Origin of the sequence: Streptomyces sp. SCSIO ZS0520 (assembly GCF_025643355.1) — a bacterium.
GTDB classification, from domain to species: Bacteria; Actinomycetota; Actinomycetes; order Streptomycetales; family Streptomycetaceae; genus Streptomyces; species Streptomyces physcomitrii.
This window is the reverse complement of the sequence record NZ_CP092644.1, coordinates 4013410-4240962: the sequence shown is the minus strand read 5'-3', so window position 1 is coordinate 4240962 and position 227553 is coordinate 4013410. Positions and strand designations below refer to the sequence as shown.

The 227553-nt window shown below is 71.7% G+C and carries 198 protein-coding genes, 6 tRNA genes, 4 pseudogenes, 2 CRISPR repeat arrays and 1 riboswitch (1 of these 211 only partly in view); of the genes and pseudogenes, 117 read left to right on the top strand and 91 right to left on the bottom strand.

Annotated features, from left to right (window positions below; genetic code table 11):
- Positions 1–73, bottom strand: a tRNA-Arg gene (locus tag MID12_RS16555).
- A gap of 453 nt (positions 74–526) precedes the next feature.
- Positions 527–617 (bottom strand) — tRNA-Ser (locus MID12_RS16550).
- Positions 618–1200: 583 nt separating this feature from the next.
- On the opposite strand from MID12_RS16550, the gene MID12_RS16545 reads away from it, so the two are divergent.
- The 3 genes from MID12_RS16545 (at position 1201) to MID12_RS16535 (ending at position 6484) form a co-directional block, all read left to right on the top strand.
- Positions 1201–1674 (top strand): subtilase-type protease inhibitor, encoded by a 474-nt coding sequence (locus MID12_RS16545; protein WP_263168180.1) that lies wholly within the window; start codon positions 1201–1203, stop codon positions 1672–1674.
- Positions 1675–1905: 231 nt separating this feature from the next.
- Positions 1906–5571 (top strand): PAS domain-containing protein, encoded by a 3666-nt coding sequence (locus MID12_RS16540; protein ID WP_263168178.1) that lies wholly within the window; start codon positions 1906–1908, stop codon positions 5569–5571.
- A gap of 97 nt (positions 5572–5668) precedes the next feature.
- Positions 5669–6484, top strand: coding sequence for a response regulator (locus tag MID12_RS16535; RefSeq protein WP_263168176.1), 816 nt, complete (start codon positions 5669–5671; stop codon positions 6482–6484).
- Between the two features lie 96 nt (positions 6485–6580).
- Here MID12_RS16535 and MID12_RS16530 read toward each other — a convergent pair whose 3' ends face one another.
- Positions 6581–6706 carry a hypothetical protein gene (locus MID12_RS16530; RefSeq protein ID WP_411577068.1) on the bottom strand — a complete coding sequence of 42 codons (126 nt, stop codon included), beginning with the start codon at positions 6704–6706 and terminating at the stop codon, positions 6581–6583.
- A 153-nt stretch (positions 6707–6859) separates the two neighbouring features.
- Here MID12_RS16530 and MID12_RS16525 point away from each other — a divergent pair, with 153 nt between their 5' ends.
- On the top strand, positions 6860–7027 hold the full coding sequence (locus tag MID12_RS16525) for a hypothetical protein (RefSeq protein WP_263168174.1): 168 nt from the start codon (positions 6860–6862) through the stop codon (positions 7025–7027).
- Positions 7028–7467: 440 nt separating this feature from the next.
- Here MID12_RS16525 and MID12_RS16520 read toward each other — a convergent pair whose 3' ends face one another.
- Positions 7468–9117 carry a long-chain fatty acid--CoA ligase gene (locus tag MID12_RS16520; RefSeq protein WP_263168172.1) on the bottom strand — a complete coding sequence of 550 codons (1650 nt, stop codon included), beginning with the start codon at positions 9115–9117 and terminating at the stop codon, positions 7468–7470.
- A gap of 165 nt (positions 9118–9282) precedes the next feature.
- On the bottom strand, positions 9283–9615 hold the full coding sequence (locus MID12_RS16515; RefSeq protein WP_263168170.1) for a hypothetical protein: 333 nt from the start codon (positions 9613–9615) through the stop codon (positions 9283–9285).
- 77 nt (positions 9616–9692) lie between these two features.
- On the opposite strand from MID12_RS16515, the gene MID12_RS16510 reads away from it, so the two are divergent.
- A complete protein-coding gene (locus tag MID12_RS16510) occupies positions 9693–9935 on the top strand; it encodes an alpha/beta fold hydrolase (RefSeq protein WP_263168168.1) in 243 nt (80 codons plus the stop codon).
- Between the two features lie 154 nt (positions 9936–10089).
- On the opposite strand, the gene MID12_RS16505 is transcribed toward MID12_RS16510, so the two are convergent.
- Positions 10090–10626 (bottom strand): SigE family RNA polymerase sigma factor, encoded by a 537-nt coding sequence (locus tag MID12_RS16505; protein ID WP_040257421.1) that lies wholly within the window; start codon positions 10624–10626, stop codon positions 10090–10092.
- A 776-nt stretch (positions 10627–11402) separates the two neighbouring features.
- A complete protein-coding gene (locus MID12_RS16500) occupies positions 11403–11705 on the bottom strand; it encodes a hypothetical protein (RefSeq protein ID WP_040251517.1) in 303 nt (100 codons plus the stop codon).
- Positions 11706–12087: 382 nt separating this feature from the next.
- Here MID12_RS16500 and MID12_RS16495 point away from each other — a divergent pair, with 382 nt between their 5' ends.
- A complete protein-coding gene (locus MID12_RS16495; RefSeq protein ID WP_263168166.1) occupies positions 12088–13011 on the top strand; it encodes a bifunctional DNA primase/polymerase in 924 nt (307 codons plus the stop codon).
- 22 nt (positions 13012–13033) lie between these two features.
- Here the strand turns inward: MID12_RS16495 and MID12_RS16490 are convergent, their stop codons facing one another.
- The 3 genes from MID12_RS16490 to MID12_RS16480 all read right to left on the bottom strand — a co-directional run bounded on the left by MID12_RS16490 (position 13034) and on the right by MID12_RS16480 (position 16176).
- Positions 13034–14149 carry an FUSC family protein gene (locus MID12_RS16490; RefSeq protein ID WP_263168164.1) on the bottom strand — a complete coding sequence of 372 codons (1116 nt, stop codon included), beginning with the start codon at positions 14147–14149 and terminating at the stop codon, positions 13034–13036.
- Between the two features lie 391 nt (positions 14150–14540).
- Positions 14541–14906, bottom strand: coding sequence for a hypothetical protein (locus MID12_RS16485; RefSeq protein WP_040251512.1), 366 nt, complete (start codon positions 14904–14906; stop codon positions 14541–14543).
- 13 nt (positions 14907–14919) lie between these two features.
- The gene (locus tag MID12_RS16480; protein ID WP_263168161.1) at positions 14920–16176 is read right to left on the bottom strand and encodes a helix-turn-helix transcriptional regulator; all 1257 of its coding nucleotides are present in this window, start codon (positions 16174–16176) and stop codon (positions 14920–14922) included.
- Positions 16177–16489: 313 nt separating this feature from the next.
- On the opposite strand from MID12_RS16480, the gene MID12_RS16475 reads away from it, so the two are divergent.
- A complete protein-coding gene (locus MID12_RS16475; protein WP_263168159.1) occupies positions 16490–16930 on the top strand; it encodes an ATP-binding protein in 441 nt (146 codons plus the stop codon).
- A gap of 704 nt (positions 16931–17634) precedes the next feature.
- On the opposite strand, the gene MID12_RS16470 is transcribed toward MID12_RS16475, so the two are convergent.
- The 3 genes from MID12_RS16470 to MID12_RS16460 form a co-directional block, all read right to left on the bottom strand.
- Entirely contained in the window at positions 17635–18042 is a 408-nt protein-coding gene (locus MID12_RS16470) for an SLC19 family protein (RefSeq protein WP_263168157.1), read from the bottom strand.
- A gap of 442 nt (positions 18043–18484) precedes the next feature.
- Positions 18485–19054, bottom strand: coding sequence for a GNAT family N-acetyltransferase (locus tag MID12_RS16465; RefSeq protein WP_263168155.1), 570 nt, complete (start codon positions 19052–19054; stop codon positions 18485–18487).
- Entirely contained in the window at positions 19051–19824 is a 774-nt protein-coding gene (locus MID12_RS16460; protein ID WP_263168153.1) for a GntR family transcriptional regulator, read from the bottom strand. The genes MID12_RS16465 and MID12_RS16460 overlap by 4 nt, the downstream gene beginning before the upstream one ends.
- A 536-nt stretch (positions 19825–20360) precedes the next feature.
- On the opposite strand from MID12_RS16460, the gene MID12_RS16455 reads away from it, so the two are divergent.
- The 17 genes from MID12_RS16455 (at position 20361) to MID12_RS16375 (ending at position 32955) form a co-directional block, all read left to right on the top strand.
- Complete coding sequence (locus MID12_RS16455) at positions 20361–20750, top strand: RNase adapter RapZ (protein ID WP_263168151.1); 390 nt, start codon at positions 20361–20363, stop codon at positions 20748–20750.
- 93 nt (positions 20751–20843) lie between these two features.
- Positions 20844–21173 (top strand): hypothetical protein, encoded by a 330-nt coding sequence (locus MID12_RS16450; protein WP_263168149.1) that lies wholly within the window; start codon positions 20844–20846, stop codon positions 21171–21173.
- Entirely contained in the window at positions 21170–21496 is a 327-nt protein-coding gene (locus MID12_RS16445; RefSeq protein ID WP_263168147.1) for a hypothetical protein, read from the top strand. Before MID12_RS16450 ends, MID12_RS16445 begins: the two co-directional genes overlap by 4 nt.
- Positions 21489–21701, top strand: coding sequence for a hypothetical protein (locus tag MID12_RS16440; RefSeq protein ID WP_263168145.1), 213 nt, complete (start codon positions 21489–21491; stop codon positions 21699–21701). The genes MID12_RS16445 and MID12_RS16440 overlap by 8 nt, the downstream gene beginning before the upstream one ends.
- A complete protein-coding gene (locus MID12_RS16435; protein ID WP_263168144.1) occupies positions 21698–22114 on the top strand; it encodes a hypothetical protein in 417 nt (138 codons plus the stop codon). Before MID12_RS16440 ends, MID12_RS16435 begins: the two co-directional genes overlap by 4 nt.
- Positions 22111–23112 (top strand): DUF2637 domain-containing protein, encoded by a 1002-nt coding sequence (locus MID12_RS16430; RefSeq protein ID WP_263168143.1) that lies wholly within the window; start codon positions 22111–22113, stop codon positions 23110–23112. The genes MID12_RS16435 and MID12_RS16430 overlap by 4 nt, the downstream gene beginning before the upstream one ends.
- Positions 23109–23447 (top strand): RRQRL motif-containing zinc-binding protein, encoded by a 339-nt coding sequence (locus MID12_RS16425; protein ID WP_263168141.1) that lies wholly within the window; start codon positions 23109–23111, stop codon positions 23445–23447. The genes MID12_RS16430 and MID12_RS16425 overlap by 4 nt, the downstream gene beginning before the upstream one ends.
- Before the next feature lie 28 nt (positions 23448–23475).
- Positions 23476–23715 (top strand): hypothetical protein, encoded by a 240-nt coding sequence (locus MID12_RS16420; RefSeq protein ID WP_263168139.1) that lies wholly within the window; start codon positions 23476–23478, stop codon positions 23713–23715.
- Between the two features lie 801 nt (positions 23716–24516).
- Positions 24517–25431 (top strand): hypothetical protein, encoded by a 915-nt coding sequence (locus MID12_RS16415; RefSeq protein WP_263168137.1) that lies wholly within the window; start codon positions 24517–24519, stop codon positions 25429–25431.
- 22 nt (positions 25432–25453) lie between these two features.
- Complete coding sequence (locus MID12_RS16410; protein WP_263168134.1) at positions 25454–27535, top strand: hypothetical protein; 2082 nt, start codon at positions 25454–25456, stop codon at positions 27533–27535.
- 260 nt (positions 27536–27795) lie between these two features.
- The gene (locus MID12_RS16405) at positions 27796–27987 is read left to right on the top strand and encodes a hypothetical protein (protein WP_263168132.1); all 192 of its coding nucleotides are present in this window, start codon (positions 27796–27798) and stop codon (positions 27985–27987) included.
- Positions 27988–28004: 17 nt separating this feature from the next.
- Positions 28005–28490 (top strand): hypothetical protein, encoded by a 486-nt coding sequence (locus MID12_RS16400; protein ID WP_411576963.1) that lies wholly within the window; start codon positions 28005–28007, stop codon positions 28488–28490.
- 86 nt (positions 28491–28576) lie between these two features.
- On the top strand, positions 28577–29479 hold the full coding sequence (locus tag MID12_RS16395; RefSeq protein ID WP_263168130.1) for a bifunctional DNA primase/polymerase: 903 nt from the start codon (positions 28577–28579) through the stop codon (positions 29477–29479).
- Entirely contained in the window at positions 29476–29826 is a 351-nt protein-coding gene (locus MID12_RS16390; RefSeq protein ID WP_263168128.1) for a hypothetical protein, read from the top strand. The genes MID12_RS16395 and MID12_RS16390 overlap by 4 nt, the downstream gene beginning before the upstream one ends.
- Complete coding sequence (locus MID12_RS16385) at positions 29823–31082, top strand: DUF3631 domain-containing protein (protein WP_263168126.1); 1260 nt, start codon at positions 29823–29825, stop codon at positions 31080–31082. Before MID12_RS16390 ends, MID12_RS16385 begins: the two co-directional genes overlap by 4 nt.
- Positions 31083–31256: 174 nt before the next feature.
- A complete protein-coding gene (locus tag MID12_RS16380) occupies positions 31257–31445 on the top strand; it encodes a helix-turn-helix transcriptional regulator (protein WP_263168124.1) in 189 nt (62 codons plus the stop codon).
- 58 nt (positions 31446–31503) lie between these two features.
- Positions 31504–32955 carry a tyrosine-type recombinase/integrase gene (locus tag MID12_RS16375; RefSeq protein WP_263168123.1) on the top strand — a complete coding sequence of 484 codons (1452 nt, stop codon included), beginning with the start codon at positions 31504–31506 and terminating at the stop codon, positions 32953–32955.
- A 71-nt stretch (positions 32956–33026) separates the two neighbouring features.
- Here MID12_RS16375 and MID12_RS16370 read toward each other — a convergent pair.
- Together MID12_RS16370 and MID12_RS16365 are read right to left on the bottom strand one after the other, a co-directional pair.
- A tRNA-Ser gene (locus tag MID12_RS16370) sits at positions 33027–33114 on the bottom strand.
- Between the two features lie 42 nt (positions 33115–33156).
- Complete coding sequence (locus tag MID12_RS16365; protein WP_263168121.1) at positions 33157–34659, bottom strand: S1C family serine protease; 1503 nt, start codon at positions 34657–34659, stop codon at positions 33157–33159.
- Positions 34660–35020: 361 nt separating this feature from the next.
- Here MID12_RS16365 and MID12_RS16360 point away from each other — a divergent pair, with 361 nt between their 5' ends.
- From MID12_RS16360 to MID12_RS16350, 3 genes are all read left to right on the top strand, one after another.
- Positions 35021–35821, top strand: coding sequence for a glycerophosphodiester phosphodiesterase (locus MID12_RS16360; RefSeq protein WP_040251503.1), 801 nt, complete (start codon positions 35021–35023; stop codon positions 35819–35821).
- Positions 35822–35910: 89 nt separating this feature from the next.
- Entirely contained in the window at positions 35911–36552 is a 642-nt protein-coding gene (locus MID12_RS16355; RefSeq protein WP_263168117.1) for an ATP-binding protein, read from the top strand.
- Positions 36553–36747: 195 nt separating this feature from the next.
- Complete coding sequence (locus MID12_RS16350; protein WP_263168115.1) at positions 36748–37716, top strand: SEC-C domain-containing protein; 969 nt, start codon at positions 36748–36750, stop codon at positions 37714–37716.
- Between the two features lie 727 nt (positions 37717–38443).
- Here MID12_RS16350 and MID12_RS16345 read toward each other — a convergent pair.
- A complete protein-coding gene (locus tag MID12_RS16345; protein WP_263173196.1) occupies positions 38444–39109 on the bottom strand; it encodes a bifunctional DNA primase/polymerase in 666 nt (221 codons plus the stop codon).
- Positions 39110–39751: 642 nt separating this feature from the next.
- Here MID12_RS16345 and MID12_RS16340 point away from each other — a divergent pair.
- Together MID12_RS16340 and MID12_RS16335 are read left to right on the top strand one after the other, a co-directional pair.
- Entirely contained in the window at positions 39752–41146 is a 1395-nt protein-coding gene (locus MID12_RS16340) for a PP2C family protein-serine/threonine phosphatase (protein WP_263168113.1), read from the top strand.
- 133 nt (positions 41147–41279) lie between these two features.
- Complete coding sequence (locus MID12_RS16335; RefSeq protein WP_040251490.1) at positions 41280–42734, top strand: aminopeptidase P family protein; 1455 nt, start codon at positions 41280–41282, stop codon at positions 42732–42734.
- Between the two features lie 167 nt (positions 42735–42901).
- On the opposite strand, the gene MID12_RS16330 is transcribed toward MID12_RS16335, so the two are convergent.
- From MID12_RS16330 to MID12_RS16305, 6 genes are read right to left on the bottom strand one after another with little or no spacing between them, the layout of a single operon-like run.
- Positions 42902–44308 carry an ROK family transcriptional regulator gene (locus MID12_RS16330; RefSeq protein ID WP_263168111.1) on the bottom strand — a complete coding sequence of 469 codons (1407 nt, stop codon included), beginning with the start codon at positions 44306–44308 and terminating at the stop codon, positions 42902–42904.
- A gap of 53 nt (positions 44309–44361) precedes the next feature.
- A complete protein-coding gene (locus tag MID12_RS16325) occupies positions 44362–45702 on the bottom strand; it encodes a sulfatase (RefSeq protein ID WP_263168109.1) in 1341 nt (446 codons plus the stop codon).
- Positions 45699–47612 (bottom strand): ABC transporter ATP-binding protein, encoded by a 1914-nt coding sequence (locus MID12_RS16320; protein WP_263168106.1) that lies wholly within the window; start codon positions 47610–47612, stop codon positions 45699–45701. The genes MID12_RS16325 and MID12_RS16320 overlap by 4 nt, the downstream gene beginning before the upstream one ends.
- Positions 47609–48460 (bottom strand): ABC transporter permease, encoded by an 852-nt coding sequence (locus MID12_RS16315; RefSeq protein WP_263168104.1) that lies wholly within the window; start codon positions 48458–48460, stop codon positions 47609–47611. The genes MID12_RS16320 and MID12_RS16315 overlap by 4 nt, the downstream gene beginning before the upstream one ends.
- Entirely contained in the window at positions 48457–49413 is a 957-nt protein-coding gene (locus tag MID12_RS16310) for an ABC transporter permease (RefSeq protein WP_263168102.1), read from the bottom strand. Before MID12_RS16310 ends, MID12_RS16315 begins: the two co-directional genes overlap by 4 nt.
- Complete coding sequence (locus tag MID12_RS16305; RefSeq protein ID WP_263168100.1) at positions 49410–50960, bottom strand: ABC transporter substrate-binding protein; 1551 nt, start codon at positions 50958–50960, stop codon at positions 49410–49412. The genes MID12_RS16310 and MID12_RS16305 overlap by 4 nt, the downstream gene beginning before the upstream one ends.
- 541 nt (positions 50961–51501) lie before the next feature.
- Between MID12_RS16305 and MID12_RS16300 the strand changes: the two genes are divergently transcribed.
- Positions 51502–52041 carry a polyketide cyclase gene (locus tag MID12_RS16300; RefSeq protein WP_263168097.1) on the top strand — a complete coding sequence of 180 codons (540 nt, stop codon included), beginning with the start codon at positions 51502–51504 and terminating at the stop codon, positions 52039–52041.
- Positions 52042–52068: 27 nt separating this feature from the next.
- Here the strand turns inward: MID12_RS16300 and MID12_RS16295 are convergent, their stop codons facing one another.
- On the bottom strand, positions 52069–52512 hold the full coding sequence (locus MID12_RS16295) for an ATP-binding protein (protein WP_263168095.1): 444 nt from the start codon (positions 52510–52512) through the stop codon (positions 52069–52071).
- Between the two features lie 347 nt (positions 52513–52859).
- On the opposite strand from MID12_RS16295, the gene MID12_RS16290 reads away from it, so the two are divergent.
- The 9 genes from MID12_RS16290 to MID12_RS16250 all read left to right on the top strand — a co-directional run bounded on the left by MID12_RS16290 (position 52860) and on the right by MID12_RS16250 (position 63336).
- Entirely contained in the window at positions 52860–53723 is an 864-nt protein-coding gene (locus MID12_RS16290; protein ID WP_263168094.1) for a hypothetical protein, read from the top strand.
- A gap of 290 nt (positions 53724–54013) precedes the next feature.
- The gene (locus tag MID12_RS16285) at positions 54014–54751 is read left to right on the top strand and encodes a YcnI family protein (protein WP_040257405.1); all 738 of its coding nucleotides are present in this window, start codon (positions 54014–54016) and stop codon (positions 54749–54751) included.
- A 60-nt stretch (positions 54752–54811) separates the two neighbouring features.
- Positions 54812–55477, top strand: a complete 666-nt coding sequence (locus MID12_RS16280) for an SCO family protein (protein WP_040251456.1) — start codon at positions 54812–54814, stop codon at positions 55475–55477.
- Positions 55474–55968, top strand: a complete 495-nt coding sequence (locus MID12_RS16275; protein ID WP_263168090.1) for a copper chaperone PCu(A)C — start codon at positions 55474–55476, stop codon at positions 55966–55968. Before MID12_RS16280 ends, MID12_RS16275 begins: the two co-directional genes overlap by 4 nt.
- A gap of 4 nt (positions 55969–55972) precedes the next feature.
- Positions 55973–58039 (top strand): copper resistance CopC/CopD family protein, encoded by a 2067-nt coding sequence (locus MID12_RS16270; protein ID WP_263168070.1) that lies wholly within the window; start codon positions 55973–55975, stop codon positions 58037–58039.
- A gap of 3 nt (positions 58040–58042) precedes the next feature.
- The gene (gene efeB, locus MID12_RS16265; protein ID WP_263168069.1) at positions 58043–59518 is read left to right on the top strand and encodes an iron uptake transporter deferrochelatase/peroxidase subunit; all 1476 of its coding nucleotides are present in this window, start codon (positions 58043–58045) and stop codon (positions 59516–59518) included.
- A gap of 67 nt (positions 59519–59585) precedes the next feature.
- On the top strand, positions 59586–60521 hold the full coding sequence (gene pheA, locus MID12_RS16260) for a prephenate dehydratase (RefSeq protein WP_168539350.1): 936 nt from the start codon (positions 59586–59588) through the stop codon (positions 60519–60521).
- 693 nt (positions 60522–61214) lie between these two features.
- Complete coding sequence (gene serS / locus MID12_RS16255) at positions 61215–62486, top strand: serine--tRNA ligase (protein ID WP_078845017.1); 1272 nt, start codon at positions 61215–61217, stop codon at positions 62484–62486.
- Positions 62487–62493: 7 nt separating this feature from the next.
- Positions 62494–63336, top strand: a complete 843-nt coding sequence (locus tag MID12_RS16250; RefSeq protein ID WP_040251444.1) for an HAD family hydrolase — start codon at positions 62494–62496, stop codon at positions 63334–63336.
- 565 nt (positions 63337–63901) lie between these two features.
- Here the strand turns inward: MID12_RS16250 and MID12_RS16245 are convergent.
- The 4 genes from MID12_RS16245 to MID12_RS16230 all read right to left on the bottom strand — a co-directional run bounded on the left by MID12_RS16245 (position 63902) and on the right by MID12_RS16230 (position 67716).
- Positions 63902–64621: an ABC transporter permease gene (locus MID12_RS16245; RefSeq protein ID WP_040251440.1), complete on the bottom strand. Its 720-nt coding sequence runs from the start codon at positions 64619–64621 to the stop codon at positions 63902–63904.
- Positions 64622–64630: 9 nt separating this feature from the next.
- The gene (locus MID12_RS16240; protein WP_263168065.1) at positions 64631–65542 is read right to left on the bottom strand and encodes an ABC transporter ATP-binding protein; all 912 of its coding nucleotides are present in this window, start codon (positions 65540–65542) and stop codon (positions 64631–64633) included.
- A 211-nt stretch (positions 65543–65753) separates the two neighbouring features.
- The gene (locus MID12_RS16235) at positions 65754–66710 is read right to left on the bottom strand and encodes an ABC transporter permease (protein ID WP_237282774.1); all 957 of its coding nucleotides are present in this window, start codon (positions 66708–66710) and stop codon (positions 65754–65756) included.
- Positions 66700–67716, bottom strand: coding sequence for an ABC transporter ATP-binding protein (locus MID12_RS16230; RefSeq protein WP_263173194.1), 1017 nt, complete (start codon positions 67714–67716; stop codon positions 66700–66702). Before MID12_RS16230 ends, MID12_RS16235 begins: the two co-directional genes overlap by 11 nt.
- 525 nt (positions 67717–68241) lie before the next feature.
- Between MID12_RS16230 and MID12_RS16225 the strand changes: the two genes are divergently transcribed.
- Positions 68242–68790, top strand: coding sequence for an RNA 2'-phosphotransferase (locus MID12_RS16225; RefSeq protein WP_263168062.1), 549 nt, complete (start codon positions 68242–68244; stop codon positions 68788–68790).
- Between the two features lie 268 nt (positions 68791–69058).
- Here MID12_RS16225 and MID12_RS16220 read toward each other — a convergent pair whose 3' ends face one another.
- On the bottom strand, positions 69059–69955 hold the full coding sequence (locus MID12_RS16220) for an LLM class flavin-dependent oxidoreductase (protein WP_040251432.1): 897 nt from the start codon (positions 69953–69955) through the stop codon (positions 69059–69061).
- Positions 69956–70304: 349 nt separating this feature from the next.
- Here MID12_RS16220 and MID12_RS16215 point away from each other — a divergent pair, with 349 nt between their 5' ends.
- The 6 genes from MID12_RS16215 to MID12_RS16190 all read left to right on the top strand — a co-directional run bounded on the left by MID12_RS16215 (position 70305) and on the right by MID12_RS16190 (position 74902).
- Entirely contained in the window at positions 70305–70451 is a 147-nt protein-coding gene (locus MID12_RS16215; protein ID WP_159393008.1) for a hypothetical protein, read from the top strand.
- 116 nt (positions 70452–70567) lie between these two features.
- Complete coding sequence (locus tag MID12_RS16210; RefSeq protein WP_263168059.1) at positions 70568–71173, top strand: restriction endonuclease subunit S; 606 nt, start codon at positions 70568–70570, stop codon at positions 71171–71173.
- Positions 71170–73173: a type I restriction-modification system subunit M gene (locus MID12_RS16205; RefSeq protein ID WP_263168058.1), complete on the top strand. Its 2004-nt coding sequence runs from the start codon at positions 71170–71172 to the stop codon at positions 73171–73173. Before MID12_RS16210 ends, MID12_RS16205 begins: the two co-directional genes overlap by 4 nt.
- 45 nt (positions 73174–73218) lie before the next feature.
- Entirely contained in the window at positions 73219–73464 is a 246-nt protein-coding gene (locus tag MID12_RS16200; RefSeq protein ID WP_040251425.1) for a hypothetical protein, read from the top strand.
- The gene (locus MID12_RS16195) at positions 73461–73862 is read left to right on the top strand and encodes a hypothetical protein (protein WP_040251423.1); all 402 of its coding nucleotides are present in this window, start codon (positions 73461–73463) and stop codon (positions 73860–73862) included. Before MID12_RS16200 ends, MID12_RS16195 begins: the two co-directional genes overlap by 4 nt.
- Before the next feature lie 170 nt (positions 73863–74032).
- Positions 74033–74902, top strand: coding sequence for an HAD family hydrolase (locus MID12_RS16190; RefSeq protein WP_263168053.1), 870 nt, complete (start codon positions 74033–74035; stop codon positions 74900–74902).
- Between the two features lie 233 nt (positions 74903–75135).
- On the opposite strand, the gene MID12_RS16185 is transcribed toward MID12_RS16190, so the two are convergent.
- From MID12_RS16185 to MID12_RS16165, 5 genes and pseudogenes are all read right to left on the bottom strand, one after another.
- Positions 75136–76269, bottom strand: a complete 1134-nt coding sequence (locus MID12_RS16185) for a M23 family metallopeptidase (RefSeq protein ID WP_263168051.1) — start codon at positions 76267–76269, stop codon at positions 75136–75138.
- Positions 76270–76589: 320 nt separating this feature from the next.
- Positions 76590–78158: a GAF domain-containing sensor histidine kinase gene (locus MID12_RS16180; protein ID WP_040257392.1), complete on the bottom strand. Its 1569-nt coding sequence runs from the start codon at positions 78156–78158 to the stop codon at positions 76590–76592.
- A gap of 191 nt (positions 78159–78349) precedes the next feature.
- Positions 78350–82506 (bottom strand): annotated as a pseudogene (gene cydC, locus MID12_RS16175) (thiol reductant ABC exporter subunit CydC).
- 37 nt (positions 82507–82543) lie between these two features.
- The gene (gene cydB, locus MID12_RS16170; protein WP_040251415.1) at positions 82544–83548 is read right to left on the bottom strand and encodes a cytochrome d ubiquinol oxidase subunit II; all 1005 of its coding nucleotides are present in this window, start codon (positions 83546–83548) and stop codon (positions 82544–82546) included.
- Between the two features lie 49 nt (positions 83549–83597).
- Entirely contained in the window at positions 83598–85118 is a 1521-nt protein-coding gene (locus tag MID12_RS16165; protein WP_263168049.1) for a cytochrome ubiquinol oxidase subunit I, read from the bottom strand.
- Positions 85119–85422: 304 nt separating this feature from the next.
- On the opposite strand from MID12_RS16165, the gene MID12_RS16160 reads away from it, so the two are divergent.
- Positions 85423–87216, top strand: a complete 1794-nt coding sequence (locus tag MID12_RS16160) for an acyl-CoA dehydrogenase (RefSeq protein ID WP_263168048.1) — start codon at positions 85423–85425, stop codon at positions 87214–87216.
- A 130-nt stretch (positions 87217–87346) separates the two neighbouring features.
- Here the strand turns inward: MID12_RS16160 and hisC are convergent, their stop codons facing one another.
- Complete coding sequence (gene hisC / locus MID12_RS16155; RefSeq protein WP_263168047.1) at positions 87347–88426, bottom strand: histidinol-phosphate transaminase; 1080 nt, start codon at positions 88424–88426, stop codon at positions 87347–87349.
- A gap of 463 nt (positions 88427–88889) precedes the next feature.
- On the opposite strand from hisC, the gene MID12_RS16150 reads away from it, so the two are divergent.
- The 5 genes from MID12_RS16150 (at position 88890) to MID12_RS16125 (ending at position 94761) form a co-directional block, all read left to right on the top strand.
- Positions 88890–90002 carry a LacI family DNA-binding transcriptional regulator gene (locus MID12_RS16150; protein ID WP_078845016.1) on the top strand — a complete coding sequence of 371 codons (1113 nt, stop codon included), beginning with the start codon at positions 88890–88892 and terminating at the stop codon, positions 90000–90002.
- 664 nt (positions 90003–90666) lie between these two features.
- The gene (locus tag MID12_RS16140; protein ID WP_263173190.1) at positions 90667–91734 is read left to right on the top strand and encodes a metallophosphoesterase; all 1068 of its coding nucleotides are present in this window, start codon (positions 90667–90669) and stop codon (positions 91732–91734) included.
- Positions 91735–91965: 231 nt separating this feature from the next.
- Complete coding sequence (locus MID12_RS16135) at positions 91966–92856, top strand: hypothetical protein (protein WP_040251398.1); 891 nt, start codon at positions 91966–91968, stop codon at positions 92854–92856.
- 163 nt (positions 92857–93019) lie between these two features.
- On the top strand, positions 93020–93784 hold the full coding sequence (locus MID12_RS16130; RefSeq protein ID WP_263168044.1) for a hypothetical protein: 765 nt from the start codon (positions 93020–93022) through the stop codon (positions 93782–93784).
- A 5-nt stretch (positions 93785–93789) separates the two neighbouring features.
- The gene (locus tag MID12_RS16125; protein WP_263168042.1) at positions 93790–94761 is read left to right on the top strand and encodes an SRPBCC family protein; all 972 of its coding nucleotides are present in this window, start codon (positions 93790–93792) and stop codon (positions 94759–94761) included.
- Positions 94762–94800: 39 nt separating this feature from the next.
- Here MID12_RS16125 and MID12_RS16120 read toward each other — a convergent pair whose 3' ends face one another.
- From MID12_RS16120 to thiC, 10 genes are all read right to left on the bottom strand, one after another.
- The gene (locus MID12_RS16120) at positions 94801–95043 is read right to left on the bottom strand and encodes a gas vesicle protein K (RefSeq protein ID WP_411577067.1); all 243 of its coding nucleotides are present in this window, start codon (positions 95041–95043) and stop codon (positions 94801–94803) included.
- A gap of 32 nt (positions 95044–95075) precedes the next feature.
- Entirely contained in the window at positions 95076–95306 is a 231-nt protein-coding gene (locus MID12_RS16115) for a gas vesicle protein (protein ID WP_040251390.1), read from the bottom strand.
- A 6-nt stretch (positions 95307–95312) separates the two neighbouring features.
- Positions 95313–96392, bottom strand: coding sequence for a GvpL/GvpF family gas vesicle protein (locus MID12_RS16110; RefSeq protein ID WP_263168038.1), 1080 nt, complete (start codon positions 96390–96392; stop codon positions 95313–95315).
- Positions 96389–96763: a gas vesicle protein gene (locus tag MID12_RS16105; RefSeq protein ID WP_411576962.1), complete on the bottom strand. Its 375-nt coding sequence runs from the start codon at positions 96761–96763 to the stop codon at positions 96389–96391. The genes MID12_RS16110 and MID12_RS16105 overlap by 4 nt, the downstream gene beginning before the upstream one ends.
- 85 nt (positions 96764–96848) lie before the next feature.
- The gene (locus MID12_RS16100; RefSeq protein WP_040251383.1) at positions 96849–97073 is read right to left on the bottom strand and encodes a gas vesicle protein GvpG; all 225 of its coding nucleotides are present in this window, start codon (positions 97071–97073) and stop codon (positions 96849–96851) included.
- Complete coding sequence (locus MID12_RS16095; protein WP_263168035.1) at positions 97064–97828, bottom strand: GvpL/GvpF family gas vesicle protein; 765 nt, start codon at positions 97826–97828, stop codon at positions 97064–97066. Before MID12_RS16095 ends, MID12_RS16100 begins: the two co-directional genes overlap by 10 nt.
- 3 nt (positions 97829–97831) lie before the next feature.
- Positions 97832–98341 (bottom strand): gas vesicle protein GvpJ, encoded by a 510-nt coding sequence (gene gvpJ, locus MID12_RS16090; RefSeq protein ID WP_263168032.1) that lies wholly within the window; start codon positions 98339–98341, stop codon positions 97832–97834.
- Positions 98342–98431: 90 nt separating this feature from the next.
- Positions 98432–98755 (bottom strand): gas vesicle protein GvpO, encoded by a 324-nt coding sequence (gene gvpO, locus MID12_RS16085; protein ID WP_040251375.1) that lies wholly within the window; start codon positions 98753–98755, stop codon positions 98432–98434.
- A gap of 281 nt (positions 98756–99036) precedes the next feature.
- Positions 99037–99462, bottom strand: coding sequence for an Asp23/Gls24 family envelope stress response protein (locus tag MID12_RS16080; RefSeq protein WP_078845014.1), 426 nt, complete (start codon positions 99460–99462; stop codon positions 99037–99039).
- 123 nt (positions 99463–99585) lie between these two features.
- Positions 99586–101349: a phosphomethylpyrimidine synthase ThiC gene (gene thiC, locus MID12_RS16075; protein WP_263168030.1), complete on the bottom strand. Its 1764-nt coding sequence runs from the start codon at positions 101347–101349 to the stop codon at positions 99586–99588.
- A riboswitch (TPP riboswitch) is annotated at positions 101342–101505 on the bottom strand. Its footprint overlaps the gene before it by 8 nt.
- 70 nt (positions 101506–101575) lie before the next feature.
- Here thiC and MID12_RS16070 point away from each other — a divergent pair.
- The gene (locus MID12_RS16070; protein WP_040251371.1) at positions 101576–103024 is read left to right on the top strand and encodes a YibE/F family protein; all 1449 of its coding nucleotides are present in this window, start codon (positions 101576–101578) and stop codon (positions 103022–103024) included.
- Positions 103025–103099: 75 nt separating this feature from the next.
- Here the strand turns inward: MID12_RS16070 and MID12_RS16065 are convergent, their stop codons facing one another.
- The 4 genes from MID12_RS16065 to MID12_RS16050 all read right to left on the bottom strand — a co-directional run bounded on the left by MID12_RS16065 (position 103100) and on the right by MID12_RS16050 (position 105581).
- Positions 103100–103537 carry an SsgA family sporulation/cell division regulator gene (locus tag MID12_RS16065; RefSeq protein WP_040251369.1) on the bottom strand — a complete coding sequence of 146 codons (438 nt, stop codon included), beginning with the start codon at positions 103535–103537 and terminating at the stop codon, positions 103100–103102.
- A gap of 137 nt (positions 103538–103674) precedes the next feature.
- Positions 103675–104388, bottom strand: coding sequence for an IclR family transcriptional regulator C-terminal domain-containing protein (locus MID12_RS16060; RefSeq protein ID WP_040257383.1), 714 nt, complete (start codon positions 104386–104388; stop codon positions 103675–103677).
- Between the two features lie 421 nt (positions 104389–104809).
- Positions 104810–105028 carry a DUF5326 family protein gene (locus MID12_RS16055; RefSeq protein WP_040251365.1) on the bottom strand — a complete coding sequence of 73 codons (219 nt, stop codon included), beginning with the start codon at positions 105026–105028 and terminating at the stop codon, positions 104810–104812.
- 235 nt (positions 105029–105263) lie between these two features.
- Positions 105264–105581, bottom strand: coding sequence for a cupin domain-containing protein (locus MID12_RS16050; RefSeq protein WP_040251363.1), 318 nt, complete (start codon positions 105579–105581; stop codon positions 105264–105266).
- Between the two features lie 127 nt (positions 105582–105708).
- Here MID12_RS16050 and MID12_RS16045 point away from each other — a divergent pair, with 127 nt between their 5' ends.
- The 6 genes from MID12_RS16045 (at position 105709) to MID12_RS16020 (ending at position 109901) form a co-directional block, all read left to right on the top strand.
- The gene (locus MID12_RS16045; protein WP_040251360.1) at positions 105709–106086 is read left to right on the top strand and encodes a phage holin family protein; all 378 of its coding nucleotides are present in this window, start codon (positions 105709–105711) and stop codon (positions 106084–106086) included.
- A gap of 6 nt (positions 106087–106092) precedes the next feature.
- Positions 106093–106581 carry a low molecular weight protein-tyrosine-phosphatase gene (locus tag MID12_RS16040; RefSeq protein WP_263168027.1) on the top strand — a complete coding sequence of 163 codons (489 nt, stop codon included), beginning with the start codon at positions 106093–106095 and terminating at the stop codon, positions 106579–106581.
- Between the two features lie 29 nt (positions 106582–106610).
- Positions 106611–107795 carry a cystathionine gamma-lyase gene (locus MID12_RS16035; RefSeq protein WP_263173182.1) on the top strand — a complete coding sequence of 395 codons (1185 nt, stop codon included), beginning with the start codon at positions 106611–106613 and terminating at the stop codon, positions 107793–107795.
- Between the two features lie 85 nt (positions 107796–107880).
- Positions 107881–108363 carry an NUDIX domain-containing protein gene (locus tag MID12_RS16030; RefSeq protein WP_263168025.1) on the top strand — a complete coding sequence of 161 codons (483 nt, stop codon included), beginning with the start codon at positions 107881–107883 and terminating at the stop codon, positions 108361–108363.
- Between the two features lie 132 nt (positions 108364–108495).
- A complete protein-coding gene (locus MID12_RS16025) occupies positions 108496–109026 on the top strand; it encodes a hypothetical protein (protein ID WP_040251350.1) in 531 nt (176 codons plus the stop codon).
- Positions 109027–109031: 5 nt separating this feature from the next.
- Positions 109032–109901, top strand: coding sequence for a GNAT family N-acetyltransferase (locus MID12_RS16020; protein WP_040251347.1), 870 nt, complete (start codon positions 109032–109034; stop codon positions 109899–109901).
- A 34-nt stretch (positions 109902–109935) separates the two neighbouring features.
- Here MID12_RS16020 and MID12_RS16015 read toward each other — a convergent pair whose 3' ends face one another.
- Positions 109936–111144 carry an MFS transporter gene (locus tag MID12_RS16015; protein WP_263168022.1) on the bottom strand — a complete coding sequence of 403 codons (1209 nt, stop codon included), beginning with the start codon at positions 111142–111144 and terminating at the stop codon, positions 109936–109938.
- A gap of 186 nt (positions 111145–111330) precedes the next feature.
- Between MID12_RS16015 and MID12_RS16010 the strand changes: the two genes are divergently transcribed.
- Positions 111331–111825 (top strand): MarR family winged helix-turn-helix transcriptional regulator, encoded by a 495-nt coding sequence (locus tag MID12_RS16010; RefSeq protein WP_263168020.1) that lies wholly within the window; start codon positions 111331–111333, stop codon positions 111823–111825.
- Positions 111826–111835: 10 nt separating this feature from the next.
- Positions 111836–112285, top strand: a complete 450-nt coding sequence (locus MID12_RS16005; protein WP_040251338.1) for a GNAT family N-acetyltransferase — start codon at positions 111836–111838, stop codon at positions 112283–112285.
- A gap of 197 nt (positions 112286–112482) precedes the next feature.
- Here the strand turns inward: MID12_RS16005 and MID12_RS16000 are convergent, their stop codons facing one another.
- The gene (locus MID12_RS16000; RefSeq protein WP_263168017.1) at positions 112483–113928 is read right to left on the bottom strand and encodes a serine hydrolase domain-containing protein; all 1446 of its coding nucleotides are present in this window, start codon (positions 113926–113928) and stop codon (positions 112483–112485) included.
- 437 nt (positions 113929–114365) lie between these two features.
- Here MID12_RS16000 and MID12_RS15995 point away from each other — a divergent pair, with 437 nt between their 5' ends.
- The 3 genes from MID12_RS15995 to MID12_RS15985 all read left to right on the top strand — a co-directional run bounded on the left by MID12_RS15995 (position 114366) and on the right by MID12_RS15985 (position 116905).
- Positions 114366–114872 (top strand): DinB family protein, encoded by a 507-nt coding sequence (locus MID12_RS15995; protein ID WP_263168016.1) that lies wholly within the window; start codon positions 114366–114368, stop codon positions 114870–114872.
- A 348-nt stretch (positions 114873–115220) separates the two neighbouring features.
- A complete protein-coding gene (locus MID12_RS15990) occupies positions 115221–116366 on the top strand; it encodes an abortive phage infection protein (protein WP_263168014.1) in 1146 nt (381 codons plus the stop codon).
- A 206-nt stretch (positions 116367–116572) separates the two neighbouring features.
- Positions 116573–116905 carry a YbjQ family protein gene (locus MID12_RS15985; RefSeq protein WP_263168012.1) on the top strand — a complete coding sequence of 111 codons (333 nt, stop codon included), beginning with the start codon at positions 116573–116575 and terminating at the stop codon, positions 116903–116905.
- Between the two features lie 134 nt (positions 116906–117039).
- Here MID12_RS15985 and MID12_RS15980 read toward each other — a convergent pair whose 3' ends face one another.
- A complete protein-coding gene (locus MID12_RS15980) occupies positions 117040–117681 on the bottom strand; it encodes a cysteine hydrolase family protein (protein WP_263168010.1) in 642 nt (213 codons plus the stop codon).
- 628 nt (positions 117682–118309) lie between these two features.
- On the opposite strand from MID12_RS15980, the gene MID12_RS15975 reads away from it, so the two are divergent.
- On the top strand, positions 118310–119680 hold the full coding sequence (locus tag MID12_RS15975) for a phosphatase PAP2 family protein (protein WP_263173180.1): 1371 nt from the start codon (positions 118310–118312) through the stop codon (positions 119678–119680).
- 583 nt (positions 119681–120263) lie between these two features.
- On the opposite strand, the gene MID12_RS15965 is transcribed toward MID12_RS15975, so the two are convergent.
- Both MID12_RS15965 and dnaB read right to left on the bottom strand, forming a co-directional pair.
- Complete coding sequence (locus MID12_RS15965) at positions 120264–120989, bottom strand: nucleotidyltransferase domain-containing protein (protein ID WP_263168008.1); 726 nt, start codon at positions 120987–120989, stop codon at positions 120264–120266.
- 106 nt (positions 120990–121095) lie between these two features.
- The gene (dnaB, locus tag MID12_RS15960) at positions 121096–123477 is read right to left on the bottom strand and encodes a replicative DNA helicase (protein ID WP_317633390.1); all 2382 of its coding nucleotides are present in this window, start codon (positions 123475–123477) and stop codon (positions 121096–121098) included.
- Positions 123478–123936: 459 nt separating this feature from the next.
- On the opposite strand from dnaB, the gene MID12_RS15955 reads away from it, so the two are divergent.
- A complete protein-coding gene (locus tag MID12_RS15955) occupies positions 123937–125274 on the top strand; it encodes an MATE family efflux transporter (protein WP_263168005.1) in 1338 nt (445 codons plus the stop codon).
- A 206-nt stretch (positions 125275–125480) separates the two neighbouring features.
- Here MID12_RS15955 and rplI read toward each other — a convergent pair whose 3' ends face one another.
- From rplI to rpsF, 4 genes are all read right to left on the bottom strand, one after another.
- Positions 125481–125927 (bottom strand): 50S ribosomal protein L9, encoded by a 447-nt coding sequence (gene rplI, locus MID12_RS15950; protein WP_040251309.1) that lies wholly within the window; start codon positions 125925–125927, stop codon positions 125481–125483.
- A gap of 18 nt (positions 125928–125945) precedes the next feature.
- A complete protein-coding gene (gene rpsR, locus MID12_RS15945; RefSeq protein ID WP_003949403.1) occupies positions 125946–126182 on the bottom strand; it encodes a 30S ribosomal protein S18 in 237 nt (78 codons plus the stop codon).
- Between the two features lie 44 nt (positions 126183–126226).
- A complete protein-coding gene (locus MID12_RS15940; RefSeq protein ID WP_263167980.1) occupies positions 126227–126829 on the bottom strand; it encodes a single-stranded DNA-binding protein in 603 nt (200 codons plus the stop codon).
- Positions 126830–126906: 77 nt separating this feature from the next.
- Positions 126907–127197, bottom strand: coding sequence for a 30S ribosomal protein S6 (rpsF, locus tag MID12_RS15935; protein ID WP_040251303.1), 291 nt, complete (start codon positions 127195–127197; stop codon positions 126907–126909).
- 294 nt (positions 127198–127491) lie between these two features.
- Here rpsF and MID12_RS15930 point away from each other — a divergent pair, with 294 nt between their 5' ends.
- From MID12_RS15930 to MID12_RS15920, 3 genes are all read left to right on the top strand, one after another.
- A complete protein-coding gene (locus MID12_RS15930; RefSeq protein ID WP_040251301.1) occupies positions 127492–127824 on the top strand; it encodes a hypothetical protein in 333 nt (110 codons plus the stop codon).
- 165 nt (positions 127825–127989) lie between these two features.
- The gene (locus tag MID12_RS15925) at positions 127990–129111 is read left to right on the top strand and encodes a lipid II:glycine glycyltransferase FemX (protein WP_040251298.1); all 1122 of its coding nucleotides are present in this window, start codon (positions 127990–127992) and stop codon (positions 129109–129111) included.
- A gap of 110 nt (positions 129112–129221) precedes the next feature.
- Positions 129222–130253 (top strand): alanine racemase, encoded by a 1032-nt coding sequence (locus tag MID12_RS15920; protein ID WP_040251294.1) that lies wholly within the window; start codon positions 129222–129224, stop codon positions 130251–130253.
- 151 nt (positions 130254–130404) lie between these two features.
- Here MID12_RS15920 and MID12_RS15915 read toward each other — a convergent pair whose 3' ends face one another.
- A complete protein-coding gene (locus MID12_RS15915) occupies positions 130405–131991 on the bottom strand; it encodes a glycosyltransferase family 87 protein (protein WP_263167976.1) in 1587 nt (528 codons plus the stop codon).
- A 108-nt stretch (positions 131992–132099) separates the two neighbouring features.
- Positions 132100–134733 carry a transglycosylase domain-containing protein gene (locus tag MID12_RS15910; RefSeq protein WP_263167975.1) on the bottom strand — a complete coding sequence of 878 codons (2634 nt, stop codon included), beginning with the start codon at positions 134731–134733 and terminating at the stop codon, positions 132100–132102.
- Positions 134734–135141: 408 nt separating this feature from the next.
- Here MID12_RS15910 and MID12_RS15905 point away from each other — a divergent pair, with 408 nt between their 5' ends.
- The 4 genes from MID12_RS15905 (at position 135142) to MID12_RS15890 (ending at position 139034) form a co-directional block, all read left to right on the top strand.
- Positions 135142–135825, top strand: a complete 684-nt coding sequence (locus MID12_RS15905; protein ID WP_040251287.1) for a PadR family transcriptional regulator — start codon at positions 135142–135144, stop codon at positions 135823–135825.
- 57 nt (positions 135826–135882) lie between these two features.
- Positions 135883–136965 carry an inositol-3-phosphate synthase gene (locus MID12_RS15900; RefSeq protein WP_040251284.1) on the top strand — a complete coding sequence of 361 codons (1083 nt, stop codon included), beginning with the start codon at positions 135883–135885 and terminating at the stop codon, positions 136963–136965.
- 126 nt (positions 136966–137091) lie between these two features.
- The gene (locus MID12_RS15895; protein WP_263167973.1) at positions 137092–138381 is read left to right on the top strand and encodes an MFS transporter; all 1290 of its coding nucleotides are present in this window, start codon (positions 137092–137094) and stop codon (positions 138379–138381) included.
- A gap of 113 nt (positions 138382–138494) precedes the next feature.
- Entirely contained in the window at positions 138495–139034 is a 540-nt protein-coding gene (locus MID12_RS15890) for a hypothetical protein (protein ID WP_263167972.1), read from the top strand.
- Between the two features lie 118 nt (positions 139035–139152).
- Here the strand turns inward: MID12_RS15890 and MID12_RS15885 are convergent, their stop codons facing one another.
- Positions 139153–140628, bottom strand: a complete 1476-nt coding sequence (locus tag MID12_RS15885; RefSeq protein WP_263167971.1) for a CCA tRNA nucleotidyltransferase — start codon at positions 140626–140628, stop codon at positions 139153–139155.
- A gap of 405 nt (positions 140629–141033) precedes the next feature.
- Between MID12_RS15885 and MID12_RS15880 the strand changes: the two genes are divergently transcribed.
- The 7 genes from MID12_RS15880 to trxA all read left to right on the top strand — a co-directional run bounded on the left by MID12_RS15880 (position 141034) and on the right by trxA (position 151052).
- Positions 141034–143409, top strand: a complete 2376-nt coding sequence (locus MID12_RS15880) for a DUF6049 family protein (RefSeq protein ID WP_040251276.1) — start codon at positions 141034–141036, stop codon at positions 143407–143409.
- A 45-nt stretch (positions 143410–143454) separates the two neighbouring features.
- On the top strand, positions 143455–145929 hold the full coding sequence (murJ, locus tag MID12_RS15875; protein WP_263167970.1) for a murein biosynthesis integral membrane protein MurJ: 2475 nt from the start codon (positions 143455–143457) through the stop codon (positions 145927–145929).
- Positions 145930–146048: 119 nt separating this feature from the next.
- Complete coding sequence (locus MID12_RS15870) at positions 146049–147758, top strand: protein kinase family protein (protein WP_040251272.1); 1710 nt, start codon at positions 146049–146051, stop codon at positions 147756–147758.
- A 28-nt stretch (positions 147759–147786) separates the two neighbouring features.
- A complete protein-coding gene (sigM, locus tag MID12_RS15865; protein WP_040251270.1) occupies positions 147787–148500 on the top strand; it encodes an RNA polymerase sigma factor SigM in 714 nt (237 codons plus the stop codon).
- Positions 148497–149522, top strand: a complete 1026-nt coding sequence (locus tag MID12_RS15860; protein WP_263167969.1) for an anti-sigma factor family protein — start codon at positions 148497–148499, stop codon at positions 149520–149522. Before sigM ends, MID12_RS15860 begins: the two co-directional genes overlap by 4 nt.
- Before the next feature lie 187 nt (positions 149523–149709).
- A complete protein-coding gene (gene trxB, locus MID12_RS15855; RefSeq protein ID WP_040251265.1) occupies positions 149710–150675 on the top strand; it encodes a thioredoxin-disulfide reductase in 966 nt (321 codons plus the stop codon).
- Between the two features lie 44 nt (positions 150676–150719).
- Positions 150720–151052, top strand: coding sequence for a thioredoxin (trxA, locus tag MID12_RS15850; RefSeq protein WP_040251263.1), 333 nt, complete (start codon positions 150720–150722; stop codon positions 151050–151052).
- Between the two features lie 113 nt (positions 151053–151165).
- Here the strand turns inward: trxA and MID12_RS15845 are convergent, their stop codons facing one another.
- From MID12_RS15845 to rpmH, 9 genes are all read right to left on the bottom strand, one after another.
- Positions 151166–151783, bottom strand: a complete 618-nt coding sequence (locus MID12_RS15845) for a GNAT family N-acetyltransferase (RefSeq protein ID WP_040251261.1) — start codon at positions 151781–151783, stop codon at positions 151166–151168.
- Between the two features lie 323 nt (positions 151784–152106).
- Positions 152107–153237, bottom strand: a complete 1131-nt coding sequence (locus tag MID12_RS15840) for a ParB/RepB/Spo0J family partition protein (RefSeq protein ID WP_263167968.1) — start codon at positions 153235–153237, stop codon at positions 152107–152109.
- Positions 153234–154310, bottom strand: coding sequence for a ParA family protein (locus MID12_RS15835; RefSeq protein WP_078845005.1), 1077 nt, complete (start codon positions 154308–154310; stop codon positions 153234–153236). The genes MID12_RS15840 and MID12_RS15835 overlap by 4 nt, the downstream gene beginning before the upstream one ends.
- A 379-nt stretch (positions 154311–154689) precedes the next feature.
- Positions 154690–155406, bottom strand: coding sequence for a 16S rRNA (guanine(527)-N(7))-methyltransferase RsmG (gene rsmG, locus MID12_RS15830; protein WP_040251257.1), 717 nt, complete (start codon positions 155404–155406; stop codon positions 154690–154692).
- 112 nt (positions 155407–155518) lie between these two features.
- A complete protein-coding gene (locus MID12_RS15825; RefSeq protein WP_040251254.1) occupies positions 155519–156028 on the bottom strand; it encodes a protein jag in 510 nt (169 codons plus the stop codon).
- A gap of 14 nt (positions 156029–156042) precedes the next feature.
- A complete protein-coding gene (gene yidC, locus MID12_RS15820; protein WP_040251251.1) occupies positions 156043–157332 on the bottom strand; it encodes a membrane protein insertase YidC in 1290 nt (429 codons plus the stop codon).
- 3 nt (positions 157333–157335) lie between these two features.
- Positions 157336–157692 carry a membrane protein insertion efficiency factor YidD gene (gene yidD, locus MID12_RS15815; RefSeq protein ID WP_040251248.1) on the bottom strand — a complete coding sequence of 119 codons (357 nt, stop codon included), beginning with the start codon at positions 157690–157692 and terminating at the stop codon, positions 157336–157338.
- Positions 157689–158069 (bottom strand): ribonuclease P protein component, encoded by a 381-nt coding sequence (gene rnpA / locus MID12_RS15810; protein ID WP_263167967.1) that lies wholly within the window; start codon positions 158067–158069, stop codon positions 157689–157691. Before rnpA ends, yidD begins: the two co-directional genes overlap by 4 nt.
- 21 nt (positions 158070–158090) lie before the next feature.
- A complete protein-coding gene (gene rpmH / locus MID12_RS15805) occupies positions 158091–158228 on the bottom strand; it encodes a 50S ribosomal protein L34 (protein ID WP_003956500.1) in 138 nt (45 codons plus the stop codon).
- 1183 nt (positions 158229–159411) lie between these two features.
- Here rpmH and dnaA point away from each other — a divergent pair.
- The 9 genes and pseudogenes from dnaA to MID12_RS15760 all read left to right on the top strand — a co-directional run.
- Positions 159412–161016 (top strand): annotated as a pseudogene (gene dnaA, locus MID12_RS15800) (chromosomal replication initiator protein DnaA); the annotation flags it as partial.
- A gap of 1064 nt (positions 161017–162080) precedes the next feature.
- Positions 162081–163211, top strand: a complete 1131-nt coding sequence (dnaN, locus tag MID12_RS15795) for a DNA polymerase III subunit beta (RefSeq protein ID WP_040251221.1) — start codon at positions 162081–162083, stop codon at positions 163209–163211.
- A 131-nt stretch (positions 163212–163342) separates the two neighbouring features.
- Complete coding sequence (gnd, locus tag MID12_RS15790; RefSeq protein WP_040251218.1) at positions 163343–164224, top strand: phosphogluconate dehydrogenase (NAD(+)-dependent, decarboxylating); 882 nt, start codon at positions 163343–163345, stop codon at positions 164222–164224.
- Positions 164225–164255: 31 nt separating this feature from the next.
- Complete coding sequence (recF, locus tag MID12_RS15785) at positions 164256–165419, top strand: DNA replication/repair protein RecF (protein WP_263167953.1); 1164 nt, start codon at positions 164256–164258, stop codon at positions 165417–165419.
- Complete coding sequence (locus MID12_RS15780; protein ID WP_263167951.1) at positions 165416–166159, top strand: DUF721 domain-containing protein; 744 nt, start codon at positions 165416–165418, stop codon at positions 166157–166159. Before recF ends, MID12_RS15780 begins: the two co-directional genes overlap by 4 nt.
- Positions 166160–166663: 504 nt before the next feature.
- A complete protein-coding gene (gyrB, locus tag MID12_RS15775; protein ID WP_040251212.1) occupies positions 166664–168781 on the top strand; it encodes a DNA topoisomerase (ATP-hydrolyzing) subunit B in 2118 nt (705 codons plus the stop codon).
- 86 nt (positions 168782–168867) lie between these two features.
- Positions 168868–171468: a DNA gyrase subunit A gene (gene gyrA / locus MID12_RS15770; RefSeq protein WP_040251209.1), complete on the top strand. Its 2601-nt coding sequence runs from the start codon at positions 168868–168870 to the stop codon at positions 171466–171468.
- A 193-nt stretch (positions 171469–171661) separates the two neighbouring features.
- Complete coding sequence (locus MID12_RS15765) at positions 171662–172204, top strand: DUF3566 domain-containing protein (protein WP_040251206.1); 543 nt, start codon at positions 171662–171664, stop codon at positions 172202–172204.
- Positions 172205–172319: 115 nt separating this feature from the next.
- A tRNA-Ile gene (locus MID12_RS15760) sits at positions 172320–172393 on the top strand.
- A gap of 474 nt (positions 172394–172867) precedes the next feature.
- On the opposite strand, the gene MID12_RS15755 is transcribed toward MID12_RS15760, so the two are convergent.
- A complete protein-coding gene (locus tag MID12_RS15755) occupies positions 172868–173515 on the bottom strand; it encodes a hemerythrin domain-containing protein (RefSeq protein ID WP_263167946.1) in 648 nt (215 codons plus the stop codon).
- A gap of 485 nt (positions 173516–174000) precedes the next feature.
- On the opposite strand from MID12_RS15755, the pseudogene MID12_RS15750 reads away from it, so the two are divergent.
- From MID12_RS15750 to MID12_RS15705, 10 genes and pseudogenes are all read left to right on the top strand, one after another.
- A pseudogene (locus MID12_RS15750) lies at positions 174001–174275 on the top strand (DUF1330 domain-containing protein).
- A gap of 404 nt (positions 174276–174679) precedes the next feature.
- Positions 174680–175136: direct repeats of the CRISPR family, unit length 30 nt; unit sequence CGGCTCACCTCCGCTCGCGCGGAGAGGACG.
- Positions 175137–175305: 169 nt separating this feature from the next.
- Positions 175306–178155: a CRISPR-associated endonuclease Cas3'' gene (locus MID12_RS15745; protein WP_263167944.1), complete on the top strand. Its 2850-nt coding sequence runs from the start codon at positions 175306–175308 to the stop codon at positions 178153–178155.
- A 190-nt stretch (positions 178156–178345) separates the two neighbouring features.
- A complete protein-coding gene (gene casA / locus MID12_RS15740; protein ID WP_263167942.1) occupies positions 178346–179950 on the top strand; it encodes a type I-E CRISPR-associated protein Cse1/CasA in 1605 nt (534 codons plus the stop codon).
- A complete protein-coding gene (gene casB / locus MID12_RS15735) occupies positions 179947–180783 on the top strand; it encodes a type I-E CRISPR-associated protein Cse2/CasB (RefSeq protein WP_263167941.1) in 837 nt (278 codons plus the stop codon). The genes casA and casB overlap by 4 nt, the downstream gene beginning before the upstream one ends.
- Positions 180784–180897: 114 nt before the next feature.
- The gene (cas7e, locus tag MID12_RS15730) at positions 180898–182082 is read left to right on the top strand and encodes a type I-E CRISPR-associated protein Cas7/Cse4/CasC (protein WP_263167939.1); all 1185 of its coding nucleotides are present in this window, start codon (positions 180898–180900) and stop codon (positions 182080–182082) included.
- On the top strand, positions 182079–182948 hold the full coding sequence (cas5e, locus tag MID12_RS15725) for a type I-E CRISPR-associated protein Cas5/CasD (RefSeq protein WP_263167937.1): 870 nt from the start codon (positions 182079–182081) through the stop codon (positions 182946–182948). The genes cas7e and cas5e overlap by 4 nt, the downstream gene beginning before the upstream one ends.
- Complete coding sequence (gene cas6e / locus MID12_RS15720) at positions 182945–183613, top strand: type I-E CRISPR-associated protein Cas6/Cse3/CasE (protein WP_263167935.1); 669 nt, start codon at positions 182945–182947, stop codon at positions 183611–183613. Before cas5e ends, cas6e begins: the two co-directional genes overlap by 4 nt.
- Positions 183610–184578 carry a type I-E CRISPR-associated endonuclease Cas1e gene (gene cas1e / locus MID12_RS15715; RefSeq protein WP_263167933.1) on the top strand — a complete coding sequence of 323 codons (969 nt, stop codon included), beginning with the start codon at positions 183610–183612 and terminating at the stop codon, positions 184576–184578. Before cas6e ends, cas1e begins: the two co-directional genes overlap by 4 nt.
- Positions 184579–184599: 21 nt before the next feature.
- Positions 184600–184911 carry a type I-E CRISPR-associated endoribonuclease Cas2e gene (cas2e, locus tag MID12_RS15710; protein ID WP_263167931.1) on the top strand — a complete coding sequence of 104 codons (312 nt, stop codon included), beginning with the start codon at positions 184600–184602 and terminating at the stop codon, positions 184909–184911.
- A 31-nt stretch (positions 184912–184942) separates the two neighbouring features.
- Positions 184943–185581: a CRISPR direct-repeat array (repeat unit 29 nt; unit sequence GTGCGCTCCGCGCGAGCGGAGGTGAGCCG).
- Between the two features lie 519 nt (positions 185582–186100).
- On the top strand, positions 186101–187267 hold the full coding sequence (locus MID12_RS15705; RefSeq protein ID WP_263167929.1) for an aminoglycoside phosphotransferase family protein: 1167 nt from the start codon (positions 186101–186103) through the stop codon (positions 187265–187267).
- Positions 187268–187461: 194 nt separating this feature from the next.
- Here the strand turns inward: MID12_RS15705 and MID12_RS15700 are convergent, their stop codons facing one another.
- The 4 genes and pseudogenes from MID12_RS15700 to MID12_RS15685 form a co-directional block, all read right to left on the bottom strand.
- Positions 187462–187890 carry an ATP-binding protein gene (locus MID12_RS15700; protein WP_263173174.1) on the bottom strand — a complete coding sequence of 143 codons (429 nt, stop codon included), beginning with the start codon at positions 187888–187890 and terminating at the stop codon, positions 187462–187464.
- Positions 187885–188238, bottom strand: a pseudogene (locus MID12_RS15695) (PP2C family protein-serine/threonine phosphatase); the annotation flags it as partial. The gene MID12_RS15700 and the pseudogene MID12_RS15695, both read right to left, overlap by 6 nt.
- A 33-nt stretch (positions 188239–188271) precedes the next feature.
- Positions 188272–189825 carry a hypothetical protein gene (locus tag MID12_RS15690; RefSeq protein WP_263167926.1) on the bottom strand — a complete coding sequence of 518 codons (1554 nt, stop codon included), beginning with the start codon at positions 189823–189825 and terminating at the stop codon, positions 188272–188274.
- 225 nt (positions 189826–190050) lie between these two features.
- Positions 190051–190179, bottom strand: coding sequence for a DLW-39 family protein (locus MID12_RS15685; RefSeq protein ID WP_003999697.1), 129 nt, complete (start codon positions 190177–190179; stop codon positions 190051–190053).
- A gap of 336 nt (positions 190180–190515) precedes the next feature.
- Here MID12_RS15685 and MID12_RS15680 point away from each other — a divergent pair, with 336 nt between their 5' ends.
- Positions 190516–191478: a DUF6344 domain-containing protein gene (locus tag MID12_RS15680; RefSeq protein WP_263167917.1), complete on the top strand. Its 963-nt coding sequence runs from the start codon at positions 190516–190518 to the stop codon at positions 191476–191478.
- 963 nt (positions 191479–192441) lie between these two features.
- Here the strand turns inward: MID12_RS15680 and MID12_RS15675 are convergent.
- Both MID12_RS15675 and MID12_RS15670 read right to left on the bottom strand, forming a co-directional pair.
- Positions 192442–193998, bottom strand: a complete 1557-nt coding sequence (locus tag MID12_RS15675) for a serine/threonine-protein kinase (RefSeq protein WP_263167916.1) — start codon at positions 193996–193998, stop codon at positions 192442–192444.
- Positions 193999–194047: 49 nt separating this feature from the next.
- Positions 194048–194596, bottom strand: a complete 549-nt coding sequence (locus MID12_RS15670; RefSeq protein WP_040251140.1) for a helix-turn-helix domain-containing protein — start codon at positions 194594–194596, stop codon at positions 194048–194050.
- Positions 194597–194776: 180 nt separating this feature from the next.
- Here MID12_RS15670 and MID12_RS15665 point away from each other — a divergent pair.
- Positions 194777–194849 (top strand) — tRNA-Ala (locus MID12_RS15665).
- 309 nt (positions 194850–195158) lie between these two features.
- On the opposite strand, the gene MID12_RS15660 is transcribed toward MID12_RS15665, so the two are convergent.
- Positions 195159–195878: a DUF5324 family protein gene (locus MID12_RS15660; protein ID WP_040251137.1), complete on the bottom strand. Its 720-nt coding sequence runs from the start codon at positions 195876–195878 to the stop codon at positions 195159–195161.
- 329 nt (positions 195879–196207) lie between these two features.
- Here MID12_RS15660 and MID12_RS15655 point away from each other — a divergent pair, with 329 nt between their 5' ends.
- Positions 196208–196735, top strand: a complete 528-nt coding sequence (locus tag MID12_RS15655; RefSeq protein ID WP_263167911.1) for a peptidylprolyl isomerase — start codon at positions 196208–196210, stop codon at positions 196733–196735.
- A gap of 243 nt (positions 196736–196978) precedes the next feature.
- Positions 196979–197878: a rhomboid family intramembrane serine protease gene (locus MID12_RS15650; protein WP_040251130.1), complete on the top strand. Its 900-nt coding sequence runs from the start codon at positions 196979–196981 to the stop codon at positions 197876–197878.
- A gap of 470 nt (positions 197879–198348) precedes the next feature.
- On the opposite strand, the gene crgA is transcribed toward MID12_RS15650, so the two are convergent.
- On the bottom strand, positions 198349–198603 hold the full coding sequence (crgA, locus tag MID12_RS15645; RefSeq protein ID WP_040251128.1) for a cell division protein CrgA: 255 nt from the start codon (positions 198601–198603) through the stop codon (positions 198349–198351).
- Between the two features lie 156 nt (positions 198604–198759).
- Between crgA and MID12_RS15640 the strand changes: the two genes are divergently transcribed.
- From MID12_RS15640 to MID12_RS15620, 5 genes are all read left to right on the top strand, one after another.
- Entirely contained in the window at positions 198760–199599 is an 840-nt protein-coding gene (locus tag MID12_RS15640) for a DUF881 domain-containing protein (protein ID WP_040251125.1), read from the top strand.
- A gap of 135 nt (positions 199600–199734) precedes the next feature.
- Positions 199735–200013 carry a hypothetical protein gene (locus MID12_RS15635; RefSeq protein ID WP_162487280.1) on the top strand — a complete coding sequence of 93 codons (279 nt, stop codon included), beginning with the start codon at positions 199735–199737 and terminating at the stop codon, positions 200011–200013.
- Positions 200014–200066: 53 nt separating this feature from the next.
- Positions 200067–200732, top strand: a complete 666-nt coding sequence (locus MID12_RS15630; RefSeq protein ID WP_040257349.1) for an aminodeoxychorismate/anthranilate synthase component II — start codon at positions 200067–200069, stop codon at positions 200730–200732.
- The gene (locus tag MID12_RS15625) at positions 200729–202261 is read left to right on the top strand and encodes a class E sortase (protein WP_411576961.1); all 1533 of its coding nucleotides are present in this window, start codon (positions 200729–200731) and stop codon (positions 202259–202261) included. The genes MID12_RS15630 and MID12_RS15625 overlap by 4 nt, the downstream gene beginning before the upstream one ends.
- Before the next feature lie 223 nt (positions 202262–202484).
- Positions 202485–203240 carry a class E sortase gene (locus MID12_RS15620; RefSeq protein WP_411577066.1) on the top strand — a complete coding sequence of 252 codons (756 nt, stop codon included), beginning with the start codon at positions 202485–202487 and terminating at the stop codon, positions 203238–203240.
- 221 nt (positions 203241–203461) lie between these two features.
- Here the strand turns inward: MID12_RS15620 and pknB are convergent, their stop codons facing one another.
- From pknB to MID12_RS15590, 6 genes are all read right to left on the bottom strand, one after another.
- The gene (pknB, locus tag MID12_RS15615) at positions 203462–205474 is read right to left on the bottom strand and encodes a Stk1 family PASTA domain-containing Ser/Thr kinase (protein ID WP_040251120.1); all 2013 of its coding nucleotides are present in this window, start codon (positions 205472–205474) and stop codon (positions 203462–203464) included.
- Positions 205475–205645: 171 nt separating this feature from the next.
- On the bottom strand, positions 205646–207115 hold the full coding sequence (locus tag MID12_RS15610) for a peptidoglycan D,D-transpeptidase FtsI family protein (RefSeq protein ID WP_263167904.1): 1470 nt from the start codon (positions 207113–207115) through the stop codon (positions 205646–205648).
- Positions 207112–208542, bottom strand: coding sequence for an FtsW/RodA/SpoVE family cell cycle protein (locus MID12_RS15605; RefSeq protein WP_040251114.1), 1431 nt, complete (start codon positions 208540–208542; stop codon positions 207112–207114). Before MID12_RS15605 ends, MID12_RS15610 begins: the two co-directional genes overlap by 4 nt.
- A 24-nt stretch (positions 208543–208566) precedes the next feature.
- Complete coding sequence (locus tag MID12_RS15600; RefSeq protein ID WP_040257343.1) at positions 208567–210066, bottom strand: Stp1/IreP family PP2C-type Ser/Thr phosphatase; 1500 nt, start codon at positions 210064–210066, stop codon at positions 208567–208569.
- A gap of 141 nt (positions 210067–210207) precedes the next feature.
- On the bottom strand, positions 210208–210723 hold the full coding sequence (locus MID12_RS15595) for an FHA domain-containing protein (RefSeq protein WP_040251112.1): 516 nt from the start codon (positions 210721–210723) through the stop codon (positions 210208–210210).
- Between the two features lie 10 nt (positions 210724–210733).
- Positions 210734–211588, bottom strand: coding sequence for an FhaA domain-containing protein (locus MID12_RS15590; protein ID WP_040251109.1), 855 nt, complete (start codon positions 211586–211588; stop codon positions 210734–210736).
- An 822-nt stretch (positions 211589–212410) separates the two neighbouring features.
- Between MID12_RS15590 and MID12_RS15585 the strand changes: the two genes are divergently transcribed.
- A tRNA-Leu gene (locus MID12_RS15585) sits at positions 212411–212494 on the top strand.
- A 305-nt stretch (positions 212495–212799) separates the two neighbouring features.
- Here the strand turns inward: MID12_RS15585 and MID12_RS15580 are convergent.
- Complete coding sequence (locus tag MID12_RS15580) at positions 212800–213447, bottom strand: FMN-dependent NADH-azoreductase (protein ID WP_040251106.1); 648 nt, start codon at positions 213445–213447, stop codon at positions 212800–212802.
- A 153-nt stretch (positions 213448–213600) separates the two neighbouring features.
- On the opposite strand from MID12_RS15580, the gene MID12_RS15575 reads away from it, so the two are divergent.
- The 4 genes from MID12_RS15575 to MID12_RS15560 all read left to right on the top strand — a co-directional run bounded on the left by MID12_RS15575 (position 213601) and on the right by MID12_RS15560 (position 217355).
- Positions 213601–213984, top strand: coding sequence for a winged helix-turn-helix transcriptional regulator (locus MID12_RS15575; protein WP_040251103.1), 384 nt, complete (start codon positions 213601–213603; stop codon positions 213982–213984).
- A gap of 197 nt (positions 213985–214181) precedes the next feature.
- A complete protein-coding gene (locus tag MID12_RS15570) occupies positions 214182–215735 on the top strand; it encodes a DUF2252 domain-containing protein (protein WP_263167895.1) in 1554 nt (517 codons plus the stop codon).
- Between the two features lie 72 nt (positions 215736–215807).
- On the top strand, positions 215808–216677 hold the full coding sequence (locus tag MID12_RS15565; protein ID WP_263167894.1) for a hypothetical protein: 870 nt from the start codon (positions 215808–215810) through the stop codon (positions 216675–216677).
- Between the two features lie 348 nt (positions 216678–217025).
- On the top strand, positions 217026–217355 hold the full coding sequence (locus tag MID12_RS15560; RefSeq protein WP_263173168.1) for a rhodanese-like domain-containing protein: 330 nt from the start codon (positions 217026–217028) through the stop codon (positions 217353–217355).
- A gap of 122 nt (positions 217356–217477) precedes the next feature.
- Here the strand turns inward: MID12_RS15560 and paaE are convergent, their stop codons facing one another.
- The 5 genes from paaE to paaA are packed head-to-tail and all read right to left on the bottom strand — an operon-like array spanning position 217478 to position 221250.
- Complete coding sequence (gene paaE, locus MID12_RS15555; RefSeq protein ID WP_263167892.1) at positions 217478–218536, bottom strand: 1,2-phenylacetyl-CoA epoxidase subunit PaaE; 1059 nt, start codon at positions 218534–218536, stop codon at positions 217478–217480.
- Positions 218536–219192 (bottom strand): 1,2-phenylacetyl-CoA epoxidase subunit PaaD, encoded by a 657-nt coding sequence (gene paaD, locus MID12_RS15550; protein ID WP_263167890.1) that lies wholly within the window; start codon positions 219190–219192, stop codon positions 218536–218538. The genes paaE and paaD overlap by 1 nt, the downstream gene beginning before the upstream one ends.
- Positions 219186–219902 (bottom strand): 1,2-phenylacetyl-CoA epoxidase subunit PaaC, encoded by a 717-nt coding sequence (gene paaC, locus MID12_RS15545; protein ID WP_263167888.1) that lies wholly within the window; start codon positions 219900–219902, stop codon positions 219186–219188. Before paaC ends, paaD begins: the two co-directional genes overlap by 7 nt.
- Positions 219899–220189 carry a 1,2-phenylacetyl-CoA epoxidase subunit PaaB gene (gene paaB, locus MID12_RS15540; protein WP_040251082.1) on the bottom strand — a complete coding sequence of 97 codons (291 nt, stop codon included), beginning with the start codon at positions 220187–220189 and terminating at the stop codon, positions 219899–219901. The genes paaC and paaB overlap by 4 nt, the downstream gene beginning before the upstream one ends.
- Positions 220186–221250 (bottom strand): 1,2-phenylacetyl-CoA epoxidase subunit PaaA, encoded by a 1065-nt coding sequence (paaA, locus tag MID12_RS15535; RefSeq protein ID WP_263167887.1) that lies wholly within the window; start codon positions 221248–221250, stop codon positions 220186–220188. Before paaA ends, paaB begins: the two co-directional genes overlap by 4 nt.
- Before the next feature lie 225 nt (positions 221251–221475).
- Between paaA and MID12_RS15530 the strand changes: the two genes are divergently transcribed.
- The 4 genes from MID12_RS15530 (at position 221476) to MID12_RS15515 (ending at position 226329) form a co-directional block, all read left to right on the top strand.
- A complete protein-coding gene (locus MID12_RS15530) occupies positions 221476–222450 on the top strand; it encodes a DUF5819 family protein (RefSeq protein WP_263167885.1) in 975 nt (324 codons plus the stop codon).
- A complete protein-coding gene (locus MID12_RS15525) occupies positions 222447–223820 on the top strand; it encodes an HTTM domain-containing protein (protein WP_263167884.1) in 1374 nt (457 codons plus the stop codon). Before MID12_RS15530 ends, MID12_RS15525 begins: the two co-directional genes overlap by 4 nt.
- Positions 223817–224656, top strand: a complete 840-nt coding sequence (locus MID12_RS15520; RefSeq protein ID WP_078844996.1) for a TrmH family RNA methyltransferase — start codon at positions 223817–223819, stop codon at positions 224654–224656. The genes MID12_RS15525 and MID12_RS15520 overlap by 4 nt, the downstream gene beginning before the upstream one ends.
- 275 nt (positions 224657–224931) lie before the next feature.
- Positions 224932–226329 carry a Bro-N domain-containing protein gene (locus MID12_RS15515; RefSeq protein WP_263167882.1) on the top strand — a complete coding sequence of 466 codons (1398 nt, stop codon included), beginning with the start codon at positions 224932–224934 and terminating at the stop codon, positions 226327–226329.
- 277 nt (positions 226330–226606) lie between these two features.
- Here MID12_RS15515 and paaN read toward each other — a convergent pair whose 3' ends face one another.
- Positions 226607–227553, bottom strand: the 3' portion of a protein-coding gene (gene paaN / locus MID12_RS15510; RefSeq protein ID WP_263167880.1) for a phenylacetic acid degradation protein PaaN. Its footprint extends 745 nt past the window's final position; the window shows 947 of its 1692 coding nt (coding positions 746–1692); the start codon falls outside the window, past its right edge; the stop codon is at positions 226607–226609.

Here is a 227553-nt window from a genome sequence, read left to right as displayed (position 1 = left end):
TGCACTCGGCAGGATTCGAACCTGCAACCTTCTGATCCGTAGTCAGATGCTCTATCCGTTAAGCTACGAGTGCTTGTTCTGTTGTGCTTCGCTTGCTCTTCCGGTGGGCTTTTCGGCCCGGTCGGCGTTGCGGGAACAACATTACATGACCTGGGCCGTCAGGCGAAATCCGTTTCCCGCACCCCTGCTGAGCTGGGCGAACGCCCTTCCGAGCGCTACTTCACCCCACCTCGCCGAGGGCCCCCCGGCAACCCTCCCCGGGGCGGCACCCGGAGGAGCAGCGGGAGCAGCGGGAGCAGCGGGAGCAGCGGGAGCAGCGGGAGCAGCGGGAGCAGCGGGAGCAGCGGGAGCAGCGGGAGCAGCGGGAGCAGCGGGAGCAGCGGGAGCAGCGGGAGCAGCGGGAGCAGCGGGAGCAGCGGGAGCAGCGGGAGCAGCGGGAGCAGCGGGAGCAGCGGGAGCAGCGGGAGCAGCGGGAGGAAACGATCGAAGCCCCGGTCGGAGATGACCAGGGCTTCGGATCTTGCGGCGGAGGCGGAGGGATTTGAACCCTCGATGGGGTTTAAGCCCCAAACCGCATTAGCAGTGCGGCGCCATAGACCGGACTAGGCGACGCCTCCAGCACACCCGCGTGAAGCGGGTGCGTGCAGATGATGACACAGCACCCGGTGCTGCCACCAATCGCATCCCACGGTACTGGATCACCGGGGGCGCAGTCCCCCGTTTATCCGACCGTGACCGCCCTCGTGACCGCCACCACGACCGCGACCGCCACCCCGGCGCCCGCCGCCCGGCCACCCCGCCCGCCGCGCCCGCCGCAGCCACCGCCCACCACCGCCATGCCCGACCACCACCGCCATGCCCACCCCCCTTCCGTACCCGAACCCGAACCCGAACCCGTACCCGAGCCCCGACCCGTGCCCGAGCCCGTGCCCCACCCACCCCCACCCCGCAACCCGGAAGCGCCGATCAGGGCAAAGCGGGCGGGCGGGCGCAACGTCCGGGGCGCCGGGGCGTTAGACGCGGCAGGGAAGCGTGCGGCGGTGCGCCTCCGGTGTCCCGTGGGACGCGCCTCCCGAGCGGCCTGTGCCGTGCCCGGCGGTGTCCCGTGACCGCGCCGCGGGGTCCGGCAGGCCGCGTACCCGTACGTACCGCACCGGTACGTACCTGCACCCGTACGTCCCTCGCACCCGTGGAGCCGTCATGCTGCGCCGTCTCGCCCTCTCCGCCTCCGTCTCGCTGCTCGCCCTGGCCGCCGCGCCCGCGGCCACCGCGCAGGCCGATCCGCTGCTTCCGCTGCCGCGGCTGATCGCCGCCCCGGACCGCCTGCACGTCACCGTCACGGGGGCGGACGGCGAACTCGACGGCGACTACACGCTGCACTGCAATCCGGCGGGCGGTACGCATCCCAACGCCGAGGGGGCCTGCGACAAGCTGGCGTCGATGGAGCTGGAGCGCGGGGTGAGCCCCTTCGAGGACACCCGCAAGGAGAGGGCGCAGCAGCGGGCCGGGAAGGCGCCGATGTGCACGATGCAGTACGGCGGTCCGGCGAAGGCGCACATCAAGGGGGTCTGGCACAGCAAGCGGGTGGACGTCACCTACGACCGCGGCAACGGCTGCTCCATCTCCCGGTGGAACGAGATGGTGCCGGTGATTCCGGCCATCGGACGGAGCTGACCCGGCCGGCCCGGACGGCGGTGTGCGGGGGCGCACCGCCGTCACAGGGGCTCCGCCTGAGGTCACAGCTTCTCCGTGCCTTCTGCAAGTCTTCTGCATGCGACCTGCCTCTCACCCCCGTCGCGAGCGCAACGCATGCCCGTAGACTCCCTCCCGTGACACGCGAGGGGTCTGCGGGCAAGATGGCCCCTGCGGGTCGGCAAGGTGCGGTAACAGGGAGGAAGCTTCGTCGTGAGCAGCAGGCCATCCCGAGGCGCTGCTCGCCTCGCTGCGATACTTGACGCGCTGCCGGACGCGCTGGTGCTGGTGAACGCCAACGGCACCGTCGTCAACGCCAACAGCGTCGCCCTGGAGACCTTCGAGACCCCCGGCACCGCCCTCGTCGGCCGCGGACTGCTCGATCTGCTGCCCTCCTTCGACTCCCGGCTGATCCCCGGTTCCATGCGCAGGCCGGACAGCGTGGACCCCGCGGGGCGCACCAAGCCGAACCGGATGACCGCGCGCAGGACCGACGGCAGCGAGTTCCCGGTCGAGGTCACGAGCGCGAATCTGGAGAACGGCCAGCAGGCCTACGACGGTTACGCCTACTCCGGCGACGAACTGCTGATGGTCGTGGTGCGCGACCTCACCGGCACCGTGGACACCGAGGCCGAACTGGCGCGTTCGCAACGGCAGACGGAGATGATCCTGCGGGCCGCCGCCGAGGGCGTGGTCGGCACCGACACCGACGGCCGGGTGGTCCTGGTCAACCCGGCCGTGGCGCAGATCCTCGGCTACCGGGCCAGCGACCTCGGCGGCCAGTTGCTGCATCCGCTGGTGCTGCACTCCCGGCCCGAGGGCGAGCCCTTCCCGTACGAGGAGTCCCCGCTCGCGGACACGCTTCGCTCGGGGCGCAAGCACCGGGTGCGCGGGCAGGTGATGTGGTCCAAGAGCGGCGAGCGGGTGCCGGTCGACCTGACCACCGCGCCGGTGCGCGACGGGGACCAACTGGTCGGCGCGGTCCTGACGTTCACCGACCGGCGGCCCTACGACAAGCTGGCCGCGAGCCGGGCCGCCGAGTCCGCGGAGCACGAGGCCGCCGTGGCGGCGCTGCGCGAGGAGCACGCGGCGGAGCTCGCCGCGCTGCGCGAGGAGCAGACCGCGGAGCTGGCCCGCCTGACCGAGCTGCACGGCGAGGAGCTGGCCGGGGAGAAGGACCGGTACGCGGCGCTCGCCGAGCGCGAACAGGACCGCTACGAGGCGCTCGACGGGCGGCACGAGCAGCTGCTGTCGATGCTCGGCGGCTCGCTGCGCGGCCCGCTGGACGAGCTGCGCCGGGAGCTGTCGACGCTCGCCGCCGACGACGCGGGGCAGTTGTGGCCCGAGGCCAACCAGGTGCTGCACCACCTGGCCGCCGGTTACGCCCGGATCACCACCCTGGTCGACAACGTCCTCGGCTACCAGCGCCTGGAGACCGGCGAGGACACCCTCGACCGGCGGCACGTGATGCTGGACGCCGTGGTGAGCGCCGGGGTCGAGGGCGCCGTCGAGCTGATCGGTCCCGGCCGGGCGCAGTTCGCGGTGCACGCGCCCCCGATCGAGGCGGAGGTGGACCCGGAGCGGCTCGCCACCGCCCTCGCCCACCTGGTCGCCAATGTCGCGGGCGTCGACGCCACCGGCAACGCCCCCGTCACCGCGGGCGGTTACATGGACTCCACGATCGTCGTCGCCGCCGCCCAGCGGGGCGAGGTGGTACGGATCGAGGTGCGCGGCCCCTACGCGGGCGGCGACCCGGTGCACGAGCCGATCGTGCGCGGCGTGGTGCGGGCGCACGGCGGCGTCCTGCAGACCCACGAGGTGCCGGGCACCAGCGGCAACGCCTACGTACTCGAAGTGCCGATCGGCGGCGGCGCGGGCGCGGTCGCCGTGCCCGCGGCGGAGTCCGCCGGGGCCCGGCCGGTGCCCGTCGAGGACCCCGCCACCACCGGCGGCGGCCGCAGGCGCGCCCGCCGCTCCTCGGTGGACGCCTTCCTCGACACCGGTACGGACGGCGGCGGTACGGAGAGTTCCGGTACGGACGGCTCGGGGGCCCCGGCTCCGGGTACCGACGGCGCCGGGGGCACCGGACGGCGGCGGCGCCGGGCGGCCGAGGCCGGGCAGCCGCAGGAGCAGGCGCCCGCGCGGGAGACGCCCGCGGGCGGCACCGGGCGCAGGCGCGGCAGGCCGAGCGCCGCCGAGGGCGCCGTGATGGCCGCCGGGGAGTCCGCGCCCGGGCAGCAGCGCGGGGAGACCGTGCCGCCGGGGGGTGTGCCGGTGCCCGCGCAGGGCAGGCCGGTGCAGCCGGGGGGCCTGCCGGGGCCGACCGGGCGCCGTGCACGACGCGAGGGCGGGGCGCGCGCGCTTCCGGCCGCGCTCCCCCAGGGGTCCGAGGGGGCTCCGGGCCCGCCCGAGTCCTCCGGTCCGCCGCAGCTTCCGGGCGCTCCCGCGCTGCCGCAGGGCCCGGGGAACGCACCGGGCAACTCCCCCGCACTGCACGGGGGTTCACCGCAGGCCGCCTTCGCCCGGCCCGGCACCACCGCACCCGGGTACCCGCAGCAGGGGCAGGGCGCGGCGGGCGGGCAGCAGCCCACCGGCCGGCGCCGTCGGGCGCTCGCCGCCGCCCAGGAGCGCGCCGCCGCCCAGGAGGCCGCCGGGGGGCGGGTGTTCGCCCTGCCGCCCGCGGAGGCCGACCGCACACCGGACGAGGAGTACGGCCCCGAGCCCGCCCGCGGTCCGGTGCCCGGCCACGGCGACGCCGGTCAGCACACCATGCTGTTCACCGACGGACCCGACGAGCACACCCCGGCGCAGGCCCACCCCGTCCCCGCCCCCACCGGACGGCGCCGCGCCCGCCCGGCGGCCGGTCAGGACACCCCGCAAGGAGCACCGCAGGGCACCAGCGGACCCGGCGGCGACCGGACCCCCGCCGACCCACCCCCCGGTGGCGTCCAGGACCCGGGCGGTCCGGGCCCCCAGGTCGCGGGCCGACCGCGCCGCCCCGGCTCCGGCGCCCGGGACCCCCGCCTCGCCGCCCCCGCCCCGAGCGGACACCCGGCCCCCGCCCCGGGCGCACCCCCGCCCCCCCGGCACCGAGCACCCCCACGGAAACGCGGCCCCGCACACCCCCGCACCCCCGGCGAATCCGCAGCCGACGCACGACCACGGGATGCACGGCCGCGGAACAGACGGCCGCGGAACAGACGGCCGGGGAGCAGACGGCCGGGGAACAGACGGCCGCGGGACGCACGGACGGGGTACGAACGGACCGGGGACGCAGGACGGGTCGTACGGACGCGGGCCCCAAGGCGGAACGCACGGGCAAGGAACAGCCGGGCAGGGAACAGCCGGACAGGGAGCCCCCGGAGCCGCCGCCGGACCGCACCAGGGGCAGGCCGCCGCGCAGGCTCCCGGCGCCGCACCGGCCGAGGGCGCCGGGCAGGGTGCCGCCGGGCAGCCCGGTGCCGGACCGGTCCCCGCCGGGGGCACCCGCGGTCGCGGTGTGCCCGCGCAGGGGGCGCCCGGTACGCCGCCGCACGGCACGCCCAGCGGGGCCACCTCGCACACCTCGGGGGGCGCGCGCCCGCCCGCGCAGCCGCTGCCCGCGGAGGCCGGGGCGCCGGATCCCGACTCCACGCAGGGGCGGGCGATCAGCGTGCGCACCCTCGGCCAGGGGGTGCCCTTCGGGCGCCGGATCGCCGAGCAGCAGCGGTCGGGGAATCTGCCCCAGCCGCGCAGCGGCGGCCGCTCGGCGCAGGCACTGCCGCCGACCGCGCCGGGGCCGGGCGGTGCCCCGCAGCAGCCGGGCGAGAGCGCCGGGCAGGTTCCCGGCGGGCGGCGCCGCAAGCTCGGTACGCCCGCCGAACGCACCGACTCCGGTGACACCGGGGGCGGGCGCCGCCATCCGCTCGCCGCGCCGCAGCCGCGCGGGGCCTCCTCGGAGGGCGGCGGCCGTTCGTACGCGATCGGGGCGCCCGATGTGAACGCCGACGAGGGGCCCGAGCCGCTGGACGGACCCGGCGGTGCCGTGGAGATCGCCGAACGCCCGCGCCGCCAGCACCTCGACGACGAGCTGCCCCCGGAGCCGCTGGACAACCCGCGGCGGCTGCTGGTGTGGCCCGCCCCCGACATGGGCACCCAGCAGGCGCTCAGCGACTGCGGCTACCGCCCCGTCACCGTGCACTCCCGCGAGGAGGTCGACGCGCAGATCGCGGCGTTCCCGGCCGCGCTCTTCGTCGACCCGCTCACCGGCCCGATCACCCGGACCGCCCTGCAGTCGCTGCGCCAGGCCGCCGTCGCCGCGGAGGTGCCGGTCCTGGTGACCGCGGGGCTCGGCCAGGCCACCCGCGAGGCGGCCTACGGTGCCGACCCCGCCGTACTCCTGAAGGCGCTCGCCCCGCGGGACAGCGAGCAGCACCCGCCGCGGGTGCTCCTCATCGAGCGGCACGAGGAGATCGCGCTCGCCCTCACCGCCACCCTGGAGCGCCGGGGCATGCAGGTCGCGCGGGCCGCCAGCGACCAGGACGCCGTGCGGCTGGCCGCCGGGACCCGGCCCAATCTGGTGGTCATGGACCTGATGCGGGTCCGGCGCGAGCAGAGCGGCATCGTGGACTGGCTGCGCGCCAACGGCCAGCTGAACCGCACCCCGCTCGTCGTCTACACCGCCGCCGTGGAACACCAGGACCTGCCCCGCCTCGCCGCCGGTGAGACGGTCCTCTTCCTCGCCGAACGCTCCACCAGCCCCGAGGTCCAGAGCCGGATCGTGGATCTGCTCGCGCGGATCGGCAGCCAGTGAGCGGGTGCGGGCACCGGTAGGTGCGGGCACCGGTAGGACCGGCGGTCGGTGAACGGTCCGGCAGCGGGTCCCAGCGAGCCGGAGCGCGGGGGCCGCCTAGGGTGCGCCGGTGCCGGACGCCATCCGGTCGAGGGCCTCCTGGGTGGGGCTGCCGGGCAGGGCGGTCCAGATCACGAGATGCCGGCCGGGTGTGGTGGAGCCGGTGAGGGTGTCCCAGTCCAGGACGAGGGTGCCTGCCCCGGGGTGGCGGCACCTCCTTCCGCCGCGGCTGGTACGTCACCGACTCCGGCGCCGCCGCCGTACCGGCCCTGAAGGCCCTCGCCGAGCAGTGGACCGCCGAGACCGCGCGGGGCGCGGAGCCCGCCTTCCTGCCGGATGTCCACCGAGCTGCACGGCCGCGCCCGGAGCCCCAAGCGGCTCCAGGTCGTCGAGGGCGGCACGCACATGGACTTCTACGACGTCCCGAAGTACGTGGACCGCGCGATCGCCGAGGCCGTGCCGTCCTTCCGCGAGAAGCTGACCGGGGACGCCGACGGGAGCTGAGCCGGACGGAGTTGGGCTCAGCCGAGCGGAATCCGGTTGAGCCGGGCGACAAGGGCGGCAGCGCGCCGCGAAGGCGTCACGGGGGCGGCGAGAGCCGGGCGCTGAGGGCCGCGCCCGAGGCGGCGAAGAACTGGCGGCAGGTCGGGCATGAAGTCGCTTCCGTCGCGCGGGAGTTGGGGGAACTCCCCCGGATCCACCGGGAGCGGGACGGGTGCGGGCCATGCACGGCGTATGGCGGTCGTATGGAGTCGCCCATGGCAGTCGGTCGTATGAGATCGCCCATGGCGGTCGCATGAGATCGCCCCCGTGCGCGGCCTCCGCCCAAGGGGGGGACGGCGCACGGGGGCGACCTCAAGTAGCTGACGGGCGGTGGCGGTTGATGTCCCCGGCCGCCCGGCGGGGGGGCAGGCGCGGCTCGGCTCCCCGCCGTTCGCCCGCTCTCAGAGCTGGGTGATGTCCAACTCCCCCTCCGCGTACTGCTTGCGGAGGACCTTCTTGTCGAACTTGCCGACGCTGGTCTTCGGGACCGCCGGGACGATGGTCCAGCGCTCCGGGAGCTGCCACTTGGCGATCCGGGTGGCGAGGAACTCGCGCAGCACGGTGAAGTCGGCCGTCGAGCCCTCCTTGAGGACCACGGTGGCCAGCGGGCGCTCGCCCCACTTCTCGTCCGGCACCGCGACGACCGCGGCCTCGGCGACCTCCGGGTGCGCCATCAGGGCGTTCTCCAGCTCCACCGAGGAGATCCACTCGCCGCCGGACTTGATGACGTCCTTGGCGCGGTCGGTGAGGTGGAGGAAGCCGTCGGGGGTGATGGTGCCGACGTCGCCGGTCTTGAGCCAGCCGTCGGCGCTGAACTTGTCGTCCGGCTTGAAGGGTTCACCCGCGGCGCCGCCGTAGTAGGAGCCCGCGATCCACGGTCCGCGCACCTCCAGCTCGCCCGCGGACTCGCCGTCCCAGGGCAGCCGCTCCCCGGCGGGCCCGCTCAGCCGCGCCTCGACCGAGGCGGGGAAGCGGCCCTGGCTGATCCGGTACTCCCACTCCTCCTCGGCGCTGAGCCCGCCCGGCGGGTGGGCGACGCAGCCGAGCGGCGAGGTCTCGGTCATGCCCCAGGCGTGCACCACCCGGACGCCGTGGCGCTCCTCGAAGCCGCGCATCAGGGCGGGCGGGCAGGCCGAGCCGCCGATGATGACGGTGGACAGCGAGCTCACATCGCGCTTGTCGGCGTCGAGTTCGCCGAGCAGCCCCTGCCAGATGGTGGGCACCGCGGCGCCGATGGTCGGCCGGATCAGGGCGATCATCTCGGCGAGCGGAGCGGGCTGCAGGAAGCGGTCGGGCATCAGCAGCGAGGTGCCCGCCATGAAGGCGGCGTGCGCCAGACCCCAGGCGTTGACGTGGAACATCGGCACCACCGGCAGCGCGATGTCCCGGGAGGTCAGCGCGAAGGACTCGGCGTTGTTGACCTGCATGGAGTGCAGATAGAGCGAACGGTGGCTGTACACCACGCCCTTGGGGTCCCCGGTGGTGCCGGAGGTGTAGCACAGGGCGGCGGCCTGGCGTTCGTCGACCTCCGGCCAGTCGTAGCTCTCGGCGCGTCCGGCGAGCAGCTCCTCGTAGTCGTGGACGCGGACGGCGGCGCCCTCCAGGACGGAGCGGTCACCGGGCCCGGCCACCACCAGGTGCTCGACGGTGGGGAGTTGGGGCAGGAGCGGGGCGAGCAGCGGGAGCAGGGTGCCGTTGACCAGGACGACCCGGTCGGCGGCGTGCGCCACGATCCAGGTCAACTGCTCGGCGGGCAGCCGCAGGTTGAGGGTGTGCAGCACGGCGCCCATGGAGGGGACCGCGAGGTAGGCCTCCAGATGCTCGGCGTTGTTCCACATCAGGGTGGCGACCCGCTCGTCGCCGACCACGCCCAGCTCGTCCCGCAGCGCGTGCGCCAGCTGCGCGGCCCGGGTGCCGACCTCGGCGTACGTACGCCGATGCGGATCGCCCTCGCCGGTCCAGGTGAGCACCTCGGCCTTGCCGTGCACCGTCGAACCGTGCGCGAGGATGCGGCTTACCGTCAGCGGAACGTCCTGCATCGTGCTGTACACCGGTTGCCTCCCGGGGGCGAAGGGGTATCGCGAGGATTCTCGTGCGGTGGTAGACGGTGTGTCACTACCCCTGGGTATGTTCCTGCTCTCGTCACCCTGGGTCACGGCGCCTCGCGCGTCCGGCGATCGTCCCACGCCGGGCCGCGCGCGCCCACCCACGCTGCGTCACTTCTCGGCGGCGCGAGAGCGGAGACCGAGTTCCGCCAGGGACGCCATCGTCCCGAGGATCCTCGCCATCTCCTCCTCGCCGGGGCGCGAGCCGTCGCCGCGGAACATCAGGCCGAGCACCCCGTCCCACATCCGCCAGAGCACGGTGGCCACCACCGGGGGGGCGAGGTCCGGGCGGGCGAGTCCGGCGTCGACGCACTCCGGGACGAGGGCGGCCGGCTTGCCGTTCTGCTCCCTGACCAGCGCGTCGACCCGCTCGGGCGCCGGGGCGTCCGGCGGCGGGAAGGCGGGCAGCCGGTACTGGTGGGGCTTCTCCTGGGCGAAGCGCACACAGGCGGCGGCGCCGGGCCCTGGGCGCCGAGGACCCCGAGTACGTCAACCGGCTCACCGCCCGGTCCGCCTTCGACGTGCTGCGGTACGCGCCCGGCCGCCGCACCGAGGCGATCCGCTGCCCCGTCCACGTCGCCCTCTGCGACCCCGACACCGTGGCCCCGAACCGCACCGCCGGGCGCCAGGCCGCACGCGCGCCCCGGGCCGAGGTGCACACGTATCCGGTCGGCCACTTCGCCGTCTACTACGGCGAACCCTTCGAGCGCGCCGTCGCCGCCTACCTCGACTTCCTGCGCCGCCACGTCCCAGTCCCGGAGTGACCCGGCAGCCGAAGGCCACGAACGCCGCCGTCCCCCGACTCACCGACTCACCAGGACGAAGAAGTGAAGGCCGAAGAAGTGGAGTACGAAGAAGTGGAGCACGGGGAGCTCCCGGAGAAGCAGAAGAAGCAGGGGGCCGAAAAGGCGAGCGGCCCTACACGTCCTCGCGCAGCTGCGGGTCCTCGCGGAGCTTGCCGAGGGCGCGGGAGACGGCCGACTTGACGGTGCCCACCGAGACGCCGAGCACCTCGGCGGTCTGCACCTCGCTCAGGTCCTCGTAGTAGCGCAGGACGACCATCGCGCGCTGGCGGTCCGGGAGTTTCATGATCGCGCCCCACATGGCGTCCCGGAGCACCTGCTGTTCGGCCGGGTCCTCAAGGGGGGCGTTCTCGGGCTCCGGCAGCTCCTCGCAGACGAACTCGTCGACCTTGCGCTTGCGCCACTGCGAGGTACGCGTGTTGACCAGGGCGCGGCGTACGTACCCGTCCAGCGCCCGGTGGTCCTCGATGCGCTCCCAGGCGACGTACGTCTTGGTCAGCGCGGTCTGCAGCAGGTCCTCCGCGTCGTTGACATTGGAGGTCAGCGAGCGCGCCGTGCGCAGCAGCACCGGCCCGCGCTCCTTCACGTAGGAGGCGAAGGAGGCGTAGGTGAGGTGCTGCCCGTGCGAGGCGCCGCGGGACGGGCTCTTCAGCTCGGGGGCCGTGCGCTGCGGGGCCGGTGCCTGGGCGGCCGTGGCGAGGCGGGCGCGGGGCGCCGCGCCGTCCGCGGGGCCGCCGCCGGACGCGGAGTCGCCGCGGGTGGCCGCCGCCGGGCGGGCCGGGCGCGGGACCCGCTGGGCGGGCACGCGGTGCGCCGCGGCCTTGGGTCGGATACCGGCCTTCGCCGCGGCCGGCCGGGGCCCGGTCCCCAGGGGCGCAGGGCGCGCTGCGCTGGCCGAGGGCGCGGTCGCCGGGGCCTCGGGTAGGCGGGTGCAATGCCCAGGAACGGTCATGGCTCCACGCTAGAAGTGCCCCCTACGCACGGGGATCGGCCGGAGGTGCCGAAGCGGTGTCCCCCTCAGGTTGTACGGGCGGCGAACGGCTCACCTCCTGTGGGTGGAGGGACCCCCGCACCCCCTTGGGGGTTGGCCCCGAGACGGACTCGGGGCGGCACACCGCACGGGCGCGGATCCCCTCCGCCGCCTTCCCTCCCGGCCTTCCCTGACGGCCTTCCCGCACGGGCGGCGCGACCTGCCCCCGGACACACCTACCGGTACGCGACCACCCGTACGCGACCTGCCTCCGCACACCCCTGTACCGGGCGGGACGACCACGAGAACCCGGACACCCATGACCCCGGACACACCTGTGCGGCGGCGCCGAAGCACCGCCGCACAGGTCGTCACCCCTCGGGCCGCGACCCCCGGGCCCCCCGGACCCCTCCCGGCAGCCCGCGCGGGAGGAGGCCCAGCCCCCGGAGGGCCGCGGCTCACCAGAGCGGGGTGAAGACGATGCCCAGATGGCGCTGGTCGACGAAGGTGGGCGCGGAGCCGTTGATGTTCACCGCGTTGTTCTCGTTGCGGGCGCTGTCCCCCACGGCCTGCTGCTGACCGGTCGCGGAGATCCCCGGCCCCGCGCCCCGGGCACCGGCGCCGACGGTGGCCACGCCCGCGTTGGCCCGGTCGCCCGAGAGCGCCCCGGTGTCGGCCGCCGCGGCACCCGAGAAGAGCGCCACCGCCAGCGGCAGGGCCGCCGCGGCGGCGAGAACACGGGCGGTACGGATGCTTGCCATGTCTGTTCCTCCAGGTAGGGACGGGTCCGATCGCGTGGGCCGCCGTACAGGCGGTCCTGCCCGGCGATCTGAACTACCGCTGTTTCCGGGGCGGTTGGCCCGCCGCCCCGGAGTGGTCACGACGTCGCGAGAGCAGAGTTGCCCAGCCGGAACCGCCCTGACGACTCCCACCGCCGCGATTCGCCCCCAGGCGTGAGGACTTGTCGATAAACCCGCAAGGCGGCGTAAATCCCCTGGAGAGGGACACCCCACCTTCAACTCCCCAGCCCTCCAAGGCCCCTGCGCCCCACCCGGAGACCCCCGACCGCCGAGACGGCACCCTCCCCCGCCCCCCGCCCGGAACCCACTTCCCTTTTTCGAACGTACGTACGAACATGGAGCCATGGCCACCACCGCCCGGCATGCCGTGCCCCCCGTCGCCCTGGCCCTCGCCCACGCCCTGTCCGCCGCCGAACGCGGACTGGCCGTCATCCCCCTGTCCCGCACCAAACTCCCCGCGCTGCCCTCCCCCCACCGGGACGAGGCCGGGCCCGCCCCCTGCCACGGCGAGTGCGGGCGCCCCGGCCACGGCGTGCACGACGCCACCACGGATCCCGCGCGCGTCCGCGAACTCTTCGCCGCCGCCCCCTGGGCCACCGGCTACGGCATCGCCTGCGGACTGCCCCCGCACCACCTGATCGGCATCGACCTCGACACCAAGTCCGGTACGGACTCCTCGGCCGCGCTGCGCGAACTCGCCCTGCGGCACCTGTTCACCATCCCGGACACGGTCGTGGTGGTGACGCCGAGCGAGGGCCGCCATGTCTGGCTGAGCGGCCCCGCGGACGTCGTGGTGCCCAACTCGGCGGGACGGCTCGCCCCCGGTATCGACGTCCGTGGCGCCGGCGGCTACCTGGTCGGCCCCGGCTCCCGTACCGACCACGGCGAGTACCGCACCATCCCCGGCACCGCCCTGCTGCCGCCCGCGCCCTGCCCGCCCGCGCTGCTCCGCCTGCTGCTGCCCCCGGCCCGCCCGGAACACCCGGCGGGCGGCACCACCCCGCCCGGCGCCGGACAGGGGCTCGTGCAGTTCGTCCTCGCCGCGCACGAGGGCCAGCGCAACACCCGCCTCTTCTGGGCCGCCTGCCGCGCCTACGAGAACGGCCTCGGCGAAACCCTCAGCCACGCCCTCATCAAGGCCGCCCTCACCACCGGCCTCACCGAACGCGAGGCCCGCGCGACCTTGACCTCGGCCTCACGGTTGGTGCGGGGGGCCTCGGTGAGGGGTGGGGGATGGGGGGATGGGGGCGGGTCGGGTGTCGGGTGAGGGGGATCGGCGGTCCCAGGGATCAGTGATCGTCCCTGGGATCAGTGGTCCCCGAATCGGTGGACTCGGCGCCGTCTGAGCCTGGTTGGGCGCCGAGACCCGGTTCGGCGGCCGGGGGCGGTGGCAGGACCGCCAGGGCCGACTCGTGGTCGAGGCCGGTGGCCTCCAGGAGGTCGACGGTGAGCGAGCGGGTCTGCGCGAAGACGACATGGGCAGAGTGGCCGCTCGGCGCGGCGGACTGGCTCAGGTCGAGGAGCACGGCGGTCTCCCGCAGCTTCCCGGCGGACCGTACGGGCTCCTGTCCGTCCGCGAGTTCCCGGCCCAACAGGACGGCGGCACCGGCGAGTTCGTCGAGCACGGTGAGGACGGGTTCCGGTACCGGCTCGCCCGCGTGGATGGCGGCGACCGTACGGCGCAGCAGTACGCGGGCGTTGCGCAGCGCGTGGTCGAGGGGGACCGCGGCGGTGGAGTAGCGGCCGAGGCGGCGCCTGCGGCGGCGGCGCAGGGGCGAGAAGGCGGCGATCTCGGTGGCGGCGGCCAGCGCCGCGCGGAAGTCGTCGATCGTCTGCTGGGTACTGCGGGCCCGGGACAGCGACCGCTCGGCCAGCTCCGCGTCCCGCCGGGTGTGCGCCTCGGCGGCGCCGGAGAGCGCCGCGGCCAGCTCGGCGAAGATCCGCTGGCCGTGGGAGCGGGTGATGCCGGGCGGATCACCGGGCAGCAGCACGACCGTGGCGAGGCCGACGAGCCCGCCGATGAAGGCGTCCAGCATCCGGTTGACGCCGCCGTGGCCGCCGGGCGGCAGCAGGGTGGCCACCAGCACGGCGGAGGAACCGGCCTGGAGGGTGATCAGCGCCCCGCCGTCGAGAAAGACGGAGACGGTCATCGCCAGCGCCACGACCAGGGCGATCTGCCAGGCGCCGGTGCCGATGGCCGAGACGAGCAGATCCCCGACCCCGATCCCGACGCTCACCCCCACCACCAGCTCGGCGACCCGCCGCAGCCGCCGCCCGAGACCGACCCCGATGCACAGCACCACGGCGATCGGCGCGAAGAACGCCTGCTTGTGGTGGAAGACATCGGTCGCGATCACCCAGGCAAGCCCCGCCGCCACCGCACTCTGCACGATCGGCAACGCCATGCTCCGCAGCCGCCGCACCCGCGACAGCACCATCTCCCGCCCCAGCTCCCGACTCCGCTGCACGGTCGCCCCACTGACACCGGCGAACCGCCCACCGCCGCTCACCGGTGCCCTCCACGAAGCGGCGCGACCGGGGCCGCCGGGCGGCCTGCCCGGCGGCCTGCGGGGCGCGGCATCGAGGACACGGTGCTGCTGCGGCGTAGGTTCATGCCTCGATTTTCGCAGCAGGGGCGGGGGACCGGAACGCGGTGGTCCGCATCGGCATCGTGACCTCGACGCCACGACCCCGCTGACGCACGGAAGGGACGCCTCGACTCCGAGGACGCCCCTTGCGTGAGGTGTTGCGCTCGACCACCGCGGAGGCGGTGGGATGTGAGCCACGGTGCACCTGTCAGAGGAGGGACTTCTCGATCGCCTCGAAGATGTCCGCGTCCGTCTCCTGCTGCCAGTCCGGCAGTTCAGGCCAGTCGGCGACGTAGCCGGGCTTCGGGTCTTCGAAGTGCTTGAACATCTGAGCCGTCCAGCACGTGGCGACGAAACGGCTCTTCTGCTCGCGCGTCAGCCGGGAGGCACGGCCATCGCTCGCTTCGAGCAACTGCCGCACCTGCTCGTACACGGCAGACGCAGCCTGCCGCTCCCACTCCGGCGTGTCCTCCCAGGGGGTCACATAGCCGGGCTTCGGCTCACCGGGGAAGTGCTCGCGCACACCGGCGATCCACGCTTCCCGGAACAGGCGCGCGCCTTCGGTCTGTGACATGTCTACCCCTCGTTTACGCGGTGCTCAGTGCATCAATCTCGGCCCCCAACTCGGCGACGCGGCCATCACGCGCCAGGGGGCCGAACTCGGATCGCAGGTCCCGGAGTCTACGGGCGACATAACCGGAGGATGACTCCCTGGCCAGTTGCAAGGCCTCCCCACCGAAGGCGATCACCTGCTCGGGGTCGCGCCGCCTTGCGCCGATAGCAGCAAGGTCTGTGAGCACGGCGCCCCGGCGGCGGAACGACTGCCCCTCTGCGAGGGCGTCTTGTTCCAGAGCGCTCTTCAGAGCCTGCTCGGCGAGGTCGAGACGACCGAGCTGCACGTACCGGGCGCCACGCTCCTCGGCAAGCCGCGAGCCGTCGAAGCGCAGCCAGCCGCCGTTGTTGCCCGAGCTGGCGATGTCCCGCACCTGTTCGGCCTCGTCCAAGGCACGCTCACAGGCGGTCAGGTCACCTAGGCCCGCATAAGCCACAGCGTGAACAGAGGCGACCCAATGGCGAGTTGAGAGCGAGCTGTCACCGCGCTTGGCAATCCGTTCCGCGGCCGACAGGATGCCTGCCGCCTCTCTGTAGCGGTGCTCGTACAGGTCGACGTATGCATGCCGGACCAGCGCACACGCCCAGAGATCGAACGATCCCGCATCCTTACTCGCCGACGCGGCGAGTGTGTAAGAGGCCGCAGCTTCTGTATAGCGGTTGCTGTCGAAGGCCAACTCTCCGGCGAGCTGGAAGAGGTCACCCGCAGCACTGCACAAGACCCGCACCTCTGAGTCCGGGCGGCCGAGCATCGACTTACTGAGCTCTGCGAGCTGCTCACGGACGATCGGGTACACGGTCCGCTTCGTGCGGGCGAGTTGGTACACCTGCCAGAGATGACCGTTTATACGCAGGAAATCTACGGAGGCCCTTCGCAGCATCCCTTCGCCGAGCGTCCCGGGATCGTCGCCCGGCAGAGATGCAAGCGCGCCGGTTATGGCAATCGCGCGGAGGAATTCGCGTCTGATCATGTCGTCAATGTCCCCTGAGCCGTGGCGGTCGCTAAGCGGCGACTCTGCGGGCTCCTGGAGCCGGTGCTGCGGCTGGGCCACCAGAGAGTCGACTTCGACAAGGCCGATTTGCAGTACCTCGGCCAGCTTCGGCCTTATCGGCGGCTGAGGCAGGGCTTTCCCACTCTCCCAGCGGCCGACCGTTGTGCGGTCCACCCCAAGCGCATGGGCAAGTGCTTCCTGACTGTAGCCCAGAACTTTCCGTCGCTCGGCAAGACCCACTTTGGCCTCCTTCCACTCTGCAGGCTGTCTCAACCAGGGGGCGCACCCGTGCATCGCATGTGCATCAAGACTGCCGCATGAGTGCCGTGGAGGTTGTCAACGCCAGGCGGTTCGCTGGTCGTTGTCGCAAACCAGCTGGTTGCGCAGAGTGCCGATTCCGCGAGCGAACAGGGCAGAACCGTGGGCGAACCGATCGCGGCAAAGGCTCTCAGCGCCTGCAGTCTCAGCCCGACCACTGGAGTCTGCGACAACCGCGAGGGCCAGAGTCGAGCCGGCCCGCACCGCTATCCGCCTGCTCCAAAGAGGTCGAGCCATGCCCAGAAGAACCGCAGAAGCAGCAACACCCGTCGCCTGCAAAGCAGTTGTCCACCAGTACCCCCGCCACCGTCGCAACGTCGGCCGCGCCCGTGACGCTCTCCGGCGTCAGCTCGCCCTGTGGAAGATCGATGGTGAAGTCGCGGACAACGCGGTTCTGTTGCTGTCCGAACTGACGACCAATGCCGTGACCGCGAAGACCACTCCTGGTCGCGAGATCCGGGTCCGCTTCGAGCTGAACGGACCGGAACTGCGTCTGGAAGTCTCGGATGCAAGCGACGGCCAGCCGCAGCCGCGGTGTGCGGGGCCCGACGATGAATCCGGCCGGGGACTGGCCCTTGTGGCCGCGCTTGCCGATGCCTGGGGAGTCGCGCCTCGTACTGGAGTGGGCAAGACGGTCTGGGCTCGGCTGATGGTCTCGGAGATGCCGACGTCATGACGCCGATACAGACAGCCCTTGCGCCGGGGCGGATCCGCGGCGCGTGCAGTGCCCGACTCATTGCCTACGCACACGGTGGCGTCCAGGTCCAGCTCGGTGAACACCGCACGCACTCCCCGCGGTTGGCCCTGCGCTGGCTCTACGTACGCGCCCAAGACGTGGCAGACCAGCTCGCCCCTCCCCACGCCCGCCCGATACGGGCATGGGCAGCCGATACGCATGAGTACGCCTGGGCTCTGGACTGCGTGACAGCGGGTGAACCGTACGTCTTCTGGGCTGGCGACGAATGCGGCACCCGGTACGTCTTCACCGCACAGAACACGGTCCCCTTGGCGAGAAGGGACAGCACGCACTCCCTGGTTGTGCCGCCGCGGACCTCGACCACGTCATTCTCCCGGTCTTCGAAACTGGGGGTGGAGAAAGTGCCCAGGTCCAGAACAGTTGCCATCTCGGGCTGGGGCTGGCTCAGAAGGAGAGCGCGGTCCGGCGTGACCGAATCCAGTTAAAAGCGCGGGCCGACCCTATGGGCCAGCCCCTCTACTCCTTCGGCACCGGGACCGTGCCCCTAGGGCCGCAAGCACGTTTACGGCCCTGAACAGAAACCTAAACGGGAACGTCCACGGTCAAAACGATGCCTCAGGCAGGGGATCGGCTCGTGGTGCGGCACTTCGCCGATCTGCGTGGAGCCCACCGAACTGGTCCACTCAAATGGCATTCCCTCGCGCATCCCTCGTCCTGCGCGGAGCATCAAGGGACAGGCCCACAAACCCGAACAAGACGAAGAAGCCACCAGCCAAGGCAAGCCACCAAACCTCATGGGCAGAGAAGGCCCAGAAGAGGCAGCCCCCGATGATTAAGAAGAGGATCGCGAGGACGATTCCGTAGGTATCACGACGTTCCCCATCTTCAACTTCAATGACATGCCGAATGGTCTCATCAATGTGATCGCGCAGATCCTTTCGAACCGCGCTGTCCTCTGGCAGGAGAGCCAACAGTTCCAGATCAGCCTTAGCTCGATCGCGACCTCGTGCTCGGGTGTAGCGACGCTGCAAGACCACACCGCCCAGTCCCACCACACCAACCACAACAGTGGCAAGCGCGCTCCAGTCCATGCTGTGCCCCTCTCGCGCCAAGACCTTCAGTGTGTCTTGCGTTCATCCTGGACCGCAGCCTTCGTAAGGCTACGCGGCCACAATGCTTCCGGCGACGGAATGATCGGCTCACCAAACCCGAGCAGTGCAGACGGAGTTGCCCAACGCCGAGCGGCCGTGCTCCGCCATGCCCTCCCGCTCGAACGGGAAACCACGGAGAACACCGGGCAGTCGGAGGGACCGGGCACGCCAACGGCCCCCGACCAATCACTCCAGGTCGGGGGCCGTTCTCGCTGCTCTCCACGCGGAGGCGGTGGGATTTGAACCCACGGTGAGGGGTTGCCTCACGACGGTTTTCAAGACCAGCCCGCCTGAAGGAGCGATAGCCCGGTTGACCTGGCGCTATGGAGTTGAGAGTGCCCCAACTCGGGCCAGCTTGGCCGCAGGTTGGCCGCGAACCTCGTCACAAGGCCGGAATCAGAGACTCGGGAGCTGACGTCTCGTCAGTCAACCCGTGCCCGGCCGGAACGGCGAGCCGCTGCGCGAGCCACCCCGAAACACGCGGTCCGCCGTTGACGGCGCCACCCTCTCGAACCGTGCGGACATGCTCGAAGCCCTGCCTCAGGTAGTACTGCTGCAGAGCATCGTTGGTGGTCCACGCATCAAGCCTCAACCACTTGGCCGAGGCGCGGAACGCCCGGTCCCCAGCCCAGTCGAGGAGTCGTCCACCGAGGTTCGTCCCGGCGTGCGTTCGGGCAACCGTGAGTTTGTTGACGAACATCGACGGTTCGCTCAGCTCGCGAGCACTCCAGAGACCGTCTTCCGCGTCGGGGGTCAGCGTGATCGTGGCCGCCGTGACGGCGCCGTCGCACACCATGAACACAGTCCCGGACTCGATCGTCGCGAGCAGGCGGTCAGCGGGATACGGCCGACTCCATTGATCGCTGCCAAGTTCGCGCAGCCAAGCTGCCGCCTCCTCACGGAAGGCGAGCAGCTTGTCCACGTCTGCGGGTTGCGCCGGAACGATTCTCACTGAACCTCGCTCTCGCTTCGGCCGGCAAGGTCGCCGATCTCGTAGTTCATCCGGTTCAGGTCACCACGGAAGGTCGTGACCGTGCACCGGATCGGTCGGTCCATCGAGTAACCAGTGCGAGTCCACAGGAGTACGGGCACACCGGCGCTCACCTCCAGTAGCCGCGCCTCTTCGGGGCTGGGCATGCGCGTCGCGATCTCGTCGAAGTACCCGATCTGCTCTACGCCGTGGTCTGCGAGGTAGCGCGTAGTGCCCTCCTCGATGTCTCCGGGTTCGGCCAGCCGGGGCGCTTCCTCAATCAGCCAGCCCGGGTAATAGGTCGCCTGGGTGGACCATGGAACGTCGTCCACGAAGCGGTGACAGAACCGCAGGACAGCCTTCGAACCGGGCTCAACTTTCAGCCGCGCTGCGACATCTTCCGAGGCGGGCAGCATCTCGACGCGGAAGGTCTGGTGCGGCTGACGCCCAGCGTTCGTGACGTCGGTGCTGTAGGCGTCGCCGTTCTGCGGAAAGTTCAGATTCTCGAAGCGGGACGCGTTCAGCTCGAAGATCTCATGTGAGCGAACCTCGTATCCGAGTCCCTGGCTAGAGGTGATCAGCCCTTCGCCGACCAGCACCTTCAGCCCGTCTCGGACCGTGTTGCGAGACATGTCGAAACGGGCTGAGAGCTGGCTCTCCGAGGGCAGAGCCGTTCCCGGCGGGTACGCCCCACCCTCGATCTCCCGACGGATCGCGTCGGCCACCTGTCGGTACTTCGGCTGCTTGCTCATGCCCCCATCATGACGCACTTGCTCAGCTTGTTGGTACATGTGGGCCCCAATCCCTTGACGACTCACGCTCCGGCGTTGCACCATCACTACGTCGACAGCTTGTCCCAACAAGTTGAGCAAGCGGCGCAACTGGTTCAAGTGTGCCCGCCTGTGCCGACAGCCGGTTCGGGATTGCACGTTGGAAGGCGGCTTTGGCCGTAGCTGACGGGCCCTGACCTGGTCATTCCTTGAGAACTGAACAGAGTGCAGACCCAGCCGCATGAACACGTGCGGTCGATGGGTGCAGGTCACCACCCCGACCGACCATGTCGGGCCGGGTGACCTGCCCGGCCCCGCTCGCGGGGCCGGCACGAGTGATTCGCCAGCAAGAACCTTCCGCGGCCACATGTGGCCGCGTCTGCCTACCGCGTCAGTCGATGCGGTCCGGCTGCCTCCTCCGTCCGTCCGGCAGCCCTTCGGGGCGAGTCGTACGGACGGGGTTGAGGGGAGCCGGAGACGGTCTCCATCCCTGCTGTTCTTCGTGATGGGAGCTGCCCATGCAGCCCACTGCCACTGTCGAAATCGTGTCGTTCGGCTACCTGCACGGTGAGCCGCCCGCCGCGCATCTGACGATCGATCTGCGGGAGCACTTCCGTGACCCGCACGTCCGCCCCGACCTGCGGTTCATGACCGCCGACGACGACCCGGTGCGCCGAGCGGTCCTCGGCACGCCCGGCCTCATCAACCTGATCACCTCCACCACGCTCGCGGTGCGGGCGTTCGCTTCCGGCCCGAGTGCCGGCGTCATCCGGATCGCGGGTGGCTGTGCCGGTGGCCGGCACCGCGCCCCGACCTTCGCCCGCGTCCTCGCGGAGCTCCTGGACGACGCCGAGTTCACGGTCACGGTCAGCCACCGCGACCTGGACAAGCCCGTCGTCCAGCGCTGACGACACGCAACTTCCCCAAATACGGCGTGCGGCCCCGGTGCTCGAACACCGGGGCCGCTTCGGGCCGTGCCATCTTGAGAGGAACCACGACCCATGAAGTGCATCGTTGCTGGTCACGTACCTGTTACGGCGACCGAGTACACGGAACTCGCCCTCGGCCTGTCCGACCCTGAGGCGGGCATCGACCTGGAGCTGTTCACCGGCCGCACCGGCGAATCGGCGACGGACCGCGCCGCACGGCTGGACGTGGCCCGCGAGATCCTCGCGGAGCTGCACGAGAGCGACCCGCAGGCCGCGGCGCTCGCTGAGTCCCTGCTGCGCACCAGCCCCGTCAACCGCAAGCCCCGCACCCGCCGGACCCGCAAGACGTCGGCCCGCCGCGTGCTCCGGCCCGCCGCGGGCAGTGTGGCGGTGGCCGCATGAGCAAGACGCTGACGCTGGACGGTCTCGCGCAGTCAATGCGGGCCCTTCGTCGGATCGCCCTGGACTTCGGGGACCTCCCCGCCCCCATGGTGTCGATCTCGGCGGTCTACCCGAACCAGCTGCACCTGTCCCTGCACGACAACCTGGGCGCGTTCGAACCGTGGCGGGCCGCGCTGGGCATCGCCCACGACGACATCGACTTCCACACCCAGTCCACCGGTGACACCTGGGTCCTCGACGCGTCCATCGACTTCGCCGGGGCCACGGTGCGGCTCACCGCGTTCGGCGCCGTCCTCGACACGTCGGGAGGCCGCCATGCGTGAGCGTCTGACCGCCCTGTGGCTTCGTCACGGTGGCGCGGTGCTCGCCGCGCTGTGCGTGGTGTCGTGGCTGCTGCCGCTCCCGACCTGGGCGCGCGCCCTGTGGAACCTCGGCATCACCGCCGGGTGCCTCCACATCATGGCCCTGCACCGGGCCGCTCGCCGTGAGCAGGTCAACCGCACCGCGGAGCGGGGTGATGCGGCGTGATGCGCATCGTCACAAGTGCCCGTCTGCGGGCGCTGACCACGGAGACGGCCGAGGCTCGCACGCGGCTTCACCGGGCGCAGGAACAGGCGGACGCCGCGTATGTGCGGCACGTGGACGAGGTGCGGAGGCTGGCCGCCGACACCGAGCAGGCTGAAGCCGACGCGGCCACGGCCCGTGCGGAGGTTGCGCGGCTTGCTGCTGAGCTGTCGGAGGTGCGAGCAAAGGCCACCGTGCCGGTGGCGCTGCTGCTGCGAGACGGCGTGCCCGACAGCGTTCACGCGAGTGTTCAAGCAGCCAAGGACTACGCCGCGACGCAGGGCGCCCACCCGGCTGGCTGGGCACGGCAGAGCAACCCGTCGGACGTTTCCCGCTGGCTGATCATGCCGGTTCAGCGGAACGGGGGCGAAGCGTGAACAGTGTTCAGATCCGTTCAGCCGAGCGCGCTTTGTCGGCCGGCACATGGCTGATCGTGGCGGGGGCGATGCTGTACTCGGTCCTGACCGTGACCCCGCTCGCGGCCCAGCACACCCCGGACAGGTGGGACTGGACCGCCCCGATCCTGCCTGTTGTGGTCGATGCCGCGGTCGTCATCGTGGTCCGCCTGGACGCGGTGCTTGCACGGCTCGGGGGACACGGCGGCCGGTGGCCCATCGTCCTGCGGTGGATGACCGGCTGTATGACCCTGGCCCTCAACGTCGCCGACTCGGCGCTGAAGAACGACCTGGTGGGCGTGGCTGTGCATGCGGTCGCGCCGCTGCTGCTGATCGTCACTGCGGAGACCGGGCTCGCCTACCGGCGTGCGATCACGGCCGCTGTGGTCGCGATGGAAGCCAAACAGCAGGCAGAGCGGGAAGAACGCGAGCGGGCAGCGGCCGAGCGTCAGGAGGCTGCAGACCGGCGCACCCGTGAGGAGCGCGAGCACCAGGCCCTGTTGCTGCGTGAACAGCGTGAGCATGAGGCCAGGCTCGCCCGTGAGCAGACCGAACGCGAGGAAGCCGCCCGGCGTGCCGAGCGATCCGAGCGGGAGACGCGCGAGCGAGCGGAGCGGGAGGACCGTGAACGCCGCGAGCGCGAGCGTGAACAACAGCAGCGCGAGCGTGAACGCGTTGAGCGGGAGGCCGCACAGCGCCGTGAGCGTGAGCGGCTGGAGAGCGAGCAGCAAGCACGCCGGCAGCAGCAGGAGCGGACCGAGCGTGAACGCCGTGAACGCGCCGCGCTGCTGTCCGGCGGCCCGGTAAACGAGAAACTCGGCGAGGACCGGGCCCGCGCAATCGTCGGTGCCGCCTTCGCCGAGGGGCTGCCGATGCGGACCGCTGCCGAGCTGTGCGGCTGGTCGGTCGGCTGGGTTTCCGCCCGCTACACCGAGCACCGCGACGGCGCAGGGTTCGTGCTTGAGGCCGCGTCGTCGTGACCGCGCTGCCCACGTATGCCTGGCGGCTGGCCCCGGACGGGCTGGCCACGAAACGGCAGCTTCGCAAGCGCGAGTTGCGGCCCGGTGGTCAGGACGTGGTCGCGCAGCTCGAACGGCCCCGGCGCCGTCGACCGCCGCTGGTCGCGTTCCTGTACCGGGTCGATCTGGCGAAGCCGGTACGGCCGATGACCCCGGCCAGGTGGGCCGCGCTCGCCAAGGCCAACCTCGCCCGCCGCATGTGCCCCGAGTGCCGGCGCGATGCCGGATACGTCATCCCGCCCTCGCTCGGCATGTGCGTGACCTGCCACGACACCCCGATGAACAGCGCCGCCTGAACCCGTCCCTCCTCGAATCGGAGAACCCGTGAACAGCACCGAGCAGACCAGCAACCGGCCCGCCGCCCTTGAGGGCACGCACCACTGGATCATCACCGTCGAACAGCCCGGACGGGCCTCGCTCACCATCGACGGCTCCTGCACGCCCGGCCTGGGCGCGACCCGGCGGGATGTCTTCCGCGACGTGAAGGCCTTCGCCGAGAGCAAGCACCCCGACCTGCGGGGCGCGAACGTCGTCTTCTTCGCCCTGGAGTCCAACCAGATCTGACCTCATGTCAGCGGGGCCCTGCCGCCCACCTTCCACAGCGTCGGCAGGGCCCCGCACATCTCCCAAAGGAGTGCCTTCAGCATGACGGAAGTCAGCACACAACCGGTAGCGGGCGCCGAAGCACCCCCCGGCGCACCGCCGCCCCCTCCCATGCCGCCCGTACCGACACCCGCCAGTGCGGTCCCTGCCGCCGAGGTGGAGCACACAGCAGGCGGCTGGCCGGTAGTTCCGCTCGCGGTCACCGGCACGAACAGCACGGTGGGCCTGGTAGCCGCTGCCTCCCTGGCAGCCGGTCCCGTCGGCGCCATCTCCGCGGCTGTCGGTGGCGCTGCCGTTCTCGGCGCGGCCGCCGTCTCCCGCCGCCGCGGCCAGCGCCGCAACCGCCGCACCGGCAACGGTCCGGCCGCCCACACCAGGCTCCGCGCTCCGCGCCGGGGCGGCCTCGGCTCTCTCCTCGGGGGTATCCCGGCGCAGCCGAGGTCCGGCACCGGCCGCACCAACTCCCGCACGGGGAACCTGGGCGGCACGGGCCGGGGCAGCTCCGGGAACTCTCGCAAGACCACGGCCCCGCGGTCGGGAGGGCTGCCGCTGAAGTCCCCCGGTACCAGCCGCACCAACGGCTCAGGGAACCCGTTCTCCACCGGCCGCGGCGGTGCCCAGCCCTCTCCCGGCGGCGTCCACAAGGGAGTTGGTGCGGGCGGGGCGCGGGCGCGGCAGGTCGGGGCGCTGCGCAAGCAGCAGCGTGCCGACAGTCCCTCGCGTGCGGTGCGGCACACGCAGGCCCGGGATGCGCGGCGGGCGTTGACCGATGCCCGCCGGGCCGACCGTGCCCAGCGCCGTACCGACCGTGCCCAGCACGGTCGCGGTGCCGGCCGCCTGCTGTCGGCCGCCGCCGGACGCCTGGGCGCCCTGCGGGGCCGCGCGATCGAGCGGCTGCGCGCCTCCCGTGATGAGCGCCGTGCCAAGGCGCTGGAGGGCAGGCGGGCGCGGGTGCGGCGGGCTCCAGCACGCCGCCGGGCGATGTGGGCGCTGTGGGTGTCCGCGGCCCGTATGCATGCCCGGCGCCTGGTCGCTGCCGCTCTCGGCGGTGCGCTCGGTGTCGTCGGTCTGGTGTCTACGCCGCTCGGGCGCAAGCTGCGCTGGAAGGCGATCCAGTACCCCGGCAGGCGTCTGCACCACTTCCTCCTGCGCCGGGGCCTGGAGGCCAAGGCCGCCCGGGACGCGGCGATCCGCGCCCGCCGGGCCGCCGAGGAGGCCGACCTCGACGCCGCCGCCGAACGGCACGGCACTGAGATCGGGGATGCGGTCGCCCGCCCGGTAAGCCGTGTTCCTGCCGCCACCCATGTCCCGTTGATCAGTGAAGGAGTGCACGTGTCCGGTTTCCGGTTCGAAGAGGCCGCCGCCGAGATGGAGCAGGCCGCCCAGTCCTACACGCCCGACGGGTGCATGGAGATCCTCGCGATGGTCGAGGGCCTTCCCCAGGCCCTGATCTGCGTCGCGAACGTCATGAAGATCCTCGCGGAGCGCGCCGACGGCGAGTTCCCGCTGGAGAAGGAAGTCGCCGGGTCCTTCGACGACATGTACGGCGCGGTGATGAGCGCGGTCGCGGTCGCCGAGGACATGGGCCCGCTGTTTAGGCAGGTCCACGCACAGGACATCGCCCGCCACGAAGACCCCCGCAACGGGGCCGAGGCCGAGAAGGGCTGGAACGTCTGACATGACAGGAAACACCGCCTCCATGACCAAGAAACCTGAGGTCACCGAGGGTCCGGTGTGGGACTGGGCGGCCGGTCACGGACCCGTGACCGGCGCCCTGTCCGCCACCACCGGAGCCTTCGCTCTCGCCACCACCGGCGCCGCCACTGGTATGCCGCCCACCTGGGCTCTGACCGTCGGCGCGGCAGGCGCCATCGGCCACACGATCTCCGGCCTCCGGCAGCGCCTTGCGGCCCGCACGATCGCCACCCGCGCCGCATCGTGGATGCTCGCCGCCGGGTGGACGACCTGGGCCATGACCACCGGGCCGCTGTCCTGGGCCGCCCTGGGCTCGCTTGCCACCATCGGTGTCGGCATCGGCGCCAGCACCGCCTCCACCAACCTGCACGAGGAAGCCCGCGAGCTGGAAGCCCTCGCGGTGGAACAGCGGCAGATCGCGCTCGAACTGTCCGCTGAGCGGCGCGAGATCGCCGCTGAGTGGGTCGAGCGGATCCAGCGGATCTGCGGGATCAAGGTGCGGATCCTCGCGGTCGAGCAGTGGCCCACCGGTGCCGGGTTCTCCATCGACGGGGAACTGTCCGGCGGGACGACATACGACGTCATCGCGCGGGAGTCCGCGAAGCTGTCTGCCGATGCACGCCTGCCGCACGGCTGCACCGCCTCTGCGAGCCCCGGCATCGACCAGGGCCGGTTCATCCTCGACGTGACCACGGTCAACATGCTGGAGACCGAGGCGACCTACCCCACCGGCTACGAAGCCCTGTCGATCCACACCGGCATGCCCTGGGGATACCGCACGAACGCCGAGGACATCTGCGCCTACCTGCGCGAGCAGTGCGCGCTGGTCGTCGGGCCGACCGGATCCGGCAAGACCAACATGGTGCATGTGATCCTCGCCGGGATGGCCCGCGCCGTGGACATCCTGACCTGGGTCATCGACCTCAACGCCGGATCCGCCGGCCTGCCCTGGATCCGCCCCGCCCTCGACCACGAGGGCAACGTCCGCAAGGACGTGAAGCCGGGTGTCGACTGGGTCGCCTCCACCCACAAGGAGGCCCTGGTCATGCTGGATGCGGCGCTGCGGATCGCCCGTCAGCGCAAGGTCGCCTACCAGGACCTGATGGCCAGCCACAACACCGATCTGCTGCCCATCAGTGCGCAGATTCCGCAGATCATGCTGGTCATCGACGAGGGCGCGGAGATCCTGGTCAGCCGCGACCCGAGCCTGAAGAAGGTCGCGGAGAGGGTCCTCGAAGTCATCCGGATCGCCCGCGCCATGGGGATCCGTACCGTGCTCACCGCGCTCGGTGCCACCAGCTCCGTGCTCGGCAACCTGATGATCCGCCGCGAGGCCAAAGTCCGTGTCGCCCTGACCGGCGGCGAGACCGAAGGCATGGACCTGTCCAAGATGTTCCCCGGCGTCCGAGGGCTGCGCGTGGACCAGGCCCCGTACAAGGGTGCCGGGTTCATGGGCACTCCCGAGTCACCCGGGGCGCTGTTCAAGACGTGGCGGATCCTGCCCAACCAGATCCGCGACATCGTCGAGGCCACCAGCAACCGCCGCCCCGCCCTCGACGCTGTCTCGGTGAAGGCGGCCGGCATCGCCTACACCCAGCGCTGGGACACCGACCGCACCGCATGGATGCGCGACAACACCCCGGCCAGCGAGCCGGGCGCCGGCCACCCGGGACCTGCTGAGGGTGAGCCTCGGCGGGCGGGGCTGAACCTGTCCGCGCTGCGCGAGCAGCCCGCGACGGACGAAGCCGACGTGCTTGCGCAGCAGTTCATGCGCGAGATCGACGCCCAGTTCGGCACCACCACCGAACCCGCCCCCGCGAACGAGCGGCCCCGGCCAGGGCTCAACCTCTCCGCACTCCGCGAAGAGAACGAGACTCCGGAGACCGGCCCGGCGTGGCTGGCCGAAGCGGTCGACGCGATCAGCGCGGCGGGGACGGCCGGCATGAAGCCGGGAGCCGTCGCCGATCTTGTCGGCAAGGACCGCAAGACCGTGCGCGCCGCGCTCCAGAGCCTCGTGGAACGCGGCGAGTTGGTCTACGTCGACAACGGTCCGCGCTCCGTGTACGTCCACCCCGAGCACGCCTGACGGGCTCTACAGAACGCTACCGAGTACTGGGTACTGGGGAACGCCCCACTACCCAGTACAGGCACCCCAGTAGCCACACAGGGCCCCTCATCGGCTCTTTCTACTGGGGACCCCACTACCCACTACCCAGTAGCCGCACCCCAGTACGGCTACACACAGCGACCGTCCACGCGGGCCGCGCTCCCCTCCGGAGCGCGGCCCGTGGCGCTCCAAGGAGCTGCTGACTCTCGCGCGCCCGCCTCTCGAAAGGACATCTCGTCATGGTCGTGACCGTCTCCGGCGCCGTCCTGTTCGGCCTGCTCACCTTCGCCGTCATGCGCGGCCGTCTGGTCGGCCCGGGCGCTGCCGCCGTCCTGTTCCTCTTCGGATTCTTCGTCGCCGGCACCGGCGCCTCCGGCCCGATCAACGACATCTGCCGCTCCCTCGCCGACACCGTCACCCACCTCAACTGACCTTCGAGGAGCACCTTGTGTCCGAGCCCGCCCCGTACGAGATCACCACCGCCACCCACCGCGATGCGTTCCCGGGCATGCCGATGGCGGGCTGGGAACACTCCCGGATGCTCCCCTCGGAGATCCCGCCCGGCGTCCAGGTCGTCACCCTGCCCGGCGGCTACCGCACCCTCGCCTACCCCGACCAACCCGCCCAACGGCCCGCCCCGGAGGTGCCCGCCGCGCAGCCGATCCCGGCCTGGGCCAAGACGACCGCGCTGCTCGCGCCGACCCTCGGCGGGGGCATCGCCGCCGGATCGGTCGGCCTCTCCTACGCCGCACCGGGACTGATCGCCATGAGCCACGCCCTGTGGGCCACCGTCGCCCTCATCGCCGCCGGAACCCTCGCCCCGCTCCTGCTCCGCGCCGCACGCGGCAGCCGGAAGGCACCCACACAGATCACGCAGAACATCACCGCCACCGGCCTGTTCGGCCGCGCCAACGGCACCATCAACCACCGCTGACACGCCAAGGGCGGCCCCCTCTCACGCCAATGAATCGGGGCCGCCCTTGTCCACCTGCCATCTACAGACCTGTGGAGGTCTCCAGCATGACCCATGACCCCCGCGCCGCGCTGCTGCGCGCTGCGCTGGACGCCGCCGAACGCGGCTGGCCTGTGCTGCCGCTGCTGCCTGGCGACAAGCCGCCCGCCCTGCACGGCGAACGCGCCTGCCCCGGCATCGGCGTATGCGCCGACGGGCACCGCAAGTTCGAGCAGCGCGCCACCCTCGACCCCGCCCGCATCCACACCGCATGGGCACGCCGGCCGTTCAACGTCGGGATCGCCACCGGCCCCGCGGGGCTGGTCGTGGTGGACCTCGACAAACTCAAGGCGACAGACCCGAAAGGAACGCCTGACGGCGCCACTGCCTTTGAGGCGCTCTGCGAGCGCGCCGGACAGCCGGTCCCCACTACCTTCCGCATCCGGACCGCGAGCGGCGGGGCCCACCTGTACTTCACCGCCCCCGCCGGCATCCCGCTGCACAACAGCAGCGGCCGTCTCGCAAAGAAGATCGACACCCGCGCATGGGGCGGCTATGTCGTCGCTCCCGGCAGCATCACCCGGGACGGCGAGTACAAGGTCACCGACGCTGCACCCGTCGCCCCGCTGCCCGGCTGGCTCCTGGACGCCCTCAAGCCCGCACCGCGCCCGACAGGGCCGCTGAAACTGGCCCCGCCCCGCAACGCGTCCCGCGTCGCCCAGGTGGCCTTGGAGCGCGAGACCTCCGCTGTGGCCGCGACGTCCGAGGGCGGGCGCGAGCAGCAACTGTTCCTCAGCGCCCGCGCCATGGGTCGCTTCGTCGCATGGGGCGACATCCCCCGGCATGAGGTCGAGGAGGCTTTTCAGGCCGCGGGGGAGTCGGCGGGACTGAAGCCGTACGAGTGCCGCTCGACCCTGCGCAGCGTCCTGGACTGGTGCATCCGCACCGCCCGACCCCGGGAGACGGCATGAACCGCCCCCAATCCCCCGCCCTGAAAAGCCTCCCCGCCACAACCAACCCCGACCCCGCCGAACCGGCCCCGGACACGGGCGGCAGTGGTGCGCCGAAGGCCGTCGCCGAAGGCGTCCTTTCATCAGTTCGTCCTGACCAGCAGACAGGCGACGGCCGGTACATCGCCGCACTGCTGCACATCACCGCCCCGCGCGACGCCGTACCCACCGCCACCTCGACGTGCGTGTGCGGGTTCAACCGCTCAGCCGTCGGACGCCGCAAAGTCCTCGCCCTGATCGAAGCCCACACCGCCCACCGCGACACCTGCCCCCAGCGCAACCCCCAGGAAAGGAGGGCCGCCGCATGACCGCCCCCAAGAAGCACGCCGAGCCCATCGACGGTGCCGGGCTCCTGAACGAGGTCGAAGCCTTCCACCGCCGGTTCAACGCCTTCCCTCGCGAGGCCGCTTACGTCGCCGTCGCGCTCTGGGACGCGCACGCCCACCTCATCGACGCCCTCGACGGCACCGCCCGCATCGCCTTCCTCAGCCCCGAGCCCGGCTCCGGCAAGTCCCGCGCCTTGGAGATTGTCGAGACCCTCACGCCCCGTGCCGTGACCACGGTCAACGCCTCCGCGAATGCCCTCTTCCGCCTCGTCGAATCCAACGAAGGACTGCCGACGCTCCTCTTCGACGAGGTCGACACCATCTTCGGACCCAAGGCCAACGGCGACGAGCCGCTGCGCGCCTTCCTCAACTCCGGCTACCGACGCGGCGCCAAGTCCCTGCGGTGTGTCGGCGACGGCAAGGACCAGACCCCGGGATTCTTCAACTCCTTCTGCGCCGTCGCCATGGCGGGCCTCGGCTCCCTGCCCGACACGATCCTCACCCGCTCCGTCATCATCCGGATGCGGAAGAGGGCACCCAATGAGGTCGTCGAGCCCTACCGGCGTCGTATCCACGAGAAACAGGGCCACGCCCTGCGCGACCAGCTCGCCGACTGGGCCGACCAGGTCCGCACCCAGGTATCCGAGGCATGGCCGGAGATGCCCGAAGGCGTCACCGACCGGCCCGCCGACGTGTGGGAACCCCTCCTCGCCGTCGCCGACGCCGCCGGAGGCGACTGGCCCGCACGGGCCCGCGCCGCCTGCGTCGAACTCATCCAGGCAGCCAAGGAAGGCGACAAAGCCTCCATCGGAATTCAGCTCCTGACCGACCTGCGCGACAAGGTGTTCTGCGGCACCGACCGCCTGCCTACCGCCGCCATCCTCGAATGCCTCCAGGCACTCGAAGACGCCCCATGGGGCGACATGGACGGCAACGGCCGCGCCCTCACGGCCCGCGGGCTGTCCAAGATGCTCGGCGAGTACGTCACCGCGGAGAACAAGCCCATCCGGCCCCGTTCGATCCGCACCTCCGGCGCGGTACCCAAGGGCTACTACGCCGAGGACCTCGCGGACGCCTGGACCCGCTACTGCCCCACCCCCCTCCAGAAGTCCGCTACATCCGCTACACCCGCTACACCGCAGGTCAGCGGGGGTGAAAACGTAGCGGAAGAGCTCCCCGGCATCCGCTACATCACCCCGGTATCCGCTACCGCCGCACCCGGCGCGCGCACCGCGTAGAGCCCATGCCCGCCCCGCCGCACGCACCGCGTAGCGGCACCTATCCGCTACATCCCGCGCATCCGCTACACAAAACAGGCCCCTGACCTGCTGTGTAGCGGATGTAGCGGATGTAGCGGCACCTGAGAGAGGGAGGCGTGAGCCTCCCGGTAGACCTCGCAAAGAGGAGTCGTGATGGCACGCCCGCAGATGCTCAAGCTCCCCGAAGTCCTCGAAGAGATCGGCATGAGCCGCCCCGCCTTCTACCGCATGCGCGCCCGCGGCCAGGCGCCCCGCCTCGTCAAGCTCCCCAACGGGCAGATCCGCTGCCGCCGCGCCGATCTGGACGCCTGGTTGGAGTCTTGCGAGCAGTTCGCCGCATAACCACCTGTACCACCTGAAGGGGCCCGCCGAGCGGGCCCCTTCTCGCATGAGGAGAGACATGGAAACGTACGACGTTCGCGTGTGGAGCGTCCGCCGGCGAGCCAGTAAGAGCGCTCCGTTCCAGGTGCGTTGGATCGTGGCAGGCGAGGAGTTTCAGGAGCCCTTCCGGACGAAGACGCTCGCCGAGGCGCGCCGGTCGGCTCTGGTGTCAGCCACGAGTCGGGGCGAGGCATTCGACACCGAAACCGGGCTTCCGGTCTCGGAACTTCGGCTCCTCAACCGCACGACCTGGTACGCACACGCGCGGGACTACGCCTCGCTGAAGTGGCCGACGGCCGCCGCCAAGCATCGTGCCAGCATCGCGGAGAGCCTGACCATCGCGACGTTGGCACTGTGCCCGTCCGGTCGGGGGCGCCCTGAGTCGGAACTGCTGCGACGTGCCCTGTACCAGTGGGCGTTCAACGCCGGGCGCCACGCTGAGGAGCCGCCCGCCGAGGAGGCTCGCGCGCTCACCTGGGTTGAGAAGAACTCGCCTGCCATGACGGAACTCGACAGCGCCAAGCGCATGCGCGCTGTACTGGATGAGCTGGCCAAGAAGAAGGACGGGAAGGCCGCTGCCGCGAATACGGTCCGCCGCCGGCGGGCAGTGCTGAGCAACTGCCTGCGGATCGCAGTGGAACGCGAACTCCTGCCTGGCAACCCCCTGCATCGCGTCCACTGGGAGACGCCGAAGGCTGTGGAGGAGCTGGACGAGCGGAGCGTGGCGACGCCCGCCCAGGCGCGCACGCTCCTCAACGCGGTTCGCGAGCAGGGGGAGCGGGGCGCACACCTTGAGGCGTTCTTCGGCTGCATGTACTACGCCGCGATGCGTCCCGAGGAAGTCTCAGTTCTGAGTGTCGATCAATGCGAGTTGCCCGATTCCGGCTGGGGACGCCTGAGCCTGGCGGGAGCGCGCCCGCAGGTCGGGTCAGGGTGGACCGACGACGGGAAGCCGTACGAGGAGCGAGGGCTCAAACACCGTGCCCGCCGAACAATCCGTCCCGTGCCGATCCCACCTGCCCTCGTGACGCTGCTGCGTCAGCACATCGAGCAGTACGGCACAGACTCCGATGGCAGGCTCTTCCGGGCAATCCGGAACGGCCCCGTGCGCTCGCAGGAGTACGGATCCGTGTGGAAGGAAGCCCGCCGTGGTGCGCTCACCCCTGCTCAGGTCGCCTCACCGCTCGCATCAATCCCGTACGACCTTCGGCACGCCTGCGTCTCGTTCTGGCTTCGCTCTGGGGTGAGCCTCGCCGAGACAGCCCGTCGGGCCGGACAGAGCATTGCGGTTCTTCAGCGGTACTACGCCAAGGTGCTCGACGGCGAGGAAGCTCGGATGAACGAGCTGATCGACAAGGGCTTCGAGGAGCATGCGGACGACGCCCCGCAGCACACGGCCAATGAGCCGGATCCTGGCCGCAGGTTGGCCGTACGCCCTGATCAGGACCGGGATACCGGCGAGACGGGGTGAGACAGGCTGAACGCAGAAGGGGTGCCTCTCGCGGAGAGGCACCCCTTCTGACCAGCTACTTCCCTGACCTGCGGAGGCGGTGGGATTTGAACCCACGGTGAGGGGTTACCTCACGACGGTTTTCAAGACCGTTCCCTTAGGCCGCTCGGGCACGCCTCCCCGCGCCGGGCGGGGCCGCGGCGCGGGGACAAGAGTAACGGCTCAGTCGTCGTCGCCCTTGCGCTGGCCCAGGGTGACGTCCACGGTGTGCTCCTGGCCGCCGCGTTCGTAGGTGAGCTTGACGGTGTCGCCGGGCTTGTGGGTCCAGATCTCGCCGATGAGGGTGGGGCCGCTGTCGATGACGGTGTCGTCGAGCTTGGTGATGACGTCACCGGGCTTGAGGCCGGCCTTGTCGGCGGGGCCGCCGGGGGTGACGGGTTCGGCGCCGCCCTCGCCCTTCTCGGTGATCTTGGCGCCGGCGCCCTGCTCCTGGAGGCTGACCGAGGCGCCGATGACGGGGTAGACCGGTTCGCCGGTCTTCATCAGCTGGGAGGCGACGGTGCGCGCCTGGTTGATCGGGATGGCGAAGCCGAGGCCGACCGAGCCGGGCTGGCCGCCGCCGATGCCGCCGCCGCCCTGGTCGCCGGACTGGATCGCGGAGTTGATGCCGATCACCGCGCCGCGCGAATCGAGCAGCGGGCCGCCGGAGTTGCCGGGGTTGATGGAGGCGTCGGTCTGCAGGGCGCTCATGTACGAGGGGTTGCTGCTGCCCCCGTCGCTGGAGGCCACCGGGCGGTCCTTGGCGCTGACGATGCCCGTGGTGACCGTGTTGTTGAGGCCGAAGGGCGCGCCGATGGCGATGGTGGAGTCGCCGACCGCGACCTTGTCCGAGTTGCCGAGGGCGAGCGGCTTGAGGTCCCCGGGGGCGTTCTTCAGCTTGATGACGGCGACGTCGTAGCCCTGGGCCCGGCCGATGACCTCGGCGGCGTACTTCTTGCCGTTGGAGAAGGTCGCCGAGAGCTTGCCGCCCTCGGCGGCGGTCGCCACCACGTGGTTGTTGGTGAGGATGTGGCCTTCCTGGTCGTAGACGAAGCCGGTGCCGCCGGTGTCGCCCTGGCCGCCGCCGCCCGAGGCCTCGATGGTGACGACGCTGGGCAGCGCGCGGCCCGCGATCCCGGCCACCGAGGTGGGGGAGCGCTTCAGCCCGGCCTGGCTGTCCGCGGAGACCGTGGTGGAGCTGTTCGTACCGCCGTCGTCGTCCTTGTTGTCGGCGATCAGATAGCCGACGCCGCCGCCGACCGCGCCCATCAGCAGCGCTCCGGCGAGCACGCCCGCGATGAGCCCGCCGCGACGGCGCTTCGGCTGCTGCTGGTGCGGGTGGTAGTCAGAGCCCCAGTGGTGGCCGCCGCCGCCCGCGCCTCCCGCGTACGAGGGCACCGCGGGCGGCGGCGGAGGCGGCGGCCAGCCTCCGGCGGCGCCGCCCTGACCGGGGGCCGGGTGGCCGCCCTGGTGCGGGTCCGGGGCGCCCTGGGCGTGGGCGGCCGGGGACTGCGCGGGGGGGCGGGGGGCTGGTGGTGCGGGGGTTCTGCGGGGCGGGCGGGGGGGTGCTGTGGGCGGCGGCGTCCGCCGGGCCGCCGGGCGCGGCCGGGGTCTCGGGGGCCGTCCCGCCCGTGGTCCCGGGGTCCCCGGTGTACGCGGGGGGTCCGCCGGCGTCCGTGGTCCCACCGGGGGTGGCGGGACCGCCGCCGGTGTTCTGCTCGCCGTTCCCGGTCCCGGCGTTCCCGGTGTTGTCGCCCTTCCCGGTGTTCTCGCCGTTCCTGGCGCTCTCGGGGTTCACAGCTCTACTCCTCGCTCCACGGCTGTCCTGTCCGGCACGGGTCGCAGGGGTGCGCCCGGCGCGCTCCAGCTGTGCACTTCTGACCGCTCCCACCCTTTCCCAAGCGGCGTCAGGGCACCATAAGGCGATGCTGTGCGTTCGGCGCCACCGTCCGCACTCGTCGGGGCCATCCTCGGCGGTCGGCGGGGGCCCCGCATCCGGTGCGGGCCCGGCCGGGCCGCGTACCGGCGCCGATGGCACGATGACGCGGTGAACCACGCTCGCCAGATCCAGGTCGTCGCCCACCGCGGTGCCTCCGAGGACGTACCGGAGCACACCCTCGCCGCCTACCGCAAGGCCATCGAGGACGGCGCCGACGCCCTGGAGTGCGATGTCCGGCTGACCGCGGACGGGCACCTGGTCTGCGTGCACGACCGCCGCATCAACCGTACGTCCAACGGCCGCGGGGCGGTCTCCGCGCTGGAGCTCGCCGATCTCGCCGCCCTCGACTTCGGCTCCTGGAAGCAGCACGGCGCCCAGGAGCGGGCCGAGGCCCCCGACTGGGCGGACACCTCCGTACTGACCCTGGAGCGCCTGCTCGGGCTGGTCGCCGAGGCGGGCCGCCCGGTCGAGCTGGCCATCGAGACCAAGCACCCCACGCGCTGGGCGGGCCGGGTGGAGGAGAAGCTCCTGGAGCTGCTGCGCCGCCACGGGCTGGACTCGCCGCCCTCGGCCGCCGGCCCGGGCCCGGTGCGGGTGATGAGCTTCTCGGCCCGCTCGCTGTACCGGGTGCAGGAGGCCGCGCCGGGGCTGCCCACCGTCTATCTGCTCCAGTTCCTCTCGCCGCGCCAGCGCGAGGGGCGGCTGCCCGCGGGGGTGCGCATCGCGGGGCCCTCGATGCGGATCGTGCGCAATCAGCCGGGGTACGTGGCGCGGCTGAAGGAGGCCGGGCACCAGGTGCATGTGTGGACCGTCGACGAACCCGCGGACGTGGAGCTCTGCGCCGAACTCGGCGTGGACGCGATCATCACCAACCGGCCCGCCCAAGTCCTCGCCCAGCTGGGCCGATAGCGGCCGGGGCCTGCCCGATCCGCTCCTCGTCCCGGGGGGCGGTCACGGGGAGTGCACCGGCGCGTTCGGGACGTACGCGATCGTCACATGTGCGTCACCGCACTCCGTCTGTTCGGTTTCCGCCGTGTTGCCGGAGGGCATTCAGTCCGTGGCGTGGGGCGAAGGAGGTCTCGGGGGTGGCGTTGGTGGTGGCACAGGAAGTGCCCACGTCGTCGAGCATGGCCGTTCCCCATGGCCCTGCGGGCGTGGGGCAGGCGAGGCGCCGGATGCGCGCGGAACTGCGGCGGCGCGGAGTGGCCGAGACGGTCCTCGACGACGCCGTACTCATTCTTTCCGAACTGCTCAGCAACGCCTGCCGGCACGGCAGGCCGCTGGGCGAGGAGCAGTCCGGGGACGGAGAGGTCCTCGCCGCCTGGCGGGTCGAGGACGACGGGCTGCTGACCCTGGAGGTCACCGACGGCGGCGGGCCGACCCGCCCGATGCCGTCCACCCCCTCGGTGACGGCGCACGGCGGCCGCGGACTGAACATCATCTCGGCGCTCGCCGAGGAGTGGGGCGTACGCGACGGCGTCACCGGCGAGGTGACGGTCTGGGTGGCGGTACGCGACTGCCCCCTCCAGCTGGCCGCGCGCAGGCGCCGCGAGGACCTCGCCGCCCGGGTCACGGCCCCCGCCGTCTCCTCGCTCGCGGGGCTCGACCTCACCGCGGCCTTCGAGGATTTCGAGGACTGAGGGGACGGCCGCCCCGGCCGGGCCCGCCGGTCGGTCGCCGCCCGTCCCCCTCTCTCCCGGACCCGTCCCGACTCCCGCCCCGACTCCCGTCCCGCGCGCACCCGTTCGCGCCGTGGCGGCGGCCGCCGTCGCGGTGGTGGTGAGGGGTTAGGCTCGCGCCCGTACGAGACGAGCCGCTACCGGGAGACAGCCACGATGGCCAAGAAGCGCCCCCAGGCGAAGGGCAAGCCGCAGTCGAAGAGCGCCGTCGAGGGTGAGGTCCCCGTCGTCGGCGCCCGGGAGCCCTGCCCCTGCGGTTCGGGCCGCCGCTACAAGGCCTGCCACGGCCGGGCCGCCGCGCAGGCGGTGACCGAGCTGGTGCAGCGCCCCTTCGAGGGGCTGGCCGGTGAGCGCGACCTGGTGGCGCTGCGCGAGCTGGTGCCCGCTGCCACGGCCGTGCTCCATTTGAAGGAGAAGCCCGCGGACGTCCCCTCGGTGACGCTGGCCACCGTGCTGCCGATGGCCTGGCCCGCGCTGCGGCGCGAGGACGGCTCGGTGCTGCTCGGTCTGCAGAACGACACCGCCTCCGGCGACCTGAGCCGCGACCTCGCGGACACCTTGCAGCGGGCGCTCACCGTCGCCCCGGGCACCCCGGTGGAGGCCCGCCGGGCTCCGGCCGAGGGGCCGCGGCTGCAGGATCTGCTCGACCCCGAGGCGGAGTTCGCGCCCGAGGTGCACACCGGCTTCGAGTTCTGGGTGCCGGACAGCGAGTCGGCGTCGCCGGAGGTCGCGGCCTCCCTGGAGCGTGCGAACGAGGCGGCGATCCCCACCGAGCGGCTGACCCAGGTGGACGCGGCCTACTGGTGCGAGACCCCGGAGAAGAACCATCTGCGCTGGGTCATGCCGCACGCGGAGGAGGAACTCCTCGACGCGCTCGCCCGGTTGCACGCGGCCGGCACCTCCGGGCTCGGCGAGGGCACCCGGCTGGTCGGCTCCTTCCGCGCGCACGGACTGACGGTGCCGGTCTGGGACCTGCCGCGCGGGATGTCGGCGGCGGACACCGAGAAGCCCGCGGCCGCGTTCGCCGAGCGGCTCGCCGATGCCCTCGCGCGCACCGAGCCGCTCACCGGCGAGGAGCGCCGGGCGCGCGGCGGGCTCACCAACCGCCAGGTGACGCTGAGCTGAGCCGGGGGACACGCGAGGACGGGCTGCGCCGGGGAGTGCGCGAGGCGGGGGCGTCGGAAAAGGGTGCCGGTGCGGTCGCCGGAAAGGACTGCCCGGCATTCGGACAGGCTCCTCGGGTGACTCGCGTCACAACTGCCTGTCTCCGCAGGTAAATCAGCAGACAAATAACCGTCTTCGAATTTGCAGAACCCCGATTCCTTGTTACCGTTCAAGGAGCCCGGTTGCTGGTGCATCCCCCGTCGCCAGCAACCGGGTCTTTCCATTGGCGCCCGCGGACGGACCCGTTCCGCCGCCCTCCCGCCCCGCCCAAAGCCCCCCGGCCTGCGCCGAGTTGGCAGCCTGGGCCGCACCGCCCCGCCGAACACCCGAGCGGCGCATAGGGCTCCCTGGCCGGAAAACGCTTTCGTGGCCGTATACACGGCGCGGTGCGGGAACTTGCGTACGCGCATCGCACACCTAAGTACGCAGAAGAAGCCGCATAAGCGGTGGCTTACCTGAATTCACCTCCGCAGCGGGCAGTCCGCCGAAGCACCCCCAGAGGCGTACGCGAGGTACGTTTCCCCCGCCCCGCGCACGCCCCTGGCGCACACTCCGGCGCGCGGGCTCGGCGCCACGCGCCACCGCGCATCCACCCGCCGCCCGGGCCGGCGCGCGGGCCGCTTCAGAACGGCGGGCAGCTGCGGGCGGCCGCGGAAAGAGAGGCCGCCTCGGACCGGGAAGGGCCGCTTCAGAACTCCGAAGGGTTGAGACCGGTACGGGTCAGGGTGTCCACCAGGACGTCCGCGACGGCCTCGACATCGGGCAGCCAGGGCGTGCTGGACCCCGGCAGCGGGGCGCGCTCCCAGCGGACCGGGCCCGCGCCGGTCTCCGAGGGCGGCAGGGCGACATAGCCGCCCTCGCCGTGGAAGCGCAGCGAGCCGGGCACATGGTCCTTGGCGTAGAGCAGCTCGCCGAGGCGGGGCAGCGTGTACGGGGCCACCAGGAAGGTCACCCGCTCCGGGGTGGCGAGGACGGGGCCGAGGCGCATCTGCATCGCGTCGAGGGCGGCGAGGGCGCGCTCCCCCTCCGGCGCCGGGAGGCTGACCGCGCAGGGCGCGCGGCCGCCGGTGGCGAGCAGCACCGGGGCCCAGGGGCGCCGCGTCCACCACCAGCGCACCATGCGCTCGTCGGTGGTGGCCGCAAGGAGTCCCGGTTCGAAGGGGTGCGCGCCGGGTGCCGCGCAGTCCGGGTCGGGACAGGAGCAGCACCGTGAGCCGCGCTCCCGGCAGCCCGCGCCCGGGAGTACCGGCCACTGCCAGGCGCTCGCGTAGAAGACGGCCGCACCGCGCGCGTCGGGGCGCCGGGAGAGCCGCCGGAACAGGTGCCTGCGTCGCCTCTGGAGGATCTCGCGGATCTCGCGCATGAGCGCTCGTTCCTTTCCGTTGACCGCTGGCAGGACGTCGACCGCTGGAGAACGCTGCGGACCACTTCACACAAAGGAGCCGGACCGTGCACTGTGCGTACGTACTGGCGCGTCACGCCCCGGGCCCGCCTGGCGGGGCCCCCGGGGCGGCATCTCGGCCGCGTCCCTGCTGGTTCCGATCGGGCGCCGCTTGCTCTCTGGCACCGCTACCGATCGAGCACGGGCCTGGCGCGGGGGTGGCGATGCCTGGCGAATTGCCGTCCCGCGTAGTGCCTGGAGTCTGAGCCACGGAGGATGGGGACCCGGCCTTCGCCGACTAGGACGCCCGGCGGGGCCATCAGGTTCCGGGGCAGGCCAACTGCCCCTGACTCACATCGATTACGTACCCATCCCGACCGCTGTGACGCTCCGTCGAGCGGTCCCAGTCGACCCCAATATGCCGTTACCTCCGGCATTTTTCAGTCAAGTTGAAGTCGCCGCCCGCGCCCCCGTGGACACCGGGAATCCTCGCAGGACGATGCTGGACATCCGCTCTTCGGTGCGTGTACATCTGGAGGCACTGCCGCCGGCGCAGAAAGTCAGGGGGTTTGCGATGTTTTCGCGCAGAACGCACTGGCCGGAAGGCCTGATGCCATGAACACCCCTCGCCCGCCGAAAGTGGCCGGAATCGACCCCACCGTTCCCGCCCCGTCTCACACTCCGGAGCCTCCGGCGCCCGCGAACCCCCCGGGCGGGGAGTCCCCCGCCGCCCCCGCCGAGGCGCTCCAGGACCAGCTGGCCGGCTGGGTCTCCGACCTGACCACGCTGCACGACCTCACCGAGGACCTCGCCCGCACCGGCACCCTCGACACCGCCCTGCACGAGGTGCTGCGGGCGGGCGCGCTGCTGGTCGGCGCCCGGCGCGCGCTGATCGTCGTCGAGCCGGGCGACGGCACCGAGACCACGGTCGGACTCGGCCTCGGCCGCGCCGACCTCGGGCACATCGAGACCGTGCCGCGCAACGCGACCTCCTACGGGCGCCTCCTGGACGCGCCCGCCGACCAGAGCGGCACCGCCCGCGAGATCACCCACCCCGACCTGCTCTCCGAGGACGACCTCGACCCCCGCCACCGCGAGGTCGCCGCCCGCCTCGGCTACGCCGCCAGCTACGCCCTCCCGCTGGAGAGCGCCGAAGCCGGCCGCGTGGGCGCCGCGGTCTGGCTCTACGACGAGCCCGCCGAACCCTCCGAGCGGCAGCGCCACCTCATCGGCCTCTACGTGCGCCAGGCCACCGAGCACCTCGCCCGGCTGCGCGAGCTCGACCACGCCCGGGCCACCGCCGCCACCCTCGCCGAGGAGCTGCTGCCGCCCCGGCTGCCCCGGGTCGCCTCGGTGCAGCTCGCCGCGCGGCACCGCACCTGCGAGCGCGGCGGCGGGGACTGGTACGACGCGCTGCCGCTGCCCGAGGGCGCCCTCGGCCTCGCGGTGGGCTCGGTGACCGGCTCCGGGCCGAGCGCGGTGGCCGCGATGGGGCGGCTGCGCGCCTCGCTGCGGGCGTACGCCGTCCTGGAGGGCGAGGACCCGGTCGCGGTCCTGTCCGACCTCGAACTGCTGCTGCGGCTGACCGAGCCCGCGCGCAGCGCGACCGCCCTCTTCGCCTTCTGCGAGCCCGCCCTGCGCCGGATCACCCTGGCCGGGGCCGGGCACAGCCCGCCGCTCCTGGTCGGGGCCGAGCGCACCGAGTTCGTGGAGACCTCGCTCTCCGCGCCGCTCGGCATGCTGGCCTGCTGGGAGGCGCCGAGCGTGGAGGTCTCCACCGAGCCGGGCGAGACCCTGCTGCTCTACACCGACGGGCTGCTGCACCGCACCGGCGAGCCCATGGACCGCGCCTTCGCCAAGCTCCACGCCGCCGCCTCGGGGGCGGCGCGCGCGGTGCGCGAGGACCCGGAGGCACTGGCGGACCATGTGCTGCGCACGATGCTGCCGGACGGTCTCGACCGGGCGGAGAGCGAGGAGGACGTGGTGCTCCTCGCGGCCCGCTTCGCCTGACCGGCTCCTCCCCCTTCTCCGCCTCCGCCCCTTTCCTCACCTACACCCCGCACCTCCCCGTATCTGCGGATCGAGGCCCTTCCGTACGCCCGTACGATGGAGGTGGTCATATGCCGTACAGAGGAGGACGACCGTGGCGGACGAGCTCACCCCGGAGACCCCGGAGGAAGAAGAGCCGATCAAGCAGCGCAAGAACGGCCTGTACCCGGGTGTCTCCGACGAGCTTGCGGAGAACATGCGGTCCGGCTGGGCCGACACCGAGCAGTACGCCCTGGAGCCGATCGCCCAGGCCGGCCACACCGCCCGGCGCCGCGCCGCGCTCTCGGCGCGCTTCCCCGGCGAGCGCCTGGTCATCCCGGCGGGCAACCTGAAGACCCGCTCCAACGACACCGAGTACCCCTTCCGCGCCTCGGTCGAGTACGCCTACCTCACCGGCAACCAGACCGAGGACGGCGTCCTGGTCCTGGAGCCGGAGCGGGACGGCCACCGGGCCACGCTCTATCTGCTGCCCCGCTCCGACCGGGAGAACGGCGAGTTCTGGCTGGACGGCCAGGGCGAGCTGTGGGTGGGCCGCCGCCACTCCCTGACCGAGGCCGGGAAGCTGTACGGGATCCCCGCCGACGACGTCCGCGAACTGACCGGGCGGCTGGCGGAGGCCACCGGCCCGGTCCGCGTGGTGCGCGGCCACGACGCCGGGATCGAGGCGGCCCTCACCGACAAGGTGACCGCCGAGCGCGACGAGGAGCTGCGGGTCTTCCTCTCCGAGGCCCGCCTGGTCAAGGACGAGTTCGAGGTCGGCGAGCTGCAGAAGGCCGTCGACTCCACGGTGCGCGGCTTCGAGGACGTGGTGAAGGTCCTCGACAAGGCCGAGGCCACCAGCGAGCGCTATATCGAGGGCACCTTCTTCCTGCGCGCCCGCGTCGAGGGCAACGACATCGGCTACGGCTCCATCTGCGCGGCCGGCGCCCACGCCTGCACCCTGCACTGGGTGCGCAACGACGGCCCGGTCCGCTCCGGCGACCTCCTGCTCCTGGACGCCGGGGTGGAGACCCACAGCCTCTACACCGCCGACGTCACCCGGACCCTGCCGATCAGCGGCCGCTTCGACGAGATCCAGCGGAAGATCTACGACGCGGTCTACGAGGCGCAGGAGGCCGGTATCGCGGCGGTGCAGCCGGGCGGCAAGTACCGCGACTTCCACGACGCCTCGCAGCGGGTGCTCGCCGAGAAGCTGGTCGAGTGGGGCCTGGTCGAGGGCCCGGTCGCGCGCGTGCTCGAGCTGGGCCTCCAGCGCCGCTGGACCCTGCACGGCACCGGCCACATGCTCGGCCTCGACGTGCACGACTGCGCCGTCGCCCGCACCGAGACCTATGTGGACGGCACCCTGGAGCCGGGCATGTGCCTGACCGTCGAGCCCGGACTGTACTTCCAGGCCGACGATCTGACGGTGCCGGAGGAGTACCGCGGCATCGGCGTCCGTATCGAGGACGACATCCTGGTCACCGAGGACGGCAACCGGAACCTCTCCGCCGGGCTCCCGCGCCGCTCGGACGAGGTCGAGCTGTGGATGGCGAAGCTCAAGGGCTGAGCGAGCGCGGCCGGTTCGGCGGCTGAGCGAGCGCGGCCGCCGGACGGCCCCGGCAGGGGTCCTCGGCCGCAGGACCGGTGAAGGACCGGGCGCCCTCGGGGGTGCCCGGTCCTTCGCTGTTGCATCCGGGCCCCGTATTTCTGGGACCCCGCCCCGGTGACGCCCCCTCAGCCGGTGCTGACGCGCAGCGGGTCGATGAAGCTGTTGCGCAGCAGCAGTGCCACCGCGCCGATGGCGCCCGCGCGTTCGCCGAGGGCGCCGGTGACGACCCGGCGCCGCCCGCCGCCGGTCACCGCCCGGGTGGTCGGCCCGACCAGGTGGTCACCGGCGGCGACGACGGTCGGCCCGGTGAGGACGACGACCTCCGGGTCGGCCAGCATGCAGGCGTTGTGCACGGCGTCCCCGAGCAGTTCCCCGACCTCGCGCAGGGCCAGGACCGCCCCCGGATTCCCCTCCTCCGCGGCGGCACAGACCTCGGCCAGGCTCGACGGACTCGCGGCAGACCTCACGGGGCGCGCACCAGAAGGGCTCATGGGATCCGAGGGACTCATGGAGCCCGCGCCCGAAGTACCCGCGGGATCCGCCGTGTTCGAGGTTCCGGCGCCGTTCGAGGACCCGGCACCCGGATCCGCCGCCCCGGACGCCGCCCGCATCGCCCGGGCCGCGCGTGCCACGATCCCGGCGGCCCCCGCCACCGCGTCCAGCGTGGTGCGCTCCCCGTCCGGGCCCGGCACCAGGGTGGCGCCGAAGCGGCCCGCGGCGCCGTCCCAGCCCCGGTGGAGGGCGCCGCCGGTGATCAGTGCCGCGCCGACGCCGTCCTGGAGGACCACGCAGAGCACGTGCCGGTGGCCGCGGGCCGCGCCGAAGCGGTGCTCGCCCACCGCCACGGCCTTGGCGTAGTTGTCGAGGTCGACCGGCACCCCGTACCGCTCGGCGACCAGCGCGCGCAGGTCGAGCGGGGCGAGGCCGGGGTCGTCCCAGGGCCGCAGCCGCCGGCCCTCGCTGTCCCGCAGGTGCGCGGCGACGGCGAGGCCGATGCCGATGACGGTGCCCTGCCGTTCGGCGCCGCGCGCGAGGAGGACGTCGAGGAGCCGGGTGACCTGCTCGACGCAGGCCTCGGGGCCCTCGCGCAGCCGGGAGGGTTCGCGCACCTCGTGCAGCACGGTGGCGTTGAGGTCGGTGAGCAGGGCGGTGGTGGTCGCGGTGCCGATGCTGATCCCGAGGGCCATCCGGCTGCCGGGGGTGAACTCGTACAGCCGGGGCGGGCGGCCGCCGGCCGGGGTGCCGCTGCCCGCCTGCCGGACCAGGCCCTGGGCGCAGAGGCGTTCGACGATGTCCATCACGGTCGGCAGGCTGAGCCCGGTCTCCCGGGCGAGGTCGGCGCGGGAGACCAGTCGGCCGGTCCGCAGCAGGCCGAGGACGAGGGCGGTGTTGTGCGCCCGCACCGAATCCGGCCGTCTGGCCTCGGTCGACTCCCGCGCGCCCGGCACCGCGGGATCCCGCACCTCGGTGGCCTCCCGCGCGTCCGGCACCGCGGAACCCTGCACCTCGGTGGCCCCCTGCGCATCCGGCACCGCGGAACCCCTCACCTCGGTCGGCTCCCGCGCACCCGGCACCGCGGGACCCTTCATCTCGCCCATGGTCCGCCGGTCTCGGGGACCAGCGCACCGTACCGCGGCTGCCGGGGCCAGGGCTGCGGGGCCAGCGGGCCCGCCAACAGCGGGTCGCCGCTTGCCTGTTGCCAGTCGCGCAGTTCGGCGGCGAGTTCCTCGCGCAGGGCGCCGTGCGCCGGGTCGGCCGCGAGGTCGGTGCGCTCCCAGGGGTCGGCGCGCAGGTCGTACAGCTCCTCGGCCGGGCGGTGCCGCAGGTGGTCGTCGCCGAGGCCGCGCCGGGTGGGGCTGGACTCGATGTCGCCGGGCAGCGCGAGGCGGGGGCGCTCCTCGAAGTTGCGGACGTACTTGTGGGTGGCGGTGCGGACGGCGCGTATCGGGTCGTAGCCGTCGTGGAAGTTCTTCTCGGTGAAGATCCGCGTGCGGGCGGGGGCCGGGTCGCCGCCTCTCAGCCACTCGGCGTGGCTGACGCCCTGGACCTCCCCCGGCACCGGCAGGGAGAGGGCGTCGAGCACGGTCGGGACCACGTCGACATGGCTGAACAGCCGGTCGGTGGCCCCGCGCGGCGCGCCCCAGGCGGCGGGCGGCCGGGTGAGCAGGGCCACCTCGGTGCCCGGGTCGTAGAGGGTGGACTTGCCGCCGGGGAAGGCCATGCCGTGGTCGGTGGTGAAGAGCACCCAGGTGTCCTCGGCGATCCCGAGCCGGTCCAGGGTGCCGAGCAGCCGTCCGACGGCCTGGTCGGCGACCCGGATGGAGCCCTGGAAGGAGGCCAGGTCGTCGCGGGTCCAGTCGTTGTCGGGCAGGTAGCCGGGGACCTCCACGGCGGCCGGGTCGTCCGGCGGGTAGCGCTCGGGCGGGTAGGGGCGGTGGGTCTCCTCGAAGCCGACGACCAGGAAGAAGGGCTCGGGCGCGGCGGCGTGGCGCTCCAGCCAGTCGACCGCGGCGTCGGTGACGGGACCGCAGTACTCGCGCTCCAGATGGGTGCGGCGCAGCGCGAAGCACTCCTCGTAGCCGAGCCGAACCGGGTCGCTGGACTCGTGCTGCATCCCGGCGAGCGCGGTGCGGTAACCGGCCTCGCCGAGGAGGGCGGGCAGGGTCCGTACGTCCGGCTTGTACTCCCAGCCGAGGTGGGCGAGGCCGAGCAGCCCGTTGTCGTGCGGATAGCGGCCGGTGAAGAGCGAGCCGCGGGCCGGGGAGCAGAGCGGGGCGGTGCCGAAGGCGCGGTCGAAACGGATGCCCTGGTCGGCGAGCGCGTCCAGGTGCGGGCTGTGCACGCCGCCGCGGCCGTAGGTGCCGAGATGGCGGCCGAGGTCGTGCCAGTGCACCAGGAGGATGTGGGGGCGGGCGGGGTCGGTCATGTCGTCTCCTTGGCGGAGGTCGTCTCCGGGGCGAGGGGGGCCGGGCCCTGCGGTACGGCGCCGGCCGCGGCGAGCAGGGAGCGGGTGTACGGGTGCCGGGGGCGGGCGCAGACCTCGTCGGCGGTGCCGGTCTCGACGATCTCGCCGCGGTAGAGCACGGCGATGCGGTGGCTGATCTGCCGGACCACCGCCAGGTCGTGGCTGATGAAGAGCATCGTGAGGCCGAGCGAGGCGCGCAGTTCGGCGAGCAGGCCGAGCACATGGGCCTGCACCGAGACGTCGAGCGCGGACACCGGCTCGTCGCACAGCAGCAGCCGCGGCTCGGTGGCCAGCGCCCGGGCGATGCCGATGCGCTGCCGCTGGCCGCCGGAGAAGTCGGCGGGCCGCCGCTCGGCCGCGCTCTCGTCGAGGCCGACCAGGCGCAGGAGTTCGGCGACCCGGGCCCGGCGCCGGTCGCGGTCGTCCATGCCGAGGGCGCGCAGCGGCTCGGCGAGCGCGGTGCCGATACGCATCCGGGGGTGCAGGGAGGCGTACGGGTCCTGGAAGACCAGCTGGATCTCCCGGCGCCGGCGTGCGCTGCGGTGGGCGCCCAGCTCCTCGCCGTCGAAGCGCAGGCTCCCGGAGCTGGGGCGCTCCAGGCCCACCAGGGTCCGCGCCAGGGTGGACTTGCCGCTGCCGGACTCGCCGACCAGGCCGAGCGTCTCGCCCGGCGCGAGGCTCAGGCCGACCTCGGAGAGGGCGGTGGTACGGGTGCGGCGCGGACCGGCGTAGTGCTTGCTGAGTCCGGTGACCTCGAGCAGCGGCGGCGCGGTGCCGACCGCGCGCAGCACGGGCGCGGCGACGGGGGTCGCGGCCGGTGGCGCCGCCGGGGTGCCGGGCTCGGCGGTGGTGACATGGCAGGCGACCAGCCGCCCCCGGCTCGGGGTGAGCCGGGGCTCCTCGGTGCGGCACCCGGCGGTGGCCAGGTGGCAGCGGGGCGCGAAGCGGCAGCCCCGCCGGTGCTCGCCGAGGGCGGGCGGGCGGCCCGGCACCGCGGCGAGCGGGCTCCCGGCCGGGGCGTCGAGGCGGGGCACGGCGGCGAGCAGGCCCGCGGTGTAGGGGTGCCGGGGTTCGTTCAGGACGGTGTCGACCGGGCCTTGTTCGACGAGGGCGCCCCCGTACATCACGGCGACCCGGCGGCAGGAGCGCGCCACCACGGAGAGGTCGTGGGTGATGAGCACGACGGCGGTGCCCAGTTCGCGGTTGACCCGGCCGATGAGGTCGAGGACCTGGGCGCCGACGGTGGCGTCGAGGGCGGTGGTCGGTTCGTCGGCGATGAGGACGGCGGGCTCGCCGGCCAGGGCCATGGCGAGGGCGACGCGCTGGCGCTGGCCGCCGGAGAACTGGTGCGGGCGGCGGCCCATCCGGTCCGCCGCCTCGGGGATGCCGACCAGGTCGAGGAGTTCGGCGGCGCGGCGGCGGCGCTCGGCGCGGGAGCGGGAGCCGTGCGCGCGCAGGGCCTCGTCCAGGTGGGCGCCGATGGAGAGCAGCGGGTTGAGGGAGGACATCGGGTCCTGGAAGACCAGGCCGACCTCCTTGCCGCGGATCTCCCGCAGCCGCCGCTCGGACAGCGTGCCCACCTCGGTGCCGCGCAGCAGGACGGTGCCGCCGGTGACCCTGCCGCCCCGCGGCAGCAGCCGGGGCACGGCGAGGGCGGCGGTGGACTTGCCGGAGCCCGACTCCCCGATGATGCCGAGGAAGTCGCCGCGCCCGACCCGCAGTCCGATGCCGTCGACGGCGACTCCGCCGCCCTCGGCGGTGCCGTCCGGCGGGCCGAACTCCACGGTGAGCCCGGCGATGTCGAGGACCGTCTCGCCCTCGGGGACCGCCTCGTCGTCGGGGACCGCCTGGTCCCCCGGGGTCTGGGTCATCGGTGGCTCCTGTTCAGCGCGTCGGCGAGGGTGTTGAAGCAGAGGACCAGCGCGACGATGACGAGCAGCGGCCCGGCGGCGAACAGCGGCTCGCTGCCGAGGTACTGCACGGACTCCTGGAGGACGTTGCCGAGCGAGGGGTCCGGCGGCAGCACGCCGATGCCGACGAAGCTCATGCCGCCCTCCAGGAAGACGGCGGTGGACAGCGAGAGCGCGAGCTGGACGGTGAGCGGGTCGAAGGCGGTCGGCAGCAGATGCCGGACCAGGAGCCGGCCGGGCCGCACCCCGGCGAGTTCCGCGGCGAGGATGTACTCGCGCCGCCGGTGCGCGAGCATCGCGTCCCGCACCACCCGGGCGCACAGCGCCGACTGGGAGATCACCACCGCGGCGGTGATCGAGCCCTGGCCGGTGCCGAGGACCGCCGCCACGGCCACCGCGAGGATCAGCGAGGGGAAGGCGAGCAGCACGTCGAGCACCCGCTGCAGCACGGCGTCCACGGCGGCGGAGCGCAGCGCCGCGAGCGCGAGCAGCACGCCGATCGCCCCGGCGCCGGACACCCCGAGGACGCCGACCACCAGGTCGACCCGGAGCCCGTACAGGACCCGGCTGAACACATCGCGCCCCAGGTCGTCGGTGCCGAGCGGGTGCGCGGCGCCGGGCCCGGCCAGGATGTCGTCGGACTGGGCGACCGGATCGTGGGGCGCGAGCAGCGGCGCCAGCGCCCCGGTCAGCACCAGCAGCGCCACCACGGCCAGGGCCGTCCGCGCCCGGGCCCCGGCGAGCCGGGAGGGGAGCCGGAGCCGGGCGAGCGGCCGCGAGGTGAGCGGTTTCGCCGCCCCCGCGCTCATGACGCACCCCGCAGCGCGATCCGCGGATCGAGCCAGGCCCGGGCCGCCTCGCCGAGCAACTGCAGGACGACGAAGGCGGCGACGGCGAGCAGCAGCAGGTCCTGCACCACCAGGAGGTCGTGCGAGACGATCGACTGGATCAGCAGCTGCCCGAGTCCCGGCCAGGCGAACAGCGCCTCGACGATCGCCGATCCCGCGAGCAGATTGCCCACCTGGACCGCGGCCACCGTGATCACCGGCGCGAGCGCGTTGGGCAGCGCGTGCCGCAGGATCAGCCGGCGGCGGCGCACCCCGAGCCCGGCCGCGGCGCGCGTGTAGTCCTCGCCGAGCGCCGACTGGAGGCCGTCGGCGAGGAAGCGGGCGAGCACCGCCGCCACCGGGAGGGCCAGGCACACCGCGGGCAGCAGCAGGAACTGCACCGCGAGGTCCGGGTCCTTCGCCAGCGAGGCGTGGCCGCCCGGGGGCAGCACCGGCAGGGCCACCGCGAAGACCGCGATGAGCACCGTGCCGGAGGCGTAGGGCGGCACCGCGAGGGCCAGCGTGGTGACGGTCTTCGCGGCGCCCCTGACCAGCCGGTTGCGGGCGGTGGCGGCCAGCACCCCGAGCAGGAAGCCGAGCACCGCCGCGATCAGGCTCGCGGCGAGGGTGAGTTGGAGGGTGGCGCCGAGTCCGCCCCGGATCAGCTCCCCGATCGGGCGGCCCAGGACGTACGACTTCTCCAGGTCCCCGGTGAGGATGCCGTGCAGCCAGCTGCCGTACTGGGCGGGCAGCGGGCGGTGCAGTCCGAGGTCGGCCTCGATCGCGGCGAGCTGCTCCGGCGAGGCGTCCGCCCCGGCGACCGCCGCCGCGGTGCTGCCCGGCACGAGGCGCAGCAGGCCGAAGATCGCGACGGAGGCGAGCAGCAGGGTCACGAGCAGCGAGAGGGCCCGCCGCAGCAGGTAGCGCGCCGTCATGCCGCGTCCAGGGTGGCCTCGTCGAGGTCGAGGGCGTCGAACATCGACCAGTCGAGCCCCTTCAGCCGCCTCGTCATCGTCATCGCGGCCCCGGTCTGCACCAGCGAGATCACGAACTGCTCCCGCAGGAGTACGGAGTTGAGGGTGTCGTACGCCTCCCGGGCGGCCGCCCCGGTCGCCGTCCACGCCGTCTCGGCGGCCTTCGCGTACTCCTTTCCGGTGTAGCCGGAGGCGTTGGCGTCGTAGCGGAAGGGCTTGGCGCCGGTCACCAGCGAGGCCGGGTGGAGGTGGGCGAAGCCGTGGGTGTTGATCCACAGCTCGGGCAGCTCGCCGCTGCCGAGCCGGGCGCCGAGGTCCGCGCCGAGCAGCGGCATCAGCCGCACCTCGACCCCCACCTCGGCCAGGTCCGACTGGACGATCTGGGCCAGGTAACGCGTCGCGGGCAGCGAGGAGTTGTACGCCAGACGCAGCGGCCCGCGCGGCGCGCCCCCGGCCTCGTCGAGCAGCTTCCTGGCCTTGGCCGGGCGGTGCGTGTAGTGGCCGGTCAGCTCGGGCCGGTGGGCCGGTGAGGAGGCGGGCCAGGGCAGGCTGGTGGGTTCCGCGGTGCCCTTGAAGACCACCTCGGCCATGCGCTCCCGGTCGACGGCGTACGACAGGGCCTGGCGCGTCCGGCGGTCCTTCACCGCCTCCTTGCGGACGTTGACGCCCAGGTACCAGCCGTTGTCCCGGGTGTCGGTGAAGCGGGTGGTGAAGCGCTTGTCGCCGCTCAGGCCCGCCACGTCGGCCGGGGCGAGGCCGGGCACGAAGTCGCTCTGCCCGGTGCGCAAGGAGGCGACCAGGGACTGGAGTTGGGGGATGGTGCGGATCCGGACCCCGGCGAGGCGGGGTGTCCCGCGGCGCCAGTAGCGCGGATTGCGGACGAGCACCGCCTCGTCGCCCGCGGCCCAGCTCTTCAGCCGGAACGGGCCGGTGCCGATGATCTGCTTGCCGCCGAGCAGCCCCGGCAGGGTCTTCCGGTCGACGACCGGCATCAGCTCGAACAGGTCGAAGAGGTTGTTCACGGGCCGGGACAGCCGCAGTTCCAGCTCGTGGTCGCCGCGCGCCCGCAGACCGGTCACGGCGGCCGCGGTGTTGATGAGCTGCGAGGTGTTCTTCGGGTCCTGCTGGGCGCGGATCGAGGCGATGACGTCCGCGGCGGTGAACTCCCGGCCGCTGTGGAAGCTCACGCCCTCGCGCAGCCGCAGGGTGAGCCGGCGCCGGTCGGCCGACCACCTCCACTCCCGCGCCAGTTCGGGGCGCGGCTCCAGGGTGCGGTGGTCGTAGCGGGTCAGTGAGTTGAACAGCAGCCGGGCGACGGTGAAGTCGTTGGCGTTCTGGCTGAAGAGCCCCTGCGGCTGGATGTCGGCGATCTGCGCCAGGCGCAGTACCTCGCCGGAAGCGCCGGAGGACTGCCCGGAGTCCGCCGCGGAACGGCAGCCGCCCACGGCGAGCGCGGCGGCACCGCCGCCCAGGGCGGTCAGCAGATGGCGTCTGTTCAGGTCAACCATGGTGGGGTCGTCCCCTCGGAAGTCGTGGAGCGGTCGCGGTGTACGTAAGGTCCCGCCGCGTACCCCGCGCCCGGACGAGGATCCCTAAATAAGGAGTCCTAAGTAAGGGGCGTGCAGCGCGGCCGTCCGGCGGTGGTACGGGGTGGCGATCAGGCGGTGCGGAGTCCTGGCACCGGCGCGGGCCCGGGGGCCTCAGGGCGCGGCGGCGGATCCCGGCGAGGAGGCGCTCAGCGACAACAGCAGCTGGCGACGAGCGCGAAGTCCACGCAACGGCGCCGGGTGAGCTGCGGAGTGGGAGGCATGCGGCACAGTCTCGCCGCCTCGCGACCGCTTCTGTCAAGTTCCGTGCGAGGTGAGACCGGACGCGCGGGGAGCGGCCGGGAAGGACGAACGGGGACAACTGCGGATAATCGCGGGCGACTGCGGGTGACTGCCGGTCCGGTGACCGATGAGTTCCGCCTCGCCGTCCCGTCTGCCAGGTGGGGAGGTTCCCCCTCCGGCTTCCGCGTCCGCGGGGGACCGGGGCGAGAGGAGAGGGAGCGTGGGCACGGTGACCGAGGAGAAGGGACACGGTGACCGAGGAGAGGTGGGCCCGATGACCGGGGACAAGGTGAGCGCCGTGTCGACCGTCGCCGCGCCCCTCGCGCGGGTGTTCGCGGTGCTCGCGGATCCGGGGACCCATGCGGCGATCGACGGCACCGGCTGGGTCCGACGGGCCGCCGACCGGGCGCCGCTGACCGAGGTGGGGCAGGTCTTCCGGATGGAGATGTACCACCCGGATCATCCGGACGGCGACTACCGGGTGGCCAACCAGGTCCATGTGCTCGACCCGCCGCACGCCATCGGCTGGCTGACCGGACAGGAGAAGGAGGACGGCCGCCTGGAGTTCGGCGGCTGGTCCTGGCGCTACGACCTCCTGCCGCTCGGCCCCGCCGCGACCGAGGTCACGCTCACCTACGACTGGTCCGCGGTGCCGCCGTCCATCCGCGCGTACCTCGCCTTCCCGCCCTTCGGCCCCGGGCACCTTCCCCAGTCGCTGCGCCATCTGGCGGGGTTGGTGGGCTCGGGGTCCGGGGCCTGACGAGGGCGGCCCGACACGGAGGCGGGCCTACGCCGTCAGCAGCGTCGGCTGCTGCTTCCACTTCAGGATCTTGTCGAAGCTGACCACGGCGCCCTCGCCCGGGGCGTTGTCGAACTCCACGTGGTCGGCGAGTTCCTGGATCAGGTAGAGGCCGCGGCCGCTCTCGCAGTCGGCGGGGAGGGCGCGGGGTACGGAGCGGGCGCGGTCGCCGGGGAAGCCGGGGCCCGCGTCGGCGACCTCGATGCGGCAGCGTTCGCCGTCCAGGTAGGCGGTGACGCGGTAGCCGCCGCCGGTGGCGGTGCGGCCGCCGTGCTCGACGGCGTTGGCGCAGGCCTCGGTGAGGGCGACGGAGAGGTCGTAGGAGATGTCGGGGTCGACGCCCGCCGTCTCCATGGCTCCGACGAGCAGGCGACGGGCGAGCGGAACGCTCGCGGCGTCGCGCCTCAAGTGGAGGGACCACCAGATGCTCATGCTCCAGCCTCCAGGCCGCGGCTCGACATACCGATACGTATTGCCGCACGCGAGGGCCGGTAAGCACGGAGTTGACGTGATACCGCCCATACGGCGGACGCGCGTGTTCCGGCGACCGGTGTAGGGATCGAGGCGCCGGACGGCCCCGGAGGCGGTACGGGCCCGGCCCCGGGAGGCGGTACGGGAGCGGGCGAGCGGCGGTACGGGACCGGCGCGGGCGGGCGGTACGGGAGGGGGCGGGTGGCGGCCGGAAACCGCGTCGCGGAATCGGGCGTACCGGGCGCGAGCGCGCATTCCGTGGACCTGCCGCCGGAGCCGCGCGGCTCTGGTGGGATGATGCCTGGGCCATGACTGCCCCCCGAGACCAGGCGCGCGCCGGAGTGGGACTCCGGCTGCTGAGGGCCGCGGTGTTCGCCGCGGCCTGTGTCGCGCTTGCCGCCGCGGGGCACTCCCTGGCCTCCTGCACCCGGGTGCCGCTCGCCTCGCTGGCCGCGGGCTTCACCGCCGTCCTGGTGGTGGCCGTGCTGCTCGCCGGGCGGAGCCGTTCGCTGCCGGGGATCGCCGCGCTGCTCGCCTGCGGACAGCTCGGCCTGCACACGCTCTTCGGACTCGGGCAGCACGCGGTCGCCGCGGGCGGCGCCGCCACCGGGGCCACCGCGAGCGCCGGGTCCGCCGGGAGCGCCGGTGCGGCCGGGCGGTCCGTCGCCGAGCAGGCGGCCCAACTGCTGTGCGGGGTACCGGCCGCGGCGATCGGTCCCGCGCGGGCCCGCCGGGTGCTCACCGACGCGGGCATCGACCCGGTCGCCGGCCCCGGCATGGCGGGACACCACCACGGCGCGGGGCACGGCACGGGGCACGCCGCCGACCAGGCCCTGGCCGCCGGGCACGCCGCGCTGCTGCCCTCGCTGCCGATGCTGCTCGCCCATCTGCTCGCCGCCGTGGTGGCGGGCTGGCTGCTGCGGCACGGCGAACGCGCCCTGTTCCGGCTGGTCGCGCTCTCCGCGCGCGGCGCCGTCGAGGCCGCGCTGATGCGCGGGCTGCGCGCCGCCCTCGCGCTGGTGCGCGCCCTTCGCGCGGGCGCCCGCGAGCTGCCCGCGCCCGCGCGCCTTCGCCACCGGCGCCCCGCCCGCGCACCGAAGCCCCAGGGCGCCCGCCTCCAGCACTCGGTGATCCGGCGCGGACCGCCCGCCGCCCTCGCGCTCGCCGCCTGACACGGCGCACTTCCGCCCGCCGCGCTGCCCGGTCCCGGTGACCGGCCGCGGCCCCGGGGAGAGGTGCCGTGCGGCGGGCGCGCCCCGTGCCGTCGGCCGGGGCCCCGTATCCACCTCCTCGTTCGGCGGGCCAGCGCGGCCCGTCCGTCCCCGTGAACACCGCTGAAAGTGATGTGTCCGCTGTGCTGAAGTCCACCGCGCCGAAGAGCGCTGTACGCAACGACGCCGTACCGAACGACACCGTGCCGGAGACCGGGACGACCGTGTCCGCGGACCGGCGCCGCCGGAACGTGCGGCTCGCCCGCCTCGGCGTCGTCGGGGCCACCGCCGCCACCGGCCTCGCCCTGTGCTGCGCCCCCGCCTTCGCGCACGTCAGCGTGCAGCCCGAGGGCCCGGCCGCGAAGGGCGGCTACGCCACGGTCAGCTTCAAGGTGCCCAATGAGCGCGACCAGGCCTCGACCACCAAGCTGGAGGTCAGCTTCCCCGAGGAGCACCCGCTGGCCTCGGTGATGCCGCAGCCGGTGCCGGGCTGGAAGGCGAAGGTCACCAAGTCCACCCTCGACAAGCCGCTGGAGTCGCACGGCAAGAAGATCACCGAGGTGGTCAGCAAGGTCACCTGGACCGCCGACGGCAAGGGTGTCGAGCCGGGCTTCTTCCAGAAGTTCCCGCTCTCCCTCGGCCAGCTGCCCGAGGACAGCGACGAGCTCGTCTTCAAGGCCGTCCAGACGTACTCCGACAAGGAGGTCGTCCGCTGGATCGAGCCGCAGCAGGAGGGGCAGCCCGAGCCGGAGAACCCCGCCCCCGTGCTGCAGCTGACCGCGGCCGAGGAGGAGGGCCACAGCCACGGCGGCGGCACGGACGCCGACAAGGCCGCCGAGGGCAAGTCCGGTGAGAAGTCCGCCGAGAGCGCCTCCGGCGACGACGGCGGCAGCGACACCACCGCCCGGGTGCTCGGCATCGCGGGCATCGTCGTCGGCGTCGCGGGCGTGGCCTTCGGCGTCCTCGCGGGCCGCCGCCGCACCAGCTGAACCGCCACCGGGGCGCCGGGCCGCGCGGTCCGGCGCCCCTGACACCCAGGGATCCCCCGCATGCGCAAGCACACTCTCCTCGCCGCCGCCGCACTCAGCGCGGCGGCACTGACCCTGACCGCCTGCGGCGGTGGCGGCGACGGGGACAAACCCGTCGCCGAGGTCTCCGCCGAGAGCGGCCCCGAGAAGGCCGCGACCGTACTCGACAAGCCGTTCACCAAGCCCGATCTGGTGCTCACCGACACCGAGGGCGAGAAGTACGACCTGCGGGCGCGGACCAAGGGCAAGCCCACCCTGCTCTACTTCGGCTACACGCACTGCCCGGACGTCTGCCCGCTGACCATGAACAACATCGCCGTCGCCAAGCAGGCGCTGAAGAAGAAGCTGCCGAAGGCCGAACGGGACCGGCTCCAGGTCGTCTTCGTGACCACCGACCCCGGCCGGGACACCCCGAAGGAGCTCGGCAGCTGGCTCGACCAGGTCGACGCCGACTTCACCGGCCTGACCGGCGACTTCGCCACCATCCAGGCCGGGGCCCGGCAGCTCGGCATCAGCATCGAGCCCTCGTACAAGGACAAGAAGGGCAAGGTCGTCTCCATGCACGGCACCCAGGTGGTGGCCTTCTCGCCGAAGACCGACGCCGGGTACGTGCTCTACGGGGAGCAGGCGACCGTCGACGACTACACCGCCGACCTGCCCAAACTCCTGAAGGGGGCGACCCCGTGAGGCCCGGAGCCCGGCGCCCGCTGCTCGCGGGCGGCGCCCTGCTGCTCGCCCTGGCGCTCGCGGGCTGCTCGGACTCGGACTCCGGCTCCGGCTCCGGCTCCGGCTCCGGCGGCGAGTCCGGACCGGAGCTGACGGTCGGCGGGGCCTATATGCCGCAGCCGCTCGCCGCGGACATGGCGGCCGGTTTCCTGACCGTCACCAACAAGGGCGGCACCGACGACGCGCTCACCGCGGTCAGCAGCGAACTCGCCGAGAAGGTCACCCTGCACGAGACCGTCGACCGGTCCATGCGGGAGGTACGGGAGTTCCCGGTGCCCGCGGGCGGCCGGCTCCGGCTGGCGAGCGGCGGCAGCCACCTCATGTTCGAGGGCATCAGCCGCAAGCCGGAGCAGGGCGAGAAGGTGCCGGTGAAGCTGACCTTCGAGAAATCCGGGACGCTCACCGTGCGGCTGCCGGTGAAGTCCGCCACCTACCAGCCCCGGGAGCGGTGATCCGGTGAGGAGCTCCGCCGCACGCCGGGTGCGTCTGCTGCTGTGCGCCATACCGCTGCTCGCGGCGGCGCTCCTCCTCGGCGCGGCGCCCGCCTCGGCGCACGCCGCGCTGCTCGGCAGCGACCCGAAGAAGGACTCCGTCGTCGACACCGCGCCCGAGCGGGTCACCCTGACCTTCTCCGAGGACGTCGGCCTCTCGAAGGGCTCGCTGAAGGTCCTCGACCCGGACGGCAGACGCGCCGACAACGGCGAGGAGCGCGGCCTCGGCCAGGACCGGTACGCCGTCGGCCTGCACGCCGGGCTCGGCGACGGCACCTACACCGTGACCTACCAGGTGGTCTCGGCCGACAGCCACCCCGTCGCCGGCGCCTTCACCTTCTCCATCGGCGCGCCCTCGAAGACCAAGGTGGCGCTCGCCGAGACCACCGCGGGCGGCGGCCCCGTCGGCACCCTCTACGGGATCGCCCGCTATATCTCGTACGCCGGTTTCGTCCTGCTGGCCGGGGCAGGGGCCTTCCTGCTCGCCTGCTGGCAGGGCGGCGCGGCGGTCCGGCCGCTGCAACGCCTGGTGGTGGGCGGCTGGCTGACGCTGACCGCGGGCACCCTGCTGCAACTGCTGCTGCGCGGTGCGTACACCACCACCGGTGCCTTCGGCGATGTCCTCGACCTCTCGCTGATGGGCGAGGTGCTCCAGACCAAGAGCGGCGCGGCCCTGGTCTCGCGGCTGCTGCTGCTCGCCACCGCCGCGCTCTTCATCGCCGTCCTCTTCGGCGCCTTCGTCCGCCGCGGCGAGGAGGGGCAGGCCGACGCGCGCAAGGACCTCGCCTTCGGGCTCACGGGCGGCGGCGCCATCGTGGCCGCCGGGATCGCGAGCACCTGGGCGATGGCCGAGCACGCCTCGACCGGCATCCAGACGGGGATCGCGATGCCCGTCGACGTCCTGCACCTGCTCGCCGTCGCCACCTGGCTCGGCGGCCTCGCGGCCCTGCTGACCGCCCTGTACACCGCGCCGGAGCTGCCCGCCTCGGCCGTACGCCGGTTCTCCCCGATCGCCTTCGGCAGCGTGGTGGTCCTGGTGGCCACCGGCACCTACCAGTCCTGGCGCCAGGTCGGCACCTGGTCCGCCCTCACCGGCACCGACTACGGCCGCCTCCTCCTGGTCAAGATCGCCCTGGTCGCCCTCCTCCTCGGCGCCGCCTGGTTCTCCCGCCGCTGGACCGGCCGCCTGACGTCCGCGTCCGCGGCAACCGCGGGAACAGACGGGGCGGACGGTTCGGTAAAGGGGGCGGAGGAGAGCGCCGCCCTCGCGGAGGAGGCGCCCCGTACGGATGACTCGGGTGCGGACGGCCCCGGTACGGCGGCGGCGGACCGTACGGAAGCGGTCGGCCGTACGGAAGATGCCGACCGTACGGACTCGCCGGACCCGGCGGAAGCGGTCGGCCGTACGGACTCGACGGACCCCGCGGAAGCAGCCGGCCCCGCGGTAGCCGTCGCCCCCGAGCGGGCCGCGCAGCTCGCGCGGCAGCGGCGGGCGGTCGCGGTGGCGCGGAGCAAGCGGGTCCGGGACGCCGATCCGCACCGGGCGCGGCTGCGCCGTTCGGTGCTGGTGGAGGCGGGGGTCGCGGTGGTCCTGCTCGCCGTCGCCACCGCGTTGAGCGCGACCGAACCGGCCCGTACCGCCGAGCAGTCGGCCGCGGCGGGCGGGACCGGGGGCGGGCCGACCGACGGCCAGCCGCTGTCGGTCACCCTGCCCTACGACACCGGGGGCAAGGACGGCCGCGGGCAGGTGCAGCTCGAACTCGACCCGGGCCGCACCGGCGGGAACGAACTCCACGCCTACGCCCGGACCTCCGACGGCGGCCCCGCGGACCTGCCGGAGCTGAAGCTCGCCTTCACACTCAAGGCCAAGGACCTCGGGCCGCTGGCCGTCACCCCCGAGCGGGTCGTTGCCGGACACTGGACCGCCGAGGGCGTACAGCTGCCGGTGGCGGGTGACTGGCGGGTCGCGGTCACCGTACGGACCTCGGACATCGACCAGATCACCGTGTACAAGACCATGAAGATCGGCTGAGCCATGGCACAGAAACCCCCGACCGAGCACGGGGCCCGGGACGCCGTCCAGAAGGGGCGGCGGAAGGAGTCCTCGCAGGAGCAGCGGGACGATTCCCCGCAGGGGTCCCGGGACCGCTCGGCTTCGGGGGCCGCGCGTACACCCGGGGCGGCGGATGCGCGGGGCGCGGACGCCCGGGGCGCGGATGCCCGGGGCGCGGATGCCCGGGGCGCGGATGCCCGGGGCGCGGAAGGCGCCGGGTTCTCGCGGCGCAGGCTGCTGGGGACGGCCGGGGCGACGGGGCTGGTGCTCGGGGCGGCGGGGGCCGGGACCGGGTACGCGGTCGGGGAGGCGGGCGGTTCCGGGGAATCGGGCGCCGAGGGGCGGCCGTTGAGCGCGCTTGGCACGGACATGGTGATGTTTCACGGGAAACATCAGCCCGGGATCACCACCCCGATGCAGGCCCATGGGCATCTGCTCGCCTTCGATCTGGCGCCGGGCGCGGGGCGCAAGGAGGCGGCGGCCCTGCTGCGGCGCTGGTCGGGGACGGCCGCGCGGCTGATGGCGGGGGAACCGGCCGCCACCGCGGGCGGACGGGACACGGATGTCGCCCGGGACGCCGGGCCCTCGCTGCTCACGGTCACCTTCGGTTTCGGGCACAGCTTCTTCGCCCGCACCGGGCTGGAGCGCAGCCGCCCGGACGCCCTCGATCCGCTGCCCGACTTCTCCGCCGACCGGCTGGACAAGGGCCTCAGCAACGGCGATCTCTGGGTGCAGATCGGGGCACAGGACGCCCTGGTCGCCTTCCACGCGCTGCGCGCCCTGCAGAAGGAGGCCGCGGGGGCGGCGCGGGTGCGGTGGCAGATGAACGGCTTCAACCGTTCGCCGGGTGCCACCGCCCGCCCGATGACCACCCGCAATCTGATGGGGCAGATCGACGGCACCAACAACCCCAAGCCCTCGGAGAAGGACTTCGCCCGGCGCGTCTTCGTGCCCGAGGACGGTGCGCCCGCCTGGATGGCGGGCGGCTCCTACGCCGTGGTCCGCCGGATCCGGATGCTCCTCGACGACTGGGAGCAGCTCTCCGGCGGCGAGCAGGAACGGGTCATCGGCCGCCGGAAGTCCGACGGCGCCCCGCTCAGCGGCGGCACCGAGACCACCGACCCGCGGCTGGAGAAGACCGGCCCGGACGGCGAACTCCTCGTCCCGCTCGACGCCCACGCCCGGATCACCCGGCCCGACCAGAACGGCGGCGCCGCCATGCTCCGGCGGCCGTTCTCCTTCCACGACGGCATCGACGCCGACGGCGAGCCGGACGCCGGGCTCCTCTTCATCTGCTGGCAGGCCGACCCGCTCCGCGGCTTCGTCCCGGTGCAACGCAAGCTCGACCGCGGGGACGCCCTCTCGAAGTTCCTGCGGCACGAGGCGAGCGGGCTGTTCGCGGTGCCGGGCGGGGCGGCGCAGGGCGAGTACGTGGGGCAGCGGCTCCTCGAGGGCTGACGGCGGCATGATCCACATCAGCGCCTCGGGGGACGGGCGAGGTGCTCCGCACGACTAGGCTGACCGCATGTCCGCCACGCGTTATACCTATCTCGGTCCCGAGGGCACCTTCACCGAGGCAGCGCTGCGCAAGCTGCCGGAGTCCGCGACCCGCGAGCTGATCCCGATGGTCTCGGTGCCGGCCGCGCTGGACGCCGTACGGGCCGGGGAGGCCGAGGCCGCGCTGGTCCCGATCGAGAACTCGGTCGAGGGCGGCATCACCACCACCCTGGACGAGCTGATCTCGGGCGAGCCGCTGCAGATCTACCGGGAGGTGCTGCTTGAGATCAGCTTCGCCCTGCTGGTGCGCCCGGGGACCACGCTCGCGGACATCAAGACGGTCACCGCGCACCCGGCGGCCCAGCCCCAGGTCCGCAACTGGCTCGCGGCCCATCTGCCGGAGGCGGTCTGGGAGTCCTCCGCCTCCAACGCGGACGGTGCCCGCCTGGTGCAGGAGGGCCGCTTCGACGCCGCCTTCGCGGGTGAGTTCGCCGCGGCGACGTACGGGCTCGAACCGCTGGTCACCGACATCCACGACGCCGAGAACGCGCAGACCCGCTTCGTGCTGGCCGGCCGCCCGGCCCGGCCCGCGGCGCCGACCGGTGCCGACAAGACCTCCGTGGTGATCTGGCTCGGCGAGGACCACCCGGGCGCCCTGCTCGAACTCCTCCAGGAATTCGCGGTACGCGGGGTCAACCTGATGCTCATCCAGTCCCGGCCGACCGGGGCGGGCATCGGCAACTACTGCTTCGCGGTGGACGCCGAGGGGCATATCGACGACCGCCGGGTGGGCGAGGCGCTGATGGGGCTCAAGCGGATCTGTCCGCAGGTGCGCTTCCTCGGTTCCTATCCGCGGGCGGGGGTCAGCCGGGCCGATGTGCGTCCGCTGCGGCAGGGCACCTCGGACGCGGAGTTCGTGGCCGCCTCCGACTGGCTGCGGCAGTGCCGGGACGGGCGGCCGTAGAAGAGGCGCCGCGGAACCGGGCGGCCGCAGAACCGGACAGCCGTGAACACGGCAGCCGCAGAACCGGGCGGCCTTTCGGCTAGTCCTACCTGCAGATCTACGTCATCCACAGAGTTATCCACAGGCTTCCGGCTCGACCTGGGGACAAGTCGACAAGAACGAGCGGGGCGGTCGACAAATCGCTCCGGAAAGCCCGCAGAACGCCCAGAGGCGCCCACCTCACCCCTCGTCCACGCATTCCCCTCGACCGACTCCTCGGAGCGCGGGAATTTCCCTCGAAAGCAGTGGTCGTTCTGGCACGGATCGGGAATCCTCGCCCCGGCATGCCGGTTTGCAAAAGATCACGAACGACTGTCCACAGATCTTCCCCACACCCTGTGGATAACCAACCGGACTCGCTGATTCCTGTGGACAACCGAGCGGCACCCGAGGGCCCGCGACGGCCCCGAATCCCCCGCCACCCGGCCGCACGCCCGGCCGAAGTCAAGGCGAATACGGCGACCCTCCCCTCCCGGGGAATTGCGGACTTCTCCTTGACGAGCGCGAATTCCGGCATTTCACCCATCGATCAAGGAACGGCGAGGGGTCGCCAGGTCGGAGGCGGACAAACTCCCAATTCCGGCATTTCCGACCTACCGCCCGTGATCGTATTTCAGGTCGAAGAGCCCGCCCCCGCACCGGTAGCCTGACCGCGTGATTGACCTTCGCCTGCTTCGTGAGGACCCCGACCGTGTGCGCGCCTCCCAGCGCGCCCGTGGAGAGGATGTCGCCCTCGTCGACTCCCTCCTCAGTGCCGACGAGCGGCGCAGGGCGTCCGGCGTCCGCTTCGACGAGCTGCGCTCCGAGCAGAAGTCGCTCGGCAAGCTCATCCCCAAGGCCTCCGGCGAGGAGAAGCAGGAGCTCCTGAAGAAGGCGGGCGAGCTGGCCGCCGCGGTCAAGGCCGCCAACGCCGAGCAGGACGAGGCCGACCAGGAGGCCAAGGCCCTCCTCCTCCAGCTGGGCAACATCGTCCACCCGGACGTCCCGGTGGGCGGCGAGGAGGACTTCCTCGTCCTGGAGACCGTCGGCACCCCGCGCGACTTCGGCGCCGAGGGCTTCGCGCCCAAGGACCACCTGGAGCTCGGCCAGTCGCTCGGCGCCATCGACGTGGAGCGCGCCGCCAAGGTCTCCGGCTCGCGCTTCTACTACCTCACCGGCATCGGCGCCCTGCTCGAACTCGCCCTCGTCAACGCCGCGATCGCCCAGGCCACCGAGGCCGGCTTCATCCCGATGCTCACCCCGGCCCTGGTGCGCCCGCACGCCATGGAGGGCACCGGCTTCCTCGGCCAGGCCGCCGAGAACGTCTACCACCTGGAGAAGGACGACTACTACCTGGTCGGCACCTCCGAGGTCCCGCTCGCCGCGTACCACATGGACGAGATCATCGACGCCGGGAAGCTGCCGCTGCGGTACGCCGGTTTCTCGCCCTGCTTCCGCCGCGAGGCCGGCACCTACGGCAAGGACACCCGGGGCATCTTCCGGGTGCACCAGTTCGACAAGGTGGAGATGTTCTCCTACGTCGACCCGGCGGAGGCGGAGGCCGAGCTGGACCGGCTGCTCGCCTGGGAGAAGCAGTGGCTGTCCTCGCTGGAGCTGCCCTTCCAGGTGATCGACGTGGCCACCGGCGACCTCGGCGCCTCGGCCTCGCGCAAGTTCGACTGCGAGGCGTGGATCCCGACCCAGGGCAAGTACCGCGAGCTGACCTCGGCCTCCAACTGCCTGGAGTTCCAGGCCCGCCGCCTGTCGATCCGGATGCGGGAGAGCGGCAAGGTCCGCCCGCTCGCCACGCTCAACGGCACCCTGTGCGCGGTGCCGCGCACCATCGTCGCGCTCCTGGAGAACCACCAGCAGGCCGACGGTTCGGTGCACGTACCCGAGGTGCTGCGCCCCTACCTCGGCGGACGCAGCGTCCTCAGCCCGAGCTGAGCGCCCCGTGACCACTGCCGGTGCACCCGGATTCCCGTACCGCCTGGTCGCCACCGACCTCGACGGCACCCTGCTGCGCGGCGACGGCACCGTCTCCCCGCGCACCCGCGAGGCACTGAGCCGGGTCACCGCGGCCGGGGCCGCCCATCTCGTCGTCACCGGGCGGGCGGTCACCTGGACCAAGCCCATCCTGGAGGGCCTCGGCTACCAGGGCCTCGCGGTCTGCCTCCAGGGCGGGCAGCTCTACGACGCGGGCGCCGACCGGCTGCTGAGTTCGGTCACCCTGGACCGGCAGCTCGCCGCGCTCGCGCTCGCCCGGATCGAGGCGGAGACCGGACCGCTGGCCCTCGCGGTCTGCCGGGACGGCGTGGACGGCGAGGTGCTGATCGGCCCCGGCTACCGCACCCTGGAGGGGCTGCGCGCCACCTGGGTGGACCGTCCCGAGGACCTCTTCACCGCCCCGCTCGGCAAGGTCTACCTCCAGCATCCGGAGCTCGGCGACGACGAACTCACCGCCATAGCACGGAAGGTGGCCGGTGACCTGGTCGACGTGACCATGGCGGGATCGCACATCGTCTCACTGCTGCCGCTCGGCCTGAACAAGGCCACCGGTCTGCGGCTGGCCGCCCGCCGCCTCGGCCTCGGCGGCGCGGAGGCGATCGCCTTCGGGGACATGCCCAACGATCTGCCGATGTTCCGCTGGGCCGGGCACGCGGTGGCGATGGCGGACGCGCACCCCGAGGTACGCGCCGCCGCCGACGAGGTGACCGCCTCCAACGAGGAGGACGGCGTCGCGGTGGTCCTGGAACGCCTGCTCGCGGCGGCCGGGGAACCGGACCCGGTGGGCTGAGCGGAGCCGGGCTCAGCGGAGGGCGTCCCGTACGGCTCAGGCGTCGACGGCGGTCCGGTCGTTGCGGTGACCCTGTCGGTGGTCCGGTTGTCGGTCGTCCGGTTGTGGGTGGACCGGTTGTGGGTGGACCGGTCGTCAGTGGTCCGGTCGTCGGTGGAGGATGCGCGGGTCGAACGCGCGCGGGGCGGGCGGTGCGGAGACCGCCCGCGTCCGATCCCGTCCCGTACCGCCGCGGGTGCGCGGCTCTCGTACGGGCCGGTTGCCTTGCCACTCGGCCAATCCTCCGGGTGGGCGGCCTCGCGCGTGAACGCGCGCTCGAAGCGGCCGCCCCGGGCAGCTCCCCGTAGGGACGGAAGGGGCCGCGGGACGAGCGCGGCCGCGAGCGGTTGAGGGCCGCTCGGCTACCTGCCGTCGTCGGCTGCCCCGCAGGGAGCCGACGCCGTGCCGTTTCGCATCGTCGCGCTCCTCTCCCGGAACATGAGGGCGCCGGGTGGCGCCGCTGTCAGCACTCACTGTGCCGCGGGCACCACCCGGCGTGCCACCGAATTTCCCGGGGCCGGGCGCCTCACTCCTCCCCGGCGAGCGTGAGGGAGCGCAGCCGCTGGCCCGCGTACCAGGTGGCGAGGACGGTGACCGCGAGGAGCAGCACCGTGGCCAGCGGCAGGCCGACCTCGGAGGTGACCAGATCGCCCTCGGCGGTGCGGCCGCCGACCGCGAGCGCCCACTGCTGGACGCTGAGGGTGCGCGCCCCGGAGACCAGGGAGCCGAAGACCGCCTCCCAGACCAGGGCGTAGACCAGGCCGAAGACCACCGCGTGCCGCGTGACGGTGCCGAGCAGCAGGAAGATCGCGGCGTAGGCGATGGAGGCGACCAGGGCGGCGACCGTGTAGGCGACGGCGACCTGCTGGCCGTTGCCGTTCAGGATCAGCCCGGCGAGCAGCGTCGGGACCGCGGAGAAGACCATGGTCACCGCGATGGCGACGATCAGCTTGGTGAAGATGATCGTGGGCCGCTTGACCGGCTTGGCGAGCAGATAGACCACCGAGCCGTCGTCGATCTCCGGACCGATCGCGCCGGTCCCGGCGAAGACACCGATCAGCGGCACCATCGTGGCGAGCGCGAAGCCGCCGAGGACGTCGGAGGCCACCCCGTCGTCGGGTCCGTTGAAGCCGCGGACGGCGGCCGCGATCAGCAGCAGCAGGGCGGGCAGCGCGAAGAGGATCAGCGCGCGGCGGCGGCCGAGCAGGGCCCGGTAGGTGAGCCGGGCGACAGTGGGGTCGTACATCAGGGCCTCCTACGCCGCGACCAGGTACGAGAACACGGACTCAAGGGACTCGTCCGAGGGCGAGACGGTGAGCAGGCGGATGTTCCGCTCCCGGGCCACCTGGGGCAGCAGTGCGGTGAACCGGCCGAAGTCGACGGCCTGGATGCGCAGCGCGCCCTCGGTGAGGTCGACCTCGATCCCGGCCGTGGACGGGTCGGCGATCAGCGCGGCGGCGAGCGCCCGGTCGTCGCTGGAGCGGACCAGATAGCGGTGCGGGCGGTCGGTCATCAGGCGCCGGATCCGGCGGAAGTCGCCGCTGGCGGCGTGCCGTCCGGCCACGATGACCTCGATGTGCGAGGCGAGCTGCTCGACCTCCTCCAGGATGTGCGAGGAGAAGAGCACCGTGCGGCCCTCGTCGCCCATCGTCCGCAGCAGGTCCATGAGCTGCATCCGCTGGCGCGGGTCCATGCCGTTGAAGGGCTCGTCGAGCAGCAGCACCGAGGGCTCGTGCACCAGCGCGGAGGCCATCTTCACGCGCTGCCGCATCCCCTTGGAGTACGTGGAGATCTTGCGGTCCTGCGCGTACTCCATCTGGACCGTGGCGAGGGCGTGCCGGGCCTCCTGCTCGCCGAGGCCGTGGAGTTCGGCGTTGGCGACCACGAACTCGCGGCCGGTGAGGAAGTCGTACATGCCCTCGCGCTCGGGGACGATGCCGAGTTGGCGGTAGACCTGCTCGTTGCGCCAGATCCGGTCGCCGTCGAGGGTGACCGAGCCGGTGGAGGGGGCGAGGAAGCCGCCCATCATGTTGATCAGGGTGGACTTGCCCGCGCCGTTGGGTCCGAGCAGTCCGGTGACGCCGGGGCCGACGGTCATGGTGATGTCGTTGACGGCGACGACGTTGCCGAACCAGCGGGAGACGTGGTCGATGGTGAGCGTCGTCATGGACGCGGCCTCCTCGGGGGTGTCGTCACAGTCCTGTGTGGTGTCCGCGGTGTTCGGTGCGTGCGCTCGGTGCGCCGGGCGACGGTTCTCGTAGCGGAGCTGCTCGGGCCTTTGTCCGGTGCGGCGAGCGTGCGTGCCGGGCGCCGTGCGGGACGGTGCAGACACCCCCGGGAGGTGCCGGCGGCGCGGCTGCGGGAGACGGGCAGAGGGTTCACAGCCCCGCCTTTCGGTAGCGGCGGACCAGGATGCCGTAGCAGCCCGCGATCACGCCGAGGACGACGAGCAGGTAGACCGCGCCGCCCGCGGCCGAGGGCTCCGCGGCCCCCGGGAAGGCGGACGGGGCGCCGAGGAAGGCGCTCTGCAGTCCGTCGATGAGGGTGATCGGCGAGAACAGGCCGAGCCAGGGCACCGCGTCCGCGTTGCCGGACTCGTGGGCGATGGCCTGCACCGTGCTGACCGCGCCGAAGGGGATGGTCAGCAGCGCGATCACCGCGGCGACGCCGAAGCCGCGGCGCGGGGTGGCGGCCGAGACGACGAGCCCGATCCCGGCGAAGAGCAGCGAGAGCAGCGCGACGGAGACGAGTCCCAGCAGAAACCCCTTGGTCTGGTCGGCGAAGTCGAGCTTGCCGAGGAGCGCGCCCACGTAGAGCACCGTCACCGGCAGCGCGGTGAGCAGGAAGAGGGCCGAGGCGAGCGCGGCGTACTTGGCGCCGACGTAGTCGCGGTGCTCGATGGGCCGCGAGAAGTAGAGCGGCACCGTCTTGAAGCGCAGGTCGAGGGAGACCGCCTGCGGCGCCTGGGAGGCGAGGAAGAGGGCGATCACCGCCTGCAGGACGATCGCGTAACGCCGGTAGTCCACCGGGAGCTTGTTCATGTCGGTGGTCACCGCCACCGCGACGATGATCGCGGCGGGCAGCACCATCACGCCGAAGAGCAGCATCGGCAGCACCTTGGAGCGCGCCGAGCGGCCGAGTCCGTAGGCGCCGCGCAACGACTGCACGAACAGCGAACGGCGGGCGTAGGCGCGGCCCAGGCGCGGGCCGTCGTAGTGCCGGTAGCCGATGTTGTGGATACGGGACTGCTCGCCGCGGGGTCCCCCGGCGGGCGCGGTGCGCAGGGCGCCGCCCGGTCCGCCCGGTCCGCTCTGTCCGGTCTGCTCAGCCGCCATGGCCGGCCACCTCCTTGGGTCCGGTTCCGGGCCCGGGTCGTACGGCGTCGGCGGCGGCCGGGGCCGCGCTCTCGGCGGTGCCCTCCGCGCGGAACACCTCGGCGATGTGGTGCCTGCGCTGCTCCATCCGGACCAGGCCGAGGCCGAGGTCGGTGACCAGGTCGCGGACCAGGTCGTAGGTCTCCTCGCCCTCGGCGGTGAAGAGCAGCACATGCCCGGCGCCGGGCAGTCCGTCGCCGGTCTCGGCGGTGATGCCCCGGGCGGCCAGCGCCTCGCGGAGCGCGCCGGTGCCGTCCGGGTGGGCGTCGGTGTCGGTCACCTCGACCGCGAGGGTGGTGGTGGTCTGCGTGAAGTCGGTGGTGGAGCTGGACCGCAGCAGGGCGCCGCCGTCGATGACGACGACGTGGTCGCAGGTGCGCTCCAGCTCGCCGAGGAGGTGGGAGGTGACCAGGACCGAGATGCCGAAGTCGGTGTGCACCCGGCGGATCAGGCCCAGCATGTCGTCCCGGCCGACCGGGTCGAGGCCATTGGTCGGCTCGTCGAGGAAGACCAGCTCCGGGTCGTGCACCAGCGCCTGCGCCAGTTTGACCCGCTGCTTCATGCCCGTCGAGTAGCCGCCCATCGGGCGGTAGCGCTCCTCGTACAGGCCGACATGGCGCAGCGTGTCGGCGGTGCGCTCACGGGCGGCGGCGGGCGGCAGGCCCGACATGCGCGCCATGTGCACGACGAACTCGGTGGCGGAGACATCGGGCGGCAGGCAGTCGTGCTCGGGCATGTAGCCGACGCGCTCGCGGATGGCGCCGCCCTCGGTGGCGACGTCGAGGCCGAGCACGGCGGCGCGGCCCTCGGTGGCGGGGGACAGGCCGAGCAGGATCTTGATCAGCGTCGACTTGCCCGCGCCGTTCGCGCCGACGAGTCCGGTCACACCGGGCCCGATCTCCATGCTGAGCCGGTCGAGGGCGGTCACCCGCGGGAACCGCTTGCTCAGGCTTTCGGTCAGGATCACAGTCACCCCTCGACCGTAGGCGTGCCGGGGCACCGCGGCGTCAGACCAGAGGAGCGTTGGCTCGTACGTCTGCGGGACTACGGGCCCGTAGGGGAAGGGGGAGAAGGGTCCGGGGTGGTGGACCCGGGAGTGGGGCGCTGTCGGGGACAACGAGCGGGTGGGGGGACGGGTTCCCGGCGGCCGGGGGGACGGGTTCTGTCGTACGGCTGGACCCGTTTCCGGGGCGGGGGTAGCGTCGAGCCTCCTTCGGCTGACTTTCCTTCGACTTTCCTTCGACTTTCCTTGAGTCCACTCTCCTTCAGTCGACTTTCCTTCAGTCGACTTTCCTTCAGAGGCGGGCAGGGCAGCCGATCGGCCCCGGGAGCAGGGCTGCGGGTCGAGGCATGGCCAAAGACCGTGCACCGCAAGGGAGTTGTCCACAGAAACGGCCCTCAGCCTGTGGATAACTCATTCGCGCTGTGGATCAAACATCCGCACGCAAAATCGCGTGGACAAGATCCGGACAAGCCTGCACCCTCAGCGGACATGAACGAACGACGCACCGTCACGGTGTCCAAGTATCTGTCGCTCCATCTGCGCCATCAGCCCGAGCGCATCGGCCTGGTGCTCGACGAGGCGGGGTGGGTCGAGATCGACGCCTTGCTCGCGGCGGCGGCCGCGCACGGATTCCGCGTCACCCGCGCGGAACTCGACCAGGTGGTCGCGGCCAACGACAAGCAGCGCTTCGCCGTCGACGGCACCCGGATCCGGGCAAGCCAGGGCCACTCCATCCCTGTTGACCTGGGCCTTTCCCCGAGCGTCCCGCCCGGCCCGCTCTACCACGGCACGGTGGCCCGCCATCTGCCCGCGATCCGCACCGAGGGCCTGCGGCCGATGGACCGGCACGATGTCCACCTCTCGCCCGACCGGGAGACGGCCACCCGGGTCGGCGCCCGCAGAGGACGGCCCGTGATCCTCACGGTCGACGCCCCGGCCATGCACGCGGCCGGCCACGCGTTCCGCCGCAGCGCCAACGGCGTCTGGCTCACGGCCGCCGTACCCCCTTCCTACCTGCGGTTCCCGCCCTCCCCCTGACCCTCGGACCCCAGCCGCCGACTCGGCCGAAACTCGACGGTGCCGCCTCCCGGATGTGCACAGGCGCGGGGTGGTTGTCCACAGGGCCGGCTGCTGACCCGACGTCAGGGCCGTTGCCGTGCAAGGGTGTTGGGCACCCCCCGCGATTACGGGAGGCAGCGGCGGCTGTGGCAGTACGGCCCGCGGCAGCGGCGGACAGGCGGAGGAGCGGGAAGGGCCTCGGCATCGCCCGCGAGACCGGCCGCCTCCGCCCAACTGCACGTCCCCCTCAGCCCAGTTGGGCGGCCGCCTCGACGGCGATCTTCTCGAAGACGCCCTGGTCCGCGGCGAAGTCCGAGTCGGGGATCGGCCAGTGCACGGCGATCTCGGTGAAGCCCACCTCCCGGTGGCGCCCGGCGAAGTCGACGAAGGCGCCGACGGAGTCCAGCGGCCGGGCCCGGTCCGGGGTGAACCCGGTGAGCAGGATCCGGTCGAGTTCCCCCGGGTCCCGCCCGACCTCGGCACAGGCCGCGTCGAGCCCGGCGGCCTGCCGGCGCAGCGCCTCGACCGACTGCTCCGGGGTACCCGACTCGTACAGCTTCGGGTCGCCGGTCGTCACCCAGGCCTGCCCGTGGCGCGCGGCGAGCCGCAGCCCGCGCGGTCCGGTCGCGGCCACCGCGAAGGGCAGCCGGGGGCGCTGGAGGCAGCCGGGGATGTTGCGCGCCTCGTGCGCGGAGTAGTACGTGCCTTCGTGGGAGACCTCGGCCTCGGTCAGCAGCCGGTCGAGCAGCGGGACGAACTCCCCCAGGCGGTCGGCGCGTTCGCGCGGGGTCCACGGCTCCTGGCCGAGCGCGGTGGCGTCGAAACCGGTTCCCCCGGCGCCGATGCCGAGGGTGATCCGCCCGCCGGAGATGTCGTCGAGCGAGATCAGCTCCTTGGCCAGCGTCACCGGGTGCCGGAAGTTCGGCGAGGTGACCAGCGTGCCGAGCCGCAGGCGCCGGGTGACCCCCGCGGCGGCGGTCAGGGTCGGCAGGGCGCCGAACCAGGGGCCGTCGCGGAAGGGGTACCGCCAGGACAGGTGGTCGTAGGTGTACGCGGCATGGAAACCGAGGTCCTCGGCCCGCCGCCAGGTCTGCTGTCCTTCGCTCCATCGGTGGATGGGGAGGATCACCGTGCTCAGTCGCATCCCCCGACGATAGGCGAGACGGCGGGTCGTCCCGCCAAGTGCGGTGACGTTGTACGGGGGCGGGTCAATCCTCCCTCTGGTGAGGGGAGTTGAGAGGCAGGGAGCTTTTGCGAAGCTAGCTTCGCTGTGTAGTCTGGTCAGTGTCATCAAGGAGCGGGTACGCCCGGGACTTGGTGTGTGATGCCGTGATCGCCGCATCACCCTGCTGAGCCTGGACAGCGCGCAGGGTGATGCGGCTCAACCGTCACCGCACAGTGTGCGGGACAGAAGGGACATCCTCGTGAGGACTGTCGTTACCCATCATGCCTGGCCCCTCCCGCCGCGAGCCATCAAGGCTGCGGTGCCACTCATGGTGATCATCGTGGTGGCGGTGATCGGAGCCTCTGCCATGGGGCACGGCAAGATCGCACTGACCGCAGTCGTACCGGCTCTGCTGGCAGCCGTAGCGGAGGAGTTGGTGCGCTCCGCCATGCGGTACCGGATGCGCGTCGTCTGACCGTAGGTGGCGGGGGTGGCACGGCTGTACCACCCCCGCTACCCCCACGCGAAGCACACCACAGCGGGAATGCCGAGGAGAAGGACGGAGAAGCTGTGAAAGGAGATGACACATCCATGAGCAAGAACCATGAGATCCCGCTCTGCGACCTCGGCCAGGTGAGTGCCGGTCCGTCCGGATCCTTGCTGGACAGGTTGCACGATGGTCCCGACGGAGTGCCGGTGATCTCACCGCCGGATCTCACCGATCACCACACAGTGGACACCCGGCGGCTACGGCGGGTGCCGGCGGAGGACAGGAATCGCCTGTCGCGGTTCGCGCTGCAAGCGGGCGACATCCTCGTCGTGCGGCAGGGGGCGCTCGGCCGACTGGCCTTGGTCGAGGAAGAGCACGCCACCTGGTTCTACGGCTCGTCCTGTCTCCGTATCAGGCCCCGACGGGAGCACGTACTGCCCGAGTACCTCGTGTCGTACCTTTCGTATCCTCCCGTGCAACGAGTCATGCTCGGCCAGTCCATCCCGGGTACGGTGCCCTCGCTCAACTCGACGATACTGAACAAGTTGAAGGTGACCGTTCCGCCGCTGGTCCGCCAGCACGCTGTTGTCGAGGCCTTGGCGGATGTCGACAGCCGGATCACGCTCCAGCGACAGATGGCCGATCGCTTGGAGGCGCTGCGGCCGGCCATCTTCGGAGAGCTGATCCACACGGCGAGGCGCACATGACCCTGTACACCGTCAGTCAGCTGGAAAAGGATCTCTTCGCCGCTGCCGACATTCTGCGCGGCAGGATGGACGCGTCGCAGTATCGCGAGGTCCTCTCCGCCATGCTGCTCCTCAAGCGGGTCTCGGATCAGCCCGGCATTCTTCAGGTGCCTGACCGTGCGCGTTGGTCCCAGATCGTCGGCTACGTGGGCAAGGCGCCGGGGCGTGTACTCAACGAAGCGCTGTGGGAACTCGAGAAGAGCAACCCTGAAACGCTGAAGGGCGTCTTCGAGGCTGTCGACTTCGACGTAAGGCTGAGCCGTGGAGAGGCGAAATCCCTGATCGACCACTTCGACCGTATCCCGCTCGCCAACGACGATCTGGATTTCGGCGACACGGTCGGGCGTGCCTATGACTACCTCCTGGGGGCGTTCGCCGACAGTGCCGGGAAGCGGGGCGGGGAGTTCTTCACACCCCGTTCCGTGGTCCAACTGATGGTGCGCCTGGTCCGGCCGCGGGAGGGACAGTCGGTCTACGATCCGTTCGCCGGCTCGGGAGGCATGCTGGTCCAGGCAGGGCAGTACGTCGACGAGCAGGGCGGAGAGGGCTCGGGCCTCGCCCTCTTCGGGCAGGAGAAGAACGCAGCCACGTGTGCCACGGCCCGGTTGAACCTGCTGCTGCACGGCTTCACGGACTGTTCGGTGCTCTGCGGGGACACGCTGTCCGATCCACTCCACTCACTGGAGGACGGGTATCTCAGGCGTTTTGACCGTGTGCTGACCAATCCCCCCTTCTCGATGAACTACTCCGAGAAGGAGATGAAGCATACGGAGAGGATGAAGTACGGCTGGGCACCCGAGCAGGGCAAGAAGGCCGATCTGATGAATGTCCAGCATGTGCTGGCCACTCTCCGTCCGGACGGAATCGGAGCGGTGGTCACCCCGCACGGCGTGCTGTTCCGGGGCGGGGCGGAGAAGCAGATCCGCCAGGGAATAGTCGAAGACGGCCGACTCGAAGCGGTCATCGGTATCGGACCGAACGTCTTCCACGGCACGGCCATCCCCGCATGCATCCTGGTATTGCGGGGCGCTGATGCCACAGCGGCGGATCAGCGCGGCCAGGTGCTCTTCATCAACGCCGAACGCGAAGTGGTCACAGGGCGGTCGCAGAACCGTCTTGAGCCGCAGAACGTGGAAAAGATCGTGGGTGTCTTCCGCGAGTGGGCGGACATCCCCGGCTTTTCGCGGGTGGTGCCCCAGGCCAAGATCGCGGACAACGACTTCAACCTCAACATCGGACTCTATGTTGATGCCGGCCCGCCCGCCGAGCCTCCACTGGACGTGCGTGCCGCGCTGTTCGGCGGGGTACCACGACGCGAAGTCGAGGATAAAATAAAGAAGTTCCAGGTCTTCGGCATCGGCCTCACCGACCTCTTCGAGACGAGGGACCTCACCTATCTCGATTTCCCGAGCGACGGTTACGAGGCGACCGCGGCGCGTATCCCTGCTTTCGCCGCTGCTCGAGAACGCGACTTCATCGACCGCTGCCATTCCTGGTGGTGGGGAGCGGAATCGCGCATTGCCGAACTCGCGGGCACACACAGGCTGTTGATGCTGCGTTCCCGACTCATGTCCTCTTTCTGCGAAGAACTCCTGCCGACCGAAATCCTGGACCGGTACCAGTTGACCGGTGTCTTCGCCGCGTGGTGGGCAGACCGGCGGGACGACCTCAGAGCCCTGGACCTCCAGGGCTTTCCGGGGGTGATCGAGCGGTGGGCGGTCTCCGACAGTCGACCTCCGCACCTTCCCGCGAGCACGGCAGGCCCACGAGTGCTCATTTCCTTTGGCCACGATATTTCCTCTCGTGTGGAGAAACTCGTCGCCTCGGAACGACAGGGACTGGTCGACCTCTACCGCTCATGGGGTGACCGGTACGGAAACTCGTTCACGGACCTGGAAAGGCAGAGCGAGGCCACCGCAGAGCGCCTCAGAGCCCGCCTGCGGGAACTCGGTTACACCTGATCCGACAGCACCTCTCGTCCACGCATATCGCAGTATGCTTGCCTCATGGCCGATACGACTCGCATCACAGTGACCCTGCCGACGGAGCAGGTCGCCGAACTGAGGAAGCTCACCGACAACGTCTCCGGCTATGTCGCCGAGGCGGTGGCGCGCCAGGTGCGCCACCAGTTGCTCGGCGTCGACCTGCTGCGTCACCAGGAGGAGCACGGGGCCTTCACACAGGAAGAGTTGGCGGAGGCACGTTCCAGGATCTTCGGGACGGCGGACGGCGACTCGGCGAGCGCGGCGTGAACGAGCACGTCGAGACCGTCGTTCTGGATTCTCAGGGGGTCTCCGCCTGGATCGCCCAGGACCGCAAGATCCTCGCGATGTTCCAGGTATTTCATTCCATGGGTGCCGATTTCGTCATCGGGGCCAACACCATCGTGGAAGTCAGCCATGCGCGGGTGAACCTACCCCGGCTGCGGTGGGTGCTGTCTCGCGTCAAGGTCGAATCGGTTACCGAGAGCGCAGCGAAAGCCTCTGCCGAACTGCTCAAGGCCGCAGGTCTGCATGGTCACAAGTACGCGATCGACGCCACTGTCGCCGAGATGGCGCTGCGCCAGCCGGGGCCGGTGGCCATCCTGACGTCCGACGTCGACGACATGGCTCGGCTATGTGGGGACCGAGTCCAGCTCATCGGTATCTGACCAGCCGATGGATGGGCAGGATCACCGTGCTCAAGCGCATGCCGCCGACCCTACGGCCTGCCGCCGTAGCGCGTGTTCGCGCCCGGATCCGGGCGCGAAGGCGGACATCCGGGCCCGCCCGGTACCGGGTTCGGCACTCTCCTCCCTGCTCCGCACGCCTATGCGCCAGAATGCGGACCGTGACCACACCACGCCCCGGCCGGCCCTGGCCCGCCCCGCCGCGACTGATCGCCACCGATCTTGACGGAACGTTGCTGCGGGAGGACAAGACGGTCTCCCCGCGTACGGTCTCCGCGCTGGCCGCGGCCGAGGCGGCGGGGATCGACGTGTTCTTCGTGACCGGGCGGCCGCTGCGCTGGATGGAGCCCGTGAAGGACTATGTGCACGGCCACGGCCTGGCGATCTGCAACAACGGGGCCGCCGTCGTCGACATGGCCTCCGGCCCCGGCGAGAACCGCTTCGTCAAGCTGCGTCCGCTGGCCCGGGCGGCGGCCCTGGAGGTGGTCGAGCTGCTGCGCGCGCTCGCCCCGGGCACCAGCTTCGCCGTCGAGCGCACCGGCCACGGGCTCCAGCACGAACCCACGTACCCGCGCCTGTACGTCGAGGCCGAGGACCTTGTCGCCCCCGCCGAGAAGCTGCTCGCCGAGGGCGGGGCGGGCGGCACCGAGCCCATCCTGAAGGTGCTCGCCCGGCACCCCTCGATGGACCCGGACGCCTTCCTGACCCGGGGGCGCGAGGCCGTCGGGGACCGCGCCGTGCTCACCCGGTCCAGCGCCGGTGCCCTCCTGGAGATCAGCGGTCCCGGGGTCTCCAAGGCGAGCACCCTGGAGGAGTGCTGCGCCGAGCGCGGCATCTCCCCGAGTGAGGTGGTCGCCTTCGGGGACATGCCCAACGACATCGAGATGCTCAGCTGGTCGGGCGCCGGCTACGCGATGGGCAACGCCCACCCGACGGTGCTCGCCGCCGCCGGGCACCGCACCCTGACCAACGAGGAGGACGGGGTCGCCGCCGTCATCGAACGGATCCTGGCGGCACGCTGAGATCGGCGGCGGGGCGACCGGGCCGCCAGCGGTCCAGCAGTCCGGGCGGCTCGGCGGTCCGGCGATCCGGCCGCCCGGCCATCCAGGGGTTCGGCGGCTCGGCAACTCGGCAACTCGGCGAGCCGGCAGCTTGGCGACCGGTAAATCCAGCAGCACGGCGCTCCGGCAGCCGGGCGGCCGAGCGACCCAGTCCAGTGCGGCCCGGCACCCCGCCCGAACTCCCCCGGCTCCCCTCAGCCCCCGGCCCCGGCCCCGCTCTCGTCGCCCCCTCCGCTCTCGTCCCCCACCGCGACCCCGTGCTCGGCGAGCCACGGCACCGGGTCGACCGCCGAGCCCATCTCCTCGGTGAGCCGGACCTCGAAGTGCAGGTGGGGGCCGGTGGAGTTGCCGCTGGTGCCGGACTGGCCGATGCGCTGACCGGCCCGTACCTGCTCGCCCTGGTCGACGGCGGGGGAGGCGAGGTGCGCGTACTGGGTGAAGTAGCCGTTCGGATGGGCGATCACGATCTCCATGCCGAAGCCGCCGCCGCAGGAGACCCGCACCACCCGGCCCGCCCCGGCCGCCCGTACCGGTGTGCCGATCGGTACCGCGAAGTCCTGACCGGTGTGCCGGTGGGACCAGTGGGCGCCCGCGCTGTCGAAACCGGCCGAGAGCTGGTAGCCCTCCACCGGTGCCACCCACGGACCGGGCGCCGGTTCCTCCGGTCCGTCCGGGCGGGTGGCGCCCGGGCAGCTGCCCGCCGCCACCGCCTGGTCGGCCTCGCCCTGCAGGGTCCACTGCGCCTGGCCGAGGCGCTCCTTGACGCTCTTCTTCAGGCGGTCCAGTGCGGCGGTCTGCCGGTCGAGCGCGCGCCGGGCCACCGCCGCCTCCCGCTCGCTCGCGGCGAGCCGCCGGGCGGCGGTGCGGCTGCGGGTGACCGCGTTGTCGACGGCGAGGTTCGCGTGCGCGGCGATCCGCGAGCCGCGCAGCATGTCCTCCGGGTCGGCCGCGAGCAGCATGCCCGCCGCGTACGGGAGGCCGCCGCTGCCCCGGTACTGCTCGCGGGCCAGCCGTCCGAGGTCGCGGTGGAGCGCGTGGGTGCGCTGCCGTTCCAGGGCGAGCAGCCGCTGGATCCGGGCCGCCTTCGCCTGCTGCTCGGCGGCGGCCAGACGCCCCCGCTCGTAGGCCTCGCTCGCCCGGGCCGCCTCCTGGTACAGCCGCGCCACCCGGGCGCCGGAGGTGCCCCCCGCCGCGTCCGCGCCGCCCGCGGGGTCCGCCGCCGCGGTGGGCGCGCCGAGGCCGAGGAGTGCGCAGAGCAGCGCCGGCAGGACCGGTACGAGCAGCGGACGGGACCGAAGGCGGCGGTGGCGGGCGGGACATGAGGACATGTCAGGGATCGTGTCGCGGACCGCCCGGCGCGGCCTCCGCTGCTCCTGCGCCCGGGCGACGCCCTGCCCCGTACGGACGACCCGCGTACCGCCGAACAGCACACGGCGGGCGGGATTCGGCGGAGGGGACGCGGCGGGCGGCTACGGGCGCGGGGGTCGGCAGGCGGCCGCGGGCGCGGGGCTCACCCCGCCCCGGCGGAGGCCTGCCTCAGCACCGGACGCGGGACCCGCCCCGCCTCAACGCGAACTGCCTGCGAACCGAACGCGGACCTCACGCGACCTCGGCCAGCGGAGGCCCGCCACCGCACCGAACCCCGACCTCACTCCACCTCGACGGGAACCTGCCACAGCACCGTGGTGCCGCGCCCGCCGGGGCCGGTGCCGCTGGTCCGCCAGCTGGTGCCGCCGAGGGACTCGGCCCGCCGTTCGAGGTTGGCCAGGCCGCTGCGGCGGCCCTCAAGGGGGATGCCGACGCCGTCGTCCGCGACGCTCAGCCGTACGCCCCGCCGCCCGTCCTCCAGGGTGACCGTGGCGTCCACCCGGACGTCGATCCGGGTGGCCTCCGCGTGCCGGTAGGCGTTGGAGAGCATTTCGCGCAGCGCCGCGATCAGGTTCTTCCCGGCGTCGGGCCCCACCGTGTCCACCGGGCCGAGGAAGCGGTACGAGGGCCGGAAGCCCAGCGGCACCGCGGCCATGCTGATCTCGCGCAGGACCCGGGCCCGCAGCCCGGGCTGGCGTTCGGTGGGGCCCTGCTGGAGGGCGAAGATGGCGCCGCGGATCTCCTGGATGGTGACGTCGAGTTCGTCCACGGCCTTCTCGACGCCGGTGCGCACCTCGGGCTGTGCCGAGGAGCGGTGCGCGCTCTCCAGCATCATGCCGGTCGCGAACAGCCGCTGGATCACCAGATCGTGCAGGTCGCGGGCGATACGGTCGCGGTCCTCGTAGACCGCGAGGCGCTCCCGGTCGCGCTGGGCGTCGGCGAGCATCAGCGCCAGCGCCGCCTGCGAGGCGAAGCGGGTGGCCAGCGTGCGGTCGGCGCGGGTGAACGGCTTCCGGCCGCGCAGGCGCTGGGTGATCAGGGCGCCGAGCACCCGGCCGTCGCTCTGCAGCGGCAGCACCATGGTGGGGCCGTAGCTGCGGGCGACGGAGTCCGTCATCCAGGCGTGGGAGGCCGCGTCCTCGATGAACACGGACCGCCCGGCGAGCACCTCCCGTACCACCCGGCTGCTGGGCGGGACGATCCGGCCGAGGACCTCCCGGGCGCGGTCCGAGGCGACGGCGACCACCTCCAGGCCGCCCTCCTCGGCGGGCAGCAGCACGGCGCTGGCCGCCGAGTCGGAGAGCCTGCGGGCCTGCTGGGCGACGACCTCGAGCGCCTCGTCGGCGTCGCTCGCGGTGAGCAGGGCGGTGGTCACCGCGACCGACCCGTCGATCCAGCGCTCCCGCTGGCTGGCCTCCTCGTACAGCCGGGAGTTGCCGATGGCGATGCCCGCCTCGGTGGCGATCGCGCGGACCAGCGTGACGTCCTTGGCGGTGAACTCCCCGCCGCCCTCCTTCTTGGCCAGGCAGAGCATGCCGAAGAGGGCGCCGTGCACCCGAATGGCCACGTCCATGCAGTGCCGGTCCGCCCCGGCCGCGGGGTGGCTGCGGGCGAGCACCTGCCGCATCCGCCGGTGGCCCGCCGGGAGCGCGCGGATCCGGTCCCGGGTCTCCTCCTCGACGCCGTGGAAGACGTACTCGACCTTGCCCTCGCCGTCCTCGGGCAGCACCGCGACGACCGCGCAGTGCGCGTCCGCGAGCCCGGCGGCGATGGCCGCGATCCGGTCCAGCGTGGTGTGCAGGCCGAGCCCGGCCCCGACGAAGCGCATCGCCTCCAGGAGGCGGGGCATCCCGTCCGCCAGCTCGGGCGGCAGTCCGCCGGGCCCGCGCGCGGTACGGTCCTCGCCCGCGGGCCGGGGCGCGGCTCCGCCCGGTGCGGCCGCGGTACCCACTGGTTCCGGCATGCCTCCGAGGGTAATTAGTCCGGTTTACTGAGGAAAGTCGGTCGGAGGTGACTCGGTTCCGGTCGGGGCGCCTCGGTTCAGGTGGTGACCAGGGGGGCCGCGGTCGTCCTCGACGGCCGGGGCCGGGGCTGGGGACGCGAGGTCAGCAGGTCCGCGGCGCTCTCGCGCTCGCGCATGCGGCGCAGCGGGCCCGGCCGGGCGGCCAGGTCCGCGTAGGGGCCGCGCTGCACCACGCGGCCCTCGTCGAGGACCAGGACCTCGTCGACCGCTTCGAGCCCGGCGAGCCGGTGGGTGATCAGCACCGTGGTGCGGCCCTCGGTCGCCGTGAGCAGGTCGCGGGTGAGGGCGTCCGCCGTCTCCAGGTCCAGGTGCTCGGCCGGTTCGTCGAGGACGAGGACGGGGAAGGCGGCGAGCAGCGCCCGCGCCAGGGCGAGGCGCTGGCGCTGACCGCCCGAGAGCTCCCGGCCGTGCTCGCCGACCAGGGTGTCGATCCCCTGCGGCAGCGAGTCCACCCAGTCGAGCAGCCGGGCCGCGGCGAGCGCCCCGCGCACCTCCTCCTCGGTGGCGCCCTTCCGGGCGAGCAGCAGGTTCTCGCGCAGCGAGGAGTCGAAGAGATGCGCGTCCTGGGCGCACAGGCCCACGGTCTCGCGCACGGTGTCCCCGGACAGTTCCCGTACGTCCGTCCCGCCGAGGGTGTAGCTCCCGTCCCGTACGTCCACGAAGCGCAGCAGCACCTGGGCGAGGGTGGTCTTGCCGGAGCCGGAGGAGCCCACCACGGCGATCCGCCTGCCCTCGTGAAGGGTGAGGTCCAGGCCGCCGAGCGCGTCCCGGTCGGCGCCCTCGTGGCGGGCGGCGAGGCCGCGGAGCCGCAGCGGGAAGGGCGAGGCGGGCGCGGGCGCCTCCGGTACGGGATCGGGCACCGGCTCCGGCGCGTCCAGGACCTCGTACACGCGCCGCGCGCTCGCCCGCACCCGCTGCCGGTACTGCACCGCCACCGGCATCCCGAGGACGCACTCGAAGGCGGCGAGCGGCAGCAGGAGGACCACGGCGAGCTGCACCCCGTCGAGGCGCCCCGCGCCCACCGCGGCCACGCCGAGCGGCGCCGTCGCCGCGAGGGTCAGCCCGCAGAGCAGCGCGGTGAGGCCGTTGCCGAGGGCGGTGACCGCCGCCGCCCGGGAGGCGATCCGGGTCAGCTCCGCGTCGGCCCCCCGCGCGGCGGCGGTACGGGAGCCGAGGGCGCCCGCGACCGTCAGCTCCGCGGTGCCGGTGAGCAGGTCGGTGACCCGGGTGGCCAGCGCCCCGCGCGCCGGGGCCAGTCGGCGTTCGGTACGGCGGGCCAGGGCCGCGGCGAGCAGCGGGACCCCGGCCCCGGCGAGCAGCAGCCCGGCGGCGAGCACCGCACCGGCCTCGGGCAGCAGCCAGGCCGAGAACCCCGCCGAGAGGCCCCCGACGAGTACGGCGGCACCGGCCGGGAGCAGCCAGCGCAGCCAGTAGTCCTGGAGCGCGTCGACATCGGCGACCAGCCGGGAGAGCAGGTCGCCGCGCCGGGTGCGGCGCAGTCCGGCGGGGGCCAGCGCCTCCAGGCGCCGGAAGACGGCGACCCGGGTGTCGGCCAGCATCCGCAGTACGGCCTCGTGCGCGACCAGGCGCTCCGCGTACCGGAAGACCGCCCGGCCGATCCCGAAGGCACGGGTGGCCGTCACGGCGACCATCAGGTACAGCACCGGCGGCTGCTCCGAGGCCCGGGAGATCAGCCAGCCGGAGGTGGCCATCAGCCCGACCGCACTGCCGAGCGCCAGCGCGCCGAGCAGCAGCGCCAGCCCGAGCCGCGCCCGACGCACCCGGGCCAGGGCACGCAGGCGGGCGAGGGGGCGGGGGCGGGAAGGGGAAGCGGGGGAGGGCGGGGGCGAGGCGGGAGCCGGATGAGGGTGGGTGCGGGCCGGTGCGGAGGGGGTGGGGGTGGGGTGGGGTGCGGCGGCGTGGGGTGCGAGGTCTCGGCGCCCCGGCCGGTGTGAGCGGCCCGGGTGATCCGGCCGACTTCGGTGAGCTGGCCCGTGTGAGCGGCCCAGGTGACCCGGCCGACTTCGGTGGCCTGACTCCTGTGAGCTGCCTCGCTGATCTCGCCGACTTCGGTGACCTGGCCCGGGTGAGCTGCCTCGCTGATCTCGCCGGCTTCGGCGGCCTGGCCCGGGTGGGCGGCTTCGCTGATCTCGCCGACTTCGGCGACCCGGGCCGAGTGAGCGGCCTCGCCGATCCGGCCGATCGCGGTGGCCTGGCCGGTCCCGATGTCCTGGCCCACCCCGCCCGTACCGTCCGCCTCGCGGGCCCCGCCCGTCTCCCCCGCCCCGTCGAGGCGCACCACCCGGTCCGCGAGGGCGAGGAGGGCGGGCCGGTGGACGACGAGCAGGACCGTGCGGCCGGTCGCGAGGCGGCGGATCGAGGCGACGATCTCCTCCTCGGTGGCGCCGTCGAGGGCGGCGGTGGGCTCGTCGAGCAGCAGGATCGGGCGGTCGGCGAGGAAGGCGCGGGCCAGGGCGAGGCGCTGGCGCTGGCCCGCGGAGAGTCCGGCGCCGTCCTCGCCGAGGCGGGTGCCGAGGCCCTCGGGGAGCGCCTCGGTGAAGTCGAGGGCGCCCGCGTCGGCGAGCGCGCGGCGGACCTCCGCCTCGGTGGCTTCGGGGCGGGCCAGGCGGATGTTCTCGGCGAGGGTGCCCGCGTAGAGCTGCGGGTGCTGCGGCACCCAGGCGATCTGCTCGTGCCAGCGGGCGGGGGCGATCCCGGCCAGGTCCGTCCCGGCGAGGCTCACCCGGCCCCGCGTCGGGCGTACGAGTCCGAGCAGCACGCGCAGCAGCGTGGACTTTCCGCAGCCGCTCGGGCCGGTCAGCGCCACGACCTCGCCGGGCCGCATGGTGAGCGAGACGTCCTCGACGGCTGGGGCGGAGCGGCCCGGATAGCGCACCGTCACCCGCTCGAACCGCAGCTCGCCGGGCGGGAAGGCGACCGTACGGGCGGAGGAGGGCAGCGACTTCGTGCCGACTCCCGAAAGCGAAGCCGAACCCGCCGCGGGAAGCGGAGCCGCATCCGGCGCGGAAGGCGAAGCCGAACCCGCCGCGGGAAGCGAAGCCGAACCCGGCGCCGAATGGGAAGCCGAACCCGGCGCCGAATGGGAAGCCGAACCCGGCGCGGGAAGCGGAGCCGCACCCGGCGCCGAAAGGGAAGCCGAACCCGCGGAAGGCGGCACCGTACCCGTCACCGGGAGCGCCCCCGCCCCCGCCGCCGGAAGCGGTGTCTCCAGTACGGCGAAGAGGTTCGCGGCGGCGGACAGGCCCTCGGCGGCGGCGTGGAACTGGGCGCCGACCTGGCGCAGGGGGAGATAGGCCTCCGGGGCGAGGATGAGGATCACCAGGCCCGCGAAGAGGCCGAGTTCGCCGTGGACCAGGCGCATGCCGATGCCCACCGCGACCAGGGCGACGGAGAGGGTGGCGAGGAGTTCGAGGGCGAAGGAGGAGAGGAAGGCGATGCGCAGGGTACGCATCGTCGCGCGGCGGTAGTCGCCGGTGATCCGGCGGATCGACTCGGCCTGGGCCTTGGCCCGGCCGAAGACCTTGAGCGTCGGCAGCCCGGCCACCACGTCGAGGAAGTGGCCGGAGAGCCGCGAGAGCAACTGCCACTGCCGGTCCGTCCGGGACTGGGTGGCCCAGCCGATCAGCACCATGAACAAGGGGATCAGCGGCAGGGTGCCCGCGATGACCGCCGCCGAGATCCAGTCCTCGGTGACGATCCGGGCGAGGACGGCCACCGGTACCACCACGGCCAGGGCGAGTTGGGGCAGGTAGCGGGCGAAGTAGTCGTCCAGGGCGTCCACTCCGCGTGTGGCGAGGACCACCAGGGAGCCGGTGTCCTGGCCAGGGATGCGGTCCGGGCCGAGTTGCCCGGCGTGGCCGAGGAGGCGCCCGCGCAGTTCGGACTTGGCGGCGGCGCTCGCCCGGTGCGCGGCCAGTTCGGTCAGCCAGCCGACCGCGCCCCGGCCGAGCGCGACCGCGAGCAGCAGGAGCAGCGGGGTGCGCAGCGCCGCCGCCGACAGCCCGTCCTGGAAGGCGCCGACCACGATCTCGGCGAGCAGCGTGGCCTGGGCGATGAGCAGTCCGGCCCCGGCCGCTCCGAGCAGGACGAGCAGGATCAGGAAGAGCCGGGTGGCACGGGCGTAGCGCAGGAGTCGGGGGTCGATTGGTTTCACGTGAAACACCACCTGGGGGCAGCGGGGCCGGGGACCGTCAGTGCGCGCTGTCGGCGAGGTGCTGGGTGCCGATCCGCTTGCGGAAGACCCAGTACGTCCAGGACTGGTAGAGCAGGACGAGCGGGGTGGCGATCAGCGCGCACCAGCTCATCAGCCGCAGCGTGTACGGGCTGGAGGAGGCGTTGCTCACCGTCAGGCTCCACTTCTCGTCCAGCGAGGAGGGCATCACCTCGGGGAAGAGGACCAGGAAGAAGACCGCGACGGTGGCCACGATGGCGAGCCCCGAGAAGGCGAAGGACCAGCCCTCGCGGCCCGCCCTGATCGCCCCGACCGCCACCGCCAGCGCGAGGAGGGCGACGATCAGCACCGCCAGGCTCGACCCCTTGCCCTGGTCCGCCTGGGTCCAGAGCAGGAAGACCGCGGCGAGCCCGGTGGCGAGCAGCCCGAGCCAGGTCGCCCAGGAGCGGGCCCGGTAGCGGATCTCCCCCGTCGTCTTGAGCGCGGCGAAGACCGCCCCGTGGAAGGTGAAGAGGCTCAGCGTCACCGCCCCGCCGAGCAGGGCGTACGGGTTCAGCAGGTCGAGGAGGCCGCCCACGTACTCCTTGTCGGCGTCGATCTCGACCCCGCGGACGATGTTGCCGAAGGCCACGCCCCACAGGATCGCGGGCAGCAGCGAGCACCAGAACAGGGCGTGCTCCCAGTTGCGCTGCCAGCGCTCCCCGGAGCGCTTGACCCGGTACTCGAAGGCGACGCCGCGCACGATCAGGCAGATCAGGATCGCGAGCAGCGGCAGATAGAAGCCGGAGAAGAGGGTGGCGTACCACTCGGGGAAGGCGGCGAAGGTCGCGCCGGCCGCGGAGAGCAGCCAGACCTCGTTGCCGTCCCAGACCGGGCCGATGGTGTTGATCAGCACCCGGCGCTCCGGGCGGTCGCGGGCGAGGAGCTTGGTCAGGACGCCGATCCCGAAGTCGAAGCCCTCCAGGAAGAAGTAGCCGGTCCACAGGACGGCGATGACGACGAACCAGAGGTCGTGGAGTTCCATCGCGGTTCCGGTCCTTTCGCGGGGTGGGTCAGGCCGTGGGGGCGGGCGGTCAGTACGAGAAGGCCATGGGCCGGTCCTGCTGCGCGTCCCCGTCGCCGTCGCGGCCGCCGCCGATCCGGGTGGGCGGGTTGAGGTCGTCCTCGCTCAGTTCGGGCGGTCCGGCCTTGACGTACTTCATGAGGAGGCGGACCTCGATGACGGCGAGTACCGCGTAGAGCAGGGTGAAGACGGTCATGGAGAGGATCACCTCGCCCTGGGAGACGCCGGGGGAGACGGCGTCGCGGGTCTGGAAGAGTCCGTAGACCACCCAGGGCTGGCGGCCCATCTCGGTGAAGATCCAGCCCCAGGAGCCGGCGATCAGCGGGAAGGCGAGGGTCCACACCGCGAGCCGCCAGTACCAGCGGCCGAGCCGGGCGCCGAGGGGCGCGCGCAGCAGGACCAGCCGCGGCACCTCCTCCTCGCCGGTGCGCAGCCGCCGGGGCAGCAGGAACTTCTTGCGGGTGAGCCAGAGGCCGAGGGCGCCCAGGGCGAAGGAGGCCATCCCGAAGCCGATCATCCAGCGGAAGCCCCAGTAGGCGACCGGGATGGTGGGCCGGTAGTCGCCGGGGCCGAACCGTTCCTGCTCGGCCCTGTTGACGTCGTTGATGCCGGGGACGTACGAGCTGAAGTCGTCGTTGGCGAGGAAGGAGAGCACGCCGGGGATCTGCACGGCGACCGAGTTGTGGCCCTTGTCGACGTCCCCGTAGGCGAAGACGGAGAAGGGCGCGGGCTTCTCGCCGTCCCAGAGCGCCTCGGCGGCGGCCATCTTCATCGGCTGCTGCTTGAACATGACCTTGCCGAGCAGGTCCCCGCTGACCGCGGTGAGCAGTCCGGCGATGACCACGGTGATCAGGCCGAGGCGCAGCGAGGTCCGCATCACGGGTATGTGCTTGCCGCGCCGCAGATGGAAGGCGGCGATGCCGACCATGAAGGCGCCGCCGGTGAGGAAGGCGGCCGCGAGGGTGTGGAAGGCCTGGGTGAGGGCGGTGTTCTGGGTGAGCACCAGCCAGAAGTCGGTCAGCTCGGCGCGGCCTGAGCCCTTGTCGAGCCGGTAGCCGACCGGGTGCTGCATCCAGGAGTTGGCGGCCAGGATGAAGTACGCGGAGAGGATGGTGCCGAGCGCGACCATCCACATGCAGGCCACGTGGAGCCGCTTGGGCAGCTTGTCCCAGCCGAAGATCCACAGGCCGATGAAGGTGGACTCGAAGAAGAAGGCGATCAGCGCCTCGAAGGCGAGCGGGGCGCCGAAGACGTCGCCGACGAAGCGGGAGTAGTCCGACCAGTTCATGCCGAACTGGAACTCCTGCACGATGCCGGTGACCACGCCCATCGCGATGTTGATCAGGAAGAGCTTGCCCCAGAACTTGGTCGCCCTGAGGTACTTCTCCTTGCCGGTGCGCACCCAGGCCGTCTCCAGGCCCGCGGTGAGCGAGGCCAGCGAGATGGTCAGCGGGACGAACAGGAAGTGGTAGACGGTGGTGATGCCGAACTGCCAGCGCGACAGGGTCTCCGGTGCCAGTGCCAGGTCCACGTCGTCATCTCCTTTGCGCGGGGGCCGCCACGGCGATTTGCCGCTTTGCTCACCCAGATATCGGGAGTAACGGGACGCGCTTGTGAACGCGTTCACATTCACAAGCATTATGTCCTACCGGAATGTCGATCTCCGAAGGGGGGTCCCCCTCGGCGCACCGAGGGCCCGCTTCCCCCGGAATCCGGGCCCGGGGACCCCTCGCGGAAAACGTAAGCAACCGCTTAGTCTGGGTACGGAACGCCTCCGCCGACGGCGGAGCCGGGCAGCCGCTGCCCGGGCAACCGAGCCCCCGGGGAGAACCCGTATGTCCCTGCTCCTGTCCCGCCGCGACCTCGACTTCCTGCTGCACGAGTGGCTGGAGGTGTCCGCGCTCACCGAGCGGCCCCGGTTCGCCGACCACTCCCGGGAGACCTTCGACGCCGCGCTCGACCTCAGCGAGCAGATCGCCACCCGGCACTTCGCCCCGCACAACAAGAAGGCGGACGCCGAGGAGCCCCGCTTCGACGGCGAGCGGGTCCACCTCATCCCCGAGGTGAAGGAGGCGCTGGCCGTCTTCGCCGAGTCCGGTCTGACCGGCGCCACCATGGACTACGAGATCGGCGGCAGCCAGCTCCCGGCCGTGGTCGCGAACGCCTGCTTCGCCTGGTTCCAGGCGGCCAATGTCGGCACCAGCGCCTACCCCTTCCTCACCACCGGCAACGCCAATCTGCTGCTCGCGCACGGCAGCCGGGAGCAGATCGACACCTATGTGCGGCCGATGGTCGAGGGGCGCTTCTTCGGCACCATGTGCCTGTCCGAGCCCGGGGCCGGCTCCTCGCTCGCCGATGTGCGCACCCGGGCCGAGCCGCGGCCGGGCGGCGGCCACCGGCTGTTCGGCAGCAAGATGTGGATCTCCGGCGGCGAGCACGAGCTCTCCGAGAACATCGTCCACCTGGTGCTCGCCCGGATCCCCGGCGGCCCGCCCGGGGTCAAGGGCCTCTCGCTCTTCGTGGTGCCCAAGTACCTGGTGGCGGCGGACGGTTCGCTCGGCGCCCGCAACGACGTGGTCCTCGCCGGGCTCAACCACAAGATGGGCTACCGCGGCACCACCAACACCCTGCTCAACTTCGGCGAGGGCGCGCACCGGCCGGAGGGCGAACCGGGCGCGATCGGCCATCTCGTCGGCGAGGAGCACCGCGGCCTCGCCTACATGTTCCACATGATGAACGAGGCGCGGATCGGGGTCGGCCTCGGCGCCACCGCGCTCGGCTACACCGGCTATCTGCACGCCCTGGACTACGCCCGCAACCGCCCCCAGGGCCGCCCGCTCGGCGCCAAGGACCCCGCCTCACCGCAGGTCCCGATCCTCGCGCACGCGGACGTACGCCGGATGCTGCTCGCCCAGAAGTCGTACGTGGAAGGGGCGTTGGCGCTCAACCTGTACTGCGGGCGGCTGGTCGACGAGCAGCGCACGGCCGCCACCGAGGAGGCCCGGGACCGGGCGCGGCTGCTGCTCGACGTGCTCACCCCGATCGCCAAGAGCTGGCCCTCGCAGTGGTGCCTGGAGGCCAACAACCTGGCGATCCAGGTGCACGGCGGCTACGGCTACACCCGGGAGTACAACGTCGAGCAGTTCTACCGGGACAACCGGCTCAACCCCATCCACGAGGGCACCCACGGCATCCACGGTCTCGACCTGCTCGGCCGCAAGGCGGTGCAGGAGGGCGGCGCCGGGCTCGCCCTGCTCGGCGAGCAGATCGGCGCGAGCGTGGCGCGGGCCGCGAAGGCGGGCGGGGAGGCCGCCGGGTACGCGGAGGCGCTGGGCGGGCGGCTGGCGCGGATCGGCGAGGTGACCGCGCGCCTGTGGGGCACCGGCGACCCGGCGACCGCGCTGGCCAACGCCACCGCCTATCTGGAGGCGGTCGGCCATGTGGTGCTCGCCTGGATCTGGCTGGAGCAGCTGCTCGCGACCGGCGAGCGGGAGGGCGCCTTCTACGAGGGCAAGCGGGCCGCCTGCCGCTTCTTCTACCGGCACGAACTCCCCCGCACCGACGCGCAGTTCGCCCTCCTGGAGAGCCTGGACCGGACCGCGCTCGACATGCCGGACGAGGCCTTCTGAGGCAGCCGCGGGGACCGGTGCCGCCGCCCGGCGGGCGAGGGCACCGGGACGGGCGGCGGCCCGCCCCGGCGGGCGGGCGCACCAGGACGGGCGGCGGCCCGGCCGGGCGCGCCCGGCCCGGTCCGGGGCTCTACAGCTCCTTGCGGAAGGCGGCCGCGGTCTGGAGGAAGAGGTCGTTGCCCTCGCTCTCGCCGATGGTGACGCGCACGCCCTCGCCCGCGAAGGGCCGGACCACCACGCCCGCCGCCTCGCAGGCCGCGGCGAAGTCGAGGGTGCGCTCGCCGAGCCGCAGCCAGACGAAGTTGGCGTGCGTCTCGGCCACCGTCCAGCCCTGCCCGGTCAGGGTCGCGACGACGCGCTCGCGCTCGGCGACCAGCGAGCCGACCCGGCCGAGCAGTTCGTCCTCGGCGCGCAGCGAGGCCACCGCGGCGTCCTGGGCGAGCTGGCTCACCCCGAAGGGCACGGCGGTCTTGCGCAGCGCCGCGGCGACCGGCTCGTGCGCGATCGCGAAGCCGACCCTGAGGCCCGCGAGTCCGTAGGCCTTGGAGAAGGTGCGCAGCACGCAGACGTTGGGGCGCTCGCGGTAGAGCTCCACGCCGTCGGGCACCTCGGTGTCCCGGATGAACTCGCGGTAGGCCTCGTCGAGCACCACCAGGACCTCGCGCGGCACCCGGTCGAGGAAGCGCTCCAGCTCGGCGCGGCGGATCACGGTGCCGGTGGGGTTGTTGGGGTTGCAGACGAAGATCAGCCGGGTGCGCTCGGTGATCGCCTCGGCCATCGCGTCCAGGTCGTGGCCCTCGTCCCCGGTCAGCGGGACCTCGACCGGCCGGGCGCCGCTGATCCGCGTGATGATCGGGTACGCCTCGAAGGACCGCCAGGCGTAGATCACCTCGTCGCCGGGGCCCGCGGTGGCCTGGAGCAGCTGCTGGGCGACGCCGACCGAGCCGGTGCCGGTGGCCACATGGCTCGCGGGCACCCCGAAGCGGGAGGCGATCTCGGCCACCAGCGCGGTGCAGGCCAGGTCCGGGTAGCGGTTGAAGGAACCGGCCGCCGCGAGCACGGTCTCCAGGACCCCGGGCAGCGGCGGGTAGGGGTTCTCGTTGGAGGACAGCTTGTACGCCTTGGGTCCACCGGCAGCAGCGGGCTTGCCCGGCTTGTAGGCCGGGACGCCGTCCAGCTCGGCACGCAGCCTGGGGCTCGTCTCACTCACCGCAGTCCTCCTCGTCACACCACTCGTGATCAGCGACTCCCGGCTCCTCCGCCTCCGCGGGCGGCCGGGCGCTCGACACCCGCCGAGCCCAATACTGCTCACCCTATGAGGATTGGGCGCCGCTGCGAATGGGCTGGGGACAACGCATCTGCCGACGGGGGCCCGCCGGGGCTCCCGGGCCCGCCCTTCCGGAACCGGCCGCAAGGGGCGCGTGGCCGGTTTTCGCGCGCCGGTGGCTCGCGCCGTGGCGCGCGTCACCCGTGAAGGTGAGTTGAGACCTCTTCGCAACATCACGGCATTGGCAGGCACAGCGCGCTTTGCACAACCGTAATCATCTGTCGTACCGTCAACTACCTTATATTCCAAGGCAATTGACCCTTCAGAGCCATGCAGAAACGTGACTGTCAATGGGTGAATATGCGTACGCACCACCCCACCCCAAGAGCCCTACTATCGGCTCGCCATGACAGCAGCAGGTAAGCATCAGGTGGGCCGCACGGACACAACACGCCGGGGCAACCGGCCGGGCAGAGCGGGCATCAGAGACGTGGCCGCCGCCGCCGGTGTCTCCATCACCACGGTCTCCGACGCCCTCAACGGCAAGGGCAGGCTCCCTGATGCCACACGCCGCCACGTCCGCGAGGTGGCGGACCGGCTGGGCTACCGCCCCTCCGCGGCGGCCCGCACCCTGCGTACCGGCAAATCGGGTCTCATCGGCCTCACGGTGACGACCTACGGGGATGAACCTTTCACCTTCACCGAGTTCGCCTACTTCGCGGAGATGGCGCGGGCCGCCACCTCGGCCGCGCTCGCCCGCGGTTACGCCCTGGTGATCCTGCCCGCCACCTCGCGGCACGACGTCTGGTCGAACGTCGCCCTCGACGGCACCGTCGTCATCGACCCCTCCGACCAGGACCCCGTGGTCAGCGAACTCGTCCGGCAGGGGCTGCCGGTGGTCTCCGACGGGCGCCCGGCGGGCTCGCTGCCGGTCACCGCCTGGGTGGACAACGACCACGAGGCGGCGGTGGCCGGGATCCTGGACCACCTCTCCGCCGCCGGGGCCCGCCGCATCGGCCTGCTCACCGGCACCACCACGGACACGTACACCCATCTGTCCACCACCGCCTATCTGCGCTGGTGCGAACGCGTCGGCCAGGACCCGGTGTACGAGGCCTACCCGGCGCACGACCCCTGCGCGGGCGCCGGGGCGGCCGACCGGCTGCTCGCGCGCCCCGACCGGCCGGACGCGGTCTACGGGCTCTTCGACCCCAACGGCACCGACCTGCTCGCCGCCGCCCGCCGCTACGGACTGCGGGTCCCCGACGACCTGCTGCTCGTCTGCTGCAGCGAGTCCGCGGTGTACTCCAACACCGAACCGCCGGTCACCACGCTCTCCCTGATGCCGCGCCGGATCGGCACCGCCGTGGTGCAGTTGCTCATCGACGCCATCGAGGGCGTCGAATCGGAGCAGCCGGTCGAGCAGGTGATACCGACGGAGCTGATCGTGCGCGCCTCCTCCCAGCGCAGGCCGCCGCGCACCACGGTGAGCCCGCCGCGCGCCCCGGCACCGGACTGAGACCCCGTCCGCACGGCGGTCCGTCCGTGCGGAGCGGGCCGGGCCCGCCGTCAAAGGGGCTCGCGCGGCGGGGCCCGGAAAAAACTGGGGTCCCAATTCGGGCGAAAAGCACAAGGAACCAGGGACGAGCCAGGATTCAGCACCCCTGGGTCATCACACAGCGCGAGCCGCATTCCTATGATGGGCCCACGACACCGCGGGCAAGCTGCGACCAGGCAGTCCCCTCCGGTGCAGTTGCGGCGCAATGGTGGAGGGGTCGATGACTCAGGGGGCCGGTCAGGGACCCGTGGTCCGGACAGCGACGCTGCGCGACTTCCGGGTGCCTGCCTACGTCCGCGAGGGCGCCCCGCAGCCGCCCGGCACCACCCCCGGGCAGGTGCCCCCGCCGGAGCCGGTCCGCCCGCCGGGCGATGTCCGCCAGGAGCAGGAACAGGCCGGGCTCCAGCCGCAGCAGCCGCCGCCCGCGCGGCAGCCGGGGGGCCCGCCGCCCGTACCGGAACCGGGGAGGCCCGCTGTACCACCGCGCACGCCCCCGGCCGCCGTCCCGGCGCGGGAGCCGTACGCCCAGGGTCCCGCCGCGCCGTATCCCGGTCCGCCCCAAGTACCCGTCCAGGGACGGCGGGAGCCGCAGCAGCCCGCGCCCGCCGCCCCGCCCGTACCGCCGGTGGCACCACCGGCCGTGCCCCTGCCGCCGAGGGGCGTGCCCGATCCGGACGGGGCGCCCGCCGACGGCGGCCGGATCCCCGCGCCTTCGCGGAGCGGCGCCTTCGCGGCCGCCTTCGCGGACGAGGAGGAACCCGAGGGGTACACCCCGACCCAGCGCGACCTGCCGGTCATCAACCGCGGTGACACGCTCCAGGTCCCGGTGGCCGCCGAACCCGAGCCCGCGCCCGCGGCGGACGACCCCGAGGGGCTCGGCCCGCTGTACGTGGTCGGCGACGTCCACGGCTACCTCGACGAACTCCTCGCCGCGCTCGGCGAACAGGGCCTGATCGACACCGAGGGCGACTGGGCCGCGGGCAACACCCGGCTGTGGTTCCTCGGCGACTTCACCGACCGCGGCCCGGACGGCATCGGCGTCATCGACCTGGTGATGCGCCTGTCCGCGCAGGCCGCCGCCGCGGGCGGCTACTGCAAGGCCCTGATGGGCAACCACGAACTGCTGCTCATCGGCGCCAAGCGCTTCGGCGACACCCCCGTCAACTCCGGGGCGGGCACGGCCACTTTCCAGGCGGCCTGGCTGCTCAACGGCGGCCAGAAGACCGACATGGACCGCCTCCAGGACCACCATCTGCAGTGGATGTCCCGCCTCGACGCGATGGAGGAGGAGGACGGTCATCTGCTGCTGCACTCCGACACCACCGCCTACCTCGACTTCGGCAGCTCGATCGAGGAGGTCAACGACACCGTCCGCGAGGCGCTGACCCGCAACGACGCCGACGAGTGCTGGGACCTATTCCGCAAGTTCACCAAGCGCTTCGCCTTCCGCGACGACTCCGGCGCCGGCGCGGTACGCGAACTCCTCGGCACCTACGGCGGCGCGCGGGTCGTGCACGGCCACAGCCCCATCCCGTACCTGCTCGGCGAGGTCGGCTCGGAGGACGGCGAGGACAGCGCGGGCCCCACCGTCGAAGGGCCGCACGTCTACGCGGAGGGCCTGGCCATCGCCATGGACGGCGGCGTCACCATGGCCGGAAAACTCCTGGTCCGCAGGCTTCCGCTGGGGGGCTGAACAGCCTTTTGCCGCGGGTCCGGACACGCCCCGCGGCGCCACCCACCACCCCTGGCGGCAGCGCCCGGGCCCCTATCACACCGGGATCCCGACGCACCGAATTCCGCTCATCCCCTGTCACCTTGCGCGGTGACCCCTCTACCATCGCCCTATCCGTAGCAGGCTCCCCTCCGTTTCCTGCCCTACGGCCCGCAATCCGTGCGGGCCACATGCCCTACGGAGCATCGGGGGATGCACATGAACAGCGTTCCGCAGCACCTGATGAACGAGGACCGGCTCGCCTACGAGCGGGCCCTCGACGAGGCGCTGCACTCCGCTTCGTACGACTCCGGACCGGCCGCCGCCCGCGGGCTCAACCCGGAACAACTGCGCACCATGGCGCTGAGCGCCACCGCCCTGATCACCGCCGCCGCCTCCGACGAGTACCGAAGATACGTTCAGGCACGCGAGGAGCTGCGCCGTCCCGCACCGGCCGAGGAGGCCCCGGCGGGCTCCGCGGCGGCCCGGGAGGGTCCGGGCGGCGCCGCGGGAGAGGGCGGGGCCACCGGTCTCGCCGCCGGTGCCGCCGAGGTGGTGGAGAGCGCGAGCGCGGGAGTGCTCGCCGTGGTCGCCGTGCTCACGCCGATGCTCGCGGGCGCCGCCGCGGTGATCTTCCTGCTCGTCGGCTACCTCCTCAAGGCCGTCAGCCCGCAGGACGGCTTCGCGAAGTCGATGCTCACCACCGGGTGGACCTTCGCCGGGCTCACCGCCCTGGCCATCCTGGTCGCCGGGGCCGGACTGCTCTTCGCCGCGCTGCGCAACTCCGCCGACGGGCGGCCCGCGGCCCAGGCCGAGCGCGTGAAGCTGGCGGAGGTCGAACGCGCCCGCCAGGACTGGCTCGACGCCCTGGTCCACCGCGGGATCCTGCCCTTCCTCGCCGAGGCCGCCGCCCGGCCCGCCGCCGCGGATCCCGCCCCGGCGCCGGACCCGGCGAGCGGCCACCGGATGCCCCAACTCGGCTACCACCGGCCGGGGTTCTCCAGCCCCGGCGAGGGCGAGCACCGCACCGGGACGGGGCCGAGCTACTCCAGCCCCGACTACAGCAGCCCGGACTTCAGCGGGGCGGACCGGCAGCCCGAGTAGGCCGGGGCAGGTCCCGTACCGCCGGGAGATGCGCGACGGCGGTACGGGGAGGAGGGTGGGTAGTGGTGGGGGGGCGCTGCCGACCGAGTCTTCGGCGCGGCAGCCCAGGGCCGCCCGGATCCGCCGGGCCGGCTGCCACGTCGACCGCCGTGAGGACCCGCTCATGGATGACAAGGCGAAAATCTCTCTGGTCAGCGCTCTGGCCGCGGGCTACCTCCTCGGTCGTACCCGCAAGGCCAAGTTCGCCCTCGCCGTCGCTTCCCTGGTGGGGGGCGCCGCGGTGCCCTCGAACCCCCGGGAGCTGCTGAGCCTCGCGCTGCGCGAGCTCGCCAAGAACCCCCAGTTCGCGCCGTTGATCGAGCAGGTCAGAGGCGAACTGCTGACCTCGGGGCGCGCCGCGCTCTCCTCCACCGCCGACCGCCGCCTCCTCTCCCTCGCCGACGCCCTCAAGGACCGCACGGCCGCCCTGCAGGAGCCCCTCGAAGGCTCCGAGGACGAGGAGCCCGAGGAGCCCGAGGACGAGGAGGCGGACGAGGAAGCGGAGGACGAGTACGAGGACGAAGAAGCCGAGGAACCCGAGGAAGACGAAGAAGACGAGGAAGGCGAAGAAGAGGGCGAGGACGAGGAGGAGGCGGAGGAAGAGCCCGAGGAAGAGGACGAGGAAGAAGACGAAGAAGAAGAGGCAGAGGAAGAAGAACCCGCTCCTCGGCCCAGGGCGAAGAAGGCCCCGCCGAAGAAGGCCCCGCCCAAGAAGGCCGCCGCCAAGAAGGCCCCGGCGAAGAAGGCTCCGGCGAAGAAATCCGCCGCCAAGAAGGCGCCCGCGAAGAAGACCGCGGCCAAGAAGTCCGCCGCGAAGAAGGCGCCTGCCAAGAAGTCCGCCGCGAAGAAATCCGCTGCGAAGAAGAGCACCAGCACCCGGAGGCGGTGACCGCCATGACCGACAAGAAGGAAGCCGCGGCACCGGAGAAGTCCTCGGGCCTCGACCAGCTCAAGGAGCAGCTCACCTCCTACGCGCAGGCGCGCGGCCAGAAGCTGGTGGATTCCGTCGGCAGCAAGATCAGTGACCTGGCGGAGGGCGTCGGCGGCTCCTCCGAGGGCGGAAGCACCCTCCTCAACGCCGGAAAGCGCGTGATGGGCGGGGAGAACCCGCTGAAGGCCTTCGCCAGCGAAAAGGGCGGCGAGCTGAAGGACAAGGCCGTGGACTCCGTCAAGAGCGCCTTCGGGGGCGGCGGCGGAAAAGCGGGCACCGTCAAGGTCACGAACATCATCGAGCACATCGACATCGGCATGCCCCTGCGTACGGTGTACGACCGCTGGACCGAGTTCGAGGAGTTCAGCGACTTCACCAAGGGTGTCACCAGCGTCACGAAGTCGGACGAGATCGAGAGCGACTGGAAACTCAAGGTCGCCTTCTCCAACCGGAGTTGGAAGGCGACCGTGCAGGAGCAGATCCCCGACGACCGCATCGTCTGGACCTCGGAAGGCGCCAAGGGCACGACCCGCGGAGCCCTCAGCTTCCACGAGCTGGGACCCAATCTCACCCGCATCGTCGCCGTGGTCGAGTACACCCCCGCGGGCTTCTTCGAGAAGACCGGCAACATCTGGCGGGCCCAGGGCCGCCGCCTCCGCCTGGACCTCAAGCACTTCCAGCGCTACGTCACCTTCACCGACGACGAGGACCTCGAAGGATGGCGGGGCGAGATCCGCGAAGGCGAGGTCGTCCGCAGCCACGAGGAAGGCCTGAAGGACGACGAGGAGGACGAAGAGGATCAGGACGGCGAGGAAGCAGACGAGGACGAGGACGAAGAGGACTACGAGGGCGAAGAGGAGGAGGAAGAAGAGGACGGCGGCGAGGACGAGGATGCGGAAGGGGAGGAGGAGGAAGAAGAGGAAGAGGAGGAGTGACGGCGGCCGGTGGGGCGGGGCCCCTGCCCTGCCCGGAGCTCAGTCGCGCGGGAGCAGGGAGCCCAGCGGGCCGAGGTCCAGGTTGAGGTCCTCCAGCCGGAGGCCGTGCTGTTCGCAGAGTTCGGTCATCCGCTCGTCGAGGTGCATGAGGGTCTCCCCGATCTGCTCCACCTGGTCCTCGCTGAGGTCGCCCTGCTCGACCCGGCGCAGCGCCTGCCGCTCCATCAGCTGCCGCAGCAGTTCGACGACGGTCAGCACCAGGGAGACCAGGTCGCGGCCCATCTGCTCCCGGTCGACGTCCAGTCTGCGCTCGCTCACAGCGGGCCCCCGTCCGCCCACGGCGCCGGCACCCGCTCGCTGACCGAGGACAGCAGCGCGTGCAGCGAGAGCCGTACCAGCGGCACATCGGCGATGGCGATCACCAGGTCGCCGCTGACCACGACCCCGGTGGCGAGGACCCGGTCGAGCAGGTCCACCAGGGGCACGCCGAGCGGGCCGGACAGGGGTTCCGGTGTCTCCCAGGGGACGGGTTCGCGTCCGTGCACCTCCGGTCACACCTCCCCGGCGAAGGAGTACGGCACCCAGGGCCCGGAGACCTCGATCCGCGCCCCGGTCTTCTGGCGCAGGGACTCGACCCGGGCGCGCAGTTCGGCCTCCCGTTCCGCGGCGACCAGATACGTGGCGTTGAGGACCTGAAGCAGCTCCCGGCCGGTGAACTCCTGGCTGTGCGCCCGCAGTCGGCGGCCCGCCCTGGCCAGGCCGGTCAACTCGGCGTCCACCTCCTCACCCAGGCGCAGCGCCCGCTCATGGCGCCGGGTGCGGTCGCGGTGCGCTCCCCGCTTCCGCTCCAGATAGGCGCGGCCCGCGCCGCCGCCGGTACCGGCACCGGATCCGCCACCCGCAGCCGCACCCGTACGCGGACTGGCACTGGCACTCGCGCCCGTACCCGCACCCGTACGCGGACTGGCACCCGCGCCCGCACCCGCGCCCGGACTGGCACCCGCGCCCGTACGCGTACCTGCCGCCGCCGGGGTGGCGGAGGAGGACCCCGCCGCGACGTAGGCCTTCACGCCCCACTCCACATGGCCGTCGATGCGGTCCAGCGCGGTGTGGAAGCGCTCGGCGTCGGATTCCAGGGCCGCGCGGGCGCGGTCGTCGCCGTGGTAGAGGGTGCCCAGGGCCAGCGGGGCGGCCGGGCCCCCGGCGGCGGCCGCGGTGACCACGGCGTGGTGGGCCCGGGCGCAGCGTTCGAGCTCCCGGATGTCGGCGAGGCGCTGCTGCCAGGCCTCCTCGGTGAAGCGGGCCGCCGGGACGTGCTGGACGACCGCGGTCAGCGCACCGAAGCGCAGGGTGCGCACGGGGTGTTCCGGACGGTCGGGGGCGCCCTCGGCCAGCCCCGGCAGCCCCGCGAACACGGCCTCCCGCACCCGGCGGCGGCACACCGCGAACACATACGTGGCAAGGTCCTCGCCGGGCGAGGCACCGGCACGGTTCTCGCCCGCCGGGGCACCGGCAAGCTCCTCGCCCGCCGAGGCGCTGGCGAGGTCCTCCTCCGGCGAGACAGCGGCGAGGTGCTCCTGCGGCGAGACAGCGGCGAGGCGTCCGTCCGACGCGGCGGTGGGGTGCGTCATGCTCCCGCCCCCGCCCCGCTCTTGCCGCGCTCCCCGGCGGTCTCCCGCTCCCGGTCCCGCTCGCCGGACTCCAGTGCCTCCAGGCGCTCCCGCAGCATCCGGTTCTCCTGCTCCATCTCGTCGCGGGCGGCGCGGGAGCTGAGCGCCGGGTCCGTCTCCCACCAGTCGATACCGGCCTTCCTGGCGGTCTCCACCGAGGCGACGAAGAGCCGCAGCCTGATGGTGAGGAGTTCGATGTCCAGGAGGTCGATCTTGATGTCCCCGGCGATCACGATGCCCTTGTCGAGGACGCGTTCCAGGATGTCGGCGAGGTTGCTGGTGGTGGGTCCCTGGGAGGCGATGGCCTCCGGCATGTAGTCGACATCCCTCACGGCTGTTCCGCCCTCTTCCCTACGGTGTGGTGCGCCCGGCTCCCCGCCCCGCCGTCCCGGCCCGCTCCCGCGGCCCGGCGGCTCGTCAGTACCCCCGCAGGAGGTCGAGCAGCTGCTCTTCCTCCCGCTCGAACTCCTCCTCGCTGAGCAGGCCGTTGTCGTAGTCCTCGTTCAGTGCGGCGAGCTTGGCCCGTACCACCGCGGGGTCGTGCAGTTCGCGGTCGGCCGCCCGCGCGAGCTGGTCGGCGACCCAGGTCACCCCGCGTACGGGGGCCAGGGGCAGCGTGAGCAGTCCGCTGATCAGGCCCATGCCGCCACCCGGCCCGGCGGCACGGGCGAGCCGCCGCCGCTGAAGCTGTAGCAGGGCAGGGGTCCGGCCGCCCGCAGGCGCAGGCGGTCGTGGTACCGCTCGCCGAGGCCCCGGGCCGCGGCGAGGAAGTCCTCGCCGTCCTCGCGCGCCACCAGGAAGGAGGCGTTCAGTACGCAGCCGGTGACGGCGGGTCCGGGGGCCACCGCGTGCGCCGCGGGCTCCAGTTCCTGCCGGACGAGCTGGGCCGCCTCGGTCGCCCGCCGGGTCAGCGCGGTGGTGACCGCCTCGCCGAGGCGGACCTTGGCCTGGTAGCTGGGCCGGCTCCGCGCCTCGGCGCTCAGCCGCCGCAGCCCCGCGTCCTCGCCGAGCAGCCGGGCCAGGGCTTCCTCGTCCTCGGCGGGCAGCACCTTGACGTTGACCTCGACCCGCCCGTCGAGCAGTTCCAGGGTCCGCAGATGGCTCTCCCGCGCCTCGCGCAGATGGCGGCGGAGCGCGGCCTCGTCCCCGGCCACCATGCCGAACCGCATCGGCAGCACCGGCCCGGACCCGGCGAGGGTGAGCAGCAGCTCCTGGTGGGCCAGCAGATCGCGGCGCCGGGCCCGCAGATCCGGGGGCGCCGCTCCGGCCACCGCGGCGAGGGGGCCCTCGGTGAAGGTCCGCGGCGGGCCCGGCTCCTTGCCCACCCCGCGCAGGCCCGCGGGCAGCGGGTGCCCGGCCCGGAGGATCCCGTACACGTAGAGCCCGGTCCCGGCCACGGGTCAGTCCCTTCCCGAGCGGCGGCGGGAGGCGGACCCGGACCGCACCGGAGCGCGCCGGCGCCGGCCGGCCGGAACCTTCTCCCGCTCCTCTTCCTCGTACGCCTCGTCGTCCTCGTCGTCGTCCTCGTACGCCTCGTCCTCGTCATCGGAGTCGCCCGGGCCGCCCACCGCCTCGCGCAGCGAGTCCCCCACGGACTTCGCCTTCTTCTTCACCTTGCTCTTGCCGATCTTGCGGGCGGCCTGGCCGCCGAAGAGCTCGGGGACGGTGATGCTCCCGGAGTCCCGTTCGAGGTCGAGCCGGTTGCAGGCCTCCGCGAAGCGCAGATAGGTGTCGACGCTGGCGACGACGATCCGGGCGTCGATCTTGAGGATCTCGATCCCGACCAGGGAGACCCGGATGAAGACGTCGATGACCATCCCGCGGTCCAGGATGAGTTCCATGACGTCGTAGAGCGTTCCGGCGCGGGGCGGGCAGGGCAGGACCTCGTCGGCATAGCGGGTCGTCGTCATCAGTCGGGCCTTTCAGGTGGTGGGGCGGCCGCTTCCGGTCCTCGGCCACATCGCGTCGACCACTGCGCGTCGACTCCTGCTCCTCGGCCGCTACTCGTCGGCCGCGCCTCTGCGGTAGCGGCGGACCCTGCGGTACTCCAGGAGTTCGCCTCGCGGGCCCGCCTTCACCTCGTAGGTGGCGAGCAGGCTGGTGGTGTCCGGGATGCGCGCCACTTCGAGGACGTCCACCGCGACGTCCCAGCCCTCCTCGGTGCGCCTGACGGCGGAGACTCCTTCGGTGCTGTGGCTGATCAGCTCCTCCAGCGCGGCGGCCGCCTCCCGCGCGACCTCGCCGGGCCCGGGCGCCGCCTTGCCCGGGCGCTTCCGCGCGGGCGGGCGCGCGGACTCCTCCCGCGTCCTGCTCTTCTGTGCCATGGGCCCAGCCGACCACCGCCCCCGGGCGGCGGCATCCTGAACGGGGCAAACGGGTACGGCGGCGCGGGTGCACCGGACACAGCTCCCCTGCGCCCGACGCACCCGCGCCGCCGTACGTACGTGCTCGCCGACCGGCCTGCTTGCCCGGCCGGCCCAGGCCCTACGGACCTGCCGGCCCCGGAACCACCAGCCGACCGCCGATCCACCAGCTGCCAGCTACCAGCTACCAGCCCGCAGACCTACCGAACCCGGACTACCGGTCCCGGACTACCGGACCCGGACTACTGGACCCGCCCCTTGGGCTTGTCCTCCTCCTCGTCCTCCTCGTCGGGCAGCTTGACGTCGCTGACGTCGATGTTGACCTCGACCACGTCGAGGCCCGCCATCCGCTCGACGGCGGAGATCACGCTCTCGCGTACGTCTCCCGCCACCTCCGTGATCGAGACTCCGTAGTCGACCACCAGGTTCAGGTCGATCGCCGCCTGCTTCTCGCCCACCTCCACGCCGACTCCGCGGGTCACGGTCCTCGAGCCGCCGGGTGCCCGCTCGCGCAGGGCCCCGACGGAACGTGAGGGCCCGCTGCCCAGCGCGTGGACGCCGTCGACGTCCCGGGCCGCCAGGTACGCGATCTTCCGGACGGCGCCGTCCGCGACGGTGGTACGACCCCGCCGGGCGGCCTCTTCACGAATGTTCTGTGTGTCAGCCATGCGCCAGATCACCTCTGTCGTCTGTGGGGGACACCGCCCGCCCACACCCCTCACGCTAGGCCTTCCGGGTGAGGAATGCCTGTTGGGAGAGGCGGGGCGGACGGCACCGGCCCGCGGCGGCACTCAGTCGGCGAGCGGCAGGTACACCCGGTTCCCCGTCTCGGCGAACTCCCTCGCCTTCTGCTCCATCCCGGCCTTGATCTCGCTCGCGCTGCTGCCGTGCTCGCGCCGGATGTCCTGGGAGATCTTCATCGAGCAGAACTTCGGCCCGCACATCGAGCAGAAGTGCGCCGTCTTCGCGGGCTCGGCGGGCAGGGTCTCGTCGTGGAACTCGCGGGCCGTGTCCGGGTCGAGGGCCAGGTTGAACTGGTCCTCCCAGCGGAACTCGAACCGCGCGTCGGACAGGGCGTCGTCCCACTCCTGGGCTCCGGGGTGGCCCTTGGCGAGGTCCGCGGCGTGGGCGGCGATCTTGTAGGTGATGACGCCGGTCTTCACGTCGTCCCGGTTGGGCAGGCCCAGGTGTTCCTTGGGGGTGACGTAGCAGAGCATGGCCGTGCCCCACCAGCCGATCATCGCGGCGCCGATGCCGGAGGTGATGTGGTCGTAGGCCGGGGCGACGTCGGTGGTCAGCGGGCCGAGGGTGTAGAAGGGGGCCTCCTCGCAGATCTCCTGCTGGAGGTCGATGTTCTCCTTGATCTTGTGCATCGGGACATGGCCCGGGCCCTCGATCATGGTCTGCACCTCGTGCCGCCGGGCGATGCGGTTCAGCTCGCCGAGGGTGTGCAGCTCGGCGAACTGCGCCTCGTCGTTGGCGTCCGCGATGGAGCCGGGGCGCAGCCCGTCGCCGAGCGAGTACGTGACGTCGTAGGCGGCGAGGATCTCGCAGAGCTCCTCGAAGTGCGTGTAGAGGAAGCTCTCCTGGTGGTGCGCCAGGCACCAGGCGGCCATGATCGAGCCGCCGCGGGAGACGATGCCGGTCTTGCGGTTGGCGGTGAGCGGGACGTGGGCCAGGCGTACGCCCGCGTGGACCGTCATGTAGTCCACGCCCTGCTCGGCCTGTTCGAGGACGGTGTCCTTGTAGATCTCCCAGGTCAGCTCCTCGGCGCGGCCGTCGACCTTCTCCAGCGCCTGGTAGAGCGGCACCGTGCCGATCGGCACGGGGGAGTTGCGCAGCACCCACTCGCGGGTGGTGTGGATATTGCGGCCGGTGGACAGGTCCATGACCGTGTCGGCGCCCCAGCGGGTCGCCCAGGTCATCTTCTCGACCTCCTCCTCGATGGAGGAAGTGACCGCCGAATTGCCGATGTTGGCGTTGACCTTCACCAGGAACCGCTTGCCGATGATCATCGGCTCGCTCTCGGGGTGGTTGATGTTGGCGGGCAACACCGCCCGCCCGGCGGCGAGTTCGGCCCGCACCACCTCCGGTGCGACGTTCTCCCGCAGGGCGATGTACTCCATCTCCGGGGTGATCTCCCCGCGCCGCGCGTACGCGAGCTGGGTCACCGCAGCGCCGGTGCGGCTGCGGCGCGGGCTCCGGCTGCCGCCCGGGAAGAGGGCGTCGAGGTTGCGCAGGCCCGCGGCATGCGGCTTGAGCCCGTCGTCCTCGGGGCGCACCGGGCGGCCCCGGTACTCCTCGGTGTCCCCGCGCTCGGCGATCCACGCCGCCCGCAGCGGCGGCAGCCCGCGGCGCACATCGGTCTCCGCGGCGGGGTCGGTGTACGGGCCGGAGGTGTCGTACAGCGTGACGGCGGATCCGTTGGTGAGGTGCACCTGACGGACCGGTACGCGCAGACCGGGGCGGGAGCCCTCGACGTACGCCTTGTGCCAGCCCGCGGCCTTGCCGCCCTCGGTGTCCTGGGCAGGCGTGTGTGCATCCTGAACGGTCATCAGACCTACTCCCTACGCCGGCATTACCCGGTAACAGGTTCGGCGGTCGACGCAGCCAAGTCCCCTCCGGCTTCCGGCACGTGTCCGACGTGCCTGCCGGGTACGGAGGTTCAGCGCCCTCTCAGCCCGGTGCTCCGAGCTCCCGCGTTGTGCAAAGTGCCCCCACGCTAACGCCCCCGCGGGCGTGCTGAACAGTGCGCCCCCGGCTTCTTGCGATGATCGGCGGGTGACGACGACGCAGCAGCCCCCGAATCCGCCCTCCGGACCGCCGCCCGGACGGGGTGGCGGCGGGCCCGACGACGGCGCGGGCGCGGACGGCCCGGGCGGCCACGGCGGCCCCCCGCACGCGCACGGCCACAGCCACGGGCACGGGCCCGCCGCCCCGGTCTCCCGCCATCTGCGCCGGGTGATCGCCGCGGTGCTGATCCCCTTCACCGCCGCGGTCGCCGTCGGCCTGCTCGTGCTGTGGCCGGGGAGCGCCCCCGACCACAAGCGCACCGGCGTCGGCTTCGACCGGCAGACGCAGTCCGCCGAGGTCACCCGCCTGGAGAAGGTCGACTGCTCCTCGGTGAACCCCTCCGCGGACACCCCGAACGGCGACACCTCCACCGCCGAGGGCACCTCGGCCCAGCAGCAGGCGAAGGGCCGTTGCGGCAAGGCGACCGTGCAGGTCACCAGCGGCAAGGACAGCGGGCGCACCTTCACCGAGATCGTGCAGCCGGACTCGCCGCGGCAGTTGCACGAGGGGCAGAAGGTCGTCGTCGCCTACGCCCCGGACGCGCCCCGTGAACTCCAGTACTCCGTCACGGATGTCGACCGCGAGCCGCCGATGTGGGTGCTCGCGGCGCTCTTCGCGCTCGCGGTGGTCGTGGTGGGCCGGCTGCGCGGGGTGATGGCGCTGATCGCGCTCGCGGTCAGCTTCGCGGTGCTCACCCTGTTCATCCTCCCGGCGATCCTGCAGGGCTCGAATCCCCTGCTGGTGGCGGTGGTCGGGGCGAGCGCGATCATGCTGGTGGCGCTCTATCTGTGCCACGGGCTGACCGCGCGGACCTCGGTGGCGGTGCTCGGCACCCTGGTCTCGCTGCTGCTGATCGGGCTGCTCGGCTCGCTGTTCATCGGCTGGGCCTCGCTGACCGGCAACACCGACGACAACACCGGCCTGATCCACGGCCTCTACCCGGACCTCGACATGAGCGGCCTGCTGCTCGCGGGGGTCATCATCGGCTCGCTCGGCGTCCTCGACGATGTCACCGTCACCCAGACCTCGGCGGTCTGGGAACTGCACCAGGCGGACCCGGCGATGGGCCGCCGGAAGCTGTACCGCGCGGGCATCCGGATCGGCCGCGACCACATCGCCTCCGTGGTCAACACCCTCGTCCTCGCCTACGCCGGTGCCGCGCTGCCGCTGCTGCTGCTCTTCTCGATCGCGCAGTCGAGCGTGGGCACGGTGGCCACCAGCGAGCTGGTCGCCGAGGAGATCGTGCGCACCCTCATCGGCTCGATCGGGCTGGTCGCCTCGGTGCCGGTGACCACGGCGCTGGCCGCCCTGGTGGTCTCGGCCGACCGTCCCGGCGGTCAGGGCTCCCCCGCGGCGGGCGGCGCGGCACCCGGCGGCAGCAGCGCCCCGGGGCGCGCGGCGGTACTCGGGGGGCGCGGACGGCGCCGCAAGCGCTGAGGCGGCCGCCCGGGGCGCCCGGGCGGCGCAGGAGCAAAAGCGTTACGGCAGGGCGGTGAGCGGGGCGGGCCCGGCTCAGCCCGCGCTCTGCTCCTCGGTGAGGATGCGGTCCAGCGCCTCGTCGAGGTGGGACTCGAAGTCGGCGAGCGCCCGCTCCTGACCGAGCGGCACCAGCTTGTCCGTACGGTCCAGGAAGGCGACCAGGGGGGCGACGCCCGCCCGGAACACCGCCTGGTCGCTGCCGACCTGAAGCTTGATCAGGACCTCGTTGAGCAGCTCGGGATCCGCGGGTGCGATCCGCACGTCCCCGTCGCCGCACGGGCCGCCCACTCCGTCGATCAGCAGTTCCCTGCCGAAGGCCCAGGTGACGGGGGCGTCACCGGGCAAGTGGAAGGTCAGCCGTACGGCATAGGGGTCGGCGGTCTCGTACCGCAGCTCCACCGGGATGCGGAAGGAGAGCTCCTCCGAGACGAGGAAGCTCATCATGACCTCTGCCTGTACCGACTCGCGCATGCCTACCCCGTCGCCTCGTGTGCCGTCGTGTGCGATCGCCGGACCGGCGCGGAACTCCGGCTCGGCCGATGTCCCCACTCTGTCCGACTGAAGAGAATCTTGCTCTACGTATCCAACGAATCACAAGGAGTGAGTTTTCAGATGCTGATAGAGAAGGAGAGCGAGCCCACCACGCGGCCGATCTCCGTCTGCAGCCGGAAGGAGACCGCGGCCAGGCGTCGTGCCTGGTGAGCGGGGAGGGAGAGGGCGACCGCGGCCGCCGTCGCCCCGGCCGTGATGGGGATCGCGGCGCAAACCGTCCCCACCGCATATTCTTGACGTTCCGTCACCGGCTGCATGCGCGGCACTCTTTCGAGTCGCGCGAGCAGCGTCCGCTCGTCACGGACCGTGTACGGGGTGAGGGCCTGGACGGGATAGCGGTCCAGGTGGTCCCGGCGGGCCTCCGGATCCAGCTGCGAGAGCAGGCACTGCCCGATCGCGTGGGCGTGCGCGGTCGCCCGGAAGTCGGCCCACTCCTCGACCGCCCGGTGCCCGGGCCGCTCCGCGACCGAGACCACCTCGATCTCGCCCTGCCGGTAGACCGCGAAGTACAGCGGTACGCCGAGGAGTTCGCAGCAGTCGTCGAGCGTCTTGCCGATCCTGGCGCGACGATTCTGCTCCGCGGCCCCGCTGCTGAGCCGCTCGGCGGCCGAGCCGAGCACGAACACGCCCTGCTCGCGCCGGAGATAGCCCTCGTGCACCAGGGTCCGCAGCAGGTGGTACGCGGTGGGCAGGGCGAGGCCCGCCTCCCGGGCGAGCTGCTTGGCCGGGGCCCCGCCGGTGTGCCGGGCGGCGGTTTCGAGCAGCCGCATGGCCCGCTGGACGGAGCCGATGAGGGTGGGGGCGCCGGGCTGGGCCGCGGGCGCCGGAAGGGTACGGGCGGTGGGCTGGGCGAGCGGGGTCCCGGCGGGGCTGGAGTCGGTCCTTGTCAAAGGTCACTCCCGAAGCGCGTGGGGGCTCCGGCCGTGCCGGAGGGGGGAACACGGGAGGGGCTCGGCCGACCAGGGGCTCCGCCCTCATGGGGTCTTGGACTTTAACGTCCGGTCGGCGGCCCGCGATCCCCTGCGGCGAAACTTCCCCCTGCCGAGGGAATGCCTGATATGGGTCACCGCCAGGCCCCCGGATCCGGTCCCGGGTGCGCTCCGCCCCGGCTCTGCCTCGGTCCCCTGCCCGCGCCCCGCGCCCGCGGGTTCCCCAACTCCCCTTCCGCCAGGCCCGACTGGCCGGAACCCGCTACCAGCCGCCGCCGCGCGAACCCGAGCGGGAGACCTTGCGCACCACGTAGATCAGCGCGCTGACCAGGGCCACGAACAGCAGCACCTTGAACAGCAGTCCGAACAGGAAGGACAGCACCCCGCCGATCAGGCCGCCGAAGACGAGGAGCGCGATGAGCGGCACCGCGACCCACTTCACCCACCACGGCAGTCCCGTGAAGAATCCTCGCTCAGCCATGGCCCTCGCCCTTCTCGAGGCCGCTCCCGCGCGCACCTCGGATCATTTTCGTGTCTCCGATGCTAGGACGCGCCGGACGGCCGCGGGGCTCCCCGGCCCCTTGCCTCTCCCTGAACCGCCCCCTAGGGGTGCCGGGCCCCGATCCGCCGGGCATCCCTGAGGGCCCGTTCCGCTCCGGCGCCGGGCCGCCCCGCCGCACCGGGCAGGCGCTCCCCCTCGTACCGCCCCGAGGGGCTCAGGCCTCCGGTGGCGAGAAGACCACCATCACCCGCAGGTCCTCGCTGATGTGGTGGAACTTGTGCGGCACCCCGGCCGGCACGTAGACGACGCTGCCGCGGGCGACCTGGGTGGTCTCGGTGCCGACGGTGAGCGCGGCCCGGCCGCTGACCACGAAGTAGACCTCGTCCTGCCGGTGCGGGCGCTGCGGGTCGCTCTGCCCGGCGTCGAGGGCGTAGAGGCCGACCGACATGTTCCGCTCGCGCAGGAACTGCAGATAGGCGCCGTCGTTCGCGGCCCGCTCCACCTCTAGCTCTTCCAGCCGGAAAGCCTTCATCGCCGCCCTGTGCCCCTTGCCCTGTGGTGTCCGCTGCTGCCCGCGCCGAACCGGCGGCGCGGGGCCGGCCTGCTCGGATGGCGGTCGGCCCGATCGTCTTCCGGCCGTGTCTGCCACGATCAGACACATGAAGAATTTCGTAGTCAAGACGCTGGCCAACGCGGGAGCCCTGCTCGTCGCGGTCGCGGTCCTCGGCGACATCACCCTCACCGGGCACAGCACCGGCAGCAAGGTGCTCACGCTGATCGTGGTCGCGCTCCTCTTCGGCCTGGTGAACTTCCTCGTCAAGCCGGTGGTGCAGGTCCTGACCTTCCCGCTGTTCATCCTCACGCTCGGGCTGATCACCCTCGTCGTCAACGCCCTGATGCTGCTGCTGACCTCCTGGATCGCCGGGAAGCTCGACGTCAGCTTCCATGTGGAGGGCTTCTGGACCGCGGTGCTCGGCGGCCTGATCATCTCGGTCGTCTCCTGGGCCCTGCACGTCGTACTGCCCGACGAGGACTGAGCACCCGTGCCCTACCGCGTCTGCTTCGTCTGCACCGGCAACATATGCCGCTCCCCGATGGCCGAGATCGTCTTCCGCGCCCGCCTGGCCGACGAGGGGCTGGACACCCTCGTCGAGGCCGACAGCGCCGGCACCGGCGGCTGGCACGAGGGCGACGGCGCCGACCCGCGCACGGTCGAGGTCCTCCGGGCCGCCGGATACCCGGGCGATCACCTCGCCCGGCAGTTCCGGGCCGAGTGGTTCTCCCGGCTCGACCTGGTGCTCGCCCTCGACCGCGGCCACCTGCGGGAGCTGCGCGCCCTCGCCCCGGGCCCGGCGGACGCCGCGAAGGTCCGCCTGCTGCGCTCCTACGACCCCGCCGCGGGCGCCGACCTGGACGTGGCGGACCCTTATTACGGCGGCATCGAGGGCTTCGAGGACTGCCTCGACTCGGTGGAGCGGGCGGTCGACGGGCTGCTGGAAGCGGTACGCACAGAGGTGAAGGGGCGGTCGTGAGCGAGGAGCGGGCGGGGTCGGCAGGGCCGGTGGATCCGGTGGATCCGGTGGAGTCGGCGGTTCCGGTGGAGTCGGTGGAGGAGACCCGGGGCGAGGGCACCCGGGCGGTGCGGGCCGGGCTGCCCGCCCCCGTGAAGCACGAGCCCACCTTGCCGGGTCCCGTCTTCGCCGCCCACTACCACCTGCCGGGCGAGCCCACCGGCGCGTACACCTACGGCCGCGACGAGAACCCGACCTGGACCCGTCTGGAGCGGGCCCTCGGCGAGTTGGAGGCCCCCGGCGAGGACGGGATCGAGGCCCTGGTCTTCGCCTCCGGCATGGCCGCGATCTCCGCCGTGCTCTTCTCCCAGCTGCGCGCGGGAGACGCGGTCGTCCTGCCCGACGACGGCTACCAGGCGCTGCCGCTGGTACGGGAGCAGCTCACCGCCTTCGGCATCGAGGTACGGACCGCGCCCACCGGCGGCGACGCCCAGCTGGAGGTGCTCGACGGTGCCCGGCTGCTGTGGATCGAGTCGCCGTCCAACCCCGGCCTCGACGTCTGCGACATCCGGCGGCTGACGGAAGCGGCCCACGCGGGCGGCGCCCTGGTCGCCGTGGACAACACCCTGGCCACCCCGCTCGGGCAGCGCCCCCTCGCGCTCGGCGCCGACTTCGCGGTGGCCAGCGGGACCAAGCAGCTCACCGGGCACGGCGATGTACTGCTCGGCTATGTCATCTGCCGGGACGCCGCGCTCGCCGCCTCGGTGCGGCGCTGGCGCAAGATCGTCGGGGCGGTGCAGGGGCCGATGGAGTCCTGGCTCGCGCACCGTTCGCTGGCCACGGTGGAGCTGCGGGCCGAGCGGCAGAACGCCAACGCGCTCGCCCTCGCCGAGGCGCTGCGGGACCGGCCCGAGATCAGCGGGCTGCGCTACCCCGGGCTGCCCGGGGACCCCTCGTATCCCGTCGCCGCCCGGCAGATGCGGCGCTTCGGCTGCGTGGTCTCCTTCACGCTGCCCTCGAAGGCGTACGCCGAGCGCTTCCTCACGTCGCTGCGCCTGGTGGAGGAGGCGACCAGCTTCGGCGGGGTCCGCTCCACCGCCGAGCGGCGCGGCCGGTGGGGCGGGGACGCCGTGCCCGAGGGCTTTGTGCGCTTCTCGGCAGGCGCGGAGAACACCGATGACCTGGTCGGCGACGTGCTGCGCGCCCTGGACACCGCGCGGGAGACGGCGGCGTGAGCGGCACCGGAGGCCGCGCCGGGGCACTCCTGTCCGGGCGGAACCGAGAGGTTTCACCGGCGGGTACCGGGGCCACATTTCTCCCATGACCGTCCGACCCGTGGTCAAGCGCACCGCCCGTGCCGTCCTGCTCGACGGCGCCGACCTCGTCCTGATCAAGCGCACCAAACCCGGGGTCGATCCGTACTGGGTCACTCCGGGCGGGGGAGTCGAGCCCGAGGACGCCACCGTCGTCGAGGCCCTCCACCGCGAGGTGCACGAGGAACTCGGCGCCAAGATCTCCCATGTGGTGCCCTGTTTCGTGGACACGGTGGAGCACATCGGCCCGGACGCCGCCACGACCGGGGTGAAGGTCCAGCACTTCTTCGTCTGCCGCCTGGAATCCATGGACCTCTCGCAGCGGCACGGGCCCGAGGTCGAGGAGCCCTGCGGGGAGTACGAGATCGTCCGGGTGCCCTTCACCCGCGTCGGCATCGCCTCGGTGCACCTGGTGCCGCTCTCGCTGCGGCACTACCTGGACGGCAATGTGGAGGGCGTCCACGCGCTGCACGCGGGGGACTTGGGCTAGGGCCTTTCTTTCGGATCAGGCTGGGCTCGCGCCGGACTCGCGGGGGCCCGCTCGGATACGCCGAGGCTAGTAGGCGCGGTTACTCCCGCTGTCAGACGACCCGGACCGGTCGGCGGCGGCACGGTGTTTCACGTGAAACTTCGCCGTCCCGCACGCCGGGCCTTCCTCGTCCTCCATGTCTCCGCCTCGGTCAGCTGGCTGGGCCTGTCGCTGGGGCTGCTCGCGCTGGCGATCACCGCGGCGACCACCCCGGAGGCGGCCGAGGCCTCGTACCGCTCGATGAAGATGTTCGCGGACTGGCTGCTGATCCCGGTGGCCTTCACCACGCTGGCGAGTGGGCTGGTGCTCTCCCTCGGTACGTCCTGGGGGCTGCTGCGGCACCGGTGGGTCTCGGTCAAGTTCTGGCTGACACTGATCACCACAGGTCTGACGATCTTCTCTTTGCGGCCGGGCATCAATACGGCCGCGGCGGAGGCGATTGCGGGCGAAACCCTCTCGGATGCGGGCACTATGCTCGTGCCGCCCTCGGTCTCTCTCGCCACGTATCTGTTCATGACAGCGCTGTCTCTGCTCAAGCCCTGGGGCCTGACCCGCCGTGGCCGAAAGCAGAGGTCGCGGGCGGGCAAAAAGGTGGACGCCGGGGCGGTACGTCAGACAGCCTGACCTGCGTGTCGACACCTGAGCTCTCCCTTCTGCCCATTCGCCGGCTCACCCGGCGCGATCTCTACGCCTGTGCCGATCTCTCGGAGTCCCGGGGGTGGTCGCGCGAGGAGCACAAGTGGGGGTTCCTGCTCACCGCGGGGGCCGGTTACGGGATCGACGACCCGGAGGGCGCGGGGCTGATCGGCGCCTGCACCCTCACCTGGTTCGGCCCCGGCGAGAAGCCGGAACTGGCCGCGATCGGCATGGTCCTGGTCGCCGAGCGGCACGAGCGCCGCGGGCTCGGACGGCGGCTGATGGAGCACGCCCTCGCCGCGGCGGGCACGCCCGCCCTCACCCTGCACGCCACCCCGCTCGGCCTGCCCCTGTACGAACGGCTGGGCTTCACCGCCACCGCCGAGGTGGAGACGGTGAAGGGCCGTTACCGGGAGGCCGCCCCGGTCCCCGAACGCGCCACCCGCCCGGCCACCGCCGAGGACCTGCCCGCGATCCTGCGGCTGGACGCCGAGGTCTTCGGCCTGGACCGGACCCATATGCTGACCCGCCTCCCGGCCTTCGCCGACCAGTTCCGGGTGGCCGAGTCGGGCGGCAGGCTGACCGGCTTCGCCGCGGCCTGGCCCAATACGCACCACGACGTCATCGGCCCGCTGGTCGCCGAGGACACCGGCACCGCCCAGGCGCTGATCGCCGCGCTCGCCGCCGGGACCGCGCGCGAACTCCGTACCGACATCGACGTACGCCACGAGGAACTCCTCGACTGGGCGAAGACGCAGGGCCTGGCCGGGGCCTTCCACCAGACCGTGATGGTCCACGGCGCCCCGCAGCTGCCCGGCGACTGGCGGCGCCGCTTCGCTCCGCTGACCGTCGCCGCGGCCTGACGGGGCGGCTACGCCGGGCCGCCCGGGCGTGGGCTCAGGCGCGGACGGACTCCGTCGGCCGGTCCGGCGCGGAGCGGGCGACGGTACGGCCCGCTGCGGGTGACCGGCGCTCCAGGGCGGCCGCGAGGACGGCGAGCAGCAGGGCGGATCCGGCGAGGAGGGCGCCCACCCAGTTCGGCGCGGTGTAGCCGAGGCCCCCGGCGATGACGAGTCCGCCGAGCCAGGCCGCGAGGGCGTTGCCCAGGTTGAAGGCGCCGATGTTCATGGCCGAGGCGAGGGTGGGGGCACCGGCCGCCTGGTCGAGCACCCGCTTCTGCAGCGGGGGCACGGTGGCGAAGCCGAGGGCGCCGATCAGCGCCAGGCTGACGGCCGCGGTGGCCTTGTGGTGCGCGGTGACCGTGAACAGGGCAAGCACCACGGTGAGGCCGCCGAGCGAGACGTACAGCATCCGCATCAGGGCCCGGTCGGCGAACCGGCCGCCGAGGAGGTTGCCCGCGACCATGCCGAGGCCGAGCAGGATCAGCAGCCAGGTCACCGAGGAGTCGGCGTAGCCCGCGGTCTCGCGCATCATCGGGGCGATATAGGTGATCGCCGCGAAGACACCGCCGAAGCCGAGCACGGTCATCGCCAGGGCGAGCAGGACCTGCACATTGCGGAAGACGGCGATCTCGTGGCGCAGCCGCACCCCTTCGGGCCGGGCGGTCTCGGGGACCAGGGCGGCGACTCCGGCGAGACCGAGCACGCCGAGCCCGGCGACCAGGCCGAAGGTGACCCGCCAGCCCGCGTGCTGCCCGACCAGGGTGCCGAGGGGGACGCCGAGCACATTGGCCACGGTCAGACCGGTGAACATCAGCGCGATGGCCCCGGCCCGCTTCTCGGGCGCGACGAGTTCGGCGGCCACCACGGCACCGATGCCGAAGAAGGCGCCGTGGGCGAGCGAGGCGACGATGCGGCCCGCCAGCATCAGCTCGAAGCTCGGGGCGAGCGCGGAGAGGGTGTTCCCGGCGATGAACAGCCCCATCAGGAGCATCAGCATCCGCTTACGGGAGATCTTGGTGCCCAGGGCGGTCATCAGCGGGGCACCGATCACCACCCCGAGGGCGTAGCCGGTGACCAGGAGCCCGGCCGAGGGGATGGAGACACCGAAGTCCTCCGCGACCTCGGGCAGCAGGCCCATGATCACGAACTCCGTGGTGCCGATACCGAAAGCCCCGACCGCCAGGGCGAGGAGCGCGAGGGGCATGAGCCACCTTCCTGAGAGCGGGCGCACAGCAGACCCAGGAACGACCTGCACACGCTTGTATGACGCGTACGACGGTAGTTGCATACGCGGTTTAATTGCAAGCGCGGGCTATTGCAGCGCTGCCGTATCCTGGGTCACAGCCGTCCGGCACCGGCAGACCGGAGCCAGCAGAGGAGGTCCCCGAAGATGGCCGCCACCGACCCCGCGCTGACCGCACTCGCCCAGGGCTGGTGCGCCCTGTCGCTGCTGCACGGCAGGATCGAGGCCCATATCGAGAAGGCCCTCCAGTCCCGGCACGGGCTCAGCGTCCGCGAATACTCCCTGCTCAACTCGCTCAGCAGGCAGCACAACGGCGAGGGCGGCCATCTGCAGATGAAGCAGGTCGCCGACGCCGTGGTGCTCAGCCAGAGCGCCACCACCCGCCTGGTCACCCGGCTCGAAGACCGCGGGCTGCTCAGCCGCTACCTGTGTCCGACCGACCGCCGCGGCATCTACACGGACGTCACCGAGGAGGGCAACCGGCTGCTCGCCGAGGCCCGGCCCACCAATGACGGCGCGCTGCGCGAAGCCCTCGACGAGGCGGCCCGGGACCCGCAGCTCGCCCCGCTGGTCCGGGCCGTCGAGACCGCCGGGGTGCCGCTGGCCTCCACCCCCGTCGGAGCCGCACTCTCCCCCGCCTAGGCTTCGGTTCATGGACATCGAGATCAGACCGGCAACCGAGGACGACCTCCAGGCGATCGTGAACATGCTCGCCGATGACGCGCTGGGCGCCCAGCGCGAGTCGCCAGACGACCTCACCCCGTACCGGACCGCCTTCGCGCGCTGCGCCGCCGATCCGCACCAGCATCTGGTGGTCGCCGTCCAGGGCGAGCAGGTCGTCGGCACCCTCCAGCTCACCATCATCCCGGGGCTCTCCCGCAAGGGAGCGACCCGCTCGCTCGTCGAGGGGGTCCGTATCCACGCCGATGTCCGCGGCAGCGGCCTCGGCGGCCGGCTCATCGAATGGGCGGTGGACACCTCCCGCGACGAGGGCTGCCAGTTGGTCCAGCTCACCTCGGACGCCACCCGCACCGAGGCCCACCGCTTCTACGAACGACTCGGCTTCACGGCCTCGCATGTGGGGTTCAAGAAACAGCTCTGAGCAGGTTCGGTCGGGCAGAGGCGAGCCCGGGCACTGTTTCACGTGAAACAGTGCCCGGGCCTGGTGTCGAGGGTCCGGGAACCGGGAAGTCCGGCTGTCCTCAGGCGAGTTCGTGCTTATTTCACGCGGCCCCTCGCGGATTCACGTGAAACGGTCGGCTACGCGCGGCAGTTGGCGACTCGGAGGTGGCGGACCGCTCACTCCGGCAGGGGCCTCCAGCCCTGCGGGTCGACGCCTCCCGGGACCGGTGCCCCCTGCTCGTAGGGCTCGCGCGTGAAGACGAAGGAGCCGAGGTCGAGATGGCTCACCGAGCCGTCCGCGCGGCGCACCGCCTGGAGCAACTCGCCCGCGTAGTACCCCTCGAGCCCCGTCCAGGTGCCGTCGCCGTTGCTCCGGAAAGGCGAGCGCCGACCGCCACCGGCCAGGGGGCCCAGCGACAGCCCGCCCTCGCGGGTGATCCGGAGCGCCATCACCTGCGTGCCCCAGTACCAGGGCCCGGCGAGCGCCAGCACGGAGTCCTCCGCCTTTGCCAGGGGACGCCAGGGCTCGGGAATCCGGGGCTCCGCCTCGGCGACGATCCGTACGAGGTCGGCGGCGACCGTCGAACAGAGCGGCCCCGAGGTGCAGTTGCTGAGCACGACCGCGCCGAGATCGTCCTCGGCACTGAACATCAGGGAGGCGAGAAACCCCGGCAGCGAACCCGAGTGCCCCGCGAGCAGCCGCCCGGTGTGCGACTGCAGCTGCATCCCGAGCCCGTACGAGGTCCCGGTCCCCACCTCCGCCGCCTCCGGGGGCGCTGCGGGCGTCCGCATCTCGCGCACCGACTCGGCGCTGAGCACCCGCTCGTCCCCGCACGCGAGGAAGGAGGCGAACCGCGCCAGATCCTCCGCCGTCGACCAGAGCTGGCCCGCGGGCGCCATCCGCCCCAGGTCCTCGCTCGGCTCCGGAAGCAGCACATCCGCCCAGGGATGCACCGCCCACCCCTCCATGTACGGCGCCTGCGGAGACCCCGAGGTGCGCTCCAGCCCCAGCGGTACGAGTACCTCCCGCCGCAGCACCTCCTCCCAAGGCGCCCCGCGGACCTCCTCCACGAGCGCGCCGAGGAGGGTGAAACCGGGGTTCGAGTAGTGGTGGCGGCGGCCCACCGGGTGACGCAGCGGTTCCTCCCCCAGGACGTCGGCGAGCTCCGGGCGCAGCGAGCCGGGGGTGCGCTCCCACCAGGGCGCCGGGGACTCGGCGGCGAGCCCACCGGTGTGCGCGAGCAGCTCGGCGACGGTCGCCTCGCCCACTCCGGTGCCGGGCAGATGCTTCTCCAGCGGGTCGGTGAGGTCGAGCAACCCCTCGTCCCGCAACCGCATCACCAGCACCGCGGTGAAGGTCTTGGTGATCGAACCGATGCGGTACTGGACGTCGGTGCCCGGCTGCCGGCCCCCCGGACCGGAACGGGCCCCGCTCCACACCAGTTCACCCCCGCGCACCACCGCGGCGACCAGCGACGGCGCCCTCCCCTCGACCTGCGCCACGGCCACGCGGTGGAGCAGGGCCCGGCGGGTGGCGGGGAGCAACTCGTCCTGAGGGGGCGGCTCTTGGTGAGGGGTCGGCTCTGGCCGGGAGGGCGGCTCTGGTTGCGATGTCGTCGTCATGGGGTCAGTTCACTCTCGTATGCACCGCAGGTCGAGCTGATTTCTGGTGTGCCGCCTTCGCTTCGCTTGTGCCGCGTCCGCTTCGCTTGCGCTGTGTCCACTTGGGTTGGGCCGCCTCCACTTCGCCTGCCCTGCGTCCGCTGGGGTTGGGCCCGGTCCACTTTGCTTGCGCTGTGCTGGAGTTGCCGGCGATGGGTGGGGCGCGGGTGGTGCCGAGTGGTGGGGCCGCGGGCTGGGGGGAACCGGGGCGGGGCTGCCGGAAGTGCGATCTACCGGGGGCGCGGTGAGGCCTCGCGGTGCCTCGGATAGCGTCGGGCGGTCGCACCTCATGCGGAGGTGGCTGGGCGGCACGGAGTTCGGGGCCGTCCGGCAGAGCACGTCCGCTCTCGCCCCCGGGAGCGCAAGGCGAGTTGACGAAGGCAAGGGAGAACAGGGACATGACCACCGAGCGCACCGGTCCGCCACTCCAGGGCGGCGAACGCGAGACCCTGCGCGCCTATCTCGACTTCCACCGCGCCACCCTCGCCATGAAGTGCGAGGGCCTCACCGAGGAGCAGCTGCGCCGCCAGTCGATGCCGCCGTCCACGCTGTCCCTCCTCGGCCTCGTACGGCACATGGCCGAGGTCGAACGCACCTGGTTCCGCCGGGTCATCGACGCCGAGGACATCGAGCTCGTCTGGTCCCCCACCGGCGACTACCAGGTCGCCTACGACGCCCGCGAGGCCAGTGCCACCGAGGCCTTCGAAGCCTGGGAGACCGAGGTCGCCCACGCCCGGCGCATCGAGGAGTCCGCCGCCTCCCTCGACGTCACGGGATATCAGAAGCGCTGGGGCGAGCATGTCTCCCTCCGCCTCGTCATGCTGCACCTCATCCACGAGTACGCGCGGCACAACGGCCACGCCGACTTCCTGCGCGAGGCCATCGACGGCAGCGTGGGCGCCTGAACCACTCCGGGCATGGAGGGGCACGGCCGGAGGCGATCGGGCGCGGACTCGCCGTCTCGCGGACGACATTGGCTGGCGGGCGGGTGCGGGTGCGGTGGGCACCGATGCCGTGTGCTGCCGGACGATGACACGGCGTCGGGCATGCGCCGGTGGCTGCCGTCCCTCGTCGCCGAGGGGTGCTGCTCGCCGCTCATGGCCGACTGCCCAGCTCGCCGCCGCCGACCAAGGTCGATGCGCCGTAGACCATCGGCCGACGACCACGGCCACCCAGCCTCCCGAGACTGAGGAACCGGTCGCGCAGTTCCCGAGGCGCGGCGGCAGGATCCACGGGCGGACGGAGGCGGCACGATGCGAGGCAGGAAGATCAGCCGAGGGCAGTTCCTGACGGGGGCGGCGGCGGTCGGGATCGCGGGCACGGCAGGGGGGATCCTGACAGGCCACGGCACCCACCGCGCCGAGGCCACGGAGCCGCGCCACGCGGCCCAAGGCGGCCACCGCGGACTCACCTACCGCGGCGTCGGCTACGAGGTCGCGGACGGCGAGACCCCGCACACCGGCTGGAACGCGGCCCGGATGCGCGAGGACCTGCGGGTGATCCGGCGGGATCTGGGCGCCAACTCCGTCTCGGTCTTCGGCGACGGAGTCGACCGGCTGAAAGCCACCTCCACCCAGGCGGCCGAGGAGGGCCTCCACGTCTGGCTGCAGCCCCGGCTCGCGGACCGCCCGCACAAGGAGATCCTGGAACACCTGGCGGAGACCGGAAAGCACGCCGAACGACTGCGCAAGCAGGGCGCCGCCGTACACTTCAGCGTGGGCTGCGAGTTCGTGCTCTTCGTCCCCGGCATCGTGCCCGGCGCCAACGCCCTCGAACGCATCGAGAACCTCACCCAGGGCAACTTCGACCCCGTCACGATGCAGAAGCGGCTACGCGCCTTCGTGGCCAAGTCCGCGAAAACGGCCCGGTCCGTCTTCGGCGGCCGGATCACCTACGGTGCGGCCGCGGGCGACGAGGTCGACTGGAGCCTCTTCGACCTGGTCAGCGTCAACTACTACGCCTACTTCCCACATCGCGCCGACCACATCCGCGAACTGCGCACGTACCAGCGGTGGGGCAAGCCGGTCGTGGTCTCCGAATTCGGCACCTGCACCTACCGCGGGGCGCCGGAGAAAGGCGGCATGGGCTGGGACGCCGTCGACTACGAGAAGGAACCCCCGGAGATCATCAGCGGCCTGGTCCGCAGCGAACGCACCCAGGCCGCCTACCTCGCCGACCTGCTCGACATCTTCGAGTCGATGAACCTGTACGCCGCCCTCGCCTACCAGTTCGTCACCTCGGACGCCCCGCACCGCACCGAGCGGCGCTACGACCTGGACATGGCCAGCTACAGCCTGGTCAAGCCCCTGTGGCAGAGCAAGGACGAGCCGGGGCGGGAGTGGCACTGGGAGCCCAAGGAGTCGTTCCGGGCTGTGGCGGGGCACTTCGGGAGGGCTTGAGGGCGGGGCGGTGGGGCGGTGGGGCGGTGGGGCGAGGGCGGGGAAGCGAAGGTGGACCACATAGGGGGGGGGGCCCCCTCCCCCTCCCCCTCCCTCCCCACCCGCCCTCCGCACCCCCTCCACGACGCCGACCCACAGCAACCCCGGCCCGTCGCTCAGCCCCTCAACTCGCGCTACCCGTCCGCCCCGCACCCCCAGGAGAACCCATGATCCTGTCCACCATGAACGACCTGCCCGGCTACGAGGTGACCGAGGTGCTCGGCGAGACCTTCGGCATCACCGTTCGCAGCCGCCACCTCGGCTCGCAGATCGGCGCCGCCTTCAAATCGATCGTCGGCGGGGAGCTGAAGGGCATGACCAAGATGCTCCAGGAGAGCCGAGCCGAGGCTCAGGAACGCCTGGTCACCGAGGCCGCCGCCAAGGGCGCCGACGCGATCCTCGCCATGCGCTTCGACGCCAACGAAGTCGCCGACGGCTACCAGGAGATCTGTGCCTACGGAACCGCGGTCAAGGTACGCAAGCTCCCCTCCGCCACATAACCGGCCCCCCCCTCAGCCCTCTACTCGCCTTATTCGCCTATTCGCCATTCGCCTCGGGAGCAAGGGGGCACCCGCATCCCTCGTAGAAGAAACAGGACACGTCCCGAAAACACAGCACCCGGCACCCCCTCCGGTCACAAGCCGGACGGCAGCCCGGCCAAGACCTCCTCGCTGGTGGCCAGGCCGACGCCTATCCCCACCAGGTCCGCGAGGCGTTCCGGACCCGCCTGGCTGACCGCATCCGTGACGAGCACGGTGCGGAAGTCGCGCTCGCTGGCGTCGAACAGCGTCGCCCGCGGGCAGTTCGGCAGATTGCAGCCCGCGACCACCACCGTCGTCACGCCCCTCTCTCGGAGCAGCTCCTCCAGCCCGGTCCGGTGGAAGGCGCTCCACCGCGGCTTGAACAGCGCCAACTCCTCGGCGCCCAGGGGCTGAGGCGTCCCGGCCAGCAGGGCAGCGCTGTCCAAGTCCGCGTACCGGTCCCCGAGTACCGCCGGAACCAGCTGGCTGCCGGGGCTCCCCGGCGCCACCAGGTTCAGCCCGCCCTCGACCGCCGCCCTGCGCGGAAGGTCCACATCGCTGTCCCCCGGCGTATAGAGCCGGACGACATGGACCACCAACCGCCCCGCCGCACGGAACCCGTCGACGAGCAGCCGGAGTTCGTCCAAGACCTGCGCGGTCCCGGCGATCGGGGCAGCGCCCTCGTCGAGGAAGTCGCGTTGCACGTCGATCACCAGAAGGGCCGAGGCATCCCACTGAGGCGCGGTGTAGTCCATGCGCTCCGATGGTAGAGGCGGCCCTCGCAGTGGTGGGTCTCCCTTGTGGGAGGGAGCTGGTCAGAAGCAGGTTCCCCGTGGTCATGGGTCCACAGTGCCGGATCTCTCCGCTTTTCGGGGAGCCTGTGGATAACTCTGGGAGGGGCCTGTCCCGAGAGGGCATCGTGCCTGGTCATCGAGGTTCAGCCGACCCGCAAGAGGCTTCACGAGCAACAGGCCGTTCGCGCATACCGAGCCACCGGACCGCACCACAACACCCGCCCCGACGAGACCAGTCGACAACCCGAGCCCCCGCTCCCGAGAACCACCAGGCAAGCCCGGACATCCACGGCCCCGCCCCCTCGTCGAAGCTTTCCTGATCACCCGCGGACGCTGAAGGCCCCGCACCCCGGACACGGAATCCGCAGAACCTCTTCACCGCCCGTGACCAGCAAAATCCGCACCCCTCGCCAACCCCGCCCCCTCCGCTAACATGTTCGAGCTTGCGGCGATCCATCCCATCGTCGGTCCTTCACCGGAGATTCTGACGATCCGGCACGGAGGGCGGCCCTCGTCAGTTGACATCTACCAAATCGGCCAGACATTGATATCCATAGCAGCGCAGGCGTTCTCGCGAATATCCAACAGAATGAAGTTCGCCGCGTGGCGTCAACCGAGGAAATCGCGGGCGATATGGTGGACCGCCACGGGCGTGGCAGCTCTGGCATTTCTCCTCGCACTGGAGACGGCCGCCCGCCATTACGGCGAAACGGGGCCGATCACCAACCAAGCACAAGAGGTGATCTTCCCTCCCAAATCAGGGTTCCTCCTGTACGCCGGCATGGCCTTGATGATGGTGGTGCTCACCTGGCGGCAGCGGTTCATCGCCATCGGCGCCGCGCTCGGCATCGATATCGCCTTCCTGCTCGTGCGAGGGGCGATCGGCGCCGACCTGACCGAAGGCCACCCTTTCGGCAACGGCGCACTATGGGTAATCCTCGGATATGCGTACATCGCCCTGACCCGCCGAACCGGCCAGGAACGCACCCTGCTCCTGAAGGGCGTCGGTCTCGCCCTGCTACTGGTCGCCGGCCGCAAAACGGGCGATACCTGGCTGCTCATCACATCGAAAACCCGCCCCGCGGTACTCGACCCCTATCTGGCGACCGCCGATCACGCACTGGGCAATCCGTCATGGCTGGTCGGCCGAATCGTCAGAGCCACCGACCCGATCGGCTCCCATGTTCTGGACGCCGTCTACATCCAGCTCGCCGTCGCCGCGGTCGTCGTCGCCATGTACCAGCTGCGCCATGTGGCCACCGAACGGCGCTTCCCGCGCCATCACCTGGTCCGTACGTTCCTGGTCATCGGTCTTCTCGGGCCGGGCATCTACATGATCTTCCCGGTGGTCGGCCCGATCTTCGCCTACGGCGCCGACGGCGGAAACTGGGCGGTGGCCAGCCTCTGGCCCGACACACCCCCGCCGATCCATTCCCCGCACCCGATACCGTTCGACGAGATCACCCCCCGCAATTGCATGCCCAGCCTGCACACCGCGTGGGCTACCGCGATTTTCCTGCATTCTCGTCAAGGCCCGAGACTTCTGCGCTACGCGGGCACTTTCTGGCTGGTCGCCACGCTCGGCGCGACACTTGGTTTCGGCTACCACTACGGCGTGGACCTCATAGCCGGTGTCGTCTTCACACTGACGGTCGAGGCGGGACTGCGCGCACTCGAACGCGGCTGGGACCGTTCAGCAACCCAATTGGTCGGCTATGGAACTGCGGTCTTCGCCGCGCTCTTGGTTTCCTATCGCTATCTGCCGGAGGAAATGGCCGCATACCCCTGGGCATACGGACCGCTTCTCCTCCTGGCCATGGCCTCGGTGATCTACGGCTACGTACGGACCATCAAGGCATGGGAGCGGGAAGCCGCATCAGTCCGACTTCCCGAACCACGCCCCGAACTCTCCCCGACCCAGTCACTGTCCCCCTCCGCCGAAATGCCCGCCGCCCCCTAGAGAACGGGCACGCCTCGGCTCCCAGGCTCGACTCCATTGCGGAGATCGGCGCAGGAACCGGCACAAACCGCTTCCGCGCTACAGCTGAATGTCAGAGCAACTGCCGCAACCATGAGTCGAGCGCCGCATAGTCCTCATCGGTCAATCCGCGGCGGGGGTCGACGCGATGGAGCAGGGCAGGTCCACGGTGATGGACCGCGACCCAGGCCCGATCCGCGGCGGTGACCTCGTCGTCGACCCAGGCGAACGCGCGACCGCCGCCCACTCGACATCGGATAGCTCGGGTACTGCGATGCTGCCGCGCCGAACGGGATGAGCGGCCCGTCGACGTCGAGAAACAGCAGAGGACGCCGAGCGGAGCCGGTCACGGCATCACCCTGGCCACGGGCACGAAGCCCCCAGACCGGTCCAGGTGGAAAGGCGAACCGCCGCCTTCCGGCGCCCAGCCCGCGTCGCGAGCAGCGCGAATGGCGGCGGCAACCGCGGACGGGAGGACCGGCTCGGCCTGTGCGGCGAGCCGGTTGCCCGGAGTCGGTATCGCTGTCCCGTGTTGACGGTGTGACCTGGGCATCTTCTGACTCTCTCAGACCTGCCAAGGCTGGGTGTAGCCCTCCCGCAGTGGTCCGCCCAGGAGGTGGAGCACCTGCTCGGCTGCTGCCGTCAACCGGGTGGGATCCGCGTGTTCGGCCACAGCCCTGTGTCCTTCCAGGAGGGCCTTGCCGCGTGCCGGGTCCGCGGTCAGCAGTCGGCGAGGCAGCCACTTGCCGATGCCTGTCCAGGCGCCGTGGTGGGCGGTGAGAAGGTGGGCCGCCTCACGCAGGATGAAGTCGGCGAGTGCCAGCTGTTCATGGCGATCGGTCGGCGGAGCATCTGCCAGATCGTCCATGAAGCTGGTGAGGACATAGCGTCCTCGTTCCCACTCCGCGGGGGTGAGCGGCGGAGGGCCTGCTGCCAGTACGGCTCGCGCCTGCTCGCGCACTCGTGCCACATGACCTTGGGGATCGGCAAGGACCAGTCCTCGGTCATAGAGGAACAGGACAGTGCCTCGGCGAAGGCTCCGATCCCTCTCGAAGTGCTGGGGAGCGTCCGCGCGAGTATGCAGGAAGAGCTCCGCCAGGCGGCCGTCGTGGCGTATCACCTCGCGACGGCTGGCATCCCCATCCGGTAGGAGCACGACCACGTCCAGATCACTGGTCGCGGCAGCGCGGCCCTGTGCGGCTGAGCCACCGAGTACGGCGCCCAAAGCGTGCGGGAAGCGACCTTTGACGAGGTCCCGGGCCTGTGAGACCAGGGCATCGGAGTCATTCATGGACGATCATCGTGTCAGCGTTCAGGCGAGCAGGCCAGAGACTGCTGCCTGCCCCCTTCGACACGCGGACAGGGCGAGCAGGGCGGACAGGGCATCTCTTCACGCCTCACGTCTGAGCCATGTCCACGAACCGTGAATAGTGCCCCTGGAAGGCGACGGTGATCGTCGCCGTGGGGCCGTTTCGGTGCTTGGCCACGATCAGGTCGGCCTCGCCGGCGCGGGGGGACTCCTTCTCGTAGGCGTCCTCGCGGTGGAGGAGGATGACCATGTCGGCGTCCTGCTCGATGGAACCGGATTCGCGCAGGTCGGAGACCATGGGCTTCTTGTCGGTGCGCTGTTCGGGGCCGCGGTTCAGCTGGGAGAGGGCGATGACGGGGAGTTCCAGCTCCTTGGCGAGGAGCTTCAGGTTCCGGGACATGTCGGAGACTTCCTGCTGGCGGCTCTCGGCGCGCTTGGAGCCGCCGGACTGCATCAGCTGGAGGTAGTCGATGACGACCAGCTTCAGCTCGTTCCGCTGCTTGAGACGCCTGCACTTGGCGCGGATCTCCATCATCGACAGGTTCGGCGAATCGTCGATGTAGAGCGGCGCCGCGGAGACGTCCGGCATGCGGCGGGCGAGCCGGGTCCAGTCCTCGTCGGTCATCGTGCCGGAGCGCATGTGGTGCAGGGCGACGCGGGCCTCGGCGGACAGCAGGCGCATCGCGATCTCGTTGCGGCCCATCTCCAGGGAGAAGATGACGCTCGGCAGGTTGTTCTTGATGGAGGCGGCGCGGGCGAAGTCGAGCGCCAGCGTCGAGTTGTGCGTGGGCACCATGGCGCGGGTGGCCAGGTACAGGTGCTCGGGGTTGTCGACCTGGACGCAGCGGACCGGGACGCTCTCGATCTCCCGGACCGCGGTGAGATAGCGCCGGGCCGCCTTCGCCCTTCCGCGCCGCAGCCGCTCGCCGGTGTCCTCGCCTTGTTCCCGGCGCGGAGCGAGGTCCTCGTCCCGCGGGGTGAAGGTGACGCTGTACGTGGGGGACGCGCCCCGCGCACCGCCCCCGGCCGGCTCGGCGGTGAAGCGGCAACGGTGGCCGAGGCTGGTCACCAGCTCGCGGAAGCCCTCCGCCAGCGTCTTCTCGGCGGCGGTGAACTTCACCGAACCCGCCCGCGTGACCGTGCTCCTCGTCTCCAGGAGGCCCCGCAGCAGTTCCCGGCGCTGGGCGAGGGAGCCGCGCAGATACCGCTGGGGGATGTGCTTGCCGTCCGGCCCGCCCGCCTGCTGCTGGAGCGTCCGGAGGCCCGTGTCGGCGCCGGGGCCGCCCGCCAGCCAGACGCCCAGGGCGCGGGGAGCGACGGGGAGGTCCTGCTCGGGCAGGTCGAGGGGGGCCGTGTTCGTCACCGAGTGGTTGGCGCGGTCGTCGGTGAGGCAGCGCAGGGTGGCCGCGAGCTCCTTGGTGGTGCGGACCCCGGGGCGGCCGGTCGCCTTCCGCCGGGAGGAGCGGGTGTCCGTGAGCCACTGGTGGTCGGCGTCGGCGACGACCGTGGTGCCGTCGTCGAAGGTCATCTCGTAGCAGGGGCGGCCGGTCATGACCTCGGTGGCGGCGACCACGCGGGTCGGCCGCCCGCCGGCGTCGAGGAGGAGGTCGCCGGGGCGGACCGCGCCCATGGTGGTCCAGCCGTCGGGCGTGGGCAGGGGGGTGTCGAGGGCGAGGGCCTTGCCCATGGCGGGGCGGGCGGCGATGACGATCATCTGCCCGGGGTGCAGCCCGTTGGTGAGGGAGTCGAAGTCGGTGAAGCCGGTGGGCACGCCCGTCATCTCGCCGCTGCGGGAGCCGATGGCCTCGATCTCGTCGAGTGCGCCCTCCATGATGTCGCCCAGCGGCAGGTAGTCCTCGCTGGTGCGCTGCTCGGTGACGGCGTAGATCTCGGCCTGGGCGCTGTTGACGATCTCGTCGACGTCGCCGTCGGCGGCGTATCCCATCTGGGTGATCCGGGTGCCGGCCTCGACCAGGCGGCGCAGTACGGCGCGTTCGTGGACGATCTCCGCGTAGTACTCGGCGTTGGCCGCGGTGGGCACCGTCTGGACGAGCGTGTGCAGGTAGGAGGCGCCGCCGACGCGGGTGATCTCGCCGCGTTTGGTCAGTTCCGCGGCGACGGTGATGGGGTCGGCGGGCTCGCCCTTGGCGTAGAGGTCGAGGACGGCCTGGAAGATCGTCTCGTGCGCGGGCCGGTAGAAGTCGTGGCCCTTGATGACCTCGACGACGTCGGCGATGGCGTCCTTGGAGAGCAGCATGCCGCCGAGCACCGACTGCTCGGCGTCCAGGTCCTGCGGGGGCACCCGCTCGAAGGAGGCGGGGCCGCTGTCGTCCCAGCGGCCGTCCTCGGTGCCCCGGTCGTGCTGGTCGTCGCGGCCGCCGGAGCTGTTCCTGCGCCGGGAGGCGGGCAGCCGGTCGCCGGGTCCGGAGTCGGCCCAGGGGCCCTGCACCGGTTGCTCGGAAACGCTCACCGCGCGCCCCCTCCTCTCAGCCTTCGGCCGGACCCGCCGTGCCCTCTTTCTTACGGCACGGCACTGACAAACACGGCACCCGACGCCGCTGGAGACGCGTCGGTTTTGTGCGCCTTTTCCGGCGCCTCCACGGGACGGGTGCCGGTCCACGGTAGGCCCCCGGAGGGCGTCAGCCAATCTGGTTATCCACAGGCGGTGTGGATGAACTGCCTGTTGCTGTGGAGAACCCCTCGAAACCTGTGCACGACCCGGTGGACAGCGCTGTGAACAATGCTCAACCCTTGCCGCTGCACCGCCTCTGAGCTGGCCTTTCTTCATCCACCGGCTGTGCAGAGAAGAAAGTTTCGCGGGCGGATCAAGATCACCCCGAAGCCCGTCCCAGGCAGGGGACACCCGGGGACGACGTAATAGTCACATACGCATTGCATCGCTTACCTGTGGAAGATTAGATTGGTGCTCATGACACAGGCTCCCGAGACGGCCAAGGCCGGTCCGAGAAAGCACGACCGAGAGATCATCGCGCTGGCCGTTCCCGCCTTCGGAGCGCTCGTCGCCGAACCGCTCTTCGTGATGGCCGACAGTGCGATCGTCGGGCATCTGGGCACCGCCCAACTCGCCGGACTCGGCATCGCCTCCAGCGTGCTGACCACCGGCGTGAGCATCTTCGTCTTCCTCGCCTACGCCACGACCGCCGCCGTCGCCCGCCGGGTCGGCGCCGGTGATCTGCGCGCCGCCATCCGCCAGGGCATGGACGGCATCTGGCTCGCCCTGCTGCTCGGGGCCGCCGTCACCGCGCTGCTGATGTCCACGGCCTCCTCCTTCATGAACGTCTTCGGCGCCTCGGACACCGCGGCGCCCTATGCGGCCACCTATCTGCGCGTCTCCGCCCTCGGCATCCCCGCGATGCTCGTCGTGCTGGCCGCCACCGGTGTCCTGCGCGGTCTCCAGAACACCAGGACCCCGCTCTACGTGGCCGTGGGAGGCTTCCTCGCCAACGCCGTCCTCAATGTCGTCCTCGTCTACGGCCTCGATCTCGGCATCGCCGGTTCGGCCTGGGGCACCGTCACCGCCCAGTGGGGCATGGCCGCGGTCTATCTGTTCGTCGTCGTACGAGGCGCCCGGGCGCACGGTGCCTCGCTGCGGCCCGATGCCGCCGGGATACGCGCCAGCGCCCAGGCCGGGACACCGCTGCTGATCCGTACCCTCTCCCTGCGCGGCATCCTGGTGATCGCCACCGCCGTGGCCGCCCGGCTCGGGGACGCGGACATCGCCGCCCACCAGATCGTGCTCAGCCTCTGGAGCCTGCTCGCCTTCGCCCTGGACGCCATCGCCATCGCGGGGCAGGCCATCATCGGCCGTTACCTCGGGGCGAACGATGCCGAGGGCGCCCGGGAGGCCTGCCGTCGGATGGTGCAGTGGGGGATCGCCTCCGGGGTCGTCCTCGGCGTGCTCGTCGTCCTCACCCGCCCCCTGTTCATCCCGCTCTTCAGCAGCGACTCCGCGGTCCAGGACGCCGCCCTTCCCGCGCTACTGATCGTCGCGCTCTCCCAGCCCGTCTCCGGAGTGGTCTTCGTCCTCGACGGTGTCCTGATGGGAGCGGGCGACGGCCGCTACCTCGCCTGGGCCATGGTGCCGACCCTGGCCGCCTTCACTCCGCTCGCCCTCCTGCTCCCGGTGTGGGGCGGTGGCCTGACGGCGCTCTGGGGCCTGATGGTCTTCACCATGGTGCTGCGGATGACGGCGCTCTGGCTGCGCAGCCGCTCCGGACGGTGGATCGTCACCGGCGCCTCCCGCTGAGGCAGGGCGTTCTCCCGCGCGTCACCCACCTCCACGTCATGTTTCACGTGAAACGAGAGGGGACCGCAGGGTCGAGAAGAGCCTCCCGTTTCACGTGAAACAGGGGCCGCTGGACCGGTCCGTACCACGCAGAAGGCCGCACCCCCTGGGGGGATGCGGCCTCTGGTGCCTTCAGCTGTGCCGAGCGCGCGGCTCGGTCACGAGGTTCAGGCGGAGACGACCTCGACGTTGACCTTGGCGGCCACCTCGGGGTGCAGACGCACGGACGTGGTGTGCGCGCCCAGCGTCTTGATCGGCGAGCCCAGCTCGATGCGGCGCTTGTCGACCTCGGGGCCACCGGAAGCCTTGATCGCCGAGGCGACGTCGGCCGGGGTGACGGAACCGAAGAGACGACCGGCGTCGCCGGAGCGGACGGCCAGGCGGACCTTGACGCCCTCGAGCTGCGCCTTGATCTCGTTGGCCTGCTCGATCGTCGCGATCTCGTGGATCTTGCGCGCGCGGCGGATCTGCGCGACGTCCTTCTCGCCACCCTTGGTCCAGCGGATCGCGAAGTTCCGCGGGATCAGGTAGTTGCGGGCGTAGCCGTCCTTGACGTCGACGACTTCGCCCGCGGCGCCGAGGCCGGAGACCTCGTGGGTGAGGATGATCTTCATGAGTCGGTCACCCTTCCCTTATCGCGCGGTGGAGGTGTAGGGCAGCAGCGCCATCTCACGGCTGTTCTTGACGGCCGTGGCGACGTCACGCTGGTGCTGCGTGCAGTTGCCGGTCACGCGGCGGGCACGGATCTTGCCGCGGTCGGAAATGAACTTCCGCAGCATGTTCGTGTCCTTGTAGTCCACGTACGTGACCTTGTCCTTGCAGAAAGCGCAGACCTTCTTCTTAGGCTTGCGCACAGGCGGCTTCGCCATGGTGTTTCTCCTGTGTGATCAAGAAGTGTGGGTACGTGCCCGCCCTAGAAGGGGGGCTCGTCCGAGTAACCGCCGCCGCCGGAGCCACCGCCCCAGCCACCGCCGCCCTGCTGCTGGCCGCCGCCACCACCGGCCGGCGCGCTGGTCGCCCAGGGGTCGTCGGCGGGAGCACCGCCGCCGCCCTGCTGCGAGCCACCACCACCGGGGCCACCGCCCCAGCCGCCGCCCTGCTGGCCGCCGCCACCGCCGCCGCCGCCGCCGTATCCGCCCTGGCCACCGCGGCCCGTGGTCTTGGTGACCTTGGCCGTGGCGTTGCGCAGGCTCGCGCCGACCTCGTCGACGTCGAGCTCGTAGACCGTGCGCTTGACGCCCTCACGGTCCTCGTAGGACCGCTGCTTCAGCCGGCCCTGCACGATGACGCGCATGCCTCGCTGGAGCGACTCCGCGACGTTCTCCGCCGCCTGACGCCACACCGAGCAGGTCAGGAACAGGCTCTCGCCGTCCTTCCACTCATTGGTCTGGCGGTCGAAGGTGCGGGGGGTGGACGCGACACGGAACTTCGCGACCGCCGCACCGGAGGGGGTGAAGCGCAGCTCGGGGTCGTCGACAAGATTGCCGACGACCGTGATGACGGTCTCGCCTGCCATGGGGGAACCTCTCGGCGGGGTTGCTGCTGGCTGCTTGTGCTGCTACTCGGTTCCCGAGTCCGCTGGGCCCTGAGGGCTCAGTGGGTCTCGGGGCGGAGGACCTTGGTCCGGAGGACCGACTCGTTCAGGTTCATCTGACGGTCGAGCTCCTTGACGATCGCAGGCTCGGCCTGCAGGTCGATGACCGTGTAGATGCCCTCGGGCTTCTTCTTGATCTCGTACGAGAGACGACGACGGCCCCAGGTGTCGACCTTCTCGACCTTTCCGTTGCCCTCACGGACGACGGAGAGGAAGTTCTCGATCAGCGGGGAGACAGCGCGCTCCTCGAGATCGGGGTCGAGGATGACCATCACCTCGTAGTGACGCATGTGGAACCCACCTCCTTTGGACTCAGCGGCCACGGTCGTTCCGTGGCAGGAGGGTCGTGATGCGTGTGCCACGGTATCGGCCGCCACTGACAACGCCCCCGAAAGGGCGGTGAGCTGGGCGAAGAGGGTGTTCCGCGGCAGGTTCCCCATCCGCGGCCCCCGGCAGACACCGGTGCAGACGGTAAAGACTACCCGCCCACCCGGTTCCGGTTGAAATCCGGCCGCCTTCGGACGCAATCTGGACGCATCGGGTGTGTACGGCGCTACGATGCGCCGCTTCCGCAGGAGGTGCCCATGGCACACGCAGTGCGACACGACCCCCCGCCGAGCGAGGCCTCCCGGCCCGGCCTGCTCCGCACCGACGGCAGGGCCCATCCCCTCCAGGACGCGCTGCTCGCGGCGACCCTGGTCCTCGGAGGGATCGCGATCATCTCCTCGATCTTCGACGGTCTCCATCTGCTCAGCTCCTGGACCGGACTGCTCGGCATCCTGACCGGCGCCTACGGGCAGTTCGTCTCCGTCACCACCCGCGAGCGCTTCGGCCTAATCCTCGGTCTCGGCGCCTCCGCGGTCGGCTTCTACATCGGCATGGCGCACGGCGGCCTCTTCGGCGGCGTACTCGGCTGAGCGCACGCCCCTCCCGGGCTCCCGTGCACCCGGGAACCGGCCCCGGTCCGAGAGGGCCGGGGCCAACCGTGTGCGGCCGGACGGGAGCGGGGGAGGGCGCAGTAGGCTTCGCGCGAGAGCCGGAGCCCCCGCCGAGGGGACACACCAGCCCGAGGAGCGCCGCGAATGAGCCTGACCCTGAGGACCATCAGCCGAGAGCAGCATCTGGCGTACGTGCAGAGCCTGCCGTCGGCAAGTCACTGCCAGGTCCCCGCATGGGCAGACGTCAAGAGCGAGTGGCGCGCGGAGAACCTGGGCTGGTTCGACGAGCGCACCGGCCAGATGGTCGGCGCCGGTCTGGTGCTCTACCGGCAGCTGCCCAAGGTCAAGCGCTACCTCGCCTATCTGCCCGAGGGCCCGGTCATCAACTGGTACGCGCCGAACCTGGACGAGTGGCTGCAGCCCATGCTGGCCCACCTGAAGAAGCAGGGCGCCTTCTCGGTCAAGATGGGCCCGCCCGTGGTCATCCGGCGCTGGGGGGCCCCGACCATCAAGAAGGGCATCCAGGACCCCGATGTGAAGCGCCTGCGCGACATCGAGGCCGACTTCATCGAGCCCCGCGCCTTCGAGGTGGCGGACCGGCTGCGCCGCATGGGCTGGCAGCAGGGCGAGGACGGCGGCGCGGGCTTCGGCGACGTGCAGCCCCGCTACGTCTTCCAGGTGCCGCTGGCCAACCGCTCCCTGGAGGACGTCCAGAAGGGCTTCAACCAGCTGTGGCGCCGCAACATCAAGAAGGCCGAGAAGGCCGGCGTCGAGGTCGTCCAGGGCGGCTACCAGGACCTGGAGGAGTGGCAGCGCCTCTACGAGATCACCGCGATCCGCGACAAGTTCCGGCCGCGTCCGCTCGGCTACTTCCAGCAGATGTGGCGGGCCCTCAACAGCGAGGACCCCAACCGCATGCGCCTGTACTTCGCGCGGCACGACGGCGTGAACCTCTCCGCGGCGACGATGCTCGTGGTCGGCGGGCACGTCTGGTACTCCTACGGCGCCTCCGACAACATCGGCCGCGAGGTGCGCCCCTCCAACGCGATGCAGTGGCGGATGCTCCGCGACGCCTACGCGCTCGGCGCCTCGGTCTACGACCTGCGCGGCATCTCCGACTCCCTGGACGAGCAGGACCATCTCTTCGGCCTGATCCAGTTCAAGGTGGGTACGGGCGGAGAGGCGGCCGAGTATCTCGGTGAGTGGGACTTCCCGCTCAACAAGCTGCTCCACAAGGCACTCGACATCTACATGTCGCGTCGCTGAGCGGAGGCCGGTCCTCTGGCGCCCAGGCGGCAGCGCGGCACAATGTCTCCTGCACACCCCCAAGTTTCACGCTGATTCACCGAGCTACGAGAAAGGTTCCGGGACCGGCCATGGCGCTCACGCTGTACGTCGACACCGCGCGCTGGCGGGCACATCACAAGCATGTGCTGGAGCAGTTCCCCGGGATCGTCCCGGTCTGCAAGGGCAATGGCTACGGCTTCGGCCACGAGCGCCTCGCCGAGGAGGCGACCCGCTTCGGCTCGGACGTCCTCGCCGTCGGCACCACCTACGAAGCGGCCCGGATCAAGGACTTCTTCGGCGGCGACCTGCTGGTCCTGACGCCGTTCCGGCGGGGTGAGGAGCCGGTGCCGCTGCCGGACCGTGTCATCCGCTCGGTGTCCTCGGTCGACGGGGTGCACGGGCTCGTCGGGGCCCGCGTCGTCATCGAGGTGATGTCCTCGATGAAGCGGCACGGCGTCACCGAGCAGGAGCTCCCGCACCTGCACGCGGCCATCGAGGACGTGCGCCTCGAAGGCTTCGCCATCCACCTGCCCCTGGACCGCCTGGACGGTTCGGACGCGGTGGAGGAGGTCATCGGCTGGATGGACCGGCTGCGCGCGGCCCGGCTGCCGCTGCACACCATGTTCGTGAGCCATCTCAAGGCGCCCGAACTCGCCCGTCTCCAGCAGCAGTTCCCGCAGACCCGGTTCCGGGCGCGCATCGGCACCCATCTGTGGCTCGGCGACCACGAGGCCACCGAGTACCGCGGCGCCGTCCTGGACGTGACCCGGGTGGTCAAGGGCGACCGCTTCGGCTACCGCCAGCAGAAGGTGCCCTCGGACGGCTGGCTCGCCGTGGTCGCCGGCGGCACCTCGCACGGCGTGGGCCTGGAGGCCCCGAAGGCGCTGGGCGGTGTCATGCCGCGCGCCAAGGGCGTGGCCCGCGCCGGTCTCGCGACCGTCAACCGGAACCTCTCGCCCTTCGTCTGGGGCGGCAAGCAGCGCTGGTTCGCGGAGCCCCCGCACATGCAGGTGTCGATCCTCTTCGTGCCCTCCGACGCCCCCGAACCGCACGTCGGCGACGAACTGGTGGCCCACCTGCGCCACACCACCACCCAGACCGACCGGCTCGTCGACCGCTGAGACCGGGGCCTGTCCGTCCCGGGCCGAGCACCCTTCCGTACGCCGTTGGGCCTGCCGCACGAAGCTGTGCGGCAGGTCCAACGGCGTACGGGCGTCCGGGCTTTCCCTGTCGTACGGCGCCCTGCCGTACGACAGGGGGCCGAGACGGGCGCTAGGGACCCGAGGACCCGTGATCCCATGGACCGCGCGGAGCGGGCCCGGTGCCGGCGTCCTCGGGAGGAGGCGGGGCGTAGGGATCCGCCTGGCGGTCCTCGGAGGCGCCCCAGTGCACGGGAGGCTCGTGCGGGGCGGGCGCCGCATGCCGCGCAGGGCGGGCGGCGGGGCCGAGCACGAAGACGTCCGGGGCGCCGTCCAGGACGCCTCCGGAGGGATCGTCGTCCCCGGCCTGCCGTACCGGATCGCGCTCGGGCCACAGGATGTCGCGCAGGATCACCGCGCAGAGATAGAGGGTGCCCAGCAGGTGCACCAGGATGACGAAGTGGTAGCCGTCCGTCGGCAGCCCGCGGTGCTTGTCCTCGCTGGTGGTGTAGGCGAGGTACATCCAGATGCCCAGGAAGTACGCGACCTCGCAGGCCTGCCAGATGAGGAAGTCCCGCCACCGCGGCCGGGCCAGGGCCGCCAGCGGGATCAGCCAGAGGACGTACTGCGGTGAGTAGACCTTGTTGGTCAGGATGAACGCGGCGACGACCAGGAAGGCGAGCTGGGCGAAGCGAGGCCGGCGCGGGGCGGTCAGGGCGAGCGCGGCGATGCCCAGGCAGGCGAGCAGGGTGAGCCCGGTGGCCAGCTTGTTGACCGTGTCCGTGCTGAAGGGCTCGTCCATCTCCCGGGAGAGGACCAGCCAGATCGAGCCGAAGTCGACCCCGCGGTCCTGGCTGAAGACGTAGAACTTCTTCCAGCCGTCCCAGGCCAGCAGCATCACCGGCAGATTGACCACCAGCCAGGAGCCGACCGCCCCGCCGAGGCCGACGGCGTAGGGGCGCAGTCTGCCCGCGCGCCAGCACAGGATCAGCAGGGGGCCGAGGAGGAAGACGGGGTAGAGCTTCGCGGCCGTGGCCAGTCCGAGGAGCACACCGAAGGCGAGCGGGCGGCTGCGCGACCACATGAGCATCGCCGCGGCGGTGAGGGCGACGGCGAGCAGGTCCCAGTTGATGGTGGCGGTGAGCGCCAGCGCGGGCGCGAGGGCGACGAGCAGGGCGTCCCAGGGGCGGCGCCGATGGGTGCGCGCCACGCTGACCACGATGACCACGGCGCAGACCAGCAGCATCCCGGCGTTGACCATCCAGTACCAGCGTTCCTGGTGCTGGATGCTGCCGTCGCCGGGGGTCAGCCAGGCCGCCACCTCCATGAACACACCGGTGAGGACCGGGTATTCGAGGTACTCCATGTCCCCGCTGAGCCTGTCGAAGTACGGCACGAGCCCGTCCGCGAAACCGCGCCCCTGGTACAGGTGCGGGATGTCGGAGTAGCAGGCCTTGGTGTACTGCGTGCCGGTGCCGAAGAACCAGCCGCCCTCGTAGCAGGGCGCCTTCTGCACCATGCCGAGCGCGAACATCCCGATCATCACCAGGGCGATCACCCGCACCGGCTTCCACCAGGATCTGCCGGTCAGCGCCCGGACCCCCAGCGGACCGCCGAGCACCTCGCTCCCGGCGACGGCGACGGCGTCCTCGCGGGTCGGCGGCACCAGTTCCCGCGGCGGCTCGGGGGCGGGCGGCTCCCTCATCTCTGCATGGGACATGCCGCCATCCTGCCGTACGCGTCCGAGGACACGGCGAGGGCCGCCGTACCGAAAGGTACGACGGCCCTCGTTTCACGTGAAACATCGCCGGAGCGGCAAAGGGGGCGTCTAGCCTCTACTGCCCCCGAAGAGGCCGCCGTCATCGCCTCCCGGATCCTCGGTCTCCGGCGGCGAGGGGCTGTTTCCGCCGTCGCTGCCCCCGTTGTCGTTGCCGCCGTTGTTCTGGCAGCGCGGGTCCCAGGGACTGCAGGTCTCCGTGGGGCTCGGGGAGGTGGGCGTCTCGGACGGAGTCGGGCTCTCGCTGGGGGAGGCCGTCTCGGAGGGTTCCTCGGTGGGCGAGGGCGGTGCGGTGGGCGTGGGGGTGTTGCCCACGACCTCGCCGATGTCGGTGGCCTCGGGGAAGGGCTCGGGATCGACGCCGTTCATCGCACCGACCATGTACTCCTTCCAGATCTGCGCCGGGATGTCACCACCGTGGATGGAGGGGACACCGCCGGTGCCGTTCATGGAGAGGAGCTTTCCGGCCTTGGGGTCCGTACGGAACAGCGTGACCGCGGTCGACAGTTCCCGGGTGTAGCCCACGAACCACGCGGACTTGTTCTTGTCGGTGGTACCCGTCTTGCCCGCGACCGGGAATCCGATGTCCGCGACCTTCTTGCCGGTGCCGTTCTTCACGACGTTCTGGAGGACGTCCGTGACATTGGCCGCGATGTCCTCGTCCATCGCCGTCTGGGACTTCGGCTTCGTGAAGTGCGGATCCGGCGTGCTGTCCTTGATCACCTTGGTGACCGAGTACGGCTCGTAGTGATCGCCGCCGGACGCGAAGCTCGCGTAGGAGTCGGCCATCCGGATCGCGCTCGGGGTGGACGTACCCAGGGAGAACGAGGCGTTGTTCATATTGCCCTTGTCGAAGCTCTCCTCGAGGATCCCGGTGCGCTTCGCCATGTCCCGCGTCTTGTCCAGGCCGACGTCGATGCCGAGCTGCACAAAGGGCGTGTTGACGGACTCCTGCATGGCCTTCTTGAGCGTGATGTTGCCCCAGGCGGTGGTGCCCTCGTTCTTCTGCCGGAAGGGCTGGCCCTTGGCATCCCGGATCGGGTTGCCGTTGCGGTCCTTGATCACGATGAGGTCGTTGCCGTTGTAGCGGCTCTGCGGGGAGATCCCCTGGCCGTCGCTCTTCCCGGTGCCGTACTCCATCGCCGCGGCGAGCACCAGGGGCTTCCAGGTGGAGCCGACCGGCACACCTCTGGTGTTGGCGTTGTTGGTGAAGTGCCCCTTGTCCATGCCCTTGCCGCCGTAGAGCGCGACCACGGCACCGCTCTCGGGGTCGACCGAGGCGCCGCCGAACTGGACGAACCTGTCCTTGTCCCGCTTCTTCGTGTCGAGGAAGTCCTTCTCCGTGCGCTGGACCGCCTTCTCCATCTGCTGCACCTTCTTCTTGTTGAAGGTGGTGTAGATGCGGTAGCCGCCGCGGTCCAGGTCATCGGGCGAGATATTGGCCTGCTTGGCCACGTAGTCCTTGGCGGTGGCCACCAGGTAGCCGGTCTGCCCGGAGAGCGAGGAGGCCTGCTTCTTCGGCGTGGGGAAGCCCCCGACCTTGGCTCGCTCCTGGGGCGTCATCCGGTCGACCTCGACCATCCGCTTGAGGATCCAGTTCCAGCGCTCCTTGGCCCGCGCGGTGTTGGCCTCGGGGGTCGCCGCGGAGCCGACGCCGCCGTCCGGGTTGTAGAAGTTGGGGCCCTTGAGCATCGAGGCGAGGAAGACGCACTGCTCGGTGCTGAGCTTGTCGGAGTCGACCTTGAAGTAGGCCTGGGCCGCCGCCTGGATCCCGTAGGCGTTCCGGCCGTAGTAGGCGCTGTTGAGGTAGCCCTTGAGGATCTCGTCCTTGCTGAGCTGGTCACCGACCTTGATCGAGATGAACAGCTCCTTGGCCTTGCGCTGCAAGGTCTGGCTCTGATCGAGGTAGGTGTTCTTGACGTACTGCTGGGTGATCGTCGAACCGCCCTGGGTCTCCCCGCCCTTGGCCATGTTGACCACGGCCCGGGCGATACCCATCGGGTCGACGCCCTTGTCCTTGTAGAACGAGGCGTTCTCCGCGGCGATCACCGCGTCCTGCATGTCCTGGGGGATCTCTTCGAGGCCGACTTCCTGCCGGTTCTTGTCTCCCCCGGTCGCGGCCATCTGCGTGCCGTCGTCCCAGTAGTAGACGTTGTTCTGCGCCTCGGCGGCGGCCGGCACATTGGGCACCTTCACCATCGAGTACGCGAGCCCCGCCGCCACCATCAGCCCGCCGATGAAGCCCAGGAAGGTACCGGTGACCAGCTTCCAGGAGGGCACCCAGCGGCGGACGCCGTGCTTGCCGGCGCGCGGGTAGTCGATGAACCGCTTCTTCGGCGGCGGTCCGCCGCGGCTCCTGCCGCGACCGGGGCCCGAGGGCCCGCCGTTGCCGCCCTGGCCGCCGCGGCCCGTGCCGCCACCGGCCGCGCCGGAGCCTCCCGCGCGGCGGCGGCCGCGGCCACCCGCCTTCGCGGCACGCCGGGCCGCGGCCCGGCCCTCGTAGGGCTGCTCCGGACTGCCGGACGCGGAACCCCCGTACGTACTGCCTGTTTCCCCCGTGGCGCCCGAGGACTCGGGGCCGCGCGGTGCGGCACGGTGTCCCGACGGCGCGCCGGAAGTGCCGCGCCTGGCCGCGGCGCGTCCGCCACCTTGCGGCGGTGGCGGTTTGCGACGGTGCTCGCTCATCGAACGACTACTCCTAGGGCAGGCGCGTGCGCGCCTGGTACGGCTGCGGATATCCGGCTTCCCCCGAAGTGCGGGCGCTGCTTCGTAGGCGGCTGCCCGCACAGCACCCAGGACGAGGACGTTTCCCTGACGTCGCACGGTTCCCGGTGGTCTGCATAGCGCCCAGAGTACGGGCCGTCAAAACCCGCCTAGAGCCGAACTTCATACCAAAACAGGCAAGTTGCTTCCCGAGAATCAGGATGTGACGCCGTTCACGAAGGTCCCCCTTGTCGCATGCCTCGGTCCGTTCTATCGTCGAGATGTATCGAGTCGATACATCAGCCCGAGCTATCCGAGCGATACAAGCGGAGCGGTTCGGGCGACCGCGCCATGCGGAACACAGCTGAACAAGCCAGAGGGGAGGTCTCGATGAGCAGACGGTCCGGCATTCTCGAGTTCGCCGTACTCGGCCTGCTGCGCGAGTCCCCCATGCACGGCTATGAGCTGCGCAAGCGGCTCAACACCTCGCTCGGAGTCTTCCGCGCCTTCAGCTACGGCTCGCTGTACCCCTGTCTCAAGACCCTCGTGGCCAACGGGTGGTTGACAGAAGAGCCGGGGAACACGTCCGAGGACGCTCTGAGCGCCCCGCTCGCCGGGCGGCGCGCCAAGATCGTCTACCGGCTCACGGCGGACGGCAAGGAGCACTTCGAGGAGTTGCTCGCGCAGACCGGGCCGGACGCGTACGAGGACGAGACCTTCGCCGCCCGGTTCGCCTTCTTCGGGCAGACCTCGCGGGATGTGCGGATGCGCGTCCTGGAGGGGCGGCGCAGCCGTCTCGAGGAACGGCTGGAGAAGATGCGGGCCTCGCTGGCCCGCACGCGCGAACGCCTGGACGACTACACCCTCGAACTCCAGCGCCACGGCATGGAGTCCGTGGAACGCGAGGTCCGCTGGCTCAACGAGCTGATCGAGAGCGAGCGGGTGGGACGCGACCAGCGGCGCCCGGGGCCACCGGCCCCGGAGCGTCAGGACGCCACAGAGACCAGCGGCGGCCGGACCGCACACCGGGGCGAGAGCTCCCGGCCGGACCCGTCCGAGGACACCGCCACCTGAGGTCCCCGCACCGCGGCACCTCACTCAGGAACACCTAGAACACAGGGAGCAACCGGAATGGGATCGGTTCGTGTAGCCATCGTCGGCGTGGGCAACTGCGCTGCCTCGCTGGTGCAGGGCGTCGAGTACTACAAGGACGCCGACCCGGACAGCAAGGTCCCGGGCCTCATGCACGTCCAGTTCGGCGACTACCACGTGGGGGACGTCGAGTTCGTCGCCGCCTTCGACGTGGACGCCAAGAAGGTCGGCCTCGACCTGGCGGACGCCATCGGCGCCAGCGAGAACAACACCATCAAGATCTGCGATGTGCCGAACACCGGTGTGACCGTGCAGCGCGGCCACACCCTCGACGGTCTGGGCAAGTACTACCAGCAGACCATCGAGGAGTCCGCCGAGGAGCCCGTCAACGTCGTCCAGGTCCTCAAGGACAAGCAGGTCGACGTCCTGGTCTGCTACCTGCCCGTGGGTTCCGAGGACGCGGCGAAGTTCTACGCGCAGGCCGCCATCGACGCCAAGGTCGCCTTCGTCAACGCTCTCCCGGTCTTCATCGCCGGCACCAAGGAGTGGGCGGACAAGTTCACCGAGGCCGGTGTCCCGATCGTCGGTGACGACATCAAGTCGCAGGTCGGCGCCACCATCACGCACCGCGTCATGGCGAAGCTCTTCGAGGACCGCGGTGTCCGCCTCGAGCGCACCATGCAGCTGAACGTCGGCGGCAACATGGACTTCAAGAACATGCTGGAGCGCGAGCGCCTGGAGTCCAAGAAGATCTCCAAGACGCAGGCCGTCACCTCGCAGATCCGCGACCGCGAACTCGGCGACAAGAACGTCCACATCGGCCCCTCGGACTACGTGGCCTGGCTCGACGACCGCAAGTGGGCGTACGTCCGCCTCGAGGGCCGCGCCTTCGGTGACGTCCCGCTGAACCTGGAGTACAAGCTGGAGGTCTGGGACTCCCCGAACTCCGCGGGTGTGATCATCGACGCCCTGCGCGCCGCGAAGATCGCCAAGGACCGCGGCATCGGCGGCCCGATCCTCTCCGCCTCCTCGTACTTCATGAAGTCCCCGCCGGTGCAGTACTTCGACGACGAGGCCTACGAGAACGTCGAGAAGTTCATCAAGGGCGAGGTCGAGCGCTGAACCAGGCGCAGACGGAAGCGCTGAGCCTCCGTTTCATCTGATCCGACGAGGTCCCCGGGCGGGCTGCCCGGGGACCTCGCTCGTGTACCGGGCCCCGGGCCGATGAGCTGTGTGAGGGTGAGCACCATGGCCGCTGTGGGTTCCGTCGTGGGTGATCTGCGCACCCTGCTCCGCCTGCGGAACTTCCGGCGGCTGCTGACCGTCCGGCTGCTCTCGCAGGGCGCCGACGGCGCGTTCCAGGTCGCCCTCGCCACCTACGTCGTCTTCTCCCCCGAGGAGCAGACCTCACCGGGCGCGATCGCCTCCGCGATGGCGGTGCTCCTGCTGCCCTACTCCTTCGTCGGCCCCTTCGCCGGAGTCCTCCTCGACCGCTGGCCCCGGCGGCAGGTCTTCCTCTACGGCAACGCCCTGCGCGGGGTCCTCGCCTGCGCCACGGCCGCGCTGATGCTGCACGCCTCGCCGGACTGGCTCTTCTACGCCTCCGCGCTGGCCGTCACCGCCGTCAACCGCTTCGTGCTGGCGGGGCTCTCCGCGGTGCTGCCCCGGGTCGTGGACCGCGAACGCCTCGTCCTCGCCAACTCCCTCTCGCCCACCGCGGGCACGCTCGCCGCCACCGTCGGCGGCGCCCTGGCCTTCCTGGTGCGGCTGACGGTCTCCGACTCCGATGCGGTGCTCGTCCTCCTCGGCGCCGTCCTCTACGTCCTCGCCGCGCTCGCCTCGCTGCGCATGTCACGGCAGTTGCTCGGCCCCGAACCCGAGCTGCTGGCCGCGACCGGGCTGCGCGCCGCCCTGGCCGGTACGGCCCGCGGGCTCCTCGCCGGGGTCCGGCATCTGCGGGCCCGGCCCACCGCCGCCCGCGCGCTGGCCGCCATGACGGCCATGCGGTTCTGCTACGGCGCGCTGACGGTCATGGTGCTCATGCTGTGCCGGTACGCCTGGCCGGACACCCCCGGTGGGAATGGCGGGGACGACCGCGGCCTGGCGATGCTGGGCCTCGCTGTCGCGGTCTCCGCCGCGGGCTTCTTCACGGCGGCGCTCCTCACCCCGAGCCTGGTGGCCCGGCTGGGACGCACGGGCTGGATCATCGTCTGCGCGGGGGCCGCGGCCGTGCTGGAACCCGCCCTCGGGCTGACCTTCGCGCCGGTCCCCGTGCTCGTCGCCGCCTTCGTCCTCGGCCTCGTCACCCAGGGCGCGAAGATCGCCACCGACACCGTGGTGCAGTCCGCCGTCGACGACGGCTACCGCGGCCGAATCTTCTCCGTTTACGACGTCCTCTTCAATGTCGCCTTCGTCGCCGCGGCCGGAGTCGCCGCCCTGATGCTGCCGCCGGACGGCCGCTCGACCGTCCTCGTCGTCACCGTGGCCCTGCTCTACGCGGTCATTGCCGCCACTATGGCCCGCTTTGAGCCCAGGTAACTGTCACATCAGTGCCACAGACCGGCTCTCGGTTACAGCCTTCGCACAGGAGACCGATAGCTTTACGCGAGTCTTATCCGCGCCATTGCGCCATCGCATGAGGGGGACCCCCAGTGACTACTCCGCCCCAGGGCCAGAACCCGTTCGCCCAGACCCCGCCCCAGGGCCAGCCGCAGGGGGGCAACCCGTACGGGCAGCAGGGCCCCGCCGGTGGAGCCCAGGCTCCGTACCCGCAGGGGGGCCAGGCCCCGTACCCGCAGCAGGGCGGGTTCCCGGGGGCGCCGGTGCCGCCGCCGGCCGACAACCGGAAGAAGAAGATCAAGTTCATCGCCATCGGTGCCGCGGTACTGATCGCCGGTGGAGCGATCATCGCCGGTATCGTCTCGGGTCAGGACGACGCCAACACCGCGGCGGTCGGCGACTGCATGCACCGCGGCAGCATGAGCGACACCAACCCCGACCTGGAGGTCGTGGACTGCGGCGGCAAGGAGGCCCAGTACAAGGTGACGGCGAAGGTCAAGGGCAGCTACACCACGGCCATGACCGCCAGCCAGGCCTGCTCCAAGGAGACCAAGGACTTCGACAACTACTACACCGAGCGCGGCGGCAGCGGCGACGACTTCCTGCTCTGCCTCTCGGACCTCAAGAAGTAGTCCCTGTCGGAGCCGGGCGTTGTTTCACGTGAAACAACGCCTCTCCGCACAGCAGTGGCGCCCATGTTTCACGTGAAACATGGGCGCCACTCGCGTCTGCATCCGGGCTCCGGAGCGCTCAGCCCTCCGGCTGCTCCGCCGCCCACCACTCCTTCAGTGCCTTCGCGGCTTCCTCCTCCGCCATCGGGCCGTTCTCCAGGCGGAGTTCCAGCAGGAACTTGTACGCCTTGCCGATGACGGGGCCAGGGCCGACGCCCAGGGTCTCCATGATCTGGTTGCCGTCCAGGTCCGGGCGGAGGGAGTCCAGCTCCTCCTGTTCCTGGAGGCGGGCGATGCGCTCCTCCAGGCCGTCATAGGCGCGGGAGAGGGCGTTGGCCTTGCGCTTATTGCGGGTGGTGCAGTCGGAGCGGGTCAGCTTGTGCAGGCGGTCGAGCAGGGGGCCGGCATCCCGTACGTAGCGGCGGACGGCGGAGTCGGTCCACTCGCCCTCGCCGTAGCCGTGGAAGCGGAGATGGAGTTCGACGAGCCGGGAGATGTCCTTCACCAGCTCGTTGGAATACTTCAGCGCGGTCAGGCGCTTCTTCGTCATCTTGGCGCCGACCACCTCGTGGTGGTGGAAGGAGACCCGTCCGTCCTTCTCGAAGCGACGGGTGCGGGGCTTGCCGATGTCGTGCAGGAGCGCGGCCAGGCGCAGGGTCAGATCGGGGCCGTCGGTCTCCAGGTCGATCGCCTGCTCCAGCACGATCAGGCTGTGCTCGTAGACGTCCTTGTGGCGGTGGTGCTCGTCCCGCTCCAGGCTGAGCGCGGGCAGTTCGGGCAGGACGCGCCGGGCGAGGCCCGTCTCGACGAACAGGCCGAGGCCCTTGCGGGGGTGCGCGGCGAGGATCAGCTTGTTGAGCTCGTCCCGTACGCGTTCCGCCGAGACGATGTCGATCCGGTCGGCCATCGCCGACATCGCCGCCACCACCTCGGGGGCGACGTCGAAGTCGAGCTGCGCGGCGAACCGGGCCGCCCGCATCATCCGCAGCGGATCATCCGAGAAGGAGTCCTCCGGGGCACCCGGCGTCTTCAGCACCCGCTCCGCCAGGTCCTCGAGACCGCCGTGCGGGTCGATGAACTCCTTCTCGGGCAGCGCGACCGCCATGGCGTTGACGGTGAAGTCGCGGCGTAGCAGGTCCTCCTCGATGGAGTCGCCGTAGGAGACCTCGGGCTTGCGGGAGGTGCGGTCGTAGGACTCGGAGCGGTAGGTGGTGATCTCGATGTCGAAGACCTGCTCCGTGCCACCGACCTCTCCCGCCTTCTGCGCGCCTACGGTGCCGAAGGCGATCCCGACCTCCCAGACGGCATCCGCCCACGGGCGCAGGATCTTCAGTACGTCCTCGGGGCGGGCGTCGGTCGTGAAGTCGAGGTCGTTGCCGAGCCGCCCGAGCAGCGCGTCCCGGACCGACCCGCCGACCAGCGCGAGCGTGAACCCGGACTCCCTGAACCTGCGGGCAAGATCGTCTGCGACAGGGGAGACCCGCAGCAGTTCGCTGACCGCGCGGCGCTGCACCTGATTCAGGACACTGGGATTGTCTTCGTAGGCGTTCGGCACAACAGGAAAGGGTACGGGGCGGCGCAGTCCCCGGTCGCCCCGGTCAAGGGCCGCGGAGGCGGAGCGGGAGCGGTGGCAGCGACAGGGCGGACGGGGTCTGGTGGGCCGGGTCCGCCGCCCGGGAGGTCGGCCCACCGGCAGGCTGGGGTGTGACTGGCGGGACATGTCGGATGTGCCACGGAAAGGCAGGGCGCCGTACGCAGCAGGAGACGGCCCGGTCAGCGGGCGGCCCCGGCACGACGTACCCCTCATAGCGGGGCAGGTGCCCCTGCCGGACGGAGGGGAGAGGCACCGCGGTGAACCTGGGACCATGATCCCGGGCACGGGGGCACAGCGCGCCTCGTTACCATGCGTGGACGCACATTCCGACGACCACTGACGACACGACGAGGGACGGGCGAGCGCGTGGCCGAGGCGGCAGACTTCCAGGGGACACCTCCCTCAGCTGCCCGTCGGTGGCTTCGGCGCTCCGGGGCCCTGCTGGCCGCCGTTCCGGTGCTGGCGGGGCTGCTCCAGGCACCGGCCGCGGGGCAGGCCCGGGCGGACGTCCCGGCCGCCGCGTCCGAGACCGCCACGGCGGCCCGCGCCCCCGGCACCGGTTCCCGCAGCGTGGACGTCTCCGTGGACGCCCTCACCCCTTCCGCCCCGCAGAAGGGCGACACGATCACGGTGACCGGCAGCGTCACCAACCGCAGCAGCCGTACGGTCACCGAGGGCAGCGTGGGGCTGCGGCTGGGCACCGCCCTCGGCGGACGCTCCGCCATCGACAATGTGGCCCAGCGCAAGGGCTATGTGCCGGGCCTGGAGGGCACCCCGGTGGACGACAAGTTCACCGAGAAGATCTCCTCGCTGGCACCCGGCAACCGGCAGAGCTTCCGCATCTCCGTACCGGCAGACGACCTGGACCTCGGCCAGGACGGCGTCTACCAGCTGGGGGTGGCCCTCACCGGGCAGACGGCGGCGCAGCCCTACCCGCAGGTCCTCGGGATCCGGCACACCTTCCTGCCCTGGCAGCCCGACAAGGCGGCCTCCAGGACGAAGACCACCTTCATGTGGCCGCTGATCTCCGCCACCCATCTGACCGCGGAGACCGACTCCAGCGAGCGGCAGACCCCGGTCTTCGAGGACGACGAGCTGGCCAAGGAGATCGCACCCGGCGGGCGCCTGCAGCAGATGGTCTCGCTCGGCAGCCGGCTGGACGTGACCTGGGTGATCGACCCGGACCTCCTCGCCTCGGTCGACGCGATGACCGAGAACTACCTGGTGCGCGGCGAGAACGGCGAGACGACGCCCGGTGAGCAGCAGGGACCGGCCAAGCAGTGGCTGAACGAGCTGGAGAAGGCGGTCAAGGGCAAGAACGTCGTCGCGCTGCCGTTCGCCGACCCCGATCTGGCCTCGCTGGCCCACACCGGCAAGCGGATCTCCGGTTCGCTGAGCCACCTCAAGGACGCCACCGAGGTCGCCGCGGACACCGTGGAGACCGTCCTCCATGTGAAGGCCAGCACCGATTTCGCCTGGCCGGTCGAGGGCGCCATCGATCCCGCCGTCGTCGACGTCGCCACCTCGGCGGGCGCCCGGAACGTGATCGCCCGGGCCGACAGCCTCCAGGACACCAGCGGACTGCCCTACACCCCGAGCGCGCCGCGGCCCATCGGCGGCGGCACCACGGCCGTGGTGGCCGACGCGCGCCTGTCGACCGGTTTCCGCGGCGACATGACCCGGGCGAACAACTCGACGCTGGCCGTGCAGCAGTTCCTCGCCCAGAGCCTGATGATCACGCTCCAGGCGCCGGAGAAGCAGCGCAGCGTCGTGGTGGCGCCGCAGCGTACGCCCACGGCCGGGCAGGCGCAGTCCATGGCCCAGGCGATCCGGCTGCTCCAGGACGGCCGCTGGACCGAGTCCCAGGACCTCACGGCGGCGGCGAAGTCCTCACCCGATCCCGGGGCGGTCACCGCGGTGCCCTCCGGTCGGGCCTACCCGGCCTCGCTGCGCCGCCAGGAGCTGCCGCTGTCGGCCTTCGAGTCGATCAGGAACACCCAGGGCCGGCTCGACGGCTTCCAGGCGATCCTCTCCAACGCTTCCCGCGTCCAGGCACCCTTCGGGCGGGCCATAGACCGCGAGATGTCCACCTCCTGGCGGGGGCGGCCGCAGGAGGCCGAGCGCTTCCGGGGCGGGGTCTCGGGATACCTGAACACCCTCACGCAGAGCGTCTCGCTGATCGACAAGTCCGAGGCGAAGCTCTCCGGGCGCAGCGCGACGATCCCCGTCACGGTGCAGAACAACCTCCTGCAGGACGTCGACCACCTGGTCCTCAGGCTGACCTCCACCAAGGCGACCCGGCTCAAGGTCGGCGGCAGCCAGTACGACGAGCAGCCGGTGCGGGTCTCCGGGGGGCACGCGCAGTCGGTGAAGTTCACCACCACCGCCGAGGCCAACGGACCCGTCGAGGTGATCGCCCAGCTCTACACCCAGGACGGGCAGCCCTACGGCTCCGAGGTCCGCTTCAACGTCAACGTCACCGAGGTGACCCCCACCGTGATGCTGGTGATCGCGGGCGGTGTGCTGCTGCTCGTCCTCGCCGGGTTCCGGATGTACACCCAGCGCAAGCGGGCCGCCCGTCGCGCCGGGGACGGACCGCCGGAGGGTCCGGGGGACGGCTCGGACGCCGCCCAGGGCCCCGGCCCCGGTACGGACACCCCCGGGCAGCCGAGTGACCCGGAGCCGGACACCGCAGCGGAAAACGAGGACGCGTCCACCCCGGGTGAGAGAGTGGACCGTTGAGCGATGTCGTGGCCGGTGGGCCGGGGACGATGAGGTGGGGTAACCATGAACGCGCCGTACGACGGTGACCGCGGGCAGGACCCGCGCTCGCCCGCGCACCCCACGGGCCCCCATGAGCCCGGCCAGGTGCCGCCCCAGCAGGGCGCCGACCCCTACCGCGAGGACGGCTACGCCCCGGATCCGTACGGCAGGCACCCTTACGGCCAGGACGGCTACCCCCAGGAAGGGCCCTACGCTCCGAGCGGCGGGGCGGCCCCGTCCGCGTACCCGCAGGATCCCTACGGCCAGGAGGCTTACGGCCAAGGTCACGCCGGGGGGCAGCCGGTCCAGCAGGGCGGGCAGCCGCCGCACGGCCAGGGCATCCACCCGCAGGCCTCCTACGGCAGCGCCCCGCAGCCCCAGGACGCGTACGCGGCCCAGGACGGCTACGGGGGCGATCCGTACGCGCCCTCGCCGTACGCCCAGGGCTCCTACGAGGGATACGACCAGGTCCAGGGCCCCTACGCGCAGCACGGCGGCCAGGGACAGTACCCGCCCGCCTACGAGCAGACACCGCACCCCGGAGCACAGGGCATCCACCCGCAGCAGCAGCCGCAGTACGAGGAGCCCTACGCCCCGGACCCCCGCGTCTGGGCGCAGTCCGCCGCCCCCGAGGGCCAGCCGCTGCCGTACGGGGACGACGGCCGCGCGGCGCAGTACGTCGGCGTCGACGACCTGGTGAGCCAGGCCGGCAGTGCCCAGCAGCAGCCGGAGCACGACGCCTTCGCCCATCTCTTCCGCGACCAGCAGCACGACGGTCCCGTGCGGCCCCCGGCCGAGCCCGGCGTGGTCCCACCGTCCGCGCCGGAGCCGCCGCCCCCGCCGCCCGCCGCGAGCACCTCGGGCGGCGGACGCGCGTCGAGCATCCTCAAGTCCAGCGCCCTGATGGCCGCGGGCACGATGGTGTCCCGGCTCACCGGCTTCGTCCGCACCATGGTGATCACCGCGGCGCTCGGTGCCGCCGTCCTCGGTGACGCGTTCACCGTCGCCTACACCCTGCCGACGATGATCTACATCCTCACCGTCGGCGGCGGCCTCAACTCCGTCTTCGTCCCGCAGCTGGTGCGATCCATGAAGGAGGACGAGGACGGCGGCGAGGCCTACGCGAACCGGCTGCTGACGCTGGTGATGGTGATTCTCGGCCTCATCACCGTCTTCGTGGTCCTCGGCGCGCCCCTGCTGATCCGGCTCCAGTCGCAGTCCATCGCCGAGAACGGTGCGGCGAACAACGTGGCCGTCACCTTCGCCCGCTACTGCCTGCCCACGATCTTCTTCATGGGCGTGCACGTGGTGATGGGTCAGATCCTCAACGCCCGCGGGAAGTTCGGCGCGATGATGTGGACCCCGGTCCTCAACAACATCGTGATGATCTTCACCTTCGGCCTGTTCATCTATGTGTACGGGACCGCGGAGAGCAGCGGCGTACGGGTGGAGACGATTCCGGCGGAGGGCGTGCGGCTGCTGGGCATCGGCACGCTCCTCGGCCTGGTGGTCCAGGCTCTGGCGATGATCCCGTATCTGCGCGAGGCGGGCTTCCGGTTCCGGCCGCGCTTCGACTGGCGCGGGCACGGACTCGGCAAGACCATAAAGCTCGCGAAGTGGACGGTGCTCTTCGTCCTGGCGAACCAGGCCGGCCTCCTCGTGGTCACCCAGCTCACCACGGCGGCCGGCGACAACGCCGGGAACCAGGGGGGCGTGGGCTTCCTCGGCTACACCAACGCCCAGCTGATCTGGGCGATGCCGCAGGCGATCATCACCGTCTCGGTGATGGCCGCGATCCTGCCGCGCATCTCCCGCGCCGCCAGCGACGACGATCCGGGCGCGGTCCGCGACGACATCTCGCAGGGCCTGCGCACCTCGGCCGTCGCGATCGTGCCGGTCTCCTTCGCCTTCATCGCGCTCGGCATCCCGATCTGTACGCTGCTGTACTCCTCCAGCGGCCTCGGCGCGGCGCAGTCGATGGGCTACATCCTGATGGCCTTCGGCATCGGCCTCATCCCGTACTCCGTGCAGTACGTCGTCCTGCGCGGCTTCTACGCCTACGAGGACACCCGCACGCCCTTCTACAACACCGTCATCGTCGCCGCGGTCAACGCCGCCGCCGCCGTCGTCTGCTACCTCGTGCTCCCGGCACGCTGGGCGGTCGTCGGCATGGCGGCCTCCTACGGCCTCGCCTACGCGGTCGGGGTGGGCGTGGCCTGGAAGCGGCTGAAGAAGCTCCTCGGCGGCGATCTGGACGGCCCGCAGGTGCTGCGGACATACGCCAGGCTCTCGCTGGCCTCGGTGCCCGCGGCGCTGGTCTCCGGCTTCCTCGGCTACTTCGTGATGGAGACCGTGGGCAAGGGAGTGCTCGGCGCGATCGCCGCCCTCCTCGTCGGCGGGGTCGCTCTCCTGGCGGTGTTCTACCTGGCCGCACGCAAAATGCGCATCCAGGAGATGAACGCCATGGTCGCCATGGTGCGCGGACGCTTGGGCCGTTGAGACACGGGTAGCCGCACAACCATCGCCGGCCTCCGCGTGTCGTGCATGACGGGAGAGTGTGGGCACAATTGGCTTTGGTGTCGACCAGAGTGCAACGGATGGGGAGGCAGGGAACGACGGTGGCGGAACGGAGCACAGCTGCCGTCGACGTGGCAGACAACAGCGGTGACGAACCGCTGCCCGCGAAGGCGGAGGAAACCACGGCCGACGGGGTGGCCAGGACGCGGCACGACGAGAAGTCCGCGGAGAACGGCAAGCCGCAGGACGAGGAGAAGGAAACCGCGTCGAAGCCGGTGCCCCCCGAACTGCACAGCGGCCACAAGCTCGCCAGGCGCTACCGTCTCGAGGAGTGCGTCACCCGTCTGGACGGCTTCAGCAGTTGGCGTGCCGTCGACGAGAAGCTGCGCCGCGCCGTGGGCGTCCATCTGCTGCCCGCCGACCACACCCGGGCCCGTGCGGTGCTCGCCGCGGCCCGTTCCTCGGCGCTGCTCGGCGATCCGCGGTTCGTGCAGGTGCTGGACGCGGTCGAGGAGAACGACCTCGTCTACGTGGTCCACGAATGGCTGCCCGACGCCACCGATCTGCGGACCCTGCTGGCCGCCGGCCCGCTCGAATCGCATGACGCCTACCAGATGGTCAGCCAGATCTCCTGGGCCATGGCGGCGGCGCACCGCGAGGGCCTCTCGCACCTGCGGCTCACGCCCAATTCGGTGCTGCGGACCTCCTCCGGGCAGTGGCGCATCCGCGGTCTGGCGGTGAACGCCGCCCTGCGCGGCATCAGTTCCGAGACCCCCCAGCGCACCGACACCGAGGCGATCGGCGCCCTGCTCTACGCCGCGCTCACCCAGCGCTGGCCCTACGAGAGCGATGCCTTCGGCCTCTCCGGGCTGCCCAAGGGCGTCGGGCTCATCGCGCCGGACCAGGTACGGGCGGGCGTGCACCGCGGCCTGTCCGAGCTGTCGATGCGCGCGCTGGTCAACGACGGTGCCACCGCCTCCCGTCAGGAGCAGCCCTGCACCACCCCCGACGACCTGGTGAAGGCCGTCGGCGAACTGCCCCGGATCCGGCCGCCGGAGCCCGCCTTCACGCCCCCGCCGGAGTACCAGCGCACCACCTATCAGCAAGGCTCCTACGGGCACCCCGGAAGCCGTACGGGGGCCAGCCGACCGCTGCCGCCTCCGCCGGGTCCGCTGGAGGGCCGCACCGGGCGCGCGCTGAAGTGGGCCGTCTCCGCGCTGCTCATCGCCGCCCTCGGGCTCGGCAGCTGGCAGCTCGCGGACGCCCTCATGGACCGCCAGGGCGATGACTCCGGTAATTCGGACAGCGACGGGGGCAAGAAGAGCGGTGCCCAGCGGCCCACGCTGCCGCTGACCGTCCAGGGCGCCGCCGAGTACTACCCCGACGGCAAGCCCCAGCACCCGGAAGACGTCCGTCTGACCCACGACGAGGACCCCAGCACGTACTGGCGCACGTACTCGTACACCGGCGGACCGACCCTCGCCCCCTACAAGAAGGGCCTCGGGATCGTCTACGATCTCGGCGGCGAGCGGGAAGTGTCGGGCGCCTCGATCGGACTGCACTACAGCGGCGCGCACACCGCCGGTTCCCTGTACGCGACCGATTCGCTCGCGCCCTCGGCTCCGCTGGACTCCCTGCGGAAGATCGCGGACGGGAGGACGGACGGGTCGACGCTCAAGTTCTCGGCCGCCAAGCCCGTCAAGGCGCGGTACGTACTCGTATGGCTGACCGCCGCTCCGTATTCCGGCGGAGATGAGTACAGCAAGGCGGGGTACAAGCAGGGAATCACCGAAGTGAAGTTCACTGGCTGAGGACAGCGGCGAAGGGGGGAGGGGGAGGGTGGAAGAGGCCGTGGACCACGGCGTCAGCGACCAGGAGCTCCTGTCCCGCCATGTCGCGGGCGACGGAGAGGCCTTCGGAGAGCTGGTGCGGCGGCATCGCGACCGGCTCTGGGCGGTGGCCCTGCGCACACTGGGAGACCGCGAAGAGGCCGCCGACGCCGTCCAGGACGCTCTCGTCTCCGCCTACCGCGCGGCGCACACCTTCCGGGGCCAGTCCGCGGTCACGACCTGGCTGCACCGCATCGTCGTGAACGCCTGCCTCGACCGGGTCCGCAAGGCCTCCTCCCGGAAGACCTCCCCCATCGACGACGACGAGCGGCTGGAGCAGCTGCTCGAACCCCATGAATCGGCGGCCGCCCCCGCGGAACGCAATGATCTGCATCGCCAGCTCATCGAGGCGCTCGGCACCCTGCCGCTCGACCAGCGCGCCGCCCTCGTCCTCGTGGACATGCAGGGCTATCCGGTGGCCGAGGCGGCAGAGGCCCTCGGGGTGCCGGTCGGCACGGTGAAGAGCAGGTGCGCCCGCGGACGGGCGAGGCTGGTCCCGCTCCTCTCCCATCTGCGGGGTGACGCGGATCCCTCGGCCGGGAAGAAAACCTCCTCCCGAGAACGGAACCGAGCGGCGGGGAGCTCCGTCCCATCCGCAGACAGTTCTCAGGACAGTGGGCCCGGGGGGCCCGCGGCAATGAAGGGTGGAGGTGGACGCGCGTGACCGGGGCGGCTGAGCATCCGGACGTCACCGAGATCTCCGATCTCACCGAGGGCCTGCTGACGCCTGCCCGCAGCGAGGAGATTCACCGGCACCTGGAGTCCTGCGCGGACTGCCGGGACGTGCACGCGTCTCTGGAGGAGATCCGCGGGCTCCTCGGCACCCTGCCCCCCTCCACGCCCATGCCCGTGGACGTCGCCGAGCGGATCGACGCGGCCCTGGCCGCCGAAGCCCTGCTCGCCGCCACCGCGCCGGAGGGCCAGGCGGCCGGCTCCTCTGCGGAGCCGGTCACCCCCCCGGAGGTCGAGGGGCTTGCCGAGACCGGCGCTCTCGCCTCGGCATCCGGCGCGAGCGCGCACGACGAGGACGCCGAGCTGGACGTCCAGAACACCGCGCGCCCGGGCCGCAAGGGCAGCCATGTTTCACGTGAAACATCGAAGGCTTCCTCCGGGGACCGGCCCGCGGGACGTGCCAAGGGCACCACCGGACCCGGCCGTGGCGGGCGTCGCGCGGGTCGCCGCCGGGTGGTCGGTCTTGGAGCCGTCTTCACCGTGGCCGCGCTGGGCCTCGGGGGTCTGCTGTTCCAGGTGGTCGGCGGCCAGGACGATGACGGTTCGCAGACCACCGCGGAGAACCAGCACAAGGGGACCACCTTCTCCGACTCCACCATGGAGTCGCGGGTCGGAAAGCTCCTGGACGGCGGTAAGGCCTCCCCCTCGCCCAAGCAGTCGACTCCCTCCTTCGACGTGAAGTCGAGCCCGGACGCTCCGTCCGACGCGCCCCAGCGCCAGGAACTGCCCGCCGTGAAGATCCCCTCCTGCATCGAGAAGGGCATCGGCCGCAAGAACGCGCCGCTCGCCGCCGAGCAGGGCACCTATCAGGGCAAGCCCGCGTACCTCGTCGTGCTGCCCCATCCCTCCGACGCCAAGCAGGTCTCGGCCTATGTGGTGGATGCTTCCTGCGTCGACCAGGGCAAGACGGCGAGCGGTGAGATCCTCTCCACGGATTCCTACGCACGGCGCTGAGGCCCCGGCCCCCGAAGCCCCCTCTGTCGTCATGGTGGTCTCCGACACACTTTTCGGCGCACTTCCCCGGACCCGTGAACGGGCGGTCCCCTCGGGAATGCACGCCCCGTAGGATCCGTTGGGTCGGGTGGGAGGACTCAAGGATCCCGCCGGGAGTACGCAGTCGCCAGAGACAAGGAATCAAGCCGTGACCGACGTTCGTAACGTGATCATCATCGGCTCCGGGCCTGCCGGCTACACGGCAGCGCTGTACACCGCGCGCGCCTCGCTCAAGCCGCTGGTGTTCGAGGGCGCCGTCACCGCTGGTGGTGCGCTCATGAACACCACCGAGGTGGAGAACTTCCCCGGCTTCCAGGACGGCATCATGGGCCCCGACCTCATGGACGGGATGCGTGCCCAGGCCGAGCGCTTCGGCGCCGAGCTGGTGGCCGACGACATCGTCTCGGTCGACCTCTCCGGCGAGATCAAGACCGTCACCGACACCGTGGGCACGGTCCACCAGGCAAAGGCCGTCATCGTGGCGACCGGTAGCCAGCACCGCAAGCTCGGCCTGCCGAAGGAGGACGCGCTCTCCGGACGCGGCGTCTCCTGGTGCGCCACCTGTGACGGCTTCTTCTTCCGCGACCAGGACATCGCCGTCATCGGCGGCGGTGACACGGCCATGGAGGAGGCGACCTTCCTCTCCCGCTTCGCCAAGTCCGTGACGATCGTGCACCGCCGTGACTCGCTCCGGGCGTCCAAGGCGATGCAGGAGCGGGCCTTCGCCGATCCGAAGATCTCCTTCATCTGGGACAGCGAGGTGGCCGAGGTCCAGGGCGACCAGAAGCTCTCCGGCCTGACGCTCCGCAACGTCAAGACCGGCGAGACCTCCGCGCTCCCGGTGACCGGCCTGTTCATCGCGATCGGCCACGACCCGCGCACCGAACTCTTCAAGGGCCAGCTCGACCTCGACGACGAGGGCTACCTCGTGGTCCAGTCCCCGTCCACCCGTACGAACCTCACCGGCGTCTTCGGCGCCGGAGACGTCGTGGACCACACCTACCGCCAGGCGATCACCGCGGCCGGTACCGGCTGCTCGGCCGCCCTGGACGCGGAGCGCTACCTCGCCGCGCTCACCGACGGCGAGGCCGCCGTGGCCGCAGCCGCCGTCTGATCCACCTCGCACACCCCCGCCGCACAACACCTAAGGAGCCCGCCGTGGCCGGCAACCTCAAGGTCGTCACCGACGAGACCTTCGAGCAGGACGTACTCAAGAACGAGAAGCCCGTACTGGTGGACTTCTGGGCCGCCTGGTGCGGACCCTGCCGCCAGATCGCCCCCTCCCTCGAGGCCATCGCCGCCGAGCACGGGGACAAGATCGAGATCGTCAAGCTCAACATCGACGAGAACCCCAACACGGCCGCGCGCTACGGGGTCATGTCCATCCCGACCCTCAGCGTCTACCAGGGCGGCGAGGTCGCCAAGACCATCGTCGGCGCCAAGCCCAAGGCCGCGCTCATCCGCGACCTCGAGGACTTCATCGCCGAGTGAGGTCGAGCAGTACGCGGCACTGTTTCACGTGAAACATGCGACGGGCCGGTCCTTCGGGACCGGCCCGTTCTGCTGTCCGAGGTCTGGCCGCTCCTGGCTGACGGCGAGCAGCCTCACAGCGGGCGGAGCGCGGGCTCCTTCTGGACGGCGCCGAGGAGGCGGTCGATCGCCATCTCCACGTCCTCCTTCCAGGAGAGCGTGGAACGCAGCTCCAGGCGAAGACGCGGGTACGAGGGATGCGGCCGTACCGTCTTGAAGCCGACGGAGAGGAGATGGTCGGCGGGCAGCAGACAGGCGGGGCCCTCCCAACGGGCGTCCCCGAAGGCCTCGATGGCCTTGAAGCCTCGGCGCAGCAGATCCTTGGCCACCGTCTGAACGATCACCCGTCCCAGCCCCTGCCCCTGGAAGCCCGGAGCGATCCAGGAGGTCATCAGCTGCACGGCGTCCGGAGAGACCGGGCTGGTGGGAAAGGCCATGGCCCGGGGGACATAGGCAGGGGGAGCGTAGAGCACAAAGCCCACCGGCTCCTCGTCGACGTACACCACCCGGCCGCAGGATCCCCAGTCCAGGAGGACCGCGGAGATCCAGGCCTCCTTTTCGAGGTGCGGGGTACCCGCCTTTACCGCGTCCTGCCCGCTGACGGGATCGAGCTCCCAGTAAACGCACGCACGGCAGCGGCTGGGGAGATCCGAGAGATTGTCCAGCGTGAGCGGTACGAGTCGACGCCCCATGGAGGCACTTCCTCACTTTCCTCGCCGACGCACTCCCGGGCGGCGCTCAGAGCGCTCTGCTCCCTGAGCAGACTCCCGAGAAATCCGCCGACCGCGCCCAGGCCGAGGGCCACTGCGACCAGTCCCGTGCGGCTCGCCGTGGGCATGGCGCCGCCTCCCTCTGCGGTACCAACAGTCGGATGCGCCGTACTTCTCCGCATCGTAGCGAGGAAGCGATTGCCTCGAAACCGCCGTAAAGCAAAGAGCGGGCCGTTTTCCGGCACACACCGGACACGACCCGCTCTGCGCACCCGTGTTGCGGGGTGCTCGTCCGCGAGGCGGACTCAGCTCTCGTCCTCGCCCTCCGCGCCCTCCGTGTCGTCCTCCTCGGCGGGCGATGACTGCATCACCGGGCCCTCGCCGGGGGCGAGCGTGCCGAGGATGCGCTCCAGATCGTCTATCGAGGCGAACTCGACGACGATCTTGCCCTTCTTCTGACCGAGGTCCACCTTCACCCGGGTCTCGAAGCGGTCCGAGAGCCGGGAGGCCAGATGCGTCAGCGCCGGGGAGACCCGGGCGCCGGCCCGCGGGCCCTTGGCCCGGGGTGCGCTCTGCGGGCGGGAGCCCATCAGCGTCACGATCTCCTCGACCGCACGGACCGAGAGCCCCTCGGCGACAATGCGGTGCGCCAGCCTGTCCTGCTCCTCCGAATCCTCCACGGAGAGCAGGGCGCGGGCATGCCCCGCGGAGAGGACACCCGCGGCCACCCGCCGCTGCACCGCCGGCGACAGCTTCAGCAGACGGAGGGTGTTGGAGACCTGCGGACGGGAGCGGCCGATGCGGTCGGCGAGCTGGTCATGGGTGCAGTTGAAGTCCTTGAGCAACTGGTCGTAGGCGGCCGCCTCTTCCAGCGGGTTCAGCTGGGCCCGGTGGAGGTTCTCCAGCAGGGCGTCCAGGAGCAGCTTCTCGTCGTCCGTGGCGCGGACGATGGCCGGGATGTTCTCCAGCCCGGCCTCGCGGCAGGCACGCCAGCGACGCTCACCCATGATGAGCTCGTAGCGACCGGTGCCCAACTGCCGTACGACGACCGGCTGGAGGAGGCCGACCTCCTTGATGGAGGTGACGAGTTCGGCGAGGGCGTCCTCGTCGAAGACCTCACGGGGCTGCCGCGGGTTCGGGGTGATGGCGTCGATCGGGATCTCGGCGAAGTGCACCCCCGCGGGGCTCTTCCACTCCTCCGCGTCCGCTGCTGCCGGGGCCGCCGGTTCCTCGTTCTCGGGTGAGACCGTTCCCTGGGGGAGTGAGGCCACCTTCGCCGCGGCGACTCCTCGCTCCGCGGTCAGTACGGGGACCGTGGTGGGAGCGGGCGTGCTGCCGTCCTCCCCCGCCGCCGAGGCGGGCTTCTCCGGTGGTGTCGGGGCCGCGGGGATCAGTGCGCCCAAGCCCCGCCCCAGTCCCCTCCTACGCTCGCTCACTGGATCCCCTCCGCCGTGCTCTGCTGGTCGTTCTGCGGGCTCACATAGCCCTGGTGCTCGTCGTACCGGATGCCCACCCCGCGCAGGGCCAGTTCACGCGCCGCCTCAAGATAGGAGAGCGCACCGCTGGAGCCGGGATCGTACGTCAGCACGGTCTGCCCGTAGCTCGGCGCCTCAGAGATGCGGACCGAACGCGGGATGCTGGTCCGCAGCACCTCCTCGCCGAAGTGATTGCGTACCTCGTCGGCGACCTGCGAGGCGAGTCGGGTCCGCCCGTCGTACATGGTGAGCAGAATCGTCGAGACATGCAGGCTCGGGTTGAGGTGGCCCCGTACCAACTCGACATTGCGGAGCAGCTGGCCCAGCCCCTCCAGCGCGTAATACTCGCACTGGATGGGGATGAGGACCTCCGCACCGGCCACCAGGGCGTTGACGGTCAGCAGACCGAGGGAAGGCGGGCAGTCGATGAGGACGTAGTCCAGCGGCTGCTCGTAGGCGTCGATCGCCTTCTGGAGCCTGCTCTCCCGCGCCACCAGGGACACCAACTCGATCTCCGCACCGGCGAGATCGATGGTGGCCGGGGCACAGAAGAGCCCTTCGACATCCGGGACCGGCTGTACGACCTCGGAGAGCGGCTTGCTCTCCACCAGGACGTCGTAGATGGAGGGCACTTCGGCGTGGTGGTCGATCCCCAGCGCCGTCGAGGCGTTCCCCTGCGGGTCGAGGTCGATCACCAGCACCCGGCCGCCGTGGAGAGCAAGGGAGGCCGCCAAATTGACGGTGGTGGTCGTCTTCCCCACCCCGCCCTTCTGGTTGGCGACCACCATGACCCGAGTCTCCTCCGGCCGTGGCAGTCCCTCGCCCGCACGACCCAGCGCCTCGACAGCAAGTTGGGCAGCACGACCGATTGGGGTGTCATCCATCGGGGCCGGTGTTTCACGTGAAACATCCTCCCCCGCCGTCTCGGTGCGGGGACCGGGGACCGGATCGGTCATCGGTCCCGCGATGTTGGCGTCGGACCGCAAGGATTCACTCTCCTCGACTACAGGCTCGCAATGAACAGAGCCTCCCATGCCTTCGGGGTCAGGAACCAGCGAGCCCCGGTCTTCTGTGGAGAAATCCGGCTCTGTGGAAAACTCCGCCCCCCTTCTGGGGGACCCGAGAGCACTCTGGGACCGACGGTCACGGGGTGCGGCCGCCGTGCGGCCGCGATTGATGATGCCATGCAAGAGCGAACGACGTTTCACGTGAAACACGATGTCGCTCGCACCCGGCGCGGACATTACCGACACTCCGGTCAAGGGGCTCCGGTGTACCCGGCGGGGGCGGTCAACTCGGCGAGACGGCTGAGTTGTCGGCCCATGCGTATGTCTCATGTACGGGCGGCTGTCTCCGGTACGGGCGGCCGTCGGCTCAGTTCAGCCGCGACCCCTGTCCCCTCAGCCTGTCCCCTCAGCGGCGCCGGCGGGTACGTTCCGTTCGTGCGGCCTTGGCGCGCTTGGCCGCGAAGCGCACGCCACCGGGGCTCTCGCCGACCTGGACACGTACGACCGTGGACAGCGGATCGACCAGGCCCTCGCCGACCTGGACGATCGAGACGTCCTGGGCCCCCAGCTTGCTGAGCGCCGCCCCGGCCGCCTTGACCTCCTCGTGCGCCGCGTCCCCCTTGAGAGCGAGCATCTCCCCGTAGGGGCGCAGCAGGGGCACTCCCCAGGCCGCGAGGCGGTCCAGCGGGGCGACGGCGCGGGCGGTGACCACATGGACGGGGGTGAGCTGGCCGAGGACCTCCTCGGCGCGCCCGCGCACCACGGTCACATGATCGAGGCCCAGGAGTTCGACGACCTCGGAGAGGAAGTTGGTCCGGCGGAGCAGGGGCTCAAGAAGGGTGATCTTGAGGTCGGGCCGGACGAGGGCGAGCGGGATCCCGGGCAGCCCGGCACCAGAGCCCACATCGCAGACGGTCACGCCCTCGGGGACGACCTCGGAGAGCACGGCGCAGTTCATCAGGTGCCGCTCCCAGAGTCTGGGCACCTCGCGCGGACCGATCAGCCCGCGCTGCACACCGGCCTCGGCGAGCAGCTCGGCGTACCGGACCGCGTCCTGGTAGCGCTCACCGAAGATCTTCCGGGCCTGCTCCGGCGCCGGGGGGAGCTCCGCTTCCTCCGTCACGGGACCGTCCTTCCATACCGAGCCACCCGCGCTGGGCGTACTGGCTCTCAGGCTGACAAAGAGCGGCCCCGTCTGCACACACAGACGGGGCCGGAAAAACGTGAGGTGCCGCTCAGGCAGGCAGAACGACGACGAAGCGCTGGGGCTCCTCGCCCTCGGACTCGCTGCGCAGACCCGCCGCCTTGACCGCGTCGTGCACGACCTTGCGCTCGAAGGGGGTCATCGGCTCCAGCTTCACCGGCTCGCCCGAGCTCTTCACATCGGCGGCGGCCTTGGCGCCGAGGTCGGAGAGCTCGGTGCGCTTCTTGGCGCGGAACCCGGCGATGTCGAGCATGAGGCGGCTGCGGTCACCGGTCTCCCGGTGCACGGCGAGACGGGTCAGCTCCTGGAGGGCTTCGAGGACCTCCCCGTCCCGTCCGACGAGCTTCTGCAGATCCCGGCCACCCGCGTCGCTGATGATCGACACGGCGGCCCGGTCGGCCTCCACGTCCATGTCGATGTCACCGTCGAGGTCGGCGATGTCCAGCAGACCCTCCAGGTAGTCCGCCGCGATCTCGCCTTCCTGCTCGAGGCGGGTCAGGGTGTCGCCCTCGGCTTCGGGGGAGATGGTGCCTTCCGTCACGGATGGACTCCTTCTTACTTCTTGGACGGGTGCTTGGGACGCTGCGGGCCCTTGCGCTGTCCGGACTTGGCTTGGCGGGCGTTACCGGAGGCGGACTTGCCGCCCCCGGACGGGGACTGTGCCGAGGACCCCTTGGCCGGTGGGGTGTCCTCCGGCTCGTCGGCCTCGTCCTTGGACAGGGAGGTCTTCTCCGCGGTGCTCTTGGGCGCCCCGGTGGTGGACTGCCGCTGCGCCTTGGACTGGCGCTTGGGCTGCTGGCGCTTGGGCGCTCCGGCCTGGACGCCGTCCTCGGTCTCGGTGGCGACGGCACCCGACTCGCTCTTGTCGACCGAGCCGTCGGTCTGGGCGGCGAGCCCGGCCTTGCTGAGCCCGTTGATGAACTTGCGCTCGAACTCGTTGCGGTCGCGGCCCTTGGCGACGATGGCCTTGATGGCGTTGCGGTCGCGGCGGCTGCGGACCTTCTCGGCGTGCGTGACGTGCTTGAGCAGGCGCTCCAGGTAGGAGGCCTGGGCCTTGCTGCCGGGGGTGGGGTTCTGGCGGATCACGTACATCTGCTGGCCCATGGTCCACACGTTGGTGGTCAGCCAGTAGACGAGGACGCCGACGGGGAAGTTGATGCCGAAGACGGCGAAGATGACGGGGAAGACGTACATCAGCATCTTCTGCTGCTGCATGAACGGCGTCTTCACGGTGGTGTCGACGTTCTTCGTCATCAGCTGGCGCTGCGTGTAGAACTGCGACAGCGACATCATCACGATCATGATCGCGGTGACGATGCGGACATCGGTCAGGGAGGCGTCGAGCGCGGCGACCTTGTCTCCGCTGTCCATGAACTTCGCGGCGAGCGGGGCGCCGAAGATGTGCGCGTTCCGGGCGCTGTCGAGCAGCGGCCGGTCGATGACGCCGATGGTGTCACCCGAGGCGATGCTGCTGAGCACGTGGTACAGGGCGAAGAAGAACGGCGACTGCGCCAGGATGGGAAGGCACGAGGAGAGCGGGTTGGTGCCCGTCTCCTTGTACAGCTTCATCATCTCTTCGGACTGACGCTGCTTGTCGTTCTTGTAGCGCTCCTGGATCTTCTTCATCTCGGGCTGCAGCGTCTGCATCGCCCGGGTCGCCTTGATCTGCTTCACGAAGAGCGGGATCAGGCAGATACGGATCAGGATCACCAGGGACACGATGGACAGGCCCCAGGCCCAGCCCGTGTCTTCACCGAAGATCGCACCGAACACCTTGTGGAACTGGACGATGACCCAGGACACCGGTGTGGTGATGAAGCTGAAGAGACTGGCAATCGTGTCCACTAATCAGGCTCCTTGAGCATGGGACGGGGTCTCGGCGGCGTGACCCGGGGGCTCGTGGTGGCACCCGGACGGCGCGCCGGCGGCGGGAGGCCCGCCCTTGCGTTCGCGCCAGGCAGTGCGCAGCATCTCGTGCCAGCGCGGTCGCTTGCGCGGCGGTACATGATCGACACCACCGGCGGACCACGGATTGCACCGCAGGATGCGCCAGGCGGTCAGTGCCGTTCCCTTGACCGCGCCATGCCGGTCGATGGCCTGGAAGCCGTAGTGGGAACACGAGGGGTAGTACTTGCAGACCGGCCCGAGCAGCGGGCTGATGGTCCACTGGTAGATCTTGATCAGTGCCAGCAGTGGGTACTTCATCGCGCGCCCCCTCCCAGCAGCCTCGTGATCGCGGCGTCCAGGTCTCGGGCCAGCTGGCCGTATGCGGCGTCCCCCGCACCGGGCAGCGCTCTGACGACTACCAGGCTACCGGGGGGCAGCAGACCGAGGCGGTCGCGCATCAGATGGCGAAGCTTGCGCTTCACCCTGGTGCGGACCACGGCACCGCCCACCGCCTTGCTGACGACGAAACCCGCACGCGTGGGAGAGGCATCCTCCCCCGGTGCGTGCGGGTCCGTGGCACCACTGCGTTCACGGGCGACATGGACGACGAGAAGTGTCCGGCCGGCCCTGCGTCCTCGGCGTACCGCGGTCGCGAAGTCCTCGCGCCGCCTCAGCCGATGCTCGGTAGGCAGCACGACGTCATGACCTGTGGATGATCAGGCGGACAGACGGGCGCGACCCTTGCTGCGGCGGGACGCGAGAATCGCGCGGCCGGCACGGGTGCGCATCCGCAGCCGGAAGCCGTGGGTCTTCGCGCGACGACGGTTGTTCGGCTGGAAGGTGCGCTTGCTCACTCGGGGGCTCCAGTAATGATTCGAAGGATGGCGGGAGATCGATTGGCTGTCACCGTGCGCCCACGAGTAGCTCGCTTACGCCCGAGTGCACCGCTTCCCGGTCGAGAATCCCCGGCGTGACCTGGGATCCTTGACCTTTTGCCCATCGGAGGCAGGCGGCAGCAGCCATCGACAACTCGACCTGGTTACGGTACGCGGGGCCGCGCCGCCGGGTCAAACCAGCTCCTGGACGACCGGGAAAGACCGGCGAAAGTCCGGGAAAGACGGGCGCCCGGGGGACACTGTGCACAGGCTGTGGACAACAACTTGAACCGTACCCGTTGCCCTGACTACCGTGGCTGGACTCCGATTCGTTCCCTTCGCCCGCCACCGCGCGGGCGCCCCGTGTCTCAGGGGGGTCCGTCCGGCGAATCATTCACCGACCGTCCCAGAACCACACCTTCGTGGGACCAGCGAGAGAGCGTGCCCTGTGGCTGACGTAACTGCCGATCTTGCCGCAGTGTGGCCACGGGTGCTCGACCAGCTCCTCGGGATCGGCGACGGGGGCGGCCACGGGATCGAGGCGAAGGACGAGCGGTGGATCAGGCGCTGCCTGCCACTCGGCCTGGTCGCCGACACCGCACTGCTCGCCGTGCCGAACGAATTCGCCAAGGGCGTGCTCGAAGGCCGCCTCGCGCCCGTCGTCGGCTCCTCCCTCAGCAGGGAGTACGGCCGCCGCATCCGCATCGCCATCACCGTCGACGAGAACGCCGGCGAGGCGCCCGCCCCCGGACTGCCCGGCCAGCAGCAGCGGTACGAGGAGCCGGAGCTGCCCTCCGCCGCCCCCGGCCGCGAGACGTACGAGGGGTACGCCCGCAGGTCGGGCGAGGAGCACCCCGGGCACGGCCGCGGCGACTCGGTGCCCGCCGCCCGCAGCGAGGCCCGCCCGGACTCGCTGCCGACCGCCCGCCCCGCGTACCCCTCCGAGTACCAGCGCCCCGAGCCGGGCGCCTGGCCGCGCACCGGCCAGGACGACTATGGCTGGCAGCAGCAGCGCCTCGGCTTCCCCGAGCGCGAGTCCTACACCGGCCCCGCCGCCCAGCAGCAGGGCCACGACTACCGCGGCGGCGAACGCGGCTACGACGCCGAGCGCCCGTCCTACGAGCAGGACCGCGGCGGCTACGAAGCGGACCGTTCCTCCTACGAGCAGGAGCGCCCGTACGAGAAGGACCGCCCCTATGACAAGGAGCGCCCCTCCTACGAGGGCGAGCGCCCTTACGACGGTGAGCGGCCCGGGTACGAGAGCGAGCGCGCCGGATACGAGCAGGAGCGTCCCGCGGCGGACCGCCGGGGCGCCGAGCGCGGCGGCTACGAGAGCGAGCGGCCGCCCTACGAGCGGGAGCGCGAGCGCGGCGAGCGCCCGGGGTACGAGGCCGAACGGCTGCCGTACGAGCAGCGGATGGACTTCGAGCGCGGGGACCGCGGCGAGCGGGCCCCGGCCGAGCGCGGGGACCGCGGCGAACTCGGCGCATACGAGAAGTCCCGCGGGGAGTACGAGCGCCCGGAGCTGCGGGAGCTGCCGGACCGGCGCCCCCCTTCCGCCCCGGACCCGGGCGGGCAGTCGCCGAGCGGCGGGCCCGGTCCGCGCGGGGGGCCGCCCTCCTCGCGGGGGCATGTGCACGCGGGCGGGCCGGTGGGCTCCTCGCTGCCCGCCTCCAGTGGTGCGCCCGGGCCGCTGGCGGCGAAACCCGCCCCGGCGACCGGTCCCGGGGAGCCGACCGCGCGGCTGAACCCCAAGTACCTCTTCGACACCTTCGTCATCGGCGCCTCGAACCGCTTCGCCCACGCGGCCGCGGTCGCGGTCGCCGAGGCACCGGCGAAGGCGTACAACCCGCTGTTCATCTACGGGGAGTCGGGGCTCGGCAAGACCCACCTGCTGCACGCGATCGGGCACTACGCGCGCAGTCTCTATCCGGGGACGCGGGTGCGGTACGTCAGCTCGGAGGAGTTCACCAACGAGTTCATCAACTCGATCCGGGACGGCAAGGGCGACAGCTTCCGCAAGCGGTACCGGGAGATGGACATCCTGCTCGTCGACGACATCCAGTTCCTCGCGGACAAGGAGTCGACGCAGGAGGAGTTCTTCCACACCTTCAACACGCTGCACAACGCGAACAAGCAGATCGTGCTCTCCTCGGACCGGCCGCCCAAGCAACTGGTCACCCTGGAGGACCGGTTGCGCAACCGCTTCGAGTGGGGGCTGATCACCGATGTGCAGCCGCCCGAGCTGGAGACGCGGATCGCGATCCTGCGCAAGAAGGCGGTGCAGGAGCAGCTCAACGCCCCGCCGGAGGTCCTGGAGTTCATCGCCTCCCGGATCTCGCGCAATATCCGCGAGCTGGAGGGCGCCCTGATCCGGGTGACCGCCTTCGCCTCGCTCAACCGGCAGCCGGTGGACCTCGGCCTGACCGAGATCGTCCTCAAGGACCTGATCCCCGGCGGTGAGGACGCCGCCCCCGAGATCACGGCCACCGCGATCATGGCGGCGACCGCCGACTACTTCGGCCTGACCGTGGACGACCTGTGCGGCTCCTCGCGCAGCCGGGTCCTGGTGACCGCCCGGCAGATCGCGATGTATCTGTGCCGCGAGCTGACCGACCTCTCGCTGCCGAAGATCGGCGCGCAGTTCGGCGGGCGCGACCACACCACCGTGATGCACGCGGACCGCAAGATCCGGGCGCTGATGGCGGAGCGCCGCTCCATCTACAACCAGGTCACCGAGCTGACCAACCGCATCAAGAACGGCTGAGGGGCCGCCAGGCCCGCTCCGCCCGCGCCTCACCGTGAACCCCCGGCCCCGCGCCGGGGGTTCTCGCTTGCCCCAGCGGCGTCCTCCGGGGACGCGCACCGCACCCGCCGGACGTCCCGGGGGCGGTCCGCGACCCCGTTCCGCGGCTTCTCAAACCTTCCTCGTACGGGATCGCGCGGCTTCTCGCGCGCCGGTTCGGGAGGCGGCTGTTCGATTCCCTCCACTGCGGCGCTGCTTCTCCACAGATTCGGGGACTTTTTCCCGTCCACACCCTGGGGAGGGGGAAGTTGTCCCAAGGGCGTCCACAGGAGGCCCGGTCGATGATCCATCAGACCAGCTCAGCCGCCTGTGGATTGGTGGACGAAGCTTCTCCACACCTTGTGGACGCGCGGCTTGTGCACAGCCTGTGGGTACGGTTGTCCACCGCCCGCCCACAGGCCGGGGGCCGTTGTCCCCAGCTTGCCGTACCTTCTCCACATCGCCGTCCACTGTTCGGCAACGAGGCACGCCCTCTCACCGCTTGGAGTGAAAGGCGTCACACGAAGCTGACCGATTGGGCTGTGGGGAACCTGGGTAAAGCTGGGGACGCCGCTGGGGAGAACCACCCCTTGCCTGTGCATCGGGTGTGCAGAACTTTCCCCCGTCCACAGCGACGGCCGGTTGTCCACCGGCTCCGCCCACAGGCACAGTGGACAAAATTTCCGTGCTGACCTGCGAAAACGCGGTTATCCACGGTTTCCACAGCCCCTACTACTACCCCCACCTAGTTAGACCGGGGAATTGGTTTCGAAGTGGGGGCTGTGCACAACTCGCGGTCCGGCGCCGAACTGCCGCCCGGTACGACTTGACCCCGAGAGGCGCCGAGTGTCAGCGCGGTACGTCAGACTGGTCCCCGGTCACCTTCCCCTCGGTGGGACGGAGGACACCGCGTCGCACTGACTCCCGGAAGCCGAGAGGCCCCCGGAGCCCGGGACGCGGAGCAGACCGACCAGGCAGACCGACCAGACAGATCAGTCAGACCAGCAGGGCGAGAGCAGCCAGGCGACAGCAGGAGGCGGCTTACGGTGAAGATCCGGGTGGAACGCGATGTACTCGCGGAGGCAGTTGCCTGGGCGGCGCGCAGCCTCCCGGCCCGGCCTCCGGCGCCGGTACTGGCGGGCCTGCTGCTGAAGGCCGAGGACGGCGCCCTGAGCCTGTCGAGCTTCGACTACGAGGTCTCGGCCCGCGTCTCCGTCGACGCCGAGGTCGAGGAGGACGGCACGGTCCTCGTCTCCGGCCGCCTGCTCGCCGACATCTGCCGGGCCCTGCCCAACCGCCCGGTGGAGATCTCCACAGACGGTGTACGGGCCACCGTGGTCTGCGGCTCCTCCCGCTTCACCCTCCACACCCTGCCTGTGGAGGAGTACCCGGCCCTGCCGCAGATGCCCACCGCCACCGGCACCGTCCCCGGTGAGGTCTTCGCCGCCGCCGCCAACCAGGTCGCCATCGCCGCGGGCCGGGACGACACCCTCCCGGTGCTCACCGGTGTGCGTATCGAGATCGAGGGCGACACCGTGACCCTCGCCTCCACCGACCGCTACCGCTTCGCGGTCCGCGAGTTCCTGTGGAAGCCGGAGTCCGCGGAGATCTCCGCGGTCGCCCTGGTGCCCGCCAAGACCCTCCAGGACACCGCCAAGGCGCTGACCAGCGGCGACAGCGTGACCATCGCCCTGTCCGGCTCCGGCGCGGGCGAGGGCCTGATCGGCTTCGAGGGCGCGGGCCGCCGTACCACCACCCGGCTGCTCGAAGGCGACCTGCCGAAGTACCGCACGCTCTTCCCGACCGAGTTCAACTCGGTGGCCGTGATCGAGACCGCCCCCTTCGTGGAGGCCGTCAAGCGCGTGGCCCTGGTCGCCGAGCGCAACACCCCGGTGCGGCTCAGCTTCGAGCAGGGCGTGCTGATCCTGGAGGCCGGCTCCAGCGACGACGCACAGGCTGTGGAAAGGGTCGACGCGCAGCTGGAGGGCGACGACATCTCGATCGCCTTCAACCCGACCTTCCTGCTCGACGGCCTCAGCGCCATCGACTCCCCGGTGGCCCAGCTCTCCTTCACCACCTCCACCAAGCCCGCCCTGCTGAGCGGCAAGCCCGCCCTGGACGCGGAGGCGGACGAGGCGTACAAGTACCTGATCATGCCGGTGCGGCTGTCCGGCTGAGCGGACAACACCGCAGGTGAGCGGGGTGACGCCTGAGCGGCTGAGCCCACAGGTGTGCACGGCGGCGCGGGTTTAGGCTCGGTCTGGGCACGGCCCGTGCCCGCCCACCGGACGCTACTTAAGGATCATTGATGGAGCTCGGTCTCGTCGGCCTCGGCAAGATGGGCGGCAATATGCGCGAGCGCATCCGCCGCGCAGGCCACACCGTCATCGGATACGACCGCAACCCCGATCTCGCGGACGTCAGCACCCTCCAGGAGCTGGTCGGGCGGCTCAGCGGCCCGCGGGTGGTCTGGGTGATGGTCCCGGCCGGTGACGCGACCCAGTCCACCATCGACACCCTCGGCGAACTCCTCGAACCGGGCGATGTCGTCGTCGACGGCGGCAACTCCCGCTGGAGCGACGACGAGAAGCACGCCGAGGAGCTGGCGGCCAAGGGCATCGGCTTCGTGGACTGCGGCGTCTCCGGCGGCGTCTGGGGCCTGGAGAACGGCTACGCGCTGATGTACGGCGGCGACAAGGAGAACGTCGCCAAGGTGCAGCCGGTCTTCGACGCCCTCAAGCCGGAGGGCGACTTCGGCTCCGTGCACGCGGGCAAGGTCGGCGCCGGCCACTTCGCGAAGATGGTCCACAACGGCATCGAGTACGCCATGATGCAGGCCTACGCCGAGGGCTGGGAGCTGCTGGAGGCGGTGGACTCGGTCACCGACGTGCGCGAGGTCTTCCGCTCCTGGCAGCAGGGCACGGTCATCCGCTCCTGGCTGCTCGACCTCGCCGTCAACGCCCTCGACGACGACGAGCACCTGGAGCAGCTGCGCGGTTATGCACAGGACTCCGGCGAGGGCCGCTGGACCGTGGAGGCCGCCATCGACAACGCCGTGCCGCTGCCCGCGATCACCGCCTCGCTGTTCGCCCGCTTCGCCTCCCGCCAGGAGGACTCGCCGCAGATGAAGATGATCGCGGCGCTGCGCAACCAGTTCGGCGGGCACGCCGTCGAGAAGAGCCAGAAGTAATCCACACCCTGGGGGAGGTCGGTGCACGGCCGTGCATGTCACTCATCTGTCGCTGGCCGACTTCCGCTCGTACGCCCGGGCCGAGGTAGCACTCGACCCGGGCGTCACCGCGTTCGTGGGGCCCAACGGCCAGGGCAAGACCAATCTGGTGGAGGCGGTCGGCTATCTCGCCACCCTCTCCAGCCACCGGGTCTCCTCGGACGCCCCCCTGGTGCGCATGGGCGCCGAGCGGGCGGTGATCCGCGGCGCGGTGCGCCAGGGCGAGCGGCAGCAGCTGGTCGAGCTGGAGCTGAACCCGGGCAAGGCCAACCGGGCGCGGATCAACCGCTCCTCGGCGGTCAGGCCCCGTGACGTGCTCGGCATCCTGCGCACCGTGCTCTTCGCGCCGGAGGACCTGGCGCTGGTCAAGGGCGATCCCACCGAGCGCCGCCGCTTCCTCGACGAGCTGGTCACCGCCCGCTCCCCGCGGATGGCCGGGGTGCGCGCCGACTACGACCGGGTGCTCAAGCAGCGCAACACCCTGCTGAAGTCCGCCGCGCTCGCCCGCCGCCACGCGGGCCGCACGATGGACCTGTCCACCCTGGACGTCTGGGACCAGCACCTGGCCCGGGCCGGCGCCGAGCTGCTCGCCCAGCGGTTCTCCCTGATCGACGCCCTCCAGCCGCTCGCCGACAAGGCCTACGAGCAACTCGCCCCCGGCGGCGGCCCGTTGGCCCTGGAGTACAAGCCCTCCGCCCCCGGTGAGGCGCACCGCCGCGAGGAGCTGTACGAGCAGCTCCTCGCCGCCCTGGCCGAGGTGCGCACCCAGGAGGTCGAGCGCGGCGTCACCCTGGTCGGCCCGCACCGCGACGACCTGGTGCTCAAGCTCGGCCGGATGCCCGCCAAGGGGTACGCGAGCCACGGCGAGTCCTGGTCGTACGCGCTGGCGCTGCGGCTGGCCTCGTACGACCTGCTGCGCGCCGAGAGCCCGTACGCCGAGGAGACACCGGCACAGGGCGGGCGCCGGGCGGGGGAGCCGGTGCTCATCCTGGACGACGTCTTCGCGGAGCTGGACTCCCGGCGCCGGGACCGCCTCGCCGAGCTGGTCGCCCCCGGCGAGCAGGTCCTGGTGACCGCGGCGGTGGACGAGGACGTCCCCGAGGTGCTGCGCGGGGCCCGGTTCCGGGTCGGCGAGGGCGAGGTGACGGCCGGATGAGCGGCGGCGGGCGGCGCCCCGGGCCGAGCGGGCAGCAGCGCCTCGGCGGCGGCCCCGGCGAGGACGCCCCCGCGGACGGGACCGGCGGCCGCGCGCCCCGCCGCGACGGCGCCCCGGCCGCGCCGGGCAACCGGGCCGCGCCGGACACCTCGCCCGGATCGGGCACCCCGCCCGCACCGGCGGACACCCCCGCCACCGAAGCCGCGCCCGCGGGCACCGGCGAACCCAGCGGCGTCGACCTCGCCCGGGTCGCCCTGCGCGCGGCCAAGGAGCAGGCGCGGGCCCGCGGGGACGCCGCCCGGCAGAAGAAGCAGGCCCGCCGCGGTGGCGGACTGCGCTCGGGCGCCCGCGCGGACGGCCGCGACCCGCTGCCGCTCGGCGCCGCGATCAACCGGCTGATCACCGAGCGCGGCTGGGAGACCCCGGCGGCGGTCGGCGGGGTGATGGGCCGCTGGCCGCAGATCGTCGGCCCCGACCTCGCCCGGCACTGCGTCCCGGTGAGCTACCAGGACGACGCAGGCGACCCGGCCACCGACCGCGTGCTGACCGTGCGCTGCGACTCCACGGCCTGGGCCACCCAGCTGCGCCTGCTCGCCCCCCAGCTGGTCGCCCGCCTGAACGAGGACCTCGGCCACGGCACCGTACGGCTGATCAAGGTCCAGGGCCCCGGCACCGGCCCGCGGCGGTACGGATCGCTGCGCGCCCCCGGCAGCAAGGGCCCCGGCGACACCTACGGCTGAGCCCGGGCGAGAACCGCGTGCGGCCTCGGTGACGGCCGCCGGTCCCGCCCCGCGTCGGTTGCCGATCCCGGCCCGAGTCGGGTGCCGGTCCCGCTTCCGCGTCAGCTGCCGGCCGCCCCGCGAGACCGCCGGCAAGCCCCGGTGACGGCCGTCGTCCGGCCCCCGCGGCACCCGCGGACGCGGTGGTCAGAAGGCCGCGGCGGCTCCGTAGCTGGGGGTTGACACCCCGAAGCGCTGAGTGCCGCTGTGAGCCTCTTGGGCCCCCGCTCCGCATATGGGGAGTCGGAAGAGGCCGGTTCAGGGCGGCACATGCCATCTCAGGTACCGGCAAAGCCCCATCAGTGTCAGCGGTACCGGTAGACTGAGGGCTAATCCGCGCTCCCGCGAGCGCGAGGCACCACCGAGTACCCGCTGTCCCGTCTCCTCCGTCTTTCGTCAGCTTCGCACCAGGCTCACCACCGCACCACGCCGCAGTCGCTCCGGCCGACGCCGGTTGCACGGTTTGTGCTGTGCCAGAAAGGGCGCTTCGTGGCCGATTCCGGCAACCCCAACGAGAACACGTCCCCGTCTCCGACTCCCGACCCCTCCGCGGACGTCCCCGCGCACGTCGCCGAGGACCTCGCGGAGGCGGCGGCGGAGTCGGCGTACGACGCGAGTGCCATCACGGTCCTCGAAGGACTGGACGCGGTCCGTAAGCGCCCCGGTATGTACATCGGCTCGACCGGTGAGCGCGGCCTGCACCACCTCGTCTACGAGGTCGTGGACAACGCGGTCGACGAGGCGCTGGCCGGGCACGCGGACACCATCGACGTCACGATCCTCGCCGACGGCGGGGTGCGCGTGATCGACAACGGCCGCGGCATCCCGGTCGGCATCGTCCCCTCCGAGAACAAGCCGGCCCTCGAGGTCGTGCTGACCGTGCTGCACGCGGGCGGCAAGTTCGGCGGCGGCGGCTACGCGGTCTCCGGCGGTCTGCACGGCGTCGGCGTCTCGGTCGTCAACGCCCTCTCCACCAGGGTGGCCGTGGAGGTCAGGACCGACGGGTACCGCTGGACGCAGGACTACAAGCTGGGCGTCCCGACCGCGCCGCTGGCGCAGCACGAGGCGGTCGAGGAGACCGGCACCTCGGTCACCTTCTGGGCCGACGGCGACATCTTCGAGACCACCGAGTACTCCTTCGAGACGCTCTCCCGGCGCTTCCAGGAGATGGCCTTCCTCAACAAGGGCCTGACCATCCGGCTCACCGACGAGCGGGAGTCCGCGAAGGCCACCGCCGACGCCGACACGGCGGGCGCCGACGCCCCCGAGGACGTCGCGGAGAAGGTCCGCACGGTCACGTACCACTACGAGGGCGGCATCGTCGACTTCGTGAAGTACCTCAACTCCCGCAAGGGCGAGGTGGTGCACCCGAGCGTCATCGACATCGAGGCCGAGGACAAGGAGCGGCTGCTCTCCCTCGAGGTCGCGATGCAGTGGAACGGCGGCTACAGCGAGGGCGTGTACTCCTTCGCCAACACCATCCACACCCACGAGGGCGGCACCCACGAGGAGGGCTTCCGGGCCGCGCTGACCGGGCTCATCAACCGGTACGCGCGCGACAAGAAGCTGCTGCGCGAGAAGGACGACAACCTCACCGGCGACGACATCCGCGAGGGCCTGACCGCGATCATCTCGGTCAAGCTGGGCGAGCCGCAGTTCGAGGGCCAGACCAAGACCAAGCTCGGCAACACCGAGGCGAAGACCTTCGTGCAGAAGGTGGTGCACGAGCACCTCACCGACTGGCTCGACCGCAATCCGAACGAGGCCGCGGACATCATCCGCAAGTCGATCCAGGCCGCCACGGCCCGGGTCGCGGCCCGCAAGGCGCGCGATCTGACCCGCCGCAAGGGCCTGCTGGAGACCGCCTCGCTGCCCGGCAAGCTGAGCGACTGCCAGTCCAACGATCCCACCAAGTGCGAGATCTTCATCGTCGAGGGCGACTCGGCCGGCGGCTCCGCCAAGTCCGGCCGGAACCCGGAGTACCAGGCCATCCTGCCGATCCGCGGCAAGATCCTGAACGTCGAGAAGGCCCGGATCGACAAGATCCTGCAGAACCAGGAGATCCAGGCGCTGATCTCCGCCTTCGGCACCGGGGTCCACGAGGACTTCGACATCGAGAAGCTCCGCTATCACAAGATCATCCTGATGGCGGACGCCGACGTCGACGGCCAGCACATCAACACCCTGCTGCTGACCTTCCTGTTCCGCTTCATGCGGCCGCTGGTCGAGGCGGGCCACGTCTTCCTGTCCCGGCCGCCGCTGTACAAGATCAAGTGGACCCGGGACGACTTCCAGTACGCGTACTCGGACCGCGAGCGCGACGCGCTGATCGAGCTGGGGCGCCAGCAGGGCAAGCGGATCAAGGAGGACTCGGTCCAGCGCTTCAAGGGTCTCGGCGAGATGAACGCCGAGGAGCTGCGCATCACGACCATGGACCAGGACCACCGCGTCCTCGGCCAGGTCACCCTCGACGACGCCGCCCAGGCCGACGACCTCTTCTCGGTCCTGATGGGCGAGGACGTCGAGGCCCGCCGCCAGTTCATCCAGCGCAACGCCAAGGACGTCCGCTTCCTCGACATCTGAGGCGGCCTTCCGGCGCGGCCGCCCACCCCCGGCGGCCGCCCGAGGGACCTCCGCTTCCGCACAGTCCGAAAGGATCCAGTACGGCCATGGCCGACGAGAACACCCCCGCTCCCAGTGAAGAGCCCGTCGAGACCGGCGAGGAAACGGTCGCGGTCGAGGCGATGCGTGTCGAGCCCGTCGGGCTCGAGACGGAGATGCAGCGCTCGTACCTCGACTACGCGATGTCCGTCATCGTCTCCCGCGCGCTGCCGGACGTCCGCGACGGCCTCAAGCCGGTGCACCGCCGCGTCCTCTACGCGATGTACGACGGCGGCTACCGGCCCGAGAAGGGCTTCTACAAGTGCGCCCGCGTCGTCGGCGACGTCATGGGCAACTACCACCCGCACGGCGACTCCTCGATCTACGACGCGCTGGTCCGCCTCGCGCAGCCCTGGTCGATGCGGATGCCGCTGGTCGACTCCAACGGCAACTTCGGCTCCCCGGGCAACGACCCGGCCGCGGCCATGCGGTACACCGAGTGCAAGATGGCGCCGCTGTCGATGGAGATGGTCCGCGACATCGACGAGGAGACCGTCGACTTCACGGACAACTACGACGGCCGCTCCCAGGAGCCGACCGTCCTGCCCGCCCGCTTCCCGAACCTGCTGATCAACGGCTCGGCGGGCATCGCGGTCGGCATGGCCACCAACATCCCGCCGCACAACCTGCGCGAGGTCGCGGCTGGCGCCCAGTGGTACCTGGAGAACCCGGAGGCCTCGCACGAGGAGCTGCTCGACGCCCTCATCGAGCGCATCAAGGGCCCCGACTTCCCGACCGGCGCCCTGGTCGTCGGCCGCAAGGGCATCGAGGAGGCCTACCGCACCGGGCGCGGCTCCATCACCATGCGCGCCGTGGTCGAGGTCGAGGAGATCCAGAACCGCCAGTGCCTGGTGGTCACCGAACTCCCGTACCAGGTCAACCCGGACAACCTCGCGCAGAAGATCGCCGACCTCGTCAAGGACGGCAGGATCGGCGGCATCGCCGACGTCCGCGACGAGACCTCCTCGCGCACCGGCCAGCGCCTGGTCATCGTGCTCAAGCGGGACGCGGTCGCCAAGGTCGTCCTCAACAACCTCTACAAGCACACCGACCTGCAGACGAACTTCGGCGCCAACATGCTGGCCCTGGTCGACGGCGTGCCGCGCACCCTCTCCCTGGACGCCTTCATCCGGCACTGGGTGGCGCACCAGATCGAGGTCATCGTCCGGCGTACGAAGTTCCGGCTGCGCAAGGCCGAGGAGCGCGCCCACATCCTGCGCGGCCTGCTCAAGGCCCTGGACGCCATCGACGAGGTCATCGCCCTGATCCGGGCCAGCGACACCGTCGAGACCGCCCGCACCGGCCTGATGGAACTCCTGCAGATCGACGAGATCCAGGCCAACGCCATCCTGGAGATGCAGCTGCGCCGGCTGGCCGCCCTGGAGCGCCAGAAGATCATCCAGGAGCACGACGAACTCCAGGCGAAGATCACCGAGTACCAGGAGATCCTGGCCTCGCCGGTGCGCCAGCGCGGCATCATCAGCGAGGAACTGACCGCGATCGTCGAGAAGTTCGCGGACGACCGGCGCACCAAGCTGGTGCCCTTCGACGGTGACATGTCCATCGAGGACCTGATCGCCGAGGAGGACATCGTCGTCACGATCACCCGCGGCGGCTACGTCAAGCGCACCAAGACCGACGACTACCGCTCGCAGAAGCGCGGCGGCAAGGGCGTCCGCGGCACGAAGCTCAAGGAAGACGACATCGTCGACCACTTCTTCGTGTCCACCACCCACCACTGGCTGCTCTTCTTCACCAACAAGGGCCGCGTCTACCGCGCCAAGGCCTACGAGCTGCCCGACGCCGGACGCGAGGCCCGCGGCCAGCACGTGGCGAACCTCCTCGCCTTCCAGCCGGACGAGTCCATCGCGGAGATCCTCGCCATCCGCACCTACGAGGTCGCCCCCTATCTGGTCCTCGCCACCAAGGCGGGCCTGGTCAAGAAGACCTCCCTGAAGGACTACGACTCCCCGCGCTCCGGCGGCGTCATCGCGATCAACCTCCGCGAGATGGAGGACGGCCGCGACGACGAGCTGATCGGCGCCGAACTGGTCTCCGCCGAGGACGACCTGCTGCTCATCTCCCGCAAGGCCCAGTCGATCCGCTTCACCGCGACCGACGAGGCACTGCGCCCGATGGGCCGCGCCACCTCCGGCGTCAAGGGCATGAGCTTCCGCGAGGGCGACGAACTGCTCTCGATGAATGTCGTCCGGCCCGGTACGTTCGTCTTCACCGCCACCGACGGCGGTTACGCGAAGCGCACGCCCGTGGACGAGTACCGGGTCCAGGGCCGCGGCGGCCTCGGCATCAAGGCCGCCAAGATCGTGGAGGACAGGGGCTCGCTGGTCGGCGCGCTGGTCGTGGAGAGCAGCGACGAGATCCTGGCCATCACGCTCGGGGGCGGAGTGATCCGCACGCGCGTCGATGAGGTGCGCGAGACCGGCCGTGACACCATGGGTGTCCAGCTGATCAACCTGGGCAAGCGCGACGCCGTCGTCGGGATCGCGCGCAATGCCGAGGCGGGCCGGGAGGCCGAGGAGGTCGACGGCGACGTCGACGCCGAGGCGGCCCCGGCGGCGGACGAGGACACCGAGTCCCCGTCCGAGTAGGCCGGGCGGGCCGAGAGGCCGCCGAGTACGAGGAGCGGGTCGTGAGCAGGGCCACGGTCGCCGGAACCCTTCCGGCAGGAACGGACGGCGTCCGTGGCCCCGCGGTGACCGGCCCCGCTCCCTGCTCGCCCCTTCCCGCCCCTGCCATCTCTCCCTTTCACGACGACGACTCCCAGCAGCCCCAGGGGGCAACGTGACCGAAACCCGAGGCGCCGAGGGCCAGCAGTACACGGGCGGAGCCCTGCCCGGCGAACGGCCGCCGGAGGCCCCCTCCGGCCCGTACCACCCGCCGCAGGCCTACCAGTCCGCCCCGGACGGCACCGTGCGCAGACCCCGTACGCCCGCGGGGGCGCGCACCACCCCGCGGACCCGCAAGGCGCGGCTGCGGGTCGCCAAGGCGGACCCCTGGTCGGTGATGAAGGTGAGCTTCCTGCTCTCCATCGCGCTGGGCATCTGCACCGTGGTGGCCTCCGCCGTGCTGTGGATGGTCATGGACGCGATGGGCGTCTTCTCCACCGTCGGCGGCACCATCTCCGAGGCGACCGGCTCCAACGAGTCCAACGGATTCGACCTCCAGTCCTTCCTCTCGCTGCCCCGGGTGCTCATCTTCACCTCGGTCATCGCCGTCATCGACGTCGTCCTCGCCACCGCCCTGGCCACCCTCGGCGCCTTCATCTACAACCTCTCCGCGGGGTTCGTCGGCGGCGTGGAGCTGACCCTGGCGGAGGACGAGTAACCACCGGGAGCCGGTCGCGGGCCCCCGCCGGGGGCCTGTTCCCGGCCCCGGTTACCGATTTTGGGACTGACCACGTCGTGCGCTAATCTTCTCAGGTCAGCGCACAGAGCGCGGCGGGGCTATAGCTCAGTTGGTTAGAGCGCATCCCTGATAAGGATGAGGCCACAGGTTCAAATCCTGTTAGCCCCACAGATGCAGTGCAGAGAGATAGGGCGTTTCCCCTGGTGGGGAGGCGTCCTTTTTCTTGTCGGCCGGGGAGGGCGATATCGGTCTCCGTCGGTCTGGGCGGGGATGAGGGGCTGGGAGTGAGCAAGATCTTCTCCCGGATTTCTCCCAGCTTCTCCCGGGCCTCCGCTGTCCGGAACCCATGGCATGGGACCGGGGCCCGGGGCCGTACGGACTGGAACACTGAGGGCTCTTCCGCGTCCTCCGTCGGCCCTCGGACTGCGGGTACCTGCATCGAGACGACCTCCCGCCTCACCGAGCCCGTCCTGTTGGGCCTGGCCGTCCTCGCCCTCCGCGACCGCGTCAAACGCTGACGCCCGGGGCCCCTGGGGGAGCGCCCATAGTGCCGAGCTTCCTCGCCGGGAGGCCCGCACCCCAAAGAAGGTGAGAGGAGCCGATGCGGGGCGAAGTCCCGGGAGTGGCAGGCCGATCCGCCGACTAGACCGCGTGGTGCTCACCGAAAGCGGCGAGCTGGTACCTCTCCAGCCAGCCGCTGAACAGCCGCCCGACCGCGGCGGCGGGCACACCCCCGCGCTCCTCAGGGCCCGAGACGGACAGCAGCCAAGCCGGCATGAACCGCAGCGTCCACAGCGGCGCCGTCTTACGCATGTGCTTCTCGAAGCCCTTCCAGGTCCGGCCGTCCAGTGCGAGCGCGAGCCGTCCCGACAGCTCTCGCTCCTCGTCGGCGGCGTGCGCGGCGAGCTGCTCGCGCAGTTCGTCCGTCCGGGCCGCCAGCTCGGCCGGGGCCGCTTCGTCGGTGCCGAGGCGCTGGCTGACCTCGTGCCAGGCGTGCAGCACCTTGGTGAGTTCCGCGTGCTCGGCGGTCATCAGCGTCAGAGCGTCCACGTCGGCACCCCGCTCGCGCAGCGTCGGCCAGAGGAACTCGTCCTCGCCTCGGTGGTGGTGCTCGATCAACTCAAAGATCGTGTGCGTATACGCGCGCAACGCGCTGGTGCGATCCGCGTCGGCCGCCGGCAGCGCGCGGCTGGCGAGGCCGATGCGCTCCACGTCGCGCACCATGGCACGGTGCACCAGCAGCATGGTCTGATGGCCTCGGGCGAGGACGGCGGCGGGCAGTTCGGTCACGGGTGGCTCCTTGGAACGCGCTGGTGAGGGTCGTGCGGGTGAGGCGATCGTGCGCAGCAGCCGACACTCGGGTGGCTGGCCCGCGGCTCGCCGGCACCGGCGGGGCTCGGCATCTCCGCGGTCACCATGCCTCGTCCGGCACAAACGCCAAGACGCCGTCCTGACGCACGGCACGGGCGCGTTGAGCGGCGAGCAACGGAAGCACCTACCCGGCGAAGAACCTGTCCGTCGCCATCTTGCCCAGGCAGAAGGTGCGTTGGGCAGTGTCGCGGCCAAGTCTGTCTGCGGTGTACGGCCAGATCGTCACGGCCGAGGAGTTCGGTGGCCCCCTCGGTGGCCCTTCTCGGTGGCGCTCGTACGTCGGGCGAGCGTCTGCTTCCGGTTCCTTCGGAGGGACTGTCGTGGTGAATCCGATGCGCTGTGGGTGTGGGTGTGGGGCAGACGGTGCGGCCGCACCTGGCGTGGTCCCGACACTTGGAGGTTCGATGCCCACGAGCCACTGGGCCAGCGTCTACCGCACCTTCTCGGACCCGGAGAAGCAGGCCGCTCCGGCCATCGCGGCCGGGGGCGGTCGGTCCTCGTCCGAGGCGGCCGGGTTATGGCGCGCGACGCCGGAAGCGTCGAGCGCGTCGTCGTGATCCGGTTCGACAGCTTCGAGCAGGCCATCGCGGCGCGCGAGAGCGCGGACTACCAGCAGGCGCTGGCCGCCCTCGACGACGGCGACGAGCGTGACTTCCGCATCGTCGAAGGCATCGACTGACCGGGACCAATGACCTCTCCCCGCAGGCCACCCTCGTCACCGTCACCCTGACAACGAACCGCTCCAAGGACGGCCAGGACCCGAGTGGCTGCCCGTCCAAGACCTCCCCCTGCCGCTACGCCGCCGACTGCCCCGACACCGACCTGCCCGCAACCGGCACATCCTGACAACGCCCCGTACGAGCAGGCGGAGGCTCAGGGCGCCGGGCTCCCGGCAGCTTCTGGCTCGGGGCTGATGTCGCGGAGGAACTCCAGGTGCAGCAGGATGCACTCCCCGCCCGGGTCCGGGCCGGTGCGGCGTTCTTCGCCGACGACCCGGTACACGCCGACCTGCGTGTGCGGGCCGTGCTCGCCGAGGGCCTGACGGCTCCACAGGATCCGTCCACCGACCGCGGGGACGGGCGGCGGCTCACCTCCGCTCGCGCGGAGAGGACGTACCCGCCCGGGCACCGAACGCGCTGAAGATCGGCTCACCTCCGCTCGCGCGGAGAGGACGGACGAGGACCGCACCGGCTACCAGCGCACCGCGGCTCACCTCCGCTCGCGCGGAGAGGACGCACGCCCTTGAGTAAGAAGATTTAGAAGCTGTGGCTCACCTCCGCTCGCGCGGAGAGGACACGGCACGGGCCAAGGCCGCACAGATCGCGAGCGGCTCACCTCCGCTCGCGCGGAGAGGACACCTGAGGTCCGGGAAGGGGTACGAGGAGCTGCGGCTCACCTCCGCTCGCGCGGAGAGGACGCGATTCGAGGGCTACGTGTGCCAGCCCGGCACGGCTCACCTCCGCTCGCGCGGAGAGGACGACGGGACTCGCGTCTCGGCGATCGCCGACGTCGGCTCACCTCCGCTCGCGCGGAGAGGACACTTCCTGACCTGCGGCGTCAGAAGGGCTTTGCCATTTCATTGCCAGGCGTGGCGCGGGGCAGGGAGATGGCAGTACGCATGGTGCGCACTGTAGGCGGCGTGGCCCTGCGGTGGGAGGTAATGGCCTGATCAGCTCGCGTTGTCGGTGCGGGCTGGTAGGACATGCTTCATGACTGACAGTCAAGATGCGTCGCAGGCAGTGGTGTTGCCGGACGGACGTCTGTGGGGCAAGGAGCATGGGCTGGCCGAGCCGTACCCCGTGATGTGTCATCTGCTGGATGTGGCCGCGACGTTCGGCGCGCTCTGGGACGAGTTGCTGGAGGGGCGGGTCCGGGAGCGGTTCGCCGGGCAGTTGGGGCTGTCGGGGCCGGAGTGCCGGGCAGTGCTCTCGTTCTGGGCGGGGTTGCACGATCTGGGGAAGATCTCGCCGGCCTTTCAGGCGCAGGTGCCCGCCTTGTTCGAGGTGGTGGGTGGGCGGCCCGAGTACGCGCACGTGACGGGTGCCCGGATGCGGCATGAGATGGCGACCCACTGGTCGTTGGGCTCGCTGCTGGAAGAGGTCGGGTACCCGAACCGGCGTGGTGCCGCGCAGCGGGGTGGCAGTGGAGCCGCACTGGCGCACTGGGTGGGCCAGTTGCTCGGCGGTCATCACGGGCTGTTCGGGCGGAAGTTGACGACTTCGGAGATGCGGACGCCCGCTTCGTACGAGCCTGGTCTGGGTGCGGCAGGGTGGCATGTCCAGCGGCGTTGTCATCTGGAGGAGTTGCGGCGGGTCACCGGTGCGGCCGCGGTGCCCGCGGGTGCCTTGTCGGCGGACCTGGCCGTGGTGTTGACGGGGCTGGTGGTCTGCGCGGACTGGCTGGCCAGTGACACCGCCGCGATCGAGTCCGTACGGGGCACGACGGGATGGCGGGGCACTCCGGCGGAGGTGGACGCGCACTTCGCGCGTGCGGTGGCGGCGGCTCCCGCGCTGGTCGGTGCGGCGAGGCTGGGGCGGGCCGAGTTCGCCGAGAGCAGCTTCGGCGGGATGTTCCCGTTCGCACCGAACCCGCTCCAGGCCGACCTCGTCGCGCAGTTGCCCGGTCTGGTGCAGGCCCATGGCCCAGGGGTGCTGCTGGTGACGGCGCCGACGGGGGACGGGAAGACGGAGGCGGCGCTGTTCGCCTCGTCGGTGCTGGGCAGGGCGGCGGGCGCGCGCGGGATGTTCGTGGCGCTGCCGACGATGGCGACGGCCGACGCCATGTACGGGAGGGTGCGCGCGTTCGCGGAGTCGGCGTTGACCGGTCAGCGCGCTCTGACGCTGCTGCACTCGATGGCCTGGCTGAACGCGGCCTACACGCCCCCGTCCTCCGACGACCAGACCGCTCAGCTCTCCTCGGACACGAACACCTCGGTGGCGGCCGGGGACTGGGTGCGCGGGAATCGCCGCGGCTTTCTGGCGCCGCTGTCGGTGGGCACCGTCGACCAGGTCCTGGCCGGGGCGCTGCCGCTGCGCTACAACACGCTGCGCCTGTTCGGGCTGCACGAGAAGGTCCTCGTGGTCGACGAGGCCCATGCCTACGGCCCGTGGATGCACAAGCTCCTGCTGGTCCTGCTGGAGTGGCTGGGGGCGATGCGCGCGCCGGTGGTGCTCCTGTCGGCGACGCTGACGGGCCAGGCGGCGGCCTCGCTGGTGAACGCCTACCGCCGCGGTGCGGGGTTCACCGAGGCGGCACCGGTCGAGCCCGCGTATCCGGGATGGGTGTACGCGGGAGCCGTGACCGGCGAGGTCTCGGCGCCGCGGAGCACGGCGACGGGAAGGCCCCGCACCCTCGACGTCGTCGTGCGGCCGGTGGCCTGGGACGTACGGGAAGGTGAGGCGGGCGGGCCCGCTCCGGCGAACGGGCGCCGTGCCGCTGTGCGCGAGGAGCTCCGGCAGGTCGTCGAGAGCGGGGGCACCGCGCTGGTGTGCTGCACGACCGTCGCCGAGGCGCAGGCCACCTTCCGCGACATCCGCGCCGCCTTTCCCGAACTCGCCGGGCGCCCGGGCGGGGTGCGGCTGCTGCACTCCCGCTTCCCCGCCCGCGTACGGCAGGAGATCGCGGCCGAGTGCGAGCGCGCCTACGGCAAGCCGGAGGCGGGGGCGGAACCATCGGTGCGGGAGGCCTCCGTGCTGGTGGCCACGCAGGTGGTGGAGCAGTCCCTCGACCTCGACTTCGAGGTGGTGATCAGCGACCTGGCTCCGCTGGCCCAACTGCTCCAGCGGGCCGGACGCTGCAGGCGCCACCAGCGGGGCAGCGCGGGCAGACCGACGTGGGCCGCGGTTGAGGACGCTCCGCGCGTGGTGGTGCTGGATCCGTTCCTCGCTCCTGAGGGCCGGATGTGCCCGAGGTCGTGGGGATTGGTCTACGACGCCAGCCTGCTGCTGCGGACGTCCTTGCTGTTGAGGGAGCGCGCGGGCGAGGGCATCGCGGTCCCCGGTGGAGTGCAGGAGCTGGTGGACGCCGTCTACGCGCCGGATTTCGTCGAGGATCTGGATGCCGGCGTCGGGCGGGAGTTGCGGGATCTGGACCTGGAGCGTCTCGCCTCCCAGGCGGCCGAGACGAGCCTGGCGGACATGGTGGCGATCGGCGGCCCGGGAGATGTCCAGGGGTACCTGCACCTCCTGAGCCGACGGGTCGAGGGAGTGGACGAGGAACTCCTCACCACGCGCCTCGGCGCGGACACCGGCCGGGTGGTGTGCGTGTACGCACAGCCGGACGGCGCCTGGACGCTGGACGAGTCCGGTGAGGTGGCCCTGCCGGAAGGGCCTCGACCCTCTCGCCGGGAGCTGGCCGAGGTGATGGCCCGGGTGGTGCCGGTACCCGGGCGGTGGCTGCGGGACGGAGGAGTCGAGCATCTGCCCGGCTGGCGCAAGCAACCGCTGTTGCGGGATGTGGGCTTGCTGGTGCTGACCCCCGGAGCGGAAGGGGAGGGTTGGCGATGCGGGCTCGGTGAGCGCACGATCGCTCTCTCCGAGGTGGGAGTCGAGGAACTTTGACTCTTTCTCCAGGAAATCCTCACAAGGGTTCGTCCTCTTCGCTACTTTTCAACTCCGCTTCCCGAAAGGGGAGTTACCGCACCCGCCGACCTGCCTCGGCTCAGCGGGCGCGGTACGTACCCGGTGCGCTGTCCGGCCGCTCCCGGCTCCGCTCGTACGAAACCGTCTCCGTGTCTGCTCCGGGAGAGCCATGCCTCTGACGAACGTGCTCGACGACCCGCTCTTCCCGGTGCGATGGAAACCGGGGAGTGCGCCACCCGTGGGGAGCGGGTCGACGGGCGAGGTGGGCCTGAGACCGCTGCTGCGGCATGCGCACGAGATCGAGAACCTCGCCGTGGCGATCCCACCCGCGCACTCCGCGCTCCTGCGGATCCTCTACGCCCTCACCGCCCGGGTGACCGGCCTGGACCAAGCACCCGACGGTCCTGACGACTGGGTCCTGCGCCGTGACGAGATCCTGGCCGCCGGGCAGCTTCCCCCCGACGGGATCGATGCCTACTGCGCGCGGAACCACGACAGGTTCTTCCTGTTCGACGACGCGGGAGGCCGCCCGTGGATGCAGGACCCCCGGCTGATCGAGGAATGTGACGCCGCGGGCACCGCCGGGGTCAACAAGCTGATCGTGACCCGCCCGGCCGGCAACAACCACGCCTGGTTCACGCATACGAGCGATACGCGCCCCTTACCGCCGAGCGCCTCCGAAGCCGTACTCAGCCTGCTGACCTGGCTCTTCTACGGGCCGTCCGGCAAGTGCAGCGCGCGCACCGTCAACGGCACCAAGACGTCCAACGCCACGGGGGGACCGCTGCGTGGGACCCTCTCCTACCACCCCGAGGGCAGCACCCTCTTCGAGACGCTGCTCGCCGGGCTTGTCCCACCGAAGCAGCAGGTACGCCCGGCCGAGGACCTTTGCCCGTGGGAGAGGGAGACACTGCCGGACCCGGAAGGGCCGCCTCCCGCCGCCACCGGGCCCTGTTCGCAGCTCACCGGCCAGGGCGTGCACGCGCTGCTCCTCGTCCCCGACCCCGAGGACGCCTCCCGCGTCGTGGATGCCTACATCACCTGGGGCTACCGCACCGGCCGTGACGCCCGCCCCGGCGACGACTACCTGATCTGGCAGATCAGCCAGGCCGGCAATTCCTACGCTCGGTACGCGGACTCCTCCCGCGCTCTGTGGCGCGACCTCGACGCGCTGCTGCTCGCCGAACCGCCCGGCCAGGCCCGCCCGCGTCGCCCCGCCGTCTTCGACTGGGCTCAGGAGATCTCCGAGGACCTGCGGGTCCGGGCCCTCGGTTTCGAGCAGGACAGCCAGGCCAAGGACATCCAGTTCGTCGACGCCGCCACCCCGCCCGTCCTCGGGTACGTGGAACGGCGCACGGCCACCAGCCGCCCCGCGGTCGGTCAGCTCCGCATCCTCGGCGAACGCTTCGGCCAGCGGCTCGACCGCGCCCTGCGCCGCGCCTGGCGTACCTATGTGAACGACCCCAAGGACGACGCGGATGCCTGGGCGGAGAGCGGTGCGGCCCGTTACTGGCCCGGCGCGGAACGGGAGTTCTGGCACCGCTTCGCCCGACTGGACCGCACCGGAACCACCCTCGACGGCGGCCTGGATGTCCCGGCCGCCCGCGCCGCCTTCCTCCGCCTCGCACTGGCCGCGTTCGACGAGGTCACCTCTCAGGTCGCGGGCACCCAGCGCGGTGCGAAAGCGGTCCAGGAAGCCCGAACCGACCTCTTCGGCGACCGACGTGCCGCGTCCACCCCGGGTGCAGCCAAGGAGAAGGAGTCCACCCCGTGACCGTCGACAACACCGTCGCGCAGGCGGCAGTTCCCGCCCAGCGGAGTCACCGTACGAACCGGCTCACGAAGTACGACCGCTTCATCACCTCGGTGAGCCGCCGCTGCCAGAGCGATCCAGGGGCCCGCAGCGCCCTGCGCTCAGGAGTCGGCAAGGACCTGGACGCTGTGCCCCGCATGCACCAGGTGATTGCCCACCTGGTGCCGCCCGCCGCTGACGATCGTGCCCAGCGCGCGTACTACGCGGTCGCGGCCATGATCGCTGAGCAGACGCGCAGAAAGCAGAGGTCGTCGTCGGAGGAGGAGACGGAGGAGAAAGACGAGGCGGAGCAGACCGAAGGTACCGAAGACACCGAGAACATCGATGGTGCCGAGGGCGGTGCGACTCGTGAAGCATCGGCGGGGACCGGGCCCGGGGCCGAGACCGGGGACCGCGCCGCCACTCTTCGCCCCGACTACGGCTCCAGCCTCGGTGCAGCCTTCGCGGCCGCGGTCGACGTGGCCTCGGGCCGGGAACGCCAGATGCGCCGAGGCACGGCGGAGAGCCGGTTGAACGTCCTGTGCAAGCAGCAGATCACCGGCCTGCACCGGCACCTGCCCGCATCGGTGCGCTATCTGCGGTCCCTGGGCGTGCCCGTCGACTTCGCCCGGCTGCTCCAGGACCTCCTCGACTGGCCCCGGGACTCCGGCCGTATCACCCGGTACTGGCTCCAGGACTTCTACCGGGCGCTGCAGAAGGCAGACAGCCGCCGGGCCGACACCGAGGACGCCAAGGCCACCGTCCAGGACGCCACGGCCACCGCCGAGACCCCGGAACGCTCTCCGAGCGCCTGAAGGACACCTGCCTCACCGGACACGATGCCCGTGCCGCGGGCCTGCCACGACCACGGAGGAACATCCGCTCTCGCGCGGTGATGTTCACTCCCCACTCACCCTCTTGGAGCCCTCATGGCCACCACCCTCACCCTCCCCGCCCGCTTCCTCTGCGTCAGCGTGCTGCAGACCGTGCCGTTCGCGAACCTCAACCGCGACGACACGAACTCGGTGAAGACCGTCCAGTTCGGGGGCGTGCTGCGCACCCGGGTCTCCAGCCAGTGCTGGAAGCGCGCCGTGCGCAAGAAGTTCGAGGAACGTACCGGGCAGAGTGCGCTGCGTACCCGCCGTATCGCCGAGCGGGTGGCCCGCTTGCTGAGCGAGGAGCGGGGCTGGGAGGCCGGTCTCGCGGCCCGGGCGGGGGCACATGTGGCGGCCGCCTCCGGGATCAGGTTCGAGCTGGAGGAGAAGGAGAAGAAGGCCCTGCCCAACGTGGTCCTCCAGAACGCCCTGGTCTACGTGCCCGAGACAGCCATCTCCGAACTCGCCGATCTGGCCGAGGAGTTCCGCGCGGAGATCGAGAAGGCCAAGGACATCACCAAGCCCTCGGACAAGAGCGTCCTCAAGGACCAGACCGGCAGGGTGAAGGGCGTCCTGCGCTCCCGCAACGCTGTCATCAACACCTTCGGTCGCATGCTCGCCGAGGTGGACGACGCCGGGGTCGACGGCGCCGTCCAGGTCGCGCACGCCATGACCACGCACCCCACCGACATCGAGATCGACTACTTCTCCGCCGTCGACGACGTCACCGACCAGTGGCAGGACGCCACCGGCAGCGGCCACATGGGCCACGCGGAGTTCAGCGCAGGCACCTTCTACCGCTACGCCACCCTCGACCTCGCCGAACTCGCCGCCAACCTCGGCGGTGACGCGGCAGCCGTCCGGGAACTGGCCGAGGCCTTCCTCCAGTCGTTCGTACGCTCCCTGCCCGAGGCGAAGAAGAACTCCACCGCTCCGAACACGCCGCCGGACCTGGTCCACGTCACCGTCCGCTCCGACCGCCCGCTCTCCCTGGCCGCCGCCTTCGAGAAGCCCGTACGGATGGCTCCCGAGGGCGGATTCGCCGCTCCCTCCCGCGACGCTCTCGCCGAGTACGCAGGCGAGGTCGACGAGTTCATGGGCACCGACGGCATCCTCCTGGCGGGCTGGACGGGCCGTGAGGCCAAGGACCTCAACGGACTCGGCACGCGGCACCCGTCCGTCGACAAGCTGGTCACCGCCGCCGCGGACCGCGCCTTCGAGCAGGAGACCGCGGCGTGACCCTCTCCGACCTCGCCGCGGACGCCGCCTCCACGACACCCGCGCCGGGCCTGCTGCTCCACCTCGCAGGTCCCTTGCAGTCCTGGGGCGGGCACAGCCACTTCAACCAACGCGACACCGCCCCGCACCCCACGCGCTCCGGCGTCATCGGCCTGCTGGCCGCCGCCCTCGGCCGGGCACGGCAGGAACCGGTCAGCGACCTCGCCACCCTGCGCCTGACCGTCCGTACGGACCGGGGCGGAGTGCTCCTGCGCGACCTGCACACCGTGGGCGGCGGACTCCCGGCAGCGCAGACGGTCACCACCGCCCAGGGCAAGAAGCGCTCCGGCGACACCGGCACCCTCCTCTCCCACCGCTACTACCTCGCGGACGCCGCGTTCACCGCCGCCCTCACCCCCGGGCCCGACACCCCGCCCGGCCTCCTCACTGCATGCGCCGACGCCCTCGTGTCCCCGCGCTGGCCGCTCTACCTGGGCCGCCGGTCCTGCCCACCCACCGGGCCGGTCCTGATCGGCGTCTTCGACGACCCCCTGCACCACCTGATCCACCTGCCCCTCGCCGCGCCCCCGCCGCGCGAACGGGCACCCGCCCCCGAGGTGGAACTCCTCGGCGACCGCCCGCTCGACCACCTGCCCCTTCCGGCCGAGCTGCGCCCGTCCGACCCCGCGGAGGCCGCCCGGCCGACCGGGCAACTCAACGACGAGCCCGCCTCCTTCCACCCCCGCAGCCGAAGCCACCACGCGCGGCCCGTCTTCCGCCGCCGGTACACGCCGCCGCGCGAGCAGTGGGCGGGGCACGGCATCGACCACCTCAAGCGCCTCGCGGCATACCGCGCCCAGACCACCCCCGAGGGGGCACGCCGATGACATCCCTGTGGCTGACCCGCATCGCACCCGATCCGCGGTCCCTCGAAGCCCGCCGCGACCTCGGTGACGCGGTCGGGCTGCACCGCCGCCTGATGAGCCTCTTCCCCGACGACCTCGGCCCCGATCCCCGCCGTCAACTCGGTCTGCTGCACCGCGTCGACGACGCCCGCGGCGGGCCCGCGATCCTCCTGCAATCCGCCCACCAGCCCGACCTGACCAAGCTCCCCGACGGCTACGGTCAGAGCGCCACCCGCTCCCTCGACCCGCTCCTGGGCCTCCTGCGCGGCGGCCTTCAGATCCACTACCGCTGCACGGCCAGTGCGGTACGCAAGCCCGGCGCCACCACCCGCTCCCGCTACCAGCTGCCCGAAGTCGTCGCCCTGCACGGTGCGGACGCCGAGGAGTGGTGGCAACGCCAGGCGGACGCGGCCGGGTTGAAGCTGCTCTCCCTGCTCTCCCAGCCGCTCGACGACGCGACCGGCAACAAGAGCGGGCCGAAGGCCCGGCAGCGCATCCGCCACTCCCGTACCCGCTTCGACGGCGTCGCCGTCATCGTCGACCCCGACCAGTTGCGCACCAAGCTGACCGCCGGCATCGGCCGCGGCAAGGCCTACGGCTGCGGCCTGCTCACCCTCGCCCCCCAGCGCACCGCGGTGGACGCATGACCACACCCTCGCAGGCCCGCCGCAAGCTCGCCGCACCCACCGTCGCCATGCTGCCGCGCATCGCCGACTCCCTGTCCTTCCTCTACCTGGACATCGTCCGGGTGCTTCAGGACGACACCGGTGTTCTGGCCGAGGTCAGCAGCGAACTCCACGGCCGCCAGACCGTCTACCTGCCCACCGCGGCCCTCTCCTGCGTCCTCCTCGGCCCGGGCACCTCCATCACCGCCCCCGCCATGGCCACCCTGGCCCGCCACGGCACCACGGTGCTGATCACCGGCTCCGGGGGAGTGCGCTGCTACGCGGCCACCCAGCCCGCGTCCCTGAGTACGACCTGGCTCGAACGCCAGGCGCGAGCCTGGGCGGACGACACACAACGCCTGCGCATCGCCACCGCCATGTACGAGAAGCGCTTCGGCGCCGGCACCGTCCCGCCCGGCTCCACCCTCCAGCAGCTACGAGGCATGGAGGGCCAGCGCGTCAAAGCGCAGTACAAGATCCTCGCCCAGCAGCACAGGATCGGCCGCTTCCGCCGCGCCTACGACCCCTCGCAGTGGGACCTCCAGGACCCCGTCAACCTCGCTCTGTCCTCCGCCAACACCTGCCTCTACGGCATCGTCCACGCCGCCGTCCACTCCCTGGGCATGTCCCCCGCCCTCGGCTTCGTCCACCAGGGCAACCAGCAGGCCCTGGTCTACGACATCGCCGACCTCTACAAGGCCGAACTCACCATCCCCCTCGCCTTCTCCCTGCACAACTCGCCCAACCCCGAAGCGCAGGCCCGCCGTTCCTTCCGCGACGGCCTGCGCCTGTTCCGGCTACTCCCGCGGATCGTCCACGACATCCAGGACCTGCTGGACCCCGGCAGCGACCGTGAATCCCCCGACCCGGAAGAGGAACTCGTCGACCTCTGGGACCCCGTCACCGGAGCCGTCCCCGGCGGTATCAACCACGCCGCCGACGGCTGAACCCCCTCCCGGGAAGGACCTGTGGCCTCCATGATCGTCATCTCGGCGACCGCCGTCCCCGACCACCTCAGAGGCGCCCTCACCCGCTGGCTCCTCGAAGTCACTCCCGAGCTCTACGTCGGTACCGTCTCTGCCCGGGTACGCGACGAACTCTGGCAGTCGGTCACCGCCTGCGCGGACCAGGGCACCGCGGTCCTCGCCTACCCCAGCCACAACGAACAGGGCTTCGAACTCCGCACCGCGGGCCCACAACGCCGCACCCCCGTCGACTTCGACGGCCTGACCTTGATCGCCTTCGACCGACCGAGTCAAGAAATGGCAATGCCCCTCTGACGGTGCAGGTCAGGAAGTGTGCGCTCCGCGCGAGCGCTCCGCGCGAGCGGAGGTGAGCCGGCCTTCGAGGTCTCCGGGTCGGGGGCCGGGGCGTGCGCTCCGCGCGAGCGGAGGTGAGCCGGCGACTGGATCCGCGGCATCAGCATCCGGCAGGTGCGCTCCGCGCGAGCGGAGGTGAGCCGCAGGTCTTCCGGGAGTTCGAGGGTCACGAGCGGTGCGCTCCGCGCGAGCGGAGGTGAGCCGCAGGTGCGCGGGGCGCGCGATCAGGAGCTGGGGTGCGCTCCGCGCGAGCGGAGGTGAGCCGGCTATGGCAGATTCCCCAGCCCGCGCGGGAGTGTGCGCTCCGCGCGAGCGGAGGTGAGCCGGAGAGCGCTGACATGGCGTTGATCGCGTTGGTGTGCGCTCCGCGCGAGCGGAGGTGAGCCGGGGGCTTCGGGACCAATTGGTCCCGGTGCGTGGTGCGCTCCGCGCGAGCGGAGGTGAGCCGCAGGCGGAGAACAAGACCCAGCCCGTTCCCGAGTGCGCTCCGCGCGAGCGGAGGTGAGCCGGACGGCGGAGGCGGCGCCTCGGCGCTGATCGCGTGCGCTCCGCGCGAGTGGAGGTGAGCCGATCATGGTGAGATCGAGGGGCAGATCGGGGAGGTGGACTCCGCGTCAGCGGAGGTGAGTCGGGTCAGTCAGTGCCGTCTCGGTCAGGTCATCCGTTCTCTCTGCGCAAGCGGAGGTCATTACCTGGGTGGTGAGCGTGTCTTCGGGAGCGAGTACGTCGGTTCTGCTCATGACCGGTCGAGCCGCGAGGGTTTCTCGACGACATCCGCCCGGCGGTCCAGCCCCCAGAAGCGCGGCAGTTTCTCCCGAGATTCTCCCAAACGATCTTTCCTGGGGGTCGTTCACCTGCCTGAACTGGGGTGTTGTGCTTCCACGTGACGAACGACCATTGCTGATAAGGATGAGGCCACAGGTTCACATCCTGTTGGAACCGCCAGTACGAAGACCCCCAGCCGATCATGGTTGGGGGTCTTCGGCGTCTCGGGCCGAGATGAGGCAGCCGTCCGTGTCCGGGGCGTTCGGGTTGGCGCGTTGCTGTGCTTCAGGGGCGGAGGGCGTGCATTCCATGGACTGGTTTTCCGGTACGGCGCGTCAGGAAAACCGTTGGAGGCGCGGCCGCCCCCGGTGCTGGGATTGCCCCCATGGCAGCTGAGGCGGCGGTGGTCGTGGATCGCGGGGCCTTTCCGGAGGCGCGGACGCCCTGGGAGGAGGCGGGCTGGCGGCGGGAGGCGTTCGCCTGGGCTGGGCGGGAGTTGGCGGCGCGCGGTCTGCGGGTCACCGGACCGCCGAGGGTGCGGTTGCGGCCCTGGTCGGTGCTGGTGCGGATGCCTGTCGCGGGCCAGGGGGCCGTGTGGTTCAAGGCGAATCCGCCTGCCAGTGCCTTCGAGGCGCCGCTCGCTGCCGCACTGGCCCGGTGGGTGCCGGAGCACGTACTCGCGCCGCTGGCCGTCGATGCCGAGCGGGGCTGGTCGCTGTTGCCCGACGGGGGTGCGCTCTTCCGGGATGTACTCGGCGGGAGCGGGAGCGGGAGCGGGAGCGGGAGGGAGAGCGGTGGCGGTAGCGGGGGCGGTGCGGGCCCGCGGGAGTGGGAGGGGGCGCTGCGGCAGTACGCGGGGATGCAGTACGCGCTGGCTCCGCGTGCCGGGGAGCTTGAGGAGCTGGGGGTGCCCCGGGCCCGTACCGCCGAGTTGCCCGGTGTCTTCGAGCGGCTGGTCGACGGGAACGGCGCGCTCGGGGCGGAGGAGCGCACGCGGTTGCGGGCGCTGCGTCCTCAAGTGGCGCAGTGGTGTGCGGAGTTGGCCGGAGCGGGGATCGCGGACTCGCTCGATCACTCCGATCTGCATGAGGGGCAGTTCTTCCACGATGAGGGACAGTTTTTCCACGAGCTGGACGGGGGGCAGCTGCTCCACGCGGAAGCGGGGCGGGCGGTGGCGGGGCGGGCGGAGGCCGGGCGGGGGGAGGCAGGGCGGTCCGGGGTGGGGCGGTTCACCTTCTTCGACTGGGGGGACGCGGCCGTCTCGCATCCCTTCTGCAGTTTTCTCGTCCCCGCCCGGCGGGTGCGCGAACTGTACGGTTCCGAGGCGCTGCCCCGGCTGCGGGACGCCTACCTGGAGCCCTGGACGGGGCACGGTCGTACCCCGGCGGACCTGCGGCGGGCGCTGAGTCTGGCGGGGCGGCTCGGAGTTCTGGGCCGCGCGATCTCGTGGGGGCGCCTCTTCCCGGGAGCCTCCGAGCCCGCGCACGCCGCGGGCGAGGCGGCCGGTGCCGAGTGGCTGCGGGAACTGCTCGACGCCGAGCCGCCGGTGTAGCTCAGCGCGGTGGCGCGTTCCAGCCCCGGCCGAGCCGCTCTTCCCGCTCGGCGCGGAGCCGCCGCTCTGGCCTGGCGCGGAGCCGGTTCCGGCTGCCCGGGCTCAGCCCCCGCGGTCTCAGCCTCCCACCTTCGACCACCCCTACCTTCGACCACCCCCACCTTCGGCGATCCTCACCGTCGACCACCCCGCCCTCAACTCCCGCCCACCCCCTCGATCGGCTGCTCGGTCCAGATGGTCTTGCCGCGGGTGCCGTAGCGGCTGCCCCAGCGGGTGCAGAGTCGGGCGACGAGGAAGAGGCCGCGGCCGTTCTCGTCGGTGGTGTCGGCCTCGCGGAGGCGGGGCTGGGTGTTGCTGCCGTCCGAGACCTCGCAGACGAGGACGCGGTCGCGGATCAGCCGCAGGCGGATGCCGGTCGCGGTGGGGTCCGAGCCGTGCCGGATGGCGTTGGTGACGAGTTTGCTGACGATCAGTTCGGTGGCGGGGGCGAGTGCGTGCAGGCCCCAGTCGGCGAGCCGTCGGCAGACCGCCTCCCGGGCCCCGGAGACGCCGGCCGGGTCGCCGCTGAGGGTCCAGACGGCGGTGTGCTCTGCGGGTACGGCGCGGGTGCGGGCGAGGAGCACGGTCACGTCGTCGGCGGGGTCGGGGGCCCCGGGCGCCATACGGACGAGGCCGCGGCCCATCTCGGCGAGTCCGTGGCCCGAGCGGCAGGCGGTGGCGAGGTGGTCGAGGAGGTCCTGCTCGTTGCCGCCGAGTCCGGTGAGGCCGTCGGTGTAGAGGGCGAGCACGCTGCCGGGCGGCAGCCGTACCTCCGTCACCGCGAAGGGCATCCCGCCCACGCCGAGCACCGGCCCGGGCGCGAGGGGCACGCAGCGCAGCGTCCGGTCGGGGAAGACCACGACCGGCGGCGGGTGCCCGGCGCTCGCCATCCGGCAGACCCGGGTCACCGGGTCGTAGACCGCGTACAGGCAGGAGGCGCCGACGACGTCCGGGTTCTCGGGTTGTCAGCGTCCCGGATACGACGGTGGCTCGGGCGTCGCCTGGCCGGACCGCGCGGACCGGTCCCGCTGGCGCCGCTCCGCGCGTGCCGCGCCCCGGCGGGCGAGGAGTGTCCACAGGCCGAGGACGGCGAGGAGCAGGGTGCCGGTGCCGAAGCCGCCCGCGGCCACCGCCCTCGCCGCGGTGGGGCCGAGCAGCGGATCGTCGTCGGCGTCCTCGGCCGGATCGGCGGGGCCGCCTCCCGTGCCCGGGCCGTCCTCGGTGCCGAACAGTCCCGAGGGCTGCGGCGACCCCGCGTAGCCCGGCCCGTCCTGGGCCTCTCCCTCGACCGCGATGTTCAGCGTCAGGGCAAGGGGGCGGTCACCGAAGGTGCCGGCCACCTTGTCGTTCAGATGCACGGCCAGGTAGTACCAGCCCGCGAAGCGCGCCGAGGTCATCTCCTCACGCGCCGCCGCGAAGCGGTTCCCGTAGGCGACCGGCGCCATGGGGCGGAGCGTGGTCTTCTTCGGCTGCCCGTCGTACGAGGTGTCGGTGCGGGCCACCGTCGCGCGCACCGGGTTGTACAGCGCCACTTCGAGCGCGCTGGAGACGTAGTCGCCGCCGGCGCGGTCGGTGCCGGCCGCCGGGTCCGTGCCCGTGTCGGAGCCGTCGCCGGGGCCGTCGGAGGAACCCGTACCGGGCCCTTCGCCGAGACCCGCGCCCCCGGAGTCCTGGTCGGTGGGGCTCCCGCTGCCGGAGCCCTCGCCACCGGAACCTTCGCCCGGCTCGGAGCCCTCGCCGCCGGAGCCCGGGGCGATCCCGGCGCCGATCCGCAGGCGCTGGCCCCAGTCGACGGGCACCCGGTAGAAGAGCGTGGTCCCCGAGGTGATGCGGTCGCGCCAGGCGCCGTCCTCCAGGGCGGGGGCGTCGTTGAAGCTGGTGCCGCCCTCGCGTGGGCGCGCGGGTCCGGCGGGCGGCTCGGCGGAGGCGGAGGGGGCGGCGTCGGTGGGCGGTGCGCTCGGGGCCTTGCCGCGCAGCGCCGGTTCGGTGGCGAACTGCAGCTCCAGGTCCCAGTTCTCCGGATGGGAGCCCTTGCGTTCGACCAGCACGTAGTAGGTCCCCGCCTCCTGGCAGGTGCCCTCGCCCGGGCCGATCAGCCGGGCCGCGGTGGCGACGAGCGGACGCGGGCTGACCAGGGAGCCGAAGCTCGCGGCATCGTACGAGCAGGTGAAGCCCTCGGCGGTCTGGATCGAGACCTTGACGCCGTCACCGTAGGCGCCGTCGACGCCGGGCGGGGGCAGCGCGGTCGCCGAGACATAGGCGCTGGCGGCGGAGTCCAGGCTGATCCGGTAGTACCCCTTCGCGCCGGGGCCGAGGGCGCTGCGGTAGCGGCCGCCCGCCTTCAGCTGCCGGGCTCCGGAGGCCTCCCCGGCGGCCCCCACGGTGGGGGCGTCCTCGGCGAAGGCGTACGGATCAGGGCGGGCGGCGGCCCAGCCCTGTCCGGGGAGGGCGGCGAGCAGGCACAGCGCCGCCGTCGCGGCGGACACCGCCCGTACGCACCGCGCAGCTTCGAGCCGCACGCCCACGCCTCATCCCTCCCCCGTGAGTCCGGTCGGGTACCGCGGGCGGTCACGTTTCCCGCGGGTAACCCGCCCGGGACTCTCTACCCCGGCCCCGTGCGGTGCGCAACCCCTGCCCTGGAACTGTGGATTCCGCCCGGCTTGCCTCCGTTCGGGCGGGGCCGGTCAGCACAAGGCCCCGGCCGCAGTGGGCGGCCGGGGCCAGGGCATGTCTGCTGTGGCAGCTCAGGAACCCGTGGGCACGGAGTCGGTCGCCTCCGTCCACAGATCCTGCTCGGCGCGATCCGCCTGGATCTGGCGGTACACGAGGAGCCCGCCGATGGCGGCCAGTGCGACCAGGAGAAGCTTCTTCACCGCGCGACCTCGTCTTTCCTTGACGTAGGGGACCTTCGGCGCCCGACTATACACACCGGCCGATACCAATCGGTGACCTGTCTCCGCACCCCCGGGCCCCGCCAACTCCCGCCTCCACCAGGGCAGTCGAAGCGGATCTCGCCCCTCCGGGCGCCCTCGTCGAAATGTGATGTTCACCGCTCTTGACCGTATTCGGGGAGCTTCCAGACCGCGTGCGGCCAGAAGAGTGGTGTTCATCGGAAGATCGCTGTGCGCCGGTGTCGGTCCCCCACTCGATTCCTCACATACACATCATTGGGAAAGTACGCAAATCGCCCAACCTGAAAGTGAGGAGCCATGGCCGCCACCAAGGTCATGAAGCTGTGGGCCGCGCTCATCGCCGCGGTCTTCACCGTCTTCGCCGCACTCGGATTCTCCAGCACGGCCAGCGCCGCCGTCCCGGCGCAGAAGACCAAGGAGCACTGCAACGACCTGGAGACCGCGCTGGACGTCATGGACGTGACGCCCGCGCACTTCGTCGCCAAGGACATCAGGTCGCTGCCGCCGACGATGAAGCAGCGCATCGCGGCCGAGGCGCACGGCTCCTCGCCGAGCTGCCGCCGGATGGGCAGCACCGCCGACCGGCACGCACCCCAGCACGAACAGGCAGTGCCCGCCGAGGACGGCCGGCCACCGCTGAACACGGCAGAGGCCCCCACCAGCACCGGCGAGCGGACCCCGCTCCAGGACGGCTCGGCCTTCGCCCTCGAAACCCCCGACTTCAGCTTCGGCGACCCGGAAGCGCCCGCCCCGCAGGGCGAATCGGCACCGGCCCCGGAGACCGAGTCGGCCCCCGCACCGCAGAGCGAGTCGGCACCCACCGTGGAGAACGACGAGGCACCGGCCCCGGAGCGCGACGAGGCATCCGCGCCGCAGTACGACGAGGCGCCCGCCCCGCAGAACGAGGAAGCATCCGCGCAGCAGAACGAGGAAGCCCCCGCGCCGCAGGGCGGGGAAGCCCCGGTCATGGGTGAGGAAGCGCCCGCCATGGAGGACGCCGAGGGCCCCGCTCCGGACACCGCCGAGGCACCCGCTCCCGAGGCCGCCGCGGAGCCCGCCCCCGAGTCCGCCGAGGAAGCCGCACCCGAGCCCGCGTTCCCCTCGCAGCGCCAGGGCACCGGCGAAGCCCGCCCCTCCGGCAGCACCGGCAGCGTCTCGGGCTCCCTCTCGCCGACGATCGTCCACCAGACGCGCCCCAACGTCTACGAGGACTCCACGGCCGCACTCCTCGCCGGTCCCTCCGGCCAGATCCTGTCCTGAACGCGCCGTTTTCCGCTCGCCGCAGAGCCAGCACAGGAATCGGGCAGCAACCGGCGCCTGGACCAACTGCCGGACGCCGTCGCAGAGTCGGCGGCAGCACGCCAGCAGGGCAGCACGCCAGCAGGGCAGCACGCCAGCAGGGCAGGTCGAGGCCGGGTCCCCCGAGCGAGCAGGACCGGATGAGGATCAGCGCCGTAGACATTCCGAGACACCGGAGTCGGGAAGACGTCTCGGAAGGCCGACTCCGCACCCCGGAAGCCACAGCAGGAAGCCCGGCGCGTACGTCCGTCCCGTACGTACGCGAGATGCACGGGCACGGAGGATCGGGCACGGAACTCCTGAGAGCCATCCAGGCCCCGAGGAATTCCCAGCAGCCGCCAGGGCGCCGCGAGAACAGGACGTACAGACGGCCCCCATCCTGCCCAGCCACCACACCCAGCCACCGCACTCAGCCACCGCACTCAGCCACGGTCGGACGGATCCGAGTCCCTTACGGATACGGACAGAGACCGACCTGTACGGGCAGGACCGACCCACGCGGGTAGCCGACCTGCAAGGCGACCTGTGAGGACAACAGAGGACAACCGATCTGCGCGGACAACCGGTCCGCGAGGACGACCGATTCACGCGGACAGTCGACCCACCCGGCGAACAGGCGGATCTACAGCGGCAGTTGCCGCCGCCTTGCTGCCACCGACCTGACAGCCCACGCCAGTTGACCTGACCAGGCCAGCTCAAGCGACACCGTCACCCGCATACGCGCATACCCGCATCCCCGGACCGGGAGAACCGCGCCCTCAGACCCGCGCGACCCGGCAGCCATCCCTCCTCGCCACCCACGGGTTCACGAGCTCTCGTGCCCCGTGCCCCCGTGCCCACCCCCACGAGACCCCCTGAAGCGGACCGCACCCTGCGGAGCCGCCCATCGGCATGTCCGGGTCCGGCGGCGCGGCTCGGAACCGCTCAGAAGAGTTGCAGCAGGCCCCAGGTTCCCACCGCGAAGCTCAGGGTCGCGGCGCCGAGGAGGAGGACGACGGCCTTCACCGGGGGTCCCGGCTTCCGCTTGCGGCGCGAGGGAGCGGTGGGCCGGGCCGCGGTCTGCGTCGGCGAGGCGGCGGCACCGTGCACGGTGTGCTGGGCGGTGTACCGGCTGGTCGGGGGGTACGCGTACGAGGGCTGCGCGGTGGACGGCGTCTGGTCCCCGTAGTTCTGGTTCCCGTAGAGGGGAGAAGCGGGCGCCGGGGTCGGGTCCGGGTGAGGCGGAGGGGGAGGAAGCGGGGCCGGGTCCGCGTACGGCCGGTAGCCGGTGGGGGGTTCGGGCGGGGCGGTCGGAGGATGCGGGGGCGGGCTCGGCACCATGTCCCGGGGCGCCCCGGCGGGCGGCGGCGGGGCCAGGTGGAAGCTGCCCGTGTCCGAGAGGGACGGCGAGGACGCCGCGGCGGCCGGTGGAGTCGTGGCGGAGGGCGGGGCCGCGGCGGACGGCGGAGTCGGCGAGCCCGCGGCGAGCGGCGGAGTCGCGGGTGGGGGCGTCGCCGGTGGCGTCGCGGGTGGCCGTGGTGGGACGGACGGCGGGGTCGCGGGGGGTGTCAGGGGCGGGGCGGGCGGAGCCGGGGGGCGGGGGTGCCGGGGGCGGCCGCGGAGCGGGCCCTCGGGGCCGAAGCCTTCGGGCAGCGGGCCGAGTTGGTCGAAGACCTCCACCAACTCGTCCTCGTCGAGGGAGGGTTCGGGCAGCAGCTCGGCGGCCGCGGCGAGTGCCTTGCGGGCGCCGGTCGCGGTGCGGAAGCGGGCCTCGGGATCGGGCTGGAGCAGGGTGGCCGCGACCTGCCAGAGCGGTTCGGGGATGCCCTTGGGCGCGCGGGGGGTGCCGTGCTCGGCGAAGTATTCGATCAGCGCCCTGGCGTCCGGCTTGGCGCCCTCCAGGAGGTAGAGCGCGACCAGGCCGACCGCGAACAGGTCGGCGGGGAAGTCCGGTTCGGAGCCGAGCATCTGCTCGGGCGCGAAGTAGCCGGGGGTGCCGACCACGTAGTCCGTCTCGGTCAGGCGGGGCTCGCCCTTGCGCATCGCGATGCCGAAGTCGGACAGGCGCAGGTGCGGGCGGCCCGAACCGGTCGCCTCCAGAAGGACGTTGGCGGGCTTGATGTCGCGGTGCACCACGCCTTCCGCGTGCACCGCGGCCAGGCCGGCGAGCAGCTGGTCGAGCAGGGTGCACACGAAACGCGGCGGCAGCGGGCCGTAGTCCCCGATCAGATGCGCGAGCGAGCCGCCGCCGACGAGGTCCATGGTGAACAGGACCTTGTCGTCGTCGGCGGCCCAGCTGGCGGGCGCGAGCACATGCGGATGGTCGATCCGCAGCGCCTGCTCCCGTACGAAGCGCAGCAGGGTGTGGGCATCGCTCTGCTGGAGCACCTTGGCGGCGACATACCGGCGCCGCCGGTGGTCCCAGGCGCGCCACACCGCACCGACTCCCCCGCGCCCGATCGGGTCGGCCAGTTCGTACCGGCCGGCGAACACCTCACCCATGGCCTGGTGCGCTCCCCTTCGGTGTGCCCGGGCGAGCCGGTGCCCGGGGTCAGCTCTGGTGTGCCTGGTAGTGGGTCACCGCGTCGGCGGTCCGCCCGGCGCCGTACACCCGCAGGAACTCTGCCAGTTCGGGGTGGGCCAGGGCGAGGGAGTCCGCCGCATCGATGATGTCACCGGCCGCGGCGACCGAGCGCAGCAGTGACTGGATCTCGCGCACCACGCGTTTGACGGTCGGCGCTCCCGAACTGGACGTGTTCTGCGCCGCGTTGCTCAGCACCGAGCCGCCCTGGGACTTCTTTATCTCGTCCATCCGCTCGGTGGCCTCGGCCGCGCTCACGCTGCCGTCGGCGACCTGTCCGGCCAGCGACTGCAGCAGCTGCACCCGCTGCACCACCGCCGGATTGCCGATCTTGGCCCGCTGGCCGCTCATCAACTGGGACAGCATCGGCGCCGAGAGGCCGAGGACCCCGGCCAGCCGCGCCTGGTTGAGTCCCAGGTCGTCTATCAGCTTGCGGAAGAGCGTCCCCAGCGGCTCTCCGTACCAGTTCCGCTGAAGCTCACGAGCTCTTGCGGTGGCTTCCTGTTGTGCGGCATCCATTGCGTCTCCCCATCGCTTCCCCAAGTACCGCGGTTCGCTGAAGTGAACCCCGTGGGGCATCTTACGGAGCGTGGTCGCGCACGGGGACCCCAATCCTTTTGTGAGATCCGGGGGATGACCCGCTACTCTGGTCCCGGTGCACGGCACAGGCGCGTTTCCGCGGGCTCGGCACCATGGCGAGGGGCCTTAGCTCAGTTGGTAGAGCGCTGTCTTTGCATGGCAGATGTCAGGGGTTCGACTCCCCTAGGCTCCACATCCTCAGAGGCCGCCTGACCGTTTTCCACAGGTCAGGCGGCCTCTGCGCATGTACGGGCCGGGGCCCTGCCCGAGGGGGCCGCGCGGCTTCCCGCCGGCCTCCCCCTGTCAACAGTCCGGCTGTCCGGTATTCAAGAGGGCACACAGAGTAAGGCGGGTAAGCAAACGCTCTCTGCGGCTCGCTGCCGGTGCGGGAGGGGTGGGGGATCCCGGGTGCGAGGCGCTCCGCGCCATGTTCCACGTGAAACATCGTTGGGCGGGAGGCCGTCACTGCCTCCCGCCCAACGAGTCCTCTGTGAAGGGAGGTTCAGCTCTCCTTCGGCTTACCGCGCGAGGAGGAGCCGCTTCCGTCCGCTTCGTCCTGCTTCGCCTGGACCTCCGGGTCGAGCCCGGCTGCCGGGCTGCCGTCGACCGCGGTGATCGGCGCGGAGGGGTCCCGCACCTCGGTGGCCGCGGGGGGCTCGACCAGCCAGTCCGGGTTGGCCTGCTTGTCCCACCACTTCCAGACGGCGAAGGCGCCGCCCGCGACCAGACCCAGGAGCGCGACGCCCTTGAGGGCGCTGCCCGCCCGGCCGCGGCGCTGCTTCCTGCGGACGAGCTTGTCGATCTCCTTGGCCGAGACCTGTCCGCGCAGCGCGGCGACGGCGGCCGCACTGCGGGCCGATGCCTCCTCGCGTACGGGCTGGGTGGCGGCCACCGCCTGCTCGATACGGGGACGGGAGTACTCCGCCGCCTGCTGGGCCGCCTTGCGGGTGCGGTGCGCCGCTTCCTGGGCGGCCTGGTCGACCTTCGGCGGCACATGCTGCAGGGCTGCCTCCAGTCGTGGGGCGACATGAGCGCCGTACTGCACACGGGCCTGGTCCGCAGCGAGGGACACCCGGGGGGCGAGCCGTACGCGCGCTTCCTGGGCGTACAGGGCTGCCCGGTCCTTGGCCGTGTCGGCGTAGGGCGCCACCACTTCCGCAGCGTGCAGAACGCTGTCCTTCGCAGAGCCGGTAGCGGCGCGCACGCTGTCCATGCGGTTCACGAGAACCTCCTTCTCGGTGGCATACCGTTTCGCCTTTCCACCCCCATGAGGATCATGCCTGTCCGGTGCCGCGGCGGCTTGCGAAAGCAGGCATCCGGGTCACAGGTGCAGAGTGGGGCGAGAGACGATCAATCCGGTGCAAAAGTTCTGGATCGGTCTGGGTCCGACGATGCCACGGATCGGGCCGCGGAGCGCCTCCTTGGCGCCCGGCAGCCGGGGGTTTTCCCGGTGAGGACGCCGGATCGGCGGGTACGGGGCGGTGGCCGGGTATGGTGCGGACCGGTCCGTGCGAGGATCGGGGAGTCACAGAGGACAACGGAAGGCAGATCGTGGCCGAGCAGCTGTACGCCACCCTGAAGACCAACCACGGCGACATCGAGGTGCGGCTGCTGCCGAACCACGCGCCCAAGACGGTCAAGAACTTCGTCGAACTCGCCCAGGGCGAGCGGGAGTGGACCAACCCGGAGACCGGTGCGAAGACCACCGCCAAGCTCTACGACGGCACCGTCTTCCACCGCGTGATCAGCGGCTTCATGATCCAGGGCGGTGACCCCCTGGGCAACGGCACCGGCGGTCCGGGCTACGAGTTCGAGGACGAGTTCCACCCGGAGCTCTCCTTCGACCGCCCGTACCTGCTCGCGATGGCCAACGCCGGCCCGGGCACCAACGGCTCGCAGTTCTTCATCACCGTGTCGCCGACCGCCTGGCTGACCCGCAAGCACACCATCTTCGGCGAGGTCGTCGACGAGGGCGGCAAGAAGGTCGTGGACGCCATCGCGGGCACCAAGACCAACCCGCGCACCGACCGCCCGGTGAGCGACGTGGTCATCGAGTCGGTCGTCATCGAGACCCGCTGAGTCTCCGGATCGGCTGAGTCCCCGGATCGGGCTGAGTCTCCGGGCCGGCCGAGTCTCCGGAGCCCATGGGTCTCCGGGCCGGCAGAGGATCGGGACCCGCCGAGTATCAGGACTCGCCGAGGGTCGAGACCCGCCGTGCCGCCGCGGCCGGGAACCTTGTGCCCCGCCCATCCGTCAGGAAGGGCGGGGCGGTGCCGTCTGCGGGCGGCCGCCGCGGGCAGTCGTACGGGATCGAGGCACGCCATGGACCAGCCGTCAGGCGGGAGGCAGGCGCAGGGCGAGCTGCCCGGCTGCTACCGCCACCCCGACCGGGAGACCGGCGTGCGCTGTGTGCGCTGCGACCGGCCCATCTGCCCGGAGTGCATGGTCAGTGCCTCCGTCGGATTCCAGTGCCCGGACTGCGTGCGGGCCGCGAACACCGGCCCCGGGGCGAGCGCGGCCCGGCCGCGCACCCTGGCGGGCGGCTCCGTCGCCGCCGACCCCCGGCTGGTGACCAAGATCCTGCTCGCGCTCAACCTCTTCATGTTCGTCGCCGTGCACGTGGGCGACACCGTCCTTGCCCACACCGCGCTGCTCGGCGGCTGGCCTCCGCCCCAGTACTTCCCCTCCGGCGGGTACGCGCCCTCCGAGGGGGTGGCCTCCGGCGAGTGGTACCGCCTGCTGACCTCGATGTTCGTACACGAGCAGCCCTGGCACCTCGCCTTCAACCTGCTGGGCCTGTGGTGGCTCGGCGCCCCGCTGGAGGCGGCGCTCGGCCGGGCCCGCTATCTCGCGCTCTATCTGCTCTCGGGCCTCGCGGGCAGCGCGCTCACCTATGTCCTGGTCGCCCCGCAGGACGTCTCGTACGGGGCCTCCGGCGCGGTCTTCGGGCTGCTCGGGGCCACCGCGGTGCTGATGCGGCGGCTGCGCTACGACATGCGCCCGGTGATCCTGCTGCTCGGCCTCAACCTGGTCTTCACCTTCACCATGTCGAACATCGCCTGGCAGGCGCATATCGGCGGTCTGGTCGCCGGTGCCGCCCTGGCGTACGCGATGGTGCACGCCCCGGCCGAGCGGCGCTCGCTGGTGCAGTGGGGCTCCAGTGCGCTCCTGCTCGCGGTGGTGGTCGCCACCGTTCTGGTGCGTACCGCCGTGCTTCTCTGACCTGCGCCACCGCCTCCGGAACGGGTCCGGTGGGCCCTCCGGGCTGTGAATAAAACAGGTGTTCGAAACACAGCTTCGCCCGAGTCTTCGCAAGTTGTCCACAGCGTGTGCCCGGTCTTGCGCAGGGGGTGCGGAAGGTCGCGGGTCTGCCTCGCTGACCTGGGTTTTCCCAGGAGGGGCAAGGGGGGAACAGGTATCCGGATACCGGTACGGCAGTCACACCGGCGTCAACCGCGCAGAGGTTATCCACAGATCTTCAGATCTTTTCCCCATGTGGACAGCCCTGTGGATAACTCACCGGTGGTCCTGGTGGTACCGGTGGTCCGAGGGCGCACACAGCGAACCCCGCGGCCGGAGAGCACGGCCGCCTCTCCGGAGTCACCGGAGCCGGGAAGGCTCAGGAACTCAGGCGAGGCGGCCGACCGGCCGCGGGGCACTGGTGCTGCTGGTACTGAAGAACCGCGGAAACGCTACTTCCACTGCGTGGAGACACCGAATCCGGCGGCGATGAAGGCGAAACCGACGACGATGTTGAAGTTGTCGATCGACTCGATCGGCAGTTTGCCGTCGGTCACGTAGAAGACGACGATCCAGGCGAGGCCGATCAGGAAGAGGGCGAGCATCACCGGTGCCACCCAGCTGCGGCTGGTCAGCTTGATGTTCGTCGCCTGCTTCGCCGGCGGCGGCGTGTAATCGTCCTTCTTGCGAATACGTGACTTCGGCACGAGGGTCTCTCCTGTCGATGCGCTGCCTGCCCGCGCACGGGACTGTGGACTGGGCTGAAGAGGCAGCGTACAAGCGGACACTGAGGGGACACTGAGTGCTCCCCCGAGCGTCCGTTAGCGTAGTGCTTCCCCGGCGCCGTTAGGAGTAAGGGTCCGTTGAGCCATTCTGCCGACTCCACCGGCCCCGGCACCAGCCCTCCCGAGGGCGGGAACGGGAACAACGACGACAAGAGCCGCGAAGCGCGGGCGCCGCACGGCCGCGGACGGCTGCGCGGGCACCCGGTGCGCCTGCTGACGGCCGCCGTCTTCGCCCTCGCCGGGCTGCTCTTCTTCACCAGCTTCAACACGGCCAAGGGCACCAACATCCGTACCGACGCCTCGCTCCTGAAGCTGTCCGACCTGATCCAGGAGCGCAGCCGCAAGAACGGCCAGCTGGAGGAGTCCAACGCGGGCCTGCGCGGCGACGTCGACTCGCTCGCCGAGCGGGACAACGGCAGCACCGAGGCCGAGGAGAAGAAGCTCGCCGCCCTGGAATCGGCCGCCGGCACCCGCAAGCTGCGCGGCGAGGCCCTCACGGTCACCCTCGACGACGCCCCGCCGGACGCCACCGCCAAGCTGCCCGGCTACCCCGAGCCGCAGCCCAACGACCTCGTCATCCACCAGCAGGACCTGCAGGCCGTGGTGAACGCCCTGTGGCGGGGCGGCGCCCGCGGCATCAAGGTCATGGACCAGCGCCTGATCTCCACCAGCGCCGTCCGCTGCGTGGGCAACACCCTGATCCTCCAGGGCCGCGTCTACTCGCCCCCGTACAAGGTGACCGCCGTAGGCGCACCGCAGAAGCTCAAGAAGGCGCTCTCCGACTCCCCGCAGATCCAGAACTACATGCTGTACGTCAACGCCTACGGACTCGGCTGGGACGTCCACGACGACGGCACCCGGACGCTGCCCGGCTACTCCGGCACCGTCGACCTGCACCAGGCCGAGCCCGTCGACTGAGCGCGCCCGCACGGACCGGGAGCACGTCTGTGCGCCCCCCGAGCGGGCCTTCGTACCCGGCGGGGTGTGACGAGGCACATGGGGTGAGGCTTTGTCCAGGCGGCCCCGAGCCCCCGCCGGGTCCGCTTAGTCTTGATGCGGCACACCAGGAACGCGGCGGACGCGGGGGAAGTACGCGAAAGCCGCGGCAGAACGGACGGCGGCGCGCGGCGACGGCGCGGACGGGACGAGTGGGACGGCATGTACGGCTGGATCTGGCGGCATCTGCCGGGCAACGTGTGGGTGAGGGCACTCCTCTCGCTGCTCCTGGTGCTCCTCGTCGTCTTCCTGCTGTTCCAGTACATCTTCCCGTGGGCGGAGCCGCTGCTCCCCTTCAACGACGTCACGGTCGACGAGGGAAGGGCGGGCCGGTGAGCGGCGCCGCGGCGGTGGCCCGCGCCGGGGAGGCCACGACGGAGAATGCGGTCATGAACGACATCGCCCCGGGGTCCGGACGGCCGGCCCGCATCCTCGTCGTCGACAACTACGACAGCTTCGTCTTCAACCTCGTGCAGTACCTGTACCAGCTGGGCGCCACATGCGAAGTGGTGCGCAACGACGAGGTGTCCACCGGGCACGCCCAGGACGGCTTCGACGGCGTGCTGCTCTCGCCGGGCCCCGGCACCCCCGAAGAGGCGGGCGTCTGCGTCGAGATGGTCCGGCACTGCGCCGCCACCCGGGTGCCCGTCTTCGGCGTCTGCCTGGGCATGCAGTCGATGGCGGTCGCCTACGGCGGCGTCGTCGACCGGGCGCCGGAGCTCCTGCACGGCAAGACCTCCCTCGTACGGCACGAGGGGCGCGGCGTCTTCGCGGGGCTGCCCACGCCCTTCACCGCGACCCGCTACCACTCGCTGGCGGCCGAGCCGCGGACCGTACCCGCCGAGCTGGAGGTCACCGCGCGGACCGAGGACGGCATCATCATGGGGCTGCGGCACCGCGAACACGCCGTGGAGGGCGTGCAGTTCCACCCCGAGTCGGTGCTCACCGAGCACGGCCACCGGATGCTGGCCAACTGGCTGGCCGAGTGCGGCGACGAGGGCGCCGTGGGGCGTTCCGTGGGCCTGGCCCCGATCGTGGGCAGGGCCTCGGCGTGACCGAGCCGGTCCCCGAGCGCGACCGGGAGGGCTCCGGGAGCGGCGCCCCGCCGGGCGAACGGGCCGCCTGGGAAGGCTCCTTGGCGGACACCGGCGCCTTCGAGGCCGCCGTCGAACAGCTCGACGACCCGCTGAACGACCCCCTCCCCGCCCGCCACCCCTCGCCGTGGTTCCGCACGCCGGGGCCCGGGGAGCAGCCGGGCCCGCCCGCGCCCGAGGCCCAGGCGGGCCGGGGCAGGCGCAGGAAGCCGCCTCAGCCGCCGGAAACCGGCCAGACGCCCCGGCGGCCCGCCGCGGAGCGGGAACGCCCCACAGGCCGCCGCAGAGCGCCGCAGCGCGCGGTGCCGCAGCCTTCGCCCCCTGCCGGGCCGACGCCGCCGTCCCCGGCGCGGCAGATGCCGCCGCCCTCCGCTCGGCGGACGCCGCCCTCCGCGGGGCAGGCGCCTGCCGCCTCCGCGGGGCGGGCACCGGCTCGTGACGCGCGGCAGATGCCGCCTCCCGCCGCGGGGCGGACGCCCGCTCGTGACGCCCGGCAGGCCGCGCCGCCCCGCCGCGACGACGAGACGGTGGGGCTGCGGGTGCCGCCGCCGGAGGAGTCCGGGCGGGCGCGGCCCCTCGGCGACGAGACCGTGGCGCTGCGTACGGCGCGGGAGGCCGGGAGCGCCGCGGCGGCCCCGGAGGCGACGGGCGGGCGGGCGGCCCGGCGCAAGGCGGCCAAGCGGCAGGGCCGCGGCGGCAGTTCGGGCACGGGCACGGCGGGGGCCGAGGCGTCCGGGGCGTCCGGCGACGGGGAGGAGGCCGCGGCGGCCCCGCTGAGCCGGGTGGAGGCGCGGCGGGCCGCCCGAGCGCGCAAGCCCAGCGCGGGGGTCATCGCGAGCCGGGCGGTCGGCGAGTTCTTCATCACCCTCGGCGTGGTCCTGCTGCTCTTCGTGACGTACCAGCTGTGGTGGACCAACGTCCGGGCGCATCAGCAGGCCGACGGCGCCCGCAACAGCCTGGAGGAGGACTGGGCCAAGGGCAAGCGCCAGCCCGGCGTCTTCGAGCCGGGGCAGGGCTTCGCCATCATGCACATCCCGAAGCTGGACGTGGTGGTGCCGATCGCCGAGGGCATCAGCAAGCACAAGGTCCTCGACCGGGGCATGGTCGGGCACTACGGCGGCGAGGGCACCGTCAAGACGGCGATGCCGGAGGACAAGACGGGCAACTTCGCGGTCGCCGGGCACCGCAACACCCATGGCGAACCGTTCCGCTACATCAACCGCCTCAAGCCCGGCGACCCGATCGTCGTGGAGACCCAGCACACGTACTACGTCTACAAGATGGCGAACATCCTGCCGCAGACGCCGCCCGGCAACACCTCGGTGATCGCACCCGTCCCGAATGGTTCGGGTTTCACCAAGCCGGGCCGGTACCTCACACTGACGACGTGCACTCCGGAATTCACCAGTACGTATCGAATGATCGTCTGGGGCAAGATGGTCGAGGAGCGGCCGCGCGGCAAGGGCAAGCCGGACGCGCTCCTCGGCTGAGGGACCCGGGCCGGGTGCGCGCAACAGCCCGCCGGGCGGGCGCGGTTGAGCGGTGCGCGGGACGAGCGGTCGGGCGAGTACCTGAGACGGACGGGCAGGGGCAGTGACAGCAGGCAGCGACGCGGACGGCGACCGGGAGGAGCAGCCCGCGGCGGAGCGGCCCGCGGCAGAGGAGCCCTCGCAGGAGCGGTCCGCGGCCGAACCGCCCGCGGCGGAGCGGCCCGTGGGGGATCAGCCCGCGGGGGAGGAGGACGCGGCGGCGGAACCGGCGCCCGCGCCCGTGCGGCGGCGGCGTGCGCCGGGACGGATCGCCACCGCGGTCGGCGTCTTCGGCGAACTCCTCATCACCGCGGGCCTGGTGCTCGGCCTCTTCGTCGTCTACTCGCTGTGGTGGACGAATGTCATCGCCGACCGCGAGTCCGACCGGCAGAGCGAGCGGGTCCGCGACAACTGGGCGCACGGGGACGGCAAGGATCAGGGCCCCGGCGGACTGGACACCGAGGGCGGCCTCGGCTTCCTGCACGTACCGGCGATGAGCAAGGACGAGGTGCTCGTCAAGAAGGGCACCTCCGCGAAGGTCCTCAACGACGGCGTCGCCGGGTACTACACCCAGCCCGTCAAGTCCGCGCTGCCGAAGGACGAGAAGGGCAACTTCTCGCTCGCCGCCCACCGCGACGGCCACGGCGCCAGGTTCCACCGCATCGACAAGATCAAGAAGGGCGATCCGATCGTCTTCGAGACCAAGGACGTCTGGTACGTCTACAAGGTCTACGCGACGCTCCCCGAGACCTCGAAGTACAACGTCGGCGTCCTGAACGCGATCCCCGGCGACTCCGGCCGCGAGAAGCCCGGCCGCTACCTCACCCTGACCACCTGCACCCCGGTCTTCACCTCCCGGTACCGCTATGTGGTCTGGGGCGAACTGGTCCGCACCGAGAAGGTCGACGCGGAGCGCACGCCCCCGAAGGAGATCCGCTGAGGCAGGCGCTCCGCCGCTTGCCCCCCGCCCACCTGCTCGCCCGCTCGCGGAGCGTGGTGCGTCGAAGTCCCCTCCTCGCCGAAGTCCCGCTCCACGCCGAAGTGCCCCTCCACGACGAAGTCCCCGGCTCCACCTCGCGGGTGGTGCCGGGGACTTCGCCGTTCTGCCTGCCGTACGGGCGGGCCGTGCGTCAGGGGCCGGGGCTCAGGCCCCGCGGGGCCCTAGTCGCGGCGGCCGGGGAATCCGTCGGCGCCGCCGAAGACGACTCCGCCGTTGTCGCCGCCGCCCTGGTCGCCGCCCGGGCCACCGCCGCCGATGGTGATCAGCGTGACCTTGTCGCCCTTCTTGACCTGGGTGCCGCCGCCGGGCTGGGTGCCGATGACGGTGGCGTTCGGTTCGTTGGGGGAGCCGGGGTTGACCTCCGGGACCAGGCCGAGCCCGGTGAGCTGGGCCTGGACGTCCTTCAGCTTCTTGCCGGTGAGGTCGCCGGGCACCGTGATCTGCTCGGGGGCCTTGGCCACCTGGAGGTTGACCTTGGAGCCCGGGTCGGCCTGGCTGTTCGCCGCGAGGCTCTGGCTGAAGACCTTGCCGGCCTCCGCCTCGGCGTTCTCGACCTCGGTGCACTCGCCGACCAGGTCGTTGTCCTTCAGCTGGGCCTTGGCCTCGTCACAGGTCTTGCCGGTGACATCGGGGACCGTGGACTGCTTCTTCTCCTTGGCCACGGTCAGGGTGATCTTGCTGCCCTTCTGGACCTCGGAGCCGGAGGAGGGGTCCTGGTCGAGGACCCTGCCGGGATCCTCGGGCGACTCCTGGTACTTCGTCTTGACCTCGAACTGGTACTTGTCGCCCTCGAGCTTCTCGGTGGCCTCGTCGACGTCCTGGTTGATGACGTTCGGCACCGCCACCTTGGGTGCGCCGGTGGAGACCGTGACCGCGATGGTGTCGCCCTTGTTGACCTTGGCCTTGGGTCCCGGGCTCTGCTCGCAGACCCGGTTCTTGGGCTGGTTGTCGCAGGGCTTGCGGGTGACGTCGAGCTTGAGCCCGATGTTGTCCGCCATCCCCTCGGCGTCCTGGTAGGTCTCCCCCACCAGGGCGGGCGTGTACACCGGGTCGTCGGCGCTGTTGTTGTCGCTGAAGACCCACTTGCCGATGAGGATCGCGCCGACCAGCACCAGCACACCGGCCACGACGAGCAGGATGGTGGAGGTGTTGTTCTTCTTCTGGCGGCGCCGGTCGACGCGGTCGTCGTAGCCGTAGCCGCTTTCGTCCGGGTTGACCGGGGGCAGCATCGAGGTCTGCTGGCCGCCGTTCTGCGGGCGCAGCATCGCCGTCTGCTGGTCGTCGGGGTGGCCGCCGTAGCCGACGGAGCCGAGGCCCGCGGTGGCCGCGACGGGCTGGCCGTCGAGGCAGGCCTCGATGTCGGCGCGCATCTCGTCGGCGGACTGGTAGCGGTAGTCGGGGTCCTTGACCAGGGCCTTCAGGACGATGGCGTCCATCTCGGGCGTGATCTCGGGGTCGTAGACACTCGGCGGCTGCGCCTCTTCGCGTACGTGCTGGTAGGCGACCGCCACCGGGGAGTCCCCGACGAAGGGCGGGCGCACGGTCAGCAGTTCGTAGAGCAGGCAGCCGGTGGAGTAGAGGTCGCTGCGCGCGTCCACGGTCTCGCCCTTGGCCTGCTCCGGGGAGAGGTACTGGGCGGTGCCGATCACGGCCGCGGTCTGCGTCATCGTCATCCCGGAGTCGCCCATGGCGCGGGCGATGCCGAAGTCCATGACCTTGACCTGGCCGGTGCGGGTCAGCATGACGTTGGCGGGCTTGATGTCGCGGTGGACGATGCCGGCGCGGTGCGAGTACTCCAGGGCCTGGAGGATCCCGACGGTCATCTCCATGGCGCGCTCGGGCAGCAGCTTGCGGCCGGAGTGAAGAAGCTCACGCAGCGTCGAGCCGTCCACGTACTCCATCACGATGTACGGGATGGAGACCTGGTCGATGTAGTCCTCGCCCGTGTCGTAGACCGCCACGATCGCGGGGTGGTTGAGCGAGGCGGCCGACTGGGCCTCCCGGCGGAAGCGGGCCTGGAACGACGGGTCGCGGGCGAGGTCCGCGCGCAGCGTCTTCACCGCCACGGTGCGGCCGAGCCGGGTGTCGTGGGCGAGGTGGACCTCGGCCATGCCACCACGGCCGAGCACCTGGCCCAGCTCGTACCGGCCGCCGAGGCGACGCGGCTCTTCCATAGCTAATCCAGCCCTCTCCGTCGTTCCCGGCCGCACGCTCTGCGCGGCCCGGCGGTGTGCTGCCCGGGCATACCGTACCCGGCCTGTGCTGCCCGGCCCGACCCGTCACCGTGACCCGATACCGGACCGGTACCCCCTCGGGACACCGGTGTGAAGGCGTCGTGACCGGGGTCACTGCTTGCTGTCGACGACCGCCTTCATCACGTCCCGGGCGATGGGGGCGGCGAGGCCGCCACCGGAGATGTCGTCGCGGCTGGCGTCGGAGTCCTCCACCACCACGGCCACCGCCACCGGGGAGCCCGAGTCGGTCTTCGCGTAGGAGATGAACCACGCGTACGGGTTCTTGCTGTTGGCGACGCCGTGCTGCGCGGTACCCGTCTTGCCGCCGACCGTGACGCCGTCGATCTTGGCGTTCTGGCCGGTGCCCTTGTCGACGACGGTCTCCATCATGTCCTGGAGCTTCTGCGCGTTCTCCTCGGAGAGCGGCTCGCTCATCTTCTTCGGCGAGGTCTTCTCGACCACGTCGAGGTTGGGCGCCTGGAGCTGGCTGATCATGTACGGCTCCATCAGCGTGCCGTCGTTGGCGACCGCCGAGGCGACCATCGCCATCTGCAGCGGGGTCGCCGCGGTGTTGAACTGGCCGATGGAGGAGAGCGCGGTCTGCGACTTGTTCATGTCGTCGGAGAAGTTGGAGGCGTTGGTGCGCACCGGCGTGAACTGCTCCTTGTTGAAGCCGAACTCCTCCGCCGTCTCCAGCATCTTGTCGTTGCCGAGGTCCGAACCGACCTTGCCGAACACGGTGTTGCAGGACCAGCGCAGGGCGACACGCAGCGTGGCGTTCTCGCAGGGGATGGTGCCCTCGTTCTTCAGCTCGGTGGTGGTGCCGGGCATGGTCCAGGGCAGCGGCGACTCGGTCTTCTCGTCCGGGTTCTCGTACAGGCCGTGCTCCAGGGCCGCCGCCGCGGTCACCACCTTGAAGGTGGAGCCGGGCGGGTAGGTCTGCCGCAGCGCCCGGTTGAGCATCGGCTCGTCCGGGTTCTTCTTCTTCTGCAGCTTCTCCCAGGCCTTGGAGTCCGTGGTCGTGGAGTTCCCCGCGAAGGTGGCCGGGTCGTAGGAGGGCGTGGAGGCCAGCGCGAGGATGGCGCCGGTGCGCGGGTCGAGCGCGGCCACCGCGCCCTTCTTGTCGCCGAGTCCCTCGAAGGCCGCCTTCTGGGCGTCCGCGTTGAGGGTGGTGACGACGTTGCCGCCCTCCTTCTTCTTGCCGGTCAGCATGTCCAGGGTGCGGCGGAAGAAGAGGCGGTCGTCGTTGCCGGTGAGGATGCCGTCCTCCAGGCTCTCCAGCTGGGTGGCGCCGAAGGCCTGGGAGGCGTAGCCGGTGACGGGGGCCCACATCGGGCCGTTGCTGTACGTGCGCTTGTAGGCGAAGTCGCTGCCCGAGGTCTTGGTGGACCCGGTGATCGGCTTGCCGTCCACGATGATGTTGCCGCGGGGCGAGGCGTACCGCTCGATGGCGACGCGGCGGTTCTTCTCATGGGTGCGCAGCTCGTCGGCGGCGACGTACTGGATCCAGTTGTCGCGGGCGAGCAGCGCGAGAACCAGCAGCCCGCAGAAGATCGCGATCCGGCGCAGGGGCTTGTTCACGGGCGCACCACCTGGGTCATCTCGGCGTCGGGGTTCGGGGCGGGGGCGGGGGCCGGGCGTCTGGCGGTGTCGCTGATCCGGATCAGGATGCCGATCAGGGCGTAGTTGGCGATCACCGAGGAGCCGCCGTAGGCGACGAAGGGCATGGTCATGCCGCTCAGCGGGATCAGGCCCATCACGCCGCCCGCGACGACGAAGACCTGGATGGCGAAGGCGCTGGACAGCCCCACGGCGAGCAGTTTGCCGAACGGGTCGCGGGCGGCGAGGGCGGTACGGATGCCGCGCTCCACGATCAACGCGTACAGCAGCAGGATGGCCATCACGCCGGCGAGCCCCAGCTCCTCGCCGAAGGTGGCGAAGATGAAGTCGGAGTTGGCGGCGAAGCCGATCAGGTCCGAGTCGCCCTGGCCGAGGCCGGTGCCGAGGACGCCGCCGGAGCCGAAGGCCATCAAGGACTGCGCCATCTGCTCGCTGTTGCCCTGCATCACCTGGTCGGAGAAGGGGTTGAGCCAGGCGTCGACGCGCTCCTGCACATGCGGCTCGAAGCTGGCCACGCCCACCGCGCCGATGGCGGACATCAGCAGACCGAAGACGATCCAGCTGGTGCGCTCGGTGGCGACGTACAGCACCACGATGAACATGCCGAAGAACAGCAGCGAGGTGCCGAGGTCGGTCTCGAAGACCAGGATGAGCAGGCTCATCGCCCACACCGTGATGATCGGGCCGAGGTCGCGGCCGCGCGGCAGGTACAGGCCCATGAACCGGCGGCTGGCCAGCGCCAGCGCGTCTCTCTTCACCATCAGGTAACCGGAGAAGAAGATCGCGATGATGATCTTCGCGAACTCACCGGGCTGGATGGTGAAGGCGCCGATCGAGATCCAGATCTTCGCGCCGTTGACCGCGGGGAAGAACACCGGCGCCACGAGCAGCACCAGCGCCACGACCATCGAGATGTACGTATAGCGCTGGAGGATGCGGTGGTCCTTGAGGAACACCAGGATCGCCGCGAAGAAGGCGACGCCGAGCGCCGAGTACATCAGCTGCTTCGGCGCGTCCGGCGAGAAGGCGCCGAAGAGGTTCTCGGCGCGCTGCTGGAGCCGCGGCGACTGGTCGAGCCGCCAGATGGCGACCAGACCGAGGCCGTTCAGCAGGGTGGCCAGCGGCAGCAGCAGCGGATCGGCGTACGGGGCGAACTTCCGCACGACCAGGTGCGCGACGCCCGCGAGACCGCCGAGGCCGAGGCCGTAGCCGATCATCCCGGTGGGGACCTCGTCGTTCACGGCGAGGCCGACATTGACGTACGCGAAGACCGGGATGACGACGGCGAAGACAAGGAGCGCCAGCTCGGTGTTGCGGCGGCTCGGCGTGCCGATGGATCCGATCGTCGAGGTGTTCGCGGTGTTCGTGGTGGAGGTGGAACTGCTCATGGTGTGCCCGGGCCCCTCAGCTGCTCACTTCTTGCCGCACTGCCCGACCAGGGTCTTCTCTTCCTCGGAGAGAGTGGGGCCCGGTGTGGGAGTGGGTGATTTGGTGGGCTTGGCCTCGGTCTTGCCGCCCTTGTCCGTCGATTTCGGCGGGCCCGAGGGGTTGGCCTCGTCACCGGAGGGGGGCTGTTCCTTCTCGGCCGCCCGGCGCTCCTCCTCCTTGCGGCAGGCGGTGGCCTGCCGGGCCAGCTCGTCGATCTTGTCGTTGGCCTGGTCGATGCCGTCCTCCACGATCGTCGCCTCGACCTGCCGCTGCTGGTACGGCGGCAGGTACTTGAGTTCGATCTCGGGGTGGTCCTTCTGCACCTTCGAGAGGTTCACCCAGGCGAGGTCCTGGCTGATACCGCGGTACAGCGCGACATGGCCGTCGTTGGAGCCGACGTAGTACTGGGTCTGCGTCCAGCGGTAGCCCCCGTAGAGGCCGCCCGCGATCACCGCCAGGGCCAGCGCCCCGTAGAGGGTGGGCTTGACCCACCTGCGGCGGCCGCCGCTCTTGTCGAGGTCACCGTCCCCGTACGCGCCGAAGCCCCCCTCCGGTGCGTACCCCGCCGCCCCCTCGCCGCCGCTGCCCGGCGGGCCGAACTCGCCTCCGGCGGGCGGGGGTTCGGGGGTGCGGCCGAGGCCGGAGGCGCGGCCCGCGGGGGTCTCCATGGCGCCGTCGTCGTGGGTCTGGTGCTGGTTCTCGGCGACCGCGCCGACCACCACGGGGGTGTCGCTGAGCTGCCCGGCGAGGGTGTCGCCGCTGTCGATGTCGAGGACGTCGGCGACGATCACGGTGATGTTGTCGGGGCCGCCGCCGCGCAGCGCGAGCTGGATCAGCTCCTGCACGGTCTCCTGCGGGCCCTGGTAGCTGGCGAGGGTGTCCTCCATCGTCTGATGGCTGACCACGCCGGAGAGTCCGTCGGAGCAGATCAGGTAGCGGTCACCGGCGCGCACCTCGCGGATGGAGAGGTCGGGCTCGACGTGGTCGCCGCTGCCCAGCGCCCGCATCAGCAGCGAGCGCTGCGGATGGGTGGTGGCCTCCTCCTCGGTGATGCGGCCCTCGTCCACGAGCCGCTGCACCCAGGTGTGGTCCTGCGTGATCTGGGTCAGGGCGCCGTCGCGCAGCAGGTAGGCCCGCGAGTCGCCGACGTGCACCAGGCCGAGCCGGCGGCCCGTCCACAGCAGCGCGGTGAGCGTGGTGCCCATGCCCTCCAGCTGCGGGTCCTCCTCGACCATCACCCGCAGCTGGTCGTTGGCCCGCTGCACGGCGGTCCCCAGCGAGGTCAGGATGTCCGAGCCCGGTACGTCGTCGTCGAGGGTGACCAGCGTCGAGATCACCTCGGAGGAGGCCACCTCGCCCGCGGCCTGGCCCCCCATGCCGTCGGCGATGGCGAGCAGCCGGGGACCGGCGTAGCCCGAGTCCTCGTTGCCCTCGCGGATCATGCCCTTGTGCGATCCGGCGGCGAAGCGCAGTGACAGGCTCATGCCCACCTCGCCCGTCGGCTCGGACTGCAGCCGGTCTCCTCGAGCCACACTGCCCACCCTCCGGTCGAAAGCACGCCGTGGCCCCGCCGATCTCCGGCCGGCCCCGCGCCCCTTCGCTCGCTCCGCTCGTTCATTGGCGTACTACTTCCGCAGCTCGATGACGGTCTTGCCGATACGGATCGGCGCTCCCGGCGGAATCGGCGTCGGGGTAGTGAGCCGGGTCCGGTCGAGATAGGTGCCGTTCGTCGAACCGAGGTCCTCGACGATCCACTGGCCGTCGCGGTCCGGGTAGATCCTGGCATGCCTGCTCGACGCGTAGTCGTCGTCCAGCACGATCGTCGAATCATGGGCCCGGCCCAAGGTGATCGTCTGCCCCTGGAGGGCGACCGTGGTGCCCGTGAGGGTGCCCTCGGAGACCACCAGCTTCGTGGGGGCGCCGCGGCGCTGGCGCCCCCCGCCGCTCTGGCGCTGCTGCTGCGGCGGCGGGGCGGACTGGCGCGCGGCCTGCTGCGGCCGGGCGTCCCGCCGAGCGGCCCCGCGCTGGGTGACGCGCGTACCGAACAGGTCGCTGCGGATGACCTGCACGGCCACGATCACGAACAGCCACAGAACGGCCAGGAAACCCAGCCGCATGACCGTCAGGGTCAGCTCTGACATTGCCCCCGCTTCACCCTTCGGCTTGCCGGTAAATGATGGTGGTGCTCCCCACGACGATCCGGGAGCCGTCGCGGAGCGTAGCGCGGGTGGTGTGCTGCCCGTCCACCACGATGCCGTTCGTGGAACCGAGATCCTGGATCGTGGGGGGCGTTCCGGTCCGGATCTCGCAGTGCCGGCGCGAGACGCCGGGGTCGTCGATCCGCACGTCGGCCTCGGTGCTGCGGCCGAGGACGAGCGTGGCGCGGGCGATCTGGTGGCGGTTGCCGTTGATCTCGATCCAGCAGCGCGTCGCCTGGCCGCGGCCCCCCGCACCGGGTCGCGCCGGGGCGCCGGGCGGGGATGCGGGACGGCCGGGCGGCGGAGCCGAGGGCATCGGCGGGGCGCCGGCGGGGGCCTGCGGATATCCGTATCCGCCGCCGGGGCGGCCCTGCGGCGGATGCGCGGGGGCGCCGCCCGGACCTGGCCCGCCGGGGCCGGGCGCCTGGGAGGTGCTGGAGGCCAGGGTGCGGCTGCGCACCCGGTACAGACCGGTGTCCAGGTCCTCGGCCTTCTCCAGGTGCACCTTGATCGGGCCCATGAAGGTGTACCGCTGCTGCTTCGCGTAGTCGCGCACCATGCCGGCCAGCTCGTCCCCGAGCTGGCCCGCGTAGGGGCTGAGGCGCTCGAAGTCCGGCGCGCTCAGCTCGACGATGAAGTCATTGGGCACGACGGTCCGGTCGCGGTTCCAGATCGTCGCGTTGTTGTCGCACTCCCGCTGCAGCGCACCGGCGATCTCCACCGGCTGCACCTCGGACTTGAACACCTTGGCGAAGGTGCCGTTGACCAGCCCCTCCAGGCGCTGTTCGAACTTCTTCAGGACTCCCACGGGGCACCTCCTCCTTCGCCGCGTCCTGCGTACGCGCTCTGCTGTCTTCCTGCTCCGGCCCGCCCGTCGTGCGTGCCGCCGTCCTTGCGTACCGCCCGCCGGTACCGCTGCCGGGCCGCCTGCCCGGCTTCCGGTACCGCCACCCTCCCCGGCGCACTGATCCTGCTTACCGATCGTATCCACGCACCGGGAAAACACCCGGTTCCCCCGGAACCGCCCGGCGAGGAGTGTCGACCCTCACAGCTCGTGCCCCACCAGGTCATGCCCACGGCCGGGACCGCCGATCCGTCCTCCCGCCGCCCGGACCGGAACCGGACCACCGGTACCGTCCGCACCGCCCGTCTCCCGTCACCGCGCGTCCCTCTTCCGTCCCCCGCCGTGCTTCCGTTCCGTACTCGTGTGTTCGCCGCCCGGGCGTCCTCGGTCGGATCGTAGAACGGGCCGCAAGCCAGTGTCCCGCACCTGTGGACAGGACCGGGACAAGTCAGGGGGTACGGGCCCGACTGGTGCGAGGTTGTTGCGTGGCGGAGAGAAAGCGGAAGGGTGCGGCGGGCGGGTTCCGGCTGCCCGCGGCGGGGCGGTTCGGGGGGCCGGGGAGGCGCCGGGGAAAGGGGGCGGGCGCGGGGCGGGCCGGTCGCCGGGTGCGGTCGGCCGGTGCCGTGGCAGGGGGCGCGAGGAGCCGCTTCACCGTCCCGGTACGGGCCGGGAGGGGCCCGGCCGCCCGGCGATACGGAGGTGAATCCACCCTCGGCACCGTGCTAATCTTCTGCATGTCGGAAGGCGCTCCCACCGCCAGTGAGAGGCAGCAGCGACAACACCCATGCGCGGGTGGCGGAATAGGCAGACGCGCTGGATTCAGGTTCCAGTGCCCGAAAGGGCGTGGGGGTTCAACTCCCCCCTCGCGCACTCATCTTGGTGACACCGGCGGTGTCCACGAAGTCAGAAATGACCTCGGTCGGAGCGAAGGCTCCGGGCGGGGTCTTTTTTGTGCGTCCGGCCACCTGGCTGTGCCTGTGTGCTGTACGTCTGTCGCGCCTGTCGTGCCTGTTGCGCCTGTGAGGGAGCACACAGGGGCGGGCTCGGGGCACCCGCGGGAAAGGGCCGGGAGCTCGAAGGCCCCGGTCCCGTGGGGTGGACGGGGCCGGGGCCTTCGAGGGTCCGCGGGGCGGCGGCAGTTCGCGGTCGGGTGGCGTCGGGTGGTCGTCAGATGATCAGGCGGCGAGGCGCTGGGCGAGGAGCGTGGCCTTCTGCTCGGCCTCGTCGAGGGCCTTGGCGCGGGAGGCCTCGGCCGCGGGGACCAGGTCGGCCATCGCGGGCGTGCTCGCGGCGAGGGTCAGCTCCGGGACGATGAAGTCCACCTCGAAGCCCATCATGTCGCCGAGGACGGCCTGCAGGTAGTTCTGCACGTACTCGTAGCGCTCGCGCGGGGTGCCCGGCGCCGTCGAGCCGCCGCGGCTGGCCACGATCGTGAGCGGCTTGCCCTTGCCGGACGGGTCCTCGCCACCGGTGCGGCCGACCAGGATCACGTGGTCCAGCCAGGCCTTGAGGGTGGACGGGATCGTGAAGTTGTACATCGGGGCGCCGATCAGCACGGCGTCCGCCTGCTCCAGCTCCTCGATCAGCTTCAGCCGCCCGGCGAAGGCCGCCGCCTGCTCCGGGGTGTGCTGCGAGGGGTCGGCGAAGCCCGCGGAGGCGCCGAGCCCGTCCAGGTGCGGCAGCGGTTCGGCCGCCAGATCGCGGTAGACGACGGTGCCCTCCGGGTGCTGCTTCTCCCAGTTCTCGCGGAAGACGGAGGTCACCGCGCGGGAGACGGACTGCTCGCCGGAGAAGGAGGAGTCGAGATGCAGAAGCGTGGCCATGGGATCTCCTGAAGGTGAAGTGCGGCGGGGAGGCGGGGCTGTCCCCCCGGTGGGTTCCGCAACTCAAGTAACTGCTTTTGAGTACGTAGCTATTCCTAGCATAGTTGCTTACTTTTTTTCATCTGCATACGACGGTGCAGTACCCTGGAGGACATGGCGGCAAGGGACGGGCGCGAGGAGCGGAACGAAGAGGCGTGCAAGACGGTCGACGCGGGCATGGCCCGTGTCTTCGCGCTGCTCGGAAAGCGCTGGACCGGCATGATCGTCAGCGTCCTCATGGAGCGCCCGGTGCACTTCGCCGAGCTGCGGCGGGCCGTCCCCGGCATCAGCGAGCGCATGCTCTCCGACCGCCTCACCGAGCTGGCCGTGGCCGGGCTCGTCCTCCGCGAGGTCGACGAAGGCCCCCCGCTGCGCGTCTCGTACCGGCTCACCGACACGGGCGCCGCCCTGGAACCCGCCCTCAAGGAACTCGGCCGCTGGGCGGAGCAGTACCTCCCCGAGCGGGCGGTGGAGTGCCCGAAGGCCTTCCGGGACTGAGGGCCAGGGCCCGAAGGTCGTCGGGGGCGTTCTTGTGGCTCACCCTGTGGAAAGCCCTGCTCAGGGGCTCTCGTAGAGGCTGAGCCGCGCCGCCGTCCCGAGGTTGTCCACAGGCCCTGCCGCGCCTACCGGTACGCGAGTACCGTCTTGCCCGGTCCACCACAGAGCGGCACGAGACGACGGGGGAGGCGTTCGGCATGACCGGACTCGAGGTGACGGGGGCAGGGCTCTCGGGCCGTCAGGGGAGTACGTCGGCACAGGTGCCGTCGGCGGAGCGGGGATCCGAGGCGGCGGGATCGTCGGCGGAGCAGGGATCCGCGGCGGGGTCGTCGGCGGACGCGGCGGTGCGGCTGCCCGCCGTTCGCGGCTTCGCGCCGCGGCGGCGAGCGGGCTCCGCCGAGGGGCGGGGAGCGGCGACACCGAAGGCCGCGGGCAAGGCGCTGCGCGGGCAGGTCCCGCGGTCGGCGCACGCGGAGTTCACCGCCGATGAGGCGCGACCGGACGCGGTGCGGGCGGTGACGGAGTCCAACGCCGGGCGGCTCCCCGCGCTCACCCCGATACGGGTGGGCAGGATGGCCGCCTCCCCCTTCGCCTTCCTGAGGGGCGCGGCGGGCCTGATGGCCTACGACCTGGCCCGCACCCCCCTGACGGGCATCGGCACCCAGATCTGCGGCGACGCCCACGCGGCCAACTTCGGCCTCTACGCGGACGCCCGCGGCGGACTCGTCATCGACCTGAACGACTTCGACGAAACGGTGCACGGACCCTGGGAGTGGGACCTCAAGCGCCTGGTCGCCTCCATCGTCCTCGCGGGCCGGGAAACCGGAGCCGACGAGGACACCTGCCGCGAGGCCGCCCAGGACACCGCGGGCTCCTATCGCCGCACGATGCGGCTGCTCTCCCGGATGCCGGTGCTGGACGCCTGGAACGCGATCGCGGACGAGGAACTCGTCTCGCACACCGACGCCCACGATCTCCTCGGCACCCTGGAACGCGTCTCCGAGAAGGCGCGCAACAACACGAGCGGCAGATTCGCGGCCAAGTCCACCGAGCCCACCGAGGACGGCGGCCTCCGCTTCGTGGACGCCCCTCCGGTGCTGCGCCGGGTCCCGGATGCCGAGGCGGCGGCCGTGGCCTCCGCTCTCGGCGAGTACATCGACACCGTGTCCGAGGACCGGGTCCCGCTGCTCTCGCGGTACGCCCTCCAGGACGTCGCCTTCCGGGTGGTGGGCACCGGCAGCGTCGGTACCCGCTCCTATGTCGTCCTGCTCCTGGACCACCGCGGCGAACCCCTGGTCCTCCAGGTGAAGGAGGCGCGCGCCTCGGCGCTGGCCCCGCATCTCCCCGCGGTGGGCTTCGCCCAGGAACCGGTGGCGCACGAAGGGCGGCGCGTGGTGCTGGGCCAGAAGCGCATGCAGGTCGTCAGCGACATCCTGCTCGGCTGGACCTCGGTCGACGACCTGCCCTACCAGGTACGGCAGTTCCGCAACCGCAAGGGCAGCGTGGACCCGGCGGCCCTCGCCTCCGACCAGCTCGACGACTACGGGCGGATGACCGGCGCCCTCCTCGCCCGCGCCCACGCTCATGGCGCCGACCCGCGTCTGCTCACCGGCTACTGCGGCAAGAACGAGGAACTCGACGAAGCCATGGCCGCCTTCGCCGTCGCCTACGCCGACCGGACGGAGGCCGACCACGCCGACCTGGTGACGGCGGCACGGGCCGGTCGGATCGCGGTGGAGTGGGGGGTGTGAGGGAGGACGCCGAGGGGCCCGGCGCCCCCGACCGTCCCCGCCCCCAGCTGCCCCGTGCCCTAGGCTGGACGGGTGACGACCCCGGAAGCCGAGCCGACGCAAGCCGAGCGCCCAGACGCCGCCGCCCCCAGCCAGGATCCCGAGGGGGCCGCGGGGGCGGAGCGCCGGGAACGCCCCGAGGAGAGGCTTGAGCGGGCGGTCCGGGCGGCCGAGCAGGCGCTGATCGAGTACGAGATCGCGGTGGAGACCTTCCGGGTCGAGGTGGAGAACTTCTCCCGCCTGCACCACCAGCGTCTCGGTCCCGTGTACGCGCGCCTCGACGAACTGGACGCGCAGATCGCCGAGGCGAAGGCGGCGCGGACCGGTGATCCGGAGGATCAGCGGAAGGCCGAGGAGGCGCGCGCACGGGTGCTGCCGATGCCGTCCGTGGACGAGCTGTTCCACGGCTGGATGGACGGGGACGGCCTGTACCCGGAGGCGGGCGCGATGCTCACCGGGCAGTCGGTGCGGCCTCCGGAGCGGGTCCGGCCGAGCGAGGAGGCCCGGCGCCTCTACCGCGAGCTGGCGCGTAAGGCCCACCCCGACCTCGCGCAGGAGGAGGCGGAGCGGAAGCGGCGGGATGAGTTCATCACCCGCGTCAACGCGGCCTACGCACGCGGTGACGAGACGCTCCTGCGGGAACTCTCCGCGGAGTGGGCGGCCGGCCCGGCGCCCGAGGAGCAGCGTCTGAGCGAGAGCGAGGAGCTGTACGCCCGCCTGGAGTGGCTCTCCCGGCGCAAGGAGCTGATCTCCCTCGTCGCCAAGGAGCTGGAGGAGGGCGCCATCGGGTCGATGCTCCGTATGGCGCCGGACGACCCCGACCGTCTCCTCGAAGAGGTCGCCGAGCAACTTCTGGCGCAAGTGTCTGAGCGCGAAGCCGAGTTGGCCCAGCTCCTCGCCTGAGCGGCGTAGGGCGGCTGGGTGGAGAAGGGCTGCTCGGTGGGGATGGACTGCTGGGTGGGAAAGGACTGCTGAGCGAGGGACTGCTGAGCGGAGGAGGGACTGCCACCGGTCCGTCCGACCGCCTGTTCGCGCCTGCCCGACCATCCCGCCTGCCCGACCGTCCCGCCTGCCCGACCGTCCCGCTGGTCCGGCACTGGCGGAGTTCTCTTCGGCAGGCGCTCCGCGCTCTCGCGCCCGACGGCGGCTCCCTCGTCTCCGCTCGACCTGCGCTGATCACGTACTCCGGGACTGCCCCGGCAGCGCCCCGGTGCCGTCCGGTAGCGTCGCCGTATGGAATTCGGATCTGGTGTGCCCACTGTCGCGGTCTCGGATGTGGCCGAAGGTGACTTCCTGCTGGATGTGCGCGAGGACGACGAGTGGCAGACGGGGCATGCCGCCGGGGCCCTGCACATTCCGATCAGCGAGTTCGCGGGGCGCTTCGGTGAACTGACCGAGGCCGCGCCGCAGGACGCCCGGGTCAATGTGATCTGCCGCTCCGGGGGACGGTCGGCCCAGGTGACCATGTATCTGGTCCAGCAGGGCATCGACGCGGTGAACGTGGACGGCGGTATGCAGATGTGGGAAGCCCTCGGCCGCCCCGTCGTGGACGACAAGGGGCAGCCGGGCTCGGTGCTCTGAGCTCGCCGCCCCTCGCCCCTTGTTCCTCCGGCCTTTCGGGGCGGGTGCCTGAGTCCCGGCACCCGCCACCTCACCCCGCTCCCGCCGACCTCACACCGGCCCGTCCCGCTCCGGCCGCCCGCTCAGCGGTCGAAGTCCACCTCGACCTTCTCCGAGGCCGGGTGGGACTGGCAGGCCAGGATGTAGCCCGCCTCGGTCTCCTCCGGTTCCAGGGCGAAGTTCCGGTCCATGCGGATCTCCCCGGACACCAGGAAGGTCCGGCAGGTGCCGCAGACCCCGCCCTTGCAGGCATAGGGCGCGTCCGAGCGGTTGCGCAGCACCGTTTCCAGGACGGACTCCCCGTCCTGCACCGCCCAGCTGCCCGAGCGGCCGTCCAGTTGCGCGGTCACCGTGCTGTGCGCCGGGCCACCGGTGCCGACCACCCGCGGGGGCGCGGCGTCGACATGGAAGATCTCCTGGTGGACGCGGGTGCGGTCCACGCCGAGTGCGCGCAGGGCGGTCTCGGCGGACTGCACCAGTCCGTACGGGCCGCAGAGGAACCAGCCGTCGATCCGCTCGACCGGAAGCAGCGCGGGGAGCACCTGGCGCAGCCGTTCCCCGTCGAGGCGGCCGGAGGGCAGTCCGGCCTGCTGCTCCTCCTGGGAGAGGACGGTAGCCAGCTGGAAGCGGTCCGGGTAGCGGTCCTTCAGGTCGGCCACCTCGTCCAGGAACATGGTCGAGGCCGCGGTCCGGTCGCTGCGCAGCAGGCAGAAGGAGGCCCCGGGCTCGCGGGCGAGCAGGGTGGCGGCGATCGACAGGACCGGGGTGATGCCGCTGCCGCCGACCACCGCCGCGTAGTGGCCGGGGGCCGGGGCGAGGGTGAACCGGCCGGCCGGGGTCATGACCTCGACCTCGTGGCCGGGCTGGAGTTCCTTGAGCGCGTACGTGGAGAAGCTGCCGCCCTCGATGAAGCGCACGCCGACCCGCAGAGTGCTCGGACCCTCGGGGCCGGGGGCGGGGGAGCAGATGGAGTAGGTGCGCCGCACCTCGGCGCCGTCGGCGAAGCGGCGCAGGGCGAGGTGCTGCCCGGCGGCGTGCCGGTACTCCGCGCGCAGCTCGGGCGGTACCTCGAAGGTGAGCGCGACGGAGTCGTCGGTGAGACGGTCGACCGCCGCTACCCGGAGGGGGTGGAAGCGGGCCATCACAGCTCCTTGAAGTGGTCGAAGGGTTCACGGCAGTCGAGGCAGCGGCGCAGCGCCTTGCAGGCCGTGGAGGAGAAGCGGCTGAGGAGTTCGCTGCGCGGGGAGTCGCAGTGCGGGCAGCGCAGGGACTCGTCGGCGGGGAAGGGGGACCCGTCCGCGGAGCGGGGCACGCTGGTGCCGCCGTCCGTACGGGCAGGGTCCGTACCGGCGCTGTCCCCACCGGCGCTGTTCGCACCGGCACCGGCACCGGCACCGGCACCGGCATCGGCGGCGCCGGTGCGGGTCGGGCCCAGGCTCACCGCGACCGGTCCCGCCGCCCGGGTGGTGCGGGGCGGGGCGATGCCGAACTCCCGGAGTTTGCGGCGCCCTTCGGCCGAGATGTCGTCGGTGGACCAGGGCGGGGAGAGCACGGAGCGGACGGTGACCTCGCGTACCCCGTGGGCGTGCAGGAGGCGTTCGATGTCCGCGGACATGGTCTCGACGGCGGGGCATCCGGTGTAGGTCGGGGTCAGCTCGACCTCGACGCTGCCGGGACCGGTCAGGTGCACCTCGCGCAGGACGCCGAGGTCCGCGAGGGTGAGCACGGGCAGCTCCGGGTCGGGCACGGAGCCCGCGAGCGCGCGGAGTTCGGCTTCGAGGCGGGTGTCGGTCACCATCTCGCCCCCGGGTGGCTGCGGTGCAGGTGCTGCATCTCGGCGAGCATCCGGCCGAAGGACTCGGTGTGCAGGCCCTGCCGTCCGGCGCCGGCCTTCCACGCGCCGGCGCGCGGACCCTCGGGCACCTCCAGGGTGGCGGAGGTGAGGACTTCGGTGACGGACCGCTGCCAGGACTGCTCCAACTGCTGCCAGTCGGCGGGCACGCCCTCGACGGGCTGGAACATCTCGCCGGTGAACTGCCACAGGGCGGTGGCCGCCCGCTGCATCCGGCGGTGGCTCTCCTCGGTGCCGTCGCCGAGGCGGCGGGTCCACTGCTCGGCGTGGTCCCTGTGGTAGGCGACCTCGTGCACCGCCTTCCCGGCGAGCGGGGCGAAGACGCTGTCCCCGGTGGCGAGTTGGCCGTACAGGAGGTGCTGGAAGGTGGAGAAGTAGAGCTGGCGGGCGAGGGTGTGGGCGAAGTCGCCGTTGGGCTGTTCCACGAGCTGGAGGTTGCGGAAGGCGCGTTCCTCGCGGAGGTAGGCGAGTTCGTCCTCGTCGCCCGCCATGGAGAGCAGGACGCGGGCCTGGCCGAGGAGGTCGAGGGCGATGTTGGCGAGGGCCACCTCCTCCTCCAGGACGGGGGCGTGGCCCGCCCACTCCCCCAGGCGGTGCGAGAGCACCAGGGCGTCGTCGCCGAGGGCGAGGGCTGCGGTGTGCTCGGCGGCGGTCACAGGTGCTTCACCCCGTCCGGGATCTCGTAGAAGGTGGGGTGCCGGTAGGGCTTGTCGGCGGTGGGCTCGAAGAAGGGGTCGCGCTCGTCGGGCGAGGAGGCGGTGATCGCGGTGGACGGGACGACCCAGAGCGAGACGCCTTCGCCGCGGCGGGTGTAGAGGTCGCGGGCGTTGCGCAGGGCGAACTCGGCGTCGGGCGCGTGCACGCTGCCGGCGTGGGTGTGGGAGAGGCCGCGGCGTGAGCGGACGAAGACCTCCCACAGGGGCCAGGTGGCCGGGGTGCTCATGCCGTCGCCTTTCGTGTGCCGTTGCGGTCGTCAGTGCTGGTGCTGGTGCTGGTGCTGGTGCTGGTGCCGGTGCCGGTGTGCGGGGTGCCGGGGCTGTGCTTGCGGGCGTAGGCCTCGGCGGCTTCGCGGACCCAGGCGCCGTTCTCGTGGGCGCGGCGGCGCTGGGTGATCCGCTGGTCGTTGCAGGGGCCGTTGCCCTTGAGGATCTCCTTGAACTCGCTCCAGTCGATCTCGCCGAAGTCCCAGTGCTGCCGTTCCTCGTTCCACCGCAGGTCGGGGTCGGGGAGGCTGAGGCCGAGCGATTCGGCCTGGGGGACGCAGATGTCCACGAAGCGCTGGCGCAGCTCGTCGTTGGAGAAGCGCTTGATCTTCCACTCCATGGACTGGGCGGAGTGCGCGGACTCGTCGTCCGGCGGGCCGAACATCATCAGGGAGGGCCACCACCAGCGGTTGACGGCGTCCTGCGCCATCTCGTGCTGGGCGGTGGTGCCGCGGCTCAGGGCGAGCAGCGACTCGTACCCCTGGCGCTGGTGGAAGGACTCCTCCTTGCAGACGCGGACCATGGCCCGGGCGTACGGGCCGTAGGAGCAGCGGCAGAGGGGGACCTGGTTGGTGATGGCGGCGCCGTCCACGAGCCAGCCGATGGCGCCGACGTCCGCCCAGGTCAGCGTCGGGTAGTTGAAGATCGACGAGTACTTCTGGCGGCCGGAGTGCAGCTTGTCGAGCAGTTCGTCGCGGCTGGTGCCGAGGGTCTCGGCGGCGCCGTAGAGGTAGAGGCCGTGCCCGGCCTCGTCCTGGACCTTGGCCATCAGGATCGCCTTGCGCCGCAGGGAGGGGGCGCGGGTGATCCAGTTCGCCTCGGGCTGCATGCCGATGATCTCGGAGTGGGCGTGCTGCGCTATCTGGCGGACGAGGGTCGCGCGGTAGGCCTCGGGCATCCAGTCGCGGGGCTCGATGCGCTCGTCCGCGGCCACGGCGGCGTCGAAGACGGCCTCGAACGCCTCCTCGGACATGCCCTCGCCCGCGCTGCCGGGCGTGGGCCGCGCCGGTGCTGTCGCCATGCCGGTCCCCTTCGACTTCGACACTCCCGACCGATCGTTCGGTTCGGTGGATCTCCATGGTGGGACCGGCTGCGTATGGTGTCAACCCTGTGGATAACCTCTGGCCCGTCGCGGCCCCCGGGTTACCGTTCGCCTGCGAGCCGGGCGCGGACCGGCCGCCGGGTCGGCCCCGGCGCGGACAGAGGCCGATGAGGCAGACGAGCAGACAAGGGGGGGAGGAGAGGGATGGACGTGCACGCCGACGACGGCGGGGACGACGGCGAGGGCGAGGGCGCCAAGGCCACCGCGAAGAGCGGGAACGCCGAGGACGCCGAGAGCATCGAGAGTGCCGAGAGCGCAGAGCGCGCCGAGAGTGCCGAGAGCACAGAGCGCGCCGAGAGTGCGGTCGCGTCCGACCACGGCCCGGCCACCCCTGAGACCTCGGCCGCCCCCGAGCACCCTGGCGCGCCCGACCCCTGGCCCACGCTCCCCGCGCCCCCGGCGCCCGCCCCGCCTCCCCCCGGCATGGCCGGTCTCTCGCCCCGGTACCAGGTCGCGCTCGCGCTGGCGCTGGCCGGGGTCGTCGTGCTGGTCGGTGTGCACCTGCTGATGGTGTTCCTGCACGTGGCGCCCTCGAACACGATGACCAAGAAGCACGGCCAGGCGGTCGACGACTGGGTGTACCCGGAGTTCGAGCAGAACTGGAAGCTCTTCGCGCCCAACCCGCTCCAGCAGAACGTCTCCGTGCAGGCCAGGGCCGAGGTCCGGACCGACGGCGGCGGCACCAGCACCACCGGCTGGTACGACCTCTCCGCGATGGACGGCGCGGCCATCGACGGCAATCTGCTGCCCAGCCACACCCAGCAGAACGAGCTGCGCCGCGCCTGGGACTTCTACGTCTCCTCGCACGACGAGCAGAACCGCGCGACCGGATCGCGCGGCGACCTCTCCGAGCAGTACATACGCCGGATCGCCCTGCTGCGCCTGGACCGCGAGCAGGCGGGCGGCCCCGGCTGCGCCATGGTCCGGGTGCAGCTGCGGTCCCGTACCACGCAGGTCGCGCCGCCCGGGTGGAGCGAGGAGAAGGCCACCGGGAAGCCCGTCCTCCGGGAGCTGCCGTGGTGGTCCGCCGACTCCGATGACGTGCCGCTGGGGCGGGGCGGGACGGCGGCTCGGGGCAGGTGCGCGCCCGCGCCCGCGCTGGAGACGGGGGACCGGTGAAGAGCACCCTCGACGCGCTCACCCGCGGCGTCACCCGGATCACCGGCTCCGCGCTCGGCCCGTACCAGAGCGCGGTCGTCCGGATCGGCTTCGCCACGACCTGGCTGCTCTTCCTGCTGCGCGAACTGCCGCACCGGCACGAGCTGTACGGCCCCGAGAGCCCCTGGAGCTGGGAGCTGGCGCGGACCCTCGTCGAGGGGAACGACGCCTTCACCCTGCTGATGTGGTCGGACGGGCGGCTGTGGTTCGAGGCCGTGTACGGGATCGGTCTGCTCTCCAGCCTGCTGCTCCTGCTCGGCTGGCACACCCGCGCCCTGTCCGTCCTCTTCATGGTCGGGGTGCTCTCGCTGCAGAACCGCAGCGTCTTCCTCGGGGACGGCGGCGACAACGTCCTGCACCTGATGGCGATCTACCTGGTCTTCACCCGCTGCGGGCAGGTCTGGTCCCTCGACGAGCGCCGTCTGCGCCGGGCGCGCGAGAGCGGCGCCCGCGCCGACCGGGGCGGCATCGTGCTCTGGTCGGTGCTCGGGCTCGCGCTGCTGAGCGCCGCGGTCCTCGGCAAGCTCAGCGCGGGCTGGGCCCTGCTCTTCTTCGGGCTGTGGCCGGCGTACGCCCTGTGGTGGCTGCTCGGCAGGACCGCCCCCGGCGGCGAGCTCCGCCGCTTCCTGGACGCGCTGGGCAATCTCGTCCACAACGCCGCCCTGTTCGTGATCATGGCCGAGGCCTGCCTCATCTACGCGACCGCGGGCTGGTACAAGATCCAGGGCAGCCGCTGGCAGGACGGCACTGCCGTCTACTACCCGCTCCACCTGGACTACTTCTCGCCCTGGCCCGCCCTCTCGGACGTACTCGCCTCCCACGGCCTGGTGATCATGGTCCTCACCTACGGGACCGTCCTGGTGCAGGTGGCCTTCCCCTTCACCCTCTTCAACCGGCGGGTCAAGAACGTCCTGCTGGCCGCGATGATCTGCGAGCACGCGGTGATCGCCGTCGTGCTCGGCCTGCCCTTCTTCTCCCTCGCGATGATCGCCGCCGACGCGGTCTTCCTGCCGACGGCCTTCCTGCGCCGCCTCGGCACCGGCGCGGACCGGCTCCGCCGCCGCCTGCCGTACGGACGTCTGCCGCTCCCCCGCCCCGCTGGTCCCGCCCCCGGCCGCCCTCCCGCCGAGGTGCCGGTTCCGGCGCCCGCGCCCGCTGCTTCCGGTCCTGCCGTCTCCGGTCCTGCCGTCTCCGGTTCTGCTGTCTCCGGTCGCGCTGTCTCCGGTGGTGCTGCCCCTGGTGGTGCTGTCCCGGACGGCGGTTCGGTCCCCGGTGGTCCCGCCCGCGCGGACGGGACCGGTGGCGGGGCGCCCGTAGGCTTCGGGCCATGAACGACACGGCGGCGGCCGCCCCTGGGGAGAAGGCGCGGCAGGCGGTACGCGCCTGGCGGGCGCGGGCCGAGGAGGGCGAGGACCTCGTGCTCCTCGACGGTTTCCACGCGCTCAAGCACGCCCTGCGGTTCGGGGCCCGGGTGCCGATGGCGCTCACCGCGGACCGCGCGGCGGCGCTCGCCCTCGCGGCCGAGCTGGCACCCGATGTCGTACCGGCGCTGGACGCCCTGCTCACCGAGGTCCCGGAGGACGCGCTGCGGGAGCTGGTGCCGCGGCTGCACCCGACCGCGGTGGCCGCGCTCGCCGCACGCCCCGACCGGGCCGCCCGACTCGCCGCGCTGGCGCGGATGCCCCGGCGCACCCCGGTCGTCGTCCTCGACGACCCGCGCAACCTGGGCAACGCGGGCGCGGTGATCCGGCTCGCGGCCGGCTTCGGCGTCACCGGCGTCGTCACCACCGGCACGCTCGACCCCTGGCATCCGACCGTCGTCCGGGGCGGGGCCGGGCTCCACTTCGCGACCGCCGTCGAGCGCCTCGGGGTGGACGAACTGCCGCCGGGCCCCGTCTTCGCCCTCGACCCCGAGGGCACGGACCTCCGCGGGACGCGGCTGCCCGACGACGCCGTCCTCGCCTTCGGCTCCGAACGCAGCGGCCTGTCCGCCGAAGTCCGTTCCCGCGCCGACCACTTGCTCGCCCTGCCGATGCGCCCGCAGGTCTCCAGCTACAACCTCGCGACCAGCGTGGCGATGACGCTCTTCCACTGGTCGGCCGGATCGGAGGCCGCTCCCGGCCGCGGCGCGGGCGGCGCGGGTGCCACGGGTGGCGCGGGCGGCTGAGCGCGAAAGACCGCGCAGAGGTGTGACCTTCGTACGGTTGTTTCGTTGGGCACGGTGCGCGGAGGCAGTTGGAGTATGTGGCGTCGAGGGTTTCGGTGGTGGTTGCCGGTGCGCGCGTAAGCGCGGCCGGTCGTGCAGTACGTGGGAAATGGTGAGCCGATCTCCGCTCCTAGGGCCGGGAAAAGGTCCGCCTTCCGCCCCCGGGCGTTTCGAGGGGGTTTTCCCGCCATGCCCTCGTCCCGACGGGCGGGGGCGCACGTGGAGGCAACACCACCATGCACACCGAGTACACCGAGGAGTCCTTGCTCGACTCCCCCGCGGTCCGGGCCACGCTCGCCGACCGCACCGCCCTGCTCGACAAGGTCAAGGAACTGCCGCTGCTCGCGGACGGCACCCATCTGACCGCCGCCATGCTCGCCGACTACCTGGAGGTCGACGCCGTCGTCCTGCGCCGCTTGGTGCGCAGGCGCACCGCGGAGCTGGCGCAGCACGGGTACCGGCAGCTCCAGGGCCGCGAACTCACCGATTTCCTCGCGGCCACTATGCCCGAACGCCGTCAAGGGGCCCGCTCCCTCTCGGTGTTCACCCGGCGCACCGCCCTCGTCCTCGCGATGCTGCTGCGCAACAGCGCGGTGGCCGCGGCGGTACGGCGGGCGGTGCTGGAGTCGGTGGGCGGTTCCTCGGCGGCGGGCGCTCCGGCACCCGCTCTGAGGGAGCTGGCCTTCCCGCCCACGGGGCAGCCGATCCGGGTGGTCGTGATCGGCCGGGAGCTGTGGTTCTCGACGGCTGATGTGTGCCGGATCCTGGACCGCGGAAGCCCCCACAAGGCCCGCCGGATCGTCGGCCCCGAGCACATCCAGACGATCGACATGAGGGTCGCGACCCGAACTCAGAGTCCGGGTGACGGTATGTCCGCAGGTCAGAGCAGCCGACCCAGTAACCCACACCAGCTGAATCTGGTGAGTGAAGCAGGTCTCTATCTGCTGATCATGCGCTCCGACAAGCCCGCCGCCCGCCCCTTCCAGGAGTGGGTCACCGCCGAACTCCTCCCCTCGGTCCGCCGCGGGGACGCCGACCTCGGTCACCACCGGGAGCGTATGGCGCGGACGTTCACCGAGGCGGTGGGGACGCAGGCGCACATCCTCGCCGACATCGGCGCGACGCTGGACCGGGACCTCACCGTGCTGTCCGACGGCACGGTCCACTGCCCGCACGGGGAGATGGAGATCCGGGTGCCGGACCCCGGCGAGGACAGTGGCCCGCCCTTCGGCCCGTACTACCGCTGCCCTGCCGTGGAGGCGGTCGGCATCCACGGGAGCAAGCTCCTGCGGCCCTGCGGCAACGTCAAGTTCGTGGACGTCGTCCGGCATGTGCGGGAGGCCGACGGGGACCCGCGCCCGAGGGCCTCGGCCGAGTACGGCGGGCCGGAGGACGCCGCGGCGCAGCAGGGGTCGGAACAGCCCCCGGCACCGGACCCGGCTCCGCGCGACGACGAGGCGAGCACGACACCGCGCTGCTGCTGTGCCGCGGACGCGCCCCGGGCGGCGGAAGCGGCTGAGCCCCGGGCGGCGGAAGCCGGTGAACCCCTGGTTCTCGTGATCGGCAACGCCCGGCTCCGGGGCCGGGCGCCCGGAATCGCCGCCGTACTGCGGGAGTTGGGCGCCGTCCTCTAGCGCCCGCGCCCCGCCGGACCGCCACTCCGGCACAGGCCGATCGCAGCTTCGGCACAGCCCGATGGCCACTTCGGCACGGCCCGATCGCCACTTCCGCACAGTGGGTCGCGCCCCGTCCCCAGTGGGTACGGGGCGCGACCCACTCCCGTGCGAGCGGCGCCGTGGAGCCGGGATCAGGCCGAGGTGTCCGGCTCAGCCCGGGCGTCGCAGTTCAGACCTGCGTGCCCCGGTTCTCAGCCCTGGGCGTCGCGGCTCAGACCTGGCCGTGCGCCTCAGCTCACGCCTCGCGCCGGACCTCCACCACCCGGAAGCGGTTGGCGACGAAGGCGGCGTCGCACAGGGCCGCGTTCGCCGCCGGGTTGCCGCCGGAGCCGTGGAAGTCGGAGAAGGCGGCGGTCTGGTTGACGTAGACCCCGCCGGTGAGGTTCAGGGAGAGCTGGGCGCACTCCTCCAGGCAGACCTCCTCCACGGCGGCCGTGACCTCGGGGGAGGTCGAGTAGGCGGCGACCGTCATGGCGCCCTTCTCGCGCACCGTGCGGCGCAGCAGCTCCAGGGCGCCCTCGGTGGAGTCCACCGCGACCGCGAAGGAGACCGGGCCGAAGCACTCGCTGAGGTAGGCCGCCTCGGCGTCCGGCTTGGCACCGTCGAGCTTGACCACCACCGGGGTGCGCACCACGGCGTCCGGGAACTCCGGGTTGCCGATCTCCCGGGAGGCCAGGGCGACTTCACCGAGCCCGGGGGCCGCCTCCAGACGCTCCTTCACGCCCGGGTTCACCAGCGCGCCGAGGAGGGCGTTGGCCCGGGCGTCGTCCCCGAGCAGCCCGCCGACCGCGGTCGAGAGGTCCGCCACGACCTCGTCGAAGGACTTCTCCCCGGCGTCGGTGCGGATGCCGTCCCGGGGGATGAGCAGGTTCTGCGGGGTGGTGCACATCTGGCCGCTGTACAGGGACAGCGAGAAGGCCAGGTTGGCCAGCATGCCCTGATAGTCGTCCGTGGAGTCGAGGACGACCGTGTTCACCCCGGCCTTCTCCGTGTACACCTGCGCCTGGCGGGCGTTGCCCTCCAGCCAGTCGCCGAACTCGGTGGAGCCGGTGTAGTCGATGATCCGCACCTCGGGGCGGAGCGCCAGGGTCTTGGCGCTGCCCTCGCCGGGGCGCTCGGCGGTCAGCGCCACCAGGTTCGGGTCGAAGCCCGCCTCGGCCAGCACGGCGCGCGCCACCTGCA

What these genes read in the sequence shown, in the direction of transcription:
- MID12_RS15595 (WP_040251112.1), bottom strand. Translation starts at nt 210,723, where the DNA reads ATGTCAGAGCTGACCCTGACGGTCATGCGGCTGGGTTTCCTGGCCGTT.
- MID12_RS16240 (WP_263168065.1), bottom strand. Translation starts at nt 65,542, where the DNA reads ATGACGACGCTCACCATCGACCACGTCTCCCGCTGGTTCGGCAACGTC.
- rplI (WP_040251309.1), bottom strand. Translation starts at nt 125,927, where the DNA reads ATGAAGATCATCCTCACCCACGAGGTCTCCGGCCTCGGCGCCGCGGGC.
- thiC (WP_263168030.1), bottom strand. Translation starts at nt 101,349, where the DNA reads ATGACCGTTCAGGATGCACACACGCCTGCCCAGGACACCGAGGGCGGC.
- MID12_RS16100 (WP_040251383.1), bottom strand. Translation starts at nt 97,073, where the DNA reads ATGGGCCTGATCAGCGGACTGCTCACGCTGCCCCTGGCCCCCGTACGC.
- MID12_RS15520 (WP_078844996.1), top strand. Translation starts at nt 223,817, where the DNA reads ATGAACGACACGGCGGCGGCCGCCCCTGGGGAGAAGGCGCGGCAGGCG.
- MID12_RS16460 (WP_263168153.1), bottom strand. Translation starts at nt 19,824, where the DNA reads ATGAGCAAGCAGCCGAAGTACCGACAGGTGGCCGACGCGATCCGTCGG.
- MID12_RS15580 (WP_040251106.1), bottom strand. Translation starts at nt 213,447, where the DNA reads ATGGCCACGCTTCTGCATCTCGACTCCTCCTTCTCCGGCGAGCAGTCC.
- MID12_RS15670 (WP_040251140.1), bottom strand. Translation starts at nt 194,596, where the DNA reads ATGGATGCCGCACAACAGGAAGCCACCGCAAGAGCTCGTGAGCTTCAG.
- paaA (WP_263167887.1), bottom strand. Translation starts at nt 221,250, where the DNA reads ATGGCGACAGCACCGGCGCGGCCCACGCCCGGCAGCGCGGGCGAGGGC.
- MID12_RS16210 (WP_263168059.1), top strand. Translation starts at nt 70,568, where the DNA reads ATGAGCAAGAACCATGAGATCCCGCTCTGCGACCTCGGCCAGGTGAGT.
- yidD (WP_040251248.1), bottom strand. Translation starts at nt 157,692, where the DNA reads ATGAAGTACCCACTGCTGGCACTGATCAAGATCTACCAGTGGACCATC.
- paaE (WP_263167892.1), bottom strand. Translation starts at nt 218,536, where the DNA reads ATGGCCCGCTTCCACCCCCTCCGGGTAGCGGCGGTCGACCGTCTCACC.
- MID12_RS16315 (WP_263168104.1), bottom strand. Translation starts at nt 48,460, where the DNA reads ATGAGCGCGGGGGCGGCGAAACCGCTCACCTCGCGGCCGCTCGCCCGG.
- MID12_RS16245 (WP_040251440.1), bottom strand. Translation starts at nt 64,621, where the DNA reads ATGTACGACCCCACTGTCGCCCGGCTCACCTACCGGGCCCTGCTCGGC.
- MID12_RS15515 (WP_263167882.1), top strand. Translation starts at nt 224,932, where the DNA reads ATGCACACCGAGTACACCGAGGAGTCCTTGCTCGACTCCCCCGCGGTC.
- MID12_RS16445 (WP_263168147.1), top strand. Translation starts at nt 21,170, where the DNA reads ATGAGCAAGACGCTGACGCTGGACGGTCTCGCGCAGTCAATGCGGGCC.
- MID12_RS16290 (WP_263168094.1), top strand. Translation starts at nt 52,860, where the DNA reads ATGACTGCCCCCCGAGACCAGGCGCGCGCCGGAGTGGGACTCCGGCTG.
- MID12_RS16325 (WP_263168109.1), bottom strand. Translation starts at nt 45,702, where the DNA reads ATGACCGACCCCGCCCGCCCCCACATCCTCCTGGTGCACTGGCACGAC.
- MID12_RS15985 (WP_263168012.1), top strand. Translation starts at nt 116,573, where the DNA reads ATGATCCTGTCCACCATGAACGACCTGCCCGGCTACGAGGTGACCGAG.
- MID12_RS15920 (WP_040251294.1), top strand. Translation starts at nt 129,222, where the DNA reads ATGGCGCTCACGCTGTACGTCGACACCGCGCGCTGGCGGGCACATCAC.
- MID12_RS16390 (WP_263168128.1), top strand. Translation starts at nt 29,476, where the DNA reads ATGAACCGCCCCCAATCCCCCGCCCTGAAAAGCCTCCCCGCCACAACC.
- MID12_RS16495 (WP_263168166.1), top strand. Translation starts at nt 12,088, where the DNA reads ATGGCCACCACCGCCCGGCATGCCGTGCCCCCCGTCGCCCTGGCCCTC.
- MID12_RS15940 (WP_263167980.1), bottom strand. Translation starts at nt 126,829, where the DNA reads ATGGCAGGCGAGACCGTCATCACGGTCGTCGGCAATCTTGTCGACGAC.
- MID12_RS16490 (WP_263168164.1), bottom strand. Translation starts at nt 14,149, where the DNA reads ATGGCGTTGCCGATCGTGCAGAGTGCGGTGGCGGCGGGGCTTGCCTGG.
- MID12_RS15990 (WP_263168014.1), top strand. Translation starts at nt 115,221, where the DNA reads ATGCGAGGCAGGAAGATCAGCCGAGGGCAGTTCCTGACGGGGGCGGCG.
- MID12_RS15895 (WP_263167973.1), top strand. Translation starts at nt 137,092, where the DNA reads ATGGCCGCTGTGGGTTCCGTCGTGGGTGATCTGCGCACCCTGCTCCGC.
- MID12_RS16180 (WP_040257392.1), bottom strand. Translation starts at nt 78,158, where the DNA reads ATGCCCCGCCTCCTGGAGGCGATGCGCTTCGTCGGGGCCGGGCTCGGC.
- MID12_RS16385 (WP_263168126.1), top strand. Translation starts at nt 29,823, where the DNA reads ATGACCGCCCCCAAGAAGCACGCCGAGCCCATCGACGGTGCCGGGCTC.
- cas7e (WP_263167939.1), top strand. Translation starts at nt 180,898, where the DNA reads ATGGCCACCACCCTCACCCTCCCCGCCCGCTTCCTCTGCGTCAGCGTG.
- MID12_RS16120 (WP_411577067.1), bottom strand. Translation starts at nt 95,043, where the DNA reads ATGGGCCGCGACCTGGTCTCCCTGGTGCTGACCGTCGTCGAACTGCTG.
- MID12_RS16545 (WP_263168180.1), top strand. Translation starts at nt 1,201, where the DNA reads ATGCTGCGCCGTCTCGCCCTCTCCGCCTCCGTCTCGCTGCTCGCCCTG.
- MID12_RS16135 (WP_040251398.1), top strand. Translation starts at nt 91,966, where the DNA reads ATGCACATGAACAGCGTTCCGCAGCACCTGATGAACGAGGACCGGCTC.
- MID12_RS16015 (WP_263168022.1), bottom strand. Translation starts at nt 111,144, where the DNA reads ATGCCCCTCGCGCTCCTCGCCCTGGCGGTCGGGGCTTTCGGTATCGGC.
- MID12_RS15705 (WP_263167929.1), top strand. Translation starts at nt 186,101, where the DNA reads ATGGCAGCTGAGGCGGCGGTGGTCGTGGATCGCGGGGCCTTTCCGGAG.
- MID12_RS16500 (WP_040251517.1), bottom strand. Translation starts at nt 11,705, where the DNA reads ATGGCAAGCATCCGTACCGCCCGTGTTCTCGCCGCCGCGGCGGCCCTG.
- gnd (WP_040251218.1), top strand. Translation starts at nt 163,343, where the DNA reads ATGGAGCTCGGTCTCGTCGGCCTCGGCAAGATGGGCGGCAATATGCGC.
- pheA (WP_168539350.1), top strand. Translation starts at nt 59,586, where the DNA reads ATGTCCGCCACGCGTTATACCTATCTCGGTCCCGAGGGCACCTTCACC.
- MID12_RS16125 (WP_263168042.1), top strand. Translation starts at nt 93,790, where the DNA reads ATGACCGACAAGAAGGAAGCCGCGGCACCGGAGAAGTCCTCGGGCCTC.
- MID12_RS16475 (WP_263168159.1), top strand. Translation starts at nt 16,490, where the DNA reads ATGCCCAGAAGAACCGCAGAAGCAGCAACACCCGTCGCCTGCAAAGCA.
- MID12_RS15910 (WP_263167975.1), bottom strand. Translation starts at nt 134,733, where the DNA reads ATGAGCGAGCACCGTCGCAAACCGCCACCGCCGCAAGGTGGCGGACGC.
- MID12_RS16485 (WP_040251512.1), bottom strand. Translation starts at nt 14,906, where the DNA reads ATGTCACAGACCGAAGGCGCGCGCCTGTTCCGGGAAGCGTGGATCGCC.
- MID12_RS16055 (WP_040251365.1), bottom strand. Translation starts at nt 105,028, where the DNA reads ATGGCTGAGCGAGGATTCTTCACGGGACTGCCGTGGTGGGTGAAGTGG.
- MID12_RS16005 (WP_040251338.1), top strand. Translation starts at nt 111,836, where the DNA reads ATGGACATCGAGATCAGACCGGCAACCGAGGACGACCTCCAGGCGATC.
- MID12_RS15955 (WP_263168005.1), top strand. Translation starts at nt 123,937, where the DNA reads ATGACACAGGCTCCCGAGACGGCCAAGGCCGGTCCGAGAAAGCACGAC.
- MID12_RS16525 (WP_263168174.1), top strand. Translation starts at nt 6,860, where the DNA reads ATGTCCACCGAGCTGCACGGCCGCGCCCGGAGCCCCAAGCGGCTCCAG.
- MID12_RS16200 (WP_040251425.1), top strand. Translation starts at nt 73,219, where the DNA reads ATGGCCGATACGACTCGCATCACAGTGACCCTGCCGACGGAGCAGGTC.
- MID12_RS16375 (WP_263168123.1), top strand. Translation starts at nt 31,504, where the DNA reads ATGGAAACGTACGACGTTCGCGTGTGGAGCGTCCGCCGGCGAGCCAGT.
- MID12_RS15995 (WP_263168016.1), top strand. Translation starts at nt 114,366, where the DNA reads ATGACCACCGAGCGCACCGGTCCGCCACTCCAGGGCGGCGAACGCGAG.
- MID12_RS15975 (WP_263173180.1), top strand. Translation starts at nt 118,310, where the DNA reads ATGAAGTTCGCCGCGTGGCGTCAACCGAGGAAATCGCGGGCGATATGG.
- MID12_RS16000 (WP_263168017.1), bottom strand. Translation starts at nt 113,928, where the DNA reads ATGACGACGACATCGCAACCAGAGCCGCCCTCCCGGCCAGAGCCGACC.
- MID12_RS16280 (WP_040251456.1), top strand. Translation starts at nt 54,812, where the DNA reads ATGCGCAAGCACACTCTCCTCGCCGCCGCCGCACTCAGCGCGGCGGCA.
- MID12_RS16185 (WP_263168051.1), bottom strand. Translation starts at nt 76,269, where the DNA reads ATGTCCTCATGTCCCGCCCGCCACCGCCGCCTTCGGTCCCGTCCGCTG.
- MID12_RS16450 (WP_263168149.1), top strand. Translation starts at nt 20,844, where the DNA reads ATGAAGTGCATCGTTGCTGGTCACGTACCTGTTACGGCGACCGAGTAC.
- murJ (WP_263167970.1), top strand. Translation starts at nt 143,455, where the DNA reads ATGAACGCGCCGTACGACGGTGACCGCGGGCAGGACCCGCGCTCGCCC.
- MID12_RS16295 (WP_263168095.1), bottom strand. Translation starts at nt 52,512, where the DNA reads ATGAGCATCTGGTGGTCCCTCCACTTGAGGCGCGACGCCGCGAGCGTT.
- MID12_RS16305 (WP_263168100.1), bottom strand. Translation starts at nt 50,960, where the DNA reads ATGGTTGACCTGAACAGACGCCATCTGCTGACCGCCCTGGGCGGCGGT.
- rpsR (WP_003949403.1), bottom strand. Translation starts at nt 126,182, where the DNA reads ATGGCGAAGCCGCCTGTGCGCAAGCCTAAGAAGAAGGTCTGCGCTTTC.
- MID12_RS16215 (WP_159393008.1), top strand. Translation starts at nt 70,305, where the DNA reads ATGGTGATCATCGTGGTGGCGGTGATCGGAGCCTCTGCCATGGGGCAC.
- cas1e (WP_263167933.1), top strand. Translation starts at nt 183,610, where the DNA reads ATGACCACACCCTCGCAGGCCCGCCGCAAGCTCGCCGCACCCACCGTC.
- MID12_RS16440 (WP_263168145.1), top strand. Translation starts at nt 21,489, where the DNA reads ATGCGTGAGCGTCTGACCGCCCTGTGGCTTCGTCACGGTGGCGCGGTG.
- MID12_RS15930 (WP_040251301.1), top strand. Translation starts at nt 127,492, where the DNA reads ATGGCACACGCAGTGCGACACGACCCCCCGCCGAGCGAGGCCTCCCGG.
- MID12_RS16045 (WP_040251360.1), top strand. Translation starts at nt 105,709, where the DNA reads ATGAAGAATTTCGTAGTCAAGACGCTGGCCAACGCGGGAGCCCTGCTC.
- MID12_RS16160 (WP_263168048.1), top strand. Translation starts at nt 85,423, where the DNA reads ATGTCCCTGCTCCTGTCCCGCCGCGACCTCGACTTCCTGCTGCACGAG.
- MID12_RS15680 (WP_263167917.1), top strand. Translation starts at nt 190,516, where the DNA reads ATGGCCGCCACCAAGGTCATGAAGCTGTGGGCCGCGCTCATCGCCGCG.
- paaB (WP_040251082.1), bottom strand. Translation starts at nt 220,189, where the DNA reads ATGAGCACCCCGGCCACCTGGCCCCTGTGGGAGGTCTTCGTCCGCTCA.
- MID12_RS15900 (WP_040251284.1), top strand. Translation starts at nt 135,883, where the DNA reads ATGGGATCGGTTCGTGTAGCCATCGTCGGCGTGGGCAACTGCGCTGCC.
- MID12_RS16340 (WP_263168113.1), top strand. Translation starts at nt 39,752, where the DNA reads ATGAACACCCCTCGCCCGCCGAAAGTGGCCGGAATCGACCCCACCGTT.
- MID12_RS15915 (WP_263167976.1), bottom strand. Translation starts at nt 131,991, where the DNA reads ATGTCCCATGCAGAGATGAGGGAGCCGCCCGCCCCCGAGCCGCCGCGG.
- MID12_RS16060 (WP_040257383.1), bottom strand. Translation starts at nt 104,388, where the DNA reads ATGCGGCTGCTCGAAACCGCCGCCCGGCACACCGGCGGGGCCCCGGCC.
- cydB (WP_040251415.1), bottom strand. Translation starts at nt 83,548, where the DNA reads ATGGAACTCCACGACCTCTGGTTCGTCGTCATCGCCGTCCTGTGGACC.
- paaD (WP_263167890.1), bottom strand. Translation starts at nt 219,192, where the DNA reads ATGGTGACCGACACCCGCCTCGAAGCCGAACTCCGCGCGCTCGCGGGC.
- MID12_RS15630 (WP_040257349.1), top strand. Translation starts at nt 200,067, where the DNA reads ATGAACGACATCGCCCCGGGGTCCGGACGGCCGGCCCGCATCCTCGTC.
- MID12_RS15600 (WP_040257343.1), bottom strand. Translation starts at nt 210,066, where the DNA reads ATGAGCCTGTCACTGCGCTTCGCCGCCGGATCGCACAAGGGCATGATC.
- MID12_RS16455 (WP_263168151.1), top strand. Translation starts at nt 20,361, where the DNA reads ATGCAGCCCACTGCCACTGTCGAAATCGTGTCGTTCGGCTACCTGCAC.
- MID12_RS16220 (WP_040251432.1), bottom strand. Translation starts at nt 69,955, where the DNA reads ATGCGACTGAGCACGGTGATCCTCCCCATCCACCGATGGAGCGAAGGA.
- MID12_RS15835 (WP_078845005.1), bottom strand. Translation starts at nt 154,310, where the DNA reads ATGGGAGGCTCTGTTCATTGCGAGCCTGTAGTCGAGGAGAGTGAATCC.
- MID12_RS16190 (WP_263168053.1), top strand. Translation starts at nt 74,033, where the DNA reads ATGCGGACCGTGACCACACCACGCCCCGGCCGGCCCTGGCCCGCCCCG.
- MID12_RS16110 (WP_263168038.1), bottom strand. Translation starts at nt 96,392, where the DNA reads ATGACGCACCCCACCGCCGCGTCGGACGGACGCCTCGCCGCTGTCTCG.
- MID12_RS16030 (WP_263168025.1), top strand. Translation starts at nt 107,881, where the DNA reads ATGACCGTCCGACCCGTGGTCAAGCGCACCGCCCGTGCCGTCCTGCTC.
- MID12_RS16350 (WP_263168115.1), top strand. Translation starts at nt 36,748, where the DNA reads ATGGCCAAGAAGCGCCCCCAGGCGAAGGGCAAGCCGCAGTCGAAGAGC.
- MID12_RS15965 (WP_263168008.1), bottom strand. Translation starts at nt 120,989, where the DNA reads ATGAATGACTCCGATGCCCTGGTCTCACAGGCCCGGGACCTCGTCAAA.
- MID12_RS15650 (WP_040251130.1), top strand. Translation starts at nt 196,979, where the DNA reads ATGGACCAGCCGTCAGGCGGGAGGCAGGCGCAGGGCGAGCTGCCCGGC.
- MID12_RS16470 (WP_263168157.1), bottom strand. Translation starts at nt 18,042, where the DNA reads ATGGACTGGAGCGCGCTTGCCACTGTTGTGGTTGGTGTGGTGGGACTG.
- MID12_RS16050 (WP_040251363.1), bottom strand. Translation starts at nt 105,581, where the DNA reads ATGAAGGCTTTCCGGCTGGAAGAGCTAGAGGTGGAGCGGGCCGCGAAC.
- gyrA (WP_040251209.1), top strand. Translation starts at nt 168,868, where the DNA reads ATGGCCGACGAGAACACCCCCGCTCCCAGTGAAGAGCCCGTCGAGACC.
- MID12_RS16150 (WP_078845016.1), top strand. Translation starts at nt 88,890, where the DNA reads ATGACAGCAGCAGGTAAGCATCAGGTGGGCCGCACGGACACAACACGC.
- MID12_RS16395 (WP_263168130.1), top strand. Translation starts at nt 28,577, where the DNA reads ATGACCCATGACCCCCGCGCCGCGCTGCTGCGCGCTGCGCTGGACGCC.
- MID12_RS16130 (WP_263168044.1), top strand. Translation starts at nt 93,020, where the DNA reads ATGGATGACAAGGCGAAAATCTCTCTGGTCAGCGCTCTGGCCGCGGGC.
- MID12_RS15635 (WP_162487280.1), top strand. Translation starts at nt 199,735, where the DNA reads ATGCGGCACACCAGGAACGCGGCGGACGCGGGGGAAGTACGCGAAAGC.
- MID12_RS16320 (WP_263168106.1), bottom strand. Translation starts at nt 47,612, where the DNA reads ATGACCCAGACCCCGGGGGACCAGGCGGTCCCCGACGACGAGGCGGTC.
- gvpO (WP_040251375.1), bottom strand. Translation starts at nt 98,755, where the DNA reads ATGGCACAGAAGAGCAGGACGCGGGAGGAGTCCGCGCGCCCGCCCGCG.
- MID12_RS15745 (WP_263167944.1), top strand. Translation starts at nt 175,306, where the DNA reads ATGACTGACAGTCAAGATGCGTCGCAGGCAGTGGTGTTGCCGGACGGA.
- MID12_RS15925 (WP_040251298.1), top strand. Translation starts at nt 127,990, where the DNA reads ATGAGCCTGACCCTGAGGACCATCAGCCGAGAGCAGCATCTGGCGTAC.
- MID12_RS16010 (WP_263168020.1), top strand. Translation starts at nt 111,331, where the DNA reads ATGGCCGCCACCGACCCCGCGCTGACCGCACTCGCCCAGGGCTGGTGC.
- MID12_RS15905 (WP_040251287.1), top strand. Translation starts at nt 135,142, where the DNA reads ATGAGCAGACGGTCCGGCATTCTCGAGTTCGCCGTACTCGGCCTGCTG.
- gvpJ (WP_263168032.1), bottom strand. Translation starts at nt 98,341, where the DNA reads ATGACGACGACCCGCTATGCCGACGAGGTCCTGCCCTGCCCGCCCCGC.
- MID12_RS16410 (WP_263168134.1), top strand. Translation starts at nt 25,454, where the DNA reads ATGACCAAGAAACCTGAGGTCACCGAGGGTCCGGTGTGGGACTGGGCG.
- MID12_RS15575 (WP_040251103.1), top strand. Translation starts at nt 213,601, where the DNA reads ATGGCGGCAAGGGACGGGCGCGAGGAGCGGAACGAAGAGGCGTGCAAG.
- MID12_RS16235 (WP_237282774.1), bottom strand. Translation starts at nt 66,710, where the DNA reads ATGGCGGCTGAGCAGACCGGACAGAGCGGACCGGGCGGACCGGGCGGC.
- MID12_RS15605 (WP_040251114.1), bottom strand. Translation starts at nt 208,542, where the DNA reads ATGAGCAGTTCCACCTCCACCACGAACACCGCGAACACCTCGACGATC.
- efeB (WP_263168069.1), top strand. Translation starts at nt 58,043, where the DNA reads ATGGCACAGAAACCCCCGACCGAGCACGGGGCCCGGGACGCCGTCCAG.
- MID12_RS16080 (WP_078845014.1), bottom strand. Translation starts at nt 99,462, where the DNA reads ATGGCTGACACACAGAACATTCGTGAAGAGGCCGCCCGGCGGGGTCGT.
- MID12_RS16225 (WP_263168062.1), top strand. Translation starts at nt 68,242, where the DNA reads ATGAACGAACGACGCACCGTCACGGTGTCCAAGTATCTGTCGCTCCAT.
- MID12_RS15530 (WP_263167885.1), top strand. Translation starts at nt 221,476, where the DNA reads ATGGACGTGCACGCCGACGACGGCGGGGACGACGGCGAGGGCGAGGGC.
- MID12_RS16310 (WP_263168102.1), bottom strand. Translation starts at nt 49,413, where the DNA reads ATGACGGCGCGCTACCTGCTGCGGCGGGCCCTCTCGCTGCTCGTGACC.
- pknB (WP_040251120.1), bottom strand. Translation starts at nt 205,474, where the DNA reads ATGGAAGAGCCGCGTCGCCTCGGCGGCCGGTACGAGCTGGGCCAGGTG.
- MID12_RS16205 (WP_263168058.1), top strand. Translation starts at nt 71,170, where the DNA reads ATGACCCTGTACACCGTCAGTCAGCTGGAAAAGGATCTCTTCGCCGCT.
- casA (WP_263167942.1), top strand. Translation starts at nt 178,346, where the DNA reads ATGCCTCTGACGAACGTGCTCGACGACCCGCTCTTCCCGGTGCGATGG.
- MID12_RS15780 (WP_263167951.1), top strand. Translation starts at nt 165,416, where the DNA reads ATGAGCGGCGGCGGGCGGCGCCCCGGGCCGAGCGGGCAGCAGCGCCTC.
- MID12_RS16380 (WP_263168124.1), top strand. Translation starts at nt 31,257, where the DNA reads ATGGCACGCCCGCAGATGCTCAAGCTCCCCGAAGTCCTCGAAGAGATC.
- MID12_RS16405 (WP_263168132.1), top strand. Translation starts at nt 27,796, where the DNA reads ATGGTCGTGACCGTCTCCGGCGCCGTCCTGTTCGGCCTGCTCACCTTC.
- MID12_RS15980 (WP_263168010.1), bottom strand. Translation starts at nt 117,681, where the DNA reads ATGGACTACACCGCGCCTCAGTGGGATGCCTCGGCCCTTCTGGTGATC.
- MID12_RS15570 (WP_263167895.1), top strand. Translation starts at nt 214,182, where the DNA reads ATGACCGGACTCGAGGTGACGGGGGCAGGGCTCTCGGGCCGTCAGGGG.
- MID12_RS15845 (WP_040251261.1), bottom strand. Translation starts at nt 151,783, where the DNA reads ATGGGGCGTCGACTCGTACCGCTCACGCTGGACAATCTCTCGGATCTC.
- MID12_RS16065 (WP_040251369.1), bottom strand. Translation starts at nt 103,537, where the DNA reads ATGCGCGAGTCGGTACAGGCAGAGGTCATGATGAGCTTCCTCGTCTCG.
- MID12_RS15675 (WP_263167916.1), bottom strand. Translation starts at nt 193,998, where the DNA reads ATGGGTGAGGTGTTCGCCGGCCGGTACGAACTGGCCGACCCGATCGGG.
- rpsF (WP_040251303.1), bottom strand. Translation starts at nt 127,197, where the DNA reads ATGCGTCACTACGAGGTGATGGTCATCCTCGACCCCGATCTCGAGGAG.
- cas6e (WP_263167935.1), top strand. Translation starts at nt 182,945, where the DNA reads ATGACATCCCTGTGGCTGACCCGCATCGCACCCGATCCGCGGTCCCTC.